At 66.2% G+C, this 223,165-nt stretch carries 206 protein-coding genes, 1 tRNA gene and 2 pseudogenes; 78 read left to right on the forward strand and 131 right to left on the reverse strand.

Annotated elements, in window-relative coordinates; genetic code table 11:
• Positions 1-148: 148 nt before the first annotated feature.
• Positions 149-970, reverse strand: coding sequence for a putative protein N(5)-glutamine methyltransferase (locus AC3A4Z_RS13685; RefSeq protein WP_498712084.1), 822 nt, complete (start codon positions 968-970; stop codon positions 149-151).
• Positions 971-1,174: 204 nt separating this feature from the next.
• On the opposite strand from AC3A4Z_RS13685, the gene AC3A4Z_RS13690 reads away from it, so the two are divergent.
• Together AC3A4Z_RS13690 and AC3A4Z_RS13695 are read left to right on the forward strand one after the other, a co-directional pair.
• Positions 1,175-2,227: a lactonase family protein gene (locus tag AC3A4Z_RS13690; protein ID WP_498712086.1), complete on the forward strand. Its 1,053-nt coding sequence runs from the start codon at positions 1,175-1,177 to the stop codon at positions 2,225-2,227.
• A 355-nt stretch (positions 2,228-2,582) separates the two neighbouring features.
• Entirely contained in the window at positions 2,583-5,627 is a 3,045-nt protein-coding gene (locus AC3A4Z_RS13695) for an alpha-amylase family glycosyl hydrolase (protein WP_498712088.1), read from the forward strand.
• 106 nt (positions 5,628-5,733) lie between these two features.
• Here AC3A4Z_RS13695 and AC3A4Z_RS13700 read toward each other — a convergent pair whose 3' ends face one another.
• From AC3A4Z_RS13700 to AC3A4Z_RS13710, 3 genes are all read right to left on the reverse strand, one after another.
• Positions 5,734-6,642: an SDR family oxidoreductase gene (locus AC3A4Z_RS13700; RefSeq protein WP_498712090.1), complete on the reverse strand. Its 909-nt coding sequence runs from the start codon at positions 6,640-6,642 to the stop codon at positions 5,734-5,736.
• Positions 6,643-6,699: 57 nt separating this feature from the next.
• On the reverse strand, positions 6,700-8,847 hold the full coding sequence (gene malQ / locus AC3A4Z_RS13705; protein ID WP_498712092.1) for a 4-alpha-glucanotransferase: 2,148 nt from the start codon (positions 8,845-8,847) through the stop codon (positions 6,700-6,702).
• 230 nt (positions 8,848-9,077) lie between these two features.
• Positions 9,078-9,812 carry a GAF and ANTAR domain-containing protein gene (locus AC3A4Z_RS13710; protein WP_498712094.1) on the reverse strand — a complete coding sequence of 245 codons (735 nt, stop codon included), beginning with the start codon at positions 9,810-9,812 and terminating at the stop codon, positions 9,078-9,080.
• 197 nt (positions 9,813-10,009) lie between these two features.
• Here AC3A4Z_RS13710 and AC3A4Z_RS13715 point away from each other — a divergent pair, with 197 nt between their 5' ends.
• Together AC3A4Z_RS13715 and AC3A4Z_RS13720 are read left to right on the forward strand one after the other, a co-directional pair.
• The gene (locus AC3A4Z_RS13715) at positions 10,010-11,056 is read left to right on the forward strand and encodes an aldo/keto reductase (protein ID WP_493972797.1); all 1,047 of its coding nucleotides are present in this window, start codon (positions 10,010-10,012) and stop codon (positions 11,054-11,056) included.
• Positions 11,057-11,182: 126 nt separating this feature from the next.
• Positions 11,183-11,353, forward strand: a pseudogene (locus AC3A4Z_RS13720) (DUF3040 domain-containing protein); the annotation flags it as partial.
• Here the strand turns inward: AC3A4Z_RS13720 and AC3A4Z_RS13725 are convergent.
• Positions 11,312-12,484: a DMT family transporter gene (locus AC3A4Z_RS13725; protein ID WP_498712096.1), complete on the reverse strand. Its 1,173-nt coding sequence runs from the start codon at positions 12,482-12,484 to the stop codon at positions 11,312-11,314. The pseudogene AC3A4Z_RS13720 and the gene AC3A4Z_RS13725 sit on opposite strands and share 42 nt — an antisense overlap.
• Positions 12,481-13,077 (reverse strand): TetR/AcrR family transcriptional regulator, encoded by a 597-nt coding sequence (locus tag AC3A4Z_RS13730; protein ID WP_498712098.1) that lies wholly within the window; start codon positions 13,075-13,077, stop codon positions 12,481-12,483. The genes AC3A4Z_RS13725 and AC3A4Z_RS13730 overlap by 4 nt, the downstream gene beginning before the upstream one ends.
• A 138-nt stretch (positions 13,078-13,215) precedes the next feature.
• Here AC3A4Z_RS13730 and AC3A4Z_RS13735 point away from each other — a divergent pair, with 138 nt between their 5' ends.
• Entirely contained in the window at positions 13,216-14,076 is an 861-nt protein-coding gene (locus tag AC3A4Z_RS13735; RefSeq protein WP_498712100.1) for an SDR family NAD(P)-dependent oxidoreductase, read from the forward strand.
• 72 nt (positions 14,077-14,148) lie between these two features.
• Entirely contained in the window at positions 14,149-14,454 is a 306-nt protein-coding gene (locus tag AC3A4Z_RS13740) for a hypothetical protein (protein ID WP_498712102.1), read from the forward strand.
• Here the strand turns inward: AC3A4Z_RS13740 and AC3A4Z_RS13745 are convergent.
• Genes AC3A4Z_RS13745 through AC3A4Z_RS13755 form a run of 3 tightly spaced genes read right to left on the reverse strand, consistent with a single transcriptional unit; the run spans position 14,451 to position 15,998 of the window.
• Complete coding sequence (locus AC3A4Z_RS13745) at positions 14,451-14,891, reverse strand: SRPBCC family protein (RefSeq protein WP_493972801.1); 441 nt, start codon at positions 14,889-14,891, stop codon at positions 14,451-14,453. The genes AC3A4Z_RS13740 and AC3A4Z_RS13745 overlap by 4 nt on opposite strands.
• Positions 14,892-14,932: 41 nt before the next feature.
• The gene (locus AC3A4Z_RS13750) at positions 14,933-15,196 is read right to left on the reverse strand and encodes a hypothetical protein (RefSeq protein ID WP_498712104.1); all 264 of its coding nucleotides are present in this window, start codon (positions 15,194-15,196) and stop codon (positions 14,933-14,935) included.
• 28 nt (positions 15,197-15,224) lie between these two features.
• Positions 15,225-15,998 carry an SDR family NAD(P)-dependent oxidoreductase gene (locus AC3A4Z_RS13755; protein WP_498712106.1) on the reverse strand — a complete coding sequence of 258 codons (774 nt, stop codon included), beginning with the start codon at positions 15,996-15,998 and terminating at the stop codon, positions 15,225-15,227.
• Between the two features lie 238 nt (positions 15,999-16,236).
• Here AC3A4Z_RS13755 and AC3A4Z_RS13760 point away from each other — a divergent pair, with 238 nt between their 5' ends.
• The 5 genes from AC3A4Z_RS13760 (at position 16,237) to AC3A4Z_RS13780 (ending at position 20,878) form a co-directional block, all read left to right on the forward strand.
• The gene (locus tag AC3A4Z_RS13760; RefSeq protein ID WP_498712108.1) at positions 16,237-17,574 is read left to right on the forward strand and encodes an MFS transporter; all 1,338 of its coding nucleotides are present in this window, start codon (positions 16,237-16,239) and stop codon (positions 17,572-17,574) included.
• A 35-nt stretch (positions 17,575-17,609) separates the two neighbouring features.
• Positions 17,610-18,536 carry a transketolase gene (locus tag AC3A4Z_RS13765; RefSeq protein ID WP_498712110.1) on the forward strand — a complete coding sequence of 309 codons (927 nt, stop codon included), beginning with the start codon at positions 17,610-17,612 and terminating at the stop codon, positions 18,534-18,536.
• Positions 18,533-19,552 carry a transketolase family protein gene (locus tag AC3A4Z_RS13770; protein ID WP_498712113.1) on the forward strand — a complete coding sequence of 340 codons (1,020 nt, stop codon included), beginning with the start codon at positions 18,533-18,535 and terminating at the stop codon, positions 19,550-19,552. The genes AC3A4Z_RS13765 and AC3A4Z_RS13770 overlap by 4 nt, the downstream gene beginning before the upstream one ends.
• Positions 19,553-19,680: 128 nt before the next feature.
• Positions 19,681-20,340, forward strand: coding sequence for a GntR family transcriptional regulator (locus AC3A4Z_RS13775; RefSeq protein WP_498712115.1), 660 nt, complete (start codon positions 19,681-19,683; stop codon positions 20,338-20,340).
• A 211-nt stretch (positions 20,341-20,551) separates the two neighbouring features.
• A complete protein-coding gene (locus AC3A4Z_RS13780) occupies positions 20,552-20,878 on the forward strand; it encodes a transferase (RefSeq protein ID WP_498712409.1) in 327 nt (108 codons plus the stop codon).
• A 123-nt stretch (positions 20,879-21,001) separates the two neighbouring features.
• On the opposite strand, the pseudogene AC3A4Z_RS13785 reads toward AC3A4Z_RS13780, so the two are convergent.
• From AC3A4Z_RS13785 to arfA, 12 genes and pseudogenes are all read right to left on the reverse strand, one after another.
• Positions 21,002-22,033 (reverse strand): annotated as a pseudogene (locus tag AC3A4Z_RS13785) (HoxN/HupN/NixA family nickel/cobalt transporter); the annotation flags it as partial.
• Entirely contained in the window at positions 22,033-22,863 is an 831-nt protein-coding gene (locus AC3A4Z_RS13790) for an urease accessory protein UreD (RefSeq protein ID WP_498712116.1), read from the reverse strand. The gene AC3A4Z_RS13790 and the pseudogene AC3A4Z_RS13785, both read right to left, overlap by 1 nt.
• 146 nt (positions 22,864-23,009) lie before the next feature.
• Complete coding sequence (gene ureG, locus AC3A4Z_RS13795) at positions 23,010-23,627, reverse strand: urease accessory protein UreG (protein ID WP_498712118.1); 618 nt, start codon at positions 23,625-23,627, stop codon at positions 23,010-23,012.
• A gap of 28 nt (positions 23,628-23,655) precedes the next feature.
• The gene (locus tag AC3A4Z_RS13800; RefSeq protein WP_498712121.1) at positions 23,656-24,324 is read right to left on the reverse strand and encodes an urease accessory protein UreF; all 669 of its coding nucleotides are present in this window, start codon (positions 24,322-24,324) and stop codon (positions 23,656-23,658) included.
• 207 nt (positions 24,325-24,531) lie between these two features.
• Positions 24,532-25,011: an urease accessory protein UreE gene (ureE, locus tag AC3A4Z_RS13805; RefSeq protein WP_498712123.1), complete on the reverse strand. Its 480-nt coding sequence runs from the start codon at positions 25,009-25,011 to the stop codon at positions 24,532-24,534.
• Between the two features lie 26 nt (positions 25,012-25,037).
• Positions 25,038-26,768, reverse strand: a complete 1,731-nt coding sequence (gene ureC / locus AC3A4Z_RS13810; RefSeq protein WP_498712125.1) for an urease subunit alpha — start codon at positions 26,766-26,768, stop codon at positions 25,038-25,040.
• Positions 26,765-27,124 carry an urease subunit beta gene (locus tag AC3A4Z_RS13815; RefSeq protein ID WP_498712127.1) on the reverse strand — a complete coding sequence of 120 codons (360 nt, stop codon included), beginning with the start codon at positions 27,122-27,124 and terminating at the stop codon, positions 26,765-26,767. Before AC3A4Z_RS13815 ends, ureC begins: the two co-directional genes overlap by 4 nt.
• Positions 27,125-27,135: 11 nt before the next feature.
• The gene (locus AC3A4Z_RS13820; protein ID WP_050056665.1) at positions 27,136-27,438 is read right to left on the reverse strand and encodes an urease subunit gamma; all 303 of its coding nucleotides are present in this window, start codon (positions 27,436-27,438) and stop codon (positions 27,136-27,138) included.
• 294 nt (positions 27,439-27,732) lie between these two features.
• Positions 27,733-28,290: a cysteine hydrolase family protein gene (locus AC3A4Z_RS13825; RefSeq protein ID WP_498712129.1), complete on the reverse strand. Its 558-nt coding sequence runs from the start codon at positions 28,288-28,290 to the stop codon at positions 27,733-27,735.
• A 64-nt stretch (positions 28,291-28,354) separates the two neighbouring features.
• Positions 28,355-29,359 carry a LacI family DNA-binding transcriptional regulator gene (locus tag AC3A4Z_RS13830; protein ID WP_498712130.1) on the reverse strand — a complete coding sequence of 335 codons (1,005 nt, stop codon included), beginning with the start codon at positions 29,357-29,359 and terminating at the stop codon, positions 28,355-28,357.
• 100 nt (positions 29,360-29,459) lie between these two features.
• Positions 29,460-30,050 (reverse strand): HhH-GPD-type base excision DNA repair protein, encoded by a 591-nt coding sequence (locus AC3A4Z_RS13835; RefSeq protein WP_498712132.1) that lies wholly within the window; start codon positions 30,048-30,050, stop codon positions 29,460-29,462.
• Positions 30,051-30,166: 116 nt separating this feature from the next.
• Complete coding sequence (arfA, locus tag AC3A4Z_RS13840; RefSeq protein ID WP_498712411.1) at positions 30,167-31,657, reverse strand: arabinosylfuranosidase ArfA; 1,491 nt, start codon at positions 31,655-31,657, stop codon at positions 30,167-30,169.
• Positions 31,658-32,254: 597 nt separating this feature from the next.
• On the opposite strand from arfA, the gene AC3A4Z_RS13845 reads away from it, so the two are divergent.
• Positions 32,255-33,160, forward strand: a complete 906-nt coding sequence (locus tag AC3A4Z_RS13845; protein ID WP_498712135.1) for an ANTAR domain-containing protein — start codon at positions 32,255-32,257, stop codon at positions 33,158-33,160.
• 2 nt (positions 33,161-33,162) lie between these two features.
• Here AC3A4Z_RS13845 and araA read toward each other — a convergent pair whose 3' ends face one another.
• From araA to araB, 3 genes are read right to left on the reverse strand one after another with little or no spacing between them, the layout of a single operon-like run.
• Complete coding sequence (araA, locus tag AC3A4Z_RS13850) at positions 33,163-34,683, reverse strand: L-arabinose isomerase (RefSeq protein WP_498712137.1); 1,521 nt, start codon at positions 34,681-34,683, stop codon at positions 33,163-33,165.
• Positions 34,684-34,720: 37 nt separating this feature from the next.
• Positions 34,721-35,422, reverse strand: a complete 702-nt coding sequence (locus AC3A4Z_RS13855; RefSeq protein ID WP_498712139.1) for an L-ribulose-5-phosphate 4-epimerase — start codon at positions 35,420-35,422, stop codon at positions 34,721-34,723.
• Positions 35,419-37,191, reverse strand: coding sequence for a ribulokinase (gene araB, locus AC3A4Z_RS13860; protein WP_498712140.1), 1,773 nt, complete (start codon positions 37,189-37,191; stop codon positions 35,419-35,421). Before araB ends, AC3A4Z_RS13855 begins: the two co-directional genes overlap by 4 nt.
• Positions 37,192-37,494: 303 nt before the next feature.
• Between araB and AC3A4Z_RS13865 the strand changes: the two genes are divergently transcribed.
• The gene (locus AC3A4Z_RS13865; RefSeq protein ID WP_498712142.1) at positions 37,495-37,992 is read left to right on the forward strand and encodes a hypothetical protein; all 498 of its coding nucleotides are present in this window, start codon (positions 37,495-37,497) and stop codon (positions 37,990-37,992) included.
• Positions 37,993-38,043: 51 nt separating this feature from the next.
• Here AC3A4Z_RS13865 and mmuM read toward each other — a convergent pair whose 3' ends face one another.
• The 3 genes from mmuM to AC3A4Z_RS13880 form a co-directional block, all read right to left on the reverse strand.
• Positions 38,044-39,090 (reverse strand): homocysteine S-methyltransferase, encoded by a 1,047-nt coding sequence (mmuM, locus tag AC3A4Z_RS13870; protein ID WP_498712413.1) that lies wholly within the window; start codon positions 39,088-39,090, stop codon positions 38,044-38,046.
• 27 nt (positions 39,091-39,117) lie between these two features.
• Positions 39,118-40,134 (reverse strand): substrate-binding domain-containing protein, encoded by a 1,017-nt coding sequence (locus tag AC3A4Z_RS13875; protein ID WP_493972823.1) that lies wholly within the window; start codon positions 40,132-40,134, stop codon positions 39,118-39,120.
• Between the two features lie 122 nt (positions 40,135-40,256).
• Positions 40,257-40,329 (reverse strand) — tRNA-Lys (locus tag AC3A4Z_RS13880).
• Between the two features lie 178 nt (positions 40,330-40,507).
• Here AC3A4Z_RS13880 and AC3A4Z_RS13885 point away from each other — a divergent pair.
• From AC3A4Z_RS13885 to AC3A4Z_RS13900, 4 genes are all read left to right on the forward strand, one after another.
• Positions 40,508-41,167, forward strand: a complete 660-nt coding sequence (locus AC3A4Z_RS13885) for a hypothetical protein (protein ID WP_498712144.1) — start codon at positions 40,508-40,510, stop codon at positions 41,165-41,167.
• A 325-nt stretch (positions 41,168-41,492) separates the two neighbouring features.
• Positions 41,493-42,110, forward strand: coding sequence for a DUF47 domain-containing protein (locus AC3A4Z_RS13890; RefSeq protein ID WP_050056677.1), 618 nt, complete (start codon positions 41,493-41,495; stop codon positions 42,108-42,110).
• A gap of 1 nt (position 42,111) precedes the next feature.
• Positions 42,112-43,125 (forward strand): inorganic phosphate transporter, encoded by a 1,014-nt coding sequence (locus tag AC3A4Z_RS13895; RefSeq protein ID WP_498712146.1) that lies wholly within the window; start codon positions 42,112-42,114, stop codon positions 43,123-43,125.
• A gap of 262 nt (positions 43,126-43,387) precedes the next feature.
• Complete coding sequence (locus AC3A4Z_RS13900) at positions 43,388-43,792, forward strand: hypothetical protein (protein WP_498712148.1); 405 nt, start codon at positions 43,388-43,390, stop codon at positions 43,790-43,792.
• A gap of 64 nt (positions 43,793-43,856) precedes the next feature.
• Here the strand turns inward: AC3A4Z_RS13900 and pstB are convergent, their stop codons facing one another.
• The 4 genes from pstB to pstS form a co-directional block, all read right to left on the reverse strand.
• Positions 43,857-44,636, reverse strand: coding sequence for a phosphate ABC transporter ATP-binding protein PstB (pstB, locus tag AC3A4Z_RS13905; protein WP_461188812.1), 780 nt, complete (start codon positions 44,634-44,636; stop codon positions 43,857-43,859).
• Positions 44,637-44,707: 71 nt separating this feature from the next.
• On the reverse strand, positions 44,708-45,820 hold the full coding sequence (gene pstA / locus AC3A4Z_RS13910) for a phosphate ABC transporter permease PstA (RefSeq protein WP_498712151.1): 1,113 nt from the start codon (positions 45,818-45,820) through the stop codon (positions 44,708-44,710).
• The gene (pstC, locus tag AC3A4Z_RS13915; RefSeq protein ID WP_493972828.1) at positions 45,821-46,753 is read right to left on the reverse strand and encodes a phosphate ABC transporter permease subunit PstC; all 933 of its coding nucleotides are present in this window, start codon (positions 46,751-46,753) and stop codon (positions 45,821-45,823) included.
• A 106-nt stretch (positions 46,754-46,859) separates the two neighbouring features.
• Positions 46,860-47,981: a phosphate ABC transporter substrate-binding protein PstS gene (gene pstS / locus AC3A4Z_RS13920; RefSeq protein WP_498712153.1), complete on the reverse strand. Its 1,122-nt coding sequence runs from the start codon at positions 47,979-47,981 to the stop codon at positions 46,860-46,862.
• 253 nt (positions 47,982-48,234) lie between these two features.
• Between pstS and AC3A4Z_RS13925 the strand changes: the two genes are divergently transcribed.
• Entirely contained in the window at positions 48,235-49,362 is a 1,128-nt protein-coding gene (locus AC3A4Z_RS13925) for an FUSC family protein (RefSeq protein ID WP_498712155.1), read from the forward strand.
• A 27-nt stretch (positions 49,363-49,389) separates the two neighbouring features.
• On the opposite strand, the gene AC3A4Z_RS13930 is transcribed toward AC3A4Z_RS13925, so the two are convergent.
• From AC3A4Z_RS13930 to AC3A4Z_RS13955, 6 genes are read right to left on the reverse strand one after another with little or no spacing between them, the layout of a single operon-like run.
• Positions 49,390-50,424, reverse strand: a complete 1,035-nt coding sequence (locus tag AC3A4Z_RS13930) for a Gfo/Idh/MocA family protein (RefSeq protein WP_498712157.1) — start codon at positions 50,422-50,424, stop codon at positions 49,390-49,392.
• Positions 50,424-51,440 carry a LacI family DNA-binding transcriptional regulator gene (locus AC3A4Z_RS13935; RefSeq protein WP_498712159.1) on the reverse strand — a complete coding sequence of 339 codons (1,017 nt, stop codon included), beginning with the start codon at positions 51,438-51,440 and terminating at the stop codon, positions 50,424-50,426. The genes AC3A4Z_RS13930 and AC3A4Z_RS13935 overlap by 1 nt, the downstream gene beginning before the upstream one ends.
• 46 nt (positions 51,441-51,486) lie before the next feature.
• A complete protein-coding gene (locus AC3A4Z_RS13940; RefSeq protein WP_498712161.1) occupies positions 51,487-52,929 on the reverse strand; it encodes a GH1 family beta-glucosidase in 1,443 nt (480 codons plus the stop codon).
• On the reverse strand, positions 52,930-53,850 hold the full coding sequence (locus AC3A4Z_RS13945) for a carbohydrate ABC transporter permease (RefSeq protein ID WP_498712163.1): 921 nt from the start codon (positions 53,848-53,850) through the stop codon (positions 52,930-52,932).
• Positions 53,847-54,851: a carbohydrate ABC transporter permease gene (locus tag AC3A4Z_RS13950; RefSeq protein ID WP_498712165.1), complete on the reverse strand. Its 1,005-nt coding sequence runs from the start codon at positions 54,849-54,851 to the stop codon at positions 53,847-53,849. The genes AC3A4Z_RS13945 and AC3A4Z_RS13950 overlap by 4 nt, the downstream gene beginning before the upstream one ends.
• A gap of 57 nt (positions 54,852-54,908) precedes the next feature.
• Positions 54,909-56,168 (reverse strand): ABC transporter substrate-binding protein, encoded by a 1,260-nt coding sequence (locus AC3A4Z_RS13955; RefSeq protein WP_498712414.1) that lies wholly within the window; start codon positions 56,166-56,168, stop codon positions 54,909-54,911.
• A 260-nt stretch (positions 56,169-56,428) separates the two neighbouring features.
• Between AC3A4Z_RS13955 and radA the strand changes: the two genes are divergently transcribed.
• Positions 56,429-57,802, forward strand: coding sequence for a DNA repair protein RadA (gene radA / locus AC3A4Z_RS13960; RefSeq protein ID WP_498712166.1), 1,374 nt, complete (start codon positions 56,429-56,431; stop codon positions 57,800-57,802).
• 36 nt (positions 57,803-57,838) lie between these two features.
• On the opposite strand, the gene AC3A4Z_RS13965 is transcribed toward radA, so the two are convergent.
• Complete coding sequence (locus AC3A4Z_RS13965; RefSeq protein WP_498712168.1) at positions 57,839-58,108, reverse strand: hypothetical protein; 270 nt, start codon at positions 58,106-58,108, stop codon at positions 57,839-57,841.
• Positions 58,109-58,226: 118 nt separating this feature from the next.
• Between AC3A4Z_RS13965 and AC3A4Z_RS13970 the strand changes: the two genes are divergently transcribed.
• The gene (locus tag AC3A4Z_RS13970; RefSeq protein WP_498712170.1) at positions 58,227-58,700 is read left to right on the forward strand and encodes an NUDIX hydrolase; all 474 of its coding nucleotides are present in this window, start codon (positions 58,227-58,229) and stop codon (positions 58,698-58,700) included.
• Positions 58,701-58,755: 55 nt separating this feature from the next.
• Here the strand turns inward: AC3A4Z_RS13970 and AC3A4Z_RS13975 are convergent, their stop codons facing one another.
• The 5 genes from AC3A4Z_RS13975 to AC3A4Z_RS13995 form a co-directional block, all read right to left on the reverse strand.
• Positions 58,756-58,899 carry a hypothetical protein gene (locus AC3A4Z_RS13975; RefSeq protein WP_498712172.1) on the reverse strand — a complete coding sequence of 48 codons (144 nt, stop codon included), beginning with the start codon at positions 58,897-58,899 and terminating at the stop codon, positions 58,756-58,758.
• Between the two features lie 144 nt (positions 58,900-59,043).
• A complete protein-coding gene (locus AC3A4Z_RS13980; RefSeq protein ID WP_498712174.1) occupies positions 59,044-59,448 on the reverse strand; it encodes a universal stress protein in 405 nt (134 codons plus the stop codon).
• The gene (locus AC3A4Z_RS13985) at positions 59,445-60,992 is read right to left on the reverse strand and encodes a tripartite tricarboxylate transporter permease (RefSeq protein ID WP_498712176.1); all 1,548 of its coding nucleotides are present in this window, start codon (positions 60,990-60,992) and stop codon (positions 59,445-59,447) included. Before AC3A4Z_RS13985 ends, AC3A4Z_RS13980 begins: the two co-directional genes overlap by 4 nt.
• Positions 60,993-61,001: 9 nt before the next feature.
• Positions 61,002-61,586, reverse strand: a complete 585-nt coding sequence (locus AC3A4Z_RS13990) for a tripartite tricarboxylate transporter TctB family protein (protein WP_498712178.1) — start codon at positions 61,584-61,586, stop codon at positions 61,002-61,004.
• 5 nt (positions 61,587-61,591) lie between these two features.
• Positions 61,592-62,593, reverse strand: a complete 1,002-nt coding sequence (locus AC3A4Z_RS13995; RefSeq protein WP_498712180.1) for a Bug family tripartite tricarboxylate transporter substrate binding protein — start codon at positions 62,591-62,593, stop codon at positions 61,592-61,594.
• 146 nt (positions 62,594-62,739) lie between these two features.
• On the opposite strand from AC3A4Z_RS13995, the gene AC3A4Z_RS14000 reads away from it, so the two are divergent.
• The 5 genes from AC3A4Z_RS14000 (at position 62,740) to AC3A4Z_RS14020 (ending at position 69,187) form a co-directional block, all read left to right on the forward strand.
• On the forward strand, positions 62,740-63,624 hold the full coding sequence (locus AC3A4Z_RS14000) for a LysR family transcriptional regulator (protein ID WP_498712182.1): 885 nt from the start codon (positions 62,740-62,742) through the stop codon (positions 63,622-63,624).
• Positions 63,625-63,795: 171 nt separating this feature from the next.
• Positions 63,796-64,710, forward strand: a complete 915-nt coding sequence (gene kdgD / locus AC3A4Z_RS14005; RefSeq protein WP_498712184.1) for a 5-dehydro-4-deoxyglucarate dehydratase — start codon at positions 63,796-63,798, stop codon at positions 64,708-64,710.
• Positions 64,711-64,764: 54 nt separating this feature from the next.
• Positions 64,765-66,369: an aldehyde dehydrogenase (NADP(+)) gene (locus AC3A4Z_RS14010; RefSeq protein ID WP_498712186.1), complete on the forward strand. Its 1,605-nt coding sequence runs from the start codon at positions 64,765-64,767 to the stop codon at positions 66,367-66,369.
• Positions 66,366-67,694: an enolase C-terminal domain-like protein gene (locus AC3A4Z_RS14015; protein WP_498712188.1), complete on the forward strand. Its 1,329-nt coding sequence runs from the start codon at positions 66,366-66,368 to the stop codon at positions 67,692-67,694. The genes AC3A4Z_RS14010 and AC3A4Z_RS14015 overlap by 4 nt, the downstream gene beginning before the upstream one ends.
• Positions 67,695-67,834: 140 nt before the next feature.
• Complete coding sequence (locus AC3A4Z_RS14020) at positions 67,835-69,187, forward strand: MFS transporter (RefSeq protein ID WP_498712190.1); 1,353 nt, start codon at positions 67,835-67,837, stop codon at positions 69,185-69,187.
• Positions 69,188-69,288: 101 nt separating this feature from the next.
• On the opposite strand, the gene AC3A4Z_RS14025 is transcribed toward AC3A4Z_RS14020, so the two are convergent.
• Both AC3A4Z_RS14025 and AC3A4Z_RS14030 read right to left on the reverse strand, forming a co-directional pair.
• The gene (locus AC3A4Z_RS14025) at positions 69,289-70,533 is read right to left on the reverse strand and encodes a beta-ketoacyl-[acyl-carrier-protein] synthase family protein (RefSeq protein WP_498712192.1); all 1,245 of its coding nucleotides are present in this window, start codon (positions 70,531-70,533) and stop codon (positions 69,289-69,291) included.
• A gap of 5 nt (positions 70,534-70,538) precedes the next feature.
• Complete coding sequence (locus AC3A4Z_RS14030) at positions 70,539-72,152, reverse strand: peptide chain release factor 3 (RefSeq protein WP_498712193.1); 1,614 nt, start codon at positions 72,150-72,152, stop codon at positions 70,539-70,541.
• A gap of 285 nt (positions 72,153-72,437) precedes the next feature.
• Here AC3A4Z_RS14030 and AC3A4Z_RS14035 point away from each other — a divergent pair, with 285 nt between their 5' ends.
• Positions 72,438-72,668 carry a hypothetical protein gene (locus AC3A4Z_RS14035; RefSeq protein ID WP_498712195.1) on the forward strand — a complete coding sequence of 77 codons (231 nt, stop codon included), beginning with the start codon at positions 72,438-72,440 and terminating at the stop codon, positions 72,666-72,668.
• A gap of 172 nt (positions 72,669-72,840) precedes the next feature.
• Here the strand turns inward: AC3A4Z_RS14035 and AC3A4Z_RS14040 are convergent, their stop codons facing one another.
• Positions 72,841-73,176: a hypothetical protein gene (locus tag AC3A4Z_RS14040; RefSeq protein ID WP_498712196.1), complete on the reverse strand. Its 336-nt coding sequence runs from the start codon at positions 73,174-73,176 to the stop codon at positions 72,841-72,843.
• Here AC3A4Z_RS14040 and AC3A4Z_RS14045 point away from each other — a divergent pair.
• Positions 73,160-73,699 carry a pentapeptide repeat-containing protein gene (locus tag AC3A4Z_RS14045; RefSeq protein WP_498712197.1) on the forward strand — a complete coding sequence of 180 codons (540 nt, stop codon included), beginning with the start codon at positions 73,160-73,162 and terminating at the stop codon, positions 73,697-73,699. The genes AC3A4Z_RS14040 and AC3A4Z_RS14045 overlap by 17 nt on opposite strands.
• Before the next feature lie 262 nt (positions 73,700-73,961).
• Positions 73,962-75,038 carry a DNA integrity scanning diadenylate cyclase DisA gene (disA, locus tag AC3A4Z_RS14050; protein ID WP_498712199.1) on the forward strand — a complete coding sequence of 359 codons (1,077 nt, stop codon included), beginning with the start codon at positions 73,962-73,964 and terminating at the stop codon, positions 75,036-75,038.
• 77 nt (positions 75,039-75,115) lie between these two features.
• Here the strand turns inward: disA and AC3A4Z_RS14055 are convergent, their stop codons facing one another.
• Positions 75,116-75,802: a hypothetical protein gene (locus AC3A4Z_RS14055; protein ID WP_498712202.1), complete on the reverse strand. Its 687-nt coding sequence runs from the start codon at positions 75,800-75,802 to the stop codon at positions 75,116-75,118.
• Positions 75,803-76,106: 304 nt separating this feature from the next.
• Here AC3A4Z_RS14055 and AC3A4Z_RS14060 point away from each other — a divergent pair, with 304 nt between their 5' ends.
• Both AC3A4Z_RS14060 and AC3A4Z_RS14065 read left to right on the forward strand, forming a co-directional pair.
• A complete protein-coding gene (locus tag AC3A4Z_RS14060; protein WP_498712204.1) occupies positions 76,107-76,925 on the forward strand; it encodes an HhH-GPD family protein in 819 nt (272 codons plus the stop codon).
• Positions 76,926-77,020: 95 nt separating this feature from the next.
• Positions 77,021-77,512 carry a hypothetical protein gene (locus AC3A4Z_RS14065; RefSeq protein WP_498712206.1) on the forward strand — a complete coding sequence of 164 codons (492 nt, stop codon included), beginning with the start codon at positions 77,021-77,023 and terminating at the stop codon, positions 77,510-77,512.
• A gap of 2 nt (positions 77,513-77,514) precedes the next feature.
• On the opposite strand, the gene AC3A4Z_RS14070 is transcribed toward AC3A4Z_RS14065, so the two are convergent.
• The 5 genes from AC3A4Z_RS14070 to AC3A4Z_RS14090 form a co-directional block, all read right to left on the reverse strand.
• Positions 77,515-77,691 (reverse strand): hypothetical protein, encoded by a 177-nt coding sequence (locus AC3A4Z_RS14070; RefSeq protein WP_498712208.1) that lies wholly within the window; start codon positions 77,689-77,691, stop codon positions 77,515-77,517.
• Positions 77,692-77,780: 89 nt separating this feature from the next.
• Positions 77,781-78,476, reverse strand: coding sequence for a dihydroxyacetone kinase phosphoryl donor subunit DhaM (dhaM, locus tag AC3A4Z_RS14075; RefSeq protein ID WP_498712210.1), 696 nt, complete (start codon positions 78,474-78,476; stop codon positions 77,781-77,783).
• Positions 78,473-79,105, reverse strand: coding sequence for a dihydroxyacetone kinase subunit DhaL (dhaL, locus tag AC3A4Z_RS14080; RefSeq protein WP_498712211.1), 633 nt, complete (start codon positions 79,103-79,105; stop codon positions 78,473-78,475). Before dhaL ends, dhaM begins: the two co-directional genes overlap by 4 nt.
• Before the next feature lie 2 nt (positions 79,106-79,107).
• Positions 79,108-80,109: a dihydroxyacetone kinase subunit DhaK gene (gene dhaK / locus AC3A4Z_RS14085; RefSeq protein WP_498712213.1), complete on the reverse strand. Its 1,002-nt coding sequence runs from the start codon at positions 80,107-80,109 to the stop codon at positions 79,108-79,110.
• A 293-nt stretch (positions 80,110-80,402) separates the two neighbouring features.
• On the reverse strand, positions 80,403-80,912 hold the full coding sequence (locus AC3A4Z_RS14090; protein WP_050056715.1) for an amino-acid N-acetyltransferase: 510 nt from the start codon (positions 80,910-80,912) through the stop codon (positions 80,403-80,405).
• Positions 80,913-81,140: 228 nt separating this feature from the next.
• Between AC3A4Z_RS14090 and AC3A4Z_RS14095 the strand changes: the two genes are divergently transcribed.
• Positions 81,141-82,601 carry an amino acid permease gene (locus AC3A4Z_RS14095; protein WP_493971188.1) on the forward strand — a complete coding sequence of 487 codons (1,461 nt, stop codon included), beginning with the start codon at positions 81,141-81,143 and terminating at the stop codon, positions 82,599-82,601.
• A gap of 302 nt (positions 82,602-82,903) precedes the next feature.
• Here the strand turns inward: AC3A4Z_RS14095 and AC3A4Z_RS14100 are convergent, their stop codons facing one another.
• Entirely contained in the window at positions 82,904-85,027 is a 2,124-nt protein-coding gene (locus AC3A4Z_RS14100; protein ID WP_498712216.1) for an alpha/beta fold hydrolase, read from the reverse strand.
• Positions 85,028-85,296: 269 nt separating this feature from the next.
• Complete coding sequence (locus AC3A4Z_RS14105) at positions 85,297-87,789, reverse strand: AAA family ATPase (RefSeq protein ID WP_493971186.1); 2,493 nt, start codon at positions 87,787-87,789, stop codon at positions 85,297-85,299.
• 258 nt (positions 87,790-88,047) lie between these two features.
• Between AC3A4Z_RS14105 and AC3A4Z_RS14110 the strand changes: the two genes are divergently transcribed.
• Entirely contained in the window at positions 88,048-88,665 is a 618-nt protein-coding gene (locus tag AC3A4Z_RS14110; RefSeq protein WP_498712218.1) for a hypothetical protein, read from the forward strand.
• 92 nt (positions 88,666-88,757) lie between these two features.
• Here AC3A4Z_RS14110 and AC3A4Z_RS14115 read toward each other — a convergent pair whose 3' ends face one another.
• The 3 genes from AC3A4Z_RS14115 to lysS all read right to left on the reverse strand — a co-directional run bounded on the left by AC3A4Z_RS14115 (position 88,758) and on the right by lysS (position 90,949).
• The gene (locus AC3A4Z_RS14115) at positions 88,758-89,096 is read right to left on the reverse strand and encodes a histone-like nucleoid-structuring protein Lsr2 (protein WP_050056720.1); all 339 of its coding nucleotides are present in this window, start codon (positions 89,094-89,096) and stop codon (positions 88,758-88,760) included.
• 123 nt (positions 89,097-89,219) lie between these two features.
• Positions 89,220-89,408: a hypothetical protein gene (locus AC3A4Z_RS14120; protein WP_050056721.1), complete on the reverse strand. Its 189-nt coding sequence runs from the start codon at positions 89,406-89,408 to the stop codon at positions 89,220-89,222.
• A gap of 2 nt (positions 89,409-89,410) precedes the next feature.
• Positions 89,411-90,949, reverse strand: coding sequence for a lysine--tRNA ligase (gene lysS / locus AC3A4Z_RS14125; RefSeq protein WP_455836387.1), 1,539 nt, complete (start codon positions 90,947-90,949; stop codon positions 89,411-89,413).
• A gap of 67 nt (positions 90,950-91,016) precedes the next feature.
• Between lysS and AC3A4Z_RS14130 the strand changes: the two genes are divergently transcribed.
• Positions 91,017-91,871 carry an alpha/beta fold hydrolase gene (locus tag AC3A4Z_RS14130; protein WP_498712221.1) on the forward strand — a complete coding sequence of 285 codons (855 nt, stop codon included), beginning with the start codon at positions 91,017-91,019 and terminating at the stop codon, positions 91,869-91,871.
• Positions 91,872-91,877: 6 nt separating this feature from the next.
• On the opposite strand, the gene atzF is transcribed toward AC3A4Z_RS14130, so the two are convergent.
• From atzF to AC3A4Z_RS14155, 5 genes are read right to left on the reverse strand one after another with little or no spacing between them, the layout of a single operon-like run.
• A complete protein-coding gene (gene atzF / locus AC3A4Z_RS14135; protein WP_498712223.1) occupies positions 91,878-93,725 on the reverse strand; it encodes an allophanate hydrolase in 1,848 nt (615 codons plus the stop codon).
• On the reverse strand, positions 93,722-97,483 hold the full coding sequence (uca, locus tag AC3A4Z_RS14140; protein ID WP_498712225.1) for an urea carboxylase: 3,762 nt from the start codon (positions 97,481-97,483) through the stop codon (positions 93,722-93,724). Before uca ends, atzF begins: the two co-directional genes overlap by 4 nt.
• Positions 97,480-98,157, reverse strand: coding sequence for an urea amidolyase associated protein UAAP2 (locus tag AC3A4Z_RS14145; RefSeq protein ID WP_498712227.1), 678 nt, complete (start codon positions 98,155-98,157; stop codon positions 97,480-97,482). Before AC3A4Z_RS14145 ends, uca begins: the two co-directional genes overlap by 4 nt.
• Positions 98,154-99,032: an urea amidolyase associated protein UAAP1 gene (locus AC3A4Z_RS14150; protein WP_498712229.1), complete on the reverse strand. Its 879-nt coding sequence runs from the start codon at positions 99,030-99,032 to the stop codon at positions 98,154-98,156. The genes AC3A4Z_RS14145 and AC3A4Z_RS14150 overlap by 4 nt, the downstream gene beginning before the upstream one ends.
• Positions 99,033-99,088: 56 nt before the next feature.
• Positions 99,089-100,591: an amino acid permease gene (locus tag AC3A4Z_RS14155; RefSeq protein WP_493971178.1), complete on the reverse strand. Its 1,503-nt coding sequence runs from the start codon at positions 100,589-100,591 to the stop codon at positions 99,089-99,091.
• A 221-nt stretch (positions 100,592-100,812) separates the two neighbouring features.
• Here AC3A4Z_RS14155 and AC3A4Z_RS14160 point away from each other — a divergent pair, with 221 nt between their 5' ends.
• Together AC3A4Z_RS14160 and AC3A4Z_RS14165 are read left to right on the forward strand one after the other, a co-directional pair.
• Complete coding sequence (locus AC3A4Z_RS14160) at positions 100,813-101,484, forward strand: TetR/AcrR family transcriptional regulator (RefSeq protein ID WP_498712231.1); 672 nt, start codon at positions 100,813-100,815, stop codon at positions 101,482-101,484.
• A 69-nt stretch (positions 101,485-101,553) separates the two neighbouring features.
• Positions 101,554-102,390 carry an alpha/beta fold hydrolase gene (locus tag AC3A4Z_RS14165; protein ID WP_498712234.1) on the forward strand — a complete coding sequence of 279 codons (837 nt, stop codon included), beginning with the start codon at positions 101,554-101,556 and terminating at the stop codon, positions 102,388-102,390.
• A 68-nt stretch (positions 102,391-102,458) separates the two neighbouring features.
• Here AC3A4Z_RS14165 and AC3A4Z_RS14170 read toward each other — a convergent pair whose 3' ends face one another.
• The 3 genes from AC3A4Z_RS14170 to AC3A4Z_RS14180 all read right to left on the reverse strand — a co-directional run bounded on the left by AC3A4Z_RS14170 (position 102,459) and on the right by AC3A4Z_RS14180 (position 105,461).
• Positions 102,459-103,934: a DHA2 family efflux MFS transporter permease subunit gene (locus AC3A4Z_RS14170; protein WP_498712236.1), complete on the reverse strand. Its 1,476-nt coding sequence runs from the start codon at positions 103,932-103,934 to the stop codon at positions 102,459-102,461.
• Positions 103,935-104,063: 129 nt separating this feature from the next.
• Positions 104,064-104,630, reverse strand: coding sequence for a type 1 glutamine amidotransferase domain-containing protein (locus AC3A4Z_RS14175; RefSeq protein ID WP_498712238.1), 567 nt, complete (start codon positions 104,628-104,630; stop codon positions 104,064-104,066).
• 159 nt (positions 104,631-104,789) lie between these two features.
• The gene (locus tag AC3A4Z_RS14180; RefSeq protein WP_498712239.1) at positions 104,790-105,461 is read right to left on the reverse strand and encodes a TetR/AcrR family transcriptional regulator; all 672 of its coding nucleotides are present in this window, start codon (positions 105,459-105,461) and stop codon (positions 104,790-104,792) included.
• Positions 105,462-105,587: 126 nt separating this feature from the next.
• Between AC3A4Z_RS14180 and AC3A4Z_RS14185 the strand changes: the two genes are divergently transcribed.
• Entirely contained in the window at positions 105,588-105,851 is a 264-nt protein-coding gene (locus tag AC3A4Z_RS14185) for a hypothetical protein (RefSeq protein WP_498712241.1), read from the forward strand.
• Between the two features lie 27 nt (positions 105,852-105,878).
• On the opposite strand, the gene AC3A4Z_RS14190 is transcribed toward AC3A4Z_RS14185, so the two are convergent.
• The 18 genes from AC3A4Z_RS14190 to dacB form a co-directional block, all read right to left on the reverse strand.
• A complete protein-coding gene (locus AC3A4Z_RS14190; protein ID WP_498712243.1) occupies positions 105,879-106,589 on the reverse strand; it encodes an ANTAR domain-containing protein in 711 nt (236 codons plus the stop codon).
• Between the two features lie 9 nt (positions 106,590-106,598).
• Positions 106,599-107,297 (reverse strand): GAF and ANTAR domain-containing protein, encoded by a 699-nt coding sequence (locus tag AC3A4Z_RS14195; RefSeq protein ID WP_498712245.1) that lies wholly within the window; start codon positions 107,295-107,297, stop codon positions 106,599-106,601.
• A gap of 108 nt (positions 107,298-107,405) precedes the next feature.
• A complete protein-coding gene (locus AC3A4Z_RS14200) occupies positions 107,406-107,678 on the reverse strand; it encodes a hypothetical protein (protein ID WP_498712247.1) in 273 nt (90 codons plus the stop codon).
• A 373-nt stretch (positions 107,679-108,051) separates the two neighbouring features.
• Positions 108,052-108,975, reverse strand: coding sequence for a 4-phosphopantoate--beta-alanine ligase (locus tag AC3A4Z_RS14205; RefSeq protein ID WP_498712249.1), 924 nt, complete (start codon positions 108,973-108,975; stop codon positions 108,052-108,054).
• A gap of 2 nt (positions 108,976-108,977) precedes the next feature.
• Positions 108,978-109,871: a Rossmann-like and DUF2520 domain-containing protein gene (locus tag AC3A4Z_RS14210; protein ID WP_498712251.1), complete on the reverse strand. Its 894-nt coding sequence runs from the start codon at positions 109,869-109,871 to the stop codon at positions 108,978-108,980.
• Entirely contained in the window at positions 109,864-111,459 is a 1,596-nt protein-coding gene (locus AC3A4Z_RS14215) for a PH domain-containing protein (protein ID WP_498712416.1), read from the reverse strand. Before AC3A4Z_RS14215 ends, AC3A4Z_RS14210 begins: the two co-directional genes overlap by 8 nt.
• A gap of 56 nt (positions 111,460-111,515) precedes the next feature.
• The gene (locus tag AC3A4Z_RS14220; RefSeq protein ID WP_498712253.1) at positions 111,516-112,028 is read right to left on the reverse strand and encodes a PH domain-containing protein; all 513 of its coding nucleotides are present in this window, start codon (positions 112,026-112,028) and stop codon (positions 111,516-111,518) included.
• Positions 112,009-112,557 carry a DUF3180 domain-containing protein gene (locus AC3A4Z_RS14225; protein WP_050056737.1) on the reverse strand — a complete coding sequence of 183 codons (549 nt, stop codon included), beginning with the start codon at positions 112,555-112,557 and terminating at the stop codon, positions 112,009-112,011. Before AC3A4Z_RS14225 ends, AC3A4Z_RS14220 begins: the two co-directional genes overlap by 20 nt.
• Positions 112,554-113,099 carry a 2-amino-4-hydroxy-6-hydroxymethyldihydropteridine diphosphokinase gene (gene folK / locus AC3A4Z_RS14230; protein ID WP_498712254.1) on the reverse strand — a complete coding sequence of 182 codons (546 nt, stop codon included), beginning with the start codon at positions 113,097-113,099 and terminating at the stop codon, positions 112,554-112,556. Before folK ends, AC3A4Z_RS14225 begins: the two co-directional genes overlap by 4 nt.
• On the reverse strand, positions 113,096-113,497 hold the full coding sequence (gene folB, locus AC3A4Z_RS14235) for a dihydroneopterin aldolase (RefSeq protein ID WP_498712256.1): 402 nt from the start codon (positions 113,495-113,497) through the stop codon (positions 113,096-113,098). Before folB ends, folK begins: the two co-directional genes overlap by 4 nt.
• A 7-nt stretch (positions 113,498-113,504) precedes the next feature.
• Positions 113,505-114,425 carry a dihydropteroate synthase gene (gene folP, locus AC3A4Z_RS14240; protein WP_498712257.1) on the reverse strand — a complete coding sequence of 307 codons (921 nt, stop codon included), beginning with the start codon at positions 114,423-114,425 and terminating at the stop codon, positions 113,505-113,507.
• Positions 114,426-114,435: 10 nt separating this feature from the next.
• Entirely contained in the window at positions 114,436-115,080 is a 645-nt protein-coding gene (gene folE, locus AC3A4Z_RS14245; protein WP_050056741.1) for a GTP cyclohydrolase I FolE, read from the reverse strand.
• Between the two features lie 10 nt (positions 115,081-115,090).
• Positions 115,091-117,154, reverse strand: coding sequence for an ATP-dependent zinc metalloprotease FtsH (gene ftsH / locus AC3A4Z_RS14250; protein WP_493971163.1), 2,064 nt, complete (start codon positions 117,152-117,154; stop codon positions 115,091-115,093).
• A gap of 171 nt (positions 117,155-117,325) precedes the next feature.
• Positions 117,326-118,375, reverse strand: a complete 1,050-nt coding sequence (locus tag AC3A4Z_RS14255; RefSeq protein WP_498712259.1) for a LacI family DNA-binding transcriptional regulator — start codon at positions 118,373-118,375, stop codon at positions 117,326-117,328.
• 17 nt (positions 118,376-118,392) lie between these two features.
• A complete protein-coding gene (gene hpt / locus AC3A4Z_RS14260; RefSeq protein WP_018770260.1) occupies positions 118,393-118,944 on the reverse strand; it encodes a hypoxanthine phosphoribosyltransferase in 552 nt (183 codons plus the stop codon).
• Positions 118,945-118,975: 31 nt separating this feature from the next.
• Positions 118,976-120,046 (reverse strand): tRNA lysidine(34) synthetase TilS, encoded by a 1,071-nt coding sequence (gene tilS / locus AC3A4Z_RS14265; protein WP_498712417.1) that lies wholly within the window; start codon positions 120,044-120,046, stop codon positions 118,976-118,978.
• A 101-nt stretch (positions 120,047-120,147) separates the two neighbouring features.
• Positions 120,148-121,281 carry a zinc-dependent metalloprotease gene (locus tag AC3A4Z_RS14270; protein WP_498712262.1) on the reverse strand — a complete coding sequence of 378 codons (1,134 nt, stop codon included), beginning with the start codon at positions 121,279-121,281 and terminating at the stop codon, positions 120,148-120,150.
• 235 nt (positions 121,282-121,516) lie between these two features.
• Positions 121,517-123,028 carry a D-alanyl-D-alanine carboxypeptidase/D-alanyl-D-alanine endopeptidase gene (gene dacB, locus AC3A4Z_RS14275; RefSeq protein WP_498712264.1) on the reverse strand — a complete coding sequence of 504 codons (1,512 nt, stop codon included), beginning with the start codon at positions 123,026-123,028 and terminating at the stop codon, positions 121,517-121,519.
• A gap of 154 nt (positions 123,029-123,182) precedes the next feature.
• Here dacB and AC3A4Z_RS14280 point away from each other — a divergent pair, with 154 nt between their 5' ends.
• Positions 123,183-123,671, forward strand: a complete 489-nt coding sequence (locus AC3A4Z_RS14280) for an inorganic diphosphatase (RefSeq protein WP_018762663.1) — start codon at positions 123,183-123,185, stop codon at positions 123,669-123,671.
• Positions 123,672-123,868: 197 nt separating this feature from the next.
• A complete protein-coding gene (locus tag AC3A4Z_RS14285; RefSeq protein WP_498712266.1) occupies positions 123,869-125,197 on the forward strand; it encodes a carboxylesterase family protein in 1,329 nt (442 codons plus the stop codon).
• A 9-nt stretch (positions 125,198-125,206) separates the two neighbouring features.
• On the opposite strand, the gene AC3A4Z_RS14290 is transcribed toward AC3A4Z_RS14285, so the two are convergent.
• On the reverse strand, positions 125,207-126,034 hold the full coding sequence (locus AC3A4Z_RS14290; RefSeq protein WP_498712268.1) for an alpha/beta fold hydrolase: 828 nt from the start codon (positions 126,032-126,034) through the stop codon (positions 125,207-125,209).
• Between the two features lie 137 nt (positions 126,035-126,171).
• On the opposite strand from AC3A4Z_RS14290, the gene AC3A4Z_RS14295 reads away from it, so the two are divergent.
• Positions 126,172-126,924 (forward strand): DUF429 domain-containing protein, encoded by a 753-nt coding sequence (locus AC3A4Z_RS14295; protein ID WP_498712270.1) that lies wholly within the window; start codon positions 126,172-126,174, stop codon positions 126,922-126,924.
• Positions 126,925-126,993: 69 nt separating this feature from the next.
• Here AC3A4Z_RS14295 and AC3A4Z_RS14300 read toward each other — a convergent pair whose 3' ends face one another.
• Positions 126,994-129,366, reverse strand: a complete 2,373-nt coding sequence (locus tag AC3A4Z_RS14300) for a phosphoketolase family protein (protein ID WP_498712272.1) — start codon at positions 129,364-129,366, stop codon at positions 126,994-126,996.
• Positions 129,367-129,488: 122 nt separating this feature from the next.
• Here AC3A4Z_RS14300 and AC3A4Z_RS14305 point away from each other — a divergent pair, with 122 nt between their 5' ends.
• Positions 129,489-130,088, forward strand: coding sequence for a hypothetical protein (locus AC3A4Z_RS14305; RefSeq protein WP_498712274.1), 600 nt, complete (start codon positions 129,489-129,491; stop codon positions 130,086-130,088).
• 126 nt (positions 130,089-130,214) lie between these two features.
• Positions 130,215-131,129: an AEC family transporter gene (locus AC3A4Z_RS14310; RefSeq protein ID WP_498712419.1), complete on the forward strand. Its 915-nt coding sequence runs from the start codon at positions 130,215-130,217 to the stop codon at positions 131,127-131,129.
• 86 nt (positions 131,130-131,215) lie between these two features.
• Here the strand turns inward: AC3A4Z_RS14310 and AC3A4Z_RS14315 are convergent, their stop codons facing one another.
• On the reverse strand, positions 131,216-131,800 hold the full coding sequence (locus tag AC3A4Z_RS14315) for a histidine phosphatase family protein (RefSeq protein ID WP_498712275.1): 585 nt from the start codon (positions 131,798-131,800) through the stop codon (positions 131,216-131,218).
• Positions 131,801-131,928: 128 nt separating this feature from the next.
• Complete coding sequence (locus AC3A4Z_RS14320; protein WP_498712277.1) at positions 131,929-132,792, reverse strand: HAD family hydrolase; 864 nt, start codon at positions 132,790-132,792, stop codon at positions 131,929-131,931.
• 807 nt (positions 132,793-133,599) lie between these two features.
• Between AC3A4Z_RS14320 and AC3A4Z_RS14325 the strand changes: the two genes are divergently transcribed.
• A complete protein-coding gene (locus AC3A4Z_RS14325) occupies positions 133,600-134,064 on the forward strand; it encodes a hypothetical protein (RefSeq protein ID WP_498712279.1) in 465 nt (154 codons plus the stop codon).
• 72 nt (positions 134,065-134,136) lie between these two features.
• Here AC3A4Z_RS14325 and serS read toward each other — a convergent pair whose 3' ends face one another.
• A complete protein-coding gene (gene serS, locus AC3A4Z_RS14330) occupies positions 134,137-135,417 on the reverse strand; it encodes a serine--tRNA ligase (protein WP_498712281.1) in 1,281 nt (426 codons plus the stop codon).
• A 92-nt stretch (positions 135,418-135,509) separates the two neighbouring features.
• On the opposite strand from serS, the gene AC3A4Z_RS14335 reads away from it, so the two are divergent.
• Complete coding sequence (locus AC3A4Z_RS14335) at positions 135,510-136,574, forward strand: diacylglycerol/lipid kinase family protein (protein WP_498712282.1); 1,065 nt, start codon at positions 135,510-135,512, stop codon at positions 136,572-136,574.
• Between the two features lie 56 nt (positions 136,575-136,630).
• Here AC3A4Z_RS14335 and AC3A4Z_RS14340 read toward each other — a convergent pair whose 3' ends face one another.
• The 3 genes from AC3A4Z_RS14340 to AC3A4Z_RS14350 all read right to left on the reverse strand — a co-directional run bounded on the left by AC3A4Z_RS14340 (position 136,631) and on the right by AC3A4Z_RS14350 (position 138,307).
• Positions 136,631-136,837, reverse strand: a complete 207-nt coding sequence (locus tag AC3A4Z_RS14340) for a hypothetical protein (protein WP_091420301.1) — start codon at positions 136,835-136,837, stop codon at positions 136,631-136,633.
• Between the two features lie 94 nt (positions 136,838-136,931).
• Entirely contained in the window at positions 136,932-137,909 is a 978-nt protein-coding gene (gene pheA / locus AC3A4Z_RS14345; protein ID WP_498712285.1) for a prephenate dehydratase, read from the reverse strand.
• A 71-nt stretch (positions 137,910-137,980) separates the two neighbouring features.
• Positions 137,981-138,307, reverse strand: coding sequence for a rhodanese-like domain-containing protein (locus tag AC3A4Z_RS14350; protein ID WP_493971149.1), 327 nt, complete (start codon positions 138,305-138,307; stop codon positions 137,981-137,983).
• A 289-nt stretch (positions 138,308-138,596) separates the two neighbouring features.
• Between AC3A4Z_RS14350 and AC3A4Z_RS14355 the strand changes: the two genes are divergently transcribed.
• The 5 genes from AC3A4Z_RS14355 (at position 138,597) to AC3A4Z_RS14375 (ending at position 142,086) form a co-directional block, all read left to right on the forward strand.
• Positions 138,597-140,015 (forward strand): amidase, encoded by a 1,419-nt coding sequence (locus AC3A4Z_RS14355; RefSeq protein WP_498712288.1) that lies wholly within the window; start codon positions 138,597-138,599, stop codon positions 140,013-140,015.
• A 144-nt stretch (positions 140,016-140,159) separates the two neighbouring features.
• A complete protein-coding gene (locus AC3A4Z_RS14360) occupies positions 140,160-140,384 on the forward strand; it encodes a hypothetical protein (RefSeq protein WP_498712289.1) in 225 nt (74 codons plus the stop codon).
• Between the two features lie 187 nt (positions 140,385-140,571).
• The gene (locus AC3A4Z_RS14365) at positions 140,572-140,775 is read left to right on the forward strand and encodes a hypothetical protein (protein WP_498712421.1); all 204 of its coding nucleotides are present in this window, start codon (positions 140,572-140,574) and stop codon (positions 140,773-140,775) included.
• Positions 140,776-140,988: 213 nt separating this feature from the next.
• Positions 140,989-141,351, forward strand: coding sequence for a hypothetical protein (locus tag AC3A4Z_RS14370; protein WP_498712291.1), 363 nt, complete (start codon positions 140,989-140,991; stop codon positions 141,349-141,351).
• A 258-nt stretch (positions 141,352-141,609) separates the two neighbouring features.
• The gene (locus tag AC3A4Z_RS14375; RefSeq protein ID WP_498712292.1) at positions 141,610-142,086 is read left to right on the forward strand and encodes a LapA family protein; all 477 of its coding nucleotides are present in this window, start codon (positions 141,610-141,612) and stop codon (positions 142,084-142,086) included.
• An 83-nt stretch (positions 142,087-142,169) separates the two neighbouring features.
• On the opposite strand, the gene AC3A4Z_RS14380 is transcribed toward AC3A4Z_RS14375, so the two are convergent.
• The 3 genes from AC3A4Z_RS14380 to AC3A4Z_RS14390 are packed head-to-tail and all read right to left on the reverse strand — an operon-like array spanning position 142,170 to position 146,314.
• Positions 142,170-143,678: a carboxyl transferase domain-containing protein gene (locus AC3A4Z_RS14380; RefSeq protein ID WP_498712294.1), complete on the reverse strand. Its 1,509-nt coding sequence runs from the start codon at positions 143,676-143,678 to the stop codon at positions 142,170-142,172.
• Position 143,679: 1 nt separating this feature from the next.
• Entirely contained in the window at positions 143,680-144,891 is a 1,212-nt protein-coding gene (locus AC3A4Z_RS14385) for a CaiB/BaiF CoA transferase family protein (RefSeq protein ID WP_498712295.1), read from the reverse strand.
• 52 nt (positions 144,892-144,943) lie between these two features.
• On the reverse strand, positions 144,944-146,314 hold the full coding sequence (locus AC3A4Z_RS14390) for an SLC13 family permease (protein ID WP_498712298.1): 1,371 nt from the start codon (positions 146,312-146,314) through the stop codon (positions 144,944-144,946).
• Between the two features lie 136 nt (positions 146,315-146,450).
• Between AC3A4Z_RS14390 and AC3A4Z_RS14395 the strand changes: the two genes are divergently transcribed.
• Both AC3A4Z_RS14395 and AC3A4Z_RS14400 read left to right on the forward strand, forming a co-directional pair.
• The gene (locus AC3A4Z_RS14395) at positions 146,451-147,149 is read left to right on the forward strand and encodes a FadR/GntR family transcriptional regulator (RefSeq protein WP_498712300.1); all 699 of its coding nucleotides are present in this window, start codon (positions 146,451-146,453) and stop codon (positions 147,147-147,149) included.
• A 133-nt stretch (positions 147,150-147,282) separates the two neighbouring features.
• Positions 147,283-148,740, forward strand: coding sequence for a purine-cytosine permease family protein (locus tag AC3A4Z_RS14400; RefSeq protein WP_498712301.1), 1,458 nt, complete (start codon positions 147,283-147,285; stop codon positions 148,738-148,740).
• 93 nt (positions 148,741-148,833) lie between these two features.
• On the opposite strand, the gene AC3A4Z_RS14405 is transcribed toward AC3A4Z_RS14400, so the two are convergent.
• Both AC3A4Z_RS14405 and AC3A4Z_RS14410 read right to left on the reverse strand, forming a co-directional pair.
• Complete coding sequence (locus AC3A4Z_RS14405; RefSeq protein WP_498712303.1) at positions 148,834-149,400, reverse strand: DUF4190 domain-containing protein; 567 nt, start codon at positions 149,398-149,400, stop codon at positions 148,834-148,836.
• Between the two features lie 64 nt (positions 149,401-149,464).
• Positions 149,465-150,352 carry a nuclease-related domain-containing protein gene (locus AC3A4Z_RS14410; protein ID WP_498712304.1) on the reverse strand — a complete coding sequence of 296 codons (888 nt, stop codon included), beginning with the start codon at positions 150,350-150,352 and terminating at the stop codon, positions 149,465-149,467.
• 297 nt (positions 150,353-150,649) lie between these two features.
• Here AC3A4Z_RS14410 and pgm point away from each other — a divergent pair, with 297 nt between their 5' ends.
• Positions 150,650-152,314 (forward strand): phosphoglucomutase (alpha-D-glucose-1,6-bisphosphate-dependent), encoded by a 1,665-nt coding sequence (pgm, locus tag AC3A4Z_RS14415; protein ID WP_498712306.1) that lies wholly within the window; start codon positions 150,650-150,652, stop codon positions 152,312-152,314.
• 17 nt (positions 152,315-152,331) lie between these two features.
• Here the strand turns inward: pgm and AC3A4Z_RS14420 are convergent, their stop codons facing one another.
• Together AC3A4Z_RS14420 and AC3A4Z_RS14425 are read right to left on the reverse strand one after the other, a co-directional pair.
• Complete coding sequence (locus tag AC3A4Z_RS14420; RefSeq protein ID WP_498712308.1) at positions 152,332-152,820, reverse strand: 2'-5' RNA ligase family protein; 489 nt, start codon at positions 152,818-152,820, stop codon at positions 152,332-152,334.
• Positions 152,821-152,980: 160 nt separating this feature from the next.
• A complete protein-coding gene (locus AC3A4Z_RS14425; RefSeq protein ID WP_498712310.1) occupies positions 152,981-153,586 on the reverse strand; it encodes a malonic semialdehyde reductase in 606 nt (201 codons plus the stop codon).
• 220 nt (positions 153,587-153,806) lie between these two features.
• Between AC3A4Z_RS14425 and AC3A4Z_RS14430 the strand changes: the two genes are divergently transcribed.
• A complete protein-coding gene (locus AC3A4Z_RS14430) occupies positions 153,807-155,159 on the forward strand; it encodes a solute carrier family 23 protein (RefSeq protein WP_493971135.1) in 1,353 nt (450 codons plus the stop codon).
• A gap of 6 nt (positions 155,160-155,165) precedes the next feature.
• Here the strand turns inward: AC3A4Z_RS14430 and AC3A4Z_RS14435 are convergent, their stop codons facing one another.
• From AC3A4Z_RS14435 to AC3A4Z_RS14455, 5 genes are all read right to left on the reverse strand, one after another.
• Positions 155,166-156,014, reverse strand: coding sequence for an SGNH/GDSL hydrolase family protein (locus AC3A4Z_RS14435; RefSeq protein ID WP_498712314.1), 849 nt, complete (start codon positions 156,012-156,014; stop codon positions 155,166-155,168).
• Positions 156,011-156,868, reverse strand: a complete 858-nt coding sequence (locus AC3A4Z_RS14440) for a GAF domain-containing protein (RefSeq protein ID WP_498712317.1) — start codon at positions 156,866-156,868, stop codon at positions 156,011-156,013. The genes AC3A4Z_RS14435 and AC3A4Z_RS14440 overlap by 4 nt, the downstream gene beginning before the upstream one ends.
• Before the next feature lie 102 nt (positions 156,869-156,970).
• Positions 156,971-157,870, reverse strand: coding sequence for a glycosyltransferase family 2 protein (locus tag AC3A4Z_RS14445; RefSeq protein ID WP_498712319.1), 900 nt, complete (start codon positions 157,868-157,870; stop codon positions 156,971-156,973).
• A 178-nt stretch (positions 157,871-158,048) separates the two neighbouring features.
• Positions 158,049-158,420: a hypothetical protein gene (locus AC3A4Z_RS14450; RefSeq protein ID WP_498712321.1), complete on the reverse strand. Its 372-nt coding sequence runs from the start codon at positions 158,418-158,420 to the stop codon at positions 158,049-158,051.
• A gap of 56 nt (positions 158,421-158,476) precedes the next feature.
• Positions 158,477-159,376, reverse strand: a complete 900-nt coding sequence (locus tag AC3A4Z_RS14455; RefSeq protein WP_498712322.1) for an SDR family oxidoreductase — start codon at positions 159,374-159,376, stop codon at positions 158,477-158,479.
• 206 nt (positions 159,377-159,582) lie between these two features.
• Between AC3A4Z_RS14455 and AC3A4Z_RS14460 the strand changes: the two genes are divergently transcribed.
• A complete protein-coding gene (locus AC3A4Z_RS14460) occupies positions 159,583-160,080 on the forward strand; it encodes a DUF6328 family protein (RefSeq protein WP_498712324.1) in 498 nt (165 codons plus the stop codon).
• Between the two features lie 146 nt (positions 160,081-160,226).
• Positions 160,227-160,538 (forward strand): LuxR family transcriptional regulator, encoded by a 312-nt coding sequence (locus AC3A4Z_RS14465; RefSeq protein ID WP_498712326.1) that lies wholly within the window; start codon positions 160,227-160,229, stop codon positions 160,536-160,538.
• A 31-nt stretch (positions 160,539-160,569) separates the two neighbouring features.
• Here AC3A4Z_RS14465 and AC3A4Z_RS14470 read toward each other — a convergent pair whose 3' ends face one another.
• From AC3A4Z_RS14470 to AC3A4Z_RS14490, 5 genes are all read right to left on the reverse strand, one after another.
• On the reverse strand, positions 160,570-161,694 hold the full coding sequence (locus AC3A4Z_RS14470) for a glycerate kinase (RefSeq protein WP_498712327.1): 1,125 nt from the start codon (positions 161,692-161,694) through the stop codon (positions 160,570-160,572).
• Positions 161,695-161,795: 101 nt separating this feature from the next.
• Entirely contained in the window at positions 161,796-162,605 is an 810-nt protein-coding gene (locus AC3A4Z_RS14475; RefSeq protein ID WP_498712329.1) for an SDR family oxidoreductase, read from the reverse strand.
• A gap of 19 nt (positions 162,606-162,624) precedes the next feature.
• A complete protein-coding gene (locus tag AC3A4Z_RS14480) occupies positions 162,625-163,044 on the reverse strand; it encodes a hypothetical protein (protein WP_498712331.1) in 420 nt (139 codons plus the stop codon).
• A 95-nt stretch (positions 163,045-163,139) separates the two neighbouring features.
• Positions 163,140-163,589 (reverse strand): hypothetical protein, encoded by a 450-nt coding sequence (locus AC3A4Z_RS14485; RefSeq protein WP_498712332.1) that lies wholly within the window; start codon positions 163,587-163,589, stop codon positions 163,140-163,142.
• 120 nt (positions 163,590-163,709) lie between these two features.
• Entirely contained in the window at positions 163,710-164,483 is a 774-nt protein-coding gene (locus tag AC3A4Z_RS14490) for a class I SAM-dependent methyltransferase (protein WP_498712423.1), read from the reverse strand.
• Between the two features lie 191 nt (positions 164,484-164,674).
• Between AC3A4Z_RS14490 and AC3A4Z_RS14495 the strand changes: the two genes are divergently transcribed.
• From AC3A4Z_RS14495 to AC3A4Z_RS14505, 3 genes are all read left to right on the forward strand, one after another.
• Positions 164,675-166,354 carry an ATP-binding protein gene (locus AC3A4Z_RS14495; protein WP_498712333.1) on the forward strand — a complete coding sequence of 560 codons (1,680 nt, stop codon included), beginning with the start codon at positions 164,675-164,677 and terminating at the stop codon, positions 166,352-166,354.
• 19 nt (positions 166,355-166,373) lie between these two features.
• Positions 166,374-167,906 carry a putative bifunctional diguanylate cyclase/phosphodiesterase gene (locus AC3A4Z_RS14500; RefSeq protein WP_498712335.1) on the forward strand — a complete coding sequence of 511 codons (1,533 nt, stop codon included), beginning with the start codon at positions 166,374-166,376 and terminating at the stop codon, positions 167,904-167,906.
• 171 nt (positions 167,907-168,077) lie between these two features.
• A complete protein-coding gene (locus AC3A4Z_RS14505; RefSeq protein WP_498712337.1) occupies positions 168,078-169,139 on the forward strand; it encodes an EAL domain-containing protein in 1,062 nt (353 codons plus the stop codon).
• A 43-nt stretch (positions 169,140-169,182) separates the two neighbouring features.
• Here the strand turns inward: AC3A4Z_RS14505 and AC3A4Z_RS14510 are convergent, their stop codons facing one another.
• Entirely contained in the window at positions 169,183-169,428 is a 246-nt protein-coding gene (locus tag AC3A4Z_RS14510; protein WP_498712339.1) for a DUF6480 family protein, read from the reverse strand.
• Between the two features lie 138 nt (positions 169,429-169,566).
• Here AC3A4Z_RS14510 and AC3A4Z_RS14515 point away from each other — a divergent pair, with 138 nt between their 5' ends.
• A complete protein-coding gene (locus tag AC3A4Z_RS14515) occupies positions 169,567-170,031 on the forward strand; it encodes a hypothetical protein (protein WP_498712341.1) in 465 nt (154 codons plus the stop codon).
• 4 nt (positions 170,032-170,035) lie between these two features.
• On the opposite strand, the gene AC3A4Z_RS14520 is transcribed toward AC3A4Z_RS14515, so the two are convergent.
• The 6 genes from AC3A4Z_RS14520 to AC3A4Z_RS14545 all read right to left on the reverse strand — a co-directional run bounded on the left by AC3A4Z_RS14520 (position 170,036) and on the right by AC3A4Z_RS14545 (position 175,698).
• Positions 170,036-170,848 carry a glycerophosphodiester phosphodiesterase family protein gene (locus AC3A4Z_RS14520; protein WP_498712342.1) on the reverse strand — a complete coding sequence of 271 codons (813 nt, stop codon included), beginning with the start codon at positions 170,846-170,848 and terminating at the stop codon, positions 170,036-170,038.
• A gap of 49 nt (positions 170,849-170,897) precedes the next feature.
• A complete protein-coding gene (locus tag AC3A4Z_RS14525; RefSeq protein ID WP_498712344.1) occupies positions 170,898-171,146 on the reverse strand; it encodes a hypothetical protein in 249 nt (82 codons plus the stop codon).
• A 97-nt stretch (positions 171,147-171,243) separates the two neighbouring features.
• Complete coding sequence (locus AC3A4Z_RS14530) at positions 171,244-172,062, reverse strand: HAD family hydrolase (protein WP_498712346.1); 819 nt, start codon at positions 172,060-172,062, stop codon at positions 171,244-171,246.
• Positions 172,063-172,129: 67 nt separating this feature from the next.
• Complete coding sequence (locus AC3A4Z_RS14535) at positions 172,130-172,951, reverse strand: IclR family transcriptional regulator (RefSeq protein WP_498712347.1); 822 nt, start codon at positions 172,949-172,951, stop codon at positions 172,130-172,132.
• An 80-nt stretch (positions 172,952-173,031) separates the two neighbouring features.
• A complete protein-coding gene (locus tag AC3A4Z_RS14540; protein WP_498712349.1) occupies positions 173,032-174,285 on the reverse strand; it encodes an aminopeptidase P family protein in 1,254 nt (417 codons plus the stop codon).
• Positions 174,286-174,342: 57 nt separating this feature from the next.
• Positions 174,343-175,698, reverse strand: a complete 1,356-nt coding sequence (locus AC3A4Z_RS14545; RefSeq protein WP_498712351.1) for an MFS transporter — start codon at positions 175,696-175,698, stop codon at positions 174,343-174,345.
• Positions 175,699-176,162: 464 nt separating this feature from the next.
• On the opposite strand from AC3A4Z_RS14545, the gene AC3A4Z_RS14550 reads away from it, so the two are divergent.
• The 3 genes from AC3A4Z_RS14550 to AC3A4Z_RS14560 all read left to right on the forward strand — a co-directional run bounded on the left by AC3A4Z_RS14550 (position 176,163) and on the right by AC3A4Z_RS14560 (position 180,343).
• Entirely contained in the window at positions 176,163-177,269 is a 1,107-nt protein-coding gene (locus AC3A4Z_RS14550; protein WP_493971113.1) for an S-(hydroxymethyl)mycothiol dehydrogenase, read from the forward strand.
• Positions 177,269-177,889 (forward strand): MBL fold metallo-hydrolase, encoded by a 621-nt coding sequence (locus tag AC3A4Z_RS14555; RefSeq protein ID WP_498712353.1) that lies wholly within the window; start codon positions 177,269-177,271, stop codon positions 177,887-177,889. The genes AC3A4Z_RS14550 and AC3A4Z_RS14555 overlap by 1 nt, the downstream gene beginning before the upstream one ends.
• A gap of 99 nt (positions 177,890-177,988) precedes the next feature.
• Positions 177,989-180,343: an FdhF/YdeP family oxidoreductase gene (locus tag AC3A4Z_RS14560; RefSeq protein WP_498712355.1), complete on the forward strand. Its 2,355-nt coding sequence runs from the start codon at positions 177,989-177,991 to the stop codon at positions 180,341-180,343.
• A gap of 239 nt (positions 180,344-180,582) precedes the next feature.
• Here AC3A4Z_RS14560 and AC3A4Z_RS14565 read toward each other — a convergent pair whose 3' ends face one another.
• The 6 genes from AC3A4Z_RS14565 to AC3A4Z_RS14590 form a co-directional block, all read right to left on the reverse strand.
• Positions 180,583-182,124: an HNH endonuclease signature motif containing protein gene (locus tag AC3A4Z_RS14565; RefSeq protein WP_498712357.1), complete on the reverse strand. Its 1,542-nt coding sequence runs from the start codon at positions 182,122-182,124 to the stop codon at positions 180,583-180,585.
• Between the two features lie 131 nt (positions 182,125-182,255).
• Positions 182,256-184,763, reverse strand: coding sequence for a GcvT family protein (locus AC3A4Z_RS14570; protein ID WP_498712359.1), 2,508 nt, complete (start codon positions 184,761-184,763; stop codon positions 182,256-182,258).
• 36 nt (positions 184,764-184,799) lie between these two features.
• Positions 184,800-185,729 (reverse strand): formyltetrahydrofolate deformylase, encoded by a 930-nt coding sequence (gene purU / locus AC3A4Z_RS14575; RefSeq protein ID WP_493971108.1) that lies wholly within the window; start codon positions 185,727-185,729, stop codon positions 184,800-184,802.
• A 3-nt stretch (positions 185,730-185,732) separates the two neighbouring features.
• Positions 185,733-187,655, reverse strand: a complete 1,923-nt coding sequence (locus AC3A4Z_RS14580) for a BCCT family transporter (RefSeq protein WP_498712362.1) — start codon at positions 187,653-187,655, stop codon at positions 185,733-185,735.
• 256 nt (positions 187,656-187,911) lie between these two features.
• On the reverse strand, positions 187,912-189,327 hold the full coding sequence (locus tag AC3A4Z_RS14585; protein WP_498712364.1) for a ferredoxin reductase: 1,416 nt from the start codon (positions 189,325-189,327) through the stop codon (positions 187,912-187,914).
• A complete protein-coding gene (locus AC3A4Z_RS14590; RefSeq protein ID WP_498712365.1) occupies positions 189,324-190,628 on the reverse strand; it encodes an aromatic ring-hydroxylating oxygenase subunit alpha in 1,305 nt (434 codons plus the stop codon). Before AC3A4Z_RS14590 ends, AC3A4Z_RS14585 begins: the two co-directional genes overlap by 4 nt.
• A gap of 158 nt (positions 190,629-190,786) precedes the next feature.
• Here AC3A4Z_RS14590 and AC3A4Z_RS14595 point away from each other — a divergent pair, with 158 nt between their 5' ends.
• The gene (locus tag AC3A4Z_RS14595; protein WP_493971104.1) at positions 190,787-191,719 is read left to right on the forward strand and encodes a LysR substrate-binding domain-containing protein; all 933 of its coding nucleotides are present in this window, start codon (positions 190,787-190,789) and stop codon (positions 191,717-191,719) included.
• A gap of 32 nt (positions 191,720-191,751) precedes the next feature.
• On the opposite strand, the gene AC3A4Z_RS14600 is transcribed toward AC3A4Z_RS14595, so the two are convergent.
• From AC3A4Z_RS14600 to AC3A4Z_RS14615, 4 genes are read right to left on the reverse strand one after another with little or no spacing between them, the layout of a single operon-like run.
• Positions 191,752-193,515, reverse strand: coding sequence for an acetyl/propionyl/methylcrotonyl-CoA carboxylase subunit alpha (locus AC3A4Z_RS14600; protein ID WP_498712368.1), 1,764 nt, complete (start codon positions 193,513-193,515; stop codon positions 191,752-191,754).
• Between the two features lie 7 nt (positions 193,516-193,522).
• Entirely contained in the window at positions 193,523-195,256 is a 1,734-nt protein-coding gene (locus tag AC3A4Z_RS14605; protein ID WP_498712370.1) for a 5-oxoprolinase subunit B/C family protein, read from the reverse strand.
• Between the two features lie 18 nt (positions 195,257-195,274).
• Positions 195,275-196,627, reverse strand: coding sequence for an MFS transporter (locus AC3A4Z_RS14610; protein ID WP_498712371.1), 1,353 nt, complete (start codon positions 196,625-196,627; stop codon positions 195,275-195,277).
• A 49-nt stretch (positions 196,628-196,676) separates the two neighbouring features.
• On the reverse strand, positions 196,677-197,435 hold the full coding sequence (locus AC3A4Z_RS14615) for a LamB/YcsF family protein (RefSeq protein ID WP_498712373.1): 759 nt from the start codon (positions 197,433-197,435) through the stop codon (positions 196,677-196,679).
• A gap of 107 nt (positions 197,436-197,542) precedes the next feature.
• On the opposite strand from AC3A4Z_RS14615, the gene AC3A4Z_RS14620 reads away from it, so the two are divergent.
• Positions 197,543-198,232: a GntR family transcriptional regulator gene (locus tag AC3A4Z_RS14620; RefSeq protein WP_498712375.1), complete on the forward strand. Its 690-nt coding sequence runs from the start codon at positions 197,543-197,545 to the stop codon at positions 198,230-198,232.
• A 27-nt stretch (positions 198,233-198,259) separates the two neighbouring features.
• Positions 198,260-199,423, forward strand: a complete 1,164-nt coding sequence (locus AC3A4Z_RS14625) for an MFS transporter (protein WP_498712378.1) — start codon at positions 198,260-198,262, stop codon at positions 199,421-199,423.
• Here AC3A4Z_RS14625 and AC3A4Z_RS14630 read toward each other — a convergent pair.
• Together AC3A4Z_RS14630 and AC3A4Z_RS14635 are read right to left on the reverse strand one after the other, a co-directional pair.
• Positions 199,420-200,226, reverse strand: a complete 807-nt coding sequence (locus AC3A4Z_RS14630; protein WP_498712379.1) for an IclR family transcriptional regulator — start codon at positions 200,224-200,226, stop codon at positions 199,420-199,422. The two genes, AC3A4Z_RS14625 and AC3A4Z_RS14630, sit on opposite strands and share 4 nt — an antisense overlap.
• A 93-nt stretch (positions 200,227-200,319) precedes the next feature.
• A complete protein-coding gene (locus AC3A4Z_RS14635; protein WP_498712381.1) occupies positions 200,320-201,594 on the reverse strand; it encodes a helix-turn-helix transcriptional regulator in 1,275 nt (424 codons plus the stop codon).
• A 129-nt stretch (positions 201,595-201,723) separates the two neighbouring features.
• Between AC3A4Z_RS14635 and hxlB the strand changes: the two genes are divergently transcribed.
• Both hxlB and hxlA read left to right on the forward strand, forming a co-directional pair.
• Entirely contained in the window at positions 201,724-202,332 is a 609-nt protein-coding gene (gene hxlB, locus AC3A4Z_RS14640; protein WP_498712382.1) for a 6-phospho-3-hexuloisomerase, read from the forward strand.
• A gap of 58 nt (positions 202,333-202,390) precedes the next feature.
• Positions 202,391-203,014: a 3-hexulose-6-phosphate synthase gene (hxlA, locus tag AC3A4Z_RS14645; protein WP_493971095.1), complete on the forward strand. Its 624-nt coding sequence runs from the start codon at positions 202,391-202,393 to the stop codon at positions 203,012-203,014.
• 70 nt (positions 203,015-203,084) lie between these two features.
• Here the strand turns inward: hxlA and AC3A4Z_RS14650 are convergent, their stop codons facing one another.
• Positions 203,085-204,647: a glycoside hydrolase family 32 protein gene (locus AC3A4Z_RS14650; protein ID WP_498712385.1), complete on the reverse strand. Its 1,563-nt coding sequence runs from the start codon at positions 204,645-204,647 to the stop codon at positions 203,085-203,087.
• A 268-nt stretch (positions 204,648-204,915) separates the two neighbouring features.
• Here AC3A4Z_RS14650 and AC3A4Z_RS14655 point away from each other — a divergent pair, with 268 nt between their 5' ends.
• The 5 genes from AC3A4Z_RS14655 to AC3A4Z_RS14675 all read left to right on the forward strand — a co-directional run bounded on the left by AC3A4Z_RS14655 (position 204,916) and on the right by AC3A4Z_RS14675 (position 210,726).
• The gene (locus tag AC3A4Z_RS14655; RefSeq protein ID WP_498712387.1) at positions 204,916-206,352 is read left to right on the forward strand and encodes a glycoside hydrolase; all 1,437 of its coding nucleotides are present in this window, start codon (positions 204,916-204,918) and stop codon (positions 206,350-206,352) included.
• A 52-nt stretch (positions 206,353-206,404) separates the two neighbouring features.
• Positions 206,405-207,739, forward strand: a complete 1,335-nt coding sequence (locus tag AC3A4Z_RS14660; RefSeq protein WP_498712389.1) for an ABC transporter substrate-binding protein — start codon at positions 206,405-206,407, stop codon at positions 207,737-207,739.
• Positions 207,740-207,818: 79 nt separating this feature from the next.
• Positions 207,819-208,700 (forward strand): carbohydrate ABC transporter permease, encoded by an 882-nt coding sequence (locus tag AC3A4Z_RS14665; RefSeq protein WP_498712425.1) that lies wholly within the window; start codon positions 207,819-207,821, stop codon positions 208,698-208,700.
• Positions 208,697-209,599 carry a carbohydrate ABC transporter permease gene (locus tag AC3A4Z_RS14670; protein ID WP_498712391.1) on the forward strand — a complete coding sequence of 301 codons (903 nt, stop codon included), beginning with the start codon at positions 208,697-208,699 and terminating at the stop codon, positions 209,597-209,599. Before AC3A4Z_RS14665 ends, AC3A4Z_RS14670 begins: the two co-directional genes overlap by 4 nt.
• Before the next feature lie 38 nt (positions 209,600-209,637).
• On the forward strand, positions 209,638-210,726 hold the full coding sequence (locus tag AC3A4Z_RS14675; protein ID WP_498712393.1) for a LacI family DNA-binding transcriptional regulator: 1,089 nt from the start codon (positions 209,638-209,640) through the stop codon (positions 210,724-210,726).
• Positions 210,727-210,831: 105 nt separating this feature from the next.
• Here AC3A4Z_RS14675 and AC3A4Z_RS14680 read toward each other — a convergent pair whose 3' ends face one another.
• The gene (locus AC3A4Z_RS14680; protein ID WP_498712394.1) at positions 210,832-212,046 is read right to left on the reverse strand and encodes an MFS transporter; all 1,215 of its coding nucleotides are present in this window, start codon (positions 212,044-212,046) and stop codon (positions 210,832-210,834) included.
• A 102-nt stretch (positions 212,047-212,148) separates the two neighbouring features.
• The gene (locus AC3A4Z_RS14685) at positions 212,149-212,820 is read right to left on the reverse strand and encodes a GntR family transcriptional regulator (RefSeq protein ID WP_498712395.1); all 672 of its coding nucleotides are present in this window, start codon (positions 212,818-212,820) and stop codon (positions 212,149-212,151) included.
• 153 nt (positions 212,821-212,973) lie between these two features.
• Here AC3A4Z_RS14685 and glyA point away from each other — a divergent pair, with 153 nt between their 5' ends.
• The 7 genes from glyA to purU (AC3A4Z_RS14720) are packed head-to-tail and all read left to right on the forward strand — an operon-like array spanning position 212,974 to position 221,820.
• Positions 212,974-214,314 carry a serine hydroxymethyltransferase gene (glyA, locus tag AC3A4Z_RS14690; RefSeq protein WP_493971087.1) on the forward strand — a complete coding sequence of 447 codons (1,341 nt, stop codon included), beginning with the start codon at positions 212,974-212,976 and terminating at the stop codon, positions 214,312-214,314.
• On the forward strand, positions 214,311-215,531 hold the full coding sequence (locus AC3A4Z_RS14695; protein ID WP_493971086.1) for a sarcosine oxidase subunit beta family protein: 1,221 nt from the start codon (positions 214,311-214,313) through the stop codon (positions 215,529-215,531). Before glyA ends, AC3A4Z_RS14695 begins: the two co-directional genes overlap by 4 nt.
• Positions 215,532-215,562: 31 nt before the next feature.
• Complete coding sequence (locus AC3A4Z_RS14700) at positions 215,563-215,976, forward strand: sarcosine oxidase subunit delta family protein (RefSeq protein WP_493971085.1); 414 nt, start codon at positions 215,563-215,565, stop codon at positions 215,974-215,976.
• The gene (locus AC3A4Z_RS14705; RefSeq protein ID WP_498712398.1) at positions 215,973-218,915 is read left to right on the forward strand and encodes a sarcosine oxidase subunit alpha family protein; all 2,943 of its coding nucleotides are present in this window, start codon (positions 215,973-215,975) and stop codon (positions 218,913-218,915) included. Before AC3A4Z_RS14700 ends, AC3A4Z_RS14705 begins: the two co-directional genes overlap by 4 nt.
• Positions 218,908-219,546, forward strand: a complete 639-nt coding sequence (locus tag AC3A4Z_RS14710; RefSeq protein WP_498712401.1) for a sarcosine oxidase subunit gamma — start codon at positions 218,908-218,910, stop codon at positions 219,544-219,546. The genes AC3A4Z_RS14705 and AC3A4Z_RS14710 overlap by 8 nt, the downstream gene beginning before the upstream one ends.
• A complete protein-coding gene (locus AC3A4Z_RS14715; RefSeq protein ID WP_498712404.1) occupies positions 219,547-220,920 on the forward strand; it encodes an L-serine ammonia-lyase in 1,374 nt (457 codons plus the stop codon). It begins immediately after the preceding gene.
• A gap of 3 nt (positions 220,921-220,923) precedes the next feature.
• The gene (gene purU, locus AC3A4Z_RS14720) at positions 220,924-221,820 is read left to right on the forward strand and encodes a formyltetrahydrofolate deformylase (RefSeq protein WP_498712406.1); all 897 of its coding nucleotides are present in this window, start codon (positions 220,924-220,926) and stop codon (positions 221,818-221,820) included.
• A 182-nt stretch (positions 221,821-222,002) separates the two neighbouring features.
• On the opposite strand, the gene AC3A4Z_RS14725 is transcribed toward purU (AC3A4Z_RS14720), so the two are convergent.
• Positions 222,003-222,962 (reverse strand): DUF559 domain-containing protein, encoded by a 960-nt coding sequence (locus AC3A4Z_RS14725; protein WP_498712408.1) that lies wholly within the window; start codon positions 222,960-222,962, stop codon positions 222,003-222,005.
• Positions 222,963-223,165: the final 203 nt, after the last annotated feature.

Below are 223,165 nucleotides of genomic sequence, written 5' to 3' on the forward strand. Positions count from 1 at the left end.
AACACCTCGACCCCCACCAAAAACCCCAACAAAACACCTACTTCAAACCACCCCCACCACCAACACCCCGCGAATAACCCTGCGCGAGAGCGGCAAAGGTGCAGCGACGACCCGAACCGGCAGCAAAAGAGACACTGACGGCGGTGCACTACCGGGAGCGGAGAGTGCCAACCACTACGGTTCCGTCCAACTCCTCCGAGTGAACAGTTCGCGTCAGCAGCCCCGCCGCCGCCATGATTCCAGCGGTTCCTGCTGCCTGACGCTCACTGGTTTCAATGGCGAGAAGTCCAGAGGGATCCAACCACTCCGGGGCTTCGGCGATGACCCTGCGGTGGAGGCTCAGGCCGTCCGGGCCGCCGTCGAGCGAGATTCGCGGCTCATGGATCCTGGCCTCGGGCGGCATCGTCGGCAGCACGTCCGTGGGAACGTACGGAGCGTTCACCACAATGAGCTGCACCTGCCCCCTGAGCCGGGAGGGAAGGGCAGCATAAAGATCCCCTTGGTGGACCCGCCCACCTACGATTGCGGAGTTCCGGCGAGCGCACTCCACGGCGGCGGGGTCGATGTCGGCGGCATGAAGTTCCTTCACCGGCACCTTGGACGCAACCGCAACACCTACAGCCCCGGACCCACAACAAAGATCAACAACGACGGCGGGGTCGGCCCCCGCGGCGAGGCGTTGCCTCAGCAGTGCCACGGCTTCAGAAACGAGGAGCTCCGTGCGGCGACGCGGCACAAAAACACCGGGATCAACGGCAATGCGAAGCCCACTAAAGCCGGCCCAGCCAAGAACATATTCAAGCGGTTCACCAGAAACACGACGGCCAATCCATGCCGTGAGCTCATCGTGGCCCGACGCCTCGGTCAACAACAACTGCGCTTCTTCCTCGGCGAAAACACAGCCGGCCGCCCTCAGGAGGGTGACAATTTCGGCAAAACGGGGACGGGCAACTGATGCGGGACGCGGCATGGGGACGCCTTTCGGTGGGCCGGCGGGCACTCGCACGTCTTCCAGCGGCTGACCAACCTAGCCTTGGCGGCCTGTGCGGCACTGGAAGGGAGTACCCGAAACAGATGAAGCAGTAATCGGGCTCACCTCCTTTGGCCATGGCTGGAATCCAATGCTAAACCGTAGTTCCACCGGATGCGGGCACTTTGTTGGCAGGATGGAGCTATGACTTTCCCCGCCCAGCACCTCATCATCTGGATTGGCACCTACACTCCCGACGGCGGCGGCCGGGCAGAAGGGATCGGAGCTCTGTCCGCCCACCCTAACGGGACGTTGGAATGGCGGGGTACGGCAGCCAAGGCGGATTCGCCGTCGTTCGTGGCGGTCCACCCCGAGCAGCCCGTGGTGTACGCGGTGGCCGAGCAGCGCAAAATGGTACGGGCCTTCCGGCGAACAGGCGATTTCGGTCTTGAGCCCCTGGGCGACCCGCAACCCGCCGGAGAAGCGACGTGCCATGTGGCGGTAGACCCGGAGGGTCGCTTCCTCACCGCCACCTGCTGGGGAGATGGCCAAGTACTGCTCTATGAACTGGATTCCGACGGCGCCATCACGGCCTGCTTCCCCGCGCCCGCTTCAGCGGATCCACACTCCGCCCAGACCCCGGGCGAGCCCCGGCAGAGCCGCGCCCACGCCAGCCTCATGCTGCAGGACGGCCGGATCATGACAACAGACCTGGGGCACGACACCCTCCGCATCTGGAACTACGTGCCCGGATCAGGACTGGAAGCAGATCACGAGGTCGCCCTCCCCTACGGCTGCGGGCCCCGCCACCTGGTCCAACACGCCAGCGGCAACGTCTTTGTGGTTTCCGAATACTCCATCGAGGTCTTCGTGGTCCGCCCCGAGGCCGGGACATTCGAGCTCGTTTTCCGGGGCCCGGCGACCTCCGGCGGCAGCATGCCGGATGACTCCGCCGCGGAAATCTGCCTCGACCGGCAGGGAAAACACGCCTACGTCGGTGTCCGCGGTTCCAACCTGGTCAGTGTCCTGGACGTCGCTGGCAACGGGACGGAACTGCTGCCCGTCCAGGACTTCCCCAGCGGAGGCAACTGGCCGCGCCACCACATTGTCAGGGAACAATGGCTCCACGTTGCCCACGAACGATCGGACAACATCGCCACTTTCCAGCTGGACGCAGCAAGCGGACTCCCCGGTCCCCTGGTCCACGACCTGCAGACACCGTCACCCACCGCCTTGATGCCGGCTCTCCTACAGTAAGCAGGCCGTTAACAGGCCACCGCGGGACATGGCCCAGGGGCACTAATCCTGGGAGCCAAGGCTTTCCTAAACGCTGGAGTTATCCAGTGCAAGCGCTTACAGTTGTGACGTGGTTCACAGGGTCAAGGGGCCTTGTTGACCCGGCATCTTCATGCCACACCCCTTGCCCCGGCAAGCCTGTACAGCAGCGCAGCTACCAGGAAAGGTCTCTTCCTTGATATACCGCACCCTCCCCGGCGCATCCCCACGCGCCAGAACGAACACCAGAATGAGCGCCACATCATCCACAACACCCCGTCCACCATCCAGCCGCATTACCGGCGGCCCCCGGACTCAACCCGCCAGCAGAACATCAATGCGTTCAGCCGCTGCCCTCGTTGCCGCAGTAGTCGCCATTTCAGTCTCGGTTCTTCCCGCCGAGGCCGCCCCGGGCAGCAAGGACCCGGGATCAAACGGCCAGGCCAACAAAAACCCGGGCTCGACGTCGGCCCCGCACAGCCTGCGCGCGCCCGTCACAGACGAGAATTTCTACTTCGTTATGGCCGACCGCTTCAGCAATGGGAACAGCACCAACGACGACGGCGGCCTGGGCAGTGATCCCATGGTGTCCGGCTTCGATCCCACCAAAAAGGGCTTCTACAACGGCGGCGACCTGGCCGGCCTGCTGGACAAGATCGACTACATCCAGGGCCTGGGCACCACTTCCATTTGGCTGACCCCCAGCTTCAAGAACAAGGCGGTGCAGCCCGAGGACAAGTCGGCCGGCTACCACGGATACTGGGTCACGGACTTCACCCAGATCGATCCCCACCTTGGCACCAGTGACGAACTCAAGGCGCTCATTAACGAGGCGCACAGCCGCGGCATGAAGGTGTACTTCGACATCATCACCAACCACACCGCTGACGTGATCGGCTACGAGGAGGGTGCCCGGAAGGGCTATGTCTCCAAGGACGCCGTCCCGTACAAAACGGCGGAGGGAGCGGCCTTCGATGACCGGGACTACGCGGGCACCGAGGGCTTCCCCAAGCTCAGCCCAGCCACGTCGTTCCCCTACAAACCGGTCCTGGAACCGGGCGAAGAAAACCTGAAAGTTCCGGCCTGGCTGAACGATCCCACGCTGTACCACAACCGTGGTGACACCACCTTTGTGGGCGAGGACTCGTTCTACGGTGATTTCTTCGGCCTGGATGATCTCTTCACCGAACACCCCAAGGTGGTGGACGGCATGAAGGACATCTACAAAAACTGGATTGGCGACTTCGGCGTGGACGGCTTCCGGATCGACACCATGAAGCACGTCAACAACGAGTTCTGGCAGGAATTCGGCCCGGACGTCCTCAGTTACGCCAAGGAGCAGGGCAAGGACGAGTTCTTTATGTTCGGCGAGGTCTTCGACACCACCAAGAGCTTCACCTCGCAGTTCACCACCCGGAACAGCATGCAGGCAGTGCTGGACTTCCCCTTCCAGGACGCGGCACGGAACTTCGCGTCCAAGGGCCAGGACGCCGCCGCGCTTGCATCATTCTTCGCCGGTGATGACTGGTACACCGACGCCGATTCGAACGTCTACCAGCTCCCCACCTTCCTGGGCAACCACGACATGGGCCGCATCGGCAGCTTCATCGCCGCGGACAACCCCGGATCAACGGACGCCGAGCAGGTGGCCCGAGACCAGCTCGCCCACGAACTGATGTACTTCTCCCGCGGCAACCCGGTGATCTACTACGGCGACGAGCAAGGTTTCACCGGCCCGGGCGGCGACCAGGACGCCCGGCAGACGCTTTTTGCCAGTAAGGTGCCGGAGTACCTCGACGACGACCTGCTCGGCACTGATGCCACCCACGCCACGGACAACTTCAACACCAACCATCCGCTCTACACCAAGATCCGCCAGCTCGCGGAACTGACCAAGGAGCACCCGGCACTGCGCGACGGCGCCCACCAGCACCGGTACGCCTCGGACGGTCCCGGCATCTACGCCTTCTCCCGCACCGACGCCGAGGACCAGCGTGAGTACGTGGTGGCCCTGAACAACAGCGAGCAGCCGCAGACCGCCGAGGTTCCCACTTACATCGGCAAGCGCAACTACACCCGGATCTATGGTGAAGGTGCGGATGAGGCCAAGACCTCGGCAGACGGCAAGCTCACCGTCACGGTTCCCGCGCTTTCCGCTGTGGTTTACCAGTCCTCCGGCCGGCTTCCGCATTCCAAGGCGGCACCCGCCGTCGTCCTCCAGGAGCCGGCCCCGGCGCAAGGTGACAACGGGCGGCTTAAAGTGACGGCCGACGTCGGCGGTTCATCGTTCTACGAGGTCACCTTCGAGGCCAGGACGGCAGGCGGCGAGTGGCAGCCCATCGGCACTGACGACACGGCGCCCTACCAGGTGTTCCATGATGTGGCGGCCCTGGATGCCGGCACTCCCGTGGAGTACCGCGCCACGGTGCTGGACAATGGCGGCCACGCCGCTGCCTCCCAGCCCCGCGCCGCAACCGTTCCTGCGCCGGTCCTCACGCTCCAGAAGCCCATTGAGGGCAGCAGCGTGAAGGGCTCCGTGGAGCTCAGCGCGACGGCCGACCCGGAGAAGGCGAGCCACGTGGTGTCCTTTGAACGCAGCGTGGCCGGCGGGGATTGGACGGCGCTGGGTTCGGACGACTCCTCCCCGGTGTACTCGGTGAAGGATGACGTGTCGGGCCTTGGGGACGGAACCCAGGTGCGGTACCGCGCCACCATGGCCGACACCGGTTTCAACGTCACCAGCGAAATCCGGACTGTCACAGTGGGCGACGCGCCCCAGCCTGATTCCGTCACCGTGGCAGGCTCCCTGAACCAGGCCATGGGCTGCGCGGAACCGTGGGACCCTGCATGCAATCAGGCCATGATGGTCCTGGACCCCGCGGACAACATCTGGCGCCTCACCGTTGATCTTCCCGCCGGGAAGTACGAGTACAAGGCGGCACTCAACGGCAACTGGGACGTGAATTACGGAGCTGACGGCGCGTTCAACGGATCAAACATCGTGTTGGACCACCCGGGCGGCCCGGTGACGTTCCGCTACGACAACAGCACACACCAGCTCAGCACGGTGTATGCGTCGCAACAACCGCAGGCGGTTTCTGTGGCCGGCAGCCTGGGGTCTGAGCTGGGATGCAGCGCCGACTGGCTGCCCGAATGCGACCAGGCTCAGCTGGCACTTGATCCGGCAGACCTGGTGTGGAAGCTGACGGTTCCGAACCTGCCGGCGGGCAGTTACGAGTTCAAGGCGGCCCTGGACCGGTCCTGGAACGCCAATTACGGAGCCAACGGCGTGCCGAACGGCGGCAACATTTCGTTTAAGCACGACGGCGGAGCAGTCACCTTCCGCTACGACCACTTCACGCACCTGATCACCGCAGGCTAACAACCTGGGCACGCGCGCAGGGTTTCCTGGCCGAGCTTGCGAGGTTAGGGTGCGGGCGGTGGGTCGTTTGGCGCCAGCGCCAAACGACCCTCGTTGTGTGTGGGTGCTAGCTTCTGACGGCGTGCCCCATGCTCGTGACAAGCCGCCGGACGGCATCCTCCGCGGTGGGCGGTGGGCCAAAAACCTCGGACTGCCGCGAGATGTCCGCAACGTACCTGCCGGTCTGGAACCAACCCATCATGGCCGCCAGGTCCTTCGCCATCGGGTTGACCGGTCCCATCACGGCACCCGCTGCACGCACCACGCCCACGGGAACGGACTGGACGCGGATCTCCTCGCCGGTCAGCCGTTCTGCAATATCGGCGAACTCCTGCATGGAGATGGGCCTGTCCCAGCCGATATCGATCCGCTGGCCGTCCACACCCGGAGCATCAACGGCAGCCGCGAGGTATTGGGCCAGATCCGGCGTGAGCACGAAAGTCAGCGGGATTCCCGGTGAGCCGAACCACCTGACCCTGTGCTTGGTAATAGGGTCACCGCCAAACCGGGTCACCTGGTCCAGGAAAGCTCCGGGACGCAACGCGACAAACGGGACGCCCAGGGCCTCCAGCCTGTCCTCCATCAGCCGCTTGTGCCAAAAGTGCGGCACCTCCGGCGTCTGGTCGCAGGTCAGGATGCTGGTGAGGACAAACCGGCGGATCCCGGCACGCTTGGCAGCATCAGCGAGGTTTGAATTGCCCACGGTATCGATGTTCGGGTTGTCCCCCTTGCGATGCCTGGTGTATCCCGCGGCCGACGTCACCACCGCGTCGGCACCGGACATCGCGCGGACCAATGACTCCGGGTCCATCATGTCCCCGCGTGCAATGTCCACCCCGGAGGACTCCAGCCCGGAGGCGTCCGAACCGGGGCGTACCAGGGCACGCACCTGCTTACCCCGGTTCAACAGCTCAGTGACAACCTGGCGGCCCACCATGCCGGTGCCGCCGACAACGAGTACTGCTCCTTCACGCATCGTCTTCTCCTGACTGTTGGCCCGGCTGTCGTGGGCAGCCTGACTGGCCCGCCTGCCTTAGCCGTGCAGGGTTTCCTCCACCGCCGCCAGCAGTGAGTTGAACCGCGGGTTGGCGGGAAGATCATCCAGCAGGACTGGCCGCCCGTCCGGTCCTCCCAGGGGAACCTGCCAGTTCGGGTAGAGGGCTTCAGTGGTGCCGGGCTGGTTCTGGACCCGCCGCTCACCCACGGCATCCACCAGGGCAACACCGAGCAGGACCGACGGCGCCTGGGCCAGCAGCAGGTGCAGCGCCTCGATGGTCCGCTCTTCACGTCCGGCCGCTCCCCCGGGTCCGTCCTCGGGCAGGTACCCCCGTTCCCGGAGCAGGGCAAACATCTTTTCCAGCGAAGCGTTGTGCTCGGCCCGCTCCTCCGCCTCCGAACGCTCCAGGAGGCCCAGTCCGCTCCGCAGGGCCACGTGGTCTCCCGCGAGGTAGCCCGCGGTGGGCGGCAGGTCGTGCGTGTTGACGCTGGCAAGCGCCTGCGTCCGGTACCTTTCCGGCGCAAGGGGTGAATCGCCGTCGTACTCAAACCAAAGGATGGAGGTGCCCAGGATGCCGCGGGCGGCAAGGTAGTCCCGAACCCACGGCTCGAAAGTGCCCAGGTCCTCCCCGATCACCACGGCCCCGGCACGCTGCGCTTCGAGGGCCAGGATGCCGATCAGTGCCTCGTGGTCGTATTTCACGTACGCGCCGTCGCCCGGAGCGTTCCCGGACGGGATCCACCACAGCCGGAAGAGGCCCAGGATATGGTCCACGCGGACTCCGCCGGCATGGCGCAGCACGGTGGCAAGCATGTTCCGGAACGGAATGTAGCCGGCCTCTGCCAGCCGGGCAGGGTGCCATGGCGGCTGCCCCCAGTCCTGGCCCTGCTGGTTGTACATGTCCGGGGGCGCCCCCACGCTGGTGCCGGGCGCCAGCACATCCCGCAGCGTCCAGGCGTCGGCGCTGCTGTGGTCCACACCGACGGCAAGGTCGTGGACCACCCCAAGTCGCATTCCGGACCGCAGCGCAGCCCGCTGGGCGTCTTCGAGCTGTTCATCGCAGATCCACTGGAGCCAGCGGTGGAAGCCGATCCGGTCCGCCAGCTTTTCCCGGAGCGCCTCCGTCTGCGGGGTGCCGAGGGCGCAGGCAGGATCTGACCAGAACGGGTCCCCGGCAGACAGGTCCTCCCTGATGGCGGACCACAGGGCAAAGTCGTCAAGGCCTTGGCCGGAGATCCGGCAGAACTCGTCGAAGGCGGCCTGCCGGGCCGGCGACCGGCGGGCATGATAGAGGAGCTCGAGGGCCTGCAGCTTGGCGGAGTACACGGCGTCGCGGTCCAGCCGGTTGCCCTCCTTGTTCAGCCCGGCGACCTCCTCGTGGAGCTTCTCCACCGTAGCGCGCTTGCGCGGCTTGAGGTAGGCCACTTCGGGGATGGCCTCGATGCGGATGTACAGCGGATTGAAGAAGCGCCGGGTGGACGGCGAATACGGCGACGGCTGCACGGGCGGAACCGGCTCCGCAGCGTGCAAGGGATTGACCAGTACGTAGTCCGCCCCGCGGGTGCCGCTGAGGGCAGCCAGGTCGGCCAGGTCGGAGAAGTCACCGATGCCCCACGACCGTTTTGAGCGCACCGAATAGAGCTGGGTAGCCAGTCCCCAGCCCCGGCGCTCCTCCAGCGGAGCCGCGGTGGTCAGCCGCGCCGGCACCACTACCAGGGTGGCGGACGCGGCGGCACCTTCAGCTTCGGCGTGCAGGGTGTGCCATCCCAGCGGCAGGTCCTGCGGCAGCGCGAAAGTGGCACGTCCGGTCGCAACACCGTCGACGTCCCGCGGCTGCACCCAAAGATCCTGCTGGACGGCTTCCGCAGACCCGGCTCCGCCTTCAAGAGTGATGGTCAGCCGGGCCGCAGCGCCGTCGCGCACGTGGACCGGGACCTGCGCCGGTTCACCCTGCTGGATCACGACGGCGGGCGGCAGCATCCGCCGCCAGGGCGCCAGTTCGGCTTCCGCCAGTGCCGCCTGGATGAGCTGGTTGGTGTGCGCCTGCACTCCCAGGGAGGCCAGGACCTTGATCAGGGTGTCTTCGGCAACACTGTGCGGCAGGCCGTCCCAGCCCTGGAAGGAGGTTCCCACCCCATGCGCATCCGCCAGCTGCTGGAGGAGGTGCGGGTCCACGGGCTCCATGGCAGCAGTTTCAACGGCAGCCGGCGGACGATCCGGCGCCTCTATTGGCGCCGGCGATGGTGGGAACTGCTGGTGTGAAGCCGTCATTCGTGTCCGCCTCGTCTGGTGTGATGTGGCCCGAACTTACAGTGCTGCCTGTTGCACCGGGCGTTTGCACCCCGCGCACAACCGTTGGTTCAGATTATTGCAGGCCGGCGCACAGGTGAAACCCAGACTGGTTTGAGCCGGTATCAGGGGTCAAAGTGCGTGCTGACTGTGCCCGCGCTGACCTGGCCCAGGATGTCCGCCGCGAGGTCGCGCAGCTTCCGGTTGCGGTGGCTTGAAGCCTTGGTGAGGACGGCCATCGCTTCTTCCTGCGAACACCTGTTTTGGGCCATCACCACGCCGCAGGCCAGGTTGATGACCGTGCGGTGCTCCAGGGCTGCGGTGAGGTCCTCCGCGAGGTTCTGGGCATCAGCGATCCTTAGGGCCAGCCGCAATGCCCGTCCCGCCAGTTCGGCAAAGCCCTCAGCCCGCCGCACCACCGCGTCCGTAAAGAGGCCCGGTTCGGAAGCGAAGAAGTTCAGTGCCGCAGCGTGGCTGTTATCCAGCGCGAGCGGCACTCCCAGCACGCTGGCGCAGCCGTTGTCTTTCAACAGCTTCTGGTATTCAGGCCAGCGGGAGTCTGTTGCCACGTCCGAGAGGACTACCGGCTTCATGGTTTCCAGGGCTGTCAGGCACGGCCCCTGCCCCAGTTCCTGCTCAAGCTTGTCCAGCAGGGTTGCGCGCGGGCTGCTTCCGGCTACGGTGGCACTGCGCTTGCGCTGCCGGAGCGTCACCCCGCACTCAATCAGAGAACCCGCGGTCTCGCCAAGCGTCGAGGCAGCAAGAACGGACAGCTCGGCGAGGAACCCGCTCACGTTGGCGCTGCCGATAATCATGTCGTGCAGCTTGACGAACTGTTCGTCGCTGCTGGGAGTGTCCATGCCTCAATATAAGCGACCCAGCCCCCGCCCCGCGCTCCATAAAACGTCACACCCGGACCCGAGCGTTACTTCAAAAGTCGAAAAGAGAAGCACTAAGGCGGAATTCTGCACCAGCACCGCCGATCTGTGTAGCCTCGTGACGATCAAGGGCACGCGTCAAAAGCTGCATGCCGAAGAAACTGTGAGGAGACCGGAAGATGAGCCTCAGTGAACTGCGGGTGTTCGGGCGGTCAGGGACGCCGATCAGCCCGCTGACCCTGGGCACCATGAACTTCGGCGAGGGAACCGGCGGCCCGCCCGGTGCCCCCACCGGAGCCGAGGAGAGCATCCGGATCATCCACTCCGCGCTGGACGCCGGCATCACCGCCATCGACACCGCCGACGTCTACTCGCAGGGTGAGTCGGAGCAGGTTGTGGGGCGGGCCTTGCGCGGACGCCGCGACGACGTCTTCCTGGCCACCAAGTTCCACGGCCAGATGAGCCCCAATCCTGCCCATTCCGGCAACTCCCGTCGCTGGATCACCCAGGCCGTGGAGGGCAGCCTCCGCCGCCTGCAGACTGACCGGATCGACCTGTACCAGGCGCACCGGCCGGACTACAACACCGATGTCCTGGAGACGATCACCACCCTCAACGACCTGATCAGGCAGGGCAAGATCCTTTACTACGGCACCTCCGTATTCACCCCGGCACAGCTGGTGGAGGCCCAATGGCTCGCCACCACCAACCACCTGATCCCGCCGCTCGGAAACCAGGTGCCCTATTCCATGCTGGTGCGGGCCAACGAACGTGATGTGTTCCCGATCGCACAGCAGTACGGGCTCGGCGTGCTGGCCTACGGGCCGCTGGCCGGCGGCTGGCTGTCCGGTGATTTCACGCTGGAGGCAAGCAAGGCACCTACCCGGGTGCATTCACTGCCCGGCCGCTACGACATTTCCGGTCCGTCCAGTGAGCGGAAGCTGCACGCTGCGGATGCCCTGGCGCGGCTGGCCGACAAGCTGGAGTTGTCGCTGGTGGACCTCTCAATCGGCTTCGCCCTGACCCACCCGGCCATCAGCAGCGTGATCATCGGCCCGCGCAGCGAAGAGCACCTGGCCGCCTACCTGAAGGCGGCGGACGTCCAGCTCGGAGAGTCGGTCCTGGATGCGATCGACGACGTCGTGGCGCCTGGCACCAACTTCGTGGAGCGGGACGCGGGCGCCATCGTTCCCTCCCTTGAGTTCGCAGAATTACGACGCCGGTAGTCCGCTCCCGCCGTCGGGCCGCCTGCGCGGGAGCCCGCGCAGCCGCCGCCCTTGACTGAAGGCGGCAAGGCTCCTACGGTCAGTATCGATAGTCCCGAATTGAGATTTCAAGGGCGTCCAATGCCAATGTCCGAGGAGGAGCGCAGGCTCCTCAAGGAGCTGGAGCTCGGGCTGATAGCCGACGATCCCCACCTGGCGATGGAACTGCTCTCCGGCTACCCATCGCGCCGGTTCAGGTCAGGCATCTACTACGGTTCAGCCGCGGGCTTGCTCGGCCTTGCGCTCTTCATGATCGGCATCAGCGTCTCCAGCATCGGAGCCGGCATCAGCGGACTCCTTCTGATCGCCCTGGGCCTCTTCCTCGCGCTGCGCAGGCGTACGCCCCACCGCCAAAGCCGGCACGGACAGGCGGGGTAGTCCGCCGCTGCGTGGGTCCCGATCCTGCCCTGCAGCGCGTGGCAGCAGGAAAACCAGGCCTGCCAGGACAGCTGCCGCCCCGATCCAGCCTGCGGCGGGGAGCCGCTCCCCCACCACCAGGACCGCCAGCGCCGCTGCCACCACGGTTTCGACCAGGGAAAGGCCCGTAGCGGTGCTGGCACGGACACGGGCCAGGCCCCAACCAAACAGGACGTACCCGGCAAACATCGGGACGAGGGCCATATACGCTCCGACGCCGAAGTTCGTCCAGGAGTCGGCGAGCGGGCGGCCGGTAAGAAAAAGGACGGGCATCAGCAGCACCCCGCCTGCACCGAACACCGCACCCATGGTGGCCCGTGACGACAGTCCTCCACCGATCAGGCGGTGCGCTGCCCACGAATACAGGGCGTACGTCACGCCCGCAACGAGGCCCAACACGATCCCCGCCGGCGCTGCCCAGGACTCCAAGGCGAGTCCTGCTCCGCCCCCGGCAGCACCATCGCCGTCTGGCCGGTGCCCGGTAACGGACAACAGAACCGCACCGCCGACACCGAGCAGCGCCCCGGCCAGCCACCGGCGGGTGAGTGGTTTCTTGTCGGCACAGCGCTCGATAACTGCTGCGGCCACCGGGGCCGAACCGATGGAAATCACGGTACCCACCGCGACGCCGGCAAGGTGCATGGAGGTGTAGAAGGCCAAGGGATAGACCGCAACGGCCGCCGCTCCCACCAACACCAGCCGCCATTGCTCCAGAAGATCCCGCCATTGGCTGCTGATTTGCCTCGCGGCATACAGCGCCTGGAGCAGACCGCCGATTCCCATGGCTACGGCCGCAATAGCAAGGGGACTCACTGCCGGGGCGAACGTGGCAGCAGTTCCGGTAGTCCCCCACAGAACTGAGGCGGCCAGCACAAAAACAGCACCCCAGCGCGGCCCCTGCAGACCGCCGCTGCCAAACGGGAGGCGGCTCCGCTGAAGCGGCAGGGAAGGGCGGCCGGTGGAATCTGTCACAGTTCGTCCAGCATCCGGGCGGCAATCGTCCGGCCCTGAAGGAGCCGGCTGTCCCCGCCTTCGAGTCCTGCCCGCACCATGGCGCCTTCCAGCAGGAAGGCCAGATGGGCGGCCAGCCCTGCACGGCGTTCGTCCTGCCCCGGCAGCAGCTCTTCCAGGTGCCTGGCCAGCAGTGCCTCAACTTCTTCCTTATGGCGCCGGACGGCCAGCCGTCCCGGGCTTCCGGCGGGCAGTTCCGCCGCCGCGTTGAGCAATCCACAACCGCGGAATCCGTTCTGGTACGCGAAGTTTGCGTGATCAACGTAGGCGTCGAAGATGGCCAACACCTGTTCCCGGGCTCCGGCAGCAGCCTCCGCCCGCGCCCGGTACAGGCCGAGCCATTCTTCATGCCGGGCTTCGAGGTAAGCGGCCACCAGGTCCGCCTTGGAAGCGAAGTTGTTGTACAGACTCTTTTTCGCCACTCCAGCCTCGGCCGTGATGGCGTCGATCCCGGTGGCACCAACGCCCTGGGCATAAAAGAGCCTTGCCGCGGCGTCAAGCAACAGCCCGCGTGCACGTTTTTTGGGTGGCAGGGAGACATCGGTCGGAGACACTGGAGATCCTCTTCGTCGCAGCAGGTAGACCAGTATACCTACCAGTCCGCCGCCAGGGCCTTACTTTCTAGGGATTTCGGTGATGAAACTCCTCGTCAGGCGTAACCTGAAGGCGGTTTCGGCGCTGAGGAGACGGCAATGGATTCAATGGACGGGCGCCTGGCACTTGTGACAGGTGCGACAGGCGGTCTGGGGAGGGCGATTGCTGCGGGGCTGGCGCGTGAAGGAGCGGCGATCGTCGTCGTCGGACGTTCCACTGGCCGGGCAGAGGAGGCGATAGCGGGCATCCGCGGCCAAGTGCCGGACGCCCGGCTCGAGCCGCTGGCCTGCGACCTGTCGGACCAGGCCAGCATCCGGCGGGCAGCGGCGGACTTTCTTTCCCGGCATGAACGGCTGGACGTGCTGGTCACCGCTGCGGGCGTGTTCCGAAAGGAGCGCCACGTCACTCCCGATGGCCTTGAGCTGACTTTCGCCACCAATGTGATGGCCTATTTCCTGCTGACCAACCTGCTGCTGGACGCCTTGAAGCGGGGCGGAGCCGGGACGGATGGAGGCGCGGCGCGCATCGTGAACGTGGCCTCGAGATACGGCAAAACAACGCTGAACTTCGAAGACCTCCAAACAGCGAAGGGTAAGTACAGCTACCTTCGCTCAACACCGCCCACCATGCTGGCCCGGGTCCTCCTTACCCAGGAGTTCGCCGAACGGCTTCGCGGGACGGGCGTGGTGGCAAACGCGGTGCACCCCGGGTTGGTCAAAGACACTGGCCTGCTGCAGGACGTGGGCGGTCCGTTCCGCTGGATCACCAACACTCTTGGCGCCTCTGCCGAAAAAGCTGCCGACACCGCCGTCTGGCTTGCCAGCTCACCACAAACCGCGGAGGTTTCCGGGAAGCTGTGGGCAAAGCGTAAGGAACTGCCCACACCGGGGATGGGCTCGGATCCTGACGCCCGGAGGCGTTTATGGGAGGCATGCAGCCGGCTGGCAAAACTTTCCTGAGGTCCCACCCATCCATGGCAGTCACGGCTCCGAACCGTAGGGAGAAAGACTCTCTTAAGGGCGGACGGGGCAATGGACGAGCAGGACCAGCAGGCGCTGACCGCGGGCGTCATCCAGGAACATGGCCTTGACCTGGCGGAACTGTGGCTCGACTACGTCGCCTTGGGCGGGAATGCCACGCAGGAGGAAATCAAGGACTACAGCGCGGGCCTCATCAGCCTTCCGGCCAAGGAACGCGACGTCCTGTCCCAGGCCGTTAATGAGCACGCCGATCCTGAAGGCCGCCCGCGTGAACTGCTGGCGATGGCCCCCTACAGCGATTCCCCCCTCACCAAGGCCGGGAAGGATTCCTCCGGCCCCCGCGGGGCAGGGCTCTAGGCCACCGCGCGGGCGTTGAGGGTATCCCTGATTCCGTTCAACGCCGGATCCCGCAACGACATAAATGCCGGCTTCAGGAGCGGCTGGATAATCTTCGCAGGCCCCTTGATGCTGAACTCTGCGGTGTACTTAACCACCGATCCCGCGCCTGCCGGGCTCACATCGATGGAGTCGAAGGCGGTCACTGTTTTGTTTTCGCCGCGGAGCTTGATGTGGTTTTCCGTCAGTTCGATGACCTCATATTCCAGGGACTGCCGCTTTCCCCGGAACTCGGACTCGGCATGGTACCTGTGGCCCACAGCAACCGGACCAGGCGTCAGTTTGTCCATCACCGGGGTGCTGGGATCCCACTCGCTGGTGTTCTCGAACTCCCGCATGTAGGCGAAGGCCTGGTGGGCGGGCAGTTTTGTTTCCACGCTTCCGGTGACTGTGATCATCACCCCAGTGTAGGAACCGCGTGTCCGGAAACCCACCCCTATCAGCGATGCGGCGCAAAGAGTTGGGTGGCCGCCATCTTGAAGCACAGTTTTCCATCCAACTCCTGCGGCCTGATCCACACCTCAAAACCCTCGGCGGCCGTAAAGAGGGTCCTTCCGCCGCGGGCATCTGCCGCGATCCACAAGGCGGAGGAATCGTCCATGGCGTCATCCACCACGCCGGTCCTGACGATTGCAAAATCCTTGCGGACCTCCACCGGCGTTCCAACCAGCCGGCGCCAGTCGTGATAGCGGTACGGCTTCACAGCGCTGTTCCTACGCCCGGCAGGACTGTTAGTGGAGGTGGCTTCCGCCGTTGATGTCGATGGTGGTGCCCGTGAGGTAGGCGGAGTCCTCGGAGGACAGGAAGGTGATCACTGCTGCCACTTCCTCGGTGGTGGCGTTGCGGCCCAGCGGGATGCCGGCGTTGATGGCCGCTTCCTGCTCCTCGGTGCTGCCTACGCGGATGTTGGTGTCCACGGCGCCGGGGGTGATGGCGTTGACGGTGACGCCGGTGGTGCCGAGTTCCCGGGCAAGCGCCTTGGTGAAGCCAAGGATGGCTGCCTTCGCTGCGGAGTATGGAACTTTGCCGAAGACGCCGCCGCCGCGCTGGGCGGACACCGAGGACATGTTCACGATCCGGCCCCAGCCGTTCTCGATCATGCCCGGCAGGAAAGCCTTGGTGACCAGGTAGGTGCCGGTGGCGTTGACGTCCATCACCTTGTGCCACAGCTCCAGCGTGGTCTCCAGGAACGGGACGGGTGAGGTGATGCCGGCGATGTTGGCGAGGGCGCCTACGGGGGGCAGGGTGCCCGCAGCCACCTCGGCGGCGACGGCGGCCTGGGCGGCGGTGACGGAGGCTTCGTTCGCGACGTCGATTTCGTGGCCGAAGGCGGGGACGTTGAATTCGTTGCCGATTTCGGCGGCGACCTTGGCGGACTTCTCGCCGTCAAGATCCAGGATGGCCACTGCCCAGCCCTGGTTGGCGTAGCGACGGGCGGCGGTCAGTCCGATGCCCCGGTCCGAGGTTGCCCCGGTGAGGACGGCGGTGCGCTGGATGGTGGTCATGGTTACTCCTGTGTGTGCTGGAAGCGGTAAGCGGTGCTCGCCCAAGGAGCCACATTGGTCCTCGCACAGCGCACTCTTGCTCACGTGATGGGGAACACATTACGGGCCTCATTGTTAACAGTCAACCTCCAACATCGACTGTTGACATCCGAGAATGATGGAGGTCACACTTGGGGATATCATTTGTTAACAGTCGACAGCGGCGGATTTTCCAGCTGCCTTTCGAAAGGGAACCACCATGAGCAACGAAGCTCTGAAAATGCGCGGCCATGTGCATGGCACCAAGGACGCCAAGCGTGTAGCTGTCGGCTCCGGCGTGGGCGCCGTCATTGAGACGTATGATTTCATCGGTTTCGGCACCGCCGCTGCGCTGTACTTCGGAACCGCGTTCTTCCCCACCGGTGATCCCGTCACCGGCACCCTGGCAGCTTTCGCCACCCTGGGCGTCGGCTTTGCCGCCCGCCCGCTTGGCGGAATCATTGGCGGCCACCTCGGGGACAAGGTGGGCCGCAAGCCTGTCCTGGTCGCCTCCCTGATTCTGATGGGCGTCGCCACCTTCCTGATCGGCCTCCTGCCCACATACGAGCAGGTCGGCTTGCTCGCTCCCGCGCTGCTGGTCTTCGTTCGCGTGGTCCAGGGCCTGGCCTTCGGCGCTGAATGGGGCGGCGCCATCCTGATGAGCTACGAGCACGCACCTTGGAAGTCCAAGGGCAGGTACACCGGCATTGTGCAGGCCGGCTTCCCGGTGGGCCTCCTCCTGGCCAACCTCGTCTTCCTGGTGAGCGTGAACCTGGGCGGTGAGCTCGCCTGGCGCGTTCCCTTCCTGGCGAGCATCGTGCTCGTTGCTGTCGGCCTGATCATCCGCTCCAAGGTGCCCGAGTCCCCCGTCTTTGACGAGGTCAAGGAGAGCGGATCCATCGTCAAGAACCCCATCATCGAGGTCATCAAAACCGACTGGCGCAGCATCGTCCGCGGCATCGGCCTGCGCGTTCCCGAGACTGCCGGCTACGCCGTGTCCGTCACCTACATGATTTCCTACCTGCACACCCAACAGTTGGCGGACAAGACTGAAACCCTCGTCGCCCTCTGCATCGCCTCCGCCGTCGGCATCTTCGCCACCATGGCCTGGGCCCGCCTGACGGACCGCGTCGGCCGCCGGCCGCTGTACATCTGGTCCACCGCTTTTGCCGCACTCTTCGCGATTCCGATGTTCCTGCTGGTCAACACGGGCATGTTCATCTTCGTCATCGCAACCATCGTGATCTCCTACGCGGTCTGCCAGAACTCGCTTGCCGGCGCCCAGGGCGCCTGGTTCCCGGAACTGTTCCAGGCCAAGACCCGCTCCTCCGGTGCCAGCCTGGCCTACCAGATCTCCGCCATGGTCTCCGGCTTCACGCCGTTCATCACCACCCTGCTGTTCGTCAGCTTCGGCTGGATGGGCCCCGCACTGCTCTTTGGCACGTACGCCCTGATCGGGCTCTGGGCCGCAGTGGCCACCCGGGAAACCTGGGGCAAGCGCGAACGCCAGCTGGCTGACGAAGCCACCAAAAGCACCCCCAACACCGTGAGCGTCTAATGACCGTCACGCACGAAACGAATACGGAGCAAGCAATGCCGACAAACACTGTCCAGGACCGCGCAGCAGCGGCCGGCGCACCCGGGAACGGAGCGGCGCAACGCCCGGTAACCCAAGAGCGCATCGCAAAGATCAGCGCGGCTGCCTACCGGATCCGGCATCACGCCCTGAATATGGGCGAGGTCCAGGGCCAGGGCTATGTGGGCCAGGCGCTGGGTGCGGCCGACATGCTCGCCACGGTATACGGTGACCAGCTCCGGTTCCGTGCCGATGATCCGCACTGGGAAGCCCGCGACCGGTTCCTGCTCTCCACCGGCCACTACGCGATCGGCCACTACGCGGCGCTGGCAGAGGCCGGGATCGTGCCGGTCGAAGAGCTCGAGACCTATGGCTCGGACGATTCCCGGCTGCCGATGTCCGGGATGTCCACGTACACGCCCGGCATGGAAATCTCCGGCGGTTCCCTGGGCCACGGCCTGACCATCGCCGTCGGCATGGCTTTGGGGCTGCGCTACCAGGGCTCGGACGCCCGGGTGTTCAACTTCCTCTCCGACGGCGAACTGGACGAAGGCTCCACCTGGGAGGCCGCCATGGGCGCGCACCACCACCAGCTGGGCAACCTCACCGCAATGGTGGACATCAACGCCCTGCAGGCGGACGGCAAAACCGACACCGTGCTCCGCACCGAGCCGGTCACCGAAAAGTGGGAATCGTTCGGCTGGTTCACCCAGCGCGTGGACGGCAACGACGTCGGCGCGCTGCTGGCAGCGTTCGACAACGCAGCCGCCCAGGCCGCCGCCGTCGGACGTCCCTCCGTGATCCTGTGCGACACGAAGGTGGGCCGCGGCGTGCCGCTGCTGGAGAACCGCGAAAAGGCGCACTTCATGCGCATCGAAGAACACGAATGGCAGACCTGCCGCGAGCAGCTCACTGCCGGCTATGAAGGAAAGGCTTCAGCATGAGCACCACCACCGAGGCTCCCGACACCACGACAGCCGCGAAGCCGAAGCTGAAGACCTCGGCCATGATCGCGTCCTTCGCGGATCCCGGCCAGAAGACCGCGTCCGCGCCGTTCGGGCATGCCCTGGTCAAGGCCGCGCAGGAAAACGACAAGATCGTTGGCCTCACCGCGGACCTGGGCAAGTACACGGACATGCACATCTTCGCCAAGGCCTTCCCGGAGCGGTTCTTCCAGATGGGCATGGCCGAGCAGCTGCTCTTCGGCGCCGCTGCCGGCCTGGCCGAAACCGGGCTGGTGCCGTTCGCATCCACCTACTCCGTCTTCGCCGCCCGCCGCGCCTACGACTTCCTCTGCCTGGACGCGGCCGAGCCGAACCTGAACGTCAACATCGTGGGCGGACTGCCCGGCCTCACCACCGGGTACGGCCCCAGCCACCAGGCCACCGAGGACATGGCGATCTTCCGCGGCATGCCCAACCTGACCATCGTTGACCCCTGCGACTCGATCGACATCGAACAGGCAGTTCCGCAGCTCGCAGCGAGCGAGGGGCCCACCTACCTGCGCCTGTTGCGCGGCAACGTCCCCACGGTCCTGGACGAGTACGACTACACGTTCGAGCTCGGCAAGGCCAAGGTCCTGCGCGGCGGCAACGACGTGGTGTTCATCTCCTCCGGCCTGATGACCATGCGCGCCCTCCAGGCAGCCAAGGCGCTGGCCGCACACAACGTGGACGTCGCCGTCGTCCACACCCCCACCATCAAGCCGTTCGACGCCGAAACCGTCCTGAAGGAGATCAACACCGACCGGCTCGCCGTTACGCTCGAAAACCACTCCGTCGTGGGCGGCCTGTTCGAAACCGTAGCCTCCGCAGTCGTCACCGCCGGGGTGGGCAAGCGCGTGGTCCCGGTTGCCCTCCCGGACCAGTTCCTCGACGCCGGGGCGCTCCCCACACTGCACGACCGCTACGGCCTCGCCGTGGACCGCATCGTGGCGAAAGTGCTGGCGGAGCTGTCATAAGCAAAGGCCCGGACAGACTTTAGCTAACGCAGAAAGCACGGCACCGCCCTCAGCGGGCGCCGTGCTTTCTGCCGTAGTATCGATCTACGACTGTAAACAGTCGACTTACAACATTGAGGACAGACGCCATGGCCGGAGTGACAGCACCGTTACTGGGACTGCAGAAGAAGAGCCTGCGCGAGCAGGCGCTCTCGGCGCTGAGGACCGCGATCACCAGCGGCGAGCTGGCGCCTGGCCGGCACCTGGTGGAAACCGAGCTGTCCGAGATGCTGCAGATCAGCCGGGGAACCCTCCGCGAGGCCCTGCGTCAGCTCGAACAGGAAGGCCTGCTGTCTGCCGGGCCACGCGGCCGGCTCTCGGTCCGGCACCTGGACGAAAAAGAGATCCGGGACATTTTCGCTGTCCGGGCCGCTCTGGAATCCTTGGCTGCGCGCACTCTGTGCGAGCTCCCGGACCGCGCCCACGTGATCCAGACCCTGCACCAGACGATAGACGTGATGGAGGCGGCCCAGGACGCGTCATTGGAGGAACGGATCGAGTCCGATATGGAATTCCATCGCACTCTTTGCCGGCTGACCGGCAATGAGACGCTTCTTCACTCCTGGGAGTCGCTGGAAGGCTCCATCCGGATGTCCATCATGTTCGGCGGCCTGGAAAAGGGCGTCAAGAACATGAGCGTGGACCGTCACCGTGAGATCGTGGCGGCCATCGAAACCGGCGACGCGTCCCTCTCGCGCAAGACCATCAGGGCGCACATGGACAGTGCCGCTGCGAACCTGGTGGCCTAGCACCCGCCCCGCCCGGGAATCCCTTTGAGTTGCTGACCGTTAACTGAATGTGCGGAAGAGTCCGCGCCTTCAGACGAGGGATTGAATGAACGCGAAGTTTGTATCAGTTGAAGACGACGCCGGGAAGGTCACGCGCTACGCCCGCCATGCCAACGGCGGCGGCCTCATCGCTCCGGGCGCAACGGTGGCCGGGAGCGCAAGCATCGGCCCGATGACTTACGTGGAGTACGGTGCCCGGATCGGCTCGGGCTGCCGCATCGGGCACGGGAGCTGGATTGACCGCGATGCGACCATCGGCGACCGTACGGTCATCGGTGACGGCGTGCGGATCGGCCGCGGCACGGTGGTGGGAAGCCGGGTGCATATCGGGAGCCATTCGAGGATTGGCTCCGGTGTCCTGATTGAGCACGGCGTTCACCTGCACGCGGACACCACAGTTCCCGACGGCGGACACGTCCCGTTGAGTGCGCGGACACAAGCCCCGGACCCGGCGAAGCACCGGCCGCACAGGAAGAGCAAGGGCCGGATGGCCGCCTGAGCTTCCGTTCGACCTGAGCTTCCGTTCAAACGGGCGGGGCTCAAGGTTGCCGCGGCCCGGTGCGCGCTTGATCCCCGCGGCGTTCCGCGTCGCTCCTGCCAGGTCTCGGAGCCACCGGCCCAGCCGCACCTTTACTGCCGCACCACCCCACACCGCGAGCAGCAGCGCCACCAGCAACAGGCCGGCGTCGCCGAGGTCTACGGAGGCCAGCCAAGCCGTGAGGGGATCCTCCAAAGCGAAGTCGGCATTCGCAAACCCGCCCAGCGTGATGGCGGCGATAAAGAGGGCCGACACCGCGGAGATGCCCGTAACCAGGGCATTAAAGCCGAGTTTCCGCTGTGGGTCGGCGAGGGCCGAGCGGTACATCCGCATCATGGCCATCCCGTTCAGGGAGTCGCACAGGGTCATGGCGGCAGTGAACGCGAGCGGCAGCGCGAGCAAGGCGAACGGCGGCACCCCGGCCAGGGATGCCGCCGTCGTCATCATCAGCAGGCCAATGGTGGTGGCGGTGTCGAAGCCCAGTCCGAACAGGAAGCCGATCACGTAGATGTTCCGCGGCCGCCGCACCCTCGCAAGCGGACGGGCGAGAAGCCGGGCCACCAGCCCCTGCGGCTCCAGGTCCCGAGGATCTATGGTGCCACCGCTGCGGGAGCGGCGGTAGGCGCGTGCTGAGCGGGCAAAGGCCGAGCCGTTGAACAGGCCCATGGCCAGCAGGAACAGCCCGGATACGCCGCTGCCGATCAGGCCGAGGACGAGGTTGCCCGTGGAGCCGTCCTGCATAACCTCGCCCACCATCGCGGCGCCCGCAATCACCAGCACACCGGCGAGCGTCACCACGGAGCTGTGGCCCAAACTGAAGGCGAATCCAACGCTCACCGGATCCTTCCGGTCGGCCACAAACTTGCGGGTGGAGTTGTCGATGGCCGCGAGATGGTCCCAGTCGTAGCTGTGCTTCACACCGGCGAGATAGGCGGTCAGCACCAGCCCCCAAGTGAGTGCCTGCGCGCCGGTGCTGCCTGGCGTTCCGCTGAGGAGAAGTACGACGGCGGCTGCGTGCAAGGCGGCTACGGCACCGAACATGGACAACAGGCGGGTTCGTAGCGGCAGTGTCTCCCGCTCCCGGTACAGCGTGGCGATGTGGGTGATCGCTGTCATCAGTGCTTCCTCAGGTTCAAGGGTTCCTGGCCGTACCACCGCTTCCGGAGGAGGGATGTGCAGGCGCCCAGCAGGAGGTTCAGTTCTCCGGTGCTGTTCGTGAGTGCGCGCAGGACCAGCCCGGTTGTTCCGCCCACGGTGCGGGTGAGGGAGATTCCGGTCACGGCATCGTTTTCCGAGGTCACGCTGTGCAGGTCATCGGCGAGCGCCTGGTCCACCCGCGGGTCCACCACGATCAACGAGCCCAGGTGGCTGAACCCCTCCATAAACCCCAGCCCCGTCACATCGCCCGACGGCGGCCGGATCAGCAGGTTGTCGAGCGCCAGCAGTTGGTCCCCTTCATCAGCTTCAACATGGATCTCGTTCCGGAGCCGCACTTCCTCGTACCGGAAGGCGGCTCCGTCCGGCGACCACCCCGGCGTCACCACTTCAGCCATGACCAGGCTCGACGACGGCCGTAAGGTCACCGAGGTCCGTTGCCGATAACTTGCCTCCCGGTAGGCAATGAGCTGGTCTGGCACAAGCTCCAGCCGCGTCCCCTCCCCCAGCCGAATGGCCATCCGCTGCTCGGCAAAAGACCCGGGAGTCCGATAAACCTTCGTCGCCGACTGCGTAGTGAGCAACAGATCCGCTCCATCCCCGACTTCAACATCCAGCAGAAAGAGATCCGCCCCAAGATAAGCCCCGCCAGGATTCACCACGACGTAGCAAACCTGCCCGGAGTCATCGAGATAGTGCGGTCGAAGAACCCGCAAGGCGCCTTGATGGTACTGATGCGTGGCGACGGACCTGCCCGCACGCTCGGCGACCACAAGCTCAAGCTCACCCATCGGTGCCTGCCCGTGGCTGGGTCCGGGGGCTTCGCCGGATTTGGGGCCGTGCCCGCTCCGCGGTGCCCGCCACGCCGCGGCCCCCAAATCCGGCCTCGCCGCCTCAGCGCGCAAGTCACCGTGAGTAAGCCCGAATGCCACCATGTCTACTGTGCCAAATCGAGCATCAGGACATCGCGCCGCACCCACTCGATGACGGCGTCGAGCCCTTCGTCGGTTTTCAGGTTAGTGAAGCAGAACGGCTTGTTACCGCGGAATTCCTTGGAATCCCTCTCCATGACGGAGAGGTCCGCTCCCACGTGGGGGGCGAGGTCGGTTTTGTTGATGATGAAGAGATCGGACTTGATCATGCCCTGGCCGGCTTTGCGGGGGATCTTTTCTCCTTGGGCCACGTCGATGATGTAGATCGAGAAGTCCACCAGTTCGGGGCTGAAGGTGGCCGAGAGGTTGTCGCCGCCGGATTCGACGAAGATGACCTGCAGGTCGGGGTGGCGGGTTTTGAGTTCCTCGATGGCGGCGGTGTTCATGGAGGTGTCTTCGCGGATGGCCGTGTGGGGGCAGCCGCCGGTTTCGACGCCGATGATCCGGTCCTCGGGGAGGATGCCGTTGGCCGCGAGGATTTTGGCGTCTTCGATGGTGTAGATGTCGTTGGTGATGGCGGCCATGGAGATTTCACCGCTCATGTGCCGGGTGAGGCGCTCCACGAGCTGTGTTTTGCCGGCTCCGACGGGTCCGCCGATGCCGATCTTGATGGGTTCGCTCATTGTTTCCTCCTTGAATGCAAAAACACAGTTAACTCATAAACATCCGGGCACGTTGGCGTTCGTGCCGCATTTGCGAGATTTCGAGTCCGGGACTGACAGCGCCGAAGTCGTCCGGAGCCAGGTGCGGGATCTGTTCGACGGCGGCAGCAACATCGTCGGCCGCTTGCCGCAGCAGCCGCTGTCCGGCGTTCTGGCCGAGCGGGATGGCACGGACGGCGTTCTGCGTCAGGGAGGTGACGGTGGCGAAAAGGTAGGCAGCAAGCGCCTCCGGCAGCGGCACGCCAAGTGAACGGGCGACGACGGCGAACGCCAATGGCTGGTGCCCGGCTGCCCGGCCGCTGGTCACCAAATCCCGGTACAGCCCCAGCTCCGCAGAGGGAAAGACCTCGCCCCCAATCTCCAACAACCGAAGCCCCATCTTCACAGAAGCCTCCCGTACCTGCCGAGGCAACAGTGAAGCAGAGAGAAGAGAATCCAGTTCAAGAACATCAGCCCCCTCAAAAAGAAACCGAATGGCCAACCCGTCAGAATAGGAAAGCTGCTGAGAGATAAACGCAGACAACCACCGCCCAAAACCAGCCTCATCAGCGATCATCCCGGCGTCGACATAAGTCTCAAACCCAAGGGAGTGAGCAAAAGCCCCAGTAGGAAGCGCAGAGTCAACAAGCTGCTGCAGCGCAAGCTGATACCCGTTCACTGAACGACCGCCAAAGGTGAGGAAGGCAAGCGACGCGAGGGATATGGGGCCGCGGCGTGGCGGGCACCGCGGGGGGCCCACTGGCGCGAGGGACCCGGCCCGAGCTTGCGAGGGTTGGGAGCGCCAGGGGACGGGCACGGCCCCCCATCCGGGGCGGCGCACCCAGCTGACGCACCTCTTGAAGCGCGCAGCGCGGCGACAGGACTACTAGTGCGAGTGTTCAGCATGGCGAAAAGGAACAGGCATGACGCGTTCCTGCCGGGAGTAGGACACACCCACATGGCGAAGGTAATCCTCGACGGTGTGGTCGTAGGCGCACACCATGACGTCCGCTTCGTACTCGGACGACGAGTCGAAGAACTGGGCCTGGAGGTGCCGGTTGCCGAGGGAGTGGGCCACGACGCCCATTTCGTGGATGCTGCGGGGCGCGACCACCAGCACGTCGGTGGGCAGCACGGACACCACGATCATGTTGGACTCTTCGAGGTGCAGGATGTCGCCGTCGCGCAGGTCCCCGGAGCCGGAGGGGAGGCGGATGCCGATCTCCTTGCCGTGGTCGGTGGTGGCGCGCTGGATGCGCTTGACCAGCTGGGCGCTGGGGAGGATCACTTTTTCCTGGTGCAGGTTGGCGTAGGTGTGCGGGTCCGGCAGTTCGTGCAGGTTGCCGAGGACTTTTTCGATGATCATGAAGGGCTCCGGGGTCAGGAGGTGCGTTAGAAGAGGAAGTAGCGTTGGGCCATGGGCAGGACGTCGGAGGGCTCGCAGGTGACGTCCTCGCCGTCGACCGTTACCTGGTAGGTTTCCGGGTCCACCTGGATGTCCGGCGTGGCGTCGTTGTACTTGAGGTCCGCTTTGGTGAGGGTGCGGATGCCCGAGACCGGCCGGATGACTTTCTCCAGCCCCAATTCGTGGGGCACGCCGGCGTCGATCGCCGCCTGCGACAGGAAGGTGATGGAGCACTGCTGGACGGCTTTGCCAAACGCGCCGAACATCGGGCGCAGGGTGCGTGGCTGCGGGGTGGGGATGGAGGCGTTGGCGTCGCCCATGAGTGCGTAGGCGATCTGGCCGCCTTTGAGCACCAGTTCCGGTTTGACGCCGAAGAAGGCGGGGTCCCACAGCACCAGGTCCGCGAATTTGCCCACTTCCACCGAGCCCACCGAGTCCGCGATGCCCTGGGCGATGGCCGGGTTGATGGTGTACTTGGCCACGTAGCGCTTGAGCCGGAAGTTGTCACTGTCCGCCGAACCATGGAATTTACCGTCGGGGTCTTCCAGCACACCCCGCTGCTTCTTCATCTTGTCCGCCACCTGCCACGTGCGGGTGATCACCTCGCCCACGCGGCCCATTGCCTGGGAGTCCGAGGAGGTGATGGAGAAGATGCCCATATCCTGCAGCACGTCCTCGGCGGCGATAGTCTCGGCCCGGATCCGGGAATCGGCGAAGGCCACGTCCTCGGGGATGTCCGGGTTGAGGTGGTGGCACACCATCAGCATGTCCAGGTGCTCTTCGATGGTGTTGCGGGTATACGGCAGGGTGGGGTTGGTGGAGGCCGGCAGGACGTTCGGCATGCCGGCGATCTTGATGATGTCCGGGGCGTGCCCGCCGCCGGCGCCTTCGGTGTGGAAGGTGTGGATGACGCGGCCGTTGATGGCGCGGATGGTGTCCTCCACGAAGCCGCACTCGTTCAGCGTGTCGGTGTGGATGGCCACCTGGACGTCGAACTCGTCGGCCACTGTGAGGGACATGTCGATGGAGGAGGTGGTGGACCCCCAGTCCTCATGGACTTTCAGGCCGATAGCCCCGGCCCGGATCTGCTCGGCCAGGGGTTCGACGGCGGACGCGTGGCCCTTGCCGAACAGTCCGATATTCATGGGGAACCCCTCGGCCGCCTGCAGCATCCGCTGGATGTGCCATTTTCCGGGCGTCACGGTGGTGGCCTTGGTGCCTTCGGCCGGCCCGGTGCCGCCGCCGATCATGGTGGTCACCCCGCTGGTGAGCGCCGTGGGCACCTGGTCCGGAGAAATGAAGTGGATGTGGGTGTCCACGCCGCCGGCGGTGAGGATCTTGCGTTCGCCCGCGATGATTTCGGTGCTGGCGCCGATCACGATGTCCACGCCGTCGGTGATCTGCGGGTTGCCGGCCTTGCCGATCTTGAAGATATGTCCGTCCCTGAGGGCCACGTCAGCCTTGTAGATGCCGGTGTAGTCCAGGATCACCGCGTTGGTGATGACAGTGTCCGGGATGTCCTCGTCGCGGACAGCCTGGCCGTTCTGGCCCATGCCGTCGCGGATCACCTTGCCGCCGCCGAACACCACTTCCTCGCCGTAGACAGTGCGGTCCTCTTCGATCTCGAGGAACAATTCGGTGTCTGCCAGGCGGATCCGGTCGCCCGCCGTGGGGCCGTACAGGTCTGCGTACTGCCGGCGGGGAATCTCGAAGCTCACTGGGCCGTCTCCTTCGCGTCGTTGGCGGCGCCGCCGTCCCCCGGTCCGCGCTGCAGGGGTCCGTTGACGGCGTTGCTCAGCCCGTGCACCTCACGCCTGCCGGCAAGTTCGATCAGCCGCACGTTCCGTGAGTCACCGGGTTCGAACCGGGCGGCGGTTCCGGCGGGGATGTCCAGCCGGCGCCCGTAAGCTGCTTCACGGTCGAAGGTCAGCGCAGCATTGGCTTCGGCAAAGTGGAAGTGCGAGCCCACCTGGACGGGCCTGTCACCAGTGTTGGTGACGGCGACGTCGATGGCTTCCCGGCCGGCGTTCGCCGTCACAGGCTCCGGCCGAAGGATGTACTCTCCTGGAATCATGGCCTGCCCCTTCAGCGGATGGGATCGTGGACGGTGACGAGCTTGGTGCCGTCAGGGAAGGTTGCCTCGATCTGCACGTCGTGGATCATTTCCGGCACGCCCTCCATAACGTCCTCCCTGCCGAGCAAGGTGGTGCCGTAGCTCATCAGCTCGGCGACGGTGCGGCCGTCCCGGGCGCCCTCGATCAGTTCGTAACTGATGATGGCCACGGCTTCCGGATAGTTGAGCTTGAGTCCGCGGGCCTGGCGGCGGCGGGCCAGATCTGCGGCCACCACGATCAAAAGCTTTTCCTGCTCACGCGGCATCAAATGCATGGGGGTCCCTTCAGCGGCCAGCGGACGGCGTGGACCCAGAATAGGTGGCGGACGTTTCAGGCACGTTTCGGCTGGGTAATCCCGGTCTCTCCGCCGCCAGGTCGGCACCGGCTCCCCGGCTGCGCGCTGAATCTCCCCAGGTTTCGGCTCAGGGAAGGCGATGACGACGGCGTTGCGCCGGGACACGCCGTCGTCCGTCCCTAAAGCTGGGGAGACTCAGCGCCTAAGGCTGGGGAGGTGAGCGCCCTGAAGCTGGGGAGACTCAGCGGCGAGGGCCGGGAGGGGCCAGTCGGCCTACGGGGCCGCGGTGAGGCGGGTGAGGATCTCGTCGGTGGACTGGACAGGCTGGCGGTAGGTGGTGGACAGGATGCGCAGCATGTCCGCCGCGTCCTGGTTGTCCTCCGAGGCCATGGCTTCCTTCGCATAGGTGACCCGGATGTTGTGCGCGAAGGCGTCGGCGCCGGTCTGGGCGATGCAGTTGTGCGTGGAGACGCCGGCAAGCACCACTTCGTCGGCACCCCAGTTGCGGAGGCGGGACAGCAGGTTGGTGCCCACAAAAGCGCTGTCCCGCGTCTTGTTCAGCTGCGGCAGGCCGTCGATGGCCAGCCCGGGCACAGCCTCCGCCTGCCTGCTGCCGCGGAAGATGAAGCCTTGGTCGTCGTCGAGCATGTTCAACGTCCAGGTGGACTTGTCCCGCTCGTGCTCCGTGCCCACCATCAGCGCCTTGTGCCCGCCGGTCCTGAACGCCTCCAGCAATCTGTTGCAGGACGCCACCAGGCCCTCCTGCTGGGCTGCCAGTTCCGGCGCCTCAAAGTACGCATTCTGCATGTCGATAACAAGAAGGGCAATCATCCGCGCCACCTTTCTGACCTGTTGCTCGTCCCGGAAACGTACCCCCGGGGCGGCGCCGCGAAACCTAGGGGGCGGATTCGCGAACCTGCAGCTGGAACCCCGCTTCCACCTGCACGCCCTCGCCAGCGGTTTCGCGGCCTTCGATCCTGTCGATGAGCAGTGCGACGGAGCGCTCGGCGATCTCGGCCATACCGGGTGAAACCGTGGTCAGGGAGGGCGAGGCGAACCGGGCCTCGTCAATGTCGTCAAAACCGGCGACAGCCACCTGCTCCGGCACCTTGATGCCGCGGATGAGCAGCTCGTGCATGGCGCCGAGGGCGATGGCGTCGTTCAGCCCGAAGACGGCATCAAAGTCGATGCCCCGGTCCAGGAGCCCGGCCACGGCCGCCGCTCCCTCGTCCCGGCGCCATTCGCATGGCGCCACCAGGGCGGGGTCGAAGGGGATCCCGGCCTTGTCCAGTGCGCTCCGGTATCCGTTGAGCCGGAGCCCGGCGCTTCCGGCGGATTCGCCGGCGCGGGCGCCAAGGACTGCAATCCGACGGCGGCCGCCCGCCACCAGGTGCGACGTCAGTTCTGCGGCGGCTTCCCCGTTCTTCATGGTGACCAGGTCGAACCGGGGATCCAGGATGTGTTCGCCCAGCATTACCAACGGTTTTTTGCCCAGCCGGCCCGCAATGGCGTCAGCGTCCATGACCAGGGGCGTGAACAGCAGGCCGTCGGTGAGTTGCCGGAACGGCCCCTGCAGGGCGTTCAGCTCCGCGTCCCCCACGGCGTCGGACTGTTCCACCAGGACACGGTAGCCGCGCTGCGCTGCCGCCTTCATCAGCCGTGAGGCCAGCTCCGCGTAGTAGGGTGCGGAGAGGTCGGACAGGACCAGTCCGAGCATCCGGGTCTTGCCGGAACGAAGGCTGCGGGCGGTCAGGTTGGCCTCGTACCCCAGCTCGGCGATGGCATCCAGGACCCGCTGCTTCGTGGCAGGACGGATGAACTCGTAGTCATTGAGGACGTTGGAGACCGTCTTCAGCGACACACCCGCTGCCCTCGCAACGTCGTTCATGGTGACCGCCATGTGGCTCCTTCTGGTGGTTCCGCCTGTTCCTGCCATACATCGTTGCAGAAAATGGCACTGTGGCGGGAACCCGCCGTCGGCATGGACAGCGGCGGGCCGGTCAGTCCGTGGCCTTCGCCGCTTTCGCTGCCGCCTTGGCCGCCTGTTTGCTGGCCCGGACTTTGACCAGGGATTCGGGATCAACGATGTCGGCCACCGAGAGGTAGGAACCTTCCTCGCCGTAGTGCCCGGCGGCCTCACGCCAGCCGGGCGCCTGGAGGCCGCGCTGCTTCCCAAGCAGGGCCAGGAAGATTTTGGCCTTCTGTTCCCCGAAGCCAGGCAATGCCTTGAGCCGCCGCAGGACCTCCGCGCCGTCCGGGTTATCTTTGGTCCAGATCGCGGTGGCGTCGCCGTCCCACTCGTTCTGGACTGCTTCGGCGAGCGCCTGCACCCGTGCGGCCATTGAGCCCGGGAAGCGGTGGACGGCTGGGCGTTCCTTGAACATCTCCACGAAGGCCTGCGGCTCCTGTGACGCGATGGCCTCCGGTGTGATGGAGCCGATCCTGGTCCGGATTTTCTCCGGCCCGGCGAACGCCGATTCCATGGTCACCTGCTGGTCCAGCAGCATGCCCGTCAGCAGCGCAAAGGCGTCCTCACTCAACAACTTGTCCGCGGCGGGATCCCCCGTGATGTGCAGTTTCATGCCGTCCATCCTCCCAGAGGAGTGCCGCCGTCGTCATTCCTCCCCCTTCCCCGGAGTTTTTGTCCAGATACGCAGGCTTTTCCGCCATTTATGTCGGCGTATCTGGACAAAAACTCCGCTGCCGATTACTCCCCGACTGCGAGCCGGATCATGGACCAGGACACCGCCGGGAGCGTGCCGGTGAGGCGGCCGCCGTCGGCCTTGACCGAGACGTTTTCGGCGGGCAGGACGGATGTTGAGTCGTCAGCCGTGGCTTGCCAGTAGGGGTCCTTGTTCGCGTAGGTCACGGCCTCCACCAGACGGACGGTGCCCACGCCGGACACCACTGCGTCCAGGCCGAGCGCGTCGGTGGCCGAGCGGTTCACGGCGAACACCACAACCTCGCCTTTTTCTGCGTCATACGTCGCGACGGCGGACAGTGCGGCAACGTCAACGGTCTTGCCGCCGCTGATCAGCGGGGATTCGACGGCGAGCTGCAGCACGGTGCCGGACGCGTACCGGGAGGTGAGCGCGAACGGGTGGAACGTGGTCTGCTTCCAGGCCCGGCCGCCGGGCTCGGTCATGATAGGGGCGATCACGTTGACCAACTGCGCGAGGCTGGCTGAGTGCACGCGGTCAGTGTTCTTCAGCAGCGTTACCAGGAGATCCCCGACGACGACGGCGTCCGCCACCGTGTAGGTGTCCTCGAGCAGGACAGGAGCCACCGGCCAGTCCTTGCCCGTGGGCGCCCGGGATTCGTCGCGGCTCATGTGCCAGACGTTCCATTCGTCAAAGGAGATGTTGACCTGCCTGGTGGACTTCTTCACCGACTTCACGTGGTCGATATGGCTCACGATGTCGTGGATGAAGGCTTCCATCCGGTGGCCGGCGGAGAGGTGTTCCTGCAGGTCGCCGAAGTCCTCGAAGTACTGGTGCGCCGAAATCAGGTCCACCAGCTCGTAGGTCTCGGAGAGAACAACCCTTTCCCATTCACCGAAGGTGCTCATGGTGGGTCCGGAGCTGCCGCATGCCACCAGCTCGAGGCCGGGTTCGATCATGCGCATGCCGCGGGCGGTGTCGGCAGCAAGCCGGCCGTACTCCTGCGCGTTTTTATGCCCGATCTGCCAGGGCCCGTCCATCTCGTTGCCCAGGCACCACATCTTGATGCCGTAGCCATATTCCGCTCCGTTGGCCCTGCGCTGATCCGAGAACGCCGTTCCGCCGTCGATATTGCAGTATTCCAGCAGGTCCAGCGCTTCCTGGGTCCCGCGGGTGCCGAGGTTCACTGCCATCATGGTTTCGACGCCGGCCTTGGCGGACCACTTCGCGAACTCGTCCACGCCCACCAGGTTGGGATCGGTGGAGTGCCAGGCAAGGTCAAGCCGGACGGGGCGCTTGTCCGCCGGACCCACGCCGTCCTCCCAGCGGTATCCGGAGACGAAGTTGCCACCCGGATAGCGCACCGTTGACACGCCGAGTTCCCGGGTCAGGTCCAGCACGTCACCACGGAACCCGTCTTCATCCGCCGTTGGATGCTCCGGCTCAAAGATGCCCGTGTACACACACCGGCCAAGGTGCTCCACAAAGGCACCGAAGGTGCGGCGCCGGACCGGCCCGACGGCGAAGGCTGGGTCCATGGTGACTTTTGCAGCTGCTGGTCCTGGTGCGGCAGGACCGGCCGACGGCAATTCTTGTCCGGCGCTTTTGCTTGGCTGGTCATGGGCGGCGGGTTCTGTCAATGCCACGAAAACGTCCTCGTTCCTGTTTATTTACAACGTTATAGAAATATTGTTCGTGGTCCCGCGGTGTGAGTCAAGCACTCCCACGTCGAGTGGCGCTGCAGAGGTATTTTCAGGCCATGCGCGGCCACACGCCTCCCACCTGCGGCAACACCAAAAGCAGGGAATGGCGGCCAAAAACCAAGTAGTACCTAATCTCAAAAACAAGTACCGGTTACGCGTTCACCGCCAACCGCTGCACAACTAGGTTTTTGTCAGAGACAAGACGAGCTTTGAATGGCAGTACTTGGCTCACGAGGGGGTGTGAGACTGGCAATGCACGCACAATACGCAAGCTCCGGTTTCCCGGGTCGTCGGACCCGGGCGCTAAGCGGGGCCGGCGACGAGGAGGTCTTCGAGACCAAGGCCTCTCCCCCAGCCGTCGCCGGCCCTCTGGTTTCCCAGCAGGGCCCTTTCCACCACCCGCACGGGCCCGCCACGCATGGAAGTCCACCCTTGGGGCGGGCTGCGGAAGGCCACCCGGCACCCGGAAACGCGGCACCTGATAGCGCAAGGCTGCGCAGGGCACCGGCAGCCGCCAACGGGAAGCAGACCGGCATCCTGCTGGACCTGGTGACAGGCGCCGAAACGCTGCGTGACTCCCTTGAACTGCTGGCAACGGCATCGGCCCGGGCTGTTGTGGGGACGGCGGGCCTGGTAATCGAATGCGGCGTGGTGGTGAGGCAGGCGAAGCGGGCCCCGCTCATCACGGGAACGTCCGCGGAAGTCATCCGGCTCCTGGAGTGGGAACAGGAGAAGGGCGAAGGGCCGGTCAGCGATGTCCTGGCCGGCGGACACCCCGTGGCTGTGCTGCAGAGGAGCGGTGACTTCCGCTGGCCCCGGTATTGCCAGGAGCTGCAGGTTGCCAACCTTGGCAGCGTCCTGGGGATGCGCCTGCGCGTGGACCAGGACAGCGGGGCAAACAACGCAGCGGCAACCAACAGCGGTGCGGCCAGGGACAGCAGCACAACCAGGGACAACGGGGCACCCGGAGACGCCATCCCCGTCCGCGAGACCACCGCAGCCCTGGCGTTCTTTGCCCAGGACGCCAAGGCGTTCCCGCTGCAGGTCATCTCGGAGGCCCGCTCGTTTGCCGGCCTGGCCGCGAAAAGCCTCCAGATGGCCCTGGACCTCCATAACGCCAGGTCAACCGCGTCGGATTTACGGCTCGCCCTGGACAGCCGGACGTCCATCAACGTTGCCTGCGGTGTGATCATGGCCCAGAACAGGTGTTCCTACCACGAAGCTTTTTCCATCCTCGCCCGCGCCTCCAGCCACCGGAACATCAAAGTACGCCGGGTGGCGGAGGACATCCTCGAGCGGTTGCCCGAGGGCCCTCCGCGCGCACACTTCGGCCACTAGGCCTAGATGCCGCCGGCCAGCTTGTAATAGGCGGCGTTCCAGTTCAGGTCCTTCTTGAACTGGCGGATGGTGGTTCCCTCGTCGATGGTCAGCAGTTCGGTCTTGGCGATCTCCGCGAAGTCCTCGAACACATCCATGCCCACCTGTGTTGAGAGCACGGTGTGGTGGGCGGCGCCGGCAGTGAGCCAGGCTGCGGCGGAGGTGGTGAAGTCCGGTTTTGGCTGCCACAGGGCGCGGGCCACGGGGAGGTTGGGCAGCGGCTGGTCCAGCGGGACCACGTCCACGGCGTTGGCCACCAGGCGGAACCTGTCCCGCATGTCGGACAGGGCCACCACGACGCCCGGGGAGGCATCGGCGTCGAACACCAGGCGCACCGGGTCTTCCTTGCCACCAATGCCCAGGGGGTGGATTTCCAGGCGCGGATTGCCGGCGGTCAGCGACGGGCAGACCTCCAGCATGTGCGCGCCAAGGATCTTCTCCGAACCGGGTTCCAGGTGGTAGGTGTAGTCCTCCATCAAGGAGGCGCCGCCGGGCAGGCCGGCACCCATCACCTTCGCGGCCCGGACCAGGATGGCCGTCTTCCAGTCACCCTCGGCCCCGAAGCCGTAGCCTGCGGCCATGAGCCGCTGCACGGCCAGGCCGGGCAACTGCCGGAGGGCGCCCAGGTCCTCGAACGAGGTAGTGAACGCGGCCGAGCCGTTGCCTTCGAGGAAGCTGCGCAGACCGAGCTCGATCCGGGCACCGTACCGGAGCGATTCGTGCCGGGCCGCGCCTGCGCGGAGCTCCGGCGCCACGTCGTAAAGGTCCTCGTACTCGGCAACGAGCGTGTCGACGTCGGACTCATCGGCGCCGTGCACGGCGTCGGCGAGCTCGTTGACGGACCAGGTGTTGACGGCGACGCCGAAGCGCAGTTCCGCCTCGGTCTTGTCACCCTCGGTGACGGCGACGTTGCGCATGTTGTCGCCGAACCGGGTCAGCTTCAGGCTGCGTACTGCGGCCCACCCGGCCGCTGCGCGCTGCCAGGAACCGACCTGACGGGCGACCTCCGGGTTGGAGACGTGCCCGACGACGGTTTTGCGGGCGATGCCCAGCCGGGACTGGATGTAGCCGAACTCGCGGTCGCCGTGGGCTGCCTGGTTCAGGTTCATGAAGTCGAAGTCGATGTCCGCCCACGGCAAGTCCCGGTTGGCCTGCGTGTGCAGGTGCAGCAGCGGCTTGCGTAGCAGGTCCAGGCCCTGGATCCACATCTTGGCAGGGCTGAACGTGTGCATCCAGGCGGTGACGCCGATCACCGAATCGTCCGAGTTGGCCTCCAGCGCGGTGCGGCGGATGGCATCCGAATCAGTCAGGACGGGCTTCCAGACAATCTTTACCGGAACATCGGAACTGGCGTTGAGCTGGTTGGCGATCTCCTGCGACTGCGCGGCCACCTGCTTGAGGACGTCCTCGCCGTAGAGGTGCTGGCTGCCCGTGAGGAACCAGACCTCATAACCGTCAAGGGATGTGTTTGCTGCGCTGCTCATGTGTTCTCCTGAAAAGTTAATGGGGGACGGCGTTGAATTACTGTCCGTAGACGTTCTGGTAGCGGGCGTACAGCGAGTCGATGTGGCCCTGGTCAATGGGCAGCGGTTCGCCCAGCTGCCGGGCGATGTGGACGGTGCGGGCCACTTCCTCGCACATCACCGCGGCCTTCACCGCCGATGTGGCGTCCTTGCCGATGGTGAACGGGCCGTGGTTCTGCATCAGCACGGCCGGCGAGTTGGAGTTCTTCAGCGTCTCCACAATGCCCTGGCCGATCGAGTCATCGCCGATCAGCGCAAACGGCCCCACCGGGATGGATCCGCCGAATTCGTCGCCCATCATGGTGAGCACGCACGGGATGGGCTCCCCGCGGGCGGCCCAGGCCGTGGCGTACGTGGAGTGCGTGTGAACTACGCCACCCACCTCCGGCATATGCCGGTAGACGTACGCATGCGCCGCAGTGTCCGACGACGGCGACAGGGCCGGGTTGCCCCACTCACCTGTTGCATCTCCCGCCACGGGCACCCCGTACAGGTCGGTGACAATCATGAGCTCAGGCGCCAGGTCCTGGTACGAAACGCCCGAGGGTTTAATAACCATCAGCTCGTGGCCGGGCACGCGGGCGGAGACGTTTCCTGCCGTCCACACCACCAGTTCATAGCGGGTCAGCTCGGCGTGCAGGGCGCAAACGTCCTCGCGGACCCGGGCGATGGTTTCGAGAATTCCGGTTCCGGCGCTCATGCCGGCACCCCCGCACCTGCATCGTTGCGTTCAGCCGCATCGGTGTCCACCGGTTGCCCGGCGGAACCGAGGCCTTGGTTTGCTTTGCGCTGGATGGCCTTGAGCCGGTGCATCACGTCGTTGGTGCCGCGGCCGAAGTAGTCGTGCAGGGTCTTGTATTCCTGGAACAGTTCGTCGTAGGCGGCCACGTTTTCGGGAATCGGTGTGTACACCTCGCCCGGTTCCGACCCCATGGCGGCGGCAGCTTCGCGGATGCTGGCGTACTTCCCCGCGGCCATGGCAGCGTGGATGGCCGAGCCCAGGGCCGGGCCCTGCGCCGAACCGATGGTGGACAGCTTCAGTCCCGTGGCATCGGCGTAGATCTGCATCAGGAGCGGGTTCTTGAGCAGGCCGCCGGCCACGATGAACTCTTTGACCGGGACGCCGGCGTCGCGGAAGGCGTCCACGATGGTGCGGGTGCCGAAGGCGGTGGCTTCCAGCAGGGCGCGGTAGGTGTCCTCGGGGCGGGTGGCCAGGGTCTGCCCCACCACGATTCCGGACAGCTCATGGTCCACCAGCACTGACCTGTTGCCCGAGTGCCAGTCCAGGGCGATCAGTCCGTGTTCCCCGATGGCCTGCCTGGATGCCAGTTCGGTGAGGTGTTCGTGGATGCCCAGGCCCGCAGCTTCGGCGGCCTGGTGGTATTCCGGCGGTACACCATATTTTGTGAACCAGCCGAAGATGTCTCCCACGCCCGACTGGCCGGCCTCATAGCCCCAGAGTCCGTCAACGATGCCGCCGTCCACTACGCCGCACATACCCGGCACTTCGCGCAGTTCATCGCCGTTCATGACGTGGCAGGTGGAGGTGCCCATGATGGCCACCAGCTGGCCCGGTTCCACTGCCTTCGCCGCCGGAGCGGTCACGTGGGCGTCAACGTTGCCCACCGCCACGGCGATTCCCTGGGGCAGGCCGGTCCAGGCAGCGGCCTCAGCGGTGAGGTATCCGGCGGCGTCGCCCAGGCGGCCGATGGTGTGCTCGAGTTTGGCGCTGACGAAGTCCTTGAAGGCCGGGTTCAACGCGGACAGGAAATCCTCCGACGGGTAGCGCCCGTCCTGGTAGATCCCCTTGTAGCCGGCCGTGCAGGCATTCCGGACATACTGGCCGCAGAGCTGCCAGACAATCCAGTCCGCGGCTTCCACCCAGTGGTCCATCTCGGCGTAGGCCTCGGGGTCCTCTTCCAGCAGCTGCAGGCCTTTGGCGAACTCCCATTCTGAAGAGATCAAGCCGCCGTAGCGGGGCAGCCACTCTTCGCCGCGTTCTGATGCCAGCTGGTTGATCCTGTCGGCCTGGCCCTGCGCGGCGTGGTGGCGCCAGAGCTTCACGTAAGCGTGCGGCCGGTTTTCAAACCCCGGAATTTCGTTCAGCGGAGTACCGTCCGCCTTCACCGGTACCATGGTGCATGCGGTGAAGTCCGTGGCAATTCCGACGACGGCGGCCGGGTCGATCCCAGCCTCGGCGACGGCAGCCGGGACGGCAAAACGCAGGACGTCGCGGTAGTCATCGGGCACCTGCAGCGCCCATTCCCCGGGAAGCCGGACGGCTTGTCCGTCAGCGTCCTGACCCGCCACGTCCTCGGGAAGTGCATCCGTGACCACGGCATGCGGGTACTCGTACACACCACTGCCGAGCTCCTTGCCGTCCCGCACCCGGACCACCACGGCCCGGCCCGAGAGAGTCCCGTAGTCCACACCGACCACGAAGCTGTCTGTGTCCACTCTGACGTCCATAAAAGATCCTCCAATAGCTGCCGCTGCTTCGCGGCCTCTCAATTGTGAGCGCTAACAACATTGAAAGTCAATGGGCATTCCAGGTCCTGGGCAAGCCGGGGAACAGTTCCCGGAGGGGAAGGGATCTCACAACGCACTACGCGAGCCGGCACCTCTGGATGGCGGTCACCTTCGGATCAGCGCCTCTGATCACGGCGCGCCGCACCCACTGGCGCCGTGGACTGACGGCGCCGAAAAGGGGTAGGGACATAATGAACCGCAGAACTGATGCCATGGACAAGGAAGGGGGCCTCGTTGGAAAGCGTGCAGCCGAAAGAGCGAACCGGGTCCCGTGCGTGGCTTGCCGGTCCCCTCTCCACTGGCCTCGGCCTGGCAGCGCACCCGGCCGCCGGCGGTCCGGCTCCCTCCCTGATGATCCTCGCGGCCCTGGCAGCACTGCTTGGCATGGCGGCAGCGATGTTGGGTCGCTTCAGCCTGCCCGGCTGGGCCGTGCTGCTCGGGTGCGGGCTGGCCCAGCAACTGCTTCATCTGGGGTTTGCAGTCTTTTCCGGCGGATCAGGGGAAGGGATAACCGGCCACGGGCACGGCGGCAGTGTGCCGGGCGTAGTGCAGGACGCCGCCCAGGATCCTCCCCCGGACGGCGGGGCGGCAGTGCCTGCGGGGTACTCGCTCCACCTGATGCTGCACCTGCACATGGCGGCTGCATTGGCAGCCTATGCTGCCATCAACTACTGGCCCAGATGGGCCCGTTGGGCCCGTCATGCTCCGGCAGCAGCCCGGCAGAAGTCACCCGCCGCCTAAGCGGTCGTGGAGGCGGATCAGGGCTGATCCGGGATCAGGGCTCATGCGGAATTAGGGCCGCCAGAGCTGCGCCAGTGCGGCAATGTCGTGCGGCGTTGTCCGGCAGCAGCCGCCCACCATGCGCGCGCCACGTTCCTGCCAGTCCCGGACTCCCTCCACAAGGCTGCCCGGCACCCGTTGGGAGTGGGCGGCGCCGTCGGAATCAGCAACTGCACCGGCGTCAACCGCGCCTCCGATGTCAGCAACAGCACCGGAGCCAGCAGCGCCGCCTGAACCAGCAGCGGACGAGGCCGCCGGCCCCCAGGTCTTGGTGACGGCGTCGTAGGTTTCCCCGGAGTTGGGGTAGGCGATCAGGGGTTTGCCGGTGCCCCGGCCCAAAGCTTCCAGCGCCGGGGTGACCAACTCCAGCGGAACGCAGTTCACACCAATGGCAGCCACAAGCGGCTCAGCATCGCAGAGTTGCGCCACCTGTTCCAGCGGCGTTCCGTCACTGATGTGCGCTCCATCGCGGAGGGTGAACGTCAGCCAGGATTCGATACCGAACCCGGAGATCAGTTCCAGCAGCGCCTCCGCTTCTGGCAGGGAAGGCAACGTTTCGCAGGCGAGGACATCCGCTCCGGCTTCCACGAGCGCTTCGATCCGCGGCCGGTGGAACTCCAAAAATTCGTTCCGGCTCAGGGTGTAGTCGCCGCGGTATTCGGACCCATCGGCGAGGTAGGCGCCGTAGGGTCCAACGGAACCGGCCACCAGCAGCGGTCCGGCCGCCGGGTTCCCGGCCCGGTACTCATGCCGCGCCTCGTCTGCGAGGCGGACGCTCAGGGCAACCCTGTCCAAGGCGTCGGCGGCGGAAATCCCCCGCCGCGCAAACCCCAAAGGCGTGGCCTGGTAGCTGGCTGTGATGGCGGCGCGCGCCCCGGCCCTGAAGTAGTCCAGGTGGACCTGCTTGACGAGTTCGGGCTGCTCGAGCAGGACTTTCGCGGACCACAGCGGGTCCTCCAGGTTGCAGCCGTACGCTTCAAGTTCTGTGGCCAGGGCACCGTCCAGGACCAGGTTCTCTCCGGCGTCGAGCAGGCGGGACAGCGGGTTGTTGTGGGGCATCAGTTCAGGCTGGGGCATCAGTTCAGGCTACAGCGCCAGGCCCGCGGTGCTCTCCCGCCGGACCAGTTCAGGGGTGACCACCGTGGAACTCACCGGGGCGCCCGCTTCGATCTCCTTCAGCATGGCATCAACGCACCGCCTGCCCAGCTCTTCGAAGTCCTGCCGCACCGTGGTGAGCGGCGGGGTGAAGTAGCCCGATTCGGGCTGGTCGTCGAACCCCACTACGGAGACGTCGTCGGGCACGCGCACGCCTGCCTCGTTGAACGCGCGCAGCACACCGAGGGCCATCTGGTCGTTGCCTACGAACAGGGCCGTTGCCGTCCGCTCCGCCGCCAGACGCCGCCCGATCGCGTAGCCGCTTTCCGCACTCCAGTCGCCTTCCAGCAGCAGGTCGTCCTGCAGGCCGGCCTGCTGCAGTGCCTCACGCCAGCCCTCTGTGCGCAGGGCACTGTCGAGCCAGTCCGCCGGCCCTGCGACGTGGCCGATCCTGCGGTGCCCCAACTCGATGAGATGGCCGACGGCGATCAGGGCCCCGCGCTTCTGGTCCACCATCGCGCCGCTCACGGCGGCATCGCCCGGCGAACCGACGGCCACCACAGGCACCCCGGGGTTGAACTCCTCCAGGGTCCGCAGCGTCTCGGTGTGCGGCACCAGGACGGCGATCCCGTCCACGGACTGGTCGGTGAAGTGCTGCAGCGCGTCGAAGATGGCGTCCCGGCCGACGGAGCGGAGCGCGGCGATGCTGACGAAGTAGCCGGCATCCCGCGCGGCACGCTCCACTCCCAGCAAGGTGTGGGCGGGCCCGTACTGGGAAAGCTCGCTGGCCAGCACGCCGATGGTCTGCGAGCGCCGGGTCACCAGGCTCCGGGCCGCGGTGTTCCGGCGGTAGCCCAACTGCGCGATGGCGGCCTCGACCTTTTCGCGCGTTGCCTTGCTGACGTTGGGGTGGCCGTTGACCACCCGGGAAACGGTCTGGTGGGAGACACCAGCAAGTCCGGCCACGTCCTCAAGGCGCGGCAGCCGCCCGGTGCTGCTTTTTGTCATGCCACCATTGTGCCCGTTGCTGCCACGGCGCGTTTGCTGCAGCCCGCGGGCGTGGCCCGAACGAAAAATCCCCCGGCGGCCTCTGGGAGGCTGCCGGGGGATTCCCGCTCTTCAATAAAGAGTGGGCCCTGTGGGGCTCGAACCCACGACCCACGGATTAAAAGTCCGATGCTCTACCAACTGAGCTAAAGGCCCCTGCCGGGCTGTTTCGGCACCAAGTGCCGGCCTGCCCGGCCCAGTCCATTTCTGGACATTTAATACTCTAACCCATGGTTCCGGCCCTTATGCACTCAGGCCGGGACGCGTCGTCGGGCCCGTGGGCAAGGGCCCTGATGCTCGATTTCCGGCACGGCACAGGAGTAGCGTGGGTGGCATGAGCGAGCAACCAGGTCCCATTCCATACGGCGGCGCCAACCGGCACCACAAGCCGAAGCCTTTCGCGCCGGTGGACTTCGAGCCTTTTGCCGGCGGCGCGGACCCTGCCCGGGTGTCCGAAGCCGCCCACCTCGCAGCGCAGGCACTGGTCCGGCACGGCCGCGACAGCGACGATCCGGCCGTGACCGAGCGGCTGGTCAGGCTCGCCGACGAGCAGGGGCTGGAGGCCATCGCGGAGATGTGGGCGGAGAGCCCTGCACGGTCGCTTCCCGGCGCACTGTGGCGCCTCTATGCCCTGCGCGCGGCCACCGTGGAGGACCCGGAGCGCATTTCCGTCTACTTCCGCGCCGGCAAGGACACCGCCCAGGTTTCCAACGTGGTGGCGGGCGCTGCCGAGCCTCCCGGAGCGGACGAGATGAAGACGATGGCGGACGCCATCCTCTCCGGCGCGTTCGACGGCGAGTTCGACGTGGCGCTGGAACGTTCCGCCGCGTTCTGCCGGGTGGTGGCGCTCGGCCAGGCAACGCTGGCCGATGGTGCCGAGCACGGGAACGAGGCCCAGGCCAGCAAGCTCACCCGCAACTCGCACCAGCTGGTGAAAACCGCTGAGGACCTCGAGCACGCCGCCAACGCCTGGCGGCTGGGCGAACTGGACTAGAAGGGTCCAGGCTCTGGCCCAAGAGGCCCGATCTGTCAATGTTGACTTGGGCCAATCAACGTAGAACACTGAAACTGGTGCCGAGCCGCGAAACCCCCGGGCTTCAACATTCAGCCGCCTAGAGCGGCCTACCGCCGAGAGGCGTATCCGGTTCGGCACCATTTTTATGCCCGCCGACTGCTTGCCCCGTTCTGGCTGGTCAGTTAACGTCGGCCCATTTCAGGGCTCCTTTTGCGGGCCGGTAGAGTTAGCGTTGGTTGCGCCGGGGTCAAGTCACACGGCAGGCAACTCCCGCCCTGAACTTTTCCCGGAGACCGGTAACTACGTGAAACTGCGCCTTTTTCCCCAGGAGCCCGCCGGGCTGAACCTCCTATCGCAAATGGCGCAGCAAATTGTGCTCGGCAGCGCCACCCTAGCCGAGATCCTCGGCGTCCCGGCGGCGGAGCACGGCAAGCTCGTGGAGGACATGCACAACCACGAGGCCCGGTCCGCCGAACTGCATTTCGCCCTCCTGACGCATATGCGGACCAGCTTCGTGAACCCGCTGCCGCGCGAGGACATGTACGCCCTGTCGCGCTACCTCAACGAGGCCATCGAAAAGCTGGATGCCGCCGCGGAACTGGTGGCGCTCTACCGGCTGGAGCGGCTGCCCAAGCGGGCCGCAGACCAGCTGGAAATCATCAGCCGGCAGGCCGAGCTCACGGTCGATGCCATGCGCCGGCTGGACAACCTGGATGACCTGGAGGACTACTGGATAGAAATCCTCCGCCTGGCCAAACGCGCCGAACGGACGCACCGGGTGTGGGTGGCGGACATGATCAGCGAGATGAAATGGGCGCAGTACTCCCGCAACCGCGATATCGCCAACCAGCTGGTGGACGTCACCAAGGACATGCGGCGCATCGCCACCCAGGTAGGCAGCATCATCGTCAAGGAATCCTGAGGTGACGGCAGCCGTCTTCGGCGCGGTGGTGGTCCTGGCCGCCGTGTTCGCCTTCGTCAACGGGTTCCGTGACGTCTCCACCTCTGTTGCCCTTGCCGTGCGCACCCGCGCTCTCACGCCCAGCGTGGCTGTGCTGCTTGCAGCCTTCTTCAACTTCATCGGCGCCCTGCTCAGTGCAGGACTGGCGGTGGCCGTCAGCCAGACCTGGATCAACCTTCCATCCGGAACGGACGGCCTCAGCATCCTCCTCGCCGGCCTGGCCAGCGCCATCGCCTGGGGCATCATCCTGTGGTGGCGGGGCATCCCGGCCTCCTCCACCCACGCCCTGGTGGGCGGCCTTGCCGGGGCCGGGCTCGCCAGCATCGCTGTGGGCGGGGCAGGCGTCGGAGGGGTGGACCGCTCCCTGTTGTTCCAGGTCATCCTGCCCCTGGTGCTGTCGCCGCTGGTGGCCTACAGCGGGGCGTTCCTGCTGGTCTACCCTGCCACCTGGGCAGCCCGCCACACGCAGCCGAACGTGGTGAACCAGCGGTTCCGCCGAAGCCAGTCAATCGCCGCGGGGGCAGTGGCGTTCGGCCACGGCCTGCAGGACGGGCAGCGGATCAGTGCGGTCCTCCTGCTGGCCCTGCTGGCCGGCGGCTATTCCGACGGCGGCACCCTCCCCGTGTGGGTGGCGCTGCTTTCCGCCGTGATGATTACCGCCGGAACGGTGTACGGCGGCTGGCGGATTTCGCACACCATCGGCTACAAAATCACCAGGATCGATCCGCTGCGGGGCTCGGTGGCGCAGATCTTCAGCGCCGTCATGCTCTTTGTGGGCGCCATCGGCCTGCACTGGCCGCTCTCCACCACGCACACCGTCACCTCGGCGGTGCTGGGCGCAGGCGAAAACCAGCACTTTTCGGTGACCAACCGGAAGCTGGTGATCCGCATTGTGGGGCTCTGGATCCTGACTCCGGTGGCCACGGCCGCGCTCGCTTTTGTGCTGGCGCTGGCACTGTCGCCGCTGCCGGGATAGTGCTCGGGGCCCGTCCGGCGCGGGGCCGGGAACGGGCACGGCCGGGAGCACCGCCGTCGGCCCCTGCTCCCCTGCGGTGCCGGGGACGCCGGGGCTCGTGAAGCCGGTGATCTGTACAGCCGGACGCCGGTGACGTAGATTCAAAAGTAGGCCCCCAGCGCTGCTGCCGGGTCTGACATCCGCCGCCGGGTGCAGGGCCGCGGAGCATGCCGCTGAAGCACATCGGCGGACTCGATGCACAACCTGGAAAAGGCCAGGCGCCATGTCTTCCTCGACACCCCGGCACAACCTCCCCCAGCCGCGGCGAATGCGCTGCGAGCTGTGCGGCACCGAACAAAAGCTGACCATTCATGCGATCATCGCGATGGGAGCGGCCAACAGCGACCTGGTCACCGTCTCCTACACCTGCAACGAGTGCCGCCGGTTCCAGGAGCACCTCGCGTACGCGGCCGACGTCGCTGCGGCGCTGGGCCAGGTGCGCTGGATGGCGAAGGTCATCATGTTCGGTGACGAGTACATCCACTGCGGATTCCCCATGGAGGAAGCAGAACTCGAGATAGAAAGGCTGTGCTACCGCAGCAGCACCGGCGGCGGACTCAGCACCGTGTCGCTGCCCACCAGGGTGCTGCGCTGCCGGTGCGGCTTCCAGCTTGAGGTCCCCGAGTAGGAGTACGACGACGGCCCCCGGCCTGGGCGGCCGGTCCCATCCGTCTCCCGCAGTGCACGGGGATTTATCCGAAGCGGCCGGAGACGTAGTCCTCGGTAGCCTTCTGGGTGGGGTTGCTGAAGATCGTGTGGGTGTCCCCCACTTCAATCAGCTTGCCGGGCTTGCCGGTGCCGGCGATGTTGAAGAATGCGGTGCGGTCCGAGACGCGGGCTGCCTGCTGCATGTTGTGCGTCACGATCACCACCGTGTACTGGTCCTTGAGTTCGTTGATGAGGTCCTCGATGGCCAGGGTGGAGATGGGGTCCAGCGCGGAACACGGCTCGTCCATGAGGATCACCTGCGGCTCCACGGCGATGGCCCGGGCGATGCAGAGGCGCTGCTGCTGGCCGCCGGAAAGGCCCGAACCGGGCTTGTCCAGGCGGTCCTTGACCTCGTTCCAGAGGTTGGCGCCCTTCAGCGAGCGTTCCACGAGGACGTCGGCCTCGCCCTTGGAGATCTTTTTGTTGTTCAGCTTCACGCCCGCCAGCACGTTGTCCCGGATGGACATGGTGGGGAACGGGTTGGGCCGCTGGAACACCATGCCGATCTGCGAGCGGACGGTGACGGGGTCCACGCCGGGGCCGTACAGGTTGTCCCCGTCGAGGAGCACCTCGCCCTCCACGCGGGCGCCGGGAAGTACCTCGTGCATGCGGTTCAGGGTCCGCAGGAAGGTGGACTTGCCGCAGCCTGAGGGGCCGATGAATGCGGTGACGGACTTGGCCTCGATGTTGATGGTGACGTCCTCCACGGCGAGGAAATCGCCGTAGTACACGTTCAGGTCCTTGACGTCGATGCGCTTAGACATGGTGTTCCTTCACTAACTGGGGATGAATTGAAGTCTAGGTTCCGGCCCGAAGGACCGGAAGGAGCAGGCGGTCAGCGGCCTGTCTTGGGGGCGAAGACCCTGGCGATCAGCCGGGCTCCAAGGTTGAGGATCATCACCAGGATGATCAGCACCAGGGCGGCGCCCCAGGCCCGCTGGGAGGACGGGTCCGGGTTGGCCGGTGAGGTGGGGTTCAGGATCTGGGTGTAGATGAACGTGGGCAGCGAAGCCATCCAGCCGCCGAATACGTTGTTATTGATGCTCGTGGCGAAGCCGGCGGTGACCAGGATGGGGGCCGTCTCGCCGATGACGCGTGCGATGGCCAAGGTGACGCCGGAAGCGATGCCGGAGATCGCCGTCGGGATCACCACCTTGATGATGGTCCGCCACTTGCGTACGCCCAGCGCGTATGCCGCCTCCCGGAGTTCGTTGGGCACGATCTTCAGCATCTCCTCGCTGGAGCGCACCACCACGGGGATCATCAGCACGGAAAGCGCGACGGCGGCCACGGCGCCTGTCTTGGTGCCCGGGCCCACCACGGCGAAGAAGAAGGCGGCGGCGAAAAGGCCGGCCACGATGGACGGGATGCCGGTCATCACGTCGACGAAGAAGGTGATGGCGCGCGCCAGCCGGCCGTCGTTGCCGTACTCCACCAGGTAGATGGCGGTCAGCAGGCCTACCGGCACGGAGATGACCGTGGCCAGGAGCGTGATCTGGATGGTGCCCAGGAGCGCGTGGTAGATGCCGCCCAGCACGGGTGCGCCTTCTTCGACGGCCTTATTATCGAAGACGCCGGTGACGCCGTTCATGGAGGTGCCCAGGAACCCCGGGGCCAGGAGACCGGGAATTCCATTCACCAGGACGGTCCAGATCACCGAGATGAGCGGCAGCAGCGCCACCAGGAAGGACCCCACCACCAGGCAGGTGGCCAGTTTGTCCTTCGCCTTGCGGGAACCCTCCACCACGGCGCTCCAGGACACCAGTCCGACGGCGAACAGGATCGCGGAGACGATGCCCCAGCCGAAGGCGTTAAAGCCCACCAGCGCCAGGATGGCGGCGCCCACGATCAGGGCGGCGGCCAGGACCACATAGGGGGCGTACTTGGGCAGCTGGCCCTTCGTGAGCGCCGAACGCTTGCTGCGGACGGGCGTAAGCGTGGAGGTCATTTAGTTGGCTCCCGAGAATTCTTTGTGCCGGGTGATGATCCAGCGCGCGATCATGTTCACGGCCAGGGTAATGATGAACAGGACCAGGCCGGCTGCGATGAGCGTGCTGACTTTGAGGCCGCTGGCCTCGGGGAAGTTCAGGGCGATCTCCGCTGCGATGGTCTGGTTGCCGGACTGGATCAGGCTGGCCGTCAGGGCGCCGGAGGACAGCACCAGGGCAACTGCCATGGTCTCGCCAAGGGCGCGGCCAAGGCCCAGCATGACGGCGCTGATGATGCCCGGCCGCGCAAAGGGCAGGACGGACATCTTGATCATTTCCCAGCGGGTGGCGCCCAGGGCGAGAGCGGCTTCTTCATGAAGCTTGGGCGTCTGCAGGAAGATCTCCCGGGACAGTGAGGTGATGATGGGCAGCACCATGACCGCGAGGACGATGCCCGCGGTAAGGATGGTTTTGCCGGTGGCAGAGGCCGGGCCCTGGAAGATGGGCAACCAGCCCATGTTCTGCGCCAGCCAGTTGTAGGCAGGGGAGATTTCCTTGGCCAGGAACGCCGCGCCCCACGCGCCGTAAACCACGGACGGGATGGCGGCGAGGAGGTCCACCACGTAGCCCAGGCCGGCGGCGAGTCCGCGGGGCGCGAAGTGCGAGATGAACAGGGCAACACCGATGGCGACGGGCGTGGCGATCACCAGTGCAATGACCGCGGCGATGAGTGTGCCGATCACGATGGGCCAGATGTAGGCGAAGAAGCCCGCCCCGCCCTGGATTTGTGCGGCAGGCGCGGTCAGTGCCGGGATGGCCTGGACCACCAGGAAGAGCGCGACGCCGAAGAGGACGGCGAGGATGAGGCAGCCGGCAGCGAGCGCGGCACCCGAGAAGATTTTATCCCCGGCGCGGCCGGCGCCCTGGGTGCTGGTCAGGGGGGTGGCGGTCATTCGACGGCCCTTCGATCGATGATTGAGGCTGAAAAGATGCTGCGTCCAAACCGAAGTTCCCCGCACTGCCTCTCGGCAGGCGGGGAACCCGGTTTTTGAGCGGTAATTAGGACTTGACCTTGATGCTCTCGATGGCCTTGGCGGCCTTTTCGGCAAGGGTCGAAGACAGCGGGGCGGACTTCGCGGAATCAGCTGCGGCCTGCTGGCCTTCCTCGGAAACTACGTAGTTCTCGAAGGCCTTGACCAGGTCAACGGTCTCCTGCTTGTCGTAGGCGCTGCAGACCACGTGGTAGGAAACGAGCACCACCGGGTAGGCGCCCGAAGCCGTGGTCTTGCGGTCCAGCTTGATGGCCACGTCGTTGGCGGAACGGCCCTCAACGGCCTTGCCGGCTTCCACTGCCTTGGCGGCGGCGTCAGCGGAGATCTTGACGAACTCCTCGCCCACCTTGATGGAAGCGGTGCCGAGCTTGCCACCCACTGCAGAGTCGTCGGCGTAGGTCACTGCGCCGGGGGTGTCGGTAACGGTCTTGACCACGCCGGAGGTGCCCTTGGCGTTCTCGCCCTGCAGGCTCGCAGGCCAGACACCAGCGGACTTGTCCGTCCAGACCTCAGGGGCTGCCGAAGCCAGGTAATCGGTGAAGTTGGTGGTGGTGCCCGAGTCGTCCGAACGGTTCACCGGGGTGACCTTGAGGTCCGGCAGGGTGACGCCTTCGTTGAGGGCGGCGATGGCGGGATCGTTCCATTTGGCGATCTCACCCCGGAAGATCTTGGCCACGGTGGCTGCGTCCAGCTTCAGCTCGGTCACGCCGGGAACGTTGAAGGCCACGGCGATCGGCGAGATGTAGACGGGAATGTTGATGGCGCCGTCGGGACCGCACACTGCCTTGGAGCTTTCCCGCTCTTCGTCCTTGAGGTACGCGTCCGAGCCGGCGAACTGTGCCGAACCGTCGATGATGGCCTTGCGGCCGGCGCCGGAGCCGTCCGGGGAGTACTGCACGGAGGCGCCCTGGTTGGCGCTTGCGAAGCCGGCCTTCCAGGCGTCCATGGCCGCACCGGTGGAGGATGCGCCGATGCCGGTGAGGGTGCCGGTGACCTTGGGGCCGGCAGAAGTCTGGCCGCCGGTGGGTGCAGTGCCCGTGGCGTTGTCTGAACCGCAGGCGGAGAGCGCGAGTGCGCCGGCTGCGATAACAGCGATAGCCGCGTGGCGGCCGAAGCGGAGTGCCTTCACTAGGTGTACCCCTTCCAGGGTGTTCATGTGCGGGCAGGGACGGAGAACCCTGCAGCGCGATGCGTACGTTTTGTACCTTCATCGAAGTTAGGGGCCGCAGGTAAAGGGATGGGCTGTCCAAGGTGAACAGAACCTTAACGACGGCGGGATATTGGCTTACAAGTACCGGGTTCCCATTGCGCAGATCACAGGTCCGGCCGTAGTGCACGGCGCTGGCCGGTAAAAGGGCGGGCCAGCAAATACACTGGACGTCATGGCTTCGGCAGCAGGACTCTCAGCGGGCAGGCGTTTCCTGCACGGGCGTATCCGCACCGGCCTGATCCGGAGCCGGAATTCCCTGGTTCCCGCCATCCAAATGACCTTGTGTGCCGTGGGCGCCTATGCCTTCGCCGAGTACGTGCTGGGCCATTCCGGGCCCCTTTTCGCTGCCACCTCGTCCCTGATCGCGCTGGGCTTCTCGCGCGAACCGCGGCTCCGGCGCGTGGTGGAGGTGGGGCTGGGCTGCACCATCGGCATCGCGGTGGGCGACCTCCTCCTGCACTGGCTGGGCGGCGGAATCTGGCAGGCCGCCGTCGTCCTTCTCTTCTCCATCCTGCTGGCCCGCTTCCTGGACAGCGGCACCATCTTCACCACGCAGCTGGGGCTGCAGTCGCTCCTCGTGGTGCTGCTGCCGGCGCCGGCCGGCGGGCCTTTCACCCGCAGCATCGACGCAGTGGTGGGCGGCCTGTGCGCGCTGCTGGTGACCATCCTGATCCCCAAGGATCCGCGCCGGGAACCACGCAAGGACGTCCAGAAGCTGCTGCACGAACTGGCAGAGGTGCTGCGCGAATGTGCCGACGCCCTGGTTAACAGCGATTCCACCCAGGCCTGGCATGCACTCATCCGAGGCAGGAACTGCCAGCCGCTGGTGGACGCGATGCGCCAATCCCTGCGTTCTTCCGGCGAGGTGGCCCGGCTGGCGCCCGCATACAGGCGGCACCGCGAAGAGCTGGACCAGCTGAAAGTATCGCTGGACTTCATTGACCTGGCGCTGAGGAACAGCCGGGTTTTCGCGCGCCGCCTCACCAGCGCCATCAATCACGCGGCGCTCTCGGACGAGGCCACGGAGAACATCGCAGAGGTGCTGCAGGAGACCGCTGCCGCCATTGACGAACTGTCGCTGGGCCTGGCGGAAACGCACGACGGCGTCCGCCGCGCCCACCTGCGCACAGCCCGCCGGGACCTGAGCGAAATTGCACTGCGGCTGCACCCGAAGCTGCTGGGAGTGCAGCGGCTGGAAGGCGAAACGGTGGTGATGCTGTTCAGGCCGCTGATGGTGGACCTGCTCGAGGCAACGGGAATGGACTCCCGGGAGGCCAGGGACGTGCTGCCGGCGCTTTAGCCTGCCCCGGTGGTGAGCTCGTCGGAACTAAACGTCGTTGGGGTACTGCAGCCCCAGTTGCTGCCGTGCTTCGTCGAGCAGCTGCATCATCTGCACGGTTTCGGCCCAAGGCATCAGCGGGCTCTCCTGGAGACCGGCGCGGATGCAACGTGCGGTTTCCCGCAGTTCGTGGATGAAGCCCTCGGTCTCCTCTGGAAATTCCTCCACCCGGATGCGGCCCTCCAGGCCGCAGATTTCCAGGCTCTTGGGGCTGTACAGCGGGGAACCGGTCCTGATCCAGCCGGCGGTCCCGCTCAGTGTTGCCATGCTCGGGCCGGCAGACGAGAGTGAGGAGGTCAGCTGCGCTGCGGCACCTTCGGGATATTCGAGAGTGAGCGCATTCTGCACGTCCACGCCGTCCTGGTTCAGGTGGCCTGTGGCCGTAAGCCGGGTGGGGTACCCGAAGGCAGCCACGGCCCAGGTCAACGGGTAGACCGCGAGGTCCAGGAGGGCGCCGCCGCCGGCAGCCGGATCCCACAGCCTGTCCTCGGGGTCGTAGACGGCCGGAAAGCCCAGGTCCGCCTGGACCCAGCGGACCGTGCCGATCGCACCGTTGCCGGCCAGCTCGAGGGCGCGGCGGGTAGCCGGCAGGAAGCGGGTCCACACCGCCTCCATCAGGAAAAGTCCCCGATCCCCCGCCAGCCGGGTCAGCTCCCGGGCCTCCCGGGCGTTGATGGTGAGCGGCTTTTCGCACAGGACATGCTTGCCGGCGTCGAGGGCCGCACGGGCAACTTCGAAGTGCTGGGCGTGCGGCGTGGCCACGTACACCACGTCCACCAGCGGGTCGGCGAACAGGTGCTTGTAACCGGTTGCGGCGGCAGTGTCGTAGTAGCTGGTTTCAAAACCATGCGCTTCCGCGAAGCCGCGGGCAGAACCGGCACTCCGCGAACTCACTGCGTACAGCGCAGCATCCTCAAGGCGCGCCAGGTCGAGGGTTACGCGGTGGGCAATCCTGCCGGTAGCCACAACACCCCACCGCAGGGGGCGCACATCCTGCGTGGAACCATCCTCCGCGCTGGGCATCAGGCGGACCCGCGGACTACGAGTGATGTGGGAATCTGTGTGACCCGGTCGGGGTCCTTGCCCTCGATCAGATTCACCAGGATTTCGGCCATTTTCTTTCCCATATCGATAATCGGGTGATGCACCGTGGTGAGCTGCGGATCCACGGAAACAGCGAACGAATCGTCGTCGAACCCCACCACGGCAACGTCCTCGGGTATCCGGAGCCCGCGTTCCTGCAGCACGCTGTAGGCACCGGCCGCCATCTGGTCGTTGGCGACGAACAGGCCGTCCACCGGCCGCCCGCTGCCCAGCAAACGCCGCATAGCTTTGGCTCCCGAGGCATGGGTGAAGTCCCCGTACTCCACCATGGAATCATCCAGTCCGGCTTCCGCCATGGCTTTTCGCCAGCCGTTGACCCGGTCGATGCCCGGCGGCATGTCCTGGGGGCCGGCGATAGTGGCGATGTTGCGCCGTCCCCGTTCGATCAGCAGCCGGGTTGCCCCTGCGGCTGCTGCCTCATTATCAACATCCACGTAGTAGCTGCCGCTTTCGCGCAGGGGCCGGCCTGCGAACACCATCGGGATGTAGTCGCCCAGGTGGGTCCAGGACGTGTCCCCGGCATGGTGGGACACCACCAGGGCACCTGCCACGCTGCCCCCGAGCAGGAAAGCCCGGGTCTTTTCCGGCTTGGCCTCGGAGGCGATCACCATGTTCAGGGTGTAGTCCGTGTCCGCCAGGTACAGGGCCACGCCCTGCACCACCGATGCGAAGAACGGATCCGCGAACACCTTGGACGTGGACTCCGGCACGATAAGGGTCACCGAGTTGGGCCGCCTGCTGGCCAGGGTACGGGCAGCCCGGTTGGGGGTGTAGTTCACGGCGAGAATGGCCTGCCGCACCTTGGCGGCGATGTCCTCATCCACGCTCGGCACGTCATTCACCACCCGCGAGACGGTGGCGCGGGAAACGCCGGCCAGCGCCGCCACCATTTCAAGGGTGGGCGCCGGCCTGCTTGCGCTGGGGTCTTGCTTCACAATGTTCGCTCCGTGATCTAGCTGGCACTGGGCCGGGGATTTCAGTTTAGGCGGGCAGGGACATGGCGGGGCGTGGAATGTTCCGCTTCGCCGCAGCGATCAGTTCGGCGTAGGCCTTTCCGCTGTCCTTGACCGTGCGTTCGAAGCTGCCGTAATCCACGCGGACGATCCCGAACCGTTTTCCGTAGCCCCACGACCATTCGAAGTTGTCCAGCAGTGACCAGACGAAGTAGCCGCGGACGTCCGCGCCCTGGTCTATGGCTTCACCGACGGCGGCCACATGGTCCAGGATGAAGCGGGTCCGCTCCTCGTCGTGCACGGCGCCGTCGGCGTCCAGCGTGTCCTCGTAGGCGGCACCGTTTTCGGTGATGTAGAGCGGCGGCAGGGACGGATACTCCTCGCCCAGCCGGACCAGCAGGGTGCCCAGGCCCTCCGGGTTCACTTCCCAGCCCATCGCTGTCCTCGGCAGCCCCCTGCTGGGGAACGCGATGTCCTCGGAGCCGATCCAGGGTGAGGCGGTGGGACGTTCGGCGCCGCCGGAGTGGCCGTCGCTTCCGGCGGCGTCGGGGTGTCCGCTGATGAGGTCATCGTGGTAGTGGTTCACGCCCAGGAAGTCCAGGGGCGCGCTGATGATTTCGAGGTCGCCCGGACGGATCAGGTCCTGCAGGCCAAAGGGTGCCAGGTCCCGCAATGAATCCTCCGGGTAGCTTCCCCGCAGGATGGGGTCAAGGAAGATCCTGTTCTGCAGGGAGTCGAACCGGCGGGCGGCGTCGAGGTCCACCGGGTCCTGGCTGTCCCGCGGAATCGAATTGCTCAGATTGAGGGTGATGCCCAACTGCTCCGCTCCACGGCTTCGCAGCGCATTGACCGCCAGTCCGTGGGCCAGGTGCTGGTGATGGACGGCGGCGACGGCGGCCGCGGGCTCCTGGCGGCCGGGCGCGTGGACCCCCGCCCCGTAGCCCAGCAGTGACGAACAGAAGGGTTCATTGAACGTGGTCCAGTGGCGGACCCTGTCCCCGAGCGCCGAGTACACGTCGTCGGCATACTCCACGAACCGGTACGCCGTGTCCCGGTTCACCCAGCCGCCCTTCTCCTCAAGTGCTTGGGGCAGGTCCCAGTGGTAGAGGGTGAGCCACGGCAGGATGCCTGCTTCGAGCAGCTCATCCACAAGCCGGGAGTAGAAGTCCAATCCCTCGCGGTTCGCGGTCCTGCCTCCGGGGCGGACCCGCGCCCAGCTGGTGGAGAACCGGTAGGAATCCAGTCCCAGTTCCTTCATCAGCCGGACGTCCTGGGGCATCCGGTGATAGTGGTCCACTGCCTGCTCAAGGTTGTCACCGTTGGCGATGGCACCGGGGATCCGGGCGAAGTGGTCCCAAATGGAATCTTCCTTGCCGCCTTCGTGGCCGGCGCCTTCTACCTGGGCGGCCGCCGTCGCCGATCCCCAGAGGAAGCCCTCGGGCCATTGCCGCTTATACGTTGAGTGCTGCATTCAGCCCTTCACTGCTCCTTGCATGATTCCTGAGATGAGTTGTTTTCCTGCGAGTACGAACAGCACCAGCAGCGGGAGGGTTGCCAGAACCGCGCCGGCGAGGACCACGGAGTAGTCCACGTAGCGGGCCGACTGCAGCTGGCTGAGCGCCGTCTGCAAGGTGGGGTTGCCGGCGTCGAGCACCAGCAGGGGCCAAAGAAAATCAGTCCAGGCGGTCATAAAGGTGAAGAGGCCCAGGATGGCCATGGCGGGCCGCGCGGCCGGGATGGCGACGTGCCGGAAGGTTGAAATCATGCTGGCACCGTCCATCCTGGCGGACTCGATCAGTTCGTCCGGGATGACGTCCACCAGGTACTGCCGCATAAAGAAGACGCCGAACGCGGTCACCAGGGTGGGCACCACCACGGCCCCGATTTCGCCGGTCCAGCCCAGGGTGCGCATCACCATAAACAGCGGGATGATCCCGAGCTGGGTGGGGATGGCCATGGTGGCCACCACCATCAGCATGAGCCCGTCCCGGCCCCGGAAGCGGAGCTTGGCGAACGCGTAGCCGGCCAGGGTTGAGAAGCCCACCACCGAAACGGTGATGATGCAGGAAATCAGCACGCTGTTGCCCAGTGCGAGCCAGAAGGGAATCGTGTCGAAGACTTCGCCCACGTTGGTCCAGAAGTTTCCGCCCGGGAGCAGTGGCGGCCAGGTCTCACCAAGGGCCTCGTTGGACCGGCTGCCGATCACGGCGGACCACCACAGGGGGTAGGCCGAGGACAGCAGGAACACCAGGAGGAGGCCGTACGTCAGGAACCCGGGCTTTTCCCCGGAGCCGAAGAAGCGCTTCCGGAGCGTTGTGGACGGGCCGGTCGCAGGGCTCGAGGAGGTGCGGGATTCAGCAGGTGCGGGGGCTGCCCCTTCGATGGTGCTCATCGTGTGGTCCTTTCGGCGCGTCTCCGGGCGGCCCGGGAGGGTTTGGCGGGGTCTGCGGTGGCGATGCGCCGGGAGATGAGGTAGTTGACCAGACCGAACAGCACGATGATCAGGAAAAGGAGCCAGGCGATGGTGGATGCCTTGCCGAAGTTCTGGCGCTGGAAGGCCATTTCCCAGAGGTACAGCACGGTGGTCTGGAATTGCCGCTGGGAGCCGCCGGCGGTGGCGGGATCGAACAGGCGCGGCTCGGTGAAGATCTGCAGGCCGCCGATGGTGGACGTGATGACCACAAACACCATGGTGGGACGGATGCTCGGCAGGGTGATGCTGAAGAACCGGCGCATGGCTCCGGCTCCGTCCAGCGCGGCGGATTCGTAGAGGTCGCGGGGTACGGCCTGCATTGCTGCGAGCAGGATCAGCGCGTTGTAGCCGGTCCAGCGCCAGTTCACCATGGTGGCGATGGCGATGTGGCTGGGCAGCGTTTCGCTTTTCCACATCACCGGGTCCAGGCCGAAGTTGCCCAGGACATTGTTGATCAGGCCGTACTGCTCACCGAACATGTTGGTGAAGATCATGGCCACTGCCACCGGCGTCACGACGTAGGGCAGCAGGACGCTCATCCGCCAGAACGTCCTGGCCCGAAGGTTCTGGTCAAGTATGGCGGCCAGGAAGAGGGCAACGGCGAGCTGCGGGATGGCGGAGAGCAGGAAGATGCTCACCGTGTTGAACAGGGAGTTCCAGAAGAAGCGGTCCTGCAGGACTTCCGCGAAGTTCTGCAGCCCCACGAAGTCGCCCCGGCCCTTGAGCAGGTGCCAGTCGAAGAGGCTCACCACGAAGGTGTAGACCAGCGGAAAGAGTCCCACGAGGGCGAAGAGGATAAAGAACGGTGCGACGTACAGGTAGGGCGATGCTTTGACGTCGAAGACGCTCAGCCGCTGCTTCCAGGTGGGTTTCGGTTTGATGGCCGCGGGTTTGGCGGCCCGGTTCAGGGTGGTTGTCATGGGCTCTTGCCCTCCATCGGGGGGCCTCCCTTCCGGAAGGCCCCGCAGCGGGTGGTGCTAGTTGTTTACGACCAGGTCGTTGAGGAGGGCCAGCGCTTCGGACCAGGCCTTGTCAGCGTCGGCCGTCCCGCCGTCGAGCATTTTCATGGCGGGCCCGAACACGTTCTCCTGGATGACGGAATCGTCCGGTCCCTTGAACTGGGCCACCACTCCCTTGGCGCGGTTGGCGAGGATAACGCCGGTGGGGGCATTGTTGAACAGCACATTGGGGGTGGCGTCCGCTACGAGCTTCTCCTGTGCCTTCAGTGTGCTGGGGAAGTTGTTGGCCGCGGCCGACTGCTTCACCTGCTGCTCAGGGGCGGTGAGCCAGGCTGCAAGCTTGGCAGCTTCCGCGGGATGCTCGGAGGTCTTGGGCACTGAAAGGAAGGCACCTCCCCAGTTGGAGGCCCCGCCGGGGAAGACGTCGGCGAAGTCCCAGCCGCTGTCCGCGCCGCCGCCCGCTGATTCAAGCTGGCCCTTGATGGTGCCGAGCATCCAGCCGGGGCAGACGAACGTGGCGAAGGAGCCGTCAGTGAATGCCTTGCCGTTGCCCCAGTCCCACTGTGTTTGGTTGGCGGACAATCCGGCCGCGGTTCCGGCCGCCAGCAGTTCGAGTTTGGCTTTCATCTCTGCGTTGCCGTCGACGTTCAGCTCCCCGTCCTTGGTGTAGTAGCCCTCTTCCATCTGGTTGACCATCGAGTTCCAGACGAAGCCGGACTGGTCGTACCAGGCCTTGCCGGTGGCTGCCTTGTACTGCTCGCCGAGCTTGAAGTAGGTCTCCCAGGTGGCGTCCTCCCCGCCGAACAGCTTCGCTACCGATTCGCGGTCCTTCGGAAGGCCGGCAGCCTCAAAGAGTTTGCCGTTGTAGCAAAGGCCCTGCGGTCCGATGTCTGTCCCGTATCCAATGACGCGGCCGTCCGGATCGGTGCCCTGCTTGAACTTCCAGTCCACCCAGTTGTCCTTGATGTCCGCTGCCCCGTGCTCGTTCAGGTCCACGAACTGGTCCGAAACTTCCATGATGGATCCCAGCCAGCCTTCCTCGATGGCCACCACGTCGCTGAGGCCTGAGCCTGCAGCGAGTTTCGTGAACGCATCGGTGCGGGCGTTGGCTCCGCGGTCGATGTTTGTGGCTTTGATCTTGACTCCGGGGTTGGCCTGCTCGTATTCACCGTAGAGATCGTCATAGCCGAAGGTTCCGAAAGTGGTGACCGTGAGCTCCACGGGGTTGTCTGCGCTTGCTGCCTGTTCTTTGCTGCTGCTGCTGCAGCCGGAGGCCATCAGGGCCAGGGCCGCTGCGCCCGCGATGGCGGCCGCAGTATGTCGTGCGAATTTCAAGGTCACTCCTTTGTGGGGGATCTACCGACGCTGAGAGAGCGCTCTCTGGCAAGTTCCTCAACTGTAGGGGTGGCGCAGATCACTGTCAAGAGAGCGCTCTCTCAGGAGGCCGGCGGGCGGGAGGCTTCCCCTGCAGTGCCGCGCCGGGCCCGCGCCGGCGCGAGGCAGGGGGAATGTCGGGGCCCGCCGCTAGGGTGGACCCCATGGCTACAAAGACTTCCCGGGCGTCCAAGGCCCCCGCGTACAAATGCGCTGAATGCGGCTGGACCACAGTCAAGTGGGTGGGCCGGTGCGGCGAGTGCCAGGCGTGGGGCACCGTTGAGGAAACGGGAGCCGCCGTGGCGCGTACGACGGCGGCCACTACTGTTCTTGAACCGGCCCGCCGGATTGCCGAGGTGGACGCCACCACGGCTGCTTTCCTGCCCACAGGCGTCGATGAGCTGGACCGCGTGCTGGGCGGCGGCCTGGTACCGGGCGCGGTGATCCTGCTCGCCGGGGAACCCGGCGTCGGAAAGTCCACCCTGTTGCTGGATGTGGCCGCGAAGTTCGCCCGCACGGCGCAGGACGTCCTGTACGTGACGGGCGAGGAGTCCGCCGCGCAGGTGAAGCTGCGCGCCGAGCGGATCGACGCCGTCGCGGAGTCCCTATACCTTTCGGCGGAAACAGACCTGGGCCAGGCGCTGGGCCAGGTGGAGAAGATCGAGCCGCGGCTCCTGATCGTGGACTCGGTGCAGACCCTCAGCAGTGCCGACGTCGATGGCAGCGCCGGCGGCGTTTCCCAGGTCCGTGAGGTGGCCGCGTCCATCATCGCCGCCGCCAAGCGCCGGAACATGACCACACTCCTGGTGGGGCACGTGACCAAGGACGGGTCAATCGCAGGGCCCCGGCTGCTGGAGCACCTGGTGGATGTGGTGTGCCAGTTCGAGGGCGAACGGCATTCGCGGCTAAGGCTGCTCCGCGCCGTCAAGAACCGCTACGGTCCCACCGATGACGTGGGCTGCTTCGACCTGAACGAGAACGGCATCGAAGGGCTCACCGATCCCAGTGGCCTGTTTGTCAGCCGCACCAAGGAACCCGTCTCGGGCACCTGCATCACGGTCACCATGGAGGGCAGGCGTCCGCTGCTGGCGGAAGTGCAGTCACTGCTCGCTGAGAGCGCCAACTCGCAGCCGCGGAGGGCCACCAGCGGCCTGGACAGCTCCCGGGTTTCCATGCTGCTGGCCGTCCTCCAGCAGCGGGCCGGAACCCTGCTGCACAAGGACGATTCCTACGTTGCAACCGTGGGCGGAGTGAAGCTCAGCGAGCCCGCCACGGACCTTGCGGTTGCCCTCGCCGTCGCGTCAGCGAAGGCACGCAAGCCGCTGCCCATCCGCCTGATAGCTTTCGGCGAAGTGGGGCTGGCCGGAGAGGTCCGGCCCGTTCCGGGGATCAACCAGCGCATCCAGGAAGCCCACCGCCTCGGGTTCACGCACGCAGTGGTACCGGCAAGCCATGCCGGCCCTGGCCCGATCCCGGCCGGTTTTTCGGTCCGGGAAGTGGAGCACCTGACCGAGGCCCTGAGCCTGTTGATCGGCTAGCGCCTGCCGATTTATTGCCGCGCCTGTTGCATAGATTCAGGAGTGCTCTGGCAAGGGGTCCGGGTCGTCCAAGTGCGAGTTGAGGAGCCAGCCGGACACGTCGCTGCGCAGCACCAGCAGCGGACCTCCCGTGGCGCTCACGTTTCCGTTGGGCACGTAATAGCCGCGGCCGGAACCGGCACCCCCGGCCGCCCGGTCCAGCGCGTCCACCAGGTGGCGCGGCAGGTGGCCCTGCGGACCAAGGATGCGAAGCTCTTCACGTTCTTCCGGCGTCAGCCGTCCCAAAACCTCAGCAATGTTGGCCATGAGTGGTCCCTTCGAGCAAAGTGCCTGAAGGGCTAACCTAAAGCAGCGCCGTGAACTGCAGGTTAACACCGGACGGCGATTTCGCATCACAAGAAAACCAGCCCGATACGGAGGCACAATGCCGGTTGTCAGCGCAGGAATCCTGCTGTTCAGGCGGCCGGATCCGGCTGTCCTGGAAGTGTGGATTGCCCATATGGGCGGCCCATTCTGGGCCCACAAGGACGCCCACGCCTGGTCCATCCCCAAGGGCGAATACACCGAAGACGAGGACCCGCTCGCTGCGGCGCTCCGGGAGTTTGCCGAGGAGATGGGCACACCGGCCCCGGCCGCGGATTACCTGGAGCTCGGCAGGTTCCGGCAGCCCTCCGGCAAGGTCATCACGGTTTTCGCCGCGGAGCAGGACTTCCGGCCTGAACGGATTGAGAGCAACACCTTTCCGCTGGAATGGCCCAAGGGGTCAGGCCGGATCCAGCATTATCCCGAAATCGACGACGCGCGCTGGTTCAGTGAGGAGGAGGCCCGGCTCAAGCTGGTCAAAGGCCAACTGCCCGTGCTGGATGCGCTGGTGGAACACACCACCGGACAGCAGTAGGAGCGCCGTCCCTGGGAAGCGGCGCTCCTGCTGAGCAGATGCTTTGACGGGCGGGTCAGGCAGCGGCCTGTTCCCGCACCGGCATCTTGGTGACGGCGACGTCATCCCCCGAACAGAGCATGGTCCGTCCGGCGCCGTCGTTCCGGATCATCCAAAAGACGCTGCGGTCGGCGGCGATCATGTCGATGGTGCCGGACATGGTTTCCCCACCCGCCGTGCGCACCTCCACTTGGTCGTTCCTGCAGAGCTTCGACCAGTCAGGCACCGGCGCCGGCACCCGAGCAGACACTGCCGCTGCTCCCCGGCGGACCTGATGGTGTTTGTACATAACAGCCCCCTGCTCCTAGAAGTGGCCGCCGTCGGCCTTGACGGCCAGGACGGGACGGTCCGCCTGCATCAGGATCTGCTGCGCGTGGCTGCCGAGGATGAACTTGCCCACCTGGGTGCGGTGCCGCAGCCCGATGACGATGAGCGAAGCATCCACTTCCCGGGCAACGTCGAGGAACTCGTCGGCAAGGTCGTGCTGGTAGGGCGGCTGGATGACTGTTGCCTTCACTCCATCATCGGCAGCCCGCCGTGCTGCCTGGGCCAGGACGTCCTCGGTGGCAACGGATTTGTCCACCAGGGCGCCCTGGCGCGCGGAGTTCACGATGAACAGATCCTGTTGCCGGAGCTTCGCCTCGGCGATTCCCGCTGCGAGGGCGGCCTCGCCGGCCGGGGTGGGCACAAAACCGACGATGATGCTCATACCTTCTCCTTGATGTTATGGGTGGTGCCGTTGTTGGCGGAGCCGGCTGGCGCCGTCGTGCCTTTACGCTTGGCGAGCAGGCTGCGGATGCCCGGCAGCACGGCCACCAGGACAAAAACCACCAGCAGCGTGGCCGAGATGGGACGGCCGAAGAAGCCTGTGGGGTCGCCGCCGAAGACCAGCAGCGATCGGCGCATTGAGCTTTCGAGCAGCTCGCCGAGCACGAAGGCCAGGACCAGGGGTCCCGGTTCGAAGCCAAACTTCTTCATGAGGTAGCCGATGATGCCAAAGACCACTACGAGCGTCACGTCGAACATGCTGTTGTTGATGGTGTAGGCACCCAGGAGGGTAATCAGGGCCGTGACGGGCGCAAGGATGGCGGCCCGTACGCGGAGGATCTTTACGAAGATGCCCACCAGCGGCAGGCTCATGATCAGCAGCAGGATGTTGCCGATGTACATGGAGTTCACCACGCCCCAGAAGAGCTCCGGGTTCTGCTCCACCAGCTGCGGGCCGGGGGTGACGCCCTGGATCAGCAGCGCACCGAACATCAGCGCCATGGTGGCGTTGGCTGGAATACCGAGGGTCAACAGCGGGATGAACGACGACGTTGCTGCCGCGTTGTTGGCGGTTTCCGGTCCGGCTACCCCTTCGGGGGCGCCCTTGCCGAAACGCTCGGGCTGCTTGGCGCGCTTCTTTTCCATCGCGTAGGACGCCATGGAGGCGATCGTGGCGCCGCCGCCGGGGAGGATTCCCAGGAAGAAACCCAGCACGGATCCGCGGCCGATGGCGCCGGAGGCCTGCTTGAGGTCCTTGCGGGAGGGCCAGACGTTGGTGACCTTCGACGGCGCCTTGGCGGCCCGGTGCCGTTCCTCCAGGTTGTAGAGGATCTCGCCGAGGCCGAAGATGCCCATTGCGATGGGCACGAAGTCGATGCCGTCGGCGAGCTGGAGGCTGCCGAACGTGAAGCGGCTTTCGCCGGTGAAGATGTCCCGGCCCACGCTGGCGAGCAGCAGGCCAAGGGCAGCCGCAATGAGGGCCTTCGCTTTCGAACCGCTGCTGATGGTGGCCACCAGCAGGATGCCCAGCATCGCAAGGGCGGTGTACTCGGGTGGACCAAAGTCCAGGGCGAAGCTGGCAACCAGAGGCGCGAGGAAGGTCAGCCCGATAATGGCTGCCGTTCCGCCGATGAAGGATCCGATGGATGCAAGTCCGAGGGCGGTGCCGGCCCGGCCCTGCTTGGCCATCTGGTAGCCATCAAAGACCGTGACCACGGACGACGCTTCACCGGGAAGCCTCAGCAGCACTGAGGTGATGGTGCCGCCGTACTGCGCGCCGTAGAAGATGCCGGCCAGCATGATGATGGCGGTGACGGGTTCAACGTTGTAGGTGAGCGGAAGCAGGATGGCGATAGTTGCCGCGGGCCCCAGTCCGGGCAGGACGCCAATCAGCATGCCGATTACGACGCCGATCAGGCAGTAGAGGAGGTTGGTCGGCTCCAGGACAACCGCAAATCCGTTGATAACGGGATTCAGAAAATCCACGCAGGTCTCCTAGAAGAGGTGGGGTATGGAGGTGTGGAGCGCGAGCACGAAGATGCCGTAGAAGGCAATGACAACGCCCGCGCTGACCACGAGGGTGGAGCGCCAGGTTTCCCCGCCGAGGAAGCGCATCCAGATGATGCACAGCACCAGGGCCGGCAGCTCGAAACCGATCAGCGGCATCAGCGCCACCATTGCGCCGAGAGTCACCAGGCCGGTCAGCGGCGCGGTGGACATCCGCGTGAACTTTTCGGCATCCCGGTTGTGGCGCCCGGCGATCAGCTGGAAGAGCCCGAGGGCTGTCATAACGCAGCTGATAAGGAACGGCCACAGCCCGGGCTGTGGCTTGTCCGGGGTGCCAAGCCCCATGGCTATCGAGAGGACCACGGCACCGATCCCGACGGCGGTCACCACAAGCGAGGAGGCTGCATTGGCAAGGGCGCCGGCTGCGGGAGGCTTTTCTTCCTCCCATTGGGCTGCCAGCTGCTCGGGTGTGAGGTCGTCAGCAAGTTGCCCAACCACGTCGCGGGGTGCTTCCCCGCCGGACGGGACGGCCGAGCTGCCCCGTCCGGCGGATACTGCTGGAGTTGGCTCCATGGCTGCTACTTGTTTCCGCCGAGGCTGATGCTGTACTTCTCAACCAGCTCTTTGTACTTCGCGGCGTAGTCCTTCCACTGCGTGGTAACTTCTTCGCCCGAGAGCTCCTTCGGGGTCAGCAGGTTCTTCTTGTTGAACTCCTGGTAGGCCTCGGACTTGAAGGTTTCCTGGAACGCGGCGAGCAGTTTGTCCTTCACTTCCTGCGGCGTCCCCTTGGGGGCGGCCACGGCGCGGTACTGGGCAACCGGCACGTCATAGCCGGCTTCCTTGGCGGACGGAACGTCGGGAAGGAAGCTGTTGCGTTCCTCGGAGAAGACCAGCAGGGGCGAAACCTTGCCGGCTTCGATCTGCGCCATTGCCTCGCCGAGCTGGATGGTGGCCAGTTCCACCTGGTTGCCCAGGACGGCGGTCAGGGCGGGCTTGCCGCTGTCGAAGGGGACGTCGGTGCCCTGGACGTTTGCCTGCTTGAACAGGACGGTCTGGGCCAGCTGGCTGCCGGTGCCCACGCCGGTGGTGCCGAAGGTGACGTTCCGGCCGGCGCCGGTTACGTCCTTGAAGCTCTTGAAGCCGGACTGCTCGCTTGCGACGAGGACGTAGTCGTCCTGGGAGAGGCCGGCGATGATGTCCAGATCTTCGATTTTTACTGCTTCATCCTGGCTCACGGCCAGCTGGGTAATGGTCACCAGCGACGCGGTGAGCAGGACCAGTTCCTGGCCATCGGCCGGTTTGCCTGCCACTTCCTTGGTGGCAAGGGCGCCGTTGGCCCCGGGCTTGTTAACCACCGGCATCGGCTGGCCGAGGGTCTTGGACGCTCCTTCGGCCAACGCACGGGCGATGAGGTCGGTGCTGCCGCCGGCAGCCTGTCCCACGGTCAGGGTGATGGGTCCGCTGGGGTATTTGGCCGTGTCGGCGGGGCCGCCGGCAACGTTGCCGCATGCGGTCAGGGCCAGCAGGGTAAAAGCCGAGGCCGTTCCGAGAACGGCGCGGCGGGACGGGAAGTGCTTCATTGGAACTCCTAGTTCGCACATCAGGGCAGAAACGCCCGGAAAGATCTGTGAAGCGGGTCACCCCGGCTTCGCTGTGTCGAGTGTAGGGAGCCGCTATGATGCTTGTCTAAGCCCAAAACAGCATTGCTTGATACCCGGAGGGCATCATGTTTACTTTCGACCAGCTGGCCGGATTCATCGCCGTTGCCGAGGAACTGCATTTCGGGCGGGCGGCCGAGCGGCTGAACATGACCCAGCCGCCGCTCAGCCGGCAGATCCAGAAACTGGAAAAGACCATCGGCGCCGAACTCCTGGAGCGAGACAACCGGAAAGTCCAGTTGACGCCGGCCGGCCAGACGTTCCTGGAGGAGGCCCGGCGCCTGATAGCCCTCGCCGAACGGGCGCCCATAACGGCCCGGAGGATAGCTTCGGGGCGCTCGGGCGTCCTGCGGATTGGCTTCACGGCAGCCAGCGGCTTCAGCATCCTGGGACCGCTGCTTGAGGAATTGTCCGGAATCATCCCGGACGTGGACATCGACCTCCAGGAACTGGTGACCGGCGATCAAATCAACCGCCTGCTGACCGGCGAGCTGGACCTTGGGCTGGCCCGGCCGCCGTTTGACCGGGAAACCTTCGATTCCCACCTGCTGTACCGGGAGTCCCTGGTGCTCGCGACCCCCACGGGCCACCCGTTGTCCCTGCTGGGAAGGGACATCGTTCCGGAGGACTTCAAGGACGAACCCCTGATCATGCACTCAGCCACCCAGGCGCGGTACTTCTACGACCTGGTGGTGCGCATGCTGCCGATCCGCCACACAAACGTGGTGCATACCGTCAGCCAGATCCTCACCATGGTGTCGCTGGTATCGGCAAACCGTGGACTCGCCTTTGTACCGCACTCCGCAACTTTGCTGGGCGTGAAGGGCGTGGAATTCCTGCCGCTTGGGGTCGGTGGCAGCGAGCAGGTGGAACTGCACGCCATCTGGAACCGCCGGATCACCAACCCGGCCCTGGCGCGCCTCCTCCGGGATCTCGAGTTCTCGATGGAGTGAGGCCGGGGCGACGTGCGGCTCCAGCATGCCGCCGGCCCCACGGCCCGCCATTCATGCCCGCAAGGTATCAATACATACAAAAATGCACTTAGACAGGCATCAGCGACGCTCCTAGTCTGGAAAGGAATCATCACCCCGCCGCCCGCGGCGCACACACCGGAGGACCACACCGTGGCAAAGTACTCACCCCAGGAACTGGCGGACACCCTCAAGGAAGGCCTGCTGTCCTTCCCTGTCACCTCATTCGACTCGCAGCTGCAGTTCGATGAGGAGAATTACCGCAAGCACCTGGCGTGGCAGGCGAGCTTCCCGGTAGCCGGCCTGTTCGCTGCCGGCGGCACCGGTGAAGGCTTCTCGCTGACACCGGCCGAATCGGAGCGGGTGGTGCGCACGGCAGTCGACGAAGTTGGAAACCAGGTTCCGGTCCTCGCTTCCGCCGGCGGGTCAACGGCACAGGCCATCGAAAACGCCAAGGCAGCCGAGGCCGCCGGCGCCGAAGGCATCCTCCTGCTGCCGCCGTACCTGACCGAAGCCGACCAGGCCGGCCTGACCGAACACGTCAGCGCAGTCTGCAATGCCACGTCACTTGGCGTGATCATCTACAACCGGGCCAACGCCATCTACAAGGACACCACGGTTGCCACCCTGGCCGGACGGCACGAAAACCTCATCGGCTTCAAGGACGGCGTGGGCGACCTTGAGCACGATGCCCGTGTCTACGCCAAGCTCGGCGACCGCCTGTTCTACCTGGGCGGCCTCCCCACCGCCGAAACCTTCGCGCTGCCGCTGCTGCAGCTCGGTATGAGCACCTACTCCAGCGCCATGTACAACTTCGTCCCGCAGTTCGCCCTGGACTTCTACCAGGACGTGCGCAACAACGACCGCGTGGCGGTCAACAAGAAGCTCAACGACTTCGTCATCCCTTACCTGGACATCCGCGACCGCGTGAAAGGCTACTCGGTGTCCATCGTCAAGGGCGGCCTGGATGCCATCGGCCGCTCCGCCGGACCGGTCCGCCCGCCGCTGCAGAATCTCGCCGAGCAGGACCTCGTAGACCTCAAAGCCCTCATCGCCGGCGTCTCCTGATCCTCCGTTCAAGCCCAATCAACTCCTGATCCACCCTTACTAGGAGGAACCACCGTGACCCTCACAGGACACTCACTTATTGCCGGGCAACCCGTTCCGGGCGATGGCAAGACCACTTTTGGCCTCAACCCCGCCACCAACGAGGCGCTGGAGCCCACCTACACGCTGCTCACCGGAGAGCAGCTCAAGTCAGCCACCGCCGCAGCAGCCGAAGCCTTCCCGTCCTTCAGCACCCTTGACCCCGAGACCCACGCCGGCTTCCTTGAAGCGATCGCGGACAACATCGAGGCCATTGGGGACGAGCTCATCATCCGCGCCGGCAAGGAAACCGGCCTGCCCGCTGCCCGCCTCCAAGGCGAACGGGCCCGCACCACCGGCCAGCTGCGCCTCTTCGCCGCCGTCGTCCGGCAGGGTGACTTCCGTGGCGTCCGCATCGACCCCGCCATCCCGGACCGCACCCCGCTGCCCCGGGCCGATATCCGCCAGCGCCAGATCCCACTCGGCCCCGTGGCCGTGTTCGGCGCCAGCAACTTCCCACTGGCATTCTCCACCGCGGGCGGCGACACCGCCTCCGCCCTCGCCGCAGGCTGCCCCGTGGTCTTCAAGGCACACAACGCCCACCCGGGCACCAGCGAACTCGTCGGCCACGCCGTCACAAAGGCCGTCCAGGACGCAGGCCTGCACCCGGGCGTGTTCTCCCTGGTCTACGGACCGGGCGCCAGCATCGGCCAGGCCCTCGTAGCCGACCCCGCCATCAAGGCCGTCGGGTTCACCGGCTCCCAGGCCGCCGGCGTCGCCCTGATGCGCACCGCCGCGGGCCGCCCCGAACCCATTCCCGTGTACGCGGAAATGTCCTCACTGAACCCGGTCTTCGTCTTCGAAGGTGCCCTCAAGGGTGACATCGACGCCCTCGCGCAGCAGTATGTCACCGCCGTGACCGGCAGTTCCGGCCAGCTCTGCACCTCCCCCGGCCTGCTCTTCGCCCCCGAAGGCGAGGCCGGGGACAAACTCGCAGCCGCCGTCGGCCGCGCCGTTTCCGCCTGTGCAGGGCAGACGATGCTTACCGAAGGCATCGCCAGGTCCTGGAATGCGGGCACCGCAAACCTCGGCGGCGCCGACGGTGTCCAGCTCATCGGGCAGGGCACCCCCGGCCCCACCGAGAACGCCCCCGCACCCACCATCTTCGGCACCGGCGTCACCGAATTCACCACCAACCAGGTCCTGCACGAGGAAATCTTCGGCGCGGCGTCCCTGGTGATCCGCTACAGCTCAGTGGAGGACCTCCTCGCGGCGGCCCGCCGCATCGAAGGCCAGCTCACGGCCTCGCTACAGCTCACTGAGGAGGACTACCCGACGGCGGCACGCCTCCTGCCCGTCCTCGAACAGAAGGTGGGCCGCATCATCGTCAACGGCTGGCCCACCGGTGTCGAGGTAGGCCACGCCATGGTCCACGGCGGCCCCTTCCCAGCCACCTCCGACTCCCGCACGACCTCGGTGGGGACCCTCGCCATCAACAGGTTCCTCCGCCCCGTCGCCTACCAGAACCTCCCCCAGGAACTCCTCCCGGAAGCCCTGCAGGACGGCAACCCCTGGCACCTGAACCGACGCATCGACGGCGAAACAGTGGCTGCCGCAGAAAAGGCAGAGGTGGGCGCATGAGCAACCAGCCCACCATTGCCGCCGTCGAAGTAGTGCCGGTCGCCGGGCATGACAGCATGCTGATGAACCTCAGCGGCGCGCACGGACCCTTCTTCACCCGCAACATCGCCATCATCACCGACTCCGACGGCCGGACCGGCCTTGGGGAGGTTCCCGGCGGCGAGAAGATCCGCACCACCATCGAGGAAGCCGGCGCGCTGATCAAGGGCCAGCCGGTGGCCCGCTACCGCTCGCTCCTGCGCGAAGTGGCGGCCGAGTTCGCCGACCGCGACGCCGGCGGCCGCGGCCTGCAGACGTTCGACCTGCGCACCACGGTCCACGCCGTGACCGCCGTGGAGTCGGCACTGCTGGACCTGCACGGCCAGTTCCTCGGCATTCCCGTTGCTGAACTGCTCGGCGACGGGCAGCAGCGCAGCTCAGTGCCGATGCTCGGCTACCTCTTCTTCGTCGGCGACCACGCCCGCACCGACCTGCCCTACCTCGTGGAGGACGCCCCGGCTGACCGCTGGGAAAAGCTCAGGCGCCAGGAGGCAATGACTCCGGAAGCCGTCGTCGCGCTGGCCGAAGCGGCGCAGGAGCGCTACGGCTTCAGCGACTTCAAGCTCAAGGGCGGCGTGCTGTCCGGCGACGATGAAGTGGACGTTGTGACGGCGCTGGCCAAACGCTTCCCCGAGGCCCGCGTGACGCTGGACCCCAACGGCGGCTGGCTCCTGGACGAAGCCATCCGTCTTGGCAAGAGGATGCAGGGCGTCGTGGCGTACGCCGAGGACCCGTGCGGTGCTGAGGGCCGGTTCTCCGGCCGCGAGGTCATGGCCGAGTTCCGCCGGGCCACCGGCCTGAAAACGGCAACCAACATGATCGCCACGGACTGGCGCGAGATGTCGCACGCCATCCGCACCAACGCTGTGGACATCCCGCTGGCTGACCCGCACTTCTGGACCATGCACGGCTCAGTCCGCGTGGCCCAGATGTGCCACGAGTTCGGCCTCACCTGGGGTTCGCACTCGAACAACCATTTCGACATCTCGCTGGCCATGTTCACCCACACCGGCGCCGCGGCCCCCGGCGAGATCACGGCGCTGGACACCCACTGGATCTGGCAGGATGGCCAGGGCCTCACCAAGGAACCGCTGCAGATCAAGGGCGGCGCCATCGAGGTCCCGGACGCCCCCGGCCTGGGCATCGAACTGGACCGCGAAGCTCTCGACAAGGCCCACCAGCTGTACCTGGAGCACGGCCTCGATGCCCGTGACGACAGCATCGGCATGCAGTACTACATCGACGGCTGGGCCTTCGATCCGAAGCGGCCCTGCCTCGTCCGCTAGACCCCGTTCACCGGCAGCTGTCCCCAAGCAGCTGCCCGCGGCAGCTGTCCGGTAAAGTAGTGGGGTCGCTGTGATCGGCCCCACTACTCCCCGCGCCCGCAGCAGGCCTGCGTTATCTAAACCCCCAAAGGAAACATTCAATGATGTCTGTGGACAACGCTGTCGCGGACGTGGCCTCGGCCACGAAAAAGTTCTTCAAACGCGTGCTGCCCATCATGCTGGTCATGCTGGTATGCAACCAGCTGAACCGCTCCAACATCGGTTACGCGCAAGAGCACCTCCAGGCTGATGTTGGCATTGGTGCCGCCGCCTACGGTTTCGGCGCCGGCCTGTTCTTCATCGCCTACGCCATTTTTGAACTTCCCAGCAACGTGATGATGGAAAAGTACGGCGCCAAAGTGTGGCTGGCGAGGATCATGGTCAGCTGGGGCATCGTTTCCTTCCTGATGGCGTTCGTGCAGAACGAAACGATGTTCTACGTCCTGCGCTTCCTGCTCGGAGCCGCAGAAGCAGGTTTCTTCCCGGCCGTCATCTTCTACTTCGCCCGCTGGGTGCCCGCCGGGCAGCGCGGCAAGGCCACCGCGATCTTCATCGCCGGTTCATCCATCGCCGCGGCCATTTCCGGACCCATCGCCGGGATGCTGCTCAGCCTCCACGGCGCGCTGGGCCTGCGCGGCTGGCAATGGCTCTTCGGCTTCGAAGGTGCCCTGTCAGTACTTGTGGGCATCACCGTGTTCTTCCTCCTCGACGCCAAAATCAGGGACGCCAAATGGCTCACTGTTTCCGAAAAGGACGCCCTGTCCCAGGCCATCGCAGACGAGGACGCACAGCACGCCACCGCCGACGGCGGAAAGATCAACCGCTGGAAGATGCTCCTGAACCCGCAGATCCTGCTGCTGTGCGGCATCTACTTCTCGGTACAGCTGTCCATCTATGCCAACACGTTCTGGCTGCCCAGCATCATCAAGCAGATTCCCGGCACCACCGACCTCACCGTCGGCTTCCTGTCCTCGATTCCGTGGATCTGCGCCGTATTCGCGATGTACTTCGCGGCCAAGCTGCAGGACAAGGCCAAATCCAAGAAGCCGCTGCTGGTAGCCGCACTCCTGGTCGCCGCCATCGGCACGTTCGCCGCCGCCGTCGCGTCCCCGGTGATGGCGCTGGTGTTCCTGGCCATCGCCGCCATGGGCTTCAAGAGCGCTTCGCCGCTGTTCTGGACCATCCCGCAGTCCGGGCTGCACCCGCTGGTCCTGGCTCCGGCCATCGCCATCATCAACTCGCTGGGAAACCTGGGCGGGTTCGTGGCGCCGTTCGGGTTCGGCATCATCAAGGAGCAGACCGGAAGCGTCATCCCGGGCCTGTTCGCCCTGGCCGCCGCGTCCACCATCGCCGCCGGGCTGGTGTACTTCCTGAAGGAACGGCGCAACGACACGGAACCGGCCGCCCAGGCCGGGGACCGCACCGTAGAGACGGCGGTTCCCAGCCGGGCGTAGGTGGGAGATTGCGCCTCAATCGCCGGAACAGTGCCGGGACGCTGTAGCGTTCGGGCGTCACCGCACCGTTCCGGCGTCCCGGGCGCAAACAGGCCCCAGCGCTAGGAGCCTGTGATCACCAGGGCAACGCTGTGCCCGCCGAAACCGAAGGCGTTCACCAGTCCGGCCGAGGGAGTTCCCGGCTGGAGGTGGCGGACGTCTTCGGTGACGACGTTAAGGTCCACTTCGGGGTCCAAAGCCTCCACGTTGAGGGTCCCCGGCAGCATTCCGGTCCGCAGGGCTTCCACCACCACAACGGCGGCCAGTGCACCGGCGCCACCCAGCAGGTGGCCGGTGTGGCCCTTGGTGGAAGTCACCGGGATGCCGGCGCCGAAGACGGCGTTGATGGCCTGGCCCTCAAGCCGGTCGCCCACCGGGGTGGAGGTGGCGTGGGCGTGCACGAAGCCGATGTCTTCCGCGTTCAGGCCGGCAGATTCGAGGGCTTTCTGCATCACGCGCCGCTGCATGGCGGGATCGGCGGCCACGATGTCGTTGGCGTCGGAAGTTACCGCTCCCCCGGCCACTGCCCCCAGCACCGCTGCACCGCGGGCACGCGCGTGCTCTTCGCTCTCCAGCACCACCACGCCGGCGCCCTCCGCGAGCACAAAGCCGTCCCGGCCGCCGTCGAACGGCCGTGAAGCCCGTTGGGGATCGTCGTTGCGCGTGGACAGCGCCCGGATCTGCGAGAATCCGGTGACCACCAGGTCGTTGACCGAGGCGTCCACGCCGCCGGCAATCACGACGTCGGCAGCACCGGAGCGGATCATCTCGGCTGCCTGGACAATCGCCTCAGCCCCGGAGGCGCAGGCGCTGACTGGCGTCCGGGCGCCGCCGCGGGCGCCGAGGTCGATGGACACCCAGGCCGCCGGACCGTTGACCATCAGGCGGGTCAGGGTGTGCGGAGAGACCTTGCGGGGGCCCGATGCGGCAAGGGTGCGGTCCTGTTCCAGGGTGGAGCCCAGTCCGCCGTAGGCCGAGCCGATCACCACCGCGAAGCGCTCCGGATCAACGTCCGGTGCCCCGGCCTGCTTCCAGGCTTCCCGCGCCGCGATGAGCGCCAGCTGCCCGCAGCGGTCCATGCGTTTCATCTCGCGCGTGCTGAGGTGCTCGTTGAGGTCGGCGGTGACCTGTCCTGCCATCTTGACGGGGAGCTGTTCAGCCCACTCCTCTTCCAGGGCTGCGATGCCGGACCTGCCCGCCACCAGGGCAGCCCAGGTTTCGTGCACTGATGCGCCGAGCGGGTTGACGGTGCCGACGCCGGTGACGAGCGCGCGCGGTTGGGTTGCCCCGGGTTGAAGTGCGTTCACGGTGCCTACTTTGCCGGGTTGTGGGTACCGATGGGCACCAGGGTGAGGTCGGGATGGTTCTTTTCGATGCGGCGCAGTGCCCACACGTCATTGAAGAGGGCGAGATACTCGCCGTCGGACCGCAGCAGCACCTCCGCACCAACGACGTTGGCCAGCGCAGGCATGGCGTCCGCCGTCGAAATCCTGGCCAGTGAGTAGGGCAGGCGTTCCAGCCGCATGGGCGCGCTGAAGTCGTGCGCCATGCGGTCCTCCACCACCTCGAACTGCATGGGGCCGACGGCGGCAAGCACCGGCGCCTGGTCGCCGCGGAGGTCAGAGCGGAGCAGCTGGATGACGCCCTCATGTTCGAGTTGTTCAATACCGCGGCGGAACTGCTTGAACTTGCTGGGGTCCTTGGAACGCGCCACCTGGAAGTGCTCAGGAGCGAACAGCGGGATGGCGGGGAATTCCACCGGTTCCTCGAGGAACAGGCTGTCGCCCACGCGCAGGGAGGAAGCGTTGACCAGCCCCACCACGTCCCCGGGGTAGGCCTCGTCGATGACTTCGCGTTCGCGGCCGAACACCTGCTGCGCGTACTTGGTGGCGAAGGACTTGCCGGTGCGGGTCTGGGTGACCACCATGCCGCGTTCGAATACGCCGGAGCAGACTCGGATGAAGGCCACATGGTCGCGGTGGGCCTTGTTCATGCCGGCCTGGACCTTGAAGACGAAGCCGGAGAACGGGGACTCAACGGGCCGCGGGTTGCCCTCGATGTCCGGGCGGGGAGCAGCCGGCGGGGCGAAGTCCACCAGCGCGTCCAGCAGTTCCTTGACGCCGAAGTTGAGGGCGGCGGAGCTGAACAGGATGGGGGTGGCCTTGCCGGCATGGAAGGCCTCGACGTCGAACTCAAGGTTCGATTCGATGACCAGGCCTGCCTCGTCCACGGCGTCGGACCAGTTGCTGCCCTGGGTTTCGGCCGCCTCTTCCGGGGTGAAGTACTCGGTGATGGCGATCTGGGCGCCGGCGTTGTTGCGCTGGAAGCGGGCGAACCGGTCATTGCGCAGGTCCCAGACGCCGCGGAAGTCGCCGGAGATGCCCACGGCCCAGGTCAGGGGCATCGGCTGCAGGCCGGTTCGCTCAGTGATCTCATCCATCAGGGCGAGCGCGTCCAGGCCCGGCCGGTCCCATTTGTTGATGACGGTGATGATGGGAAGGTTGCGCTGCTTGCAGACCTCGAAGAGCTTCATGGTCTGGTTTTCCAGGCCCTTGGCGGCGTCCACCAGCATCACTGCGCAGTCGACGGCGGCGAGCACCCGGTAGGTGTCCTCGGAGAAGTCTGCGTGGCCGGGGGTGTCCAGGAGGTTGATGACGGTGTCCCGGTAGGAGAACTGCAGCGCGGCGGAGCTGATGGAGATGCCGCGGTCCTTCTCCATTTGCATCCAGTCGGAGACGGTTTCCTTGCGGTTGGCCTTGCCGCTGGAGGCGCCCGCCGTGCCGATCACTTTGGCGTGCAGGGCCAGGGCTTCGGTCAGCGTCGACTTGCCGGCGTCGGGGTGGGAGATGACAGCAAAGGTCCTGCGTCGGCCCGCCTCTTTGTGAATCTCCGAGATCCGGGCGGGGGTGAGGACATCTTGGGACACGGTGCTACTTTCGCTGCGGGTGGGACTGCCCGGGCGCTTTTCGGGCACTGCGCGCCGGAGCGCTGCGGCCCGGCCGGGAAACGGACTGGCGGAAAGCCAAGTTCCAGTTTATCGCAGCGCGGCAAATCGCCGGAGGTCCGCTTAACGCCGCCGAAACCAACAGTTCAAAGCCGCGAAATGAGTGCCCGCTACCGTGACCGCATGATGACGCTTAGCAATGCCTGCAGCGCAACCTCCACGTCCCTCCGTCCTTCCATGTCCGGCAGGGAAAGGTCCTGACCGGCCGTGCACGGTATCTCTTTCCCGGGCAACCTCTTCTTCGATCCCCTGGCCACGGGGCTGGTGACGCCAGGTGGTGCCACGGGTGTACACGGGAGCGAATCCGAAGACAGTGCGGCCGCCACGCCACGGCGCCGTGCGACGCAGACCGCCGCGGAGCAGAAGGCACTCCGGGCTGCGTCGCTGGTGAAGGTCAGCAGGGACCTGGAGCGGATGGTGCGCGAGCGTACCCGCTAAGGCACAGCGCTGTATTCTGGTGCCAGTGACACTTCATTTTTCTCTGTGACCCAGAGCTTCTATAGCGGTTTCGGCCCGCTCCTCCCCGCAGGAGTGGTGATTATGTGCGCCCATTTTGGGGAACCCCGGTTCCCCTTTACTGCAGCCACTTCGAACCCCTATGCCTGGAAGATCACATGTTTAAACCTTCATCGCCCTGCACGCCGTCCGCCTCGGACCGGCAGGCGCTCCGTCCTGACTGCGCCAACTGTTTTGCCCTTTGCTGTACAGCCTTCGGGTTCAGCCGGTCTGCCGATTTCGCCGTAGACAAACCGGCAGGAACCCCGTGCAGCAACCTCGCCGCAGACTTTTCCTGCACCATCCACCACAGCTTGCGGGCCAGGGGATTCCATGGCTGCACAGTGTTTGACTGCTTTGGTGCAGGCCAGCGGGTGTCCCAGGATCTCTTCGGCGGGGAAAGCTGGCTGGAGCGACCCGCCACAAAGGAAAAGATGTCTTCAGCTTTCAAGGTTGCCAGGCAACTGCACGAGATGCTCTGGTACCTGGCAGAGGCACAGGGGCGCTGTTTCGATCCTGAGGCCTCCCGGGACGCTGCCCGGTACAGCGGCACCATCGAAAAGGTGTTCGGCGGTGGGCCGGACGAGCTGCTGGCACTGGACGTCCAGGAGCTGCACGCCGAAGTAAGGTCGCTGTTGATGGCCGTCAGCGAAGAAGTTCGAGCGTCCTACTTCGCCACGGGGGATGACCAGGACCCGGAACTTAGGCCGGGCGCCGATCTCATCGGAAAGGACTTGCGGTCCCGCCGGCTGTGCGGAGCTGATCTCAGGGGCAGCTACCTCATTGCTTCCGACCTTCGCGGCTGCGATTTGACGGCCGTGGACCTACTGGGGGCGGATCTCAGGAACGCGAAACTCCAAGGCGCGGACCTGTCCCGGGCCCTGTACTTGACCCAACCGCAGATCAATGCTGCGCGCGGTGACGTGCGTACGCTTTTGCCTGCTGACCAGGCAAGCCCTTCGCACTGGCGCTGATGGTGCGATATCAAGCGAGGCAGCCGGGAGGTGCTGGAGAAATCCAAAAAATGCACCCCCGGCTCCCCGCCGTCGAACCCTTTTTGTCCGTGTTCCAGCCACCCCCTAACGAGGCACTTTAGGGCTTGCCCGTGCGGAAGTGCGCTCTCTTGCCCCTATCATTGAGCTTGCGGGAAAATGAGCATTTTTTGATCCTGCCGGCGGAACCTGAAACCGGCATTCCTGCGGGCGTCCGGCCCGCACCTTTGAAGGGACACACTTAATGGCGCGGAGCCCCGAAGAATCTCTCAGGGCAACCCTGGCCAGAGTGGCACCCGGAACCCCCCTTCGGGACGGGCTGGAGCGGATCCTGAGGGGCCGGACCGGCGCGTTAATAGTCCTGGGCATGGACAGGACCATCGAATCCATCTGTTCCGGTGGATTCGATATCGGCATCGACTTCTCCCCTACCCGGCTCCGTGAGCTCGCCAAGATGGACGGCGCCATCATCTGCGACAAGGACGCCGGCAACATCCTCCGCGCAGCCGTCCAGCTCGTCCCCGATTCCAGCATCGAAACCCAGGAATCCGGCACCCGCCACCGCACCGCCGAACGCGTGGCCATCCAGACCGGCGTGCCCGTTATCTCTGTCAGCCAGTCCATGCAGATCATCGCCCTCTACGTCAACGGCCTGCGGCACGTCCTGGAAGGATCCGAAAAGGTCCTCGCGCGCGCCAACCAGGCCCTCGCCACCCTGGAACGCTACCGCTCCCGCCTGGACCAGGTCACCAGCTCGTTGTCCGCCCTGGAAATCGAAGCGATGGTCACTGTCCGGGATGTCGCCGTCACCCTCCAGCGGCAGGAAATGGTCCGCCGCATCTCGGAGGAAATTTCCCAGTACGTTTTGGAACTTGGCGAGGACGGCCGGCTCCTGTCGCTCCAGCTGGACGAGCTCACGGTAGGACGCGGTCCCGGAAGCGACGTGATCATCCGCGACTACGCCAGCCCCAACGCCTCCGCCGAGGACATCGAAAATGCCGTCAGCGAACTGGTGAACCTCGGCCCCACAGAGCTGATCGACCTCGGCAAAATCTCCGGCATCGTGGGGTTTGCCGGCGGCGAAGCAAACCTGGATGCCGTGGTGCAGCCACGGGGCTACCGTCTGCTGTCTGGCCTGAAAGCAGTTCCGAAGGCTGTTGCGGACCGCCTGGTGGACCACTTCGGCGGCCTGCAGTTCCTGATGGCAGCCACCATCGACGACCTCATGACCGTGGACGGCATCGGCGATCAGCGCGCCCGGACCGTGCGCGAGGGCCTTAGCCGGATGGCGGAAGCAAGCCTGCTGGACCGTTTCCTCTAAACCAATCGGCTGCCGGGTAACTGCCGTTTTGAGCGGCCAAAAGGGCAGTTACGGAGCAGACGTTTGGAGGAAGTCCGTCAGTTCAGCTGGAAGACAGCCTTCGGGCTGGCTTTGGAACCGAGCTTGGCTGTGAAGATGTAGTACGCGCCGCCGCCTCCCGGCTTGGCTTCCACGGGCTGGCAGCCTTCAACAGAACGGTTGCGCAGCCACGGGAAGTTTGCGGTTTCGCTGGCCCCCGGCGCAATGGTTTTCACCAGGTCCTCGCTCTTCGCCTGGCAATCCCTGGACGAGAAGATCCGGTCCGCGCCGCTGGTCACCAGGAATTCCATCTGCGAGGTTCCGATGTTCACCTCGCAGGGCATCGTGCCGCCGTTGGTCACCTTGAGCGTCAGCATCGGGTTTTCCTCGGGGCCGTAGGCCGCCTTGTCCGTCGAAGCCGCTACGGTCACCAGGTTCTGGTTGCACGCGGGGGTGGGTGACGGCGTGGGGGTGGGCGCCGGAGCAGAGGACGACGGCGACGCCTGGCTGGACGGGTCAGCGGACGCGGTTGCGCCGGCGGCCGGGTCTGTGGATGAGGCCTGCTCAGAGCTGCCGTTGAAGGCGCCGGCGAGGGAGAGGCCGCCCACCACCAGTGCGATCACCAGCAGCAAGGCCGCACCCAGGAACAGCCGGCGCCGGCGGTATACGGCAGGGCTCGGCTTGCGGACCGTGCTCGATCCGGATGCCGTTGTCCTGCCGCGTGATGATTCGCCTTGCCCGCCCATCCTTCTAGGCTAGAGAACGGCCGCGGATCTGCCCGGCCACCACGCCGCCCGCAGGCCCATCGCTCTGGTCACATCCAGCCAAGCGGCGGGGGCTCATTCCAGTTACGGGCTCCGGAAACTGATCCATTACAGTGTTGGGATCGACACTGAAGCCCTAATCACCGCTGCTCCTGCCCGTTTCCCCACCGGGCCGGAACTGCAGGATCTGCACACCCGGATCAACACCTGGTTCGCCGGCATTGCCCGCGAACTGCCCTGGCGCGAGCCTGCCTGTTCCGCCTGGGGTGTGCTGGTCAGTGAGATCATGCTGCAGCAAACCCCGGTGGTCCGGGTGCTGCCGGTCTGGCACGAATGGCTGAAGCGCTGGCCCACTCCGGCCGGCCTGGCAGGCGAGCCTGCGGGCGAGGCTGTGCGCTCCTGGGGCCGGCTGGGTTATCCGCGCAGGGCCCTGCGGCTGCACGCGGCAGCAGTTGCCATCGTCGAAGAGCACGGCGGCAAGGTTCCGGACAACTACGCCGAACTGCTGGCGTTGCCCGGCGTGGGCAGTTACACGGCCGCGGCGGTGGCGGCCTTCGCCTACGGTCGCCGCGAAACCGTAGTGGACACCAACATCAGGCGGGTCCACGCCCGGTTGATCTCCGGTACTGCACTTCCGGCGCCGGCACTTACGGCCGCGGAGATGCGGCTCGCCGCGCAGCTCCTCCCGGACGACGACGGCACGTCAGTCCGCTGGAACGCCGCAGTAATGGAGCTCGGGGCGCTGGTGTGCACAGCCCGCGCGCCCAGGTGCGGCGACTGCCCGGTCCGGGACTCCTGTGCCTGGCGGGCCGCTGGTGAGCCGCCGCCGTCGTACATTCCCAAGGGACAGGCGTGGCACGGCACTGACCGCCAGGTGCGCGGAGCCGTGATGGCCGTGCTGCGGGTGGCTGATGCGCCGGTGCCTGCGGAGATGTTCCAGCGGGAGCCGGCGGACCTGGGTTTCGCGCCGGAGGGTATCGGCGTGCCCCTTGCGGCCCTGCACCGGTTCAACTCCGCCCCCGAGCAGCTCGAGCGGGCACTGGCAGGGCTGCTGGCCGACGGCCTGGCCGAAGTCCACCACGGCGGATACCGGCTCCCCGCATAGACCCATCCTGAACCACGCCGTGGCCACCATAACGATGTTTGCATCACTTCGCCGCTGACCGGAGGCAGGCGCCGTCCCCGGCTTTACGCTGAAGTATGGGCAAGCGCGGGCTGCTTTTGGCGCTGGTTACGACGGCGGGACTGGCCACTGCGTGCGGGCCCGGTCCCGGCGCGGTCCCCTGCCCGGCCATCGCCCAGGCCACCGCTGTTTCGGTCACCGTCGCCGCCGGCTACGCGCCGCAGGTGGAGAAGCTGCACCTGTTGGCCTGCCAGGACGGGCAGTGCAAGGAAGAAGATGTAGAGCTGCGCCCCGGCAGCGCGTCGATCGACCAGGGCTGCACACCGGAGGGCGTCTGCTCCGCCACAGCGTCGCCGGACGGGACGAAGATTGCCGCACTGTTCCTGGAAACCCTGACGGAATCCCCCATGACAGTTACGGCTTCCGGAACGGCCCCTGACGGATCACCCCTGCCCGTCCGGACGCTGGATTTCCGGCCGCGGGGCGACTATCCCTTCGGGGAGCAGTGCGGCAGGTTCATTTCTGCGTCCGTGCTGCTGGACGCCGAGGGACTGCGGGAAAAGATCTGACCCTAGAACAGGGCAGGCTGGCCGAAGTTGTCCTCTTCGGAAGACGCGGGGCCGCCGGCTCCGGCCGCCTCTTCCGGCAACCACTCAAAGCCCAGGTCGGCGAGGAGTTCCTCGACGGATATCTGCCCCTCCAGCACTGCAATTTCCGGGGTGTTGTCTTCGAGGTCGAGCCGTTCCATGGCATCGAGCATATTCGCAGGAGTCCGCTCCGGCGGTGCGAACACACCGCCGGGCCGTCATTCGGGTTGTTCAGGCACTCCCGACGGGCCTACGGCTCGCCGAAGCCCGCCTGCACCAGCCCGCCGACGTAGTTCACGGCGCGTTCGGCATCCACGCCCCAGGCTTCGATATGCAGTACGGATCCCTTGCCCGCCGCCAGGGTCATCAGCGCGGTCATGGAGGTGGCGTCCACGCCGTTGACCTGGACTTCGGCGTCCAGGGACGAGAGGCCGCCGGCGATTTTGGCCGCCGGCCGCGCATGCATGCCTGCCTGGTTGATGAGCTCGAAGTCGCCGGTGAAGTCCGGGCCGGACCCGGTGACGGAACCTTCCGCCACCTCCTGGACTGCAGGGTTTTCGGGGTGCCGGACCGGGCCGCGGACGCCTTCCGCTGCCCGCTTGACCGCCTGTACGTCCCCGCCGCCCTGGGCCGCCACCGCTGCGGCCACGAGACCTTCCACCAGGGGCGCGTCCGCCAGCACCACCCCGGCGGGGTTTTCTACGAATTCCAGCGCCGATTCCGCGGTCATCACGGCCGAGCCCAGATCGGTGAGGATCACCGCACCACCGCCGTTGGGCACGTTGTCCAGCGCGGCCATCACCTTCTCCAGGCTGGTGCCGATCCGTCCATCGGTGGTGCCGCCGGCTGGCAGGATCACGACGTCAGGCGCCATTTGCGCGGCAAGTTCCGCGGCGCCGTCGGCAATCTTTTCACTATGGGAAACCACCACGATGCTGACGGTCACGCAGCCGCCTTCGCCGCAGCGCGCATGATGAGGGCGCTGGAAGCCGCACCGGGATCGCGATGGCCAGCGCTCCGCTCCCCGAGGTAGCTGGCCCGCCCTTTCCGTGCCACCAGCGGATCGGTGGCCACCGCCCCCGCCTCCGCGGCCTCGGCGGCGGCAACCAGGACGGTCAACGGATCCGTGCTGCCGTTTGCGGCCGCATGGCCTGCTGCTTCGGCCGCCGGTGTCCAGGCATCCACCATGGTTTTGTCCCCCGGTTCCGCTTTCCCGCGGGCCACGATCCCGTCCCGGGCCGCGGTGAGGGCGCCGGCCCAGGCGGCGGGATCGATCTCTGCGGCGTCGCCCAGTGACGTTGCCGCGCGCAGGAATGCCGTGCCGTACAGCGGTCCGGCAGCGCCGCCCACCTTGGACATCAGGGTCATTGCCGTGAGCTTCAAGGCCGCACCCGGGGTTTCGGGTGGTGATTCAGCCAGCTTGTCCAGCACTGCCTGGAACCCGCGGTCCATGTTCTCGCCGTGGTCCGAATCCCCGATGGCCCGGTCCAGCTCGATCAGCTCCACCCGGTGCTCCGCCATGGCCTGCGCGCACAGCGTCAGCCACTTCACCGTCCAGTTGACATCCAGGACCACGGCTACACGCCCCAACGCAGTGCTGCAGTGTGTACCGGCGCGTCCCACAGTTCCGTCATTTCGTCGTCGAGCCTCAGCACGGAGATGGAGCAGCCCTGCATTTCCAGCGCGGTGATGTAGTTGCCCACCAGGGAGCGCTCGATGGCGGCACCGCGGCTTGCGAGCACCTGCGCGGCCCGCCGGTACACAATGTACAACTCGCTCAGCGGAGTGCCGCCCATGCCGTTGACGAACAACAGCACCTTGTCTCCGGAGGTGATCTCCAGATCGGACAGCACCGGTTCCAGCAGCCGGTCGGTGATCCCGTCAGCATTCTCCATGGGGATGCGGTGCCGGCCGGGCTCGCCATGGATCCCAATGCCGATCTCGATTTCGTCCTCGGCCAGGTCGAAGCTTGGCGAGCCCGCGTGCGGGACGGTGCAGGCAGACAGTGCCACACCCATGGTGCGGACGTTGCTGTTGACCCGTTCTCCGATCGCGGCCACCGCATCCAGATCGTCACCCCGTTCGGCTGCAGCACCGGCGATCTTCTCCACCAACACCGTTCCGCCCACGCCGCGGCGGCCCGCCGTGTACAGCGAGTCCTCCACGGCCACGTCGTCGTTGACCAGGACAGTCCGTACGTTCACGCCCTCAGCCTCGGAAAGTTCCGCTGCGGTTTCAAAGTTCAGTACGTCACCGGTGTAGTTCTTAACGATGTGCACGACGCCGGCACCTGAGTTGACGGCGAGCGTCGCCGGGAGGATCTGGTCCGGCGTGGGCGAGGTGAACACAGCCCCCGGGACGGCGGCGTCGAGCATGCCCCTGCCCACGAAGCCGGCGTGCAGCGGTTCGTGGCCGCTGCCGCCACCCGAGACGAGTCCTACTTTCCCATTGACCGGCGCGTCCTTGCGTGTGATGTACGTGGGATCTGAACTGACGTTTACAAGGTCTGCGTGCGCCTGGCCGAAACCCTGCACTGATTCCTCAACTACCGTCTTTGGATCGTTGATGAGCTTTTTCATGGCGTTGCTCCTGGCATGGTTCCTGGAGGGTGACATTTCCGACCCTACTACCGGCAGGCGGCGGGGCGGTAGGGTGCGGACCCGCCGAGGTACAGAAAAGGGACAGCCCCCAATGACTGTCCCTTTCCCTGGGCCCCCCAACCCGGCCACAGTCAGTTTATCCATCAAATCGATTAAAACAAAGCTGGTCAGATGGATGCAATAGTTGTTTTTACCTGACGGGAGGGTGGCTCGGCGGGCCAGGGTAGCTTCCCTGAGTTGGGTTCAGCGGGTACTTCCGGCGAGCAGTCTCGTCAGAGGAACTTGATCATCCGGGTGTTGCCAAGGGTGTTCGGCTTCACCCGCGCGAGATCCAGGAACTCCGCCACACCTTCGTCATGGGACCGGAGCAGCTCCGAGTAAACGGTGGGGTCAACGGCGGACTGGTCTGCCATGACTTCAAAGCCGTGGCGCTTGAAGAAGTCCACTTCGAAGGTCAGGCAAAAGACGCGTGCCACTCCCAATGCACGGGCTTCCTCAAGCAGGCTCTCCACCAGTACGTGGCCAACACCGCGCCCGCGCCAGTCTTCGGAAGCAGCCAAGGTGCGCACCTCGGCCAGGTCTTCCCACATCACGTGGAGCGCTCCGCAGCCGATCACGTCGCCGTTGTCCGCCTCGGCGATGCGGAACTCCTGCAGGCTCTCGTAATACGCCACTGTTTCCTTGGCCATCAGAATCCGTTGCTCAGCCAGCGGCGCAACAAGTTTCTTGATAGCGGACACGTCGCTGGTGCGGGCTGGGCGGATATGGAAGGAGTCAGTCACAGAGCAATCCTAGTTGCCGCAATTGGCCACACGGCTGCAGCTACCTGATTTCGTCATACGGCGGATGAGATGAAGATTTGCTTGCCCTCGGCTGGGAGAAGCGGGGCTGATAGCGAAGAGTTAGCAGTTCACATCCGGCGGCGTTTGCGGACGCGGGCTGGCAACAACCAGTGTTGCGGATGTTATCCACGTCACCTTAAAGGTGCAGCCGCACGACCCGGAGGAAAAATGGCCATAGGCTCCCCCACGCTGACCGATGAACCATTAGCGCAAGACGAGAAACAGGGCCTTCGGCGGTCCATGGAGGCCCGCCACCTGGTGATGATCGCCATGGGAGGTGTCATAGGGTCCGGCCTGTTCCTCAGTTCCGGCTACACCATCGCGCAGGCGGGGCCGCTGGGAGCGATCATCGCCTATCTCCTCGGCGCCGTGGTGGTGTACATGGTGATGGCGTGCCTGGGTGAGCTGGCGGTGGCGTACCCGGTGTCCGGTGCCTTCCACATCTACGCAGCCAGGTCCATAGGTCCCGCCACCGGCTTTGCCACCGCCTGGCTTTACTGGCTCTGCTGGGCGGTTGCCCTGGGTTCGGAGTTCACCGCGGCCGGGCTTTTGATGCAGCGCTGGTTCCCGCAGGTGGACGTGTGGGTCTGGTGCCTCGTTTTTGCGGCCGTGCTGTTTACGCTCAATGCGATCTCTTCCCGCGTCTTTGGTGAATCGGAGTTCTGGTTCGCGCTGATAAAGGTGGCCGCCGTCATTGGACTCATTGTCCTGGGCGGGGCGGCGTTGCTCGGCTTTCATCCGCTGGCTGAGAATGGCTACCCGCTCCTGGGTGAAAACCTCAATACACCGCAGGGTCTGTTTCCCAACGGAATTACCGGCGTCCTGATCACCACGCTTGCTGTCTTCTACGCATTCTCCGGGTCCGAACTGATTGGTGTGGCGGCAGGGGAAACGGCCAACCCCGCCGTCAATATTCCAAAGGCGATGCGGACCACCGTTATCCGCCTGATGATTTTCTTTGTTGGCGCCATCGCTGTTATCGCCGGTACGGTGCCGTACGAGGAAACGTCCCTGGAACAAAGCCCCTTTGTCACGGTCTTCTCGCAGCTTGGCATTCCCTACGCCGCCGACGTCATGAATTTCGTCATCATCACTGCCCTTTTGTCGGCCGGGAACTGCGGCCTGTTTTCCTGCGCCCGGATGCTTTTCTCCCTGGCGGATGAAGGCCATGCCCCCAAGGCCCTGCAAAAACTCACAAAGCGCGGCATCCCCCTGCTTGCCCTGTGCGTGAGCATGCTGGGCGGCCTGGCGTCACTGATCAGCAGCGTAGTGGCACCGACCACCGTCTACCTGGTCCTGGTCTCCGTTGCCGGTTTCGCAACGGTGGGCGTCTGGATGTCCATCACGGCGGCCCATTTCTTCCACCGCCGGAATTTCCTGCGCGCAGGCGGCGACCCAACGTCGCTCCCCTACCGGGCGCCGCTCTTCCCGCTGCTGCCCATAGCCGCGTTTATCCTCTGCGTCATCTCCCTGATAGGAATAGGCTTCGACCCCACCCAAGCAACAGCCCTGTACTTCGGAATCCCCTTCGTAGCAGCCTGCTACGCCTACTTCCACTTCAAACACGGCCGAGGAAAGAAAGAAACCCGCGAACCCAAGGTCCTGGTGGATACGGAAGACGCCCCCTAACCCCAACTGAAGGGGGCCGCACCGCCCGGAACCCATTGTGTGCCCAGCCAACTGTGGACGAGAGGCGCGAGGGCGGTGACTCAGCCCCTGTTCTAAACGACGCCAGGACGAGGTGAAGGAGGCTGGGACATTTACGTAGCTTGCATGAGGGCCCACACTGGCAGGGTTCCCTGGCCGAGCTTGCGAGGCCAGGGAACCAGTGGGGATGAAGGAGCAGCACGCGGGAAATGTCCCAGCCTCCGGGCCGGACCCAGCCGGGAGGGGCACTCAGAACGCCAGAAGCGGCACCGGAGTAAGCGCTGCTAGAGACCCAGCTCGGAAGGAAGAGGTGCATCCTGGTCCAGGACGTTCCGGGCCAGGAAGTGTTCTACGACCCCGTACCAGACCTTCGTATGCTGCGGCCGCAGCACCCAGTGGTTCTCGTCGGGGAAGTATAGGAAGCGGTGCGGGGTGCGGCCGTCCTGGTCGGCGGCGAGCTGGGACTTGGACAGCAGTTCGTACCAAAGCCTCAGCCCCTCGCCGATCGGGACGCGGTAGTCCTTGTCGCCGTGGATCACGAGCATGGGGGTGCTGATTTTTTCGACGTGTTGGTGCGGCGAGTTCTCCCGCGCCATCTCTTCGGTCATTTCCTTGAGCCAGTATTGGGAGGCGTCCGTGGTGGGACCGAACTGGTCCAGCGCCCAAAGGCTGGCATGGGTCACCACGGCCTTGAACCTGTCGGTCTGGCCGGCGACCCAGTTGGCCATGTAGCCGCCGAAGGAGCCGCCCATGGCGGCGGTGCGTTCTGCGTCGATATCGGGCCGGACCACGGCGGCATCAGTTACCGCCATGAGATCGGTGAACGGCGTCTTGCCCCAGGCACCCCACCCGCGCTGGATGTAGTTCTGGCCGTAACCGGTAGAGAGTGCAGGGTCCGGCAGGAGCACAGCGTAGCCCTTGGCGGTGAGCAGCCAGGGGTTCCAGCGCCAGGTCCAGGCATTCCAGGAGCCCAGCGGGCCGCCGTGGATCCACAGGAGCATCGGAGCCGGGCACTCCGCGGAGGCCCCCTGGGGCAGCGCCAGGTAGGCCGGAACGCGTGTACCGTCAGCCGCTGTGGCCGCGATCCGTTCAAGCCTGCCGGAGCGGACGGGACGGTCCGCAGGGGCAGGCAGGCGCGTCGTTTCCCCGGTCTGCAGGTCAATGCGCACCGCCTCGGGCGGGAACTCGTACGAACTGCGGAGCGCATAGGCGTGGCGCCCGTCGGGTGAAATTACGACGTCGGTGTAGGCCGCCGGGTCCTGCGTCACCCGGGAAACGCCCACCTCAGCGGCAGCAGCCGGAACGCTGATCCGGAAAACTGGCGACGCGCCGTCGTCGTCCGCTGTGACCAGGAGGGCGGAACCATCCGGCAGCCAGGCTGCGGGCTTGGCCCAGCGGTCCCAGTCGTGCGCGAGGGGTGTCAGCCGGGCCGTTCCGGGCTCCGACTCGTCGGCTACGTCCAGGAGGTGCAGTTTGACCTGGGGAGCCTGGTGGGGGGTGCTGTCGCTCTCGCTGACCACCACCAGGGTGTTTCCGTCCGGGCTGACGGGGCCCGGGAAGTAGCTCATGCCCTCGTGGTCCAGGAGTATCTTGGTGGTTCCGGATGCTGCGTCAACTGCCACCAGGATGGAGCGGCTGTCTGCCTTTGCCAGCGGCCTGGTGTAGCTCGTGTAGATGGTCCGGCCGTCGGGGCTGACAGAGGTCTCGGCTTCGCGCAGCCGTGGTCCCGCGTCCGGGGTGAGGTTCCGCATTGCCAGCGGGGCGGCGGCGTCCACGGTGGCGGGCTTCCCGGGTTCCTGCTCTTTTCCGGGCTCGACGGCGAAGAGCCGCGGCTGCCCGGGCCCCAGGTCCGCGTCCCAGTACCGCACCGGATATTCGCTGTGCAGGATGGCCGAGACTTTGTTGTCCTTGCGCGCTTTGCGGCGTTCGCCGTCGTCTGCCTCGTCCGCCGAACCGGCGAGTACTTCCGCCACCACGAAGGTTGCGTCAGCGTTCCTGGCAGTCAGTACCGAGGCCACACCGCCGGGCCGGTTGAGCACCACGCGGGCCTCGCCGCCGCCGGCCGGCAGCAGCCAGAGGGCGTTGACGGGATCGCCCTCGGGGCTTTCGGGGTCCGGCCGCGCGGAGGTGAAGTAGACGTCGCCGTTGGCTGCGAACGCCGCCCCGGCCTCGCCCTTGGCGCTGCGGGTAATCCGGCGCGCCTGCTTCTGCCCGGCAGGATCAAGCTCCCACAACGCTGTGGCATATTCGGTGCCTTTGCCATTCAGGGTGGCCACGGTAGTGACCAGCCGCGTGCCGTCCGGGCTCAATGCCAGCCCGCTCACCCGCGGAATGGCGAGGTAATGGTCAAGATCGTGAAAAGGAGTCAAAGGTCGCTCATCCGGGATCGCCGGTTCCAAGTTAGCCATGCCCCCGATTCAACCCGAGTTGTGCTTCCCGTCACAACCGCCACGCTCACTTGGGTTTGTCTCCGTAGCCAAGCGCGGCCCGGCACCGGGGGATTCCCCACAGCCGCCTCCCCCACGAGGTGCCGGGAGCGAACCCAGCCGGATCAAAGCGCCGAACCCGACCCGGGAGCGAACGCAGCTACGGATGAAAGCACCGAACCCAGCCAAGGGAGCTTGACAAGCGAAAGCCCCGCCTGCTCTGGGAGCTGGCGGGGCTTTGGCTGTGGAGATCAGACGCTCGGGGCGATTTCCGGGATGCGCGGCTTGGCGTTGCCGGCGAACGTGAACTTCGCGTCGTCGCCGTCGCCTTCCACGTCCACTACGACGATGTCGCCGGCGTGGATCTCGCCGAACAGGATCTTCTCGGAGAGCTGATCCTCGATCTCGCGCTGGATGGTGCGGCGCAGCGGCCGGGCACCCATGGCGGGATCGTAACCACGGGTTGCCAGGAGCACCTTGGCGGCCTTGGTCAGTTCGATGCCCATGTCCTTGTCCTTGAGCCGCTTCTCGAGGCGGGTCACGAACAGGTCCACGATCTCGATGATCTCGTCCTGGGTGAGCTGCGGGAACACCACAACGTCATCCACACGGTTCAGGAACTCGGGGCGGAAGTGCTGCTTGAGCTCCTCGGTCACACGGGCACGCATGCGGTTGTAGCCGGTTTGCGTGTCGGTGCCGGACTGGAAGCCGGTGGCAACACTCTTGGAGATGTCCCGGGTACCCAGGTTGGTGGTCATAATGATCACGGTGTTCTTGAAGTCCACCACGCGGCCCTGGGAGTCGGTCAGGCGGCCGTCTTCCAGGATCTGCAGCAGCGAGTTGAAGAGGTCCGCGTGGGCCTTTTCAACTTCGTCGAAGAGCACCACGGAGAACGGACGGCGCCGGACCTTCTCGGTCAGCTGGCCGCCTTCCTCGTAGCCGACGTAGCCCGGAGGGGCACCGAAGAGCCGCGAGACGGTGTGCTTCTCGGAGTACTCGGACATGTCCAGCGTGATGAGGGCGTCCTCTTCACCGAACAGGAACTCCGCCAGTGCCTTGGCCAGCTCTGTCTTGCCGACGCCGGTGGGGCCGGCGAAGATGAACGAGCCGCCGGGACGCTTGGGGTCCTTGAGCCCTGCACGGGTGCGGCGGATGGCCTGGGACAGTGCCTTGATGGCCTCGTCCTGGCCCACCACACGCTTGTGCAGTTCGTCTTCCATCTTCAGCAGGCGCGAGGACTCTTCCTCGGTCAGCTTGAAGACCGGAATGCCGGTGGAGTTGGCCAACACCTCGGCGATGAGATCCTCATCCACCTCGGAGATGTCGTCCATGCCGCCGGACTTCCAGTGGCGTTCCTTCTCGGAGCGCTCGGTGATCATCTTCTGCTCCTTGTCACGGAGCGCAGCTGCACCTTCAAAGTCCTGCGCGTCAATCGCGGACTCCTTCTCCATCTTCAGCTTGGCGATGCGCTCGTCCATGGCCTTGAGCTCCGGCGGAGCGGTCATGCGGCGGATGCGCAGCCGTGCGCCTGCCTCGTCGATCAGGTCGATCGCCTTGTCCGGCAGGAAGCGGTCCGAGATGTAGCGCTCGGCGAGGCTGGCCGCGGAGGCCAGGGCGCCGTCGGTAATGGTGACGCGGTGGTGCGCTTCGTAGCGGTCACGCAGGCCCTTGAGGATCTCGATGGCGTGCGCCACGGAGGGTTCCTTGACCTGGATGGGCTGGAAGCGGCGCTCCAGCGCGGCGTCCTTCTCGATGTGCTTGCGGTACTCGTCCAGCGTGGTGGCACCGATGGTCTGCAGCTCACCGCGGGCCAGCATGGGCTTCAGGATGGAGGCAGCGTCGATGGCACCTTCGGCGGCGCCCGCACCCACGAGGGTGTGGATTTCGTCGATGAACAGGATGATGTCGCCGCGGGTGCGGATTTCCTTGAGGACCTTCTTCAAGCGCTCTTCGAAGTCACCGCGGTAGCGGGAGCCTGCCACCAGGGACCCGAGGTCCAGGGTGTAGAGCTGCTTGTCGCGGATGGTCTCCGGGACATCGCCGCGGACGATCGCCTGGGCGAGGCCTTCGACGACGGCCGTCTTGCCGACGCCGGGCTCACCGATCAGCACCGGGTTGTTCTTGGTGCGGCGGGAGAGGACCTGCATTACGCGTTCCATCTCCTGCTCGCGCCCGATGACCGGATCCAACTTGTTTTCGCGGGCAGCCTGGGTCAGGTTGCGGCCGAACTGGTCCAGGACCACGGAACCGGCCGGAGCGCCTTCGGGCTGGCCTGAGCCGGCGCCTGCTCCCGTGGTTTCCTTGCCCTGGTAGCCGGACAGGAGCTGGATGACCTGCTGGCGGACCCTGTTCAGGTCTGCGCCGAGCTTGACCAGCACCTGGGCTGCAACACCCTCACCCTCGCGGATGAGGCCCAGCAGGATGTGCTCCGTGCCGATGTAGTTGTGGCCCAGCTGGAGGGCTTCGCGCAGCGAGAGCTCCAGCACCTTCTTGGCACGGGGGGTGAAGGGGATGTGCCCGGACGGCGCCTGCTGGCCCTGCCCGATGATCTCCTGCACCTGCTCGCGAACGCCGTCGAGCGAAATGCTCAAGGACTCAAGAGCTTTGGCGGCAACGCCCTCACCCTCATGGATAAGACCCAAGAGGATGTGTTCGGTACCGATGTAATTGTGGTTCAGCATGCGTGCCTCTTCTTGGGCAAGCACAACTACGCGACGGGCACGGTCCGTAAATCGCTCAAACATTTCGCCACACTCCTAGCTACGACGTACTTTGATGCTACGTGGCCAGACCATCGTTGTGGAGCGTGTTCGCCACGGGGGAAACCGGAGTCGTCACGGAATAATTGCAGCGGCCCCTCCCTGGACACCCGCCACCTTCCAATGAGGGCAGGGAAATGTACCTTCAGCCCCTTGCCCGCACAACCGCAAAGGCCCATTCTTGGCGGTAGCGGTGCTGTTGCAGGGCTGCAGTTGCGGAAGAAGCGGCGGGAGGGCAGGAAGATGCCGGAGGTAAACCTGGAAAGCGTCAAGCGGCCCGCGGGGGTGGCTTTGGCTGCCGGCGCGGTGTGGCTCGCCGGAATCAGTCCGGTCTCCCGCGTGTATCTGGAACCCGATCCCGGGCGGCGGCTCGCGATGCTGCGCAACGGGCGGAGGTCCTGGGTGCTGGGGCAGCATGTTGCCGCAGCAGGAACCGCGGCCATGCCCGCAGCGTTTGCCCGGCTTGCCCTTGCCCTCCCCGCCGGAAGGACCAGGGCACTGGCAGGGACGGCCGCCGTCGCCCTCGCCGCAGGGGCACCCTTGTTTGTGTCCCAACTCGCGATGCGGGCGGCTGACCTCGAAGGATTCGCCGCCCGCCGCTTTCCCGCATGGCCGTTCCTTACCTACGCGTGGCTGCATGTACTGGCCCTTGGATCGCTGTCAGGCGCCCTGGCAACCCTGCCGCACAAGGAAAAAGAGGCGGCAGCACTGGGACTCGCCGCACTCGGTTCCGGCGCCGCGCTGGCGAAAACGGGCGACATTCCGCCGTTCGTGTTCTATCTCTGCGAACAGCTTGCCGCAGCGAGCCTGCTGCGCGGTACATCCGCCAACCGCCGCAGCAGCCCGGTGCCGTCGGAGTAATTACCGGCAGTTCCGTCCGTGTCAGTTTCCGGAACGAAAAAGCCCTGCTCCCAAAACAGGAAGCAGGGCTTATTACTTGGGCTGGAGCCGTACTAGGAATTGGCCTTTTGGTAGGCTTCCTGGATTTCAGCCTGAATTCGGCCTCGGCTGTTAACCGTGTAGCCGTTTTCGCGGGCCCATTGACGAATCTGGGCCGAATCGTGGCTGCGGCCACCGGCGGCGGCTTTGGTGCGGGCAGTCCGGCCGCTGCTGCTGCCGGAAGCCTTTCGTGCTGCGCCGATAAAACGCTCCAATGAGGAGCGAAGTTCCGCGGCATTAGCTGCGGAAAGATCGATCTCGTAGTTGACCCCGTCAAGGCCAAACTTAACATTCTCGTCTGCGGATCCCCCATCCAGATCATCAACGAGGATGATGTTTACTTTCTGTGCCATTAAAAGTCTTCCTTTGGGAAAGGTTCGGGTTTTCAGAAAAGCAGGATGTTTCCTAAAAAGTATGACTCTCTTTATGGCAACGCGTCAAAGCGCGTAATGACTCTTGGGGATAAAGGCAGGAAATTAGGGGGTTTTATCTTTTGATTCGGGGTCCGTACGCTCTGCAGGAGTTGCCGCCCGGGCTTCGGCTTCTGCCTGCGCCCGGGCCTCAGCCTGGCGTTCGGACTTGTCCGCATTAAAGATCGCTTTCATGGCGAACCAGAAGAGCAGTCCCACCACGATGGAGGGCAGCAGGACAGCTACATACTCCATGGTTAGTGACCCTCGGGCTTGAGCAGCGGGAACAGGATGGTTTCCCGGATTCCGGCACCGGTGAACAGCATGACCAGCCGGTCGATCCCGAGTCCGATGCCGCCCATGGGAGGGGCGCCGTATTCGAGCGCCCGCAGGAAGTCCTCATCCAGCTGCATTGCTTCGTCGTCGCCGGCCGCGGCGTGGCGGGACTGTTCGGTGAGCCGCTCGCGCTGGATGACGGGGTCGATCAGTTCGGAGAACGCGGTGCCGCGCTCCATGCCGCCGATAATGAGGTCCCAGGCCTCGATCAGCCGGCCGTCCTCGCGGTGCGGCCGGGCCAGCGGCTGGGCGGAGGGCGGGTAGTCGTAGACGAAGGTCGGGTTCAGCAGCGTGGGCTCGACGATTTCGCCGAAGAGCTCAACCACCAGCTTCTCTGCGTCCCACTTGGGGTCAACCTTGACCTCGTGCTTCCCGGCGATCCCGCGAAGCACCTCCAGCGGAGTGTCAGGGGTGATCTCCTGGCCAACGGCGTCGGACAGTCCCGGGTACACGGACACCCAGGCCCAGTCGCCGTCGAGGTTGATCTCTCCTGCTTCGGTCTGCAGGACGCGGCCGGCACCCACGGCGTCGGCGGCGTCGAGGATGATTTCCTTGATGCGCTCCGCCATCACAAACTGGTCCGCCCACGCCTCGTAGCACTCAAGGGTGGTGAATTCCGGGCTGTGGGTGGAGTCCACGCCTTCATTGCGGAACACCCGGCCCATGTCGTAGACGCGGTCGATGCCGCCCACCACGGCGCGCTTGAGGTACAGCTCGGTGGCGATACGCAGGGTCATCTTCTGGTCGAAGGCGTTCATGTGGGTCTCGAACGGCCGCGCCAGTGCGCCCCCGTGGACCAGCTGCAGAATGGGGGTCTCCACCTCAACGTAGCTGTGCCGGAAGAGCGTCTCGCGGATGGAACGGGTGATGGCAGCGCGGGTGTAGACCATTTCGCGGGCTTCATCGCGGACCATGAGGTCCACGTAGCGCTGGCGGACGCGGGTTTCCTCGTTCAGCTCGGCGTGCAGCACCGGCAGCGGGCGCAGTGCCTTGGACGCCATGGACCAGGAGTCGGCCATGATGGACAGCTCGCCGCGGCGGGAGGAAATCACCTCACCCTTGATGAAGACGTGGTCGCCGAGGTCAACGAGGGCCTTCCAGTCGGCGAGCGCTTCCTCGCCGATGTTGGCCAGGCTGAGCATGGCCTGCAGGCGGGTCCCCTTGCCGTCCGTGCCGCCCTCCTGGAGGGTGGCGAAGCACAGCTTGCCCGTGTTGCGGACGAACACCACGCGCCCGGTGACGCCCACGGTGTCGCCGGTGGTGTCGTCGGCCTGGAGGTGGGCGTACTTTTCGCGGATCTCGGCGAGGGAGTGCGTCCGCTCCACACCCACCGGGTACGCCTCGGTGCCGCGCTCAAGAAGTTTGGCGCGCTTTTCCATGCGGATCCGCATCTGCTCGCTGGCGTCCAGCGGCTCCGGGGCGTTCTTGGGCGAGGGGGTGTTTTGGGAAGTCACAATCATCAAGTTTACCGGGCCTCGGGCGGCCCGGCTGCGCGGCCTCCCAACCGCCCCTGCCTAGGATGGGGTGGTGAAAGAACAGGTACTTTCAACGCACGACGGCGGCCGGCTGGCTTTGTACAGTTACGGCACCGAGGATGCACCGGGCGAACGCCGCGTGGTGCTGATCGGCGGGGCGTTCCTCACTGCCCTGATCTACCGGCCGTTTTCGACATCGCTTGCAGAGGGCCTGGGCGAGGGCTGGGCCGTGGACGTGTACGACCGGCGCGGCCGCGGCAGCTCCTCCGAACAACCGGCAGACTACTCGATGGCCACCGAAATAGAGGACGTCCGCACGGTCATGGACGCCACCGGGGCGCGAAACATCCTGGGCCACAGCCTGGGTGGCTCGGTGGCACTTAATGCCGTGCAGGAGTTCACCGGCAGCCGGTATGTTCCGGACAAGCTCGCGGTGTACGACGCCGCCGTGAATATCGACGGCAGCATCGACACCGGATGGCTGGACGGTTTCGAAGACGCCGTGAACAGGGGCAAAGTGGGCCGCGCCCTCGCCCACATGAAGAAGGCAACCAAACCAGACTCGGCCCTGGCGAGGATCCCGGAGCCCGTCCTCGCCGGGCTGATGGCCGTGATGTCCCGCACCAAGGTGAACAGGATGTTCCAGGAGGTGATGCCCAGCGGTGTGGGCGAACTCCGGGCGGCCTACAACGAGCCGGACCACGCCAGGGACTTCAGCGTGCTCCCCGCCAACACCCACTTCATGGCGGGCGGCAAGAGCCCCGGCTATTACAAGGCAACGGCCGAGCGGCTGCACGCCGCAGTCCCCGGGAGCACTTACGAGCTCTCCCCCAAATGCTTCCACGGCTCCATCCCGGCCGCCGTGGATGAACTGGTCACGGACATCTCCGCGTACTTCAAGGGCTAGCCGCGGTCAGACGCGCTCTCCCCTGCTGAACCCTGCCAGGGCGGCATCGCCCAGGTTCTTCCACAAGCCCTTGGGCTGGCCCAGGTGGTCCTTGGCGGCCAGCCAGTCGCCATAGCGGGTGATGTCCTCACCGGCGGCGGCCGCCACGGCATCGCAGGCAAACCCCACGGCCCTGGAACCGTCGGCCAGTTCGATGGCCCCGAGCAGCATGGGTTCGGGGAGTTCGGCCAGGAACCGCCCCAGCCCCGCTTCGGACACCAGCCAACGTTCACCGGCCAGCTCCGCGCCGTCGTCTGACCTGTACACGCCCGGCTTCGGCGGGACGGTGTCGAGGGACACCATCCGGTACCGTGCCGCGGTCCGTACAGGTCCGTCCCAAACGGCGCCGAGCGCCTCGAGCTGCGGCGCCAGCGGCTGGCCCTTGCGGTGCGCACCCACTACCACCAGCGGCACGGTGGTTGCCCCGGCCGCCACGGGCCAGGGAGCGGACGACGGCGGGCCGTCGCCACTGCGGGCAACCGCCGGAGCCGCGCCCCCTGCGAAGAGCGCGGGAGCCGCCGGGGTTGCCTCCAGGCGGCGGGCAATGTCTGCGGCAACGGCGTCGTCAAAGGTCCGGCCCACAACTGTCAGCCCGAACTGGGCGCCATCCACTTCGGCGGCAGGGACTGCCACAGCGCACAGGTCGAACAGGTTGCAGAAGTTCGTGTAGGTGCCCATCAGGGAGTTGACGCCCACGGGGTCCGCGGCCACCTCGGCAAGGGTGGGGTGGAACGGGGCGGTGGGGATCAGCAGGACGTCAAAGCCCTCCAGCTCCGCCATCGCCTTCTGCTTGAGCGCTTCGAGCGCGGCCGTATCGGCCACATACCGGTGGGCGGGCACTGCGCCCGCTGCCCGGATGATGCGTTCCACTGTGGGATCGATGCCCGCCTGGCTGTCCGCGCTGCCGTCGTGCGTGTCCAGGAAACCGCCCACGGCGGCGTAACGCTCTGCCACCAGTGCGCCGTCGTACAGGAGCCGGGCCGCCTTGAGGAAGGCATCAAATTCGATGGGTTGGGCGTCCACTCCCGAGTCGCGGAGCCGGTCCACCTGCCGGGCAAACTCTGCTGCCCAGGCGTCCGGGAGTGCCGGCAGGGTTGCCGGGTAGGCGACGCGCGGCTTTTCCGGAGCCGCCAGCCGGATGTCCGCCGGCCACGCCCGGGAATCTCCCGCCATCACCCCCATGGCAAGCTCGGCTGTGGAGAGGTACCGGGCAAAGATGGTGACGGCGTCCCAGGACTTGCAGGCGGGCACCACACCGGCCGTGGACACAACATCCAGCGTCGGCTTGATTCCCACGATGCCCTGCAGCCCGGCAGGGACGCGGCCAGAGCCGGCCGTGTCCGTCCCGATAGCGATGTCCACCAGCCCCAAGGCGACGGCAACCGCGGAACCGGAGCTGGAGCCGCCGGAGATGAAGTCCGGGCGGCGCGAATCCCGGACTGCCCCGTGCGGACTGCGCGTCCCAACGAGACCGGTGGCGAACTGGTCCAGATTGGTGGCGCCCAGGACCAGGGCTCCGGCGGCCCGCAACCGGGCCACCGCTTCGGCATCTTTCTCCGGAAGATAGGCGAAACCTGGGCATGCCGCCGTCGTCGGTATTCCTGCCACGTCAACGTTGTTTTTGACGGCGAGCAGGAGCCCGGCAAGGGGCAGGTGGGCGCCGCGGGCCACGGCCGCGTCGATGTCAGCGGCTTCGGCCAGCAGATCGGCGTCCCCGCGCAGGGTGATCCAGATTTCCGGGCGGTCCACTGCTTCGACTGCGGCGAGCGCTGCCTTGACCCGTGCAGTGGCCGGGCCGTTGATTGTGTTGGTCATACCGCTGCTTCTTCCAGTTCCTGGGCTTCGCCCGCCAGTTCAAGCTCCACGTCTGAACCGCCGAGGACCACCACGGCCTCGCCGGCCACCACCTGCGACCCGGCAACCGGCAGCACCCGCAGGACAACGCCGTCGCATGGCGCCTCCAGCACGGTTTCCATCTTCATCGCTTCGAGGGATACCAGCGGCTGGCCCTTGACCACCCGGTCGCCCTCCGCCACGTCAACCTTCCAGACGCTCGCTGCGAACGGCGCGGCCACGAGGGAACCGCCGTCCGGAACCTCCACCTCGTCCGCAGCCGGTACCACGACGGCGGCCAGCGCGTCGGCACGGTCAAACTCGCCGGCGTCGGCCCATGCCTGCCGTTCGACGGCGAAAGCCGCACCCTGCTTTTCGCGGAACGCCGCGATGGACTCGCGGTTTTCCGCAAGGAACACCTCGTGCTCGGCCAGCGAGAAGGTGCCCTCCTCGATCTCCACACCGCGGCCGCGCCCGGCAGCCATGTCAGCCCTCAGGTCCAGGAGTTCCTCGGGACTGACGGGGTACCAGGAGATCCGGTCGAAGAAGCGCAGCAGCCATGGTGAGCCCGGCTCGAACGGGGCGGAATCCGCGTAGCGCGACCAGACCTGGGTGGTGCGGCCAACGAACTGGTAGCCGCCCGGTCCTTCCATGCCGTAAATGCACATGTAGGCGCCGCCGATGCCCACCGCGTTCTCCGGCGTCCACGTGCGGGCCGGGTTGTACTTGGTGGTGACCAGGCGGTGGCGCGGATCCAGCGGGGTGGCCACGGGAGCGCCAAGGTAGACATCGCCCAAACCCAGGACCAGGTATTCGGCGTTGAAGACGGTGTCGAAAACGTCGTTCACGGAGTCCAGGCCATTGATCCGGCGGATGAATTCGATGTTCCAGGGGCACCACGGGGCGTCGTCGCGGACACCGGCCATGTAGCGCTCAATCGCTTCACGGGTGGCGGGATCGTCCCAGGAGAGCGGCAGCCGGACGGTGCGGCTGGGAACCACCAGCTCGGAGCTGGCGGGCAGCGCGGCCTCGATCTCCTGGACCAGGCCCAGCAGCCGGTTGGTGGACAGCACCGACGGGTCCACCTTGATCTGCAGGGAACGGATGCCCGGGGTAAGGTCCACGATTCCCGGAACCCGCAGCTGTTCGATGTGCTGGTGCAGGGCGTGCACCCGGGCGCGGAGCCCGAGGTCCAGCACCATCTCGCCGTATTCCACGAGAAGGTTGTCGTCGCCGGAGCGGCGGTAGGTAACCGCCGGGCGGCCGGCGCCTTCGGGCACCCGGCCCAGCACGCCGTCGTCGCCATCCCCGCGCGGGGGCCGGGCAGGAGATGAGCCGGCTGCTGCGGCGGTGACGGAGGAAATATCCCCGGACCACTCGGCGTCGCCGGGCAGGACCAGCTGGCGGCCGGGTCCCAGGTCCCTGGCCGACGGTGCCTGGCTGTCTTTGATGGGAACGAACCGGACCTTGTCCCCCGGCCGGAGCTGGCCGAGCTTCCAGCGGTCGGCGGTCACCACGGTGACCGGGCAGACGAAACCGCCCAGGCTGGGCCCGTCCGGCCCGAGCAGGATGGGGGTATCGCCGGTGAAGTCCAGGGCGCCCACCGAGTAGGCGGTGTCGTGGATGTTGGAGGGGTGCAGGCCTGCCTCGCCGCCGTCCGTACGGGCCCAGCGCGGCTTCGGGCCGATGAGCCGGACGCCGGTGCGTGCGGAGTTGAAGTGGACCTCGTACTCGGAGGAGTACAGTTCCTCGATGTCTTCGCGCTGGAAGAACTCCGGCGCGCCGTGCGGGCCTTCCACCACAGAAAGTTCCCAGTCCGAAGTCAGGGCCGGGCGGCTGTCCAGCGGCACTGCGGCCGTGGGTGTGCTGTTTCCGGCTCCGGCGTTCGTGGCAACCGTGGCCGGACGCACTGTCCGGAGCACGTCGCCGGCGCGCAGGACCCGCCCGGCGTGGCCGCCGAACTGGCCCAGGGTGAAGGTGGAGGCGCTGCCCAGGTACTGCGGGGTGTCCAGGCCGCCCTGGAACAGGATGTAGCCGCGCAGACCCTTGCTGCCGGCCGTGCCGACGTCGAGCGTCCCTCCCTCGGGGACCGTGACGGGCGCCCAGCCGGGCACCTCCGTCCCATCAACTGTCACCGTTACTTCCGCGCCTGTGACGCACACGGTGGTGGCGTGGGTGAAGGTCAGGCTGGGGCCGGTCATGGTGAATTCCAGGCCGGGAGCACCTTCCGGGTTGCCCAGGGCGGTATTTCCGAGCCGGAAGGAGAGATCGTCCATAGGGCCGCTCGGAGGTACGCCGATCTGCCACAGGCCGGTGCGGCCGGGCCAGTCCTGCACGCTGGTCTGCAGGCCGGGGCGGCCCACGGTGATGCGCGGTTCGGGATCCCCTACGCTGTCCAGCGTGCTGGTGGAGTGCTGGACGGTGCGGACCACGTCCAGCCCGGTGGCGGCGCGGAGCAGCCCGAGGTTGGTTTCGATCCCGTCGATCCGGGTGCCTTTGAGGGCTGCGGCGAGCCGGTCCAGGGCCTCGGCACGGTGCGCGCCGGAGGTGATGATCTTGCCCAGGAGAGGATCGTAGTTGGTGGAGACCTCGGTGCCGGTTTCGGCCCAGGCGTCCACGCGGACGCCCTCTGTTTCCGGGTAGGCCGCGTTGGTTACGGTGCCGGCGCTGGGCTGGAAACCTCGGGCCGGGTCTTCTGCGTAGACACGTGCTTCCACTGCGTGGCCTGTGACCGGGAGGCTGTCCGGCACACCGGCAAGGACGGTTGAAGCTTCGCTGCCGCCCTGGGCCAGGCGGAGCATCCATTCCACCAGGTCCACGCCCGTGACGGCCTCGGTGACGGGGTGCTCCACCTGCAACCGGGCGTTGACCTCCAGGAAGGATGCTTCCTGGCGGGCGGAGTCGTAGACGAATTCGACGGTCCCGGCGGAGCGGTAGTTGAGGGAGGCGCAGAGGGCGCGGGAGCTGCGGTGGAGTTCTTCGCGCAGGTCCCCGGGCAGGTCCGGCGCGGGTGCCTCTTCGAGGACTTTCTGGTGGCGGCGCTGCAATGAGCAGTCCCGGTCACCGAGGCTGACCACCCGGCCCGCACCGTCGCCGAAGACCTGGACCTCGATGTGGCGGGCGTTCTCCACGTACCGTTCGGCGAACACGCCGGCGGTGCCGAAGCTGGCGCCGGCGAGGCGCGCGACGCGGGGAAAGCTGTCCACCAGTTCGGCCTCGTTGCGGCAGACCGTCATGCCAATGCCGCCGCCACCGCCGGTGGCCTTGAGCATCAGCGGGAACCCGATCGTTGCGGAGGCTGCGACGGCGGCGTCCACGTCCTCCAGCAGCCCGGAACCGGCGATCATCGGCACCCCGGCCGCCCGGGCGGCGTCGCGCGCTGTGTGCTTGGTGCCGAAGATGCGGAGCTGCTCGGCGGTGGGTCCCACAAAAACCAACCCGGCTGCTTCCACAGCCTCGGCGAAGGCGGCGTCCTCCGACAGGAAGCCGTAGCCCGGGTGGATGGCGCCGGCGCCGGTGGATTTGGCGGCCTCGAGCAGGGCATCGACGCGGAGGTAGGACTCCTTGGCCGGTGCCGGCCCCAGGAGGACGGCTTCATCGGCGAGCCGGACGTGCTTGGCGCCCCGGTCCGCTTCGGAGAAAACGGCGACGGTGCGCAGTCCCAGCTTCCGGGCGGATTCGATGATGCGGCAGGCGATCTCACCGCGGTTGGCAATCAGGAGGGTGTCGAAGTTGGTCACAGTGCAGCCTCCGGCCGGGTGACGATCATGCGGACTGGGGTGGGGTTGAAGCCGTTGCACGGGTTGTTGATCTGGGGGCAGTTGGAGACGAGCACCAGGCTGTCCACCTCCGCGCGCAACGCCACGCGCTTGCCGGGAGCGGACAGGCCGTCCACGATGCCCAGGGCGCCGTCCGGGTCCACGGGGACGTTCATGAACCAGTTGATGTTGGACACCAGATCCCGCTTCCCGAGGCCCCAGCGGGAGCCCTCAATCAGGAAGTTCTCCACGCAGGCGTGCTGTTCGCGGGTGTGCTGGCCGTAGCGGAGGGTGTTGGATTCCTGCGAGCAGGCGCCGCCTATGGTGTCGTGCACGCCCACCTCGTCCGCCACTACGGTCATCAGGGCGGCGCCGGTATCTGCCCGCAGCACCGAGCCAGTGGTGAGGACAATCGACTGCTGGGCAGCGATGGTGGACGCCGCCGAGTAGCGCACGGCGGTGTCCGCCGCCGCATACAGCAGGCAGTCCACGGCCTGGTTGCCTTCGAGGTCCACGATGGTCAGCACGTCCCCCGCTGCCACGAGGGCGGACCAGGGGCCGCGGGCCTCGACGAATTCATCAAGGACCACATCGCCGGGAATAAGCGCGGTGTCGCGGGCGTCCGCGGTGGGCTGGGCGTAGGTGGCGGTGTTCATCGTGGAGTCCTTGCGGTGAGGTCATGTTCGGTGTTGTGCAGTGCCTGCCGGTGCTCGGGTGACAGCGGGCCGGTAAGGGTGCCGGCCTCGAGGGCTGGCAGGTCCTGCGGTGCGTGCCAGGCAATGATGTCCACGGCGGTACCGGTGAAGTCTGCGCGGGGGTCCAGCGGGTGCGCCGTATTGGCAAGGACCAGCACGGCGTCCATCTGGAGCAGGAGTTCGACGGCGGTACCCGGCCCGGTGCTCCCGGTGAAGGTGATGCTGCCCGCCGGGTCGACCGTGATGCCCTTGAAGAGCGACAGGGACGGGGCCACGTCGCGCGGGCCCAGCCCGTTTTTCAGTGCTCCGAGGGTGAGCAGTTCGCGGGCGGCCGGGGATGCGCTGTGGGCCGTTCCCGCACCATACTTTGCCGTGTTGCCCTCCAGGGTGGTGGCACCGGTCAGGGCGTCATGGCGGGCGGATGAATCGGCGACGATCGTGGCCATCAGGCGGCCGGCGTCGGACAGCAGCGGGTGTCCGGTGGTGGGGTAGGCCTGCCACGGGACCTTGACCGTGTCAGCCACGTTGAGGCGCTCGTGCAGTGCTCCGGTCCGGTAGAGGAGGGCGTGCACGCACGCGTCCCCGGCGGTGTCCGTGAGCCTGATCCGGGTGCCGCGGGCCAGGGCCAGGGTGGTGTAGCGGCCGAAGGCGAGGGACTCGGCCCAGGTGGGGGACGCGCCGTCGGGCAGTCCGGCCAGAAGACGCGCCGGGGCGCCGGCGGCCGGGACGTACCGCATGGTGTCCACGGTCCGGCCGTGCTGCTCCCTTGCGTGGGCGCGGGCGCCTGCGGTGGTGGCAGTACCTGTGGCTGCTGGGCTCTCGGTTACTTGTGTCATGTCAATCCTGTGTTCTGAAGGCTTGGGTTCGGTGCTACTTGTGTTCTGGAAGGCTCTTATGCGGCGGTCGCCAGGTTGCGGCGGCGGACCCAGACGCCCAGGAGCAGGACCACTGCCACCATGAGCGGCGCGGAGTAGAGCAGCACGGGGTTCTCGCCGGAGGGGTCATAGACCTCGGGCCGCGGCCAGGCAAGGTTGACCACCATCACGGCGCCGTAGAGGACGGCGAGGATGTTGACGGGCAGGCCCCAGCGGCCCAGGGAAAAGAGTCCGGCGGGAAGGGTCTGTCCTACCTGGTTCCAGTCACCCCGAAGCCTGTTGAGGAGCTGGGGCACGGTGACCAGGAGGTAGGCGAGGTAGACCATCACGATGCAGACGCTGCAGAGGGTAGTGAACAGGGCGGCGTTGCCAACGTTGATGGCGAGGACGCCCACCGCGAGGGCGCCGATGACAATCGAGGGCCACATGGGCGTGCCGCGGGTGGGGTGGACCGAGGACAGCAGCGCCGAGGCGGGAAGTTTGCCGTCGCGGGCCATGGAAAACACCAGGCGCGAACCGGCGGTCTGGATGGCGAGGGTGCAGACGAAGATGGCGATGGCTACGTCCACCAGCAGGACCTTGCCCCAGAAGGTGCCCAGGACGGCGGTGAGGACGTAGGGCAGACCTTCGGTGGCGAGGCGGCCGTCGTCGAGGCTGGGGGCTGCCATCAGGGCGGTGATGATCATCAGCGCGCCGCCGATGCCGGAGATGAGCAGGGCGGAGAGGATGGTGCGGGGAGCGGTCCGGCGCGGGTCCTTGGTTTCTTCGGAGAGCTCGCCGGCGGAGTTGAAGCCCACCATGACGTAGGCGGCCATCAGCCCGGAGACCAGGAACGCTCCCACAGCGCCGAGCTCGGAATTCTGGAGCACCGTGGTGTCCGCAACAACGTCCGGCCCGCGCTGGGCGGCGCTGATCAGGGCCAGGATGACGGCCACAACGCCCACGATCTCGCAGGTGACGCCCACCGAGTTCACGTGGGCCATGAGCTTGACGCCCAGTGAGTTGATGATGGTGGTGGCCACCAGGAGCACGGCGCCCAGGATCACGGCGTTGGCGGCTCCCGTCACGGTGTTGAGCGCGGGATCACCGCCTACCAGCTGGAAGCCGTCCCACAGCTGGGGCAGCACCACCTGGAGGGCGATGGCGGCGGCTGCGGCGGTGACCACCTGGGCGATGGCCATGAACCAGCCGGCAAACCAGCCCACGCCCTCGCCGCCCACGCGCCGGGCCCACTGGTACACGGCTCCGGAGAGCGGGTAGCGGGCAGCGAGCTCCGCGAAGTTCAGGGCCACAAGGAGCTGGCCCACGAGGACTACCGGCCAGGTCCAGAAGAAGGCCGGGCCCGCGAACGAGTAGCCGAAGGCGAACAGCTGGAAGATGGTGGTGAGGATGGAGACGAAGGAAAAGCCGGCGGCGAAGGAAGCGTAGCGGCCGAGTTTCCGGTGGAGGGTGGGCTCATAGCCAAGGGACGTCAAATCTGCATCGTCCGCGTGGACGGTGGGAAGAACTGTTGAGGTCATCGGATTCTCCGGGGGCTGGAACGGCGAGGGGGCCGGCGGTAATGCAGCCCTCGGCCGATGGCTGCGGAATACCGGTCACTTGATAGTTTTCCAGCGCGATGTCCCCAAAGAGTTTCACCTCTGTAAAAGGCGCATAGACATCTTGTTTCCGGTGTATTTCCGTCCCCTCACCGTCCATTCGGACGCTCAGAGGGCAGGCGGCATGATGCAAGAATGAGGCAGTGACTTCAGCCGGACCGGGACGCCCCCGCAGCCAACAGCCCTCCAGGCCGGGCGCCACCGCCCGGGAGGAAATCCTGGATGCGGCGGCTGAGCTCTTCACCACCCAGGGCTTCGCCAACACGTCCACCCGTTCCATCGCCGATGCCGTGGGAATCAGGCAGTCCTCGCTGTACCACCACTTCAAAACCAAGGACGACATCCTCGAGGACCTCCTTGAGGGCACCGTCTCCGGCGGGCTGGACTTTGCCCGGACGGTGGCGGCCCTGCCGCGGGCGGAAGTGCCGGCCGGGAGCCGCCTTCACGCCGTCGCCCTTTATGACGGAACGCAACTGTGCAGCGCCCGCTGGAACCTCGGCGTCCTGTACCACCTGCCCGAGGCGCGCAGCGGCCGCTTCGAACGGTTCCTGGCCGGACGGCAGGAGCTGCGCAAGGTGTACGGGGAACTCGGCAAGGCCCTGTCCCCCGCCGGAATTTCGGCCCTGAGCGGTGCCAATCCCGGCGATCTGGCCTTCCGCCTGGTCGAATCGCTGATCAATCTCCGGGCAGACGGAATGGCCACCCCCGCTTCTCCCCTGCAGGCCGCCGATGCCGGCCTCATCCTGTGCGGACTGGGCGCAGAGCTGCCGGCGATCCGCGAGCAGAGCGCGGCGCTCATCAAACGCCTCGACTGACGGCCGTGCCGGTCGGCTGGTGCAGTGTCCATGGTGCCCGCGTTCAGGTTGCTCGGCTAGGCTCGGAACATGACGCGTGAGAACATCAGGACCCCCGACGGCGGCACTCTGGAGCTCTTTTCCACCGGCGTGGAACTCACTTCGGCCGGTTCAGGCGTGGTGGTTGTCCCGCCGTCCCTGGTGACTGCCGCGGATTACACCAAGTTCGCGCAGAAACTCAGCGCTGCCCTGGGCCGGCCGGTCCACACGTTCAACCGCCGCGGCCGGGGCTCGTCGTCGCCGCAGCCGGAGGATTACACACTGGACGTGGACATCCGCGACCTCGATACGGTCATGAAGCACACCTCCAGTACGGACGTCTTCGGGCACAGCTTCGGCGGGGCCGTTGCGCTCCACGCGGCCCGGACGCTGCCAGTGGAAAGGCTCGCCGTCTACGATCCCGCCGTCTCCGTGAACCACAGCGTCAAGGCGGACTGGACCGCCGAGTACGAGCGCGCCGTCGCGGCCGGGGATGATGACCGTGCCCTCGCCGTCCTGCAGCGGGGCCTCGAAGCCGGCGGCGCCTTCTCGTCCCGCATGCCGCTCTCCATGCTGACCCTGGCCAACAAGCTCACGGCAGGAACCTCAGAGGGTAAGCAGCAGCGCGAGCTGATGCGCACCGGCGTCCGGGAGATCAAGGCGATCATCGCCGCGGACATGCCGGCCGAGCCGTTCCTGGAACTGCCGCTGGAAACGCTGATCGTGGTGGGCGAGAAGAGCCCGGCCTACTTCGGGGTGGCGTGCGGCCAGATCCATGACGTGCTCTCCGGCTCCAGCTACACCATCCTGCCCGGCTTCGGGCACGACGGCGTCATCAAGGCCCCGGACAAGCTGATCAAGGAACTCGCGGACTTCTACGCCGGCTGACCGCCAGGTAGGTAGCGCCAAGCGTCGTTTTGATGCTCCAAAACGAGACTTGGCGCTACCTGATTGGTTTAGTGCCCGCCGTGGCCCGGCCGGGCACCTTCGGTCTTGCGCATCATGGCGGAGAGTACGACGGCGGCGAAGGCGATGACAGTTGCCGTCAGGAAGGCGGCGCTCATCCCCGCGACGAGGCCCGACGACGCGGAAACCACAGCGAAGATGGACACCAGCAGCGCCGTACCGGCGGCACCGGCCACCTGCTGCGTGGTGCTCATGATCGCGGAGCCGTGGGAGTAGAGGTGCGGCGGAAGCGGGTTCAGGCCGGTAGTGAACGCCGGTGTGAACAGCAGCGCAAGTCCGAAACTCAGCCCCACGTGCAAGGTGACGATCCACCAGACGGGCGTGCCGGCGTCGAGCATTGAGAACTGCCACAGCGTCACGACCATCAGGACTGAACCTGTGACGGTGAGGGGCAGCGGCCCTACCTTGTCGAAGAGCCGGCCGATGACCGGGCCCAGCAGGCCCATGGCCAGGCCGCCCGGAAGCAGCGCGAGGCCTGTCTCAAGGGAGCCGAGCCCGCGGATTTCCTGAAGGTACAGCGGCAGCAGGATAACGCCGCCGAACAGCGCCATCATGGCCACCACCATCAGCAGGACCGAGACGGTGAACATGCGGAAGTTGAATGCGCGAAGGTCCAGCAGCGGAGCATCGCCCTTCTGCAGGCGAAGCTGGCGGAGGACAAAGACGGTGAGGCTGGCGACGCCGATGACCAGTGCGGCGATAGCCGCAACACCCGGGCCGGCCTGGCCGCCATGGCCGCCGCCGATCTGGCTGAGGCCGTAGACCAGGCCGCCGAAGGCGGGGACGGTGAGGATGACCGAAAGGGCATCGAGCTTGGCCTTTTCCGTCTCGCCAACGTTGGTCAAGTACTTGGCACCGATGGCGAGGGCCGCGAGTGCCACCGGGAGGACGAAGACGAACATAAAGCGCCAGGTGAAGTGCTCAAGGATCAACCCTGAAACGGTGGGGCCCATGGCCGGTGCCACGGAGATCGCGATGCTGACGTTGCCCATCACGGCGCCGCGCTTGGCCATGGGGACCAGCGTGAGGATGGTGGTCATCAGCAGGGGCAGCATGATCGCGGTGCCGCCGGCCTGGACGATGCGCGCCAGCAGCAGGATTTCGAAGCCGGGCGCCACTGCGGCGAGAGCGGTACCGCCGGCGAAAAGTCCCATCGCGAGCATAAACACGGCGCGGGTGGACAGGGTCTGCAGGATGAACCCGGTGGTGGGAATGACCACGGCCATGGTGAGCATGAACCCGGTGGAGAGCCACTGGACCGTGGGGGCATCCACCTGGAGGTCCACCATAAGCCGCTGCAGGGCGACGTTCATGATGGTCTCGTTGAGGATCACCACAAACGTCGCCACCAGCAGCGTGCTGATGACTGTTACCGATTCGCGGGACATCTTCTCCGGCGCAGCGGGCTTGGTTCCTTCGGTTTGGACAGACTTGCCGCTCGCGTTTGGAGAGACTTCGGTAGACATGGGTGTTCCCTCAGGGAGTTGTTTGAAAGGTGCGCGATCAGCGTCGCTGCAGACTCCAACACTCTACCGGCTGGAGTAATTCCTCCGTACGGTATTTTTTCTTTAACCCTGAGGGAACAATGGGTGCTTCTAGGCCGTCTGGCCGGCGTGCTGGCCTTCGGAAATCTCCTCGACCAGCTTGCTGTTGAACGCCGGAAGGTCATCCGGGTTGCGGCTGGTCACCAGGCCCTGGTCCACCACCACTTCCTCGTCGGTCCAGTTGGCGCCGGCATTCTTCAGGTCCGTCTGGAGCGTGTGGTAGGAGGTGACGTTCCGTCCGCGCAGCACGCCGGCCTCGATCAGCAGCCAGGGTCCATGGCAGATGGACGCCACAGGCTTGTGCTGTTCAAAGAAGCTTCTGGCGAAGGCCTGCGCGTCCTTGTCCACCCGGAGGTGGTCGGCGTTAACGACTCCGCCGGGCAGGACCAGGGCGTCGAAGTCAGAGGCGTTCGCCTCTGCCACGGTGAGGTCGACGTCGAAGGTGTCGCCCTTTTCCGTGCCCTCGAAACCCTGCAGCTTTCCGCTCTTGGGCGCCACGAGGGTGGGCTGGCCACCGGCTTCCTTGACCGCCTGCCAGGGGCTGGTCAGCTCGATCTGCTCCACGCCGTCCGTCAGCAGGAATGCAACCTTCTTGCCTGCGATGCTCTGTTCTGACATTTTTCCTCCTCGCTTGAGGCGGATCCCCTCACGTCACCTGTGGCGCGCGGGGGCCGCTTAGTGAGTTGTTTGCCTGACAGTCTCCAGCCTAGGAAGGCCGAAAGTAATAAGCAAGCTGACTACCTTGGCCGCGGCAACCAGCGCGCGTGGAGCAGGGAGTCACTGTCGGTGGTGCTCAATCAGCCAGCCGGCCATCTGCTGGGCCCTTTCGGCTGCCCGCGTGTCGCCTTCGGTGGCAGAAATGATCGAGCCCTTCATGAGGATGTGCCAGGACCGGGCAAATTCCCCAGGCCGCTGAAGCCCGGCTTCTTCGGCCAGGGCCTGCACGTGTCCACGGATCTTGGCGAGGTAGTCGATGCTCGCCTGGCCGAGCGGATGGGCGGGCCCCATCTCCAGCAGGACGTTAATGAAGGAACAGGCTTCGAAATCCTCGCGCACGAACCAGTCCCCGAAGACGTCGAAGATGGCCAGCAGTTGCTCCGTAGGGGTCTCCCCCCTCCGGCGCGCCTCCGAAACGATGGCGTCCACGGTCCATTGCCTGTCCCGCTGTTCAAGAAAAGCCAGGACCAGCGAGTCCTTGGACGGGAAGTGCCGGTAAAAGGTTGCCTTGGCTACCCCGGACCGCTCGATCAGCTCGTTCACACCAACATCCCGCACTCCGCGGCGGGAGAAAAGTTCATAGGCCACAGACATGATCCTGGCGACGGATTTGGCGGCACCGCCCTCCGGCAAAGCTGGTCCGGTGACCATGGGTGAAGGAGCCGGCGCGGGGGACGTGGCTGATGAATCAAGGTCCGCCGGGGTCGGTGGAAGTTCCGCTTCTGGATACATGGCCTCTCCAGTTTACTCGCCGCCAGGGAAGACAGACCGGTCTTCCCCGCTGTAGTGTTTATTCAAGAGCAGTGCTTACGACGCCGCAGGGCCCCGGCCACTTCGGTTTGGTGCAAGGAGGCCCCGATGTCAGCAGAGCGGATCTTCCAGAGTGTCCCCCCGGACCCTGATCCCTGGATGTCCAGCGATACTCCTGCCGAAATTCGCCAGCTCGCCGTCGAGTCGCTCCGGTGGCAGGCGCAGGAAATCATCGACGAAGTGCTCTGCAGCAAGACACCCGGCGAGGAACTTACAAGGGCAAGGATGCGCCGCTGTGTCGCACGGCATCCGGGGGAACCGGAGCAGGCACTGCTGGAGCAGTTGGTCTATAACCGGGACCTCCTGGCTTGAAGCCAAGCCCTGATCGGGCAGGCCCGGCTACAGGGTAAGGCTCCGGTCCACAATTCGCCCGGCTGTCTCATGGAGTCCTTCGTTGTGGGCACGTGCGTGGTCCCGCAGCAGCCTGAATGCCTCGTTCATGTCCACCCCGGACGTGTGCGCGATGACTCCCTTTGCCTGTTCAATCAACACCCGGCTGTTCAGCGCCCGCTGCAGCTGCTCGTTGACGAGGACCGCTTCCCTGATGGTGCGTTCGTGCATCAGGCTGATCGTGGCAACGTCCGCCAGCGCCTGTCCTATGGCGGAATCCTCTTCCGTCAGGGATCCGGGGTTGGATCCAAAAAGCCCCATCGCGCCGATAGTCCGGCCGTGGATGCGCATGGGCACCGCGTGCACGGAACGGAAGCCCTGGGACAACGCGGCGGCTTTGAAATCCGGCCACCGGTTCAGGGTTTGGATGTCACCCTCCTCGACAACGAGACCGGAGGCATAGCACTCGACGCATGGGCCTTCCCCCGCCCGCAACTGCAGGACTTCCACGAGCTGGCTTTCCTCGCTCGTTGACGCTAAAACCTGAAGTTCCCCGTTCGGGTCGGCCAGCACCAAGCCCGCAGCCGCGACATCGAGGAGCCCCACGGACTCCTCGACCAGGGTGTGGAGCAGGTCCAGAACGTCATAGTCCGCAACCAGAGTATCCGTGAGTTTCACGAACGCCGCGCTGACGCGCTCCGCGCGGGTAGTCGTTGCCATGGCGCTATTTTACTTCAGGGGCCTGGCCGCAGGGCCGTTTTGGGGGCCAGACTCGAAGCTTATCCGGCCTTCGATCACTGCGTCGGCTGTCTCCCTCAGGGTGAGGTCGTGGGCGAAGGCATAAGCACGGAGCATCAGCAGCGCGTCTGCGGCACTGGCTCCGGATTGGGCAAGGACCATCCCCGTGGCTTGATGGATTTCACGGCGCGACATGAGGACCGGGTCCAGGGGTGTATCGGTATCCGGCGGGCTGATGGTGAGGATCTTTCGCAGGAGGTACCACGAGGTCTGGGCGGCGAGCATAGCCGCTGTTGACTGCTCTGTCCTGCTCAGTGCTCCCGGCACGGAGTGATAGAGCTCCACTACGCCGAGGTCCGCGGCGCCGACTGTCAGCGGGAAGACAAACAGCGCAGCTGCGTCTGTGCCGCTGATGGCCCTGTGGAACATGGGCCAGTCCGGGTGCGGTGCGGACCGGGCATCCGGGATGAGTACAGGCAGCCGGGTCCGGACCGCACGCCAACGGGGTCCTTCGCCCAAGCTGAACTGCAGTTCGTCAAGGCGGGCAGCCAGGGCGTCGCTGGCGCACACCAATGTTTCAGCCGTGGCCCCGCCGAACAGGGAAATGGCGGCGCCGGTAACGGGCAGTTTCTCGAGATAGGGGCGGCAAAGGTCTTCTTCTCCCGCTGCCAGCCCAGGTGCAACATCCATAGTGAGCCCCTGATCCCTGATTCTGTCCGCTGGCGCAGAGCCGGCTACTGGCTGAACCGGAACGGCGTGTCGTCACCTAAGGATACTCACCGTCCCTGACCAGTACATTTACACAAGTTGAGGACCGGATTTCGAATTTGCCCGCCTGGACGTCTCCAGCAGATGGTCACGCAGCGCCTGCTCGGGGTGCCTGGGGTGTTTGGCCAGGCACCCACGCAGCCGCAGCTTGACGTCGGCAAGCCCGGGAGAAGGATCATCAAGGATGGAGTTGATGATCTCCAGCGCCTGCATCCCTATAGGGCTCATGGTGGACGTTACGGGATACCAGCCCGATGCTGCGTGTCCGTGATTGGGGCTGGGGATGGGGACGGACACAGCCATGTCATGCCTTGCAGACATCGAAGTCTCCGGCAGGGATGGGGTCTTTGGTTGGGCTGATCATCGGAATCTGCTCCTGTACTGGGGGTGGCAGGTCAGCCACAGGGAAAAATGGAAACGGCAGTCGTGCCCGTTGCATGCCCGCAAGTGGCTGCGCCGAATGGTGGACGGCCGGCCAGCGCAATGTCCGAAGGCCGAACCGGAAATGAAGGGTGAGGTGCCTGCGCAGATGATTGGTCCTCCTGGTCGCCGAAATGGGGCGATGCCAGGGTCTGGGGCAACACTTCGAGCATACCGGAATGGCGGCCGGCCCAACAGGGACCCGGGCCGTTTGGCAGCCTGCGCCCACGGCCAAAGTGTGTCGGCGGCCCGCCGGTTATGACCGCAGGGGCAGATTGTCGATCAGCCGCACCGGCCCCACTTTGGCAGCGATGAGCGCCAAGGCCTCACCCCGGAACGGGGTCTCCCGGCAGTTCTCCGCCAGCGGTTCCAGGGTGTCCGGATCCACCACATCGAAATAGTCCAAAGCCACCAGTGGCTGGGACTCCACCATCGACTGCGCCGACTCAAGGTCCAGCGGCTGCCTCGCCTGGGCCCGCTCCTCAAGCAGCCGCAGCGCCCGCGACAGTACCAGCGCAGCCTCGCGTTCGTCGTCGGCCAGGAACCGGTTGCGGCTGGAGAGCGCCAGCCCGTCGGCTGACCGGACAGTGGGCACCCCCACAATGTCCACCGGGAAGTTCAGGTCCGCCACCATCCGCCGGACCAGCGCCAGTTGCTGCGCATCCTTCTGTCCGAAGTAGGCACGGTACGACGGCAGGCCACCGTCACCATGTGCGCCGTTACCACGGGGCAGACCGGCCCCCGGGATTCCGTAGTGCAGCAGCTTGGCCACCACCGTCAGCGCGCCGTCAAAGTGGCCGGGACGGGAGGCTCCTTCCCACTTCTCGCCGAGCCTTCCGGAGGTGATCCGCACCAGCGGTTCCCCACCGGGATACACCTCCTCCACGGACGGGGCAAAAACCAGGTCCACGCCTTGCGCTTCCAGCAAAGCGAGGTCAGCATCCAGCGTCCGGGGATAGCGGTCCAAGTCCGTGGCGTCACCGAACTGCAGCGGGTTGACGAAGATGGTGGCCACGACGACGTCGTTCTGCTCGACGGCGGTCCGGGCCAAGGCGCCATGCCCCTCGTGGAGTGCGCCCATGGTTGGAACCAGTCCCTGCGACGTTCCGTTTTTCGCGGTGAGGAGCCTGGCGCTCTGGGCATGCAGATCAGCAACAGTGGTGACGAGTTTGATGGGCATCTTCAGTCTTCCTCCGGTTCCAGGGCCTTACGCAGTTCCCCCAGCTGGTCAGGTTTCAGCAGCCCGCGCCCCTCGGCGCGGAGGGCTGTGGCGCGCGCCATCGCAAGGTAGGCGGCCAGCACATCGCCCTGCCGGCCGCCGTCGAACTCCCGCAAGGCCTCCGCGTGGGCCTTCACAGTTCCGACGTCGCCCCGCGCCACCGGTCCGGTCAGGGCGGACTCCCCCGACGCCAGTGCGTTCTCCAAGGTGGCCCGCAACAACGGACCCAGCATCCGCTCGGGCATGTCCACGCCAACATCACTCAGCAGCTGCGAGGCCTGCGCCACAAGGGTCACCAGATGGTTGGAGCCGTGGGCCAGGGCTGCGTGGTAAAGCGTGCGGTCCGCTTCTGCGATGACCACCGGTTCGGCGCCCATCTCCACCACCAGCGCCTGCGCAATCGGCAGCATGGCGGCATCGGCGGTAACCCCGAACGTGCAGTCCAGCAGGCGGGTCAGGTCCAGGCTCATCCCGGTGAAAGTCATCGCAGGATGCAGGGCCAGGGGGACGGCTCCGGCCGCGCGCACCGGACGCAGCACCCCCACACCGAACCGGCCCGACGTGTGCGCAACCAGCTGGCCGGGCTGCCAGGCCCCTAGTTTCGCCAGTCCATCCACCAGGCCGGGCAGGGCGTCATCGGGCACTGCCAGCAGCACCAGTTCCGCCCGCTCCACGATGTCCTGGACCTCCAGGACCGGAACGCCGGGAAGTAGCGTCTCGGCACGTTCCCGGCTTGCTTCGGAAACAGCTGAAACCCCGACGACGGCATGTTCGGCCGCGCGCAGGGCCGCGCCGAGTACGGCGCCCACCTTACCCGCACCGATGATTCCGACGCCGAGGCGTCCGGGCTTAGCCATGCTGCTGGCCTTTCTGCGTGGGGACGGGAGTTTGGTGCGGCTCAACCAGCCGCTGGGGTTCAACCAGCGGCGGGAGCCCTTCGACAGGCCCGGGCATTACCTGGCCGCCATCGCCGGGTGCGATGTCCGGGGCCACCTGCGCCAGCCATTGTTCAGTGGTCTGCCGTTTCCTGGCCAGCCGCGCGCGGGCGGACTGGGCGTCAAAAAGCGCGACGGCCTGCTCCACTCCGGCCTGCTGGTGCCGCGGCGAAACCGGCCCCACAGTGGTGTGCAGCACGAAGTCGGCCACCTTAAACCGGCGGGCCAGCGGACCTTGGTGCAGCGCCATGGACTGGGTCCGCTGGTGCGGCACCAGCACCAGCTCCCGCCACCACCGGCCGGAGCGGATCAGCAGCGCGGTGTCCGTGGCGGCAAACCCGTTCCGCCGCCACCCCAGCGGCGCCAGCAGGCGGGCCCGGCGTGGCGTGGTGACGAACCCGCCGTCGGAATCCATGCCATGGAGCCCTGCGCCGAAGACGGCGGCAGGATCCGGCGTGCCCGGATCCGGAAGCACCAGCGCGAGGACCGCCATCACATCTTGGAGCCGGCCCACCGGCAGGAGCGTCGTCCGCGTCGAGCCCTCGGCCGCGTTCTCCACGCCGCCGTAGCCGGCCACGTTGACCTGGATCCGGTACCAGCCCAGTGCCCGCCACAATGGGGGCTGCGCCACTTTCAGCGCCTGGATCCGGCCCGGCGGAAGCGTCTGCGCCTGGGTGTCCAGCAGCCCGTAGCGCAGCCGGATGCCGTCCGGCGAGATCGCGGCGGTGAAGTTATAGCCCTTGTTGAACAGGTTCCAGTAGCTTGCCGCCAGGGCAAGGGCGGCTGGAATCAGGTAGAAGTAGAAACTGCGGTTGTCCGTGACCGCGGAGAGAAGCACGGAAGCCGCGCCGCCCAGCACCACAAAAACGCTTTGCTCGCTGAGCAGCAGCGAACCGATAAGGCGCGACGGCGGCACCGCTAATACCGGATACTCCGGCGCCTCGGGTGCCGGGCCGTCGGGGCGGGACGGGTCCACGGCCACACCGGCCGCACGCGCCAGGATGGTGGCGCGGAGCTGGCGGGCATCGTCCATTGAGAGATAGGCAAGGCGTACGGCGGATTCCCCCGCATCGGCCACCTCGAACTTAAGCTCGGCCAGCCCGAAGATCCGGGCCAGCAGCGGCTGCACAATGTCGATGGCCTGCACCCGGTCCAGCCGTGCCTGGCGCTGCTGCCGGAAAATGAAGCCCGTGTTGACCCGGACGTAGCCTCCGGACACCTGGTACTTGGTGAAGTACCAGGTGAGGATGAACCCCAGCACCGCGATGAGCAGCATGATGCCGCCCGCGGCCAGCAGCCAGGGCGCGCGGCCGGCAAACTGGTCCTCCAGGATGGGCCGGCCCTGGAGGGCACGCTCAAAAACGTCCCGGCCGACGAAGAACCCGATCGCTGCCAGGGCCACCCAGCCGCGCACAAAAGGCGACGCCGGGTGCACCCGCAGCCACTCGCCGTCGGCCGTGGCGCCTGGGACAGCATGGGGCGGGGCGTCTGGAACACCAGGGCCAGTGATGGGAGCGTTAGGGGCGGTGGTGGGAGCCTCAGGCTCCGGACGCGGTCCCTCTGCGGTCACAGTCCAGCCAGCCTGGCTTCGCCGCGGGCCGCAAGTTGTTCACGGAGCCGTGCGCCTTCGGCTGCGGGCAACCCGGGGATGTGCGCGCGGGTGCCCGGTGAAGCGGTATGAAGTTTCAAGGTGCACAGGCCCAGCCCGCGTTCCACCGGCCCGACGCCGATGTCCACGTACTGCATGCGGCCGTAAGGAACGGCCATGGTGCGCTGGAAGAAGATGCCGGTCCGGATCAGCAGGTCCTCGTCCCGTTCGGCGTACCCGATGGCCCGGACCTGGCGCGGGATCAGCACCAGCCGCCACAAGGCCAGCACCAGCGCGGCGGACGGGACGGCGATGGCCAGCCACAACGGCGGCCATTTCCACACCTTCAGGAGGACAAACACCAGCGGCAGGGACAGCAGGAACACCGTGATGAGGTTCGCCAGCGCCCACTCCACCAGCCGGACCGTGACGTATTTGGGTGACACCCGCTGCCAGATGATTCCCGGCGGGTCAATCGCCTCGGTATGCATATTCGCCTTCCCCCGTGGCTTCACCGCGCACCGGGCGGCCCGGCTTTCCGTCCGCCCCGTTGGTCTCGCCGTCCTCCGGCGGGATCCGGCAGAACCGCTCCACCAGGAAGCCAACCACGATCATCGCCAGGCCGCCGCCCGCCATGGCCAGCGCCAGCCAGGTAATGCCCTGGTTGCTGCGCAGGCTCCAGATCCGCAGCTGGTCCAGGAAGATTCCCACATGCCAGCCCAGCAGGACGGTGCCCGCATAGGCGCAGGCCTGCGCGAGCACCAGGGTCCGGGCCGCGAGCAACGGATCGAGCAGGGTCTTTTTCTTGGTGCTGTTGGGTTTGTTGCTGTTGCGCCACCGCAGGATCCTGATGCCCAGGATCAGGGTGATGGCCACAATCACGCCCATCGTGGCCAGCGCCGTGGCCGGCAGCACGGGAGTGGCCATGCCGTAGCGGCTGGTCACCACCGTGGCCGACCAGCCCGCCACGGCCAGGATGACGCAGATCAGCATCAGGCGCAGCGGATTGAGGGGTTTCATCGCTCCTCCACAGCTCCTGCCGTGGGCAGGCCGTCGTAGTCGCCGAAGCCATCGAACAGGGAGAGGTCACCGAAATCATCAGCGCGGGTTGCAAGGGCGCTGATGCGTTCGCTGTTCAGCGTGGCAGCGGGCTCGATCAACGACCAGGGGTACAGGACGAAGGCGCGGGTAGCGGCGCGGGGATGCGGCAGGGTGAGGACAGGGTCATCGCTGCGCAGGTCGCCGTAAGTAATGATGTCGACGTCGAGGGTCCGCGGCCCCCAGCGCACCTCCCGCACGCGGTGGTGCTTGTTTTCCACCGACTGGCAGTGCTCCAGCAACTCTTCCGGAGTAAGGCTGGTTTCGGCGGTGATGACCATGTTCAGGAAGTCCGGCTGGTTGGGCGGACCGCCCACAGCTTTGGTCTGCACAATGGGAGAAACCGCGAGAAGGCGGATCTCGGGCGGGTCAACGAGGTCCGCGACGGCCTCGGTCAGGGTCTCGTTACGCTCACCAAGGTTGCTGCCCAGGGCCAGCACCACCTTGGAATACCCGGAGTTCATGCGGCTTCCCCCTGCGCTGGTCTCTCCCCGTTAGCCCGGTCGCTCCTGGCCCGGTGGACACTCACCGCCACGTCACCGAAGGGCACCTCGATGGGCGCCTGCGGTTTGTGGACAGTGACATCCACGGCCTCAAGCCGGAATTCGCTGAGCAGGCTGTCCGCGATCCGGACTGCCAGCGCCTCGATCAGGTTCAGCGGTTCGCCGGAAATCCATTCAGTAATACGCTGCGCAACCTCGCCGTAGTGCGCGGTGTCCCGGACGTCGTCCGATTCCGCGGCCTTGGCAAAGTCCAGGTACAGCACCGCGTCCACCACAAAGGGCTGGCCCTCGCGGCGTTCAAAATCAAAGACGCCGTGATGGCCGACGGCGGTGACACCGGTCAGCGTAATCCTGTCCATGGCTGGCCTACTGGCTGGTTCTTGGGGCGGCCATGCGCGCGGCAACCTTGACGGCGTCCAGGCTGGGGCCGACGTCGTGCACGCGCACTGCCCAGGCGCCCCGGTAGGCGCTGATGGCGGTGATGGCTGCGGTGGCGTCATCACGTTCCTGGGGGGCTGCAGTCTTGCCGGCAACGGTCAGGAGGGTGCCGAGGAACCGCTTGCGGGAAGCGCCCACCAGGACCTTGTGGCCCAGGCTGTCCAGCTGGTCCAGGTTCTGCAGGAGTTCCCAGTTCTGGGCATCGTTCTTGGCGAAGCCCAGGCCCGGGTCGATGATGATCTGCTCCGGGCTGACACCGGCGGCGTAAAGCTTGTCCCGCACTCCGGCCAGCTCGGCCACCACTTCGCCGGCAACGTCCTTGTACTCGGCCAGCGAGTTCATGGTGCGGGCGTCGCCGCGGCGGTGCGTGAGGATGTAAGGGACCTTGGATGACGCGGCGAGCTCGGCCATTTCGGGTTCCATGGTGAGCCCGGAAACGTCGTTGATGATGGCCGCGCCCGCCTGCAGCGCGGCCGCCGCCGTAGCGGCGTGGATGGTATCGATGCTGACCAGGGCACCGGCCTTCACCAAAGCCTCGATCACCGGAATCACTCGCCGCTGTTCTTCCTCCGGGCTGACGTCCTCTGCGCCGGGGCGGGTTGATTCGCCTCCGACGTCGATGATGTCCGCTCCCGCATAGAACATCCGCAACCCGGCGGCGATGGCGGAGTCCGCCGTGCCGTGCTGGCCGCCGTCGCTGAAGGAGTCCGGCGTGACGTTGACGATGCCCATGACCAGCGTGCGGTCGGTGGGCAGGTCTTCGAAGCGGGCTGCCGGCCGTGGTTTGCGCAGGACGGGCAGTGGCGAGGTTGCGGGGCCGGTTCCCGGCGCTGCAGCGAGTGAATCCATGGTCTGTTGATTACCTTCCGAGGATGAGGCTCATGGCTTCGGCACGGGTGGCCGGGTCATGAAGCTGCCCGCGGACCGCGCTGGTGACGGTCTTTGCTCCGGGCTTGCGGATACCGCGCATGGACATGCACATGTGTTCGCATTCAACAACGACGATGGCGCCACGCGGCTTGAGGTGGCGGACCATCGCTTCAACGATCTCCGTGGTGAGGCGTTCCTGCACCTGGGGACGGCGGGCGTAGATATCCACGAGCCGGGCCAGCTTGCTCAGCCCGGTCACTTTGCCCTCATGCGAGGGAATGTAGCCCACGTGGGCCACACCGTGGAACGGCACCAGGTGGTGCTCGCAGGTGGAGTAGAAGGGGATGTCCTTGACCAGCACCAGTTCCTCATGGTCCAGGTCGAAGGTGGTGGACAGGACGTCGGCGGGGTCGTGGTGAAGTCCGGCAAACACCTCGGCGTAGGCTTTGGCCACCCGCTTGGGGGTGTCCACGAGGCCGCCGCGGTCCGGGTCTTCTCCGATGGCCAGAAGGATCTCGCGGACGGCAGCCTCAATACGGGGCCGGTCCACCTTCTGGTGCTTTGAATGGTGGGCGCCGCCCTCCGCCGGGTAGCCGGCGGAGGCGGGAACGTCGTCGTCGTCGAAGTGGGTCACGTAAGAAAGCTTAGCCGCGAAGGGCGTCAGGCCCCGAGTCGGGGATGCCTCCCTGGAACGGGGCGTCTTCCGGAACACCCTGCGGATGCGGCGGCTGGGCGTCCAGCGGCTCGTCCAGGCGGGCCTGCTTGGCTTCCTCCTGGGCTTCACGTTCAGCCTGCTCCCGGCGGGACTCCACCGGACCGGCCTTCTGCACCGGACGGGTCTCCTTTGACAGCCACACCTCGCGGAAGTCGCGCTTGCGGATGTCACGGAAGATGTCGGCGATTTCGGCCTGGTTCAGCGTTTCGCGCTCCAGCAGTTCGAGGGCCAGCCGGTCCAGGACGTCGCGGTTCTCGGTGAGGATGGCGTAGGCCTCGTCATGGGCCTGGTCGATCAGCCGGCGCACTTCCTCGTCCACCACGTAGGCGATCTGGTCCGAGTAGTTGCGCTCGTGCCCGGCGTCGCGGCCCAGGAACGGCTCGCCGCCGCCCTGGCCCAGCCGGACGGCGCCGACGCGTTCGCTCATGCCGTACTCGGTGACCATCTTCCGGGCGGTGCCGGTGGCCTTTTCGATGTCATTGGAGGCGCCGGTGGACGGATCGTGGAAGACGATTTCCTCGGCGACGCGGCCACCCATGGCGTAGGCCATCTGGTCCAGGAGTTCGTTGCGGGTCACGGAGTACTTGTCGTTGTCCGGGACCACCATGGTGTACCCGAGGGCGCGGCCGCGGGGAAGGATGGTGATCTTGGTGACCGGGGCCGAGTTCCGCAGTGCAGCCGCCACGAGGGCGTGGCCGCCTTCGTGGTATGCGGTGATTTTGCGCTCGTGTTCCTTCATGACGCGGCTGCGCTTCTGCGGGCCGGCCATGACGCGGTCGATGGCCTCGTCCAGGGCGCGGTCATCAATCAGGTTCGCGTTGGAGCGGGCGGTGAGCAGGGCCGCCTCGTTCAGGACGTTGGCGAGGTCTGCACCGGTGTAGCCGGGGGTCTTCTTGGCCACGGCCTTGAGGTCGACGCCGGGAGCCATCGGCTTGCCCTTGGCATGTACCTGCAGGATCTGGTCGCGGCCGATCATGTCCGGGGCGTCCACGCCGATCTGGCGGTCGAAGCGGCCGGGGCGCAGCAGCGCGGGGTCCAGGACGTCCGGGCGGTTCGTGGCGGCGATGAGGATGACGTTGGTCTTGACGTCGAAGCCGTCCATCTCCACCAGCAGCTGGTTGAGGGTCTGCTCGCGTTCGTCGTTGCCGCCGCCGATGCCGGCACCGCGATGGCGGCCGACGGCGTCGATCTCGTCCACGAAGATAATGGCGGGCGAGTTGGCCTTGGCCTGTTCGAAGAGGTCGCGGACGCGGGAGGCGCCCACGCCGACGAACATCTCAACGAAGTCCGAGCCGGAGATGGAGAAGAAGGGGACGCCGGCCTCACCGGCGACCGCGCGGGCCAGCAGGGTCTTACCGGTACCCGGAGGGCCGTACAGCAGCACGCCCTTGGGGATCTTGGCACCAACAGCCTGGAACTTGGCCGGTTCCTGCAGGAATTCCTTGATCTCCTGCAGTTCCTCCACAGCCTCGTCGGAGCCGGCCACGTCAGCGAACGTCACCTGCGGCATGTCCTTGCTGACCATTTTGGCCTTGGACTTGCCGAACTGCATGATCTTGGAGCCGCCGCCCTGCATCCGGGTCATCAGGAACCAGAACAGGGCACCGAGCAGGATGACCGGGATCAGCAGCGAGAGCAGTCCGGAGAACCAGTTGCTTTCGATCGGCTGGTCCGTGTAGCCCTCGGCCGGCTTGGCGTCGGTGACTGCTTTAACCACGTCCTGGGCGCGGGCGTCCACAAAGAAGAACTGGACGCTCTTGCCCTTGTCCTGCCCGTCCAGCTGGAGGTTGTCCTTCAGCACCAGGTCAACACGGTTTTCGCCGTCGAATATCTTTGCCTGCTCCACCTTGTCGCCGGAGAGCAGTTCGAGGCCCTTGTCAGTGTCGATCCGGGCTGCACCGCCGGGAGCGAGCGTTGCAAAGGCCACCAGGAGCATCCCGATCACAACGACGATCCAGATGCCCGGGCCCTTGAAGAAGTTCTTAGCTTTCATCTGTTCGGGGGCTGGCCCCGTCCCTCCTGGTAGTGCTGCACGGCGAGTACTCTGCGCGCGTGATGGTGCTGCGTCAGCTTCTAGCTATACACCGTCCGGAGTAGATCACGCATGGTGTCGGGCAAAAGTTCCCTGTGGGCGTAGCGGCCGGCGGCACCGCCGCAGCGCAGGTCAGGGGGCCTGGTACCGGGGCTGGGCCACGGAATTGCGGGTCACCAGAGGGCAGTCAAGCAGGACCGGCTCAGGCACGGCAGCGTCCGGCAGTTGCGTCCCCTCAACCGTGTCTATCAGCCGTTGCGCGGCCCAGGCGCCCATCTCATAGTGTGGCAGGGCAATGGTGGTCAGCCCGGGGTGCAGGTTGGCAGCGATCAGCTCCTGGTCGTCAAAACCCACCACGGACAGGTCCGCGGGAATGTTCAGGCCCAGCTCGGCGGCTGCCCGGTATGCTCCCATGGCCATGCGGTCGTTGTAGCAGAACAAGGCCGACGGCGGGTGGTCACCTTCAAGCATGCGGCGCGCAGCCTCGTAGCCGCCCCGCGAATCAGACGAAGCTGCCTCCACAGGTGCCGCGCCGCCGTCGAGCCCTGCTCCGTGGAGTGTTTCGCGGAAGCCGCGGAGCCGCTCGCGGGTGGAGGGCTCATCCTCGGTGTTGTTGAGGAACCCGATGCGGACGTGGCCCGCGGCGAGCAGGGTTTCGACGGCGGTCCGTGCGCCGCCGTACTCGTCCGGGACCACGGAGGTGAAGCCGCCGCCTTCACTGACCGCGTCAACGAGGACGGCCGGAACCTTCCCCAGGTTGGGCGGTGCCTCCACCACCCGGTGGTACATGGTGGCGTAGAGGATGCCGTCCACCTGCCGCTCAAGGAGCGCGTCCACGTCCGCTTCGCGGGACGCCGCGCCCGCGGCAACCGACGTGTTGATGACCATCAGGGTGTAGCCGCGTGCCCTGGCGGCGTCATCGGCGCCCAAAAGGATGCGGCCGGCGTGCGGCGTGGTGGCGATGTCCTCGCTGACCAGGCCCAGCATGCCGGTGCGTTTGCTCCGCAGGGCCTGGGCCAGGCGGTTGGGACCGTAGCCCAGTTCCACGGCCGCGGAGCGGACCTTGTCCCGCGTTTCGGCGCTGACGCGCGCGTAGGCAACATCGTTCAGGACATGGGAGACCGTGGTGACAGACACTCCGGCGGCCAGGGCCACGTCCTTGATGCCAATGTTTTTACGCAAGTCCGGGGCGGCGCAGCCTACTCGTAGACGTGCGGCGCGAGGGTGCCCACGAAGTCCAGGTTGCGGTACTTCTCGGCGTAATCCAGGCCGTAGCCCACCACGAACTCGTTCGGGATGTCGTAACCGACGTACTTGACATCGATCTCCACCTTCGCGGCCGTCGGCTTGCGGAATGCGGTGCAGATTTCCACGGACGCGGTGCCGCGGGATTCCAGGTTGGTCTTCAGCCAGGACAGGGTGAGGCCGGAGTCAATGATGTCCTCGACGATCAGCACGTCCTTGCCCATCAGGTCCGTATCCAGGTCCTTCAGGATGCGGACAACACCCGAGGACTGGGTGCCGGAGCCGTAGGAGGAAACAGCCATCCAGTCCATCGAGATGTGGCTGTGGAGTGCCCGGGCGAGGTCGGCCATCACCATCACGGCACCCTTGAGGACGCCCACCAGGAGGATCTCGCGGCCCTCGTAGTCCTTGTCGATCTGCGCAGCGAGCTCGGTGATCCGCTGCTGGATCTGCTCCTTGGTGTAGAGAACGTGCTTGAGGTCTGCCTGGACGTCGTTTGAATCCACCAATGGCTCCTGTGTAGATGCGGGGGTGCGACTATTTTGCGGGCGGTTTTTGAGGCCGGAATACTAGCTTCCCACAGCGTGCGCCTCCGCGGGGAACGGGAGTGCCGGCGTCGGGCGGGCCCGCATCCGATGCACCCTTCCCCGGCCCGGACGGCTGCGCCAGCTGGGCGAGCGAGAGACGGTACACGCTCACGCCGCCGGGCAGCTCGACCGGACCTGCGGACCCCTGCCGCCGCAGCAGCGCTTCCGCGGCCAAAAGGCGCTGGTAGCTGGGCTGCTGCCCTCCGACGTCGGCCGCTGCCTTGGCGATCACGCGGAACCTGATGGCGGGTGCCAGGGTTCGCAACGCATCCTCCGGAAGGCTCAGTTCACGGCCGTTCCGCTCCACGAGCGAAGCGAAGGTGCTTTCCGCCACATCCTCGAGGTAGTCGGCGTCCAGCTGCAGGATGGCGGCTGTCCGGGCCAGGGATTCCGCGACGCCGGGCCCCAGCTTCTCCTCAAGGTGCGGCAGGACTTCCACACGGGTGCGCGAACGGGCGAAGGCCGGATCGGAGTTGGTGGGATCGTGCCACGGGTCCAGCTCCTCGACGGCGCAGATCTCTTCCGTGTCCGCCCGGCGGAGTCCGAGGAAGGGCCGCAGCAGCTTGCCGCGGGCAGGCCTCATCCCGGCAAGTGAACGGGTTCCCGAACCCCGGGCCAGGCCCAGGAGCACCTGTTCGGCCTGGTCGTCCAGGGTGTGTCCGAGCAGGATGGCGTCCGCGCCCTGGTTCGCGGCGGCCGCCTCCAGCGCTGCGTGCCGCGCATCGCGTGCGGCGGCTTCGGGGCCTGTTCCGGCGGTAGCCACTGTCACAGTCCGGATCTCCACGGGGGCGAGGCCCAGTTCCTCCAGGACCCGGGCTGTTTCGGCCGCCACCTTGGCGGAACCTTCTTGCAGCTGGTGGTCCACCACCGCGGCACCCACCGTGATGGGGTGGCCGTCAACGTGGCCGCGGCGGGCGAAGTAGGCGGCCACTGCTGCCAGGGCGAGGGAGTCCGGTCCACCGCTGCAGGCCACCAGGAGGTGCCGGGGGTAGCCGGCCTGGGCCAGGGCGTCCTGCAGCATCCTGCGCGCAGTGCCCACGACGGGCGCAAGCCGCCCGGGCCGCCGTCGTCCGCTGTGCCGGGATGGTTCGCTGGGCTGCGCTGGCTGGGGAGCGGTGTTAATCAGAGTCCCATCCGCTCAAGCCACAGCTTGGCATCGTGGATCTCGGGCTCGGTGGGCAGGTGGTCGGCGGACTCCCACACCCTGTTGAAGCCTTCCATTCCGGCGACATCCACCACTGCACGCACGAACCGCGCGCCGTCGGAATACTGGCGCATCTTGGCGTCCAGGCCCAGCAGGCTGCGGATGAACTTTTCGATGATGCCCCGGTCCTTGCCGCGGTCGTTGAACCGCTGCCGGATGGTCTTGACCGACGGCACGATGCTGGCGTCCACCGCGTCCATCACCACGTTGGCGTGGCCTTCGAGAAGGCTCATCACGGCGGTGAGGTGCGAGATGGCGGCCTTCTCCTCCGGATCCTGCAGCAGGTCCAGGATGGCGCCGCGGCCGGGTGTGTTCCCGTTGCCGGTACGGTCCTTCAACGAGCGGGCAGCGGCCGTGGCGCGCTCCATCAGCGAGTCGACGTTGCCCAGCAGGTGCACGCTGAGTTCGTCGATCTGCTGCAGCATGTGGTGCCGCAGCCAGGGGGCTGCGGCAAACTGGACCCGGTGGGTCTGCTCGTGCAGGCAGACCCAGAGGCGGAAATCCTCCGGGGTAACGTTCAGCTCCCGCTCCACGGAGACGATGTTCGGGGCCACGAGCAGGAGCCTGCCGCCGGGGGGCGCATTGGAACCCTCCGCGAGCGCCGCGAACGGATCGTATTGGCCCAGGACCTTGCTGGACAGGAAAGCGAGGACAGCACCCAGCTGGCTGCCGGTGATCGCGCCACTGACACTGGCGGCGGCCGGGCTGAGCGAACCGCGCCGGCTTTCGAGCATCTTTTCCATGGCGGGCTTCAGCATCACGGCGAAGCTTTGGGTGTTGGCCTTGGCCCAGGAGGCGCGGTCCACCACCAGCACGGTGGAATCCCGTAGATCCCGTGCCGCTTCCAGCCCCGTGATCTCGTGGACGTGCTCCACCGAGGCGTCGGCGAGCCGGCGCAGGCTGTCCACGGCGTCGCCGATGGCGGCCTGGTTCAGGACCGGACCGGCCGGGGTCAGCCGCGCCGCCGTGGAGGCGGCCAGGTCCCAGTTGATCAGGGACGAGGCCTGGCTGGACAACGTTTGTGCTGACGACTCACCTGCAGTGGACTCCATAGGTCCCATCAGAACACAGCAGGCTGGGGATAGTCCTTAAGTTCGCTCACCGGCGAACCCCCACAGCGTCCTCCAACACCCACAGCCCGCGCACAGGAATACCAAAGCGGGTGCTTATCCGGCCGGCGCAGAGTGGAAGCAGGAGCCCTCCCCCACACGGACGGCCCGGGCCCGCATAAACGGCGCCGGGCAGCAACAATTGAGCGGGGCGGGGCCGCTCCTGCGGAGGGGCGCGCTACCTGCAGCCGCAGCCCGCAAGCGCCGTGGCGGCCCGGTCCAGCGCCACCTTGTTGCCGGCGGCGCCGGGCGTGAGCCCGTTGCCGATGAAGGAGAAGACCAGGAGGCGGCCGTCGGCGTCCACCACGTAGCCGCTGAGCGCCAGCACCGTGTTCAGTGTGCCGGTCTTGGCGCGGACCAGCCCTGCGCCGCGGGCGGTTGAGTCTTCACCGTAGCGCGTGTCCAACGTACCGGTGAGGCCTGCCACGGGGAAGCCGTCCAGCGCCGCTCGCAGCCGGTTATCAGTGCCGGCGGCAATGGCGCGCACGACTTCAGTGAAGTGGCGGGCTGACACCTGGTTGCCCATAGCGAGTCCGCACACATCCACGAGCCTGATGCCGTCCACGTCGATTCCGGCGCCGGTGAGCTGCGCGCGGACGGCAGCCGTGGCGCCGTCGTTGCTCCCGGGACCACCCGCCGCCACCGAAGCCATCCGTCCCAAAACTTCGGCAAGGTAGTTGTCCGAGGCCTGCAGCATCAGGTCCACCTGCTCGGCCACCGTGGCTGACTGTGCCTCCGCGAGGACCGCCCGCTCCCCCGGCTCCCCGCCTGTTGGTGCGGAACGGGGGGAACGTTCGACGGCGGGTGCCACAGTCAGTCCCGCTGCCGCGCCCGCCGCCCGCAGCCGGGCCGCAAATTCCTCCGCCACCCTAACGGCCGAATCCTGCGGGCGCGGGCCGGTGGTGACGGCGGGATCGTACCGCGCGGAGTTCAGCGCCAGCGGGTACACCGGCGCCACTTCCCCCGCAGCAACGTCCCCGCTTTCCCAGGCGGGGTTAAGGGCCGGGCCGGTGAACAGGGAATCGTCCACCAGCACTTTGATCTCACCTGATGTGCCTGCAGCGTTCAGCGCTTCCACCGTTTGCGCAGCCAGCGTCGCCAGGCCGGCGTGGCCCATCGCCTGGTCCGCGTTCGACTCCCCGGCGCCGAGGAGGACGTCGCCGCCGCCCACCAGCACCACCTGACCGGCAGCCGGGCCTTGCACCACGGACGTGGTGAAGCGGTGCTCCGGGCCAAGCGAGCGCAGGGCCGCCACCGCGGTCAGCAGCTTCAGGTTGGAGGCCGGCACACGGCTCTCGGAACCGCCGCGGTCAAAGAGGACCTGCCCGGTGAGTGCATCCTGCACCAGCCCCGTAAAGTTCCCGCCGCCGTCGGCCTTCAGCAGCGGCTCCACCTGAGCGGTGACGCTGGACGCGGCCGGGATGCCGGCCGACTCGTCCAGCGGGGCAAGCCCACGTGCGGCAGAGAGAGTGGCGGGAGCCTGCTGCCACTCCGGCGGCGGCGGGGCGGGGGCAGGGGCCTCCGGGCCCACGAACCCCGGCGCCACCAGCAGTGCTGCGGGGATCATCAGGACCAGCAGGAGGGCCGTCAGAACAGCGAAGGGCCAGGTCCGCTTGAGAGCCGGGACGGCACCCCGGAGACCGCGGCGGATGCGGTCAGGCCACGGCTCCGCGGCAGTTGGATTGGTCATGCTGGTGCTGGTCCTCAAGTCCTGAAATTTCCCCACAAGTTCCTGATTCCAGGGCCTCTCGCTATATCCTCAATAATAGTCGGCGGCACGGACACTCCCTTTGGTGAGCGGTCAAGTGTGCCGCGAACCCCCTGCAATTGCCGAGGAGCATTCCATGAAGCATGACGTGACCATCGAGATCCCCAAGGGATCACGCGTCAAGTACGAAGTTGACCACGAGACCGGCCGCGTCCGCCTGGACCGCGTCCTCTTCACCTCCATGCAGTACCCCACGCACTACGGATACTTCGAAAACACCCTCGGCGAAGACGGCGACCCGCTGGACGCACTGGTGCTCCTGCAGGACTTCGACCTGCACCCCGGCGTCATCGTTGAATCCCGCCCCATCGGCGTCTTCAACATGACCGACGACGGCGGCGGAGACGCCAAGATCCTCTGCGTTCCGGTGGATGCCCGCTTCGACCACATCCAGGAAGTCAGCGACGTCAACGAGTTCCTGATCAAGGAAATCGAGCACTTCTTCACCCGCTACAAGGACCTGGAGCCTGGCAAGTGGGTCAAGGCGGAGGGCTGGGGCGACCGCGCCGCCGCCGAAGCCGAGCTGGAAGCCTCCATCAAGCGTTACGTGCCCACCGGCCACTAGTCCCCACCGTCTCCCTCACCTCGCTTCGCTCGGTCAGGGAACCCTGACGGCGTGGGCCCATCCACCGTCTCCCTCACCTCGCTTCGCTCGGTCAGGGAACCCTGACGGCGGGTGCCCTGTTCGCAAGAGCCGGGCACCCGCCGTCGGACTTTTAAGTTCCTGCCCCCGGGCTCTCCGGGGAGGTGTGGCATTGTGGGTTGGTGAACTCCCAGCCTTCGTTCTATCCGCCCTGCGGTCCCGTCACCGGCCGGCGCGACGGGGACGTCCTCCGGGCCACCGGCATCCCCTATGCCAGGGCCGGACGCTTCCAGCCTCCCGCTCCTGTGCCGGTCTGGACCGAACCGTTTGCGGCCACTTTCCCGGCCCCCGCTTGTCCGCAAGGTCCCGTGCCGTTCCTCGACGACGTCCTGGGCACCCGCTACGGCGAGCTCCCGGGCAGTGAAGACTGCCAGAATCTCTCCATCACCATGCCGGCCGACCTTGCCACCGGCGAGCGGCTGCCGGTGATGGTGTGGATCCACGGCGGTTCCTACACCACGGGTTCGGGCGACCTGGCCATTTTTGATCCGGCAGTCCTGGTGGCCGAAAACCGCGTGGTAGTGGTCTCGGTGACCTACCGGCTGGGGCTGTTCGGCTTCCTTGCCACGCATTCAGGCCGGCCCGGAAACCTGGGCCTGCTGGACCAGCTTGAGGCCTTCCGCTGGGTGCAGCGGAACATTGCCGCGTTCGGCGGCGATCCGGGGCGGGTGACGGCGTTCGGGCAGTCCGCCGGTGGCGATGCCATCGCCCACCTTATGGCCACCCCGGAAGCGCCGCAGCTGTTCCAGCGGGCCATCATCCAAAGTGCGCCGCTGGGCATTTCCCGCGGCAGGGCCAAGATGAACCATGCGATGGGCATCGCGGCCGAAGCGGTTACCGAAGACACTCCGGCCATGGAGGTGGTGGAGCGGGAGGACCACGTGACGCAGGTGGCCCGGAAGTTCGGAATGCTGGCCGCCATGCCCTTCGGGACGCAGTACGGACACGCGCCCCTGCCGGAGGAACCGGACATCGAGGCCGCGTGGAACCGCTCCGCACCCGGGATAGAGGTACTGATCGGGCACACGTCCGAAGAGGCGCGGCTTTTCCTGCCCCGCAGCCCGTACCTGAGCCGGTTGGCCCGCGTTCCGGTCGCCGGAACCGCCGCCGTCCGGGCCATTGACTGGGTGGTCACCGAGACCGTGTACGGCCGGGCAGCAAGGAAGTTCGCCCGCCGTCACGCCAACGCAGGCGGAAAAGCCCACCGCTACGTGCTGCACTGGCATGCGCCCGGCAACATGTTCGGCGCTGCCCACACCATCGACCTGCCCCTTCTCTTCGGGAACCGGAACACCTGGGACGGTGTCGGGCTGATCGCCGGCGCCAAGTGGGAGGACGTGGACGACGTCGGGCGGCAAGTCCGAAGCCTCTGGGCGGCTTTCGCGCGGGGAGACTCCCTCGGCCGGACGGGCGGGATCCCGGGCGCGTTGACTTACCAGGCAGCCTGACGGAGGGGGTCAGGCTGCGGTGATGTTTCGGATGGCCTCCACCAGGATGTCCTGGCGCTGGAAGTAGGCGTTGTGGCCGGCGTCCTCGACCACCAGGAGGCGGGCAGCGGGCACCGTGGCGGCCACGTGCTCAGCCCCGCGGCGGATCCGTGGCCTTTCCTGGTCCCCGATCAACACCAGCAGCGGGCTGGTGATCGATTCCAGTCCCTGCTGAAACCAGTCCACATCCCCCGGATCGGCGCTCAGGAACTCCCCCTGGCTTTGCTCGAGGCTTCGCGGGTAACGGGCAGCCTCGATGGCGGCAGCAGTGGAGCGGACGCGGATGTAGCGGGCATAGTCCTTGGGGTTCTCGGCGATCCAGCGGTCCGTGAAGGAGTTCCCTACTCCCAGCCAGATCCTCTCGTCGTCGTCCAGCGAGCTGAACACCTCGAATTTCCCGGGCTGGCCTGCCTGCCCGGGCGGCGGCACCACCAGTGGCCAGCCCATTCCGCAAACCACGAGTGCTGCGGCACTGCCGGGATTCCGTACCGCCCAGCGCAGGGCCGTCATGCTGCCCATGGATTGCCCCACGATCACAGGGTTCTCCAGCCCCATTGAGCTGATGAACCGGTCCAGCTCTGCAGCCCGGTCCACCAGCGGGCCCTGCCGCGGGGAGTTGGACGACCAGCCGTGATCGTAGGTGTCGTAGGTCAACACCCGGAAGTCCTGATCCAGTTCGGCGGTGATCGGCTCCCAGCAGGCTGCCGCGGAAGCATGGCCGTGCAGCAGCACCAGTGGCTGGCCCCGGCCGGAGTCCGTGTAGTGGATGTCGTTGCCGAGCACATCGAGCCAGGGCATGGGGCTGGTCCTTTCGGGCGTGGCCTGCCGGGCGGCCGGCTACACACCAGAGTTCCAGAATCAGGGCCCGGAGTCATCCGGTGTCCAGAACAGGAACAGGGCCGCCGGGGGTGCCGCCGGAGGTAGAGTCTGGTTCCGTGAGAACGCTCGGAGTGGACCTTGCCGCGGCCACCAAAAAGACGGCGGTGGCGGTGATCGAATGGGGCCAGGGCTCCGCGCGGCTGGTCCACCTCGCACTCGATGTGGCTGACCAGGACATCGTCGAGTTGTTCGGAGCCACCGACATGACGGGCATTGATTGCCCCGTCGGCTGGCCGCAGGCGCTGATCCCGTTCCTCACCGGGCATCTGGAGTTCGACGGCGGCCCCGTCCTGGCGTACGACGGCATTGAGGGCCGGCGCCTGCTGGCTTACCGGGACACGGACCGCTTTGTCACCGCCCGGACCGGCCTGATCCCGCTCAGTGTCTCGGCGGACCGGCTGGCGCACCCGGCCATGCGCTGCGCCGTGATCCAGGCGAAAATCGCCGCACTCCACGGTCCCCAGCCAAGGGACGGCTCCGGCAGACTGGCCGAGGTCTACCCTGCCGCCTCGCTGAAGCTCTGGGGTCTCGGCGCCCGCGGCTACAAAGGACGCGGCACCACGGAATCCGAACGCCTGTCGGTGCTGCTCGGAAGCCTGCATGGGCAGGCGCCATGGCTGGACTTAGCCGGCCAGGAGGACCGGCTGGCCGGCTCGGACGACCTGTTCGACGCCGTCGTCGCTGCCCTCACCGCCCGTGCGGCCGCCGTCGGACTGACCCTACGGCCTGACGATGACCATGCGGCAGCGGCCCGCAAGGAAGGCTGGATCCACCTGCCCTCCAGCGGCCTCGCGGCCCTCACCACGTAGAGTTTTTGTCCAGATATGCAGGGTTCCGGGGCCCGGAGGTCAGCATATCTGGACAAAAACTCCGAGGGGTCAGCCGAGTTTCCAGTTCCGGATCTCCTCCGGGTCCTCACCGTGGGTGCGGGTGTGCTCGCGGGCCCGGATCCGGCGGTCCTGGAGCTCCTGCCGCAGCATCGAGTGCTTCTCCGCCAGGCCGGGCACGCGGTCGATGGCGTCGATGGCGAGCTGGAACCGGTCGATGCCGTTCAGCATGGCCATGTCAAAGGGTGTGGTGGTGGTCCCTTCCTCCTTGTAGCCGCGCACGTGCAGGCCCTCCTGGTTGTAGCGGCGGTAGGCCAGCCGGTGGATCAGCGACGGATAGCCGTGGTAGGCGAAGATGATCGGCTTGTCCGCGGTGAAGATCCCGTCGAAGTCCCGTGCCGGAAGCCCGTGCGGGTGTTCGCTCTCGTCCTGCAGCCGCATCAGGTCAACGACATTGACCACGCGGACCTTCAGCCCCGGCGCACCCAGCCGGAGCAGCTCCGCCGCCGCCACGGTTTCCACCGTGGGGACGTCGCCGGCGCAGGCAAGGACGACGTCGGGCTCCTCCCCCGGCACCTCCGAGCCCGCAAACTCCCAAATCCCCAGCCCGCGCTGGCAGTGGGTGGCGGCGTCCGCCGGACCCAGCCAGGTGGGTGAGGGCTGCTTTCCGCTGACCACGATATTCACGTAGTCCGTTGACGCCAGGCAGTGCTCCATCACGGAGAGCAGGGTGTTGGCGTCCGGCGGCAGGTACACCCGGATGACCTCCGCTTTCTTGTTTACCGCGTGGTCGATAAACCCGGGGTCCTGGTGCGAAAACCCGTTGTGGTCCTGCTGCCACACGTGGGAGGACAGCAGGTAGTTCAGGGATGCCACCGGCTGGCGCCACGGCAGCTTCCGGTGCACCTTCAGCCACTTGGCGTGCTGGTTGAACATCGAGTCGACGATGTGGATAAAGGCCTCGTAGCAGCTGAAGACGCCGTGCCGGCCGGTCAGGAGGTAGCCTTCCAGCCAGCCCTGGCACAGGTGCTCGCTGAGCACCTCCATCACCCGGCCGGAGCGCGCAAGGTGCTCGTCGACGTCGTCAATGCGGTACTGCCACACCTTGTCCGTGACCTCATAGACGTTCTGGAGCCGGTTGGACGCTGTCTCGTCCGGGCCGAAGAGCCGGAACGTTTCCATGTTCAGGGCCACGACGTCCCGCATCCATGAACCCAGCGTGACCATGGGACTGACCCGCTCGGTCCCGGCCTTGGCAACCTCGACGGCGTGATCACGGTAGTCGGGCAGCTTCAGCGCGCGCCGGAGCAGTCCGCCGTTGGCGTGGGGCGTGGCACTCATCCGGAAGTCGCCGGTGGGGGCAGCCTCGGCGACGTCGGGCCGGAGCCGCCCGTCGCCGTCGAACAGTTCCTCGGGGCGGTAGGACTGCAGCCATTCCTCCAGGAGCCGCAGGTGGTCGCCGTTGGTCCGAACCTCCGAGAGCGGCACCTGGTGGCTCCGCCACGTCCCCTCAACCTGCAGCCCGTCCACCTCGCGCGGCCCGGTCCATCCCTTCGGCGAGCGCAGCACAATCATGGGCCAGTGCGGTGCCTCAGCAGCTTGGTTCTCCGACGGCGTCCGCCGCGAGTCCTGGATGGCACGGATGTCCGTCATGCAGCTTTCCAGCGCCGCCGCGAAGTCGCGGTGGGCCTGCTCCGTGTTGTCCGGGTCCTTGACGGTAACGAAGTAGGGCTCGTGGCCGTAACCGCGCAGAAGCTGCTCAAGCTGCGCTTCGGGCATGCGCGCCAGAACCGTGGGGTTGGCGATTTTGTAGCCGTTCAGGTGCAGGATGGGCAGCACCGCGCCGTCCGCTGCCGGGTCCAGGAAGTTGTGGGAGTGCCAGCTCGCGGCCAGCGGCCCGGTTTCCGCCTCGCCGTCCCCAATCACGACGGCGGCCACCAGCTGGGGATTGTCGAGGACTGCACCGTAGGCATGGGCGAGCGAGTACCCGAGTTCGCCGCCCTCGTTGATGGATCCGGGGGTCTCCGGGGCGGCATGGCTGGGGATGCCGCCGGGGTAGGAAAACTGGCGGAACAGCTCCGCCAGGCCATCCTCGTCGTTGCCCACGTGGCCGTAGATCTCGGAGTACGTGCCTTCCAGCCAGGCGTTGGCGACGACGGCGGGACCGCCATGGCCGGGACCTGCCACAAAGAGCATCTCGGCGGAGTCGCGGCGGATGATGCGGTTCAGGTGCGCGTAGATGAAGTTAAGCCCGGGCGTGGTGCCCCAGTGCCCCAGCAGCCGGGACTTAGTGTGCCCGGCCGCCAGCGGTTCGCGCAGCAGCGGATTGGAGCGGAGGTAGATCTGGCCTACCGACAGGTAGTTGGCGGCGCGCCACCAACGGTCCACCAGTTCGAGTTCGTCCTGCCCCATGCTGCTGGTCATAGCCATCCTCACGTCGCGGTCACCGCCCAAAGACGGCCGTTGCTCCATCGCACCAGATGGGCCCGGACGAGGCAACCCCGCTTGCCGGGGCGAGGCTACCTGCGGGTAGGCTGTGCTTTCAGATGTTCACGCTGACAATCAACCAGACCGATAGCCGGCGCGATGGTGACCGGGTGCCGCAGCTGCTCAAGGACCTGCGGCATATTCCTGCGCGCCTGGACTTCGACCGGTCCGTGGAAGACGAAGTCCAGGGCATCGTGGAGTGCGCGCACCAGGCTGTGGAAGCGGCACTGATCGCGCTGCGGGCCGGTGCGTGGTACGTGGGGATCGGCGTCGGGCCCGTAAATGAACCGCTTCCCAACCAGATCAAGGACGCGTCCGGCCACGGGCTGGTGTACGCCCGCAGGGCGGTGGACAGGCTGCGGAACAGCAAGGAGCGGGTACCGGTTGCCGTGGAGGGTCCACTCGCCGATGTTGCCCACGACGCCGAGGCGGTGCTGAGGCTGCTGGGGCATATCGTCCGCGACCGGTCCGGTGCCGAATGGCGGGTCCTTGACCTGCTCACCCCGGGAGTCCGCGGGCAGCAGAAGGCCGTAGCCCAGGAACTGGGAATCACTACGCAGGCGGTCAGCAAGGCGGTGGCCCGGGCGCAGTGGAACGAGGAACACGCGGCCCGGCCGGCCGCAGCACGGTTGCTGGCCTTGATCCTCGAGGCGCGCTAGGGCTTCCTTGAGTTTGCTGCCGGCTGGCTTCCGAGGGCAGCCTCGGGCATTGACGTCCTCCCCGCCGGGTAGTTTTACAAGAGCAAATATTCCCCGGACAGAATTGAGGCCTGCCTTTTGGAAGGAGTGCTGAAGGGCTTTTTTGTGGTGGGCATGGTGCTGCTGGCGGGATATCTCCTGGCCCCGTACAACGTGCTCGGGCAGCAGGGGACGAAGGTTCTATCCGCCTTGTCGTTCACGGTGGGGCTGCCAAGCCTGATGTTTTCCATGATCGCCACGCGGCATATCACCGAAGTACTCAGCGCCACGGGCTTGATTTCGGTGGTGACGGCCGTTGCCTGCATGCTGATTTTTGCGGTGGTTGGAGCGCTGGGCCGGTGGGGGACACGGCGGACCGTCATTGGCGCATTGAGCACCGGCATAGTGAATTCCACGAACCTGGGCGTGCCGCTGTCCGCCTACGTTCTGGGCAGCGCCACGTACGTCACCCCGATCATGCTGTTCCAGCTCGCCCTGCTGACCCCGGTGGCCCTCACCATCCTCGATCTGGCAGATCCCAAGGGGCACAAACTCTCGGTCCGGAAGGTCCTCGCCACGCCGTTCCGGAATCCCGTGACCGTCGCGGCAATCCTGGGCATCCTGCTCAGCGCCTTCGAGATCGAAGTCCCGGAACTCGTCCTCGCCCCGGTGTCCCTGGCGGCGCAGATGACCGTGCCGCTGATGCTGATCATTTTCGGGATGTCCCTGCACGGGCTCACCCTGCGCGGCGGTACCGGCGAGGCCGCTCCCACGGCTGTCGCGGTGGTGCTCAAATCCGCCGTCCAGCCTCTTCTGGCGTGGATCCTGGCGGCCTTCGTTTTCCGCCTCGACGCGTTCAGCACCTTTGTGGTCACCGCCTGCGCCATCCTCCCCACGGGACAGAACGTGGTGCTCTATTCCATCCGCTACGGCGTGGGCCAGGCGCTGGCGCAGTCCACCGCCGTGATCACCACGGTGCTGTCCGTTCCGCTGCTGCTCGGAGCCGCGCTGCTGTTTGGCTAGGGCCCCTGCGGGTCAGCGCGGGCTCACGGGTCAGCGCGGGCTCACGGGTCAGCGCGGGCTCATAGTCAGCCTCGGCTGGCCGGGCCTCAGCCCTGGCTGGCCGCCATCACCGGCTCGCCGTTGAAGTATTCCAGCTGCCAGCCCTCGATTGCGTGGTGGTGCGCCAGGTTGAGGACGGCGTTGTCGATGCTTTTCAACGTGCTGCCCACGGCGCGGCTGAGGCTCACGCGCAGAAGCGTCCCGTGCGCGACGACGAGAAGGCGCCGTCCGCGGTATTCCTCGGCCAGTGCCTCCAGGGCGGCCAAGCCCCGGTCAGCTGCCTCGTCCTCGCTTTCGGCGCCGCGGAAGCCGCCGGGAATGCGGAGTGCGTCCAGTTCCGGGCCGGCCTGCATACCCTCCGCCGGGCCGAAGCTCCGCTCGGTAAGTTCGGGCATGCGGCGGACTTTGGTGAGCCCGAGCCCGGCCGCTATGACATCGGCGGTTTCGGCGGCGCGGCTCAGCGGCGAGGACACGATGGCGTCCCACTCGTACGCGGACAACACGGCGACGGCGTCCCGCGCCTGGGCCCGGCCGACGTCGTTCAGCGGGATGTCCGTGGCGCCCTGAAGCCGGCGCTGCGCATTCCAGTCAGTCTGGCCGTGACGGATGAGGGCGAACGTCGTGAGGGTCATGCTTTCCATTCTGCCCGACGGCGGGCCTGGCCAGGAATTGCGGCCCGCGCACCGGCGGCGCGAGGGTCTGTCCCGGCAGGGAGGCTGCCGAGGGCAAGCTGCATAGAGCGCTGCCTGGCGGAGGTTTTTCAGAGGAGGCTGCGGAGCACGTGGGCGGCGCCGTCGTCGTACACGGAGTGGGTTACCTCGTCCGCGGCGGCGATCACTTCCTCCGGGGCCTGGCCCATGGCCACTCCCCGCCCTGCCCAGCTGAGCATCTCGATATCGTTCCGCCCGTCGCCTACTGCCACCGTCAGGTGCGGTTCGATGCCGAGGCGCCCGCGCAAGGTCTCCAGGGCGCTGGCCTTGGTGACGCCGGCGGCCGCGATGTCCAGCCATGCCGTCCAGCCCACGGAGTAGGTGACACCGGCGAGGCCCACGTGCTCGATGGCCTCATTGAACTCTTCGGGCGTGTTTTCGGTGCTGAAGACCACCACGCGCACGGCGGTTGCTTCGAGCATGGTGTGGAAGTCGACGCCCACTGCCTCCACACCGAAACTAGGGTCCTGGAAGCGTTCGGTGGACAGGAAGTTGCCGTCCTCGTCCTCCAGCGCGTACTTCGCGGACGGAAGCCGCTCCCGGAGGGCCCGGAGGGCGGGCGCCGGATCGAAGGTGGCCTTGTGGATGACCTCGTAGCCGTTGTCCAGTTCCGGATGCAGCCGCAGCGTGACACCGCCGTTGCAGCACACGGCGTAACCGCGATCAATACCGATGTTTTCAATGATGGGCAGCATGGCGTTGAGTGACCGGCCTGTGGCGATCATGACCTCGTGGCCGGCAGCTACCACTGCCTGCGCCGCTTCACGAACTGCCGGGGACATGTGGCCGTCGTGGTCCACCAGGGTGCCGTCCACGTCCAGGGCGACCATCAGCTTCTGGCCTGCGTTGTTGTTTTCGTTGTTGTCTCGCCGGTCATCGTTGCCGGCGACTGAGGTTTCAGTCAGCGTTGTCATCCATCAAGTAGAGCAGATGCCCTCAAAAATCCGCTAGGACGCGCGCCACAGCGTTATTGAACAGTTGGTTAAGACCCACAGGTCGTGCACGCTGTGAGTGTTAACCTCCGCCTCTGGCCCGGGCGCGCATTGCGCTGGCACCCGCCAACGGACAATGCACCTGGGAACCCGCTGGTGCATTGTCCGTACGGAGGTGCGCTGCCGGTTTTGTGATTGTCCACATACATTCGATTTCGCTTTGATGCCCGGCACGTGCCACGGACGATGATCGGCATGGAGTTGATTGATGCCGCTGTATTGCACCGGAGTACCGGGGACTCCCGCTCCCTCAGCAGGCGCTACGCCCGCGGGGAATTGATCCGCGTCCGGAGAGGCGTCTACGCCCTCAAACAGGAATGGATCTCACTGGCACCCTGGGAAAGGTACCGCCAGACAGTTCTTGCTGTGAACCTGGAGCTGCCGGAGCCCAGGTTTTGCCTGAATACAGCCGCCGTACTGTGGGACTTGGAATTGCTCGATGTTCCGAGCCACGTCCACCTGTCCGGGGCCTCAAGGGGGCACACAGGCAGGAGCCGTCCAACGACTTCAGCCGCCCGGATGCCGTCCGGTTTTTCCGGATTGGAGGGACTTGGCAGCTACGGCATCGCCCGCCACGGCCCTCAGGCAGCAGCCGCAGTTTCACGTGCCGGGCTGTTGGTAACTCCATTACCGGAGACTGTGGTGTCAGTTATCGCGAGGGAGAATTTCGCGGCGGGTACGGTTCTGGCTGATCATGCCCTCGGAGTTCGGCGAACCTCGGGCCCCGGGGTGGGCAAGGACGAATTGCTGGCGCTCGCCGATCGTCTGGAATCGGGGGCCCGACGGCGTTGGGTCGCCCAAGTACTCGAGTTCGCCGTTACCAATTCGGGATCGGCCGGCGAATCGCTAAGCAGGGCACAGATGCACCTTTTGGGCTTTCCTGCTCCGCTGCTGCAGGCGAATTTCCATATAGGCGGGCGTTTCGTGGCCCGAACCGACTTCTTCTGGCCACTGTTCAAACTTGTCGGGGAGTTCGACGGCGACGCGAAGTACCTGCGCGACGAGTACCTTGGCGACCAGACCGCCCGGCAGGCGGTGTTGGCCGAGAAGAAGCGCGAGGACAAACTCCGTGCGGCCGGGTTCAGGGTAGTGCGCTGGGACTGGGCGATCGCTTCAGATGCGCCGCGCCTGGCCGCACTGCTGCGGACTGCCGGGCTTCCCAGCAGCGGGATCAGAAGCAAAAGCACCATCTAACGGACCTTGCACCCGCGGGTATGCAGGTGCAAGGTCTCTTAGAGGGTGCGAAACCCAGGACGGGCGGGAAACCTACAGGACCGGGAGGACCTCAAGCCCGCCGAGGTACTTCTGCAGCGCCTTGGGCACGTTGACCGAGCCGTCTGCGTTCTGGTGGTGCTCCAGGAGCGCAACAATCCAGCGGGTGGTGGCCAGCGTTCCGTTCAGGGTGGCAACCGCCCGGGTGCCCTTGACGACGCCCTCCGCGTTCACCGCGCGTTCGCGGATGTTCAGGCGGCGGGCCTGGAAAGTGGTGCAGTTGGACGTCGAAGTCAGCTCGCGGTAGGCCCCTTGGGTGGGAACCCAGGCTTCACAGTCGTACTTCCGGGCTGCGGAAGTGCCGAGGTCGCCGGCCGCGGTATCAATAACCCGGTACGGCAGCTCGCACTTGGCCAGCATCTCCTCTTCCCAGGCCAGCAGCCGCTGGTGCTCGGCCGCGGCCTCCTCAATAGTGGTGTAGATGAACATCTCCACCTTGTTGAACTGGTGGACGCGGATGATGCCGCGGGTGTCCTTGCCGTGCGAACCGGCCTCACGGCGGTAGCAGGAGCTCTGGCCGGCGTAACGGATGGGCCCGTTGGAGAAGTCCAGGATCTCGTCCGCGTGGTACCCGGCCAGCGCCACCTCGGAGGTGCCCACCAGGTAAAGGTCATCTTCTGCGAGACGGTAGATTTCGGCGTCGTGCTTTACGTCAAAGCCCGTACCCTGCATGGTCTCGGGGCGCACCAAAGTGGGCGTGATCATCGGGATGAAGCCGGCTTCGATGGCCTGGTCCATGGCCATCTGCAGCAGCGCCATCTCCAGCCGGGCACCCACGCCGCGGAGGAAGTAGAAGCGGGCGCCGGACACCTTGGCACCGCGCTCCATGTCGATGGCACCGATCAGCTCACCGATTTCCAGGTGGTCCTTCGGCTCAAAGTCCGGGAACTCGCGCGGCGTGCCCACGGTCTTGACCACCACGTAGTCGTCCTCGCCGCCCTCCGGGACGCCGTCTTCGATCAGGTTGGGGATGGTGCGCAGCAGCTCTTCCTGCTTGGTCTGCGCGGCGTCCGCTTCAGCGGAGGCTGCCTTCACGGAGTTGGCGAGCTCCTTGACCTCGGCCAGCAGGGCCTTCTTCTCGTCGCCCTTGGCCTGTGCCACCTTCTTGCCGAAGGCGTTCTGCTCGGCGCGGAGGTTCTCGAAGCGGATGAGCGCGGCACGGCGAGCGGAGTCGGCGGAAATGATCGCGTCCACCACCGATTCGTCCGCGCCGCGGGCGCGCTGGCTGGCTCGGAACTTCTCCGGGTTTTCGCTGAGGTCTTTTACGTCGATCACCACATAAGGGTATCCAATCCGTCGGGAGTACGACGGCGCCCGGCCTGCAGGCCGTCAAAGCCCGGCCGCCGCCGGGATACTGTTGGGGAACTATGAGCGACCTGATTCTCTACCTGCTGATCGCGGTGGCGCTTGCCTTCGCCATCTCCAGCTGGTGGGGAGTCCGCAGGCTCAAGGCGCTGCACATGCGCAGCGCGGTAGGCGGCGAGGCGCACGAGGCGGGCCTCAGCCAGCAGCGGGTGGCGGTGATCCTGAACCCCATCAAAACCCGCGCTGAGGAAGCAAAAGCCACCATCCAGCGGGCCTGCCTCACGGCGGGCTGGGACGAGCCCGTCTTTTATGAAACAACCGTGGAGGACCCTGGCTTCTCGCAGGCACGAGCAGCGCTGGCGCACAAGCCCGACGTCGTCCTGGTGGGCGGCGGCGACGGTACTGTCCGCGTGGTGGCCGAGTCCCTGGCCCGCACCGGGGTTGCCATGGGCCTGATCCCGCTGGGCACCGGCAACCTCCTGGCCCGCAACGTGGACCTGGACGTCAACGACCTCCACAGCAACGTGCAGACGGCCCTTTTTGGCCACCAGCGCTACATCGACACCGCCCGGATGGGGATCGAAAACTCCAGGACCGGTCACTCCTCGGAGCATGTTTTCCTGGTGATCGCAGGAATCGGCATGGACGCCGAGGTGCTGGCCGATACCAACGCCGGCCTGAAGAAGACGCTCGGCTGGCTGGCGTATACGGAGGCGGGAATGCGCCACCTGCCGGGCCGGCGGAAGAAGATCTCCATCTCCCTGGACGACAGCCCGGACCAGGTCCGGAACATCCGCAGCATCCTCTTCGCCAACTGCGGCCTGGTTCCCGGCGGCATCGATTTCATCCCACAGGCCATGATCGACGACGGCATGCTGGACGTGGTGGTGATGAGTCCGCGCAGTGCGATCGGCTGGCTGCTGATGTACGTCAAGATCATGTTCAAGCACAGCGGGAAACTGCCCATCATGACCGTGTACCGGTCCGGCAAGGTCATCATCAAGTGCCCGGAACCGATGCCCACCCAACTCGACGGCGACACGGCCGGGGAGGCCACCAAAGTTACCGTCCAGGTGGAACCGCGTTCGTTATTGGTCAGGGTTAAGGGTCAGGCGTCTCCGGCCTAAATGAGTCCGGGTTGAAACGAGTCCAGGCTGGAACGTGTCCGGGCTGGAGCGCTGGGTCAGGCGTGGGCTTCCTTGTTCGCCTCGGCTGCGGCTTTAGCGGCGGCACGGGCCTCGGACTGCTCACGGATCATTGCCTGTTCCTCTTCGAAGCGCAGGCGGTCAGCACGGTCAGCGTCGTCGCCGTCCCAGTCCTGGTTGTCGGCAGTGGGACGGGGATTGACGATCATTCCCTGGCCATCATTGTCAGTGCTGTTGCTAGTCATGACCCGCTCCCTTCGTTAGGGGCCATCCCCATGGTGGATCAAGCAAGCATACGCATTGTCCACAGCGCGCGGAAGTGGTAGAGAAGGCAATTGCCTACGCTCTGGGCGAAGGGGCGGAACCGTTTTCCACGTCCGCCGGTCCCGGCTGCAGCCCTGCCACCCATGACCGCGCTGCCCGGAACGCCGCGTCCGAGGTGTGCGGTTCCACCACCGCCTGCTGCTGGTCAGCCCGCGGGTACGAGCCGAGGAATCGGGTGGCTGGGCTGATGCGGTGAAGCCCTGCCAAGGCATCCGCCACCCGCGCGTCACTGAGGTGCCCGTCGGCGTCGATGCTGAAGAAGTAATGGCCCAGGTACTGCCCGGTGGGCCGGGACTCGATGCGGCTGAGGTTCACGCCGCGGCTGGCGAACTGGTCCAGGATCTCCATCAGGGCGCCTGGCCGGTCTTCGGGCAGCGGCACCACCACCGAGGTCTTGTCCGCACCGGTGCGTTCGGGCAGGCTGCCGGGCCGGCTCACGAGGATGAACCGTGTTACCGCATCCGGATTATCGCCGATGTCCTCAGCGAGCACGGAGAGTCCCGGCTGTTCCCGTGCCACCAGCGGGGCGCAGATGGCGGCGTCGTAGTGGCAGTCTTCCTCCAGCAGCCCCATGGCGGTGGCCGCGGTGGATGGACCCGGAACGTATTCAGCGTCCGGAAGGTGGGCGTCCATCCAGAGGCGGCACTGCGCCCAGGCGTGGCCATGGGTGGAGACCCGCCGGATGTCCTTCAGCGCCACTCCGGCCCGGGCCACCAGGACAAAGCTGATGGGCACCAGGATTTCACGGATGATCCGCAGTTCCTCCCCGGTGGCTATGGCGTCGAGCGTGGCGGTCACGCCGCCTTCCACAGAGTTTTCGATGGGCACCATGGCGGCGTCAGCGGAACCGTCGCGCACTTTGTCCAGCGCGGCATTGACGTTCGACGCCGGGACGCGGCTGGCGTGCGCGGCGCCGGGTACCTGCAGCAGTGCGGCCTCGGTGAACGTGCCAACGGGTCCGAGGAAGGCATAGGTGAGCGGGGACGCGGGCATTGAGGTTCCTTTGAAAGGTGTGAGGCTGTGCCGTGTGGTGCGGGGACGCGAAGCGGCGCTTAGGCGGCGCGCTAGAGCACCAGCGGCTTCATGCCGCTCTCGGAGACGAGGGGCTTCCCGGCTTCCAGCCATTGGTCCATGCCGCCGGCGACGTTGATGGCGGTGTAGCCCTGGCCAGTCAGCCACTGCGCAGCACGGAAGGACCGGCCGCCGGTCCGGCAGATGACGTAGAGGTCCTGGTCCGGGTCGAGTTCGTCCAGCCTGGCGGGCAACTGCTCCAGCGGGATGTGGAGGGCGCCGTCCGCATGGCCGGCCACCCATTCGTAGTCCTCACGGACATCAAGGATCGCGGCCTCATCGGGGATGTCAGTGACGCGGACGGTATCGAAATCGCTCATGGGAAGTCCTGTCTTGCAGATCGTTGTCAGCTTTAAGCCTAGTACCCGGCCTGAACCAAGGGCCCTGCACCCTCACCGTCCCGGGACCTGACCCGCTCGAGCACAGGCCGGCAACCCTTGCCTGCTCCCAACCCTTACCCGTCCGGAAGGGCTGCACGCTAGGCTTTTGGGACGTTCGTTGTCGCAAGACCCCTGGGAGGAACCTTGCCTGCAGACCAGCCAACCCACTCCGGCGGTACGGCACCGGAGTCCCTGAGGCAGGGCCTGGAGTCCCTGGAGCCGCGGTACCTTGGCTGAGCTCCACGAATTTTCCGCCGTCGCGCTGCGGGACTGCCTGCGCAAAGGCGAGGTTTCCGCGGCGGAGGCCACAGCCCATTTCCTGGCCCGGATTGAAGAGCAGAATCCCCTGCTGGGCGCGTTTGTCACGGTCACGGCCGAGCAGGCACTGGAAAGTGCCCGGGCCGCCGATTCGCTCCATGCCCGTACTCCCCAGGACGAACTCCCGCCCCTGCACGGAATGCCGCTGGCTTTCAAGGACCTCACGGACGTGGCGGGCGTGGTGACCACACACGGCAGCGCCGCCCTGGACCACAAACCAGCGGTCAGCGACGGCCCCCTTGTGGCGCTCCTCAAGGGCGCAGGCGTGATCTCCCTCGGTAAAACCCAGGTGCCCGAATTCGGACTGACGGCTTACAGCGAAAACCGCGTCGCACCGCCGTCGCGCAATCCCCACGCCCTGAGCAGGAGCTCAGGGGGATCCTCCGGCGGCAGTGCCGCCGCCGTGGCCGCCGGGCTTGTCCCCTTCGCGCCCGGAACTGACGGCGGCGGTTCCATCCGGATCCCCGCAGCGGCCTGCGGGCTGGTGGGCCTCAAGCCGGGCCACGGCCTGGTTCCCGCCGGGGAAAGCCTGGGCGACCCCGCACGGCTGGTGGTGGCCGGCCCCCTGGCCCGGAGCGCAACAGATGCTGCACTGATGATGGATGCGCTCGTCCCGTCCGGATCCGTGGAAGGCAGCTATCTTGTGGCGGTGGACCAGGAACCGCCGAGGCTGCGGATCGGCGTCACATTGGACAGTCCCTGGCAGGGGACCTTCCCGTTCACCCCCGAGCAGGACGCCATGGACGCACTCCAGGCGGGCGAAAAACTCCTGGAAGGTGCCGGCCATGCCCTCAGCGACGCAGCCGTCCGCTACGACAACCGGTACCCGGACGCGTTCACGACGGCATGGACGGCGGGAGTAGGCGCGGCGCGGATCAGTCCGCACCGCGAAGCGCTGTTGGCCCCGCTGACCCGGACGTTCCGCCGCCGGGCCCAACAGCGCAGTCCTGCCAAGCTGAACGAAGCCCTGGCCTTCCTGCGGCAGTTTGAGCGGGACACGGTAACGCAGTACGCCCAGTGGGACCTGCTGCTGATGCCGGCGCTCGCGCAGACGCCCCGCCCGGTGGGCTGGTTCACCGGAACGTCGCATTCCAGCGCAGCCTGGCCATCGGCACAGTGGCCCGGGGATGCCGACGGCGACTACCGGAAACAGTGCGAATTCGCGCCGTGGTCCTCCATGGTCAACGTGTGCGGCCTGCCGGCCATCAGCATCCCCGTCCACTGGACCGGCGGCGGGCCCGGCGAGGGGCTGCCGATGGCGATCCAGTTGGTGGGACCCCTGGGGTCGGAGGCACTTCTGCTGCAGGTGGCCCGGCAGGTGGGCTTCTGACGCCCCGCGCTTTCACTGCCGGGGGCGTGTTGACCTGGATCTAACGCGCGCTTCATGCGCCTGTAACCCAGCGGGAGCACACTGTCAGGCACCAGATGGCCCCGCAATCCGGAAGGAGCCATCACTCGAAGGGGAGTCGCCGCCATGAATGCAGAAACCTCCACCGCAGCAGGCAGCGGAACAACGCGCCCGTCGGACGGCCGTCCGGACCTGAGCAACGCCAACGTCCGTGAGGACCTGGCCACCACCGGCCGGTGCGCCCTGGTGCATCTGCCGACCGGACGGACCTGCCTCTTGCCGCTCCGCCACCAGGGGCCATGCCAGTTCCACCAGCCGCAGGAGGCTGAGGAAGTATTGTCCGGCGGCTGACCACGGGAGTCAGCCGCGTCTTCTTTGGTCCGCCTTCCGGCCAGCCAGTCGCTGGCAGCCCGCCTGTCCGGACCGTCGCTGGCCGGGCCGCAGACGGCCGCATGGTCAATGCCGGCAGCGTCCGCACCTCGACTCCAGAGGCGAACAGGAGGACGATTAAAGGGCAGTCACCAAGAGGAGGCCTGTGATGTGCTATTCATCCAGCAAGGACTTCGGGTGGGGCGTCAGGAAGGAAGCTGACCGCCACCCCGAGGCGAAGCAGGAAACCCCGGTGGAAACTCCGGAGAAGCCAGTCAAGGCGCAGGACTTCACGTTCTGGGCATTCCCCAACTGGCGCAGGACGCCAGCGCCCCGCACCCCCTCGGCTGAAAAGAGCAAGGAGAGGGTCTGACGCCATAACGGTGTAAACAACAGAAGGGACTCCACTGGAGGCCCTTCCGTTGTGTTTGCGACGGTTGTGTTTGCGACGGTCGTGTTTTCTGGGGGCTGTGTCCGCGGAGACCGTGTTTGCGACGGTTGTGTTTTGCGACGGTCGTGTTTGCGGGGGCGTGTTTGGCACGGCAGGTCGCGGCAGCACCAGCGATGCATTGGCGGAAGGACCAGCATGGTGAACGGACTGTATGTGCACACAGCCACCCTGGTGATGGACGGCGCCGCCGATCCTGCCGCGCCCGGTGCCGCCATCACCACAGCCTTATGCGGACACTGGGAACACCCGCCGCCGTGCCCGCTGGCCGCGCACCATACCGGTTGGTCCCGGGACGGGGACAGGGTTTCGCTGCGGATCGTCTTCGCCACCGCACCGGCTTCCGAACGCGACGTGCGGGGGCTCATCGACAGCGCCCTCGCGTCCGGCGCTTTCCACAGACCGGACGGCACCGTCTCCCATTGGGTGCTCCTCGCAAGCGGTCCGGCAGAATTGAGCGGCCCGGAACGCGAGCACGCCGAGAGGATTTCCGGAACGTAACGCCACAGTTCCCGAACCCGGGCGTGGCGGGAACGGAGTACTGCGGTGTCGGCGGTCGGTGGTCCGCGGCGAGCCCGCCACGTACGGCCTCAACCCAGCGGTTGCATCCGCCGCCGGTGGAAAGGGCTTCAGGACGGCCTGCCCCTGCCGCTCCTGTCCGGCGCGCGTTACGTTGTGCTGTTCCGACGGCACCTACTAAGGTGGGACAATAAGCATGCTTAGTATCACGTCCATAGGAGTCCTGGGAAGGGAACCAGCATGAGCACCGGAAACTACCCGCCGGCCGGACAGCCGGAGTCCACCGGAGATTACGCGGAGACCAACCTGCCCGCCGAACCACCCGCCCGCCCCGGCACCGCCCCGGGAGCACAGGGCAGCGCTCCGGGACCGCAGGTACAGGATTCCAGGCCGCTCCCGGACTCAACGCCGGCAACCACTACCCGGCCTGCCACCGACCGTCCCGCCGCCGACCAGCCTCGGGTGACCCGCGCCGGGGTGGTGTGGGCCGCCGTCGTGGCCTCCCTGGTACTCCTGATCCTGCTGATCATCTTCATCCTGCAAAACCAGGAGCAGGTGGCCGTGCGCTATTTCGCGCTGGAAGGATTCGTCCCGCTGGGCATGGCCCTGTTTATCGCCAGTGTGTCCGGAGGCGTCCTGGTGGCAATGGCCGGCGGGGCCCGGATTCTTCAGCTTCGCAGGAACGCCCACCGGGCCCGGTCCGCCCAGCGGAGGTAAGAAAGCAAGGCTGCCGGGCGCCCGGCGGCTCAGTCCTACCTGCGAGGTGACGGAGCCGCCCAGGCGAGCCAGCCCCGGCCGCATCACCCGGCGCCCAGGCTCCGGTACTTCGCGGACCTGGCCGCCACAAGCTCCGCCACGGGCGTGCCCGCCACGGACCCCAGTTCGTACTCGATAGCGAGCGCCATCCGCCGGCAGAACTCCTGGGGTTCCAGGGAGGCGTCCTCGCGTTCATCAACTATGTGGTCCACCAGGCCGTGGGCGTAGAGCGAGGCCACGTTCACTCCTTGCGCCTGCGCCATGGCCGGAGCGTGCGCCGTGGTCCGGTGGACGATGGCGCTGGCCCCTTCCGGAGGCAGCGGTGACAGCCAGCTGTGCTGCGCGGCGATGGTCCGGTCGGCCGGCAGCAGGGCGAGGGCTCCTCCCCCGGCGCCCTGGCCCAGCAGCACCGAAACGGACGGCGCCTCCAGCCCGATGAGCTCGTGCAGGGAGCGCGCGATTTCACCTGCCAGCCCGCCTTCCTCCGCTTCCTGCGAGAGGGCCGCGCCCGCTGTGTCGATGACGGTGAGTAGAGGCAGGCGCAGTTCCTCGGCGAGCTTCATGCCGCGACGGGCCTCACGGAGCGAGCCGGGGCCCATCCCGGCCGCGTCCCTGCGCAGCGGGCGGGCGTGTCCCAGGACAATGCAGGACTGTCCGCCGAAGCGGGCCAGGGCCAGGAGGAGCCCGGGGTCCTTCTCCCCCTGCCCGGTTCCGTTCAGCGGCAGGGCGTCCGTGGCACCGTACTTGAGGAGCTGCCGCAGGTCCGGCCGGCGGGGACGCCGGGAAATACCAATGGAAGTCCATGCGTCAACCGGAGCCGGCCGGACGGCGAGCGTGGCCGGCTCCGGCGGCATCGTGCCGCGGCGGGCGCAGAGGATATCCAGCGCCCTGGCCACCAGGTCGGCAAGCTCGGCAGGCTCCACCACGCCGTCGATCAGTCCCTTGTTGAACAGGTTTTCGGCCACCTGCACGTTCCCGGGAAACTGTTCGCCATGCAGGGCTTCGTACACCCGCGGACCCAGGAAGCCCAGGAGCGAACCCGGTTCGGCCACGTTGATGTGGCCCAGGGACCCCCAGGAGGCCATCACCCCGCCGGTGGTTGGATGGCGCAGGTAGACCAGGTAGGGCAGGCCGGCGTGGCGGTGGGCCCGCACCGCCCCCGTGATTTTCACCATGGACAAGAATGCCAGCGTCCCCTCCTGCATGCGGGTGCCGCCGGAAGCGGGCCCGGCCAGCAGCGGCAGTCCCTCGGCGGTGGCCCGTTCGACGGCGGCCACGATCCTTTGCGCCGCAGCGTGGCCGATGGATCCGGCCAGGAAGGAGAACTCGCTGACGATCAATGCCACCCGACGTCCGCGGATGAGCCCGGCGCCAGTGATGACGGATTCGTCGGTCCCGCTGCGTTCCCGTGCTTTGGCGAGGTCGCGGAAATACTCCTCGGACAGCGCGGGATCCTGCGCAGGTGAATCCCAGGAGACGAAGGAGCCCTCGTCCACTACGGCTGCCAGCAGTTCGGCGGCGCTCAGGTGCCGCACCTTTTCAACGGTGGGCATGTCAGGACACTCCCGCGGCAACAGTTTCCAAACCGAGCCATTCCCGGATGGCCGGCCCGTCCTCATCCAGCAGCGGCGGCGCGTCATGCTCGGTGACGGTGGTTTCCGCAGCGTCGCCGGGCGCAAAGAACCTCAGCGGGGGCCCGGGCAGGCTGACCTTGCCGAGGACCGGATGGTCCACATCCACCACGAGGCCCTGGGACGCCACCTGCTCCCACGCGTACACCTCATCAAGCGAGCGCACCTTCCCTGCCGGGATCCCGGCGTCGTTCAGTTTCTGCAGCAGCTCCGCTGCTCCATAGTCAGCAAAGACGCGTTCGACGGCGGCAATCACCCCGGCGCGGTTCCGCACCCTTTCGGCGTTGCTGGCGAAGCCCGGCGCTGCCGGGTCCAGGCCGAAGGCGGCGGCGAACGAGGCCCAGAGCTTTTCGCTGCCGACGCTGATCTGCACGCTGCCGTCCTTGCAGTTGAACAGGCCGTAGGGAGCAATGGAGGGATGGTGGTTTCCCTGCGCCTCGGGGACTTCTCCGGCCACGGTGGTGCGGGTGCCTTGGAAGGCGTGGACCCCGATCAGGGATGCGAGCAGCGAGGTCCGCACCACCTGACCGTGGCCCGTCCGGTCCCGCTCGACCAGGGCCGCCAGCACGCCGAACGCACCGTTCATGCCCGCGAGCAGGTCCGCGATGGGGACACCCACACGCTGGGGATCGTCGGGTCCTGAGCCGGTGAGGGACATCAGCCCCGCCTCGCCCTGGAGGATCTGGTCGTAACCGCTGCGCTGCGATTCCGGCCCGTCGTGGCCGAAGCCGGTGATGGACAGGATCACCAGCCGTGGGTTGAGCCCATGCATGGCCGCGGGCGAGAAGCCGAGCCGGTCCATGACTCCGGGACGGAAGTTTTCGATCACCACGTCAGCGCGTTCCAGCAGTCCCCGCAGGACCTCCTGCCCGTCGGAGCTTTTCAAGTCCAGGCTGATGGATTCCTTGTTGCGGTTGCAGGACATGAAGTAAGTGGACTGGAGGTCATCGGCGGGGCCAACGAAGGGCGGGCCCCAGCCGCGGGTGTCGTCTCCGGTTCCCGGGTTCTCCACTTTGATGACGCGGGCACCCAGGTCCGCCAGCATCATGCCGGCGTGCGGGCCGGCCAGGGCCCGGCTCAGGTCAACCACAAGGTGGCCGGCGAGGGGGCCGTGTGCGTTATCGGTTCTGCTCATGTGCTGGTTCCTTTTCTTGAACAGGCGGGGAAGCTTGGGGTGGCCGGGGCCGCTACAGCCAGCCGGGGACTACCAGGGCCAGCCAGGCCAGGACAGGCCCGGCGACGATCACGATGCCGCTGTAGCCCAGGATCTTTTTGTAGAACCGGTCCTTGTCCACGCCCTCGGGTGCGTTGGCGAGCACCAGCGCGCCGTTGGTGGAGAACGGGGAAACGTCCACGATGGTCGCGGAAACGGCGAGCGCGCAGATGACGCCAACAGCCCCGATTTCACCGGTGGAGAGGAACGGCACTGCGAGCGGGATCAGGGCCGCGAGGATGGCGGTGGACGAGGCGAAGGCGGACACCACGGCCCCGATGAAGCAAATAAGCAGGGCTGCCAGCAGCGGCATGCCCATGCCGGCCACGCCGTTGGAGACGAATTCGATGGTTCCGGCTTCCTCCAGCACGCCGACGAACGTCAGCATCCCGCAGATCAGCAGCACCGTGGACCAGCTGATCTTGTTGATGGCGCCCTTCTGGGCTGCCGGTGAGACCAGGGCCAGCACGATGGCGATGGTGATGGACACAAACCCGACGTCCACTTTGAAGCCGAGGGCGATGACGGCCAGTGCAACCAGCCCGGCAATGGTGACCAGCTGCGGGATCCGCTCGGAGCGCTCTTTGGTGGCTGCGACGCCGTCGCCTGCGGGATCCCGGGGGCCGTACATGCCGGAGCCGAAGCCCTTGAAGGAGACGTCGGAGCCGGCGGCCTTGGTACCTACGCTGACGGCCATGCGGGCCTCGGCAGCCTGCTCCACGAAGTGGCCCACCTTGGAGGACAGGAGTCCGCGGCCGCCCAGGACAACAAAGAGGACCAGCGAGATCAGGAGGTTGAAGACGAAGCTGGACAGGAACAGTGCAGTGGGGCTGAAAGCCAGGTCAGTCTTGGCCAGGATGCCGTTGACCGTGACGCCGTAGACGGCGATGGGCGAAAAGCCGCCGGCCTGGGCGCCGTGGATGACCATCATGCCCATCAGCAGCGGGCTGATCTTGTACTTCCCCGCGAAGCTGAGCGCGATGGGAGCAATGATGGCGACGGCGGCGGGAGACAGTGCGCCCACGGCCGTGATGACTGCGGTGATGGCAAACATCACCCAGGGGATGAGGGCCACGCGGCTTCCCACCAGCCGGACTGCGCCGCGGACCAACAGGTCGATGGTGCCGTTGTTCTGGGCGATGGCGAACAGGTAGGTGACGCCCACGATGGTCAGGAAGAGGCCGCCGGGGAAGTTGGCAAGGATCTCGTTGGTGGACATGCCCAGCACCACGGTGCCGAGCAGGAACGCGCCGACGAAGGCGAGGGCACCCATGTTCAGGGGCAGGACGGTGGCAAGCAGGAACATCGCCGCCAGGATGATGATCGACAAGACAGGAGCGGACATCGTTGGTCCTCCATTGGGGAAAGAAAAGTGTGACGTGAGTTACTGGCTCACTGGACTAGCCTCTTAGACACTAAGTCTATCTGTCAATAGGGAGTGGCATGTATTCTGTAGGGACCTACGACGTAGACGAGGCTTTGTGGAGAAAACAGCACGGCTTGGACTGGAACGGGTGACCCGCCCCCGGCTGTACGAACAGCTGGTGGAACAGATCCTCGCGTATATCGAGTCTGCCCAGTTGCGGCCCGGCGATTTACTTCCTGCGGAGCGGGACCTCGCCGAGCGCCTGGGTGTTTCGCGCGCCACCCTGGCCCAGGCCCTGGTGGCCCTCGAGGTACTGGGGGTCATCGATGTCCAGCACGGAACCGGTGCCGTGCTGGCGCGGCGGCCCAGCGTTGCATCCGTGGTCAAGGGGCTGCGCGAGCACCGCAGCCGACTGCCGGAAATTGTGGAGGCGCGCAGCACCCTTGAGGTGAAGCTCGCCGCACTCGCCGCCGCCCGGCGGACTGACGAAGACCTTGCCGCGATTGACCATGCCCTGGACGTTATGTCCCGGGAGATCAACGACGGCGACCGCGGCACCCACGGCGACGAACTCTTCCACCAGGCCATCACCGCCGCCGCCCACTCCAGCGTCCTGGCGCAACTGATGGCCTTTATCGCAGAGATGATCCTGGAGACAAGGATGGAGTCCCTCGGCCAGCCGGGCCGGCCCGAGCAGTCCCTGGCCTCGCACCGGAAGATCGCGGACGCCATCCGCGCGCAGGATCCGGAAGGAGCGGGGGAAGCAATGCTGGCGCACATCGAGCTTGTCTCCGACGTGGAGCTGCTCCGCTGACCTCGGCCGGGTAGCGACACGCCAGAGTCCGGCACCCCTGTCTCCCACCCCAGACAGTGCCCCCGGATTTCCGGTTTTCATCGCCGGCCCAACCCGGTGTGATTGAACGAACGTTTATCACAAGGAGTTGGCCATGGCCGCAGCAAGCAGTGCCGTAGAGGCACGATCAATTGACATGATTCCGCCCGGCGAGCGCCACGGCCACCCGCGGGGGCAGTTCACGCTCTGGTTCGGCGCCAACGCCCAAATCACCGCAATCGTTGACGGCGCGCTCGCAGTGGTTTTTGGTGCCGACGCATTCTGGGCCATCGTGGGACTGCTGGTGGGCAACGTGCTGGGCGGTGCCGTGATGGCCCTGCACTCTGCCCAGGGACCGAAACTGGGCTTGCCCCAGATGATCTCCAGCCGGGCACAGTTCGGCGTTTACGGGGCGGTGATCCCCTTGGCCCTGGTGATCCTGATGTATGTAGGATTCGCCTCCACCGGAACCGTACTCTCCGGCCAGGCCATCAACCTGATGCTTGGTGTGGAGGCCCCCGCCGTCGGCATCCTCATCTTCGGCACCGCCACCGCCCTGCTGGCCATCCTCGGCTACAAGTACATCCACGCGCTGGGCCGCATCGCCACGGTGACGGGCCTCGCCGGGTTCCTGTACCTGACCATTGCCGTCGTCACCAAGTTCGACATCACCCAGGTCATGATGGTCAAAGGCTTCGAATGGCCCACTTTCCTGACCGCCATCGCCCTCGGTGCCGGCTGGCAGCTGACCTTCGGCCCGTACGTGGCCGACTACTCCCGCTACCTTCCTGCCGGCACCTCTGAACGCAAGACCTTCTGGTACACGTTCGCAGGCTCCGTAGGCGGTGCGCAGTGGGCCATGACACTGGGGGCCATTGCCGGCGGGCTGTCCGCCGCGAAACTGGGCGGCGACTTCCTGAAGAACCAAGTGGGCTACATGGGCGACCTCGCCGGCGGCGGGCTGATCGCCGTCTTTATCTACCTGGTGATCGTCACCGGCAAACTCACCGTCAACTGCCTCAACGCGTACGGCGCGTTCATGTGCGGCGTCACCATAAGCACCGCCGTCAACCGCAAGGACACTGTATCCAGGACGTTGCGGATCGTTTTTATCATCGCCGTCATCGGAGCCAGCGTCCTCATCGCGCTATTCGCCAGCAAGGACTTCCTGAACCTGTTCAAGAACTTCGTGCTGCTGCTGCTGATGGTGTTCACGCCCTGGTCCGTGATCAACCTGGTGGACTACTACAAGATCTCCCGTGACCGGCTGGACATCCCGGCCCTCTACAACCCGGACGGCCGCTACGGCCGCTGGAACACCGCCGCGTTGGTGTCGTACGGAGTGGGCGTCGTAGTCCAGATCCCGTTCCTCGCGCAGGCGCTGTACACCGGGCCGGTCACCAAGTGGCTGGGCGGCGCGGACATCTCCTGGCTCGTGGGAATCGCCGTCACCCTTGCCGTCTACTACCCGTGGGCCAAGGCCACCAACCGGGCACCGGCCGAATCCATCTATCCGGACAGTGCGTACCAGGACAGTGCGGTGGAGGGCGTTCCGGCCGGGGTCAAAGCCTGAAGGTTTATGGCTTGAAGGTTGCCGGGCTTGATGGGCGACGGCGGGCCCGGGCACAGTGCCCGGGCCCGTCGTCGTGCGCCTGACGGCAGCAGTTCAGAAGGTGTAGGAAGAGCTGGTGGATGAACTGGCGATGGCCAGGCCGATGATCGCCAGCAGCCAGAAGGCGCCGTAGCCCAGCAGGCACAGGTACCCCAACACCAGGCCGGTGATGGACATACCCTTTCCGGAGGGCTCGCGCTTGAGTGCCAGGTGGCCGGTGACGATGGCGGCGACCTGCGGCAGCAGGATCCAGCCCATGATCACCGAAGCGATGCCGCACACCATGCTGGCGATGCTCAGGGTCTTCGGTTCCGCGGGCATTCCGTAGTAGCCCTGCTGGTTGTACGGGCTCTGCTGGTTGTAAGGACTGGTTGGCTGGCCGTAAGGACCCGGCTGCTGGTAGGCGCCGTACTGGCTCTGGCCTTCATAGGGGTTCTGGCCGTAACCGCCCTGTCCATAGTTTCCCTGCCCGTAGTTTCCCTGCCCGTAGTTTCCCTGCCCGTACTGCGGCTGGGACGGTGCCTCGGAACCATAAGGCGGAGCGAACCGCGGTTCAAAGCCCGGCGGTGTGCTGCCGTCGGGAAGCTGGGATTCAGGCCGGTTGGCGGGCTGGTCAGTCAAGGTATTTCCCCCTGGAAGTTTTGCTTCCAGCCTACCGCCGCCGGAGCCCCGGCCGGAGTGAAGGTCAGCGCCCCAGGTATGGCAGCACGTACACGGCGAAGATGACGAACGCAGCGAGCAGGGCAAGCCGCCCGGCGCCGGTGGTGCGGCGCCCGCGGTTCTTCGGGTTGCGACCGCCCGCCGCCGGCGACAGATTCCCGCGGATTGCAGAGCTTCCCGACCCTCCGCGCGGTGACACCGACCGCGCGGGTACAGGGCGCGGGGTTGCCGGATCCGGGTTGCCGGTTGTCCGGGGGGACGCGACGCGCGGGTCGGCCGGCTTAACCACAGTTCCCGGCCGCACGCTCCGGAAGGCCGTGATGCCGGGCTCCTGTTCGTGCGTGAGCTGCTGTCCGAGCTGCGCGTAGAGCCCCACAACCGTCTGCTGGTCAAGCACCGGAGGCAGTGCCTCGATGGCTCCCACCACCCGCTGGGTACCCACCACGGCAACATCAGAGTTCGTGACGCCGAAGAGGTCTGGTTGGGCGGCCATACAGATCAGGGGACGCACCATCCGGCGGTGCGGCGGCGCCAGCACGGAGGCGACGGCGGCGCATTGGGCCAGCGCCCCCTCCACTGCCTGGGTGCGTGCGTAGCGGCCCTGCCACAGGACTCCGGAGGAGACCTTCACTTCGCCGGTCCAATTCTTGGCGTCGACCACCACCACGCCGCCGGGCCCTACGAGGACATGGTCGAGGTTTGCCTTCGGCCGGCCGGGCCAATGGACGTCGTGCAGCACGTACCAGCCCCGCGGAACCAGCTCGCTGAGCTTGTCCGCCACCTCGCGTCCGCCCGCGGCACCCGCGTCCCAGGCCGTCGTGGTGCGTTCGGCCTGATCGAGCTGGCGCTTGAGCCTGGCGACCCGTTCAGCCGCCAGCCTGGACTGCTCCGCTGCTCCGTCCCCTGCCCCCATGGCCGTCCCTGCTTCCCTGCCGGAGATACACGGCGGAAGGCCGCCGTCGTCCTTTTGCTCCCGGACGTTCCGTCCGATTTTTCGAAAGTAACAGGGGGCGCAGGCGGCGGTATATAAGTACTTTGCAGGGCCGGTACTCAGTCCGGCTACCTGTTTACTGGCCCAGTCTCCCGATGGCAGGGTGCTGTTGAGGGCGCATTCGGCTTTGATGACGCGGCGGCGTCACAGGGCCGGACACATGGTCCGGATTTTGCCCTGGTCGTTTTGACTGCGGCTCCCGTCTGGCATGCTGGTCCCATGGCTAGCCGCGCGGGTACAGTTGCCCAACCCCAGGACCTTGTTGACATCACTGCGCTTCTTGACGCGTATTACGACATCACGCCGGATCTTGGTGATCCCGGCCAGCGCGTGGTGTTCGGCACGTCCGGGCACCGCGGTTCCAGCCTCAAGGCGTCATTCAATGAAAAGCACATTGTCGCCATCACCCAGGCGATCGTGGAATACCGTGCCGCGGAAGGCGTCACGGGTCCCCTGTTCCTGGCCAAGGACACACACGCCCTGAGCGAGCCCGCGCAGAACTCGGCGCTCGAGGTGCTCGCCGCCAACGGTGTGCAGGTCCTCATCGATGCCCGCCACGGCTACACGCCCACCCCGGCCCTAAGCCATGCCATCCTCACCTACAACCGGAACGCCGGCGCCGGCGCACCCCAGGCTGACGGCATCGTGGTCACCCCGAGCCACAACCCGCCGGGAGACGGCGGCTTCAAGTACAACCCTCCGCACGGCGGCCCCGCCGATTCCGACGCCACCGGCTGGATCGCCAACCGCGCCAACGAACTGCTCGAGAACGGCCTCCGCGGCGTCAAGCGCATCCCGGTGGCAGATGCGCTGGCTGCGGACACCACCGGCAAGTTCGACTTCCTCAGCAGCTACGTGGACGATCTCCCGTCAGTCCTGGACCTGGACGCCATCCGCGAAGCAGGTGTCCGCATCGGGGCGGACCCCATGGGCGGAGCCTCCGTGGACTACTGGGGCGAGATCGGCGAACGCCACCAGCTGAACCTCACCGTGGTCAACCCCACCGTGGACCCGCAGTGGGCCTTTATGACCCTGGACTGGGACGAGAAGATCCGGATGGACTGCTCCTCGCCGGCGGCGATGGCCTCGCTGATCCAGCGCATGTCCGGCGATGGCACAGGCGCAGGGGCCTCGTTCGATGTGGCCACCGGCAATGATGCCGACGCGGACCGGCACGGGATCGTTACCCCCGACGGCGGGCTGATGAACCCGAACCACTACCTCGCCGTCGCCATCGACTACCTGTACCGCAACCGCAGCGGCTGGAACCCCGGATCCGTGGTGGGCAAGACGCTGGTGTCCTCCTCCATCATCGACCGGGTGGCCGAGAGCCTCGGCCGCAAGCTCGTAGAGGTCCCGGTGGGCTTCAAGTGGTTCGTACCCGGCCTGCTTTCCGGGGAGGGCGCGTTCGGCGGCGAGGAATCGGCCGGCGCCTCCTTCAACAAGAAGGACGGCAGCGTCTGGACCACGGACAAGGACGGCATCCTGCTGGCCCTTCTCGCCTCCGAGATCACTGCGGTGACCGGCAAGTCTCCGTCGCAGCTCTACAAGGGCCTGACGGACCAGTTCGGCGCACCTGTCTACGCGCGCATCGATGCCGCCGCCACCCGCGAACAGAAGGCTGCACTCGGCAAGCTGTCGCCGTCGGACGTTACGGCTACCGAGCTTGCGGGCGAGGCAATCACCGCCAAGCTCACTGAGGCGCCCGGCAACGGCGCTTCCATTGGCGGCCTGAAGGTGGTCACGGAGAACGCCTGGTTCGCCGCCCGCCCGTCCGGCACCGAGGATGTCTACAAGATCTACGCCGAGTCCTTCAAGGGCGAGGACCACCTCAAGCAGGTTCAGGCCGAAGCCAAGGCGCTGGTGGACAGCGTCATCGCCTAGGGCCTTTTGCCGCCTCGTTAGTTCAGGCTCCAGAGCCTGAGGACGCGCCGGACGGTACGGTCACCGTCCGGCGCCATGTCCACCAGCGCGATCCGGTCAAGCACGACGCCGTCTCCCGGCTGCAGCCGCTTGTCACCGTGATGTGACACGTGCGGCCGGTAGCCGGACAGGGTGTGGGCCGGCGTGAGCACCTTGCCGCCCAGGCTGCCCACTGCGGCGACCAGCCGCTCGTGCAGGATTTGCAGGTCCGGCTGCGCCTCGATGAGGCTCACGGGCACGGAACCGTGCCGGCCGAACCCCGCATCGTTCCCCACCGTGAGGCTGGCGCCCAGGGCTGCCATGGCCGGCGCTTCCACGAGCGCTGAAAGGCGTTCCGCAGGGTCGGCACCATCGGTGGTGCCGGCGTCGAACCTCACCAGGGTGATGTGCAGCGGCCAGTCGGTCCGCGGGAACACGAGCCTTTCGGTCACGGGCTCCACAAAAGCAACCAGGATGAGGTTCCGCATCAGGCCATTTTCCCACCTCCGGCCCCGACGCTCTCTCACTTAATGCCGGTTAAACACCAACGCTCGCTCACCTAATGCCGGTTAAACACCAACGCTCTTTCACGGATGAGAGAGCGTTGGTGTGAAAAGGCGCGTTAAGTGAGAGAGCGTCCGGAAGGGGTTAGACGGTGCGGACAACCTCGTCGTAGGAGAACTTGGGCTTGGCTTCGCCCCAGGCGTCCTCGGCGGGCTGGCCGATGTTGACCACCAGGAAGCTCTTCTGGTCCCCGGCCGGGAAGAAGGCCTCGTCGATGGCACCGAAGTCGGCACCGGTCATCGGGCCGGCAGCAAAGCCGAGTGACCGGACGGCCAGGATGAAGTAGCCGGCCTGCAGGTGGGCGTTGTTGTTGCCCGTGGCGGCGGCCAGTTCCGGGTTGGCGTCGTACATGGCCTTTGGGGCGTTGTAGCCGGGGAGGAAGTTGTCCCACTGCCCGGCCCAGTCGGTGTCGTAGCTGAGGATGGCAACGAGCGGGGCAGACGCGGTCTTGGCGCAGTTGCCGGGCATCAGGGCGTCCACGAGCTTGGCGCGGGCTTCGTCGGAGCGGACGTAGGTGACGCGCAGCGGCTGCGAGTTGAAGGCGGTGGGGCCGAACTTGGTGAGTTCGTAGATGGCCTGGGCCTGTTCCTCGGTCACTTCTCCCGTGAAGGAGTTGGCAGTGCGGGCCTGGGCGAAAATGGCGTCCACGGCTGCCGAATCGATAACCGCTTCTTCGTGGGCAATAGTCATTGGCGTACCTTTCGCTGCGCCGCCCCGCGTGCCGGGGTGGCCTGTTCGCTTTCCATAGTTGCAACTTCAACTACCCCCGTCCTCTTCCCGTGACGGCCCGTGACGTTAGCCACAGCATTGGCGGCTGGGAATCAGGCGGCGCGGGGCGAAAAGCTTGGCGGTATTCTGGAGCCAGTTGATCTACGCCCTCCGCGGCAACCCCCTTGAAAGGCCTCCGCCCATGAGCATGCTCGGAATCAAATGGAAGCTGCACGGCACCGGCAAGTCCATCAAGCCGGGCCACGTAGTGGCCCCCGATGAGCGGCTTGCCTGGCCGCTGACCATCGGCGTGGGCATGCAGCACGTGGTGGCCATGTTCGGCGCCACCTTCCTGGTGCCCATCATCACCGGGATGCCGCCTGCCACCACCCTGTTCTTCTCGGGCATCGGCACCCTGTTGTTCCTGATCATCACCAAGGGCCAGGTGCCCAGCTACCTGGGTTCAAGCTTCGCGTTCATCGCCCCCATCATGGCGTCCCAGCAGCAGTTCGGGGTCCCCGGAGCGCTGGGCGGCGTGGTGCTTGCCGGCGCGGCCCTGGCCCTGGTGGGCGCCATTGTGCAGAGGTTCGGCGCGGGCTGGATCAACCGGCTGATGCCGCCCATCGTCACCGGTGCGATCGTGGCCCTCATCGGCCTCAACCTCGCCCCCGCGGCCAAAAACAATTTCGACGCCGCCCCGGTCACGGCCGTGATCACGCTGGCCACCATCATCCTGGTGAGCGTCCTCTTCCGCGGCATCTTGGGCCGGCTGAGCATCCTGGTGGGCGTGGTGGTGGGCTACCTCGTGGCGATGCTCCGAGGCGAAGTCAGCTACGACAAGATGGAGGCCGCCGCCTGGGTGGGCCTGCCCCAGTTCCAGGCCCCCGAATTCCACGTCGGCGTGCTGGGCCTGTTCGTTCCCGTGGTGCTGGTGCTCGTGGCCGAGAACATCGGCCACGTAAAGTCAGTGGCTGCCATGACGGGCAAGAATCTCGACGGCGTCTCCGGCCGCGCACTGATGGCCGACGGCGCCGCCACCGTCCTGGCGGGCTTCGGCGGCGGATCCGGCACCACCACCTACGCGGAGAACATCGGCGTCATGGCCGCCACCAAGGTCTATTCGACGGCGGCCTACTGGGTGGCCGGCATCTTCGCCATACTGCTGAGCTTCTCCCCCAAATTCGGCGAGCTGATTGCCACGGTCCCGCCGGGTGTGCTGGGCGGCGCAGCCACCATGCTCTACGGCATGATCGGCATCCTGGGCGTGAAGATCTGGGTGCAGAACAAGGTGAACTTCTCCAACCCGGTAAACCTGACCACCGCCGCGGTCGCCCTGATCATCGGCATCGCTGACTACACGTGGACCATCGGCGAGCTCAAGTTCACGGGCATCGCCTTGGGTTCGGCCGCGGCGCTGGTGATCTACCACGGCATGAAGGCCATCGCGAAGGCCCGGGGCACCGTGGCGGAACCCGAGACCGAGCAGGCCGGGCTGCCTCCTGCGGCCAAGGCGGCCATCAATGCGGCCGCGAAACGGACCCCCAAGAAGCGTTAGATCGAGCTAAGCGGCGTCGTGTGAGTCCACTCCATCGCGGACGGGGCCAAAGACCGGGCCGGGCAGCGGCCGCTTAGGCACCAGCGGCTCCCCGGCGCGGGGCCGCAGCCGCCGCAGGACCCAGGGGAAGAAGTACTGCCTCGCCCACACCAGGTCTTCGGCCCTGGCCTGGGTCCAGCGGTGGGACGGGACCGGCCGGGGCTGCAGGAGCTTGAGCGAATGCGGCACCGCGAGCGCGTCAAGGGCGGCAACGGCAACCACGTGATGCCCCAAGGGCGAAAGGTGAAGCCGGTCCCTGTCCCACATCCGGGCGTCACGGAGCGCCGGAAGGCACCACAGGTCCACCATCACCGCGTGATGGCGCATGCCGATCGTATGGAAGTGCTCGTTGTAGATGGCCAACCTCCCCCGGGCCTGCCCCAGCACCGGCGTGCCGCCCCAGTCCGGGGCCGCGAACAACATAACGGTGGCGCCGCTTTCCGACAGCATGCCAACGGCCTGGTCCATTTTCTCGGCGAGTTTGTCCGGGTCACCCCGCCGGAACACAATGTCGTTGCCGCCGCCGGACATAGCTACCAGGTCTGGCTTGAGCGCGAGGGCCGGTGCGAGCTGCCCATCGATGATTTCCTGCAGCACCATGCCCCGCACGGCCAGGTTGGCGTAGGCGAAATCATGCTGCCCGTTGGCGAGTTCCTCCGCCGCGCGGTCAGCCCACCCACGGAACCCGCCGATGCTGAGGGGTTCCGGGTCACCGATTCCTTCGGTGTAGGAGTCTCCGAGGGCTATGAAGCGGTGCCAGGGGTGCCGTTCGCCAGGGATGCGCGGTTTCCAGGTTTCCTGCTGTTCGGTGGTCATGCCGGCCGTCCTTTCGCGGTAGGAGGATGCGCTTCCGAGCGAGCCGCTGCCTCAGGCGGCTGCCCCAGTTCTGCCGGAGCCAGCAGGCGGAAGTCCTCAACGCCGTCGGCCAATTCCCTCTCCGTCGCGGAAGGGTCCCTGCCGGGAACAGCGGCCACTACGTTCAGGGCAGCGTCGCGGAGGCCGAATTCGTGGTGCGACGCCTCACGCTGAAGGAAGCGCAGTGCCCCCTCCCTGCTGAGGCCGTACTCATCCATCAGGCTGCGCACCGCAAGATCCACCAGGACCAGTGAACTTTGGGCGACGGCGATCCCGGCGGCTGCCTCGGCACGCTCCGCGACGCGTACCACCACCCGCAGTGCGCGGGCCACTTGCCGGGCATAGCTCTGGCTTCGCAGCAGGTCGTCGCTGCTGAACACATGCGGTGAGGAGGCGTAGAGGTTGATGGCAGCGCTGGTCATGCCCTCGGAAACGATGGGCATGGCGAGGAGCGACTGCACGCCGTGGCCCGCGGCGGCGCTGGCGTACCCCGGCCAGCGCCGGTCCCGCCGGACGTCGGACAGCAGCACGAATTCGCCGCTTCGCAGGGCTTCGAGGACGGGTCCGTCGGCGAAGGAGCACTGTTCACGGTCCGCTTCGCGGGCCAGTTCACTGCTGGCCGCAAGGGTCCGCGCTTTCCCCAGGCGGAAGAGGGTGGCAGCCCAACCGATGCCGCGGCGCTCACCTTTGATGTCCTTCATGAACTCGCGGGTGACTTCCCAGAGATAGTCTTCAACATCTTTGCTGTCGAAAACGGGCTCTGGCGAAAGTGGAAGGGGTCCCCAGCCAACCTGCCCCGTGGGTTCAGCGGCCATTTTCCACGCCTTGCTTGAAGCGCTCCGGCCTACTGCAAAACCTTGTACTTACAGAATACGTCGCTTTCCCCGCTGGGCGGGAGGGGCAGCGGACTTCCCTGCTCAGTCGGCCGCGGCGCTGTTCCCCGCGTAGGCATGGGAAGTTTCGCCCAGGACGACGTCGTAGGCTTCCACCCGCCGGTCGGTCACCGTGGTGGGTGACTCCAGATGCACGGCCCCCGACGGCAGTATGCCGGCGGCACCGAACCTTTCCATGACCTGCCACTGGGCCACGACATCCTCCCCGGCGTGGTCCACAGGGAGGCTTGGCCAAAAGGTGAAGCCGCCCGAATCGTTCAGGGCCCCGCGCCGGTACAGCACGCACCCGCCGACCCAGGCCACCCGGTACGGCAGCCACTCTCCCGGCGGCAATGAAAGATCTGCGCTGAGGTGGGTCAGGTTGGCGGCATTGTGCAGCTGCCAGCGCTCGAATCCGGGGGCACCGGGGCGGATGCGTTCCGCCGTGACCGGCCCGTCCCATGCCTGGAAACCTGCGGTTTGCTCCGGCCGCCTGTCATCGAGGTAGGACAGGCCCTGTGGCGCCATTCCCACAAAGCCGCAGTCCAGCTCGTCAAGCGCCCGGTCCAGCCGCGCCAGCGCACCCGGTTCGAGCCACACGTCGTCGTCAAGGAACAGGCACTTCGCCGCGTTTGACTGGTCGAGCAGGAACTGCCGGTGCTCGGCAAGCCCGCGCCGCGGCAGGTGCCGCAGCAGCGTAACCGGCCGGCCCTGGGCCTCGAGGACCCGCACCATGGCAGCGGCCGCCGGGTGTTCCCACGCGGGCGCATCGCTGGACTGGTCGCTGACCACTACACGGAAGAGCGGGTCCGCCTGTGCGGCCAGGCCGGCCAGCGTCACCGCCAGCTCGGCAGGGCGGTTGCACGTGGGTACCAGCACGTCAACGGCCACCCGTTCCGGTCCCTCCCCGCGGCGTGCCCACTGTTCTGAAGATCTCCTGCTCACAGCCCACCTCCTGGCGCCGGCATCGGCATGGTTTGTGAATGGGTTTCGTCGTGTCCTGTACCCACATCACCCGGATGTATGCGGGCACGGTAAAGGCCTCCGCCCGCTGCCGGATCGGGCAGCAGGCGGAGGCCTTCAGCGGTAGGCGCGGCGGACTCAAGCAGCCGCGCCGGTCCTGTCAGCCGGCGTCGAAACTTTCCCCGCCGTCGTCGTTCGGTGACTTCTCCCGGGGCAGATCATCGCCGCTGCCGTCCGGAATTCCCGCTGCTTCCTGCCCGGACTCGGAGGACACGGGAGCGGACCCTTTGGAGTCGTCATTGTTCTCGTCGATCTCAGCTGCGCTGGAGGGAAGGTCCACGTCGTGGGGCACGGGCTGGCTGCCGGTGCTGCCCTGGGGCTCGTTGGTGTCCACGCTGTCCGTCCCGCCGTCACCCGTGGTGGCCGAGCCGTTGGCCGCGCCCTGGGTTCCGCCCATCTCCTGCTCCGCGGTGGGCGTGCCGTATCCGCCCGGATCGGTCTCGGGCTGGGCCTGCTGGTTTTCCTGCGTCATGGTTCCTCCTGCTGTGCGTTGAATGGATGGGTTGACCTTTGATAATGCTGAGCTGCTCAGAGCCCCTTTCCGCCCGTCACCGGCAGTACGGCCCCGGAGATATAGGATCCGTCCTCCGAAGCCAGCAGGACATACGCAGCGGCAAGTTCGGCGGGCTGGCCCGCCCGCTCCAGCGGCGTGTCCTGTCCGAACTTCGGAAGCTTCTCCGGCCATTCGGTGGCCGGGATCAGGGGCGTCCAAATGGGGCCTGGAGCTACGGCGTTGACCCGGATTCCCTTGGGGCCAAGTTCCTGCGCCAGCGCCTTGGTGAACGCCACCTGCGCCGCCTTGGTCATGGCGTAATCGATCAGGCCCGGGGACGGGTTGAATGCCTGGATCGATGCAGTGGTGATGATCGAGGCGCCTGGTTTGAGATGTGGCACGGCGGCCCTGGCCGTCCACAGGAGTGAGTAGAGGTTGGTTTTGAAAACCCGGTCGAATTCCTCTGTGGGCAAGGACTCCAGGCTTTCCCGGTTCTTCTGGTACGCGGCGTTCAGCACCACCACATCCAGGCGGCCGAACTCCGCCACAGTTTCGTCAGCAATCCGGGTGCTGAATTCCTCCTCGCGGCCGTCACCGGCAAACAGGAGGACCCGCCGGCCCGCTTTCCGGATCCAGTCCGCAGTGTCCTGGGCGTCCTCCTCCTCTTCGGGGAGGTAGGAAATGGCGACGTCGGCCCCTTCGCGAGCGAACGCGATGGCGGCCGCCTTCCCGATGCCGGAGTCTCCACCGGTAATGAGGGCGGCCTTGCCCTGCAGTTTTCCGTGCCCCTCATAGCTGAGTTCACCGTGGTCCGGTTTGGGATCCATGGGCGCGGTCAGGCCGGGCTGCTTCTGCTCCTGCTCCGGGAAGGGGCCTGCGTGGTAGCCGCCCCGCGGATCCTTGGGCTGGTCCGTCTGCTTGTCCGTGTCGCTCATAGTCCCCTACTCACTCTGTCGGTTTACGAGGGCCCCGTACACCGGCCCTTCGAAACTATCCCCGCCGGTGGAGCGAAGTCCACCGTTCAGTTCCAATAATCAGTAAACTTATCAAATGGTGGCCGCGGCGCAACGTTGCCCTTGTTTATGGGTAGCTAAGGAGTAGAAAGATACCCAGGGACTGGTTGGGGCAGGAAGGAGAGGCGATGTCGGATGTGGAGGATTACACCGGCAGGACGGGCAGGAATGAAACCCGCGAGGAACAGCTGGACCGCAACTGGGCTGAACTGCTCCAGGAGATGCGGGTGCTGCAGATGGGCGTGCAGATCCTGGCCGGTTTCCTGCTGACACTGCCCTTCCAGGAGCGGTTTGAAGACCTGGATGCCTTCCAGGTCACCCTCTACCTCACGAACGTGGTGGTCGCTGCGCTGACCACAGCGCTCATCCTTTTGCCGGTGAGTGTCCACCGGCGGCTTTTCCGGAAGCGGCTCAAGGAAACCCTGGTCTCCAGCGGGGACACCATCGCCAAGATCACCCTTGCCGGAATCGCGCTGTTGAGCGCCGGCACTGCCGCCCTGGTCTTTGACGTGACCGCCGGACGCTCAGCCGGCCTCACCGCCGGAGGAGCACTGATGGCCGTGATGCTGGTCCTGCTGGTCTACGTCCCCATCCACCTGAACAAGCGGGCAGAAGCGGCCAGGTAACGACACCCCGGGACAGGGCAAGCCGGCGCCGCACTCCGGACCTGCCCCGGAGTGCCGTACACCACGCTTTCGTCCAGAGAAGACATGTGTCCCGTTACCAGCCACGCGGCCGGACAACCAGCCGCTGACAACGTCAGGAGAAACCTATGAAAGCACTTTTGAGAACTGCCTTGGTGGCCCTGCTGCTCCTTGCCGCGCCGGCACTTTCAATCGGCGCGGCCCACGCCTCGACGGCGCCTGGCAGTGCCGGGACCACGGTTGCGCAGTCTGCCGTGTCTCCCACGCCATCTCCCGGCGATACCGCCTCCACCGGCCCGGCCAATCCGGGCACCGGCGAGTCAGCTGAAAACGAGTCCACCCGGCTCGATTACACCCCATGGTTTATCGGCGCGGTGGTCCTGGCCACCCTGATAGTGGTCCTCATCTGGCGCCGCCGCCGCAACACCACCATCGTTTAGCCGGACAAGTGTGTAGCAGCAGGGCGTTCAGCTAGGCGCCTTCAAGTACCTGGCTTGTTGCCCAGGCCAGGTACTTGGCGGCGTTGGCCACTGCATCCTGGGGGCTTGACGCCACATCCAGCAACTGGGCCGCGGCAACCACGCCGTGCCCGGCGAGGTCTTCCGGGGTGACCAGGATCCGGCCGGCCACCACGATCACCGGGATACCCCGTTCACGGGCCGCGTCCGCGAGCGCGATCGGGGCCTTTCCGGTCAGCGACTGGCCGTCCATGGACCCTTCACCGGTGATCACCAGGTCCGCTGCGGAGAGCTGGTCCGCCAGGCCGGTCAGTCCCGCCACCAGCGCGAACCCGCCTTCCAGCGCGGCGTCGGTGAAGGCAAGGAACGACGCCGGGAACCCGCCGGCGGCGCCCGCACCTTCGACGTTGACGTCCCGGCCGGTCGCTTCCCGCAGGAGGGATGCCCAGTTGCGCAGGCCGGCGTCGAGCAGTTCCACGGCCGTCTCGTCCGCGCCCTTCTGGGGCGAAAAGACGTGGGCAGCTCCCAGCGTTCCGTACAGCGGGTTGCGTACGTCCACGGCGATGCGGAATGTGGTGGCGGCAAGCCGGGGATCGAGCCCGGAGGTGTCCAGGGCGACGACGTCCGCGAGTGAACCGCCGCCCAGGGGCACAACGTTTCCGGCTGCGTCCAACGGCTTCAGGCCCAGGGCACGCAGGGCGCCGCTGCCGCCGTCGGTCATTGCCGATCCGCCGAGCCCCAGGACGATTTCCGTGGCCCCCGCGTCAAGGGCGGCCGCGATCAGCTGGCCGCAGCCGTAGCTGTGGGCGCGCAGGGCATTTGCGGGAGTGGGCTCCATCTCGGCCAGGCCGGAGGCCTGCGCGGTTTCGATCACGGCGGTGACCTTGCCGCCGTCGGCCTTTTTGATCGCCCACGCCGCACCTACGGGGGCAAGGATGGGGCCCACTACGGCATTGATACGCTCCTCATAACCCGCTGCCACCGCGGCTTCCAGGGTGCCCTCGCCGCCGTCCGCAATGGGGAACTGGGTGGCGACGGCGTCCGGGTAGACGCGCAGCGCGCCCTCGGCAATCGCGGCGGCTGCTTCAGCGGCCGTGAGGGAACCCTTGAACTTATCCGGAGCAATAAGAATGCGCATGGGCTCCATCATGCCAGCCGGAGGCGGGAAAGCGCTTGCCCCTTCGTAATGCGACAAGCCCCAACCGCACCGCCCGCGTAGTACAGCTCAGCCGGGCGCCGTTACCCCTGCCGCCATTCGTGGCTGGTGATGTGCGAGCCGGCCTGCGGACCCATCTGCAGCATGCCGCCGTCCACAGCCCAGGACGCGCCGTTCACGTAGCTCGAGGCGGGAGATGCAAGGAAGGCGATCACGGCGGCGATTTCCCGGGCGTCACCGGGCCGGCCCAGCGGAACTCCGGGCCTGTCCTTCGCGGTGGGGTCTTCATCCTCCTGCCCTGTCATGGGCGTAGCTATTTCGCCGGGGGCCACACTGTTGGCCGTAATGCCATGTTCGGCAAGTTCCAGGGCGAGGGTTTTCATGAGTCCGCCCAGCCCGTGCTTGGAGGCATCGTAGGCGGACGATCCCACGCGGGGCTGGAATTCGTGGACGCTGGTCACTGCAATGAGCCGCCCTCCCCTGCCGGCGTGAACCATGCGCCGCGCGGCCGCCTGGAGGCAGACGAACGCGCCATTGAGGTTGGTGTCGAGGGTCTGCATCCAGGTCTCGACGTCGAGGTCCAGGAATTTGGTACCGTCACCGGTGCCCGCGTTGTTGACAAAAACGTCCACCCCGCCGAGTTCTTCCGCCAGTTCGTCGATGACCGCGCCCGCGCCCTGGAGGTCGGTGGTGTCCAGTTGACGCACCACGGCCTTACGCCCCAGTCCGCGGATTTCTTCCGCGGTCGCCTCGGCACCCTCCTTGTCCGAGTGCCAGGTGACACCCACGTCCATCCCTGCCCTGGCCAGGGCCACGGCGGTGGCCTTGCCGATTCCGGAGTCTGATGCGGTGACGATGGCGGTAGATGGGCTGAAGCCCGTGGTGTCCTGCATGGTGGCTCCTTATCGGCGATCAGGCGGGGCGGCGGAGTTCCGGCGACTCGGGGTAGCCGTCGTCGTTCGCTTCAGGCTGGCTGTCCCGCACGGCCATCAGCGGGACAGCGAAGGTGACCACCGGCCGGGGGTGGGACTCGTCGGCGGACCTGACGGTCAGGCTCCGGGTACCGGGCGGCACCGACGGAGTAAAGACCTGCAGGTTCCGGGACCCCAGGTTGGCCGATTCGCGCAGGGAGTACTCGGTACCGAAGTGGTCCTGGAGGATGATTTCAGGTTCCGGCTCACCGTCGGAGGCCAGCTGGATGTTGACCACCAGGCCCGTGGACCAGATCTCCACTGAGAGCACCGTGAATTCCGTGGAATCCGTGACATGCCGCCCGTAGGTGGGGGGCAGCAGCATTCCGCGGAGGGAACCGGAAGGGATAAGTTTGCGCATGATAGTTCCTGTAGGTTTTACGCCTGCCGACGACGGGACAGCGCCGGAGGTGATCCGGTGCAGGTCTTTAGGAGGTACGGCAGGACGGATGCGGCTTAGGCGTCTTCCCGGCCGGGATTTTCCAGCCGGAAGAAATTGGATTGCTGGCCGTCGCTGCGCTGTTCCTGGTAAATGAAATTCAGCTGGCGGGAGTCGAAGGTGTCAAACCATTCCTCCCAGCTGATGTGGCGAAGTTTGTCATTCCCGCCGCCGAAGTCGATCCGCAGCACACCAAGGTGGTCGCCATGCTCGGTGCCTTCCACAGTGGCCGGAACGCCGTCGCGCTCCTCCGCCCACTGCCTGATGACTTCGTGGTGCGTGGTGACCAGGCTGCGGCCCTCGCGCTCCGGTTCGTCCTCAGTGGAGGTGACTTCCTGTGAGTACTTCAAGGACTTCGATGATTCCGGGCCGGTGCGCACCTTCCCGCCATCGGGTCCCGGGCCCAGATCTTCTTCGTCCTGGTCCGCTTCAGCTTCGCGCGTCCTGTTGCCTTTATCCTCTGCCATGGCGGCCATCCTTTCCCCTGGAGGTAACTAGTAAGTCTACTTACCATGGAGCCTCCCGACCAGTGTCCGTGTCAAGGGGCGGGCCTGGCCGCGCAGCGCCCGCCGAGGGACCGGGAACAGCTAGGTCCGCGGCCGCAGAACGGCGTAGTAGCCGGGGATCCGGCTCTGCGCGGCAACGTCCGTCATCTGGTTGGTTTCGATGACCACGGCGCCGTCCTCAAGCAGGTTCCAGCTCTCGCCCGGCAGGACGCGGGAGCGTTCGGCGGGCCCGAAATGGCCGGGCATCGGCAGTTCCCGGATGGCCCGTTCAAGCGGGGCCGGGATGCCCTTGGGGGTGGCTCCCAGATGCGCCACATAGTCGACCGGGTTGCCCTGGAAGTTGGTCTCGGCGAGGAAGACCGTGCCGCGGCTGCCGGCCAGGACCCGGAGGTTCTCCGCCAGCGCCGCCTGGTCGCCCGGACTGAGCACGTGGAGCACGCCGCGGATGAAAACGTTCGCGCCGCGTTCGTCCGCCAGCCCCCGGGCGGCGCCGGGTGCGGTCATGTCCCGGGCTTCGTAGCGGACGCGGCCTGCCGGGCCTTCCAGCGATTCGGACTCGGAACGCGCCCGGGCCACTGCGTGGGCTGATACGTCCACACCCATGACATCAGGGAAGATGCCGGCCAGTGCGCGCGTGAAGCTGCCGTGTCCGCAGCCCACGTCAACGACGGGAAGTTCCGGGTCCAGGTGGCGCAGCAGCACCTCCCGGTAGCCCAGGAACTCGTGGTCCCCGCCTGAATCCCACAAAACCTCGCCGCCCGGGCCTGTTGATTTTATGCCTGCCCAGTACTTGTCCCATGCCAGCCGCCTGTCCTTGGGCGCAGAACGGGACAGCCTGGCAAGCTTGGGGATCATCAGGTACTTCTGCCAGGAAGAGCGCACCGGTTTTACTGGGGAGGACACAGACCAAATATATGCCGCGCAGCATCAGGCTGGCGGTTTGCAGGCCCGACGGCGGTGCGCCGCCTGTCCGCGACGGGCATTGTTCCGTCACGCTGGCGGGAAGTGCAGCTTCCAAGGGATCATCCGGGACGAGCCGCCCTACAATGTACTCAACTGGGAGCGAAGGGGGCATTGTGGCGGCTGATTTGCCGTGGGACCCGTCTGTGCCACGCACCGCTTATGTAGCGGACCCCGACGACGGGCGACTGGCTTTGAATGCGCAGGCACTGCGCGCGGCTGGTTACGAGGTGCACACCGCGCGCGATGCGCACGGCCTCGCCGGCTTGCTGGCTTCCGGTGAACCATCGGTCATTGTTGTGGACACGTGCCTGTCCGCCGTTGAAGCAGAGGCACCTGTCCTGGTGATGGTGGATCTGGACAGCCCGGCGGAGCTGGCAGCCATGCAGCCTCCCGGCGTCCACGACTGCATTGCCAAACCCCCGCCGCCCAAGGAACTGGTGCACCGGGCCACCTCCCTCATCAGCCTGGTGTCCAGGCGCAAAATTGCGCGGCAGGAGGCTGAGGCACTCCGTGAACAGCTCCGGCTGGTGTCCGCAGCCGTGCGCGGGACGAATGATCCGCAGGAGATCGCCAACCATGTGGTCACTGGTTTTGGGCAGACCTTCAAGGCCGACCACGTCCGGCTGACCACCTTTGAGGACGAGCGCGTTCCCCGCATCAATGCCACGTGGACCCGGCCCAGTCTTGAACCGCTGGCGGACGCATCGCTGCCGGACGAAGCATCTGCGCGGCAGACCGCGGACATGCTGTGGGCCGGGGCCGAAACGCTCTCCTCCGAGGCGTCCGAGGAGGAGGGGCACGCCGGCGAACCCGCAGGCACCCGGCGCCTTGGCCCCGCCGCCTCGCTGCTGGCGGTGCCGGTGGGTGAGGGCAGTTCCTCGCTGGGTATTATCTGGATCGTTATGCTGGACCAGCCGCGGCAATGGTCCCGGGCCGAGCTGGGCCTGATCCAGCACGTGGCCGGCAATGCTGCACACGGGCTGATCCAGAGCCACCTGATCAGCAGCCAGCAGCAGGTGGTCAAGCAGCTGCAACAGCTTGACAAGGCGAAGACGGATTTCCTCGCCACCGTCAACCACGAGCTGAGGACCCCGCTGACGTCCATCATGGCGTACCTGGACATGATCCAGGAAAGCACCGAGCAGCCCGTCTCGCCCGAGGTCCACCAGATGCTGGACATAGTTGTCCGCAATACCGAGCGGCTTCGGATGCTGATCGAGGACATGCTGAGCGTGTCCCGCAACGGCCTCGAGGACAACCTGATGCATCTGACCCCGGTGCGCCTGGGCCAGACGCTGGACCTGGTGGCCGGGGCGCTGCGGCCCCTGGCCCAGCTGCAGAACGTCACCATTGCCGTGGATCCTGCTCCCGAGGATCCTGAGATCCTGGCCGATGAGGTGCAGTTGCAGCAGGTGTTCACCAATCTGGTGTCCAACGCCATCAAGTTCACGCCCAGCGGCGGCCGGATCGAGGTGGGCAGCGAGTCGCATGCCGCGGCGGACGGCTCCCGGTGGGCAATCATCAGCGTCGCTGACACCGGCATCGGCATCTCCAGCGAGGAAATCGACCAGGTCTTTACCCGGTTCTACCGCGCGTCCAATGCCATGTCCGGGGCCATTCCCGGTACCGGGCTGGGACTGGCCATCACCAAGGACATCGTGGCCCGCCACGGCGGCCACATCGACGTGGCCTCCACGCTGGGCGCCGGCACCACCGTCACCGTGAGCCTTCCGCTGGATGCCGACCGCCACCGGGCCAACTGAGCACGGAAGGGAGGAACCGATGTTTGCCGACAACGACCCCCGGCTGTCCCAACTGCTCGAAGGTATTGTCCGGCTGGCATCGGGGGACCTCAGCTCGCGGATAGAAGTATCGGAAGCCCGGGACGAGCTTGATGCCATCATCATGGGCACCAACCTCCTGGCCGAGGATCTGCAGATCATCTACGAGGAACTCGAGCAGCGGGTGCAGGTGCGCACCCAGCTCCTGCACGAAGCGCACCTGGAAATGCAGAAAATGGCCATGCAGGACCCTTTGACGGGCCTGGCCAACCGGTCTGCGCTCATCGACGCCCTCAGATCCGCCATCGAGGACGATGACGCGGAGGAGGGGCCCGTGATCCTGCTGATGGACCTTGACGCCTTCAAGTCCATCAACGACAGCGCGGGTCATACCGCCGGCGACAAAGTGCTGATCACCGTGGGTGAACGGATCCGCGCCGCAGTGCGGGAGACCGACGTCGTGGCCCGGCTGGGCGGGGACGAGTTCGCGATCGTGATGCCGGCCGTCACCGCAGACCAGGCGGCTGTGGTGGGGCACCGCATCCTGGCATCGTTGAATGAACCCATAGAACTTCCGGGTCGAAGCCTGCGCTGCGGCGCCAGCATCGGGCTGAGCGTTGGCGGTGCGGGCCAAACGCCCGAGGACATGCTCATGGAGGCCGACGTCGCCATGTATGCCTCCAAGGCCGAGGGGCAGAACAGGCTGCACCGGTTCGAACCCGGCCTCCTGCTGGTCCGGCGGCTCCGCAGCCAGCTGGTGGAAGACCTCCGGAACGCCATCAAGACCGACGGACTGACGCTGCACTACCAGCCCGTGGTGGAGCTCGACTCGGGCCGGATCGAAGGCGTGGAGGCACTGGTCCGGTGGAACCACCCCACCCGCGGGCTCATCATGCCGGACGAGTTCATTCCGCTGGCCGAGGAAGCCGGCCTGATCTCCGAGCTGGGGCTGTGGGTGCTGCGGACGGCGGTGCACCAGCTGCGGAAATGGATTGACGGGCAGTTGGTGGACCAGCGCTTCTCCGTCAGGATCAACATCTCCGCCACGGACCTGCAAAGCCTCCAGTTCATCGAGGATGTCCGGAACGTCCTCAAGGAAACCGGGGTGGGCCCGGACCAGGTGGTCCTGGAACTGACCGAGGTAGCCATCGTCAAGGGCAACGAACTGGACCGCTACTCGCTGGGCGGGTTGCGCGGGCTGGGCGTGGGCATTGAAATTGATGATTTCGGCACCGGCTATTCGTCCATCAGCTACCTCCGCCGGCTGCCGGTGGACCGCGTGAAGGTGGACCGTTCGCTGATTGACGGACTGGGCACCGATCCCAAGCAGCCCGCCCTGGTGGCGGCCGTCCTGCAGCTCATCCGGGCATGCGGGCTGGAAGCCGTTTGGGAGGGTGTGGAAACCGCGGAACAGGCCGGAATCCTCCGCAGCCTGGGGTGCCTGAGCGCCCAGGGCTATTACTTCAGCAGGCCAGTTCCGCCCGAGCAGGTTCCCGACCTGCTGGCAGCCCAGCCGGAAAGCGCTAACCAGTAAATCGAAAACTACTGCGCTTTTGCCCACCCCGATATACGATCATCGTGCTGGGTCTGTTTTATATCGCCGCGATATTGCGGCTTGCCAGCAGCATTGAACTTTTTAGAAGCGGTAGAAATTGAACAACAAAGGGCCACTGGGTCATTACTTCGTCAACTGGGGGCGTAGCTAATGTCGGTTCGTGTACAGGCGTGGGGAATCATTGCCGCTGTTTTAGCGGATCCGGATCCGTCCGGCGCAGCAGTCCGGCAACGCCTCAGCAAGAGCCTCGATGAGAATCCCGGCGTGCCCGAAAGGGCCTTGCTGGAGTATCTCCTGGAGACGCGGCGCAGCGACGCAAACACTGTTGAGACGCTGGACAGCGCCAGGAAAATGCGCCTGGAGTCCACCGCCATCCCGCCGCGGCTCGCTGAACAAATAGACGCGATCCGCAGCATGTCGCGTATCAGCGCCCTGCTCGAGAGCAACATGCTGATGACGGCTTTCCAGCCCATCTACGGACTGGCGGACGAAACCGTGGTGGGCGTGGAAGCCTTGTCGCGCTTTGTCAGCGATGACGGCGCGGCGGCTGAATTGTGGTTCGCGGAAGCAGCCGCAGTTGGCCTGGGTGCCAATCTGGAGTTTTCCGCCCTGGGATCTGCCGCCGCTGCAGCCCGGGACCTTCCGGAGAACCTGTACGTCTCCCTGAACATTTCGCCCACGTCGTGCCTGGACCCGCGGCTCCCGGAGCTGTTCGAGCACATCGAGCTTCCCATCAACCGGGTGGTGCTCGAACTGACGGAATCGGTCAGTGACGAGGAGTACCCGCAGTTCGTCGCCGCCATCAACCCGCTGCGTGAGCAAGGCCTGCGCCTTGCCGTTGACGACACCCATCCGGGCGCCGGAGCGCTGAGCCGGATGGTGCACCTGAGGCCGGACTTTTTGAAGGTGGGCCGGAACGTCATCGGGGATGTGGACAACGACGGCATCCAGCGTGCCCTCGCCGGCTGCCTGGTGGACTTCGCCGAGCAGATCGGCACCACCCTGATTGCAGAAGGCATCGAGACGGTGGGCGAACTCAAGGTCCTCACGGAGCTGGGCATCAGCGCCGGCCAGGGCTACCTGCTGGGCCGGCCCTCCGTCAGGCCGCAGGACTGGGCAAGCTGGAATACCACCCTGGATATGGACGGCCTGAAACGCCAGCTCGTCGGCCCGGAACAGGGCAGCCACGTTCCACCCAAAGAGTCCCGCTGACCCCAGTCCTGCTGACACCAACCCCTGGCATAGGCCGCCCTGGTTACTCGTCGTGGCCCTGGTCGCCGCTCATCTGGTCCTCGGCCGGTGGCGTCTCGCCGGGAGGCACTCCCCCGCCGGGTTCCAGCCCGGTGACGTTGCCTTCCGCCGGGTCCGGGTTCGGCGAGCCGGCGGAGTCCCTGCCTCCCTGGGTGGCGGCCGGACCTGCGCCCGGGTTACCGGCGCCTGACTGGTCCTTGCCCGGCTGGTCGGGATTCGCGGGGTCGTTTTCCGGATGGTAGCTGCTCACGGTAGTTGTCCTTCCTGCCCGGCTGAGGCCTGTTGCCTCAGCTCTGGACTAATTGTAAGCATGCTGATAATTCTGGAAGGGTAATGTTCCGGCCGTCCACTGGGGGCGCCGGCGCGCAATGTCGGAAGGAGCAGTCACATGGGTATCGGCGACAGCATTGGCAAGGCAGCAGAAAACGCCATGGAGGATCTCGCGGGGACAAGCGATCCCGTCGAGAAACGGGATGTTCCTGACCCCTCGGATCCCAACAGCGACGTGGAGGTCCACTCCTCCCTCAGCGAGGGTTCGAATGCCATGGAAGCCGAGAAACAAAAGGCCCCCGGGCTGGAAGCAGGAGCCGCTCCGGGTCCGGTATCGGAATCACCATTCGGCGGGGATGTTGATGACCGCGGCGATGACCAGGCAAACGACGGCGACGGCGGCCTGGCGGGCGGCGCGTCCGATCCCGGCGGGGCAGGAGGGTCAGCGAGCGCCGGCGGGACGGGGAACGTTTCGGGCGTTGCCGGCGGATTGCCGGACAGCAACCCTAACGAACTTCGGGCCGATCCAACCGAAGGCGGCCAGGGCCCGTCCACCAGCACGGGCCGGGACCTGAAGGAATAACAGGTCAGTCCGGCTGCCCGTCCCGCCACTCACCGCGTTCGAGGAGCACGTCGCGGAGCAGGTCCGCGCGGTCGGTGACGAGACCATCCACGCCCAGTTCCAGCAGGCGGCGCATCTCCGCGGGATCGTTGATGGTCCAGACGTGGACCATCAACCCCAGCCCGTGGGCACGCCGGATAAAGCCGGGGGTGACAACTTCGATGCCGCTCCTGCGCGCAGGTACCTGGAGCGCCTGGACGTTCCACAGGATCCGGCGCATGGTCCAGCGGAAAACCGGCCCGGGCAACACCCGCCCCAGCACAACAAACAAGGCCACCGGCACAACGCCGGCCGACGACGCGGCCGGCCGGCTCAGCCGCTTCAGGACCGCCCGCCGCCGCCGGTCCGAAAAGCTGGTCACCAGCACCCGGTGGTGTGCCTGGTGGCGTTCGATGGCCGCGGCAAGGCTGGGGACCGAGTTCCAGTCCTTCACGTCCACGTTGAGGCGCACACCGGGCAGCCCGGTAATGAGGTCGTCAAAGGTGGGCACGGGTTCGCGTCCGCCGATCTGTGCCCGGGCCACGGCGGCAGCGGCCAGGTCCGCGACCCGGCCGGTCCCGTCGGTCACCCGGTCCAGCGTGTCGTCATGGAAAACGAACACCACGCCGTCCGCTGTGGTGTGGACGTCCGTTTCGAGGTACTGGTATCCGAGCTCGACGGCGGCGCGGAACGCTGCCATGGAGTTCTCCAGCCCCTCCCGGGAAAAGCCGCGGTGGGCCATCGCAACCGGCAGCTGCTGCCCGCTGGCGTCAGGGCTGGCAAAGAACGGCAAAGTCACCCTGCGAGCGTACCCGAGCCGGGAGGCGGTAGACCCTTGCCGCCAACGCTCAGCCTTCTTCCGGAAGAATCTCCACACCGTCACTGCAGTGCAGCAGCGTTCGCCCGCGGCCGCCGTCGAGGTTGACCCACACCGCAGAGTGGTCCCCGGTGACCGCGTCCACCAGGCCGCCGGTTTCGAAGCCGGGTGTGAGCACCACCCGGACGCGGTCACCCTCCCGGAGCTGCTTCCAGTGCGGAGCCGGTGTTGCCGTGCGCAGCGGCGCCTCAACAGCCCCGTGTCTTACAGTTCGTGCCATTGTTACCCCTTGAGCCAAAAAGGGGAGGTGTGTCGCCCCTGCCTCCACCGTAGGGAACAAAGGTGAACGCCAGGTGAGCGCAACCTGTGAAAAAACCTCAGGGAAGCTGGACACCCAGCGAAGCGAGCCTTGCCTCAAGGACCTGGGCCACGCCGTCGTCGTCAAAATGCGGCGCCTGCTGCCCCGCAGCGAGGATGGCTTCCGGGTGGCCGCTGGCCATCGCATAGCCGTGGCCGGCCCAGCGGAGCATCTCGATATCGTTCGGCATGTCGCCGAAGGCCACAACGTCGGCCGCGTCAATGCCCAGCGAGGTTGCGTATTCCGCCAGGGTGACCGCCTTGTTGACGCCCGGGCGGCACAGTTCCAGCATGGCCACGCCCGGTGACGAGTGGGTAACTGCCGCCAGATGTCCGACGGCGGGCCGCACCTCCGCGAGGAAGTCGTCCGGGGTGCCTTCCCGCACGATTGCCAGGAACTTCACCACCGAATCATCCGTGGCGAGCGTTTCGGCGAGCGGCGCCGGGGTGAACTCGCTGAGGAGTTCACTGGATTCGTTTTCAATGAAGCCCGGTTCAAGATGGAAGCGGGTCAGTGTTTCTGCGGCGAACCGGGCGGCCGGGCGGAGCTCCTTGATGATGCGGCGGACCTCCAGCACGGTATCGATGGCCAGGGTGCGGGCGGAAACCAGCTGTTCGGCTTCGAGGTCCCAGACCACCGCGCCGTTGGAGCAAATGACGGTGCCGGCGTGGCCCAGCTGGTCCTGAAGGGGGTGCAGCCAGCGCGGCGGACGACCGGTGACAAAAACGAGTTCGACGCCGGCATCACGGCAGGCGTGGAAGGCGCGGACGGTGCGGTCACTGATTTTTCCATCGTGTCCAAGGATCGTTCCGTCAATATCGCTCGCTACCAACCGCATCATGCAAGTCTACGTGGCTGTCCGTGCTGGGAGCTGGCCGAGCAGGACGGCCACACCCGGATTATCCTCAGGCTTCCGCGGGGAGTCCCCGCTTCCTGCCTGTTCCGCCAAGACGGGCTGTCACTTTCGCAGCCGCGGCGGCACACGATTCGCCAAGTGCCTGCAGCCGGTCCTGGGACACCCGGAACCGGGGCGCCGGGATCAGCACGGCGGCCACGATCTCGCCGCGGTGGTCAAAGACGGGCGCCGCCAGCCCTACTTCATCGATGGAGGTTTCGCCGTAGTTGATGGCCCAGCCGCGGCGGGCGTCGTCCTTCAGCCTGACCAGGTAGGCATCCAGGCTCGGCTCATCCAGGCCGGGGTAGGAAATGGCGCCGCTGCTGAGGAGGGACCGGACGCGGGGTTCGGGTTCCTGGGCGAGGAAGACCTGCACGGAAGCGCTGAAGGCGTCACTGTAACGGGCGCCCAAAGGAGTGGTGTGCTTAATCTGGTGGCGGCTGGCAATCTGCTCCACGCAGATCGATTCGTCGCCGCTCCACACCATCAGGGCACTGGTTTCGCCGGTTTGTTCGGACAGCTCGCGGAGCACGGGGTAGGCCACGCGGCGCTCCTCCAGCTCCGCCAGCAGTGGTCCTGCCACGGCAATCAGCCCCAGTCCCAGCCGGAACCGGCGGGTCTCGGCGTCGCGCTCCACCAGGTGCTCCTGCTCGAAGGTGGCCAGGATCCTGGAGACAGTGCTTTTGTGCAGCCCCACGCGGTTGGCGATCTCGGTGACCCCGAGGAGCGGTTCGTCCGCAGTGAAGGTCCGAAGGACGGCAACCGCGTTGACGATGACGGAAGCGCCCTTGGTGTCGCCGTTGGCTGTGCTCTCGGATGGTGTTGCGCTCATGATGTAAACCATCATTCCCTAGTGGGGGCCGAAAACGGCGCCGGCAGGTGCCGGCGCCGCTTCCGGGTGTTGGTAATGCGTCAGGCTCCGATGATGTTGTACTCGGGGCCGAACGGGAACTTGGTGATGTTCTCCGCACCGTCCTCCCCCACCACCAGGATGTCGTGTTCGCGGTAGCCGCCGGCGCCCGGCTGGCCGTCCAGGACGGTGATCATCGGTTCCATGGAAACCACCATGCCCGGTTCCAGCACGGTGTCGATGTCTTCGCGCAATTCCAGCCCGGCTTCCCGGCCGTAGTAGTGGCTGAGGACGCCGAAGGAGTGCCCGTAGCCGAAGGTGCGGTTGGCCAGCAGGCCATGGCCGACGTAGATTTCGTTCAGCTCGGCGGCAATGTCCTTGCAGACGGCGCCGGGCTTGATGAGCTCCAGTCCGCGCTTGTGCACCTCAACGTTGATGTTCCACAGCTCCAGTGAGCGGGCATCCGGTTCGCCGTAGAACAGGGTGCGCTCAAGGGCGGTGTAGTAGCCGGACGTCATGGGGAAGCAGTTCAGGGACAGGATGTCGTGTTCCTGGATCTTGCGGGTGGTGGCCCAGTTGTGGGCGCCGTCGGTGTTGATGCCCGACTGGAACCACACCCAGGTATCGCGGATCTCCGAGTTCGGGAAGGTCCGGGCGATCTCGTGGACCATTGCCTCGGTGCCGACCAGGGCAACCTCGTATTCGGTGATGCCGGCCGTGATGGCGTTGCGGATAGCCTCGCCGCCCAGGTCGCCGATGCGTGCGCCGTGCTTGATAACTTCAATTTCTTCCGCTGACTTGATCATGCGCTGGCGCATCGCCGCCTGGGCCACGTCCACCAGGGCCGCGGACGGGAAGGCAGCCTGGATCTTGTTGCGGTTGTCCAGCGGCAGGGAGTCGTCTTCGACCCCAAGCCGGCGGACGTTGATGCCGCGGGTGCGCAACACTTCCTGGATGGCAAAGATGTAGTTGTCCCGCCGCCAGTCCGTGTACACCAGGTTGTCGCCGAAGCTGCGGCGCCAGGGCATGCCGGCGTCGATGTTCGCGGTGACGGTCACGGTGTCATCCTTGGTGACCACCATGGCGTATGAACGGCCAAAGTAGGTGAAGAGGAAGTCGGAGTAGTACTTGATGGAGTGGTAGCTGGTGAGGACGACGGCGTCGAGGTCCTTCTCGGCCATGATGCTGCGGAGGCCGGCTAGGCGGCGCTCAAACTCGGCGTCGGAGAAGGTGAGGCTGACCTTTTCGCCGTTCTTGAGGACCTTCAGGCGCTCCAGTTCGGCGACGGACGTTGCGTTCTCGGTGGTGATGGTCATCGTAAAGATGCCTTTCTGTTGATGCATTTCTTGGGCGGGGTTGGTCTGGAAGGGAAGCTATTCGTGGCGCAGGGGTTCCCGGCAGGTTTCCCTGGACAGGGCCACGGCCACCAGGGACACCAGGGCGGCAGCGACGAGGTACCAGGCCGGCGCCAGGTCGTTGCCCGTGGCGGCGATCAGGAGGGTTGCCATGAACGGGGCGGTGCCGCCGAAGAGGGCATTGGAGAGGTTGAAGCTGACGGCGAAGCCGCTGTAGCGGACTCGGGTGGGGAACATCTCCGCCAGGAAGCTGGGAAGCGTGCCGTCGTTGAGGGTGAGCATGGCGCCCAGCAGGATCTGGACCAGGACCACCACCAGGAAGTTTCCCGTTCCCAGCAGGGCGAACGCCGGCACTGTCAGCAGGATGAAGCTCACCGACGCGGCGATCAGCACTTTCTTGCGGCCATACCGGTCCGAGAGCATTCCCGTGAGGAAAATGAAGCCGATGTAGGTAACAAGCGCCACCGTGGTGGCCAGGAATGATTCCGTGGCGCCCAGGCCAAGCTCGGAGGACAGGTACGTGGGCATGTAGCTGAGGATCACGTAGAACCCGACGGCGTTGAGCAGCACGGCCCCGACCGCCTGGAGCAGCTGGCGCCAATGGTTCCGGAAGAGACTGGAGACAGGCGCCTTGACGGCGTCGTCCTCCTTGGCCAGTTCGCGGAAGACCGGGGTGTCCTCAAGCTTGGTCCGGATGTACCGGCCAATGAGGCCCATGGGGGCAGCCAGGAGGAAGGGCAGGCGCCAGCCCCAGCTGTGCATTGCTTCGGAACTGAGCAGTGTGGTCAGCAGGCCGGCGAGCAGCGAACCGAGGAGGAGCCCGGCGGCCGTACTTGCGGGAACCACCGCAGCGTAGAGCCCGCGGCGGTTGGCGGGGGCGTATTCCACCAGGAAGGCGGACGCACCGGCGTATTCTCCGGAGGCTGAGAAGCCCTGGACCACCCTGATGATCAGGAGCAGGACTGGAGCCCACAGTCCGATCATGTCGTACCCGGGGATCAGGGCAATGCAGAACGTGGCCCCGGACATGATCAGGATGGACAGCGAGAGGGCGGTCCGCCTGCCCACCCGGTCTCCGATGTGTCCCCAGACAAAACCGCCGAGCGGGCGTACCAGGAATGAGATCGCAAACAGGGCAAAGGTCAGGAGGAGGCCCGCCTGCGGATCAGACTGCGGGAAAAAGACCGCAGCGATGGTGACGGCCAGGTAGCCGTACACCGCGTAGTCGAACCATTCAACAAAGTTTCCAATGAAGCTGGCCGCGATCACCCGGCGGCGGGTTTCCTTGCTGACGGCATTGTCAGCTGGGTTGAGGCCGCCGGGCCCCGCGTGCAGGCCCTGGTTCGGGGCCACGGAGGAAGTTTCGTTACTCATGTATCCACCAAAGTTGTTGTGGTTGCAATCAGCGCAACGCTGTTGCACCAGATTAGGCGTGACGTGCAGCACAGTCAATAGGCTCTGGCAGGCGATAATCTTTGTTGTGCATTTGCCAGGAAAGTTACCGATGGCCGTGGCGATGCGTGGGAGGATAGATATACGTTGCTTTAACAACATCGCCGTTGCGTCAGAAGACGTCTCTTTCCCACGAGGCCTGCGGCGGCCCGGCGTTGCACATGTCCGTTGTCTTGACACCTGGTGTGACGGCTGACATATTTTCGTGTACGCACTATGCGAATCGTGTTGCGCATTACACAATGCGGTTTTGCTAGTAGCGGGTCGAACTATCCCTTCGGATCTGCTGCCCACCCCTTTGGGTAGCGGGCCGGAGAAGCCGCTGCTTCTAGAATTGTTAGTCGGGTCGGGATCGTCGTTCGGCCAACGAAAGGAACACAGGAATCATGGTTCACAAGGTCAAGGCCGTTATTGCCAAGGAAAAAAACGCTCCGGTGTCACTGGAGACCATCCTGGTGCCGGATCCGGGACCGGGCGAGGCACTGGTGGACATCCTCACCTGCGGCGTCTGCCACACCGACCTGCACTACAAGCAGGGCGGCATCAACGATGACTTCCCCTTCCTGCTGGGCCATGAAGCAACCGGCGTTGTCAACGCCGTGGGCGACGGAGTTACCTCCATCGCCCCGGGCGACCGCGTCATCCTGAACTGGCGTGCCGTCTGCGGCGAATGCCGGGCGTGCGCCAAGGGCCAGCCGCAGTATTGCTTCAACACCGCCAACGCCACGCAGAAGATGACCCTCGAGGACGGCACCGAACTCTCCCCCGCCCTGGGTATCGGCGCCTTCGCCGAGAAGACCCTGGTTGCCGCCGGGCAGTGCACCAAAGTGGACCCCGAAGTTGATGCTGCCGCCGTGGGCCTGCTGGGCTGCGGTGTGATGGCCGGCATCGGCGCCGCGATCAACACCGGCGAGGTCAAGCGCGGCGAGTCCGTGGCCGTGATCGGCTGCGGCGGTGTGGGCATCGCCGCGATCGCCGGCGCCAGGCTGGCCGGCGCCACCACGATCATCGCCGTGGACATCGACGCCAACAAGGTCGAAATGGCCAGGTCGCTGGGCGCCACGCACGGCATCGACTCCAGCAAGGAAGACCCCATCGAGGCCATCCGAGCCCTCACGGGAGGCAACGGCGCCGATGTGGTGATTGACGCCGTCGGCCGCCCTGAAACATACAAGCAGGCCTTCTACGCCCGCGACCTCGCCGGCCGCGTTGTCCTGGTGGGCGTCCCGACGCCCGAGATGTCCCTGGAACTGCCCCTGCTGGACGTCTTCGGCCGGGGCGGGTCGCTGAAATCCTCCTGGTACGGCGACTGCCTGCCCTCCCGCGACTTCCCGATGCTGGTGAGCCACTACAAGCAGGGCAACCTGGACCTGGATGCCTTTGTGTCCGAGCGCATCAGCATCGACCAGGTGGAGGAAGCCTTCGAGAAGATGCACGAGGGCAAGGTCCTGCGCTCCGTTGTTGAACTGCCTGCCGCGGGGGCGGCTTCCTGATGGGCGTCCGGATCGAGAACCTGGTCACCTCAGGGACGTTTTCGCTCGACGGCGGCACCTGGGACGTCGACAACAACGTCTGGATTGTGGGCGATGACGCTGAATGCGTCATCATTGATTCCCCGCACGACGCCTCCGCAATCATCAACCAGGTGGGTGGCCGGAAGGTCAAGGCCATACTGCTGACCCACGCGCACAACGACCACATCGGCGCCGCGCGGGAAGTCGCAGACGCCGTCGGAGCACCGATCTATCTCAACCCGGATGACCTGGTCCTCTGGGAGCAGGTCTACCCGGACGCCAGGCCGGACCAGGAACTGCACGACGGCGACGTCTTCGAAGTGGCTGGGGCGAGCCTCAAGGCCATCCACACACCGGGCCACTCCCCCGGTTCCACCTGCTTCCACCTGGAAAGCGAGGGAACGGTCTTCACCGGGGACACGCTCTTCAACGGCGGGCCGGGTGCCACAGGACGGTCCTACAGCGACTACCCCACCATCCTCACCTCGATCCGGGAACGGTTGCTGACCCTGCCCGGTGACACGGTGGTCCGCACCGGACACGGCGAGAACACCACCATCGCCGCGGAGCAGGAAACCCTGGCGAAGGTGCCGCAGTAGCCATCGAAGTAGCAGCAGTGTCCAGCAAAGGCGCGCCAGGAACCTTGGTGCGCCTTTGCTGGTGCCAGAACAACGTATGCCGGTAAGGAAGTTGGAACGATGAAGTTCGGTAAGCAGCCCGCCCCCGTTGCGGACATCAACGAGGACGACCTCGAAGTCCACAAGCCCAAGACCGAGGCGGCCGGTGTCAAGGCCGTGATGGTGGCGCTGGAACGTGCCGTGGCGCAGGCCGGGGTGGCCCGTACCGCGCAGTCGTTGCTGCGGTTGAACCAGCGGGGCGGCTTTGACTGCCCCGGCTGCGCGTGGCCCGAGTCGGACAAGAAGCGCAAGGCGGCCGAGTTCTGCGAGAACGGTGCCAAGGCCGTGGCCGAGGAAAACACCCTGCGTACGGTCGGCGCCGAGTTCTGGGCCAAGCACTCCATCGCCGAGCTGTCGACCAAAACGGAGTACTGGCTGGGCAACCAGGGCCGGCTCAGCGAGCCGGTGGTGATCCGGGCAGGGGAAACCCACTACTCACCGATCTCCTGGTCCGACGCGTTCGAACTGATCGGCGAACACGTCCGGGCCAGCACGCCTGACCGGTGCGTTTTCTACACCTCGGGGCGGACCGCGAACGAGACAGCCTTTATGTACCAGCTGTACGCCCGGGCCCTGGGCACCAACAACCTGCCGGATTGTTCGAACATGTGCCACGAGTCCTCCGGGTCGGCGCTGAACCCCACCATCGGCATCGGTAAGGGCACCGTCTCCCTGGACGACATCCACGACGCCGAACTGATCTTTGTGGTCGGCCAGAACCCCGGCACCAACCACCCGCGCATGCTGTCCGCGTTGAAGGAATGCAAGGACAAGGGCGGCAAAATCGTTGCCGTGAATCCGCTGCCCGAGGCCGGGCTGTTCAACTTCAAAGACCCGCAGACCGTCTCCGGCGTCGTGGGCGGCGGCACCCCGCTGGCCGACGAATACCTGCAGATCAAGGTGGGCGGGGACCTGGCCCTGTTCCAGGCCCTTGGGCACCTGCTCCTGGCCGAGGAGGAACGGAACCCGGGTTCTGTCGTCGACCATTCCTTCATCGACGCGCAGACCGACGGGTTCGACGCCTACCGCCAGGCCCGCGCCACGCTGGACTGGGCCGAAACCGAAAAGGCCACCGGCCTGACCCGCGCCCAGATCGAAACAGTGGCCGGGATGCTCATCAAGTCCAAGGCCAGCATTTTCTGCTGGGCCCTGGGCGTGACGCAGCAGCCGCACTCGGTGGACACCATCAAGGAAATGGTCAACGTCCTGCTCCTGCAGGGCAACTTCGGCAAGCCCGGCGCCGGCGCCTGCCCGGTCCGCGGGCACTCCAACGTCCAGGGCGACCGGACCATGGGCATCTGGGAAAAACCCAAGGAATGGCTCCTCGAAGCCCTCGACACCGAGTTCGGGATCACCTCCCCCCGGCATCACGGCTACGACGCCGTCGAAGCCATGGAAGCCTTTGAACGCGACGAAGTGGACGTGTTCGTGTCCATGGGCGGGAACTTCTCGCTGGCCTGTTCGGACACCGAGACCCTCGAAGCCGGGATGCAGCGGATCGGCCTGACCGTGCACATCTCCACCAAGCCGAACCGCTCGCACATCGTCCACGGCCGCACCTCGCTGATCCTGCCCACCCTGGGCCGGACGGACAAGGACGACAAGCACCCCAACGGCGCCCAGTTCCTCTCCGTGGAAGACTCCATGTCCGTGGTCCACTCCACCCAGGGCCGGCTCACACCGGTCTCTGAGCACCTGCTCGCCGAGCCGGTCATCGTGGCGCGGATGGCCGAGGCGACGTTCGGCCCCGACCACTCCGTGGACTGGAAAGCCATGGCCGAGGACTACGACGTGATCCGCAACCACATCGAACGCGTCCTGCCCGGCTTCGAGGACTTCAACGCCCGGGTCCGGACCAAAAACGGGTTCGTGCTGCCCAACCCGCCCCGCGACACCCGGTCCTTCAAGACCGACATCGGCCGCGGCCGGTTCACCGTCAGCCCGCTGGAATACCTCACCCCGCCCGAGGGGCACCTGGTCCTCCAGACCATCCGCAGCCACGACCAGTACAACACCACCTACTACGGGCTGGACGACCGGTACCGCGGGATTTCCGGCGGCCGCCGGGTCATCCTGATCCACCCCGAGGACCTCGCCGAGCTCGGTTTCGAGGACCGCGACCTCGTGGACGTGGTCAGCACCTTCCGCGGACACGACCGCACGGCGGACAAGTTCCGCCTCGTGGCCTACCCCACCGCCAAGGGCTGCGCCGCCGCATACTTCCCCGAAGCCAACGCCCTGGTCCACAAGGAAAACGTGGCCCGCGAATCCAACACCCCCGGCTTCAAAGCCATGTTCGTCCGCTTCACGCCGCACGTCACGGAAAGCGCCGCCGAGGTGGCTGCCGGAGAGCTGCAACCAGCCGCGGCAGGCTAGTAGAGCAACGGCCAGTACTGCAGCTTGCCCTTCATTGTCGGTCGAGGCAAAAACTACGACGGCGACGTCCGGCAAGTGCCGGAGGTCGCCGTCGCTGTTTCGCCACACGGTGGTAGAGCATGGCTGACCTACGGTTGAGCTTGGGCCACGGCCGCCGGCTTCCCTGGCGAGCTCGGGGCCCACGGCCGCCGGGCTCCCCCGCCGAGCGCGGAGGTCAGGGCGCGAAACCCAGCAACGAGTCAGGCGGGTGGGGCATGCAGGAACCGCTCGAGTTCTTGTTCGCCTGGGGAGGACCCGATGAAGACAAAGTCCGGAGGATCACCGGGTGATGAGTGTGAACGCAGGGCGCCTTTCCAGGGCGGCGCCAGTTGCGCAGGCCACTGTGGTGGTTCCCAGTCGTGGTGTTCGGCTTTGTAGTGGCGGCCGGTGGGTGAGGTCCAGCCCGGTGGTTCGTTTTGGGTGGCCGGTGTGGGCGTCCATCCCGTGGCGTGTTTGAGGCGATGGTGCTTGGGGCAGAGCTGGGCCAGGTTACTGATCCCGGTGGTGCCGCCGTGTTGCCAGGCTTGAAGGTGGTCTGCCTGGTTGTCCAGGGAGGGGTTGTTGCAGCCGGGGAAGGTGCATTTACCGTCCCGGAGTTGCAGTGCTCTTTTCATGGGTTTGGTGAGGCGGTAGCTGGTGCGGCCGATTTCCAGTGGCGCCCCGTCCCGTGGATCAACGAGCACGCGATAGAACGAAGAGGCGCCGCCTTCGACGAGTTTGCGGGCCATTGACGCAGGGATCGGGCCGTAGCCGTCCAGATTCGCCGGTTCGTCCGTGGTGCCGAGCAGCGCCAACACCGGCACGGTCACCAGGACGTCCGCCTTGGGTACCGGGACGTCGCCCAAGCCGGCACCTGCGTGGGTTTCACCCGGCTTGCCTGCAGCCGCGCTGCTTTGTTCTGTGCCGGTTTCCGGGGCGGGGTGAAGTGCTGTTCCGGCGCCGAGCAGGAGGCTGGCGGCGATGTCGGGGCGGAGTTGGGTGATGGTGCGGGGTTCGTTGGGGCCTTGGAGGCCGCGGGCGAGGGCGGTGGTGCGGTTCCAGATCGCTGAGGCCTGGTCCGCGGGAACGTAGAGGGAAACCCGGGCCATGCCGTCGCGGTCCGGGGCGTATTCCATCCGCCGGTCCGCCACACCCTTGGCGTGGCGTTTTTCGATGGATTCCGGGTGGTGGCGTTCCCGCCAGTTCCTGGCCTTGGTACGGAGCCGGTAGGCGGGCAGCTCACCGATCGGGGCGGCCGTGGGCGGCCGGGGCACGTCGGGGTTCAGGAAGTGGGCTTCCAGTGCCGCCGCGCCGGCGGGGTCAAGGCCGGCGGTTTCCTCCACCATGACCAGGGCGTGCGGCCAGGAGATTACTCCGGCCTGCAACGCCGATAACGTCAGCGGCAGCTCCTTGGTCACGGCGTGGGAGGCGGCCAGGAACGCACCGGCTGCCCGGGAACCGAGGGTCAGGAGGGCGCCGATTTCCGCGGCGACAGCCATTTCCAGCGGCTGCACCGGCATGTCCGGCCCCGCGATGGCCTGGGCAGAGTCCGCATACGTCACCGCAGCCCGGGCCTTCAAACCAGCGAACCCGGCCTCCACCACCCGAGTCCCGGCAAGAATTTCCAGGCACCCATCTCCCAGCCCGGCCAGTGGATCCGCATCCGAGAACGGCTCCGCACCACACCCCTCCGCCTCCGCGTTGAGCACGGCAAGGGCAGCATTGATGTCCTCGAATGCCTTCACCACCGCCGCTTTCCCCATGCACCCATCGTCGCAAGGGGGTCTGACAATTCGGCGGCCGGAAGTGGAAAGCGGGGGCCGCCGGTTTGGCGACCCCCGCTTTTCGACAAGCTCAACCACCGGGTTTCGACGAGCTCAACCACCAGCCACGGCTAGCCGCGGAGGCGCTCCATGCCCGGGTCGAAGAGCGGTTCAGGCGTGACGGTGGCGGCGATGCGCTTGCCGAAGTACTCGATCTCCACGGCGTCGCCCTCGGTCACGGAAGCCGGCAGCCAGGCGTAGGCGATCGGCTTGCGCACGGTGTAGCCGTAGGCAGCGCTCGTGACGTACCCGGCGGCTTCGCCGTTCACGTACACCGGTTCCTTGCCCAGCACGATGGACGTGCCGTCGTCGACCGTCAGGCAGCGCAGCGCCCGCGTGGCGGGCTCTTCCTTGCGGGCCGCCAAGGCCTCGGCACCCACGAAGCCCGTCTTGTCCTTGGCCACAGAGAAGCCCAGGCCGGACTCGTACGGGTGGTGCTCGGACGTCATGTCCGTGCCCCACAGCCGGTAGCCCTTCTCGAGGCGCATGCTGTTGAAGGCGCCACGGCCGGCGGCGATGATGCCGTGCTCCCGGCCCGCCTCGAACAGCAGGTCCCAGAGCTTCAGGCCGTGCTCGGCGGTGGTGTAGAGCTCCCAGCCGAGTTCACCCACGTAGGACAGCCGCATCGCGGTGACGGGGATGCCGCCTACGGAGATTTCCTTGGTCCGGAAGTACTTCAGGCCGTCGTTGGTCAGGTCGTCGGAGCTGACCTTGCCGATCACTTCGCGGGCCAGCGGCCCCCACAGCCCGATGCAGCAAGTGCTGCCGGTGATGTCCGAAACATGCACCCACTGGGCGGGATCGGCGGCGGACTGCTTGCGCGCCTCCACGCGCAGGTAATCGAAGTCCACGTTGCTGTTGACGCCCAGCTGGAAGTCTTCCTCCGCCAGCCGTGCGACGGTAACGTCACTGCGGATGCCGCCGTCGTGCTCCAGCAGAAGGCAGTACGTCACGGCACCCGGCTTCTTGGCAATGTTGCCCGTGCTGAGGCGGTGCAGCAGCGCCTGCGCGCCCGGGCCCACTACGGACAGCCGCTTCAGCGGCGTCATGTCGAAAAGCCCGACGGCGGTACGCGTCTTCCACGCCTCGGCCGCCGAGATGGGGGACGAGTACAGGGCGGACCAGGCATCCCGCTCCGGCGTCCGCCACTCCTCCGGCAGCTCCTCGAGCAGGCCGCGGTTGGCCTCGAACCAGTGCGGCCGCTCCCAGCCGGCGGACTCCAGGAAGAACGCCCCCAGCTCCTTCTGCCGCACGTTGAACGGGCTGACCCGCAGGTCCCGCGGGGATTCCCGGGGCTGCAGCGGGTGCATAACGTCGTAGATTTCCACGAAGTTCTGCTGGGACGTCTCACTGACATAGGCGTCGGAGGTCTGCACCTTTTCGAAGCGGGTGAGCTCGCAGCCGTGCAGGTCGGTGCGGGACCGGCCTTCCACCAGCAGCTCCGCCATTGCCTTGGCCACGCCGGCCGAGTGCGTGACCCAGACGGCTTCGGCCACGAACAGGCCGTCGAGCTCGGGCGCCTCGCCCATCAGCGGGCCGCCGTCGGGGGTGAAGGAGAAGATGCCGTTGAAGCCGTCCTCGATCGCGGAGCTGCGCAGGGCCGGCAGCAGGTCCTGGCTGTCCTCCCACGCGGGCAGGAAGTCTTCCAGGGTGAACTCCAGCCGGGAGGGCATGCGGTGGTCCGACATTTCCTCTGCGGCGACCTTCGGCAGGGCGGACATGTCCACCGGCATGGGGCGGTGGGCGTAGCTGCCGATGCCGATGCGGTTGCCCCATTCGCGGTAGTACAGGTCCTTGTCCTGGTAGCGCAGGATGGGCTTGCTGGCACCCTTGGGCAGCTCGTTGACGCCTTCAAGTTCGGGCAGCGGAGTGCTGACCACGTACTGGTGCGCGAGCGGCAGCAGCGGTACTTCCAGGCCAACCATCTTGCCGAGCTCACGGCCCCAGAAGCCTGCACAGGAGACCACGATGTCTGCCGGGATCAAACCCTCGGACGTTTCCACGCCCGTCACCTTGCCGCCCTCCTGGGCGATGCCGGTGACGGTGGTGTTGCCCTGGTACGTCACTCCGGCTTCGCTGGAGCGCTCGATCAGCAGCTGCACCGCACGGGCGGCCAAGGCCAGGCCGTCGGTGGGGATGAGCAGGCCGCCGAGGACCTCGCGGCCGCCGGTGAGCTTGCCGGTGTTCAGGAGGGGGTAGATCTTTTCGCATTCGTCGGCGTCGACGATCCGGCTTTCGACTCCCCACGAGGTCATTACGCCCATCTTGCGGTGGAGATCGGCCAGCCGTTCGGGGGTGGTGGCCAGTTCCAGGCCGCCTACCTGGTTGAAGCAGGACTCGCCGTCCTTGCTCAGCGAGAGGAACTTGTTGACCGTGTAGGTGGCGAATTCGGTCATGGTCCGTGACTGGTTGTTCTGGAACACCAGGCCTGGAGCGTGCGACGTGGAGCCGCCGGCAAGTTCCAGCGGGCCCTGTTCCACCACCGTGATGTTGGTCCAGCCGCGGGTGGCGAGTTCGTCGGCAAGGTTGGTTCCGACAATGCCGGCGCCGATAATGACAACGCGTGGTGATGCGCTCATGGGTGTTGTTTCTCCTGTTTTGCGTGGGCGTTGGCGTTAGCGGAAGACGACGGTGCGGGTGTTGTTGAGCAGGACCCGGTGCTGGGAGTGCCACTTTACTGCGCGGGACAATGCCTGGGATTCGGCGTCCCTGCCTACCGTGACCAGTGCGTTGGGGTCCAGGCTGTGGTCCACCCGGAACACTTCCTGCTCGATGATCGGGCCCTCGTCCAGGTCTGCGGTGACGTAGTGCGCGGTGGCTCCGATGAGCTTCACGCCGCGGTCATAGGCCTGGTGGTAAGGCTTGGCACCCTTGAACCCGGGCAGGAAGGAATGGTGGATGTTGATGGCCCGGCCGCGGAGGCTGGCGCACAGGTCGTTGGACAGGACCTGCATGTAGCGTGCGAGGACCACCAGGTCCGCGTCGTACTCGGCCACCAGTTCCAGCAGGCGCGCTTCGGCTTCGGGCTTGGTAGCGGCCGTTACCGGGACGTGGATGAACGGCAGGCCGGCGGCTTCCGCCATGGGGCGCAGGTCCTCGTGGTTGGAAACCACGACGGCGATCTCCGCACCCAGGCTGCCCGCGCGCCACCGGAAGATGAGGTCGTTGAGGCAGTGGCCGAACTTCGAAACCATCACCAGCAGGCGCTGGGGGCGGCCGTCGTGGATGGCGAATTCCATGTCGAACTCATCGGCGACGGCAGCGAACTCCGCGCTGAGGCCTTCCGCGGAGACTTCATTGTCTCCCGGGGTGAAGGCCGTGCGCAGGTAGAGCTTGCCGCTGATGTGGTCATCGAACTGCTGGTGTTCAACAATGTCGAAGCCGCGGTCAGCGAGGAATGCGGTGATGGCCCGGACAATTCCGGGGCGCTCCGGGCACGCAAGGGTAAGGACGTACTGGACGGTGTCGGTACCGCGGACGCCGGCAACGTCGCCGGCCTCCACCGTCGCGTTACCGGTGGGGCGGCCTTCGAGGACTGTGGTCATGGTCTACTCCTGGTTCTTTGCGGTTGCTTGGGTGTCAGCGGTGGAAGCCGCGCAGCGGCCATCGTCCGGACAGCGCTGATCACATTGATGCTTGGTAACGAGATCGAACTGGACGCCGCCGTGCTGGTCCACGCCGCTGCGGATGGCGCGCTCCACCACGGAGTCCGCGAGCCGGCGCCGGAGGGACAGCGGATCCCGGCGCAGGTCCTTCACCAGGGCGAAGCACAGCAGCAGCATGACCAGCACGAACGGCAGGGCCGCCACGATGGTGATCCGCTGCAGGCCGGAGAGCGCCTCGGACGGTTCATCGCCGCCGGCCAGCATCATCACGGCGGCTACCGCACCGGTGAGCAGGCCCCAGAAGATGACCAGGCCGCGCTTCGGGTCGGAGGACCCGTTGGAGCTCAGGGATGCCATGATGATCGATGCGGAATCGGCTCCGGTGATGAAGAAGATGGCCACCAGGACCATGGCGAGAACCACCACGGCTGCGGTGAGCCAGGCAGGCATGGACATGTTTCGGACCAGGTCGAACAGTGCGCCGTCGAAGTCGATGGACGGTGACCCGCTGGCCATGGAGACCAGGCCGGGGGTGCCCGCCTTGTCCGCTTCCTCCTGGACGTGGAAGGCAGTGCCGCCGAAGATGCCGAACCAGATGACGCTGACGATGCTGGGGACCAGCAGGACGCCGGTCACGAACTGGCGGATGGTGCGGCCGCGGCTAATCCGGGCGATGAACATGCCCACGAACGGCGTCCATGACACCCACCAGGCCCAGTAGAAGATGGTCCAGCCGGACATCCAGGTCCGGAGCGCTTCGTCTCCGACGGCTTCGGTGCGGGAGGACATCTCGGCAAGGTCCCTGGCGTAGTCACCGACTGCTGCGGGAATGAGGTTGAGGATAAACAGGGTGGGCCCGGCGAGGAAAACGATGAGCGCCAGGATCACGGCCAGGACCATGTTGATGTTGGACAGCCATTGGATGCCGCGGCTGATGCCGGACACGGCCGAGGCCACGAAGCATGCTGTCAGGACGGCGACGATGGCCACCAGGACGGGTGTTCCCACTTCGCCGATCCAGCCGTTTGAGGTCAGTCCGCTGCCGATCTGGAGGGCGCCGAGGCCCAGGGAGGCTGCCGTGCCGAAGAGCGTGGCGAAGATGGCCAGGATGTTGATGAACTTGCCCACCGGCCCTTCCACCGTCCTGATGCCGAACAGCGACGTGAAGGCAGCAGAGATCAACTGCCGGCGGCCCAGCCGGTAGGTGCCGTAGGCCATGGCAATGCCCACGACGGCGTACATGGCCCAGGGGTGCAGGGTCCAGTGGAAGATGGAGGTGGCCATGGCCGTCTGGATGGCCGCGGGCGTCCGTCCGTCCACCGTTCCCGGTGGCGGGGAGATGTAATGGTAGAGCGGCTCGGCCACACCGTAGAACATCAGGCCGATGCCCATGCCGGCCGCAAACATCATGGCAATCCAGGAAATGGTCCGGAATTCGGGCTTCTCGCCGTCCTTGCCCAGTGGAATGTTGCCCCATTTGCCCAGCGCCAGCCAGAGGACGAAAACAACGAACAGCGAGGCCAGGACCATAAAGAGCCAGCCGGTGTATTCCATCACCCAGTTCAGGGCGGCTGTTGACGTGGCGGCCAGGCTGTCCCGGCCCAGGAAGCCCCACGCCACAAAAGCGAGGGCGAGGACTCCGGTGATGCCGAAGGTGGCCTTGTCGAGGGTGAGCTTACGGTTCCGCCGGTGTGCCACAGCCTGTTCGGCCTTGGTCTGGCGGAGTTCCTGCATGATCTGTTCGGTGTCCTCCGCGTCGTGCGAGTCGTGGGAGGAAGGAGAGTTTTCGGGTGCAGGAACGAGCGTGGGCTCCTCCAGCTCGTTGGGGGGTTGGGCATCCGTGCGGATGTCGCTGTTCAAAGCCATGTCAGTCCTTTGGTTTGAATTCATGGGCTCACGCTGTACTCCGGCGTCCCCAAGCCGGGTGGAAGGCCGGGGCCTTCCTGGCATTCATTGGTCAAGGTCAGCTTTGCTACCATCGCGGACGCGTGTTCCGTAAACAACAACACGTCTCGCTATATGCAACAGCGTGGCCCTAATCACAGTCACGTGTCAAGGTATTTCTGAAGTCTTAAGCCGTATTTCAGGGGTTCCGGCTGCGCCTTGACAGCCGGAACAGGAGCTACGCGTCGATAACCAGGTCCGTCTGCGCGGTGGAGCAGCAGGGCAGGAACTTGCCGGCGGAGATTTCCCGGGCACGGATTCCGCCCTGGTGGTTCATTTCGACCTCTCCCGAAAGCTTGACGACCTTGCAGGAGCCGCACATGCCTTCCTTGCAGTTCGCGCCGATCCTGACGCCGGCGCGCTGGGCGGCCTCGAGGATGTGTTCGGTGGGGTCGATCCGCACATTGACGCCGGTACGCATGAAGGACATGGTGAGGCTGCCTGTTCCCACCGTGTTGAAGGTGGAGGCGTCAGGGGCACCGGCTTCCGGTTCCATAACCGGGCTGTCGGCGGCGGGGTTGGTGCCGGGCGCCTCCGGGTCGCTGATTTCCAGCGGCAGCCCTGAGGCCTGCAGAGTCCCGTCGGCGTCGTAGCCGGGCTCGTAGAGCCCGAAGGCTGCGGGCTGGCTTTCAAAGTAGTCCTCGGCGGAATCAGCGATTTCCTCGGCGATTTCCTCTGCAATGTCCGTTGCCAGCGCCACCTCCGCCTGGTATTCAAGGAGCGTCTGGCGGTCTCCCGAGAAGAACTCCATGTATATGGAAGTGTCATCGACGCCCACCTTTTGGAGGAGCTCGGTGGCGGTGTTCAGGTAACCCTCGGGACCGCATGCGTACACCTGCCGGCCGTTGGCATCGGGGGCCACCTCCTCGAGCATGGCCGCCGTGAGCCTTCCCCTAAGCCCTTCCCACCCCTCCGGCACGCTGCGGTCGCCCAGGGAGTAGTGGACCTTGAAGCGGGAGTCCACGGAGGCGATGTAGGCCAGTTCCCGGTGGAAGGCAAAGCCGCCGGCATCCGAGCCGTGGTAGAGCACCACAACATCGGCGTGTCCGGGCAGGGAGTGGATGGTCCGCACCATGGACATGATGGGCGTAATGCCTGCGCCGGCAGCAAGAAGGAGATACCGTGCCCGCCGGTCGGCGTCGGGCAGGTGGAATGCTCCCACCGGTCCCAGCATCTCAAGAACGGTTCCGGGTTTGACGTTCTCGTGCACCCAGGGCGAGACCAATCCCGTGGTGTCGCACTTGACCGTAATGCTGAAGGTCCACGGCTCGGTGGGCGAACTGGACAGCGAGTAGCTGCGGTCCACCGGTTCCTGGTCCTCACCATTCACGGGAAATGCGACGTTCACGTACTGGCCGGCACGGAACGCCAGGGGCGCACCGTCGCAGCGCCGGAACACGAAGGTCATCATGGCGCCGGCCTCGGCAACGGTCTCGACACATTCGGCCATAAACTCCTGCGGGTGCCATGGGCCGAGCGCACGGGCTGCCCGGGCGGGTGTCTCCGGGCTTCCCATCACCCTGTTCCACGGCATCTCAAGACCGCGGATGCGCTGTGGTTCCTGGATTGCCGTTTCGGTGAGGAGTTCAATCATGCCAAGTGCTCCTGCACGCGCTGCACGTACCAGTTGATGAATGCCTCGACCTGGTATTCGCTCTTCATGTAGGGACCGGGCTCGTAGGCGGGACTGCCGGCACCCTGCTGGCACAGCTCCACGAACGCCTTGTCCTGCAGGTTCGTTTGCTTCCACGTGTAGGTGAGCTTCTCCAGGTCGTAGTCGACGCCTTCCACGGCGTCGTCAGCCACCAGCCAGGTGGTGCGTACGAGGCTCTGGTGTTCGTTGATAGGGAAGACACCGAACGTGATGACGTGGTCGCTCTGGAAATGGAACCAGCTGTTGGGCTGCAGGTGCATCGAGCAGCGGCCAAGGCGGAAGTCGGGCAGATCACCCAGCAGCTTCTTGGAAAGCCTCCGCCCGTCCGCGGAGAACGATTCACCCTCTCCATCGAGTGATTCCCGCGAGATACGGATTCCCGCGATGCGCGTGTCAAGCTGCTCGACCACCTCGTAGGGAAGGCCGTAGCGGCGGCAACGCTCCTCAAGGGAGGACTGGGCTTCCTTGTTCCGGTTCCACACTTCCTCAAGGTGGGGCGGGATCAGGCCCTCGGTCAAACCCCAGGTGGGGAAGAGGGAGCAGGCCAGCTCAGGGTGGCCGTCGCAGTGGTAGCACTCACGGTTGTTCTCCATGACGAGCTTCCAGTTGCCCTCTTCGATGATGTTCTGCTGGTAGGCGATTTTTGTCTTCGAGAGATCATGGGGCGCCAGGTAGGGCTCGAAGATCTTTGCGGTCTCGTCGAAGTCCGTCGGCGGCTCATCCGCAATGCAGACAAAGATGAGTCCGGCGATCTCGCGGCCGTGGGCGCGCTTGAGGCCGAAGCAGCTCTTGTCGAACTTCGTTTCCCCCGGCGCGGAGGCATGGATCAGATTGCCCTCCGGGGAGTAGGTCCAGGAGTGGTAGCCGCAGACCAGGTTTCCGGTTGACCCGGCAGCTTCGGTGAGGACGCGGGCGCCGCGGTGGCGGCATACGTTGTGCAGGACGTTCACGGCGCCATCGTCGTTGCGCAGCACAATCAGGGAGTAGGGCCCGTAGTCGACGGTGACGTAGTCGCCCGGCTCCGGCAGTTCGGCGGTGCTGGCGGCAAAGATCCAGTGCTGGCCGAAAATGGCCTCCATGTCGATGTTGAAGATCGAGCGGTCGGTGTAGAAGGGGGCATCGAGGGAGTAGCCGGTGCGCCGGAACTCAAACAACGCGCTGATTTCCGCCAGCTGCTCGGCAGGCAGGGATGCAGTAAGTTTTCCGCGTGAATTGAGGGGCACGTTCACTGAAGCAGTCATGGGTTTCCTCCCGGGAGGCATGGGTAGTGGGTGTTGCGGTGGCCATGCGTGCGCGGGGTGCTACCGGCATGGTCGAAGTAGTTGTAATGATGAGATTAGGGTCACAAGCGCTGCAACAAAAGCGCAAGATTTTGAAGATAACCATGCACAATGGATGCATGATCGATCCACGGCTCATAACACTTCGGGTGTTTGCCCGGTGCGGGACTGTTGGCGCAACCGCGGAGCTCACGGGATATTCTCCCTCCGCGGTTTCCGCGCAGTTACGGGAGCTTCAGCGCGTGCTGGGAATGCAGCTGCTGACGAAGGACGGCCGGGGTGTGCGGCTGACCGCCACGGGCCGCTTTCTCGTGGAGGGCTCGGACACCCTTATCGCGGAATGGGAGAGCCTGCGCGCCGCGGCCATGGAGGCCGGTGACCAGGTGCAGTCCCGTTTTGGGCTCGGCGGATTCTCCACCGCGGCCGCCCAGTTGCTCGCGCCGCTGGCCGCCACCCTGCGCACCACACGCCCCCTGCTGGAGGTGCAGGTTCTTGAGGCTGATCCGGCCCGCTGCTTCGACTTGTTGATTGCGGAACGAATCGACCTTGCAGTCATCGTCGCCATGCAGTCCGACACTTATGGTGAGGACGATCCGCGCTTCGAGCAGCGGGTTCTGCTCGACGATCCACTGGACGTCATCATTGCCGGTGACCATCCCCTGGCCTCACGGGAAACAGCGACGCTGGAAGAGCTGGCCTCGGAACCCTGGATCACGGAGACCGCCGGTTCCACCTACCATTCCCTCTTCACCGCGGCGTTCACGGCAGTCGGGGTGACACCGCGGATTGCCCATGAAGCCGTCGAGTGGGAAACCCACATCGCGTTCGTGGGTGCGGGGCTGGGCGTCGGCCTGCTGCCCCGGCTGGCACCTCTGCATGGAGCCGAAAACGTGGTTCGGCTGCGCATCACCGGCAAGACAAAACCCACGCGCCGCATTATCGCCGCGGTGCGCAGGGGCAGCATCGCCTCACCCCTGATTCAGGAGTCGCTCGACATCCTGCAGGTCAACGCCAACCGGATCCTCACCAGCAGGCTTGAAGAGGATCTCTGAGTGCTGCCGGCCGGGGCGCGCCGGTACCGCTTCTAAGTCCCGATGGTCGCCAGTACAGCGCCGGCAGTCACCACGCCGCCGGCTTCCGCCCGGATATCCGTGACGGTCCCGTCCCGGTGGGCGGCTACCTGGGTTTCCATCTTCATGGCTTCAAGGACAACGACGGGGTCCCCCGCGGCGACATGGGCGCCCGGCTGCACGAGCCACTTCACCACGGTCCCGGCCATGTCCGCCCGCAGGTCGCCGGGGTCAACAGCGCGGGCGGCAGCGCCGCCGTCGCGCCCGTCCTCCACCGAAGCGCCTTGGGGAAGGCCTCCCCCTGAGCGCGCCCATCCATCCAGCAGGTCCGCGGGAAGGCCGACGGCGAGGCGCCGGCCGTCGACGTCAACGGTGATGGTGCGCCGCGCACCATCCGGGACGGAGGTGGCATACCCGGGATCCGCCGCGATGGCATCGGCGAAGTCCGTCTCGATCCACCGGGTGTGGACGGCGAGCGCCGTCTCTGACGTGAAGTCGGGGGCCTGGACCACGGCGCGGTGGAACGGCAGGACGGTGGCTACGCCGGTGATTTCCATTTCGGCCAGGGCGCGGCGGGCACGGCGCAGCGCCTGCTGCCGGTCGGCGCCGGTGACGATGAGCTTGGCCAGCAGGGAATCGAACTGTGGCGCCACGATGGAACCGGCGCGCACGCCCGGGTCCAGCCGCATTCCCGGGCCCGTGGGCCCGCTGAAGGTGGCGATGGTTCCGGGCGAGGGCAGGAAACCACGGCCCACGTCCTCGGCATTGAGCCGGAATTCAAAGGAGTGTCCGCGCGGCGCCGGATCGGAGGCGAACCGCAGGGGCTCGCCGGCGGCAATGCGCAGCTGTTCCTGGACCAGGTCCACGCCCGTGGTCTCCTCCGTGATGGGGTGCTCCACCTGGAGGCGTGTGTTCACCTCGAGGAACGCGACGGTCCCGTCCGCGGCGACCAGGAACTCGACTGTTCCGGCACCGGAGTAGGCGGCTTCCCGGCACACGGCCTTGGCGGCGTCGTAAATCTGGCTGGTCTGCTTCCCGGTGAGGAACGGTGCCGGCGCCTCTTCCACCAGTTTCTGGTGCCGGCGCTGCAGGGAGCAGTCGCGTGTTCCCACCACCACCACGTTGCCGTGAAGGTCCGCCAGGACCTGCGCCTCCACATGCCGGGGCCGGTCCAGGTACCGCTCCACAAAGCATTCGCCGCGGCCGAAGGCCACCACCGCTTCGCGCACTGCCGAATCGAAGGCTTCCTCAATCTGGTCCATCTCACGAACCACTTTCAGCCCGCGCCCGCCGCCGCCGAAGGCCGCCTTGATGGCCACCGGCAGGCCGTGCTCTTCGGCGAAGGCGCGTGCTTCGGCCGCCGATGCCACCGGTCCGTCGCTGCCCGCCACCAGCGGCGCGCCAGCCCGGACGGCGATCTCCCGGGCCGTGATCTTGTTGCCCAGCAGCCGGATGGCTTGCGGTGACGGCCCGATCCACGTCAGGCCGGCGTCGAGGACAGCCTGGGCAAAGTCGGCGTTCTCGGACAGGAAACCGTAGCCAGGGTGCACCGCGTCCGCGCCGGACTCCGCGGCGACGCGCAGCAGCCGGGGAATGTCCAGGTAGGTTTCAGACGGCGCGTTGCCACCCAGGCTATAGGCCTCGGAAGCCGCGCCTACATGCAGGGCGTCGGCATCAACGTCCGCGTACACCGCTACGGATTCCAGGCCGGCGTCCTCACAGGCGCGGGCGATGCGGACGGCGATCTCTCCGCGGTTGGCAATCAGGACCTTGCGCATATGCTGCTCACTTCGTCTGGGTAGCGTCGGGGGAAGTATGGGTAGTGGCGGGCAGTGGATATCCGGGCGCCCAGCGGAACCTGAGGCGTCCGCCGATGGGGACCTGGGCGGCGACGTCCAGCTGGTGGTCCACCACCACTGCCACCACCGGGTAGCCACCGGTAATGGGATGGTCAGCGAGGAACAGCACGGGCTGCCCCTCGGGCGGAACCTGGAGGGCTCCAGCCACAGTCCCCTCGCTGGCCAACTCTCCGCTCCGGCTCCGATCCAGGGGTTTGCCGTCCAGGCGCATCCCCACCCGGTTTGAGCGGGGAGTCACCGTCCACTCCTGGCTGCAGAGCGAGTCCAGCGTGGAAGCGTCGAACCAGTCATCCCGCGGTCCCGGCACGATGTCCAGGACGGTCACTCCGGTGTCCGGATAGTCCGGCTGCACCTCTGGATTGCCCACCACGTTTGAGGAGGTGGCTTTCCCCGCCTTGATGAACCCGCCTGCCGCCAGGGCGGCGGGGCCGATGCCGGACATGGTGTCGGTGGAGCGGCTGCCCAGGACGGGTTGGGTGTCCACACCGCCGCGGACGGCAAGGTAGGTGCGGAATCCGCGCTCCGGTGCCCCAAGGGTCAGGATTTCGCCGTCCAGCAGGGCGAACGCCGTGGCCATCGGTGCGTGGCGCACGTCCCCGGAGCGGCCGCCGTCGTCCTCGGCGGTGCTGTCATCCGCCGCGCCGTCCGCGGCCGTGCCGTCCCCGGCGGTGCCGGCGCCGGGAACGTCCGACGGCGGCGCAATGGTCAGTGCCACGGGGGCACCGGTGACGGCGAGGACCTGGTCGCCAACCGCTTGCACACGCAACCCGCCGACCACACTTTCCACGACGGCGGCCGATGGCTGGTTGCCGACGATCCGGTTCGCGCGGCGCACCGAGGACCGGTCCAGCGCCCCCGCCGCGGACACCCCCAGCCCGCCATGGCCGTGGCGGCCCAGGTCCTGGACCAGGCTCTGGAGTCCGGGCGACAGGATCCGAAGTCCGGAAGCTGCACCGGCCTCTGTAACGCTTTCAGCCGGGGAAGCGGGATCCAAAAGCTCCACCAGCTCCCGCACCGCCCGGAACTGCACCCGGTCCCCCGGCGCAGCCAAAGCCGGCTGCTCCCGTCCGAGGTCCCACATCCGGGCGGCAGTGCGCCCGATCAGCTGCCAGCCGCCCGGTGACTGCCGCGGATACACCGCAGAGTAGTTGCCTGCAAGCGCCACCGATCCCGCCGGGACCACGGTGCGCGGTGAACTCCGCCGCGGGACTTCCAAGGACTGGTTCTCCCCCACCATGTACCCAAAGCCCGGCGCGAAGCCGCCGAACGCCACGGTCCAGACCTGCCCCGTGTGGGCTGCCACCACTCCATCAACCCCCAGCCCGGTCAGCCGGCCCACTTCGGCGAGGTCCTCGCCGTCGTACAGGGTGTCGATCTGCACCAGTTTGCCCTCCGACTGTGCCTGGACAGCCAGGTCCAGCTCAGGCAGCCGGGCTGCGATGCGCCGTGCGGACTGGGGCGAATCGGCCTTGACCAGCACGGTTTCGGCGGCCGCCAGGACATCGACCTGGCCTGGCAACGGGTGTTCCAGGAGCACGGCCTGCAGCGCCAGCACGTCATGGAGCCCTGCCAGTTCGGCCAGCACTGCGGTGGTGCCCACAGGCCGGACAGCGACTACCCGGGCGGCGGGGCCGGCGGTGGTGTTAGTGACTGTTTCCATGGAAGACGGCCGCGCCGCTCAGGCGCGGCTCTCCCCCGCCTGGCTGGTGTGGAGCAGCTGGAGGTCCGCTTCCGGCTGCGGGTCGCGGCCCAGGCGCATGCCCACGATGGTCACCACAGCGGTCAGCGCGATGTATCCGGCGATCAGGTACCAGCCGCCGGAGCTTGCGCCGTAGAGCGCCGTGAAGATCAGCGGAGCCACGGCGCCGCCCACCACGCCGGCAAGGGTGTAGGCCAGGGAACTGCCGGCGTAGCGGAGCCGGGCCGGGAACTGTTCGGTGATAAAAGCGGCCTGCGGGCCGTACATAAAGGCGTGCAGGGCCAGCCCGATCACCACGCCGATAGTCAGCATCACCACGGACTTGCCGGAGATCATAAGGAAGAACAGCGGAATGTAGACGGCGGTTGCGGCGGCCGTGATGCCGTACATCCAGCGCCGGTTCACGCGGTCGGTGAGGGCGCCGGCAGCAGGAATCAGGAAAAGCTGGAACGCCGAGCCGATGAGGATTGCGGCCAGGACGTTGCCCGTTGTCATGCCGAGCTCCTTGGTGGCGTAGACGGCCACGAACACGGTAAACAGGGAGTAGAGGACGTCGGGGCAGACCCGCGAGAGGGCGGCCGACACCAGGGCGCGCGGCTCGGTGGTGAAGACTTCCTTGATGGGCGCCTTGGGGCGGTCGCCCTTGGCCTGGATCGCCTTGAAGACCGGGGTCTCCTCAAGCCTGAGGCGGATGATCAGGCCGAAGACCACCAGCAGGGCGGAGGCCAGGAACGCTACGCGCCAGCCCCAGGAGAGGAAGGCTTCGGTGCTGAGTGAGGCGGCCAGGATGGCCAGGACGCCGTTCGCCATGAGGTTGCCGGCGGGCGGGCCGATCTGTGCTGCGGAGGACCAGAAGCCGCGTTTGTTGGGGTCGCCGAATTCGCTGGACAGCAGCACTGCGCCGCCCCATTCGCCGCCGACGCCGATCCCCTGGGCCAGGCGCAGCAGCACCAGGATGGTGGGAGCTGCTGCGCCGATCACCGAGTAGTCGGGCAGCGCACCAATGAGGACAGTGGCGACGCCGATCAGCACCAGGGTGAATACCAGGACGTACTTGCGGCCGATTTTGTCGCCCAGGCGGCCGAAGATGACGCCGCCGATGGGGCGGGCCAGGTAACCCACCGCGAAGGCTGAGAAGGAGAGCAGCAGCCCCACGAACTCGTCATTCGAGGGGAAGAAGATCTTGGGGAACACCAGCGCCGACGCGACGGAGTAGATGGCGAAGTCGTAGTACTCCAGCGATGTGCCGGTAAGGCTGGCGATGTAGGCCTTCAGCGCGCCGGCTGGCGGCTTCCTTGCCGCGGTCCTGGCTGCCTTGTTGGTGCCGGTCATGTTTTCCTCCGGGGAATGGGGATAGTGCGGGGGTGAGGTGCAGCGGGGTTTAGAGGAACGAGCCGATGCTGACACCGGCGTCCTCAAGTGCGGACTTCACGGCGGCGGCCATGGCTACGGCCCCCGGTGAGTCACCATGCACGCAGATGCTTTCTGCGTGGATCTTCAGGATGGATCCGTCGATGGCCCGGACGGAGTTTTCCGTGGCCATCCTTAATACATGCTCCGCCACTTTGGCGGGGTCGTGAAGGACCGCTGCGGGCTGTGAGCGGGAGACAAGTGTTCCGTCAGGGTTGTACGCCCGGTCGGCAAAAGCCTCCGTCACTGCGCGCAGGCCCGCTTGCTCCGCAAGCCGCAGGACCTCGGAACCGGGGAGGCCCAGAATGGGCAGGCCCGGGTCAACCGACTTCACGGCGTCGACGACGGCCTGCGCCTGGGCAGTGTGGCTGACGATGGCGTTGTAGAGGCCGCCGTGCGGTTTCACGTACCGGACACGGGCTCCCTCTGCTGCTGCCAGGGCCTGCAGGGCACCGATCTGGTAGACGACGTCGTCGGCCAGTTCCACGGGGCTGACGTCCAGGAAGCGGCGGCCGAAACCTGCCAGGTCGCGGTAGCCCACATGGGCCCCGATGACGATGCCGGCGGCTTCCGCGTTCCGGCAGGTCCTGCGGATGACGGTGGGATCACCGGCGTGGAAACCGCAGGCCACGTTCGCGCTCGACACCGAACCGAACATGGCCGCGTCGTCGCCCAGGGTCCAGCGCCCAAAGGATTCGCCCACATCGCTGTTGAGGTCGATGGTTGTCATTTGTGATTCCCGTCTCATTGGTGGCTCCCTACTAGGATGCACCAAAAATCGGAATTGTTCAACGATCCTTCGATTCAACGATCTGGCGATCGTGTAAATTCTGGGGTATGACCTCTTCGAGCCCCACCGTTCGGCCGGCTCCTGGCCGCCTCCGGGTCGCAGTACCTTCCGTGGCCGAGCGGGTGGCGGATGAGCTGCGGCGCCAGCTCGCGGAGGGGACGCTGCTGCCGGGGAGCCGGCTCACCGAGTCCACCATTGCGGAGGATTTGGGGGTTTCCCGCAATACCGTCCGGGAGGCGTTCGCCGAACTTGCCAGTGAACGGCTGGTGGTCCGCCTCCCCAACCGCGGCGTTTTTGTGGCGACCCTCGACGCCGGGGACATCCACGATGTCTATACGGTCCGGCGCGCCATCGAGGTCAGCGCGGTCCGCGGCGGAGGCAGCGCCGAGGACATCGCCGCGGTCCGGGCAGCCGTGGACGAAGGCAAACGCGCCGCGGATGCCGGCGACGACGAAGCCCTGGGCACCGCAAACCAGCATTTCCACGGCGCCATCGTTGCGATGGCCGGCAGCCCGCGGCTGAACAGCATCATGGGCCAGGTGCTGGCGGAAATGCGCCTCTACTTTCATAAAGCCACCATGGATGCAGACTTTTACCGGCATTACCTGCCGGACAACGAGGCGATCTGCGCGGCCCTCGAGTCCGGGGAGCTGGACCGGGCGGCCAACCTGCTGCTGGCCTACCTGGACCGGTCGGAGGACAACCTGAGCGATGTACACGGTGCCGGTGCCGGGTAAGCGCAGGGCAGCGGCCGGGGAAACGGAATGAGCGCGCTTGGATACCTTGCGGCCTCGGTGCCGCCGCGGCTGGCGATGGCAGGTTCTACCGTTGCCATCCCCATCCTCGCGGTCCAGGAACTTGACGACGTCTCAATCGGCGGCGCCCTGGTGGCCGTTTCCCTTGGACCCAGCGTTGTTGCAGCGCCCATGGTGGGTGCGGCCCTGGACCGCTCCCGCCGGCCAGGGGTCCTGGTCGCGGTGGCTGGTTTCCTGACCGCTGCTGCCCTCGCCATGGCGTCCTTCCTCGGCGAGGTCCCACTGCCCGTGGTGTTCGCGTTCCTGGCCGTCGCAGGAGCGCTCTCGCCCTTCTACATGGGCGGGCTTTCGAGCTTTGTGGCAGACGAGATCCCGGACCAGCGGCGGGCCTTCGCCTACGACGCGCTCTCCTACAACATTTCCGCGGTGGCCGGGCCTGCGCTCGTGGCGGTCGTAGCCACGTTCCTGCCCGGCGGCGCCGCCTTATGGATCCTGTCAGCCGCCGCGTTCGCCGGAGCCGTCAGCGCGGCCGCTGCCAGACTGAAGGCCCGTGGACGCACCGGTGGTTCGGTGTGGCAAACGGTCACATCCGGCCTGCACCGCATCGTCAGCCACCGGCCCCTGGCGGTGGTCACGGGAGCTTCCACCCTGACCCAACTTGGCCAGGGCGGACTCGCGGTGGCAGCGGTTGCACTCTCCATCGAACGCGTCGGTTCACCCGGGGAAGGCGCACTGCTGGTGACCGCGTTCGCCGTCGGAAGCCTTCTTGGCGCCTTGTACGAGACCATCCGGCCCACCCGCGCCCGCCCGCACACAGTGATGATGCTGGGATTCCTGGCCACGGGTTTGCTGACCATCGGGGCGGCCTTCGATTTCGGCACCGCCTGGACGGTGGCCGCCATTGGCCTGTCCGGAGTCTTCACCGCCCCCACCTCCGCAGCCATGCTCTTCCTCCGCAACCACCTGAGCCCGCCGCACCTCCGGTCCCAGATCTTCACGGTCGGCGCGGGCTTCCGGGCCTCGGCGTCCGCTGCCGGTGCGGGACTTGCCGCCTCCGCCACCGGATGGGGTGGCGGACTGGCCGTGGCGGGGATCGGCGTTATGTGGGTGGTTTCGGCTGCGCTGATGGCTGCGTATCCGGCGGGGGCTTCGGCAGGTTCAAGCAGCAGCTAGCGCCGGGTGTAGCCCATCCGGGCGCTGACCTGCAGCCCGGCCTGCTGAAGGCCTTCGATGAGTCCCGGCGCCGTCTCCGGGTCGAAGCGGAAGGCCGGTCCGGAGATGCTGATGGCCCCGATCACCGCGCCCAGGTGGTTATAGACCGGAACGGCGACTGCCGTGAGGCCGATCTCAAACTCTTCCCGCACCACCCCGTACCCGTCGCGCGCGACGTCGAGCAGTTGGGTTTCGAGTTCCTTGCGGTTGGTGATGGTGCGCGGAGTCCGCGGCGGCAAGCCTGTTTCCTTCAGGATGCGGTCCCGCTCCTCGGCAGGCAGGGCGGCCAGCAGGACCTTTCCGCTGGAGGTGGCGTGCAGCGGTGTCAGGTTGCCCACCCAGTCGTAAGTGGCCAGGGTGGACGGGCCCATCGCCTGGTCCACGTTGACGGCGTAGTTGGAGCGGAGGACGGCCAGGTTCACCGTTTCCTTGAACTCCTCCGCGAGGGCCTCGAGCACGGGCCGGGCCTCGCGGACCAGGCTCAGCCTGCCCGGGATGGAGCTGGCCAGCCGGAGGATGCCAAAGCCGAGCTGGTATTTGCCGCGGTCGCTGTTCTGGTGGACCATTTCCCTGCTCACCAGCGAACCCAGCAGCCGGGAGACGGTGGATTTGTGGATGCCCATTTCCTCGGCGATGTCGCTCACGCCCGCGTGGCCGTCCCGCGCCAGGATCTCCAGGACCGCGAGGGCACGGTCCACGGACTGCACGCCGCCGTGGCCCGCCTCCGCGTCGGCATCGGGTTCCCGGTCATTCTTCGAAGCCACGATCCATACTCCCGCCCGTGGCACCACTGGTTTGGTTCCACATTTCGATCCTAGACCGGGAGCTGTGACGGAGCTGACATTGCGCTAAGCGCGTTAACGCAGGCCGTTGCTGTGCGCGAGCGCCGTGGCTTCCGTCCGTGAGGAGGCGCCGATCTTCCGGTAGAGGTTGCGGAGGTGGAACTTCACGGTGTTCTCGCTGATGTGAAGCTTCGCGGCGATGCCGCGGTTCCGTTGCCCTGCGGCCAGCAGCTGCAGCACCTCAAGTTCCCGCTCCCCCAGGTTCCAGTCGGCCGCCTCTGCCAGCGGACGGGCCGGCGGATCCAGCGGGAGGGCGACGGCGACGTCGGCACCCCAGCCGGGCATCACGTCCACACCCATGCTGCCGTTGAGGGCCTCGACGCGCTGGACTAGGCGGGCCATGGCCGGCGCCGATGCGGACAGTTCGCCGGGGCCGTCGTCGCGCACGTTGATGAGCAGGTTGGCGCCGTCGCAATCCCACTGCGTCCGGACCCGGCGGACGCCCTGCTGGTCCACCATCGCCAGCACCAGTCCGCGCACAATGGCGCGCGCCGCGTGCGCCACCTCGCCGGGCAGCGCCCGGCCGTTGACCGGCGGTTCGATGAACTGCACGTCTATCCCGCTGAAGTTCATCAGCGGGCGGAGGTCCTCGCGGAGGCGCTGGAACGCGGAAGCCACAGGCTCTTCGACGAGGTCAGTGGTCCGGTCGCTGAGCGTGCGCAGGCCCACCAGGGCTTTGGCTGCCACGTCGGTTGCGGCGGTGCGGGCGGCAGCGTCGGCCAGCGCGGGGGACCTGAGCGCCGCAAGCAGGGTCTCGAGGGTGGTGGAATGCTGGTCCACCAGTTCGGCCGTCACCCGCAGGCGCTCTGCCGAGGCGGCGCGGGATTCAATGAGGTACGACGGCGGCGCATCAGCCACCTTTTCGCGGATCCGTTCAGCCGCCAGCATCCACAAGTAGTTGAGCAGCCACTGCGGGTCCGGCCCAGTGTCGGAGGCAGGAATTGGCTGCGGGTCGGAGAGGACCAGCAGCGCATTGCTGGGCGACGAAACAGCAAGGATCTGCCGGATGCCGCCGCCGAAGGTGGCTTCACCGCACCACGTCCCGCCGTCCCCGTCGGCCAGCAGCGTGGCCCGGATGGCGTCGAGTTCGGCGATCGAGACCCGGCTGATGATGGCCTCGGCACCGGACTTCTTCTGCGGGCGGCCGGTGCAGTCCTCGGTGAAAATCACCAGGGCAGTCGATTCCCAGTAGGGGCTGACGGCCTCCCGCAGCCGGTGGGCAATCTCCAGCAGCGGAGCAGTGGCCAGGGCGGCGACGGCTTCGAGCAATGCGGTGTTGGGGTGTTCCACCTGCCCAGTGTACGGGTGATGCGCGGAACCACCTACCCTTTTGGGTGGTGCAGACTGTCCGATCATGGCGTTGGACCCACCCGCAGGACGGGCGAGCATGGAGGGGTTACAACGTCCAAGGAGGTACGCATGAGTGCTGTCGCAGCAACAGACCCGTCCCATTCAGCCCTGACCGGCACGTCCCGTGCCTTTGACCAGAACCGCACCTTGATCCTGGATGAGATCAGCACCGTCTTCCAGCGGGTCGACCACGAAGAGGTGGCCGCCCTGGTGACGGAGCTGAGGCTGGCCGACAGGATCTTCGTGACCGGCGCCGGCCGCAGCGGCCTGGTCCTGAAGATGGCGGCGATGCGGCTGATGCACCTCGGACTGACCGTGCATGTGGTGGGTGAGACCACAGCACCTGCCATCCGGGCCGGCGACCTGCTGCTCGCGGCATCCGGTTCCGGCACCACCGCCGGCGTGGTTAAAGCGGCGGAAACCGCCGTCGCCCAGGGCGCCCGCGTGGCCGCCTACACCACCAGCAAAAGTTCCCCGCTCGCCAACGCCGCGGCCGCCGTCGTCCTGATTCCTGCGGCGCAGAAGACGGACCACGGCTCGGCAGTGACCCGGCAGTACTCCGGAAGCCTCTTCGAGCAGGTGCTGTTCGCCTCCACCGAGGCGGTATTCCAAAGCCTGTGGGACGAGGAGGCCGCCGCCCCGGAGGACCTCTGGCAGCGCCACGCGAACCTCGAATAAGTATCCCCCTCCCTCAACAAGCCTCCGCAACAACCCGCCAAACCGAAAGAGATAGAACATGAAACTGCAAGTCGCCATGGACGTCCTCACCGTCGAAGCCGCACTCGACCTGGCCGGCAAAGTCGCCGAGTACGTGGACATCATCGAGCTGGGCACGCCGCTGGTGAAGAACGCCGGGCTGTCCGCCGTCACCGCTGTCAAGACAGCCCACCCGGACAAGATTGTCTTCGCCGACATGAAGACCATGGACGCCGGCGAACTGGAGGCCGAGATCGCCTTCGCTGCCGGCGCGGACCTGGTCTCCGTCCTGGGCAGCGCCGACGACTCCACCATCGCCGGGGCCGTGAAGGCGGCCAAGGCTCACAACAAGGGCATTGTTGTGGACCTGATTGGCGTTGCGGACAAGGTCACCCGGGCCAAGGAAGCCCGTGCGCTCGGAGCCAAGTTCATCGAATTCCACGCCGGCCTGGATGAACAGGCGAAGCCCGGCTACAACCTGAATGTTCTGCTAAGCGCCGGCGAAGAGGCCCGCGTCCCGTTCTCCGTGGCCGGCGGCGTGAACCTTTCCACCATCGAAGCGGTGCAGCGTGCAGGTGCTGAAGTGGCCGTCGTCGGCGGGTCCATCTACAGCGCCGACGACCCCGCCGTCGCTGCCAAAGAATTGAAGGCCGCGATCATCTAACTTCGGACCTCATCGAGAATTACGACGGCGGCCCTTACCTTTTGGTGCGGGCCGCCGTTCGCGTTGCGGGCTATTCGAACGAACGGATTTTGATGCGGGAGAAGGTGGCGGGGCCTCCGTCGGTGTACAGGGAAATTCCAGTGTCGCCCTCCGCGAAATGCACCTGTTGCGAGAGCACCGTGTGGCCGGCATTGACGAACACTTCGACGCTCTGCGTATCCACGAAGATCCGCAAGTGTACTGAGCGCGCGGCGGGATCAATGGGTGCCGCCGCCCGCGTGTACGGGACCAGTGAGAAGCCCGCCTGGTCCGACGGTCCCCGGTCCACGTACAACTCGTTGCCGTATTTGCCGATGTTCGTGTGCAGTGCACCGTCACTGGAACGGCCCACGGAAACCCCGACGTTAGCGGCTGCGTCCCAGGAGATGTCCAGTTCCAGCTCATAGGCCCGGCCGCTCCATGGCAACAGTGCGCTTCCGTTCACCGTGCGGTCCGGGAGGTTGGTGGTGGCCGTGGCGTACTGCGCCAGTGCCCCGACCGGGCTGCTGAGCAACGAGTACCACCCGCCCGCCTGGCGCTCCAGGCGCAGTTCGCGGACGATGGAGTTCTGGCCGTTGTACCCGTCGGTGGCGTCGGTGGGAACATCACGGGCGGCGTACTTCCAGTTGTTCATCCAGCCGATCGCGTACCGCCGCGTATCGGGCGCCTCCGCCACGGGCCATGTGACGGCGCCGTACCAGTCCCAGCCCCAGTCGAGCCACTGCGGGTTGTTGACGTCGTCCGCGAGGAACTGCTCCCCGTCCCACCTTCCGGTCCAGTAGGCGTACGTCATGGGCAGCCCGATGCTGTAGGCGTCCATGCTGGCGCCGAGCAGCCAGTGGCGGGTGCCGTCATTGGCTGTCATCTCGAACAGGTCCGGGCACTCTATCCCGCCCAGGGCGTGGTTCGGGAAGTCGAAGTTGTGCCTGAGCTGCCAGTTGCGCAGGTTTGTGGAGGTATAGAAGGCCGCGTAGCGGGCACGGCCAATGACGCACACCCACTCACCGCGCGCCGCGTCCCAGTGGATCTTCGGATCGCGGAACCACTCCGCATTCTCGATCTCCGCCTGGGTGGTGGCGGTCCGGCCGTCGCTGTTGAAGATCACCGGATCGGGCAGTGCTGTAAATGTGTAACCGCCGTCGGTGGACCAATACAGGTATTGCTCCTGGTACTTGCGGATGCCATCAGTGGGCTGCGTGGCCAGCACAACAATTGCACCGGCGCCGAAGCCAGCAGTATTCGCGGCATCCACCACTGCTGAGCCGGACCACACGGGAAAGTCCGCCCGCAGGGGCAGCGCCACTCCATGGTGGGCAAAAACCACTCCGTCGGTGGTGGTGGCATGGTCCCAGCCGCCCTGGCCGTTGTTCTGCGTGGAGTGAAGGTAGTAGAGATGGTAGGCCCCGTCCAGGTAAACCGGGCGCTGCGGATCGCAGAGCCAGCCGGACGGCGGCGTCATATGGAAGACCGCCCGCAGCGACCCCCGGGCGAGGGCCTGGGCTGGCGCTGCAGTCAGTGCACTTCCGGTGAACAGTGCGAGGGCGCCTGCTCCTGTGCCCTGCAGGACACGGCGGCGGGAAATGGCATGGGTCATCGTTGACTTCCTCTCGTGGGGGCGGCTCTGCCCGAGCCCGCGGCGGTGCACCTTCGTCGGGGCCCGGCCTCGGATTGATTAAGCGCTTTAGCAGGAGAAGCTACCGCCGGAGCGCCTTCATGGTCAAGCATTTGGGCAAAAAGCTCCGCTGCCATCCCCCACTTCCACTACTCGCGGAGATAATTTTGCTAAAACGCTTGATCAGCGTCGTTTCTCACGCTAGCTTCTAAGTGATCAAACGCTTTAGCAGAAATGGACATCAACGCCGATGAATCACCCGATCTTCTTCCAGCCCGCCGATGCGTGGGTGGGCGACCTCATCCCTTTCCAGCACGACGGTGAGTTCTGGCTCTTCTACCTCCACGAGGTCCGCTCCGAACCAAAACCGGGGACCGCCTGGAACCTCGTCACCACCAAGGACCTGATCCAGTTCCAGGACCACGGAGTGTCCCTCCCGCATGGAACGGACGCGGACCTGGACTTCAACGCCTATACGGGCAGCATTGTGTTGGACGAATCAGGCGTCCACCATCTGTTCTACACCGGGCAGAATCCGAACAACCTGGGACCGGACGGGCTGCCCTTGCAGCTGGTGATGCACGCCACGAGCACGGACGGCATGCGTACCTGGGTAAAGCACCCGGAGCTCACCTTCGGCGCCCCATCCGGCTACGAGTCCGGTGACTGGCGGGATCCCTTCGTTTTCCGGGACGAGGCAGCCGGCCAGTGGCGGATGCTGATCGCCGCCCGGCACGCCGTGGGGCCCGAGCGGCGCCGCGGTGTTATCGCCCAGTGCGTCTCCAGCGACCTGATGACCTGGGAGTACACCGAGCCGTTCTGGGACCCCCGCCGCTACATCACCCACGAATGCCCGGACGTGTTCTCCTGGGGCGGCTGGTGGTACATGGTCTACTCCGAGTTCTCGGAAAACTTCACCACCAGGTACCGCATGTCCAGGAGCCCCGACGGACCGTGGACGGTACCGGCGCAGGACTCCATCGACGGTCGGGCCTTCTACGCATCAAAGACTGCCGAGCGGGACGGCCGCCGGTTCTTCTTCGGCTGGATCGCCAGCAAAGAAGGAAATTCCGACGTCGGCGCCTGGCAGTGGGCGGGCACCATGGCAGTCCTGGAGGCCCGGCAGAACTCCGACGGAACCCTGGGTTTCGGCTTCGCGGACGAACTGGTGGACAGCTTCTGGGACGAGGTGCCGCTGACCTTCAACCGTGAGCTCCCGATGCGGCTCCATGTACCGGACAGCTACACCACCGCCATTTCCAACGAGGACCTCCCCGGCCAGTTCTATGCGAAGGCAGTGCTGGACATCGAACCGGGCACCACAGAATGCGGAGTGTTGCTTCGCGCCAGCCCGGACGGCGACCACTCCTACGTGCTTCGCCTGGAGCCGAAGCGCGGACGGATGGTCTTCGACCGGTGGCCCCGGGCTATCACCGGCAACGCGCAGTGGCACGTCTCGGGCGATGTCCCGTTCGATATCGAACTCGAACGGCCGTGCGACCTCAGCCCGGGACAACACACCCTGGAAGTCGTCGTCGAAGGGGATCTGTGCGTCGCCGTTGTGGACCGGCAGGTGGCCCTCAGCACCAGGATGTACAACCTGGCGTCCGGGCGGATAGGCGTGTTCGCCGGCGAAGGCTCAGCCACCGTCACAGATTTCGAAGTACGCAAGCGCACCATCAACTAAGTCCCTGTCCCTCCCCGAGAACCCTCCGTTCCAGTCAAGGAAGATTGCCGCCATGAAAAATATGCTCCGCGCAGCCGCCGCAGCAGCTGTCACTGTCCTCGCCCTGACCGCCTGCGGCGGCGGCAGTTCCACCGATCCCTCGAATGTCAGTCCGGCAGGCGAGGTCAAACCCCGCGAAATCTCGTGGCTGCTGTCCCGCCCGGCCGATGGCGCCGTTATCAACATCATGACCAAGCTGGCCGATGACTATGCCAAGGACCACCCGGGCTTCAAGCTCAACCTCATCACCACCCCGGACCGGCCGTCCTACATCCAGAAGCTCGAGACCCTGGCCGCCGCCAACAAGCTGCCCGAGCTGTTCGATACCGATGCCACACCCTTCGCGCAGCAGCTGGCCAAGCAAGGCAAGATGGTGGACGCCGGGAAGCTGCTGAAGGCGCTGGACCTCTACGACGACTACCGTCCCGGCGCGCTGGATTACCAGCGGTTCGACGACGGGTCACTCTTTATGATTCCGTTCCAGTTCGAACTGGAATTCATTTGGTACAACAAGGCGCTGCTGGAGAAGGCCGGGGTGGCGGTTCCGAAGTCGCTGGATGACATCCCCGCCATGTGCACGTCCCTGCGCAACGCGGGGATCACCCCCATTGCCATCGACGGCCAGGACCAGTGGCCGCTGGAGCGCTACGTCGCCTACCAGCCGTTCAGGGCAGCCGGACCGGATTACGTCCAGAAGCTGAAGAAGGGCGAAGCCAAGTTCGCCGATGCCGCCGGGCAGAAGGCCGTGAACTGGATGGCGGAGCTCGGCAAGGCCAAGTGCTTCCAGGAAGGCTTTTCCGCCCAGGGCTACTCCGACGCGCAGAACCAGTTCACCTCCGGGCAGGCCGCAATGTACAACATCGGAACCTGGGAACTGCCCAGCCTGGCCACCGACAAACTGAACCCGGCCGTCCGGGAGGATATCGACTTCTTCACCCTGCCCACCACGGAGGGATCGGTGACGTCGGCAAATGAGTTCGTCTCGCCGTCGGGCATTGGCATGGCCGTGAATTCCAAGACCTACGATCCGCTGGTGAGTGACTTCCTGAAGTTCGCCCTGCAGAAGTACCCCGCGGAATATGCGGCCACCGGCGCGCTCTCCCCCACCACCACGGTAGAAACCGCCATCCCGGCCAATGCCACCCCGCTTTACCGGAAGGCCCTGGACCAGGCGAAGGACCTGGGCTCAAAGCAGGCCATGCCATGGGATACCCAGCTTGATCCCACCACGAACGGCCGGCTGCAGCAGGAGCTCGTCCTGCTGGTGCAGGGCAACATCACGCCCGGGCAGTTCACGGAGACCATGGACAACACCGTCAAGCAGAACGCCCCCAAGTTCTTCAAGTAACCACAGCTTCTTCACGCAATCACTGCGGCGGGGGACCCCCGGTCCCCCGCCCGAAAGGCCCGTCATGCAATCCAACAGGATGCTTCCCAACAGGTCACGGACTTCGGTCCTGGTCTTCCTGCTCCCGCCCCTCCTGCTCTACGGCGCAGCGGTACTCTTCCCGATCCTCCAGTCACTGTTCCTCAGCTTTTTCTCCTGGAACGGCATCAGCGACATGGAATTCGTGGGACTGGACAACTATGTCCGGATGTTCGTTGCCGATGACATCTTCTGGCGCGCGTTCCTTAACGCCCTCCTCTACCTGGCCATCTGCCTGGTCCTGCAGCTGGGCGGCGCCCTGCTGGTGGCCAGCCTGCTCACCTCCCTCAGCCGGGGACGCGAGCTCATCAAGACTCTCTACCTGCTGCCCGCGATCATCTCCACCGTGGCCATCGCCTTCCTGTTCGTCCGGATCTACTCGATCGACCCGGTGGGCCTGCTCAACCAGCTGCTGCGCTGGATCGGGCTGGGCAGCCTGGAGCGGCCCTGGCTCTCAGACGTCAGCACCGTGCTCGCCGCAGTCTCGGCACCGGAGGGCTGGCGCTTCACCGGGCTGTACATGCTCATCATTTACGCAGCCCTGATTGCGGTGCCCAAGGAACTGGAGGAAGCCGCAGTCCTGGACGGCGCATCGCGCTGGACCCTGTTCACCAAAATCCGCTTCCCGTACATCCGGCCGGTCTGGATCACCACCACCATCATGGCCACCACCTACGGCCTGCGGGGCTTCGACATCCCCTACCTGATGACCAACGGCGGCCCGGGACAATCCTCTGAACTGCTGACCACCTACATGTATAAGACCGCGTTCACCAGCACGGACTTCGGCTACGCCAGCACCATCTCCGTCTTCATCGTCGTTGAGTGCCTCGCCGCCGTCGGCCTCATCCTGTTCCTGCTCAAGCGGAAGGCAGAATCATGACCATCCAGGCACCCCCGGCCAGCCCACCCGCAGTGGTTCCGCCGCTCCCGGCAGTCCCCCGCCGCCGTCGTAAGCCCAACCTGTTCCGGACGCTCTCGCGCGTGCTGATCATGCTCATTGTGATTGTCCAGGTCTACCCGCTCGCGTGGCTGTTCCTGACCAGCCTGCGGACCGAGCACGACTTTGCCACGGGCGATCCCTTTGCCCTCCCCAGCTCCCTCACCTGGGAAAACTACGCCAGGGCTTTCGAAACCGGGGACCTGGGCCGGAACATCCTCAACAGCTTCGTCGTGACCATGGGTGCCAACATCCTGATTGTCCTGTTCGGCATGATGGCCGCGTACGCCATCCAGGTGCTGGGCTTCCGGCTCAGCAAACTGGTCCGCGGGCTGTTCCTGATCGGCATCATCGTTCCGGTGCAGATCGCCCTGGTCCCGCTGTTCATCGACTACTCGGCGGTGAACCTGCTGGACACCTACCAGTCGATGATCATTCCGCTCGCCGGCTTCTCGCTGCCGATGTCCGTGTATCTGTTCTCGTCATTCTTTGAGTACATTCCCCGCGAAACCTACGAGGCAGCTTCCCTGGATGGCGCCGGCCCCTACCGGATCTTCGGGCTGATCACCCTGCCGCTGTCCCTGAACACGGTGGTGACGGTGGTCCTGGTCAACAGTATCTTCATCTGGAACGACTTCATCTTCGCCAACACCTTCGTGCTGTCCGAGGACCTGAAAACCATCCCGCTGGGCCTGCAGAACTACATCGGCGCCATGGGCAAGGTGGACTGGACGGCAACGTTTGCGGCTGTGTGCGTCACCATCACCCCGCTGCTGCTCGTGTTCCTGGTACTCAACAAGGCCATGATCCAGGGGCTGGAGAGCGGGGCGACGAAGGGATGAGCGCGCCAACAGATGGATATACTCCTGACGGAGGGCAGATGAGTTCAATGGAGAAAAGTTCAGGGGAGGCGGCGCCTGCTGCCCGCTCCCGGCGGACCACGGAACGCGCCCATCCCGTCACCCTGCGTGAGGTTGCCGAAGCTGCCGGCGTTTCCACCGCCACCGTCTCACTGGTGGTCAACAAAAAGAAAAGCGCCCGGATCGCCGAAGAAACCAGGCAGCGCGTCAAGGATGCCATCCGGACCCTGGGGTACCGGCCGAATGCCATGGCCAAAACCTTGGTCAGCGGAACCTCACGGTTCATCGGACTGGTAGCCGACGGCGTTGCCACCACCCCCTTTGCCGGCCAGATCATCCACGGCGCCCAGGACGAGGCGTGGAAGCACGGTTACGCGCTCCTGATCGCCAACACGGAAGGAAACGGCGAACTCGAGCAGGACGCCATCCAGATGATGCTCGAGTACAAAGTGCGGGGCATCCTCTACTCCACCTGGTTCCACCGGCACACCGACATCCCCGCACCGCTGCGGGAAGCGGACTTCGTCCTAGTGAACTGCTTTTCCCGTGAGCCCGGCGCCCGGGCTGTGGTTCCGGACGAAGTCCAGGGCGGACGCTCCGCCACCGAGATCCTGCTGCGGCACGGCCACCGCCGGATTGCCTTCATCAACGCCACCATTCCCGCCCCCGCCAAGGACGGACGGCTCCAGGGGTACCGCGAGGCACTTGAGGAGGCGGGGGTTCCGTTCGATCCCGAGCTGGTGATGGAAGCGTATCCGGACCAGGAAGGCGGCTACGGGGCCACCGGGGCGCTCCTCCGGCGTGACGTCACGGCGGTGTACTGCTACAACGACCGGATGGCCATGGGCCTTTACGACGGCCTGCGCGAACGCGGCTTGTCCATCCCAGACGACATCGCCGTGGTGGGTTTCGACAACCAGGAGGTCATTGCCGCGCACCTCCGGCCCCCGCTGTCCACGGTTTCCCTGCCGCACTACGAACTCGGCGCGGCGGGGGTGCGGATGCTGCTCGAACTCGAAGGGGCACCCGAAATGGCGGCCGACGGGGTGGCGAAGATGCACTGCCCCACCGTGGAACGGACCTCAGTCAAGGCCCAGGCGCGGGCCTGACCCGGTTTCGATACAGCAACGCGGGGTCAAATATAGCCCGTCCCGGCCGCGAAAATGGGCCGGATGTGACCCCGCGTAAAAAGTACGACGACGGGAGGCGCGGCGTCATGTCGAGGCGCTGATCACCCGGTTCCGCCCCGCGAGCAGACCCGTCATGGCCAGGACCGCCATGATCCCCGCAGTGACCAGGAGCGGAAGCGTCCAATCTCCGCTCAGGTCGCGAAGCCCGCCGAACATCACCGGCCCAACGGCAGCGAGGCCATAACCAACGGACTGGGCCATGCCGGACAACGATGCCGCCTGCGGATGGTTCACGGTCCGGAGGCTGAACAGCGACAGGGCAATCACAATAAGGCTTCCGCATCCGATTGCCCCCAGAACAACCCACATCAGAACAAGGTCCGGCGCGATCGCCAGGCCCAGGAACGTCACAACCATCACCGCTCCGCTGGCGAAGGAAACAAGCCGCTGGTCCGAAACGCGGTGAAGAATTCCGCCTGCCCCGAGGCTTGCGAAAACGCTGACGAGCAGGAAAAGGGACAGATGGATGCCGGCGGCAGCGGCCGGGACCCCGCGGCTTTGTTCGATAGTTGGCAGCCAGGCCATCAGGACGTAGAAGGCGATCGACTGAAGTCCCATGAAGATGGTCACCTGCCAGCCCAAGGCTGATGCCCAAGGCGACCGGTAGGAGACCGCCGGCTTGTCGGCGTTCACAGTGGCGGAGCTGTGCCGGCGGAGCCATGGCAGGAGCACCGCCATGGCGATGAGGGCAAGTCCCACCCAGATACCGAGGGCAAGCCGCCACCCCGCGGGGGACGTTTGCGCCACGGGCACGACGACGGCGGCCCCCATAGCGGCGACGGCGGCCTGGGTGGCGGTGTAGCTCCCAGTCAATTGACTGACCCTCATGGGAAAGTCGCGCTTGACGAAGGAGGGCAGCAGGACATTGAGGAACGCGATGGCCAAACCGATCAATGCCGTGCCCGCCCAAACCAGGCCGGGCACAGGCAGGGAGCGGAGCACAATGCCCGAGGCCAGGATCAGCAGGGACATCCACAGCGCACGGTCGAGGCCCAGGCGGGAAGCGAAGGCGGGCGCCACGGGTGAGAAGACTGCAAAAGCAATGAGCGGAAGCCCCGTCAGGAACCCTGCTGCAGCACTTGTCAGGTCAAGATCCCCGCTGATGTTGGCGAGCACCGGACCCACGCTGACAAAGGACACCCGAAGGTTGACGGCGATGAGCAAAACGCCGATGAAGGCGAAGCCGAACCTTACGGTGTGGTCCTGTGCGTTTCGGGTGGCAGCGGGCATGGTGCGCATTCCATCCTTTCAAGGGTGAGAGAGCGTCCCGGTTTATGCGACGTTAAGTGAGAGAGCGTCCCGTTTTATACGGCGTTAAGTGAGAGAGCGTCCCGGGGCGGGCTAGAGAATCTTGCGGATGGTTTCCTCGAAGCTGGTGACGTGGTGCAAGGCCAACTCCCCTGCCCTGTCCGCGTCGCCGGCAGCCACCGCCTTGAGCAGGTCCACGTGCTCGGTGATGTGGCCGGTCACGGAGGGGACCTTGTCCAGCACCACGCACCAGATCCGCGTGGCCAGGTTGTCGTAGCGGATCAGTGTGTCTTCCAGGTGCGGGTTGGCCGCGGCCTTATAGATCAGCCGGTGCACCATCAGGTCGTAGCGCATCAGGTCGCGTGATTCGCCGGCGCCGGGATCGATGCTTGCAATGGCATCGGCCACCTGCAGCAGTTCGCGGCGCATGCTTTCGCTGGCCCTGTCCGCCGCGCGGCGCGCCGCGAGGGGCTCCAGCAGCTCCCGGATCTCGGACACGTCAGCCAGCTCCGTAAAGTCCACATTGGTGGCAAAAGTCCCGCGGCGGGGATACGAAATCACCAGGTGGTCCACCTCCAGCCGCTTGATCGCTTCGCGCACGGGAGTACGGCCAAAGCCGAGCTCGGCGGCCAGCTGGCCGTCATTGATCGGCTCGCCGGGACGGATTTCCAGCATGATCAGCCTGTCGCGCAGCTGCCGGTAGGCGGCCTCCGCCTGCGACGGCGCTTCGTCCTCCGCCGGCGTCAGGGCAAGAAGTGCATTCAAGGGCTGCTCCGTTCTTCGATACCCGCCGGATCCGAACTCGTAGCTTTCACCCGCTTTCGGTCCAGCTATTGACTCTGCTGTGATCCCAATCATACCATTGACCTCACACTGATATATCAGTCATTGAACAAGTGGTATTTCAAAGGAGCATCCGTGGTTGAGCAGTTGAACGAGCGTCTTTCCGCAGTCGATCCCGAGGTCCAGCAGGCCATCGCACAGGAGTTGGTGCGCCAGCAGTCCACGCTGGAAATGATCGCCTCCGAGAATTTCGCCCCGTCCGCCGTGATGGAGGCTCAGGGTTCGGTCCTCACCAACAAGTACGCCGAGGGCTACCCGGGCAAGCGCTACTACGGCGGCTGCGAGCACGTTGATGTGGTGGAGCAGCTGGCCATCGACCGGGTGAAGGACCTGTTCGGCGCCGAGTTCGCCAACGTCCAGCCGCACTCCGGCGCCCAGGCAAATGCTGCCGCCATGTTCGCCCTGCTGAACCCGGGCGACACCATCATGGGCCTGGACCTCGCCCACGGCGGCCACCTCACCCACGGCATGCGCATCAACTTCTCCGGCAAGCTCTACAACGTGGTGCCCTACCACGTACGGGAATCCGACCTCCGGATCGATATGGCCGAAGTGGAAGCCCTGGCCCTTGAGCACCGCCCGCGCCTGATTGTGGCCGGCTGGTCCGCCTACTCCCGCCAGCTGGACTTCGCCGAGTTCCGCCGCATCGCCGACCTGGTGGACGCCTACCTCATGGTTGATATGGCGCACTTCGCCGGACTGGTCGCAGCGGGCCTGCACCCCAACCCGGTCCCCTACGCCGACGTTGTCACCACCACCACGCACAAGACCCTCGGCGGCCCGCGCGGCGGTGTGATCCTGGCCAAGGAGCAGTACGGCAAGAAAATCAACAGCGCCGTCTTCCCCGGCCAGCAGGGCGGCCCGCTGGAGCACGTCATCGCCGCCAAGGCCGTGGCCTTCAAGCTCGCCGGCAGCCCCGAATTCAAGGAACGCCAGGAACGTGTCCTGCAGGGTTCCAAGCTCCTGGCCGAACGGCTCCTCCAGGACGACGTTGCGGCGGCCGGAATTTCCGTGGTCAATGGCGGCACCGACGTCCACCTGGTCCTCGTGGACCTCCGCAACTCCGAGCTGGACGGGCAGCAGGCCGAAGACACCCTGCACAAGATCGGCATCACGGTTAACCGCAATGCGGTCCCCTTCGATCCCCGCCCGCCGATGGTCTCCTCAGGACTCCGGATCGGCACCCCGGCGCTGGCCACCCGCGGCTTCGGCGCCACCGAGTTCGCCGAAGTTGCGGACATCATCGCGACGGCGCTCATCGCCGCTGCGGGCAACGGCACCATTGGTGACGCTGCCGTCGTCGAACTCCGCGCGCGCGTCACGGCCCTTGCCGAACAGTTCCCCCTGTACCCCCACCTCAACGAAGGCTCCGACGTTGCCGCCTTCGAAGCAGATTTGATTGGAGCCACCAAGTGAGCACCCACCAGCTCCCCGAGCACCCGGACTTCCTCTGGCGCAACCCCGAGCCCAAGTCCTCCTACGACGCCGTGATTGTGGGCGGCGGCGGGCACGGCCTGGCCACCGCGTACTTCCTGGCGAAGAACCACGGCATGACCAACATCGCTGTCCTGGAAAAGGGCTGGCTGGCCGGCGGCAACATGGCCCGGAACACCACCATCATCCGCTCCAACTACCTCTGGGACGAGAGCGCGGCCATCTACGAGCACGCCCTCAAGCTCTGGGAAATCCTCCCCGAGGAACTCGAATATGACTTCCTCTTCAGCCAGCGAGGCGTGATGAACCTCGCCCACACCCTGGGCGACGTTCGCGAAAGCATGCGGCGCGTCGGCGCCAACAAGCTCAACGGCGTGGACGCCGAGTGGCTTGACCCTAAGCAGGTCAAGGAACTCTGCCCCATCCTGAACATCAGCGACAACATCCGCTACCCCGTGATGGGCGCCACCTACCAGCCGCGGGCCGGCATCGCCAAGCACGACCACGTGGCCTGGGCCTTCGCCCGCAAGTGCGACGAGATGGGCGTGGACATCATCCAGAACTGCGAAGTCACCGGCTTCGTCAAGGACGGCAACCGCGTGGTGGGCGTCAAGACCAACCGCGGCACCATCAACACCGAAAAGGTGGGCCTCGCCGCTGCCGGCCACAGCTCCGTCCTGGCCGAAATGGCCGGCTTCCGGCTTCCCATCCAGTCACACCCGCTGCAGGCCCTGGTCTCCGAACTGCACGAGCCCGTCCACCCCACCGTGGTGATGTCCAACCACGTGCACGTCTACGTCTCCCAGGCCCACAAGGGCGAACTGGTGATGGGCGCCGGTGTTGACTCCTACAACGGCTACGGCCAGCGCGGATCGTTCCACGTCATCGAGCACCAGATGGCTGCCGCCGTCGAGCTTTTCCCCATCTTCGCCCGGGCCCACGTGCTCCGGACCTGGGGCGGCATCGTGGACACCACGCTGGACGCCTCGCCGATCGTGGGCAACACCCCGGTGGAGAACATGTTCGTGAACTGCGGCTGGGGCACCGGCGGCTTCAAGGCCACCCCCGCCGCGGGCATGACCTTCGCCCACAACATCGCCACCGGCGAACCGCACAGGCTGAACAAGCCGTTCGCACTGGAGCGCTTCGAGACCGGCGCCCTGATCGACGAACACGGCGCTGCCGCCGTCGCCCACTAGCCGCCCGACGCACTTTAGAAAGAAGACGCACATGCTGCTCATCTCCTGCCCCAACTGCGGCTCGCGCGACGAGACCGAGTTCCACTACGGCGGCCAGGCCCACGTAGCCTACCCGGACAACCCGAACGAACTGACCGACCGCGAATGGGCCGAGTACCTGTTCTACCGGGACAACACCAAGGGCGCCTTCGCCGAGCGCTGGCTGCACAGCACCGGCTGCCGGCAGTGGTTCAACATGCTCCGCGACACCGTCACCTACGAGATCCAGGCGATCTACCCGATGGGCTCGCCCCGGCCGGATGCGGCCGGCAAGGTGACGGCCGAAACCGGCACTGCCAGCACCGCCGCTGACAGCACCACCACCGGAAGCGCGGCACCCAGCATCGCGGCGACCAGCGCCTCCCCCACTTCCAGCACCACCGCCCCGGAAGGAGCAACCAAGTGACTTCCCAGAACGCCCGCCTCGACGCCGGCGGACGCATCGACCGCACCATCTCCTGGCGCTTCACGGTGGACGGCGAAGAATTCACCGGCCACCCGGGAGACACCCTCGCCTCCGCCCTGCTCGCCAATGGCCGCGTCGCCGCCGGCAACTCGCTCTACGAGGACCGCCCGCGCGGCATCATGTCCGCCGGTGTGGAGGAAGCCAACGCACTGGTCAAGGTGCAGCCGCGTTTCCCCGGCCACGTGGCCGAGTCCATGCTCCCCGCCACCACCGTCACCCTGGTGGACGGACTCAAGGCGGAATACCTCAACGGCCTCGGCAAGCTGGACCCGGCCGATGACCGCGCCGAGTACGACAAGAAGTACGTCCACACCGACATCCTGGTGATCGGCGGCGGCCCCGCCGGCCTGGCAGCAGCCCGCGAGGCCGTCCGCAGCGGCGCCCGCGTAATGCTGCTGGACGACCAGCCCGAGCTGGGCGGCTCCCTCCTCTCCGGCTCCACCGCACCCGAGCTCGCAGAAACCATCGAAGGCAAGCCGGCCCTGGAATGGGTGGCTGACGTCGAGGCAGAGCTCGTCTCCGGCTCCGAGTCCACCGTCCTGAACCGCACCACGGCCTTCGGCGCCTACGACGCCAACTACGTGATCGCTGTCCAGAACCGGACCGACCACCTGTCCTCCCCCGCCGCTTCCGGGGTATCCCGGCAGCGTATTTGGCACATCCGTGCCAACCAGGTGGTGCTGGCTCCCGGCGCCCACGAACGCCCGCTGGTGTTCGAAAACAACGACCGCCCCGGCATCATGCTGGCCTCCGCCGTCCGCAGCTACCTGAACCGCTTCGCGGTGGCAGCCGGCCAGCGCGTGGTCATCAGCACCACCAATGACAGCGCCTACGCCCTGGCCGCGGACCTGCGCGCCGCCGGCGTCAAGATCGCCGCCGTGGTGGACGCCCGTCCGCAGCTGACCGATGTGGCAGCAGCCGCCGTCGAAGCCGGCACCCGCGTGCTGATCGGCAGCGCGGTGGCCAACACCTCCGGGGATGGCGACGGCCGCCTGGACGGCGTCACCGTCCGCAGCATCAACAACGACGGCGAACTCACCTCGGGCATCGAAAAGATCTCCTGCGACCTGCTGGCGGTGTCCGGCGGCTGGAGCCCGCTGGTGCACCTGCACTCACAGCGGCAGGGCAAGCTGCGCTGGGACGAGGACCTGGCCGCCTTTGTGCCCAGCACCGTAGTCCCGAACCAGCAGACCATCGGCTCGGGCCGCGGCTCCTTCGACACGGCAGACTGCCTGGCCGAGGGAATCTCCGCCGGCGCGAAGGCGGCCATCGCCGCGGGCTTCAGCTCCGCCGTCGAACCTTCCCCGCTGGGTGAGCCGAAAGCCTCCGCCCCCACCCGCCAGCTGTGGCTGGTTCCGGGCGAGCAGGGCACCCCGGACGACTGGCACCACCACTTCGTGGACTTCCAGCGCGACCAGTCCGTGGCTGACGTGCTGCGTTCCACCGGCGCCGGCATGCGGTCCGTGGAGCACATCAAGCGGTACACCTCCATCTCCACCGCCAACGACCAGGGCAAGACCTCCGGCGTCAACGCGATCGGCGTCATCGCCGCCGCGCTGCGCACCGCCGGCGAAGCCTCCCGCGGCATCGGCGACATCGGCACCACCACCTACCGGGCACCCTTCACCCCGGTGGCGTTCGCGGCACTGGCCGGACGCCAGCGCGGCGAACTGTTCGACCCCGCCCGGGTCACCTCCATCCACCCATGGCACGTCGCCAAGGGCGCGCTGTTCGAGGACGTGGGACAGTGGAAGCGGCCCTGGTACTACCCGCAGGCCGGCGAGGACATGGACGCCGCCGTGCTCCGCGAATGCGCCGCCGTCCGCGAATCCGTGGGCTTTATGGACGCCACCACCCTGGGCAAGATCGAAATCCGGGGCAAGGACGCCGGCGAGTTCCTGAACCGGGTCTACACCAACGCGTTCAAGAAGCTCGCCCCGGGCTCCGCCCGCTACGGCGTGATGTGCACCCCCGACGGCATGATCTTCGACGACGGCGTGACCCTGCGCCTCGACGAGGAGACCTACTTCATGACCACCACCACCGGCGGAGCCGCCAAGGTGCTGGACTGGCTGGAAGAATGGCTGCAGACCGAATGGCCGGAACTGGATGTGCACTGCACCTCGGTGACGGAGCAGTGGAGCACCATCGCCGTCGTCGGGCCCAAGTCCCGTGAGGTCCTGGCCAAGGTGGCACCGGAACTGGCCGCGAACGGCGGACTGGACGCCGAAGCCTTCCCCTTCATGACCTTCCGCGAAACCACCCTCGCCTCCGGCGTCCGCGCCCGGGTCTGCCGCATCTCCTTCTCCGGTGAACTCGCCTACGAGATCAACGTGCCATCCTGGTACGGCCTCAACACCTGGGAAGCCGTGGCAGCCGCCGGCGCCGAATTCAACATCACCCCCTACGGCACCGAAACCATGCACGTGCTCCGCGCCGAAAAGGGCTACCCGATCGTTGGCCAGGACACCGACGGCACCGTCACCCCGCAGGACGCGGGAATGGAATGGATCGTTTCCAAGGCCAAGGACTTCATCGGCAAGCGGTCCTACGCCCGGGTTGACGGACAGCGTGAGGACCGCAAGCACCTGGTGAGCGTCCTGCCGGTGGACGGCGGAATCAGGCTCCCCGAAGGAACCCAGCTCGTGGAGAAGGGCCGCTCCACCAACCCCGCCTACGGGCCGGTCCCGATGGAAGGCTTCGTCACCTCCAGCTACCACAGCGCGGCACTGGGCAGGTCATTCGGCCTGGCCCTGATCAAGAACGGCCGCAACCGGATCGGCGAAACCCTCGTGGCAGCCGCCGGCGACCAGCTGGTGGACGTTGTTGTCGCAGAAACCGTACTTTTTGACCCCGAAGGAGCCCGCAAAGATGGCTGAAACAGCAGCACCCGCAAACTCCGCCCAGAAGAACCTCTCCCTGCGTGTCAGCCCGGCCGCCCCGCTCGGCGAAGCCTTTGAATCCGGCTCCGTCCAGGGCGTGGTGGAACTGCGCGAAGTCTCCTTCCTGACCATGGTGGGCCTTCGGGTTGACCGGAACAGCGACGCCGGACAGCGCATAGCCGGCGTCACCGGCGGACTGCCCGCAGCGTGCGGCGGGGTCAGCGGCACGGGCGATACCTCCGTCCTCTGGCTCGGACCGGAAGAATTCCTGGTGGTGGCACCGACGGAAGCCCACGAGTCCCTCGGCGGCGACCTGATCCAGGCACTGCGCGAAGCCTTGGCCGACGGCGCAGGCCAGGTGGTGGATCTCTCCGCCAACCGCACCACCTTCGAGCTCACCGGACCGCGGGCCCGTGCTGTCCTGGAAAAGGGCTGCTCCCTGGACCTGCACCCCCGCGTCCTGTCGGCCGGCACGGCGCTGTCCACCGAAATCGGCAACATCCCCGTGGTGCTGTGGAAGACCGGCGAGGAGTCCTTCCGGATCTTCCCCCGCGCTTCGTTCGCCGATTTCCTGGGCCGCTGGCTCCTGGACGCAATGCGGGAGTACGCCTCCCCCGAGGTCCCCTAAATGGCGCTCAGCTTCCTGGACCTGTTCTCCGTTGGCATCGGGCCCTCGTCGTCACACACGGTGGGCCCGATGCGGGCAGCGAAGCTGTTCGCCGACGGACTCAAAGGCGAAGGACACCTGAGCTCCACTACGCGGGTCCAGGCCGAACTGTTCGGTTCCCTCGGTGCCACCGGGCGGGGCCACGGCTCGGACAAGGCTGTGGTCCTCGGCTTCAAGGGCCTCGACCCGGAAACCGTGGACACCACCACCGCCGACGACCAGGTGGCCGCCGCCGCGCTTGACGCCGAACTGTGGATCGGCGGCGACCATCGGGTGGACTTCAACTGGGACGAGGATGTGGTGCTGCACCGCCGCAAATCCCTCCCGGCCCACCCGAATGGAATGACCTTCCGGGCCCTGGACCACTCCGGCGCCGTGCTTAGCGAGCGGAGCTTCTATTCCATTGGCGGCGGCTTCGTGGTGGACGGCGATGCCGACGCCGGCGACCGGATCGTGGAAGATTCCACCGTCCTCCCCTACCCCTTTAGCACCGCCGACGAACTGTTGGAGATCTGCAGCCGTGAGGGTATGTCCATCTCGGACGTGATGCTGGCCAACGAGCTGGTGTGGCGGACCGAGGAGGAGCTGCGGGAAAAACTGCTGAAGCTGTGGGCGGTGATGCGCGAATGCGTGGACAACGGCTGTGCCGCGGAAGGAATCCTTCCGGGCGGGCTCAACGTCCGCCGCCGCGCGCCGTCGTTATTCCAGACGCTGACCGCGGACACCGGGGTGACCGACCCGCTGCGGGCCATGGAATGGGTGAACCTGTTCGCTCTGGCCGTGAACGAGGAGAACGCGGCCGGCGGGCGGATCGTCACCGCGCCCACCAACGGCGCGGCCGGCATCGTCCCGGCGGTGCTGCACTACTACGTGAAGTTCGTCCCGGGCGCCAACGACGACGGCGTGGTCCGCTTCCTGCTGGCTGCGGCCGCCGTCGGAATCCTGTTCAAGATCAACGCCTCCATCTCCGGTGCCGAGGTGGGCTGCCAGGGTGAAGTGGGCTCCGCCTGCTCCATGGCCGCCGCCGGGCTCTGCGAGGTGCTGGGCGGGACGCCTGCACAGGTGGAAAACGCTGCCGAGGTGGGCATTGAACACAACCTGGGCCTGACGTGCGACCCGGTGGGCGGGCTGGTGCAGATCCCCTGCATCGAGCGCAACGCCATCGCCAGCGTGAAGGCCATCAACGCCGCCCGCCTTGCCCTGCACGGCGACGGCAGCCACAAGGTTTCCCTCGACAAAGCCATCAAAACGATGCGCGAAACAGGAGCCGACATGAAAACCAAGTACAAGGAAACCTCCCGCGGAGGCCTTGCCGTCAACGTAATCGAGTGCTGAGCCATGACTGCAATTGAGACTGAAACCGTCCCTGCCGCTGCCGCCACCACGGTGGAGCACGTCCTGACCCTGGACTGCAGCGAATCCCCGGGCATCGTCCACGCCGTGTCCGGGTTCCTGCTGGAGCACGGCTGCGACATCATCGACAACCAGCAGTTCGGCGAGCGCTCCGAGGGGCACTTCTTTATGCGGGTGCATTTTGCGTCCGACGGCGACGCCTCCACCGCGGACACGCTGCGGGCCGCTTTTGGTCCTGTCGCCGAGCGGTTCGGGATGCGCTGGAGGCTGGAACGGCACGGCTCCAAGCGCCGCGTGCTGATCATGGTGTCCAAGTTCGGGCACTGCCTCAACGACCTCCTCTTCCGGGCGCGGATCGGCGAGCTGCCGGTTGACGTGGTGGCCGTAGTGTCCAACCACACGGACCACCAGGCGCTGGTGGAATGGCACGGAATCCCGTTCTTCCACGTGCCGGTCACCGCTGACACCAAGCCTGCCGCCGAAGGACGCCTGCTGGAACTGGTCGACGAATTCGATGTGGAACTCGTGGTGCTGGCCAGGTACATGCAGGTGCTCAGCGACAACCTGACCCGGAAGCTGGACGGGAAGGCGATCAACATCCACCACTCGTTCCTGCCCAGCTTCAAGGGTGCCAAGCCGTACCACCAGGCGTACGCGCGGGGTGTAAAGACTGTTGGTGCCACGGCCCACTACGTCAACAGCGAGCTGGACGAGGGGCCAATCATCTCGCAGCAGACCGTTGAAGTGGACCACACGTACGGGCCCGAGGACCTGGTTGCGGCCGGCCGCGACACCGAATGCAAGGCCCTGTCCAACGCCGTGCGCTGGCACTGCGAGGGCCGGGTGATCCTGCAAGGCAACCGCACTGTGGTCCTCCGGTAGCCCTTCCCCTGCGACGCTCTCTCACTTAACGTGGGTTTTGGCCGGACGCTCTCTCACTTAACGTGGGTTTTGGCCGGACGCTCTCTCACTTAACGCGGGTTTCCACGTGACGCTCTCTCACCCTGGTGAGGGAGCGTCACGGCGTTAACGCCTCTTCCGTGGATGCACGTCGGCGCTGACGCTCAATCGCTGCCGGCAAACCCCGATGCCTGGGCGTGGTCCTGCCACGCGTTCCGAAGCGCCCGTTTTATTCGCTGCACTGCCTGCCAAAAATCATCCGCAAGATCGTCCCTATCGAAAACCAGGACCGTCCACCCGGCTGATTCGAAGGCCTTATCCCGTCTCCTGTCGCTAAGCATTTGTGCGTCACCGAGGTGATGTTCGCCGTCGTACTGGATAGCAAGGCGGCGATGACGATAGCCGAGATCGGCCGACGGCGACCGCGCATCTTCGGCCCGCAGGAGCACCTGGAGTTCGGGCTCGGGTAAGCCGGCGTTGGTGATGGCGAGCCGGAGCAGTGTTTCAGGGGCCGAGTCGGCGCCCACGCGCATCAGATCCAATGCTTCGCGGGCCCGGACGATGCCTTGGAGGTTCGGGTGACGGCTGACGAGCATGCGCAGTCCCGCCAGGGTGTCATAGGGCTGCGTCCTTGCCTCGAAATCCACCCGCGGGACGCGGATCAGTTCATCCCCCATGCTCACCAGGTCATCGAGGGGCAGGACCCGTGCCAGATCGAGCCAAGTGCGTGACCTCGTGCTCAGGCGGATGCCATCGATCAGCTCAATCTCGTCCTCACGAGCCACGACAGTGTGCCCGACTATGCCCTTTCGGCGGACCGACGGCAGGGCACGCGGCTTGCTGAGATGGAGCTCCGTGGAATCTGCCAGCCAGGGCGGCAGCACCTGGCTCCGAAGCCGGGCCGCAGTCACGTGTGAGATCCAGGCGCCGGGCGACACAGCAGACAACGCCCTGGCAGCGCCTTCCAGGTCGAAGTCCCAGTCCGCCGGGCGGTAGAGACCGCGGCCCACGTTGACTACATCCTTGCGCCGAAGTCTGTCCAGCGTGACGCCGGAAGCCCTTGCCGAGCCGAAGGTGAAAGGAGCCTCAGCCAACGGCGGGGGCAAGAAACTTTGCTTTCCCATTCTGGCATTGTGCCTTGACACAGCAAGACGCTGCAGAAGTTATCCACAGGCCGGCCGGTGCGTTTTGGTCGGTGAGAGAGCGTTGGTCCAAAAGCCGCGTTAAGTGAAAGAGCGTTGGCCCAAAAGTGAACTGGTCCCCGGTGGTTGGACTGGCTAAATGGGATTCTAGGCTGCGAGGGTCTGGGCCCGGTATTGCACCGGGC

It is taken from the genome of Arthrobacter sp. Soil_C_49 (assembly GCF_057656635.1).

Coding starts and splice junctions, on each gene's coding strand:
- AC3A4Z_RS13685 (WP_498712084.1), bottom strand. CDS start 970: ATGCCGCGTCCCGCATCAGTTGCCCGTCCCCGTTTTGCCGAAATTGTC.
- AC3A4Z_RS13690 (WP_498712086.1), top strand. CDS start 1,175: ATGACTTTCCCCGCCCAGCACCTCATCATCTGGATTGGCACCTACACT.
- AC3A4Z_RS13695 (WP_498712088.1), top strand. CDS start 2,583: ATGCGTTCAGCCGCTGCCCTCGTTGCCGCAGTAGTCGCCATTTCAGTC.
- AC3A4Z_RS13700 (WP_498712090.1), bottom strand. CDS start 6,642: ATGCGTGAAGGAGCAGTACTCGTTGTCGGCGGCACCGGCATGGTGGGC.
- malQ (WP_498712092.1), bottom strand. CDS start 8,847: ATGGAGCCCGTGGACCCGCACCTCCTCCAGCAGCTGGCGGATGCGCAT.
- AC3A4Z_RS13710 (WP_498712094.1), bottom strand. CDS start 9,812: ATGGACACTCCCAGCAGCGACGAACAGTTCGTCAAGCTGCACGACATG.
- AC3A4Z_RS13715 (WP_493972797.1), top strand. CDS start 10,010: ATGAGCCTCAGTGAACTGCGGGTGTTCGGGCGGTCAGGGACGCCGATC.
- AC3A4Z_RS13735 (WP_498712100.1), top strand. CDS start 13,216: ATGGATTCAATGGACGGGCGCCTGGCACTTGTGACAGGTGCGACAGGC.
- AC3A4Z_RS13740 (WP_498712102.1), top strand. CDS start 14,149: ATGGACGAGCAGGACCAGCAGGCGCTGACCGCGGGCGTCATCCAGGAA.
- AC3A4Z_RS13745 (WP_493972801.1), bottom strand. CDS start 14,891: ATGATCACAGTCACCGGAAGCGTGGAAACAAAACTGCCCGCCCACCAG.
- AC3A4Z_RS13755 (WP_498712106.1), bottom strand. CDS start 15,998: ATGACCACCATCCAGCGCACCGCCGTCCTCACCGGGGCAACCTCGGAC.
- AC3A4Z_RS13760 (WP_498712108.1), top strand. CDS start 16,237: ATGAGCAACGAAGCTCTGAAAATGCGCGGCCATGTGCATGGCACCAAG.
- AC3A4Z_RS13765 (WP_498712110.1), top strand. CDS start 17,610: ATGCCGACAAACACTGTCCAGGACCGCGCAGCAGCGGCCGGCGCACCC.
- AC3A4Z_RS13770 (WP_498712113.1), top strand. CDS start 18,533: ATGAGCACCACCACCGAGGCTCCCGACACCACGACAGCCGCGAAGCCG.
- AC3A4Z_RS13775 (WP_498712115.1), top strand. CDS start 19,681: ATGGCCGGAGTGACAGCACCGTTACTGGGACTGCAGAAGAAGAGCCTG.
- AC3A4Z_RS13780 (WP_498712409.1), top strand. CDS start 20,552: ATGACTTACGTGGAGTACGGTGCCCGGATCGGCTCGGGCTGCCGCATC.
- AC3A4Z_RS13790 (WP_498712116.1), bottom strand. CDS start 22,863: ATGGGTGAGCTTGAGCTTGTGGTCGCCGAGCGTGCGGGCAGGTCCGTC.
- ureG (WP_498712118.1), bottom strand. CDS start 23,627: ATGAGCGAACCCATCAAGATCGGCATCGGCGGACCCGTCGGAGCCGGC.
- ureE (WP_498712123.1), bottom strand. CDS start 25,011: ATGATCATCGAAAAAGTCCTCGGCAACCTGCACGAACTGCCGGACCCG.
- AC3A4Z_RS13815 (WP_498712127.1), bottom strand. CDS start 27,124: ATGATTCCAGGAGAGTACATCCTTCGGCCGGAGCCTGTGACGGCGAAC.
- AC3A4Z_RS13820 (WP_050056665.1), bottom strand. CDS start 27,438: ATGCATTTGATGCCGCGTGAGCAGGAAAAGCTTTTGATCGTGGTGGCC.
- AC3A4Z_RS13825 (WP_498712129.1), bottom strand. CDS start 28,290: ATGATTGCCCTTCTTGTTATCGACATGCAGAATGCGTACTTTGAGGCG.
- AC3A4Z_RS13830 (WP_498712130.1), bottom strand. CDS start 29,359: ATGGCGGTCACCATGAACGACGTTGCGAGGGCAGCGGGTGTGTCGCTG.
- AC3A4Z_RS13835 (WP_498712132.1), bottom strand. CDS start 30,050: ATGGACGGCATGAAACTGCACATCACGGGGGATCCCGCCGCGGACAAG.
- arfA (WP_498712411.1), bottom strand. CDS start 31,657: ATGGACCCAGCCTTCGCCGTCGGGCCGGTCCGGCGCCGCACCTTCGGT.
- araA (WP_498712137.1), bottom strand. CDS start 34,683: ATGAGCAGCGCAGCAAACACATCCCTTGACGGTTATGAGGTCTGGTTC.
- AC3A4Z_RS13855 (WP_498712139.1), bottom strand. CDS start 35,422: ATGAGCGCCGGAACCGGAATTCTCGAAACCATCGCCCGGGTCCGCGAG.
- araB (WP_498712140.1), bottom strand. CDS start 37,191: ATGGACGTCAGAGTGGACACAGACAGCTTCGTGGTCGGTGTGGACTAC.
- mmuM (WP_498712413.1), bottom strand. CDS start 39,090: ATGCCCCACAACAACCCGCTGTCCCGCCTGCTCGACGCCGGAGAGAAC.
- AC3A4Z_RS13875 (WP_493972823.1), bottom strand. CDS start 40,134: ATGACAAAAAGCAGCACCGGGCGGCTGCCGCGCCTTGAGGACGTGGCC.
- AC3A4Z_RS13885 (WP_498712144.1), top strand. CDS start 40,508: ATGAGCGAGCAACCAGGTCCCATTCCATACGGCGGCGCCAACCGGCAC.
- AC3A4Z_RS13900 (WP_498712148.1), top strand. CDS start 43,388: ATGTCTTCCTCGACACCCCGGCACAACCTCCCCCAGCCGCGGCGAATG.
- pstB (WP_461188812.1), bottom strand. CDS start 44,636: ATGTCTAAGCGCATCGACGTCAAGGACCTGAACGTGTACTACGGCGAT.
- pstA (WP_498712151.1), bottom strand. CDS start 45,820: ATGACCTCCACGCTTACGCCCGTCCGCAGCAAGCGTTCGGCGCTCACG.
- pstC (WP_493972828.1), bottom strand. CDS start 46,753: ATGACCGCCACCCCCCTGACCAGCACCCAGGGCGCCGGCCGCGCCGGG.
- AC3A4Z_RS13925 (WP_498712155.1), top strand. CDS start 48,235: ATGGCTTCGGCAGCAGGACTCTCAGCGGGCAGGCGTTTCCTGCACGGG.
- AC3A4Z_RS13930 (WP_498712157.1), bottom strand. CDS start 50,424: ATGCCCAGCGCGGAGGATGGTTCCACGCAGGATGTGCGCCCCCTGCGG.
- AC3A4Z_RS13940 (WP_498712161.1), bottom strand. CDS start 52,929: ATGCAGCACTCAACGTATAAGCGGCAATGGCCCGAGGGCTTCCTCTGG.
- AC3A4Z_RS13945 (WP_498712163.1), bottom strand. CDS start 53,850: ATGAGCACCATCGAAGGGGCAGCCCCCGCACCTGCTGAATCCCGCACC.
- AC3A4Z_RS13950 (WP_498712165.1), bottom strand. CDS start 54,851: ATGACAACCACCCTGAACCGGGCCGCCAAACCCGCGGCCATCAAACCG.
- AC3A4Z_RS13955 (WP_498712414.1), bottom strand. CDS start 56,168: ATGGCCTCCGGCTGCAGCAGCAGCAGCAAAGAACAGGCAGCAAGCGCA.
- radA (WP_498712166.1), top strand. CDS start 56,429: ATGGCTACAAAGACTTCCCGGGCGTCCAAGGCCCCCGCGTACAAATGC.
- AC3A4Z_RS13965 (WP_498712168.1), bottom strand. CDS start 58,108: ATGGCCAACATTGCTGAGGTTTTGGGACGGCTGACGCCGGAAGAACGT.
- AC3A4Z_RS13970 (WP_498712170.1), top strand. CDS start 58,227: ATGCCGGTTGTCAGCGCAGGAATCCTGCTGTTCAGGCGGCCGGATCCG.
- AC3A4Z_RS13975 (WP_498712172.1), bottom strand. CDS start 58,899: ATGTCCGGCACCATCGACATGATCGCCGCCGACCGCAGCGTCTTTTGG.
- AC3A4Z_RS13980 (WP_498712174.1), bottom strand. CDS start 59,448: ATGAGCATCATCGTCGGTTTTGTGCCCACCCCGGCCGGCGAGGCCGCC.
- AC3A4Z_RS13990 (WP_498712178.1), bottom strand. CDS start 61,586: ATGGAGCCAACTCCAGCAGTATCCGCCGGACGGGGCAGCTCGGCCGTC.
- AC3A4Z_RS13995 (WP_498712180.1), bottom strand. CDS start 62,593: ATGAAGCACTTCCCGTCCCGCCGCGCCGTTCTCGGAACGGCCTCGGCT.
- AC3A4Z_RS14000 (WP_498712182.1), top strand. CDS start 62,740: ATGTTTACTTTCGACCAGCTGGCCGGATTCATCGCCGTTGCCGAGGAA.
- AC3A4Z_RS14015 (WP_498712188.1), top strand. CDS start 66,366: ATGAGCAACCAGCCCACCATTGCCGCCGTCGAAGTAGTGCCGGTCGCC.
- AC3A4Z_RS14020 (WP_498712190.1), top strand. CDS start 67,835: ATGATGTCTGTGGACAACGCTGTCGCGGACGTGGCCTCGGCCACGAAA.
- AC3A4Z_RS14045 (WP_498712197.1), top strand. CDS start 73,160: ATGTCTTCAGCTTTCAAGGTTGCCAGGCAACTGCACGAGATGCTCTGG.
- disA (WP_498712199.1), top strand. CDS start 73,962: ATGGCGCGGAGCCCCGAAGAATCTCTCAGGGCAACCCTGGCCAGAGTG.
- AC3A4Z_RS14055 (WP_498712202.1), bottom strand. CDS start 75,802: ATGGGCGGGCAAGGCGAATCATCACGCGGCAGGACAACGGCATCCGGA.
- AC3A4Z_RS14060 (WP_498712204.1), top strand. CDS start 76,107: ATGCTGCAGCAAACCCCGGTGGTCCGGGTGCTGCCGGTCTGGCACGAA.
- AC3A4Z_RS14065 (WP_498712206.1), top strand. CDS start 77,021: ATGGGCAAGCGCGGGCTGCTTTTGGCGCTGGTTACGACGGCGGGACTG.
- AC3A4Z_RS14070 (WP_498712208.1), bottom strand. CDS start 77,691: ATGGAACGGCTCGACCTCGAAGACAACACCCCGGAAATTGCAGTGCTG.
- dhaK (WP_498712213.1), bottom strand. CDS start 80,109: ATGAAAAAGCTCATCAACGATCCAAAGACGGTAGTTGAGGAATCAGTG.
- AC3A4Z_RS14095 (WP_493971188.1), top strand. CDS start 81,141: ATGGCCATAGGCTCCCCCACGCTGACCGATGAACCATTAGCGCAAGAC.
- AC3A4Z_RS14100 (WP_498712216.1), bottom strand. CDS start 85,027: ATGGCTAACTTGGAACCGGCGATCCCGGATGAGCGACCTTTGACTCCT.
- AC3A4Z_RS14105 (WP_493971186.1), bottom strand. CDS start 87,789: ATGTTTGAGCGATTTACGGACCGTGCCCGTCGCGTAGTTGTGCTTGCC.
- AC3A4Z_RS14110 (WP_498712218.1), top strand. CDS start 88,048: ATGCCGGAGGTAAACCTGGAAAGCGTCAAGCGGCCCGCGGGGGTGGCT.
- AC3A4Z_RS14115 (WP_050056720.1), bottom strand. CDS start 89,096: ATGGCACAGAAAGTAAACATCATCCTCGTTGATGATCTGGATGGGGGA.
- AC3A4Z_RS14120 (WP_050056721.1), bottom strand. CDS start 89,408: ATGGAGTATGTAGCTGTCCTGCTGCCCTCCATCGTGGTGGGACTGCTC.
- lysS (WP_455836387.1), bottom strand. CDS start 90,949: ATGATTGTGACTTCCCAAAACACCCCCTCGCCCAAGAACGCCCCGGAG.
- atzF (WP_498712223.1), bottom strand. CDS start 93,725: ATGACCAACACAATCAACGGCCCGGCCACTGCACGGGTCAAGGCAGCG.
- AC3A4Z_RS14145 (WP_498712227.1), bottom strand. CDS start 98,157: ATGAACACCGCCACCTACGCCCAGCCCACCGCGGACGCCCGCGACACC.
- AC3A4Z_RS14150 (WP_498712229.1), bottom strand. CDS start 99,032: ATGACACAAGTAACCGAGAGCCCAGCAGCCACAGGTACTGCCACCACC.
- AC3A4Z_RS14155 (WP_493971178.1), bottom strand. CDS start 100,591: ATGACCTCAACAGTTCTTCCCACCGTCCACGCGGACGATGCAGATTTG.
- AC3A4Z_RS14165 (WP_498712234.1), top strand. CDS start 101,554: ATGACGCGTGAGAACATCAGGACCCCCGACGGCGGCACTCTGGAGCTC.
- AC3A4Z_RS14170 (WP_498712236.1), bottom strand. CDS start 103,934: ATGTCTACCGAAGTCTCTCCAAACGCGAGCGGCAAGTCTGTCCAAACC.
- AC3A4Z_RS14175 (WP_498712238.1), bottom strand. CDS start 104,630: ATGTCAGAACAGAGCATCGCAGGCAAGAAGGTTGCATTCCTGCTGACG.
- AC3A4Z_RS14180 (WP_498712239.1), bottom strand. CDS start 105,461: ATGTATCCAGAAGCGGAACTTCCACCGACCCCGGCGGACCTTGATTCA.
- AC3A4Z_RS14185 (WP_498712241.1), top strand. CDS start 105,588: ATGTCAGCAGAGCGGATCTTCCAGAGTGTCCCCCCGGACCCTGATCCC.
- AC3A4Z_RS14190 (WP_498712243.1), bottom strand. CDS start 106,589: ATGGCAACGACTACCCGCGCGGAGCGCGTCAGCGCGGCGTTCGTGAAA.
- AC3A4Z_RS14195 (WP_498712245.1), bottom strand. CDS start 107,297: ATGGATGTTGCACCTGGGCTGGCAGCGGGAGAAGAAGACCTTTGCCGC.
- AC3A4Z_RS14200 (WP_498712247.1), bottom strand. CDS start 107,678: ATGGCTGTGTCCGTCCCCATCCCCAGCCCCAATCACGGACACGCAGCA.
- AC3A4Z_RS14205 (WP_498712249.1), bottom strand. CDS start 108,975: ATGCCCATCAAACTCGTCACCACTGTTGCTGATCTGCATGCCCAGAGC.
- AC3A4Z_RS14210 (WP_498712251.1), bottom strand. CDS start 109,871: ATGGCTAAGCCCGGACGCCTCGGCGTCGGAATCATCGGTGCGGGTAAG.
- AC3A4Z_RS14220 (WP_498712253.1), bottom strand. CDS start 112,028: ATGCATACCGAGGCGATTGACCCGCCGGGAATCATCTGGCAGCGGGTG.
- AC3A4Z_RS14225 (WP_050056737.1), bottom strand. CDS start 112,557: ATGAAACCCCTCAATCCGCTGCGCCTGATGCTGATCTGCGTCATCCTG.
- folK (WP_498712254.1), bottom strand. CDS start 113,099: ATGAACTCCGGGTATTCCAAGGTGGTGCTGGCCCTGGGCAGCAACCTT.
- folB (WP_498712256.1), bottom strand. CDS start 113,497: ATGGACAGGATTACGCTGACCGGTGTCACCGCCGTCGGCCATCACGGC.
- folP (WP_498712257.1), bottom strand. CDS start 114,425: ATGGATTCACTCGCTGCAGCGCCGGGAACCGGCCCCGCAACCTCGCCA.
- ftsH (WP_493971163.1), bottom strand. CDS start 117,154: ATGAAAGCTAAGAACTTCTTCAAGGGCCCGGGCATCTGGATCGTCGTT.
- tilS (WP_498712417.1), bottom strand. CDS start 120,046: ATGCTGCAGGACGCCCTGGCCCAGGCCGGCTACCCCCGGCACCTCCTG.
- AC3A4Z_RS14270 (WP_498712262.1), bottom strand. CDS start 121,281: ATGGAGTCCACTGCAGGTGAGTCGTCAGCACAAACGTTGTCCAGCCAG.
- dacB (WP_498712264.1), bottom strand. CDS start 123,028: ATGACCAATCCAACTGCCGCGGAGCCGTGGCCTGACCGCATCCGCCGC.
- AC3A4Z_RS14280 (WP_018762663.1), top strand. CDS start 123,183: ATGAAGCATGACGTGACCATCGAGATCCCCAAGGGATCACGCGTCAAG.
- AC3A4Z_RS14290 (WP_498712268.1), bottom strand. CDS start 126,034: ATGCCCTGGCTCGATGTGCTCGGCAACGACATCCACTACACGGACTCC.
- AC3A4Z_RS14300 (WP_498712272.1), bottom strand. CDS start 129,366: ATGACCAGCAGCATGGGGCAGGACGAACTCGAACTGGTGGACCGTTGG.
- AC3A4Z_RS14305 (WP_498712274.1), top strand. CDS start 129,489: ATGTTCACGCTGACAATCAACCAGACCGATAGCCGGCGCGATGGTGAC.
- AC3A4Z_RS14315 (WP_498712275.1), bottom strand. CDS start 131,800: ATGACCCTCACGACGTTCGCCCTCATCCGTCACGGCCAGACTGACTGG.
- AC3A4Z_RS14320 (WP_498712277.1), bottom strand. CDS start 132,792: ATGACAACGCTGACTGAAACCTCAGTCGCCGGCAACGATGACCGGCGA.
- AC3A4Z_RS14335 (WP_498712282.1), top strand. CDS start 135,510: ATGAGCGACCTGATTCTCTACCTGCTGATCGCGGTGGCGCTTGCCTTC.
- AC3A4Z_RS14340 (WP_091420301.1), bottom strand. CDS start 136,837: ATGACTAGCAACAGCACTGACAATGATGGCCAGGGAATGATCGTCAAT.
- pheA (WP_498712285.1), bottom strand. CDS start 137,909: ATGCCCGCGTCCCCGCTCACCTATGCCTTCCTCGGACCCGTTGGCACG.
- AC3A4Z_RS14350 (WP_493971149.1), bottom strand. CDS start 138,307: ATGAGCGATTTCGATACCGTCCGCGTCACTGACATCCCCGATGAGGCC.
- AC3A4Z_RS14360 (WP_498712289.1), top strand. CDS start 140,160: ATGAATGCAGAAACCTCCACCGCAGCAGGCAGCGGAACAACGCGCCCG.
- AC3A4Z_RS14365 (WP_498712421.1), top strand. CDS start 140,572: ATGTGCTATTCATCCAGCAAGGACTTCGGGTGGGGCGTCAGGAAGGAA.
- AC3A4Z_RS14370 (WP_498712291.1), top strand. CDS start 140,989: ATGGTGAACGGACTGTATGTGCACACAGCCACCCTGGTGATGGACGGC.
- AC3A4Z_RS14375 (WP_498712292.1), top strand. CDS start 141,610: ATGAGCACCGGAAACTACCCGCCGGCCGGACAGCCGGAGTCCACCGGA.
- AC3A4Z_RS14380 (WP_498712294.1), bottom strand. CDS start 143,678: ATGCCCACCGTTGAAAAGGTGCGGCACCTGAGCGCCGCCGAACTGCTG.
- AC3A4Z_RS14385 (WP_498712295.1), bottom strand. CDS start 144,891: ATGAGCAGAACCGATAACGCACACGGCCCCCTCGCCGGCCACCTTGTG.
- AC3A4Z_RS14390 (WP_498712298.1), bottom strand. CDS start 146,314: ATGTCCGCTCCTGTCTTGTCGATCATCATCCTGGCGGCGATGTTCCTG.
- AC3A4Z_RS14400 (WP_498712301.1), top strand. CDS start 147,283: ATGGCCGCAGCAAGCAGTGCCGTAGAGGCACGATCAATTGACATGATT.
- AC3A4Z_RS14410 (WP_498712304.1), bottom strand. CDS start 150,352: ATGGGGGCAGGGGACGGAGCAGCGGAGCAGTCCAGGCTGGCGGCTGAA.
- pgm (WP_498712306.1), top strand. CDS start 150,650: ATGGCTAGCCGCGCGGGTACAGTTGCCCAACCCCAGGACCTTGTTGAC.
- AC3A4Z_RS14420 (WP_498712308.1), bottom strand. CDS start 152,820: ATGCGGAACCTCATCCTGGTTGCTTTTGTGGAGCCCGTGACCGAAAGG.
- AC3A4Z_RS14425 (WP_498712310.1), bottom strand. CDS start 153,586: ATGACTATTGCCCACGAAGAAGCGGTTATCGATTCGGCAGCCGTGGAC.
- AC3A4Z_RS14430 (WP_493971135.1), top strand. CDS start 153,807: ATGAGCATGCTCGGAATCAAATGGAAGCTGCACGGCACCGGCAAGTCC.
- AC3A4Z_RS14435 (WP_498712314.1), bottom strand. CDS start 156,014: ATGACCACCGAACAGCAGGAAACCTGGAAACCGCGCATCCCTGGCGAA.
- AC3A4Z_RS14440 (WP_498712317.1), bottom strand. CDS start 156,868: ATGGCCGCTGAACCCACGGGGCAGGTTGGCTGGGGACCCCTTCCACTT.
- AC3A4Z_RS14450 (WP_498712321.1), bottom strand. CDS start 158,420: ATGACGCAGGAAAACCAGCAGGCCCAGCCCGAGACCGATCCGGGCGGA.
- AC3A4Z_RS14455 (WP_498712322.1), bottom strand. CDS start 159,376: ATGAGCGACACGGACAAGCAGACGGACCAGCCCAAGGATCCGCGGGGC.
- AC3A4Z_RS14460 (WP_498712324.1), top strand. CDS start 159,583: ATGTCGGATGTGGAGGATTACACCGGCAGGACGGGCAGGAATGAAACC.
- AC3A4Z_RS14465 (WP_498712326.1), top strand. CDS start 160,227: ATGAAAGCACTTTTGAGAACTGCCTTGGTGGCCCTGCTGCTCCTTGCC.
- AC3A4Z_RS14470 (WP_498712327.1), bottom strand. CDS start 161,694: ATGCGCATTCTTATTGCTCCGGATAAGTTCAAGGGTTCCCTCACGGCC.
- AC3A4Z_RS14475 (WP_498712329.1), bottom strand. CDS start 162,605: ATGCAGGACACCACGGGCTTCAGCCCATCTACCGCCATCGTCACCGCA.
- AC3A4Z_RS14480 (WP_498712331.1), bottom strand. CDS start 163,044: ATGCGCAAACTTATCCCTTCCGGTTCCCTCCGCGGAATGCTGCTGCCC.
- AC3A4Z_RS14485 (WP_498712332.1), bottom strand. CDS start 163,589: ATGGCAGAGGATAAAGGCAACAGGACGCGCGAAGCTGAAGCGGACCAG.
- AC3A4Z_RS14490 (WP_498712423.1), bottom strand. CDS start 164,483: ATGATCCCCAAGCTTGCCAGGCTGTCCCGTTCTGCGCCCAAGGACAGG.
- AC3A4Z_RS14495 (WP_498712333.1), top strand. CDS start 164,675: ATGTACTCAACTGGGAGCGAAGGGGGCATTGTGGCGGCTGATTTGCCG.
- AC3A4Z_RS14500 (WP_498712335.1), top strand. CDS start 166,374: ATGTTTGCCGACAACGACCCCCGGCTGTCCCAACTGCTCGAAGGTATT.
- AC3A4Z_RS14505 (WP_498712337.1), top strand. CDS start 168,078: ATGTCGGTTCGTGTACAGGCGTGGGGAATCATTGCCGCTGTTTTAGCG.
- AC3A4Z_RS14515 (WP_498712341.1), top strand. CDS start 169,567: ATGGGTATCGGCGACAGCATTGGCAAGGCAGCAGAAAACGCCATGGAG.
- AC3A4Z_RS14525 (WP_498712344.1), bottom strand. CDS start 171,146: ATGGCACGAACTGTAAGACACGGGGCTGTTGAGGCGCCGCTGCGCACG.
- AC3A4Z_RS14530 (WP_498712346.1), bottom strand. CDS start 172,062: ATGCGGTTGGTAGCGAGCGATATTGACGGAACGATCCTTGGACACGAT.
- AC3A4Z_RS14535 (WP_498712347.1), bottom strand. CDS start 172,951: ATGAGCGCAACACCATCCGAGAGCACAGCCAACGGCGACACCAAGGGC.
- AC3A4Z_RS14540 (WP_498712349.1), bottom strand. CDS start 174,285: ATGACCATCACCACCGAGAACGCAACGTCCGTCGCCGAACTGGAGCGC.
- AC3A4Z_RS14545 (WP_498712351.1), bottom strand. CDS start 175,698: ATGAGTAACGAAACTTCCTCCGTGGCCCCGAACCAGGGCCTGCACGCG.
- AC3A4Z_RS14550 (WP_493971113.1), top strand. CDS start 176,163: ATGGTTCACAAGGTCAAGGCCGTTATTGCCAAGGAAAAAAACGCTCCG.
- AC3A4Z_RS14555 (WP_498712353.1), top strand. CDS start 177,269: ATGGGCGTCCGGATCGAGAACCTGGTCACCTCAGGGACGTTTTCGCTC.
- AC3A4Z_RS14560 (WP_498712355.1), top strand. CDS start 177,989: ATGAAGTTCGGTAAGCAGCCCGCCCCCGTTGCGGACATCAACGAGGAC.
- AC3A4Z_RS14565 (WP_498712357.1), bottom strand. CDS start 182,124: ATGGGGAAAGCGGCGGTGGTGAAGGCATTCGAGGACATCAATGCTGCC.
- AC3A4Z_RS14570 (WP_498712359.1), bottom strand. CDS start 184,763: ATGAGCGCATCACCACGCGTTGTCATTATCGGCGCCGGCATTGTCGGA.
- purU (WP_493971108.1), bottom strand. CDS start 185,729: ATGACCACAGTCCTCGAAGGCCGCCCCACCGGTAACGCGACGGTGGAG.
- AC3A4Z_RS14580 (WP_498712362.1), bottom strand. CDS start 187,655: ATGGCTTTGAACAGCGACATCCGCACGGATGCCCAACCCCCCAACGAG.
- AC3A4Z_RS14585 (WP_498712364.1), bottom strand. CDS start 189,327: ATGATTGAACTCCTCACCGAAACGGCAATCCAGGAACCACAGCGCATC.
- AC3A4Z_RS14590 (WP_498712365.1), bottom strand. CDS start 190,628: ATGACTGCTTCAGTGAACGTGCCCCTCAATTCACGCGGAAAACTTACT.
- AC3A4Z_RS14595 (WP_493971104.1), top strand. CDS start 190,787: ATGATCGATCCACGGCTCATAACACTTCGGGTGTTTGCCCGGTGCGGG.
- AC3A4Z_RS14600 (WP_498712368.1), bottom strand. CDS start 193,515: ATGCGCAAGGTCCTGATTGCCAACCGCGGAGAGATCGCCGTCCGCATC.
- AC3A4Z_RS14605 (WP_498712370.1), bottom strand. CDS start 195,256: ATGGAAACAGTCACTAACACCACCGCCGGCCCCGCCGCCCGGGTAGTC.
- AC3A4Z_RS14610 (WP_498712371.1), bottom strand. CDS start 196,627: ATGACCGGCACCAACAAGGCAGCCAGGACCGCGGCAAGGAAGCCGCCA.
- AC3A4Z_RS14615 (WP_498712373.1), bottom strand. CDS start 197,435: ATGACAACCATCGACCTCAACAGCGATGTGGGCGAATCCTTTGGGCGC.
- AC3A4Z_RS14620 (WP_498712375.1), top strand. CDS start 197,543: ATGACCTCTTCGAGCCCCACCGTTCGGCCGGCTCCTGGCCGCCTCCGG.
- AC3A4Z_RS14625 (WP_498712378.1), top strand. CDS start 198,260: ATGAGCGCGCTTGGATACCTTGCGGCCTCGGTGCCGCCGCGGCTGGCG.
- hxlB (WP_498712382.1), top strand. CDS start 201,724: ATGAGTGCTGTCGCAGCAACAGACCCGTCCCATTCAGCCCTGACCGGC.
- hxlA (WP_493971095.1), top strand. CDS start 202,391: ATGAAACTGCAAGTCGCCATGGACGTCCTCACCGTCGAAGCCGCACTC.
- AC3A4Z_RS14650 (WP_498712385.1), bottom strand. CDS start 204,647: ATGACCCATGCCATTTCCCGCCGCCGTGTCCTGCAGGGCACAGGAGCA.
- AC3A4Z_RS14655 (WP_498712387.1), top strand. CDS start 204,916: ATGAATCACCCGATCTTCTTCCAGCCCGCCGATGCGTGGGTGGGCGAC.
- AC3A4Z_RS14660 (WP_498712389.1), top strand. CDS start 206,405: ATGAAAAATATGCTCCGCGCAGCCGCCGCAGCAGCTGTCACTGTCCTC.
- AC3A4Z_RS14665 (WP_498712425.1), top strand. CDS start 207,819: ATGCTTCCCAACAGGTCACGGACTTCGGTCCTGGTCTTCCTGCTCCCG.
- AC3A4Z_RS14670 (WP_498712391.1), top strand. CDS start 208,697: ATGACCATCCAGGCACCCCCGGCCAGCCCACCCGCAGTGGTTCCGCCG.
- AC3A4Z_RS14675 (WP_498712393.1), top strand. CDS start 209,638: ATGAGTTCAATGGAGAAAAGTTCAGGGGAGGCGGCGCCTGCTGCCCGC.
- AC3A4Z_RS14680 (WP_498712394.1), bottom strand. CDS start 212,046: ATGCGCACCATGCCCGCTGCCACCCGAAACGCACAGGACCACACCGTA.
- AC3A4Z_RS14700 (WP_493971085.1), top strand. CDS start 215,563: ATGCTGCTCATCTCCTGCCCCAACTGCGGCTCGCGCGACGAGACCGAG.
- AC3A4Z_RS14710 (WP_498712401.1), top strand. CDS start 218,908: ATGGCTGAAACAGCAGCACCCGCAAACTCCGCCCAGAAGAACCTCTCC.
- AC3A4Z_RS14715 (WP_498712404.1), top strand. CDS start 219,547: ATGGCGCTCAGCTTCCTGGACCTGTTCTCCGTTGGCATCGGGCCCTCG.
- purU (WP_498712406.1), top strand. CDS start 220,924: ATGACTGCAATTGAGACTGAAACCGTCCCTGCCGCTGCCGCCACCACG.
- AC3A4Z_RS14725 (WP_498712408.1), bottom strand. CDS start 222,962: ATGGGAAAGCAAAGTTTCTTGCCCCCGCCGTTGGCTGAGGCTCCTTTC.